The following is a 225770-nucleotide window of genomic DNA, read 5'->3' on the forward strand; positions in this document are numbered from 1 at the left end:
CCCACTGCCATCTCACCTTCGAAGGCCTTGCCGGCCGCATCGGCGAGGTCCGCGCCGCCATGGCGGCGGCCGATGTCGACCGCGCCCTGGTGATCTGCACCACGATCGAGGAGTTCGATCGGGTCCACGCCCTGGCCATGGCCTACGACAACTTCTGGTGCAGCGTCGGCGTGCACCCGGACAACGAGGGCGTGCACGAGCCGGACCTGACGCAGCTGTGCGCGCTGGCAGCCCGGCCCCGGGTGGTGGCCATCGGCGAGACCGGCCTGGACTACTACCGGCTGGCCGGGCGCAGCGTGGCCGACATGCAGTGGCAGCGGGACCGTTTCGCCACCCACATCCGGGCTGCGCGGCAGACCGGCAAACCGCTGGTGGTGCACACCCGCAGCGCCAGCGAGGACACGTTGGCGATCCTGCGCGCAGAAGGCGCGGACCAGGCGGGCGGGGTGTTCCACTGCTTCACCGAAACCGCCGAGGTCGCCCGGGCGGCCCTCGACCTGGGCTTCCACATCTCGTTCTCCGGCATCGTCACGTTCAAGAACGCGGCCGACCTGCGCGATGTGGCCCGCTTCGTGCCGCTGGACCGGATGCTGATCGAGACCGACAGCCCGTACCTGGCGCCGGTGCCGTACCGCGGCAAGCCCAACGAGCCGGCGTACGTGCCCCTCGTCGCACGCCAGATCGCGCAGGTACGGCAGATGGACGTCGAAGCGGTGGCCGAGGCCACCAGCCGCAATTTCGAGTTGCTGTTCGGCCTGGAGAAATGCTGATGAATTACTTCAAATATGCAATATATCTCATTGTCATAGCGTGTATTTCTTCGGCCCACGCCGGCTCGTCTGAGGACTTCTTCAGTGCCGTGCGCAAAGGCGATGCGCGCACCGTGCGGCAGCTCGTGGAGCGGGGCTTCGACCCCAATGCGCGCGATCCGCAAGGTCAGACCGCCCTGCACCTGGCCCTGCGGGACCAGTCGCCCGCCGTGGTGGAGGCCCTGTGGGCGCTGCCGGCGGTCGACGTCGACGCGCTCAATGCCCATGGCGAGACGCCGCTGATGATGGCGGCCCTGAAGGGCGAACTCGACTGGGTGCAGAAGCTGCTCGCGCGCGGCGCCAAGGTCCATCAGCCGGGGTGGTCGCCGCTGCACTATGCCGCCACCGGGCCCGAGCCCCGCATCGTGGCCTTGCTGCTGGAGCGTGGGGCGCCTGTCGATGCGGAAAGCCCGAACCGGTCGACGCCGCTCATGCTGGCCAGCCAGTACGGCACCGAGGCCGCCGTGGACCTCCTGCTGGCGCGGGGCGCCGACGCGCGGCGTCGCAACGACCTCGGAATCGACGCCACCGAATTCGCCCGTCGCAGCGGTCGAGACTTTCTTGTCGAAAAGCTCAAGCGGGCGCAGACGAGGTAGCGCGCAGGCGGAAATCCGACACAGCGTGTCGCGTGCCCGCGACTCGCGCCGAGGCGTCGTGGTGAATACATTGAGTCACACGCCCCATGTGGGCCAATGTAGGAGTTGCTCATGCACGCTTCCAGCCACGCCGCGAACCCGTTTGGCTTGTTGATCGACCCGGCCGCGATCCTTCGCGCGCTCGAAAGCTCGCAACGTCTCGAAAGCCTGGACCGCCGGATCTGCCGTCCGCTGGACCGCACCGTGACCCCGAAGCCCGACGGCGACGCGCAAGCCGCCTTCGACGCCCAGGTGGACGCGCGGGCGGAGACGACCTTCGGGGACTGATCCTCGAAGTGTTCTATGTATATTATGTCTACTAAGTAGCCCGATCTGGCGGGGCACCCAGGACCCGGCCCCTAGCCGCGGCCTGCGCGCTTCAGTTCGCTGAGCTTGCGGATGTAGACCCACTGACGCGAACCGGTCAGCAGCAGCAATGCTGCCGGAGCGCCTTCAGCACAGGTGAAGGCACGCAATTGGCCCTGCATCTCGGCGCCGCGGACGTTCAGGATCACCAGGTCTCCCACGGCGAAGTCGCCCACTTCGCGTCGGATCTGGATCTCGATGCACGACTGTGCTGCCTGGCCCAGTTCTGACGTCTCCGGCACGTAGGGCCCGATGGCGCTCATGTTGAGGATCCCTTGAAGCTTGCGCCGTAGACGGCCGACCGCTGAAGTGTCTCCAGCCCCGTCGCGGGTTCGCTTGCGATGCCGCGAAACGTCGGCGCATGTCGACGAACATCGCTCCTGCCGTCATGGCACCATCGATCGATGTCTACGCATGGTCAGTGGAGCATCCCGGAGGCCGGCCAGAGCAAGGACCCCGACCCGCCCACCGTCCTCGAGTCCCGCATCGACGACCTGTGGCAGCCGCTGAAGGCCCGGTTCGCGGACCGGCTGTATCTGGGCACGTCGTCATGGTCCTTCCCGGGCTGGGCCGGCTTGGTCTGGAGCAAACGCGCTCCACTTTCAGAGAGTCACCTGGCCCGAAAGGGTCTGGCTCGCTACGCCTCGCAGCCGCTGCTGAACTGCGTCAGCCTCGACCGGACGTTCTATCGGGCGATGGACTCGGGGGCCTACGAGCAGTTCGCGCGGCAAGTCCCCGCAGGGTTTCGCTTTGTCGTGAAGGTACCGGCCCAGATCACCGACGCCGTGATCCGAGATCCGCAGACTGGGGCGCCGATGGCTGCGAACCCGAGCTTCCTCGACCCGCAGGCGGCGCTGGACATAGCGGTGCGGCCAGCCGTGCAAGGCCTCGGCCATCGCCTAGGTGTGCTCGTGTTCCAGGTGCCGCCGCTGCCACGACCGTGGCTCAACGACCCCGTGGGCCTGATGCAGCGACTCGATCAACTGTGGCGGGCGGTCTTGCCGTCTCTGCCCGACGGCGCGGTCGCTGCCCTCGAACTGCGGGACGCAAGCTTGCTCGTGCCGGAACTGTTCGATCGGCTGGTGCATTCAGGCGTGCGCTACTGCGTCGGCCTGCACGATCGCATGCCCACTGCCGCGGTCCAGACAGAGGCCATGCAGCGCGCTGGCGGTGGCGACTTCATCTGCCGCTGGAACCTGCACCAGGGTCTGAAGTACCGCCAGGCGAAGGCCCGCTGGGAGCCTTTCGACCGCCTGCAGGCGCCGGATCCTGAAACACGCGAAGCGCTGGCGCGGGCCGTGGTGGCGACGCTGCTCGAAGGCTATCGGGCCTTCGTCACCATCAACAACAAGGCCGAGGGCTCGGCGCCGCTGACGGTGGTGGCGCTGGCCGAGGCGATCCTGCGCGAGGCCGAAGCGCAAGGAGCCTGACAGGTCGAGGCCCCTCGATCAGGGCCCGGAAGCGACGACGCCCCTCGATAGGGGCGTCGGGCGCTGGCGGAGACGGAGGGATTCGAACCCTCGATGCAGGTTTTGCCCACATACTCCCTTAGCAGGGGAGCACCTTCGGCCTCTCGGTCACGTCTCCAGGCCATTCGAAGTGGGCGCGATTCTAGCGCGCCGCGCGAAGGGGCCTTCGCGATCAGGCCACGGCCGGTTCGCCGTCGAGTTCGAACGTGCGGTGCAGGGCGCGCACGGCCAGCTCCATGTACTTCTCGTCGATCACCACGCTGGTCTTGATCTCGCTCGTGGAGATCATCTGAATGTTGATGCCCTCCTCGCTCAGCGTGCGGAACATCGTGGCCGCCACGCCGACGTGGCTCTTCATGCCGATGCCCACGATCGACACCTTGCAGATGCGCGGGTCGCCCGTCACCTGGCTGGCGCCGGTGGCCGGGGCGACCTGGTTCTTCAGCAGGTCCAGCGTGCGCTGGTAGTCGTTGCGGTGCACGGTGAACGAGAAGTCGGTCTTGCCGTCGTGCGACACGTTCTGGATGATCACGTCGACGTCGATGTTGGCCTCGGCCACCGGGCCGAGGATGCGGAAGGCCACGCCTGGCTTGTCGGGCACCCCCAGGATCGTGACCTTGGCTTCGTCGCGGTTGAAGGCGATGCCCGAGACAACGGCTTGTTCCATCTTTGCGTCTTCCTCGAAAGTGATCAGGGTGCCCGAGCGGGCTTCTTCCTCGACCGGAATGTCCCAGTCGGTGAAGCTCGACAGCACGCGCAGCGGCACGCGGTACTTGCCGGCGAATTCCACCGAGCGGATCTGCAGCACCTTGCTGCCCAGGCTGGCCATCTCCAGCATTTCCTCGAAGCTGATGGTGGCCAGGCGCCGGGCCTCGGGCACCACCCGCGGGTCGGTCGTGTAGACGCCGTCCACATCGGTGTAGATCAGGCACTCGTCGGCCTTCATCGCCGCGGCCACCGCCACCGCCGACGTGTCGCTGCCGCCGCGGCCGAGCGTGGTGACGTTGCCCTGGGAGTCCACGCCCTGGAAGCCGGTGATGACCACCACCTTGCCGGCGGCCAGGTCGGCACGCACCCGGGTGTCGTCGATGTGCTGGATGCGCGCCTTGGTGAACGACGAGTCGGTGTCGATCGGCAACTGCCAGCCGGCGTAGCTGACGGCCTGCAGCCCTTCGGCCTGCAGCGCGATGGCCAGCAGGCCCACCGACACCTGCTCGCCGGTGGCGGCGATCGCGTCGAGCTCGCGCATGACGGCCGGCGTCACCTGGGCGGGCTGCAGTTCCTTGGCCAGGGCCAGCAGGCGGTTGGTCTCGCCGCTCATGGCCGAAGGCACGACCACCATCTGGTGCCCCGCCCTCACCCACTTGGCCACGCGCCGGGCGACGTTGCGGATGCGCTCGGTGGACCCCATCGAGGTGCCGCCGTACTTGTGAACGATCAGGGCCATGGCCGGGTGCGGGAAAGCGGAAAACCGCGCATTTTATCGGTGCCCGGGCACCCACCCGAGTTGCACGCGCGCGCCGCCGTCGCTGCGCAGGGCCCGCGCGTCGGTGCCCAGGCCCGGCACGTACAGCAGCGTGCCGTCCGCGGCCAGCAGCACGGGCGCCGTGCGCGACCAGGCCGGCACGCCGGCCGCCTGGAACTGCTTCTTCAAGCTGCGCGCCGGGCGCCCGGGCCCGGCCTGGAAGCGCAGGTCGGCACAGCGCGGCGCCCACTGGGCCGCCGTCAGCAACTCGAGCGGTACGCCTTCGCCCCGCGTGGCGTCGACCCTGAGCTGCGCCGGGCACCCCGGCACCGGGTACAGGCCGGGCCGGACGATGGACACGGCCGCCGGCGCTGAGGCGTCCGGGGTCGGCGTCGCGATGGCCTCGACCGCCTGCATCGCCGTCAGCAGGCCGCGGTAGCGGCGCAGCTCGAGCGAGCCTGCGTGCCAGCGCGCCGGGCCCGGTGCCGGCAGCGCGGCCGACAGCTGTTCGAGGAACGCGTCGGACACCGGGCCCGAACCGCGCGCCATCAGCCAGGCCCGCAGCACCTCGTGCCGCCGCGCTGGCGACAGGGCCGCCCATCGAGCCAGGGCGATGCGTTCCATGTCGGTGACGGCCGCCAGATCGGCCGCCACCACTTCGTCGATCAAAGCGCGCTCGCGGGCGGCACGCCGTGCCGCGGCCGCGAGCCCGGCCTCGGCGTCGGCAAAGGCCGTGCGCAAGGCGGGCATCACCTCGGCGCGCAGCCGGTTGCGCGCGAACCGGCGGTCGGCGTTGCTCGGGTCGTCCACGTGCCGGATGCGATGCCGTCGCACGTAGGCCTCGATCCCGGCCCGGGGCTGGTCGAGCCAGGGGCGGCACCAGGTGAGTCCATCGCGTTCGATGCACGCCGGCATGGCCGCCAGCCCGGCCGCACCGCCACCCCGCAATGCCTGCAGCAGGAAGGTCTCGGCCTGGTCCTCCCGATGATGGGCGAGCAGCACCGACGCGCATCCGGCCGCGCGGGCCATGTCGGCCAGGGCGGCATAGCGCCCTGCCCTGGCCCAGGCTTCGACGCTGTCGCCTCGGGCCGGTGCGCCCTGCAGGCGTCGCAGGTCGAACGCGAGGTCCATTCCGTTTCGCCGCCAGCGCTGGCAGGTGCGGCGCACGAGTTCGGCCCAGTCGTCGGCCGCGGCCTGCAGACCGTGATGCACGTGCAGGGCCCAGACCGTGACGCCGTGCGCGGCGGCGGCCCTGGCCGTGCAATGGAGCAGCGCCATCGAGTCGCGGCCGCCGCTCACGGCCACCGCGACGGCGCGCGGGCTCATCGCTCCTTGGCGTCGGCGAAGCGCCCGTAGGACTGAAGGCGCTCGTAGCGGCGGTCCAGCAGTTCCTTGGGCTTCAGGTCGGCCACCTGGCGCAGCGCGTCGCCGAGCGCGCGCTTGAGCGCCGCGCTCATGGCCTTGGGGTCGCGATGGGCGCCGCCGACGGGTTCGCTGACGATCTTGTCGATCAGGCCCAGGGCCTTGAGCCGGTGCGCGGTGATGCCCAGGGCCTCGGCGGCCTCGGCGGCACGCTCGGAGGTCTTCCACAGGATCGAGGCGCAGCCCTCGGGCGAGATCACCGAGTACACCGAGTACTGGAGCATCAGCACCTGGTCGCCCACCGACAGCGCCAACGCGCCGCCCGAACCGCCCTCGCCGATGATCGTGACGATGATCGGCACCTCGAGCTGGGCCATCTCGAAGATGTTGCGGCCGATGGCTTCGCTCTGGCCGCGCTCCTCGGCGCCGATGCCGGGGTAGGCGCCCGGCGTGTCGACGAAGGTGAACACCGGCAGCTTGAACTTCTCGGCCAGCCGCATCAGGCGCAGCGCCTTGCGATAGCCCTCCGGGCGGCTCATGCCGAAGTTGCGCAGCGCGCGCTCCTTGGTGTCGCGCCCCTTCTGCTGGCCGATCACCATGCAGGCCTGGCCGTTGAAGCGCGCCAGCCCGCCCACGATCGACAGGTCGTCGGCGAACGCGCGGTCGCCGTGCAGCTCCTGGAATTCGGTGAACAGGTCGTTGACGTAGTCCAGGGTGTACGGACGCTGCGGATGGCGCGCGATCTGCGTCATCTGCCAGGGGGTCAGGCGGCCGTAGATCTCCTTCGTGAGCTGCTGGCTCTTCTCGTCGAGCCGGCTGATCTCCTCGGAGATGTCCACCGCGGACTCGTTCTGCACGTAGCGCAGCTCTTCGATCTTGGCGTCGAGCTCGGCGATGGGCTGCTCGAAATCGAGGAAGTGGCGTTTGCTCATCGGTTCAGTACTCCACGGGGAGCGGGTCGAGGCTGCGCCAGATATACCACGTCGCGACCGACCGGTACGGCGCCCAGGCGTCACCGACCTCGCGCGCCTCGACGCGCGTGACCGGCTCGCCACTGAAGTAGTTCACGCTGATGCCCTTGAGCAGCCCCAGGTCGTCCAGCGGCAGCACGTTCGGGCGCATCAGGTGGAAGATGAGGAACATCTCGGCCGTCCAGCGGCCGATGCCGCGGATGGCCACCAGCTCGTCGACGATCGCCTCGTCGTCCATCTGGGTCCAGCGCCGCACGTGCACGGTGCCGTCGGCGAAATGGCGGGCCAGGTCCTGCAGGTACTCAACCTTGCGCGCCGACAGGCCGGCGCCGCGCATGGCCGCGACTTCGAGCTTGAGCACGTCGCCGGGCGGCAGCTTGGTCGAGGGCGACTCCATCAGCGTCACGAACCGGTCCCAGACCGACTGCGCGGCCTTGACCGAGATCTGCTGGCCGACGATGGACCGCGCCAGCGTCGTGAAGGCGTCGCCGCGGCTTTGCAGGCGGGCCTCGCCGTACTGCGGGATGAGCTTCTTCATCACGCGGTCGCGCCGCGCCAGATGCTTGCAGGCCTCGTCCCAGTAGCCCGGAGTCACGGCAGCCGCCGGCGACTTGACCATCGCGCTCAGGCCTTGACCCAGGTCGTGCCTTGCGGCGTGTCCTTGAGCTCGATGCCCTGGGCAGCGAGTTCCTTGCGGATGCGGTCGGCCTCGGCGAAGTTCTTCGCCGCCTTGGCCGCCTGCCGCGCGGCGATGGCGGCGGCGATGGCTGCGGTGTCCACGCCACCCGGCGCGGCGTCGCCCTGCAGGTAGGCCCGCGGCTCCTGCTGCAGGATCCCCAGCGTGGCGCCGAGCCCGCGCAGCAGGGCCGCCGTCGCCGGCAACCGGGTGCGATTGAGCTCGCCGGCCAGGTCGAACAGCACCGCCAGCGCCACCGGCGTGTTGAAGTCCTCGTCCATCGCGGCGCGGAAGGCCGCCGCCTGGGGCTGCGCCCAGTCCACGCCGCCGGCGGCCGGCGTCACGCCGTCCAGCGCGGTGTACAGGCGGCGCAGCGCCGAGCGCGCGTCCTCGAGGTTGGCGTCGCTGAAGTTGAACGGGCTGCGGTAGTGGGTGCGCAGCATGAAGAAGCGCAGCGACTCGCCGTCGTAGCGGGCCAGCACGTCGCGGATGGTGAAGAAGTTGCCCAGCGACTTCGACATCTTGGTGTCGTCGACGTTGAGGAACCCGTTGTGCAGCCAGACGTTGACGAAGGTGCTGCCGGTGGCGCCCTCGCTCTGCGCGATCTCGTTCTCGTGGTGCGGGAAGATCAGGTCCATGCCGCCGCCATGGATGTCGATCGGCTGGCCCAGCAGGGCCTCGCTCATCGCCGAGCACTCGATGTGCCAGCCCGGGCGTCCCGGGCCGTAGGCGCTCGGGTATTTGGCGTCGTCGGGCTCCTCGGCCTTGGCCGACTTCCACATGACGAAGTCCAGCGGGTCCTGCTTGCCGTCGAGCACCGCCACGCGTTCGCCGGCGCGCAACTCGTCCAGGCTCTTGCCGGACAGCTTGCCGTAGCCCGGCAGCTTGCGCACCGCGAAGTTGACGTCACCGTTGGGCGCCTGGTAGGCCAGGCCGCGGTCGCGCAGGCGGTCGATCAGGCCGAGCATCTGCGGCACGTACTCGGTGGCCCGCGGCTCGTGGTCGGGCTTCTGGATGCCCACGGCGTCCAGGTCGCGGTGCATCGCCGAGATCATCTCGTCGGTGAGCGCGCGGATCGTCATGCCGCGCTCCACGGCGCGCCGGATGATCTTGTCGTCGATGTCGGTGATGTTGCGCACGTAGGTGACCGCGTAGCCGTTGTGGCGCAGCCAGCGCTGGACCACGTCGAAGGCCATCATCATGCGCAGGTGGCCCATGTGGCACAGGTCGTAGACCGTGATGCCGCAGACGTACATGCCGACATGCCCGGCCCGGCGCGGGCGGAACTCCTCCAGGCGACGGGTCAGCGTGTTGTGCAGTCGCAGTGCCATGTTGTGAAAAGCGAGAGCGGCCACGTTGCCACAGGGTGCAAGGGGCCGCTCGATAGAATCCTCGATCCAGTATAGCGGCCGCGCATCGCGAGCCCAGGAGACACCGCCCCATGAAAACCCGCCTGGCCGCCACCGTCGTCGTGGCGGCGTCCTGCCTCCTCGCCACCCTTCCGGCCTGGGCTCAGCAGAAGGTCCGGCTGGCCACCAGCCTGGGCGACATCGTGCTCGAGCTCGACCGCGAGAAGGCCCCGAAGACGGTCGACAACTTCGTCGGCTACGTCAAGGCCGGCCACTACGACGGCACGATCTTCCACCGCGTGATCGACAACTTCATGATCCAGGGCGGCGGGATGAAGCCCGACATGTCCGAGAAGGCGACCCGGGCGCCGATCCCGCTGGAAAGCCGCAGCGGCCTGACCAATGTGCGCGGCACCATCGCGATGGCCCGCACGATGGATCCCAATTCCGCCACCGCGCAGTTCTTCATCAACGTGAAGGACAACCCCTTCCTCGACCAGCCCAATGCCCGCGACGGCAACGGGTACGCCGTGTTCGGCAAGGTCGTCTCCGGCATGGACGTGGTCGACAGGATCAAGTCCGTGCCGGTGGCCGACAAGGCCGGCCATCAGAACGTGCCGGTGACGGCCGTGACCATCAAGAAAGCCACCCTGGAGAAATGACATGACCAAGACCGTTGAGATGGTCACCAGCGCCGGTACCGTGCGCATCGAGCTCGACGACGCCAAGGCCCCGGCCACGGTGGCGAACTTCCTGGCCTACGTGGCCAAGGGCCACTACAACGACACGGTGTTCCACCGCGTGATCCCCGGCTTCATGATCCAGGGCGGCGGCTTCGCCCCCGGCATGCGCCAGAAGTCCACCGACGCGCCGATCTCCAACGAGGCCAACAACGGCCTGAAGAACGCCAAGTACACGCTAGCGATGGCCCGCACCAGTGCGCCCCACTCCGCCACGGCGCAGTTCTTCATCAACACCAAGGACAACGGCTTCCTCGACTTCAAGAGCGAGTCGCCTCAGGGCTGGGGCTATGCCGTGTTCGGCAAGGTGGTGTCGGGCACCGACGTGGTGGACGCGATCGAGGGCGTTCGCACCGGCAGCCGGGGTGGCCACGACGACGTGCCGCTCGAGGACGTGGTCATCCGCAGCGTCACGCTGGTCGACTGAGCCGCGGCACGATGTCGGGGCGACCGCCGCCGCCGCTGGACCGGGTGTTCGAGCTGTCCGCGGCGGCGCACTGGCGATCGATCGACTTCATCTCGGACCTTCACCTGGCCGAGTGGCAACCGCGCACCTTCGACGCCTGGGCGGCCTACCTGCGGCACACGCGTGCCGACGCGGTGTTCATCCTCGGCGACCTGTTCGAGGTGTGGATCGGTGACGACGCGCGCCGGCCCGGCGCCTTCGCCGGCCGGGCGGCGGACGTGCTCGCCGACGCCGCCGGACGGCGGACCGTCGGCTTCATGGCCGGCAACCGCGACTTCCTCGTCGGCACCGGCTTGCTGCGCGACTGCGGCGTCGTCGCGCTGGCCGACCCCACGCTGCTCGACGCCTGGGGGCACCGGGTGCTGCTGACGCACGGCGACGCGCTGTGCCTGGACGACGAGCCCTACCAGGCGTTCCGCGCCGAGGTGCGCAGCGCGTCGTGGCGCGAGGCCTTCCTCGCCCGGCCGCTGGCCGAGCGGGAGACCATCGCACGCGGCATGCGCGATGCGAGCGAGTCGGCCAAGCGCACCCGGCCGATGGCCGAGTGGGTGGACGTCGACGCAGTGGCGGCGGTGTCCTGGATGCATGCCGCGGGCAGCCGCGACATGGTGCATGGCCACACCCACCGACCTGCCAGCGAGGTGCTGGCACCCGGCTACACGCGCCATGTGCTCAGCGACTGGGACTGCGAAGGCAGCCCGACGCGCGCCGAGGTGCTGCGCCTGACCCGCGACGGCTTCGCGCGGATCGACCCGGGCAAGGCCTGACCATGGGCCTGTGGTCGGCCTGGCGCCGGCAGCGCGAAGCCCGCGCGCTGCGCCGGCGCGCCATCCCCGACGCGCTGTGGCAGGCGGCGCTGCGGGAGCTGCCTTTCGTGGCTTGCCGGCCGCACGACCAGCTCGAGCGCCTGCGGCGCCTGGCCAGCCTGTTCCTGGACCGCAAGGAATTCAGCGGCGCCGGCGGCCTGGAGGTCACCGACGCCATGGCCCTGAGCGTGGCGCTGCAGGCCTGCCTGCCGGTGCTCGAACTCGGCGTGGACCTTTACGACGACCTCGTGGGCATCGTGCTGCACCCGGACGCCGTGGTGGCACCGCGCGAGGTGGCCGACGAGCACGGCATCGTGCACCAGTACGACGAGGAACTGGCGGGCGAGGCCATGGCCGGCGGCCCCCTGATGCTGTCCTGGGCCGACGTGCTGCCGCAGCAGGGCGAGGCGCCGGCGCCGTCGGCCTACAACGTGGTGATCCACGAGTTCGCGCATGTGCTGGACCTGCGCGACGGCCTGCCTGATGGCGTGCCCGTGCTGGGCAGCAGCGTCGAGCGCAAGGCCTGGGTCGACGTGCTGATGCCCGAGTACGACCACTTCTGCGAGCGCGTGGTCTGCGGCCACGACACCGTGCTGGACCCCTACGCCGCCGAGGCGCCGGACGAGTTCTTCGCCGTGGCGTCGGAGGCGTTCTTCGTCACCCCCGCCGAGTTGGCGGACGAACACTCGGCGCTGTACCGCCTGCTGTCGGGCTACTACCGGCAGGACCCCGCCCGCTACTGAGGCGAGGTGGCCGGCTCGGTCTTGGGCTTGTCCTTCTTCGGCGGCTGGATGTCGAGCACGGCGTTGCCGTCGTCGTCGATGTCCACCGTCAGCCTGCCACCGTCGACCAGGCGACCGAACAGCAGCTCGTCGGCCAGCGCCCGCCGGATCGTGTCCTGGATCAGGCGCTGCATCGGGCGAGCGCCCATCAGCGGGTCGAAGCCCTTCTTGGCCAGGTAGGCTCGAAGCTTGTCGGTGAAGGTGACTTCCACCTTCTTCTCGGCCAGTTGCGTCTCCAGCTCGAGCAGGAACTTGTCCACCACGCGCAGGATGATCTCCTCGTCCAGCGAGCGGAAGTTGATGATCGCGTCGAGCCGGTTGCGGAACTCGGGCGTGAACAGGCGCTTGATGTCGGCCATCTCGTCGCCCTGCTCGCGGCGCGTGGTGAAGCCGATCGTGGCCTTGTTGATCGTCTCGGCCCCGGCATTGGTGGTCATGATGATCACCACGTTTCGGAAGTCGGCCTTGCGCCCGTTGTTGTCGGTCAGCGTGCCGTGATCCATCACCTGTAGCAGCACGTTGAACACGTCCGGATGCGCCTTCTCGATCTCGTCGAGCAGCAGCACCGCATGCGGCTTCTTGCTGATGGCCTCGGTGAGCAGGCCGCCCTGGTCGAAGCCCACGTACCCCGGCGGCGCGCCGATCAGCCGGCTGACCGCATGGCGCTCCATGTATTCGCTCATGTCGAAGCGGATCAGCTCGATGCCCATGATGAAGGCGAGCTGCTTGGCCACCTCGGTCTTGCCCACGCCGGTGGGACCGGAGAACAGGAACGAGCCGATCGGCTTCTCGGGCTTGCCCAGGCCGGACCGCGCCATCTTGATCGCCGCGGCCAGCGCGTCGATGGCGGCGTCCTGGCCGAACACCACGCTCTTCAGGTCGCGGTCCAGGGTCTTGAGCTTGCCGCGGTCGTCGGACGAGACGGACGCCGGCGGGATGCGTGCGATCTTGGAGACGATGTCCTCGACCTCGGCACGCGTGATGGTCTTCTTCTGCTTGGCCTTGGGCAGGATGCGCTGCGCCGCGCCGGCCTCGTCGATCACGTCGATGGCCTTGTCCGGCAGGTGGCGGTCGTTGATGTACTTGGCCGACAGCTCGGCCGCCGCCTGAAGCGCCGTCAGCGCGTACTTGACCTGGTGGTGCTCTTCGAAGCGCGACTTCAGGCCCTTTAGGATTTCCACCGTCTGCTCGATCGTGGGCTCCACCACGTCCACCTTCTGGAACCGGCGCGACAGGGCCGCGTCCTTCTCGAAGATGCCGCGGTACTCGGTGAACGTGGTCGCGCCGATGCACTTGATCTGGCCCGACGACAGCGCCGGCTTGAGCAGGTTGCTGGCGTCCAGCGTGCCGCCCGAGGCCGCGCCGGCACCGATCAGCGTGTGGATCTCGTCGATGAACAGGATCGAGCCCGGCTGGTCCTTCAGCGCCTTGAGCACGCCCTTCAGGCGCTGCTCGAAATCGCCTCGGTACTTGGTGCCGGCCAGCAGCGCGCCCATGTCCAGCGCGTAGACCGTGGCGTCGGCCAGCACCTCGGGCACGTCGGCCTGCGTGATGCGCCAGGCCAGACCCTCGGCGATGGCGGTCTTGCCCACGCCGGCCTCGCCGACCAGCAGCGGGTTGTTCTTGCGCCGGCGGCACAGCACCTGGATCACGCGCTCGACCTCGTGCTCGCGGCCGATCAACGGGTCGATCTTGCCGTCGCGGGCGAGCTGGTTCAGGTTCTGCGTGAACTGGTCCAGCGGCGAGCCCTTGGCGTCGCCCTGCTCTTCCTTCTCGCCTTCCGAGCCGGTGGACTCGTTGCTCTTGGCTGGCTCGGGCGGGTCGCTCTTCTTGATGCCGTGGGCGATGAAGTTCACCACGTCCAGGCGCGTCACGCCCTGCTGGTGCAGGTAGTACACGGCATGCGAATCCTTCTCGCCGAAGATCGCCACCAGCACGTTGGCCCCGGTGACCTCCTTCTTGCCGCTGCCCGTGGACTGCACGTGCATGATCGCGCGCTGGATCACGCGCTGGAAGCCCAGCGTGGGCTGCGTGTCCACCTCCTCGTCGCCACCGACGGTGGGGGTGTTCTCCTTGATGAAGCCCACGAGGCTCTTGCGCAGGTCCTCGATGTTGGCGGCGCAGGCGCGCAGCACCTCGGCCGCGGACGGGTTGTCCAGCAGCGCGAGCAGCAGGTGCTCGACGGTGATGAACTCGTGGCGCTGCTGGCGCGCCTCGACGAACGCCATGTGCAGGCTGACTTCAAGCTCTTGCGCGATCATGCGGCCTCCAGGGTGCATTGCAGCGGGTGACCCGCCCGCTTGGCCGCAGCCTGCACCAGTTCGACTTTCGTAGTGGCGATATCCTTGCTGTAGACCCCGCAGACAGCACGTCCTTCGTGGTGGATCTTCAGCATGATCTGCGTGGCGGTCTCGAAGTCATGCAGGAAGTGTTCCTGCAGCACGAGCACCACGAATTCCATCGGCGTGTAGTCGTCGTTGAGCATCACCACCTGGTACAGGCGGGGCGGCTCGACGCGCTGTTCCTTCTTCTCCGCCACGACCGAGGCATCGCCGTCGGTGCGCCCGGGCTGGCCGGGGTCGACGGGAGGTTTCGGAGGCTGGGACGTCGCCATGCAAATCATTCTATGTCGCAGCGCCGCAGCAGCGCTGTGCAGGGATGTGCAAGCCTGCCGCCGGCGTGGTCCGGGGCGCGCAGCCGGGCGTGCGCCGCCTTGACAACCCAGGCTGTCGCTCCCGAGAATCGTCAATGGCCCTCGCCTTGACGGCGGGACCCCAGCCGCAGCAGCAGGAGACACGACATGGCTTTCGGACGCGTCAAGTGGTTCAACGACGCCAAGGGCTTCGGCTTCATCGAGCCCGAAGCGGGAGGCGGTGACGTGTTTGCGCATTTTTCCGCGATCCAGATGGAAGGGTTTCGCACCCTGAAGCAAGGGGCCCGGGTGTCCTATGAACTGGTCCAGGGCCCGAAGGGTGCCCAGGCGCAGGGCATCCAGAACGCACCCGAGACCGACGCCGCCGTGGCCGGCGCCGGTGCGTCGACCACCAGCGCCTGACGGCCTGCGCACGGCGCTGGCCGCCGGTCCGCCCCGCATCCGGCACCGCCGAAAAACGAAAAAGCCCGCCTTTCGGCGGGCTTCGTGCTTCCAGAGCCCCCCTGGGGGCCCGGCCTCACATGTGGTCGATCATCACCTGGCCGAAGCCCGAGCAGGACACCTGGGTCGCGCCTTCCATCAGGCGGGCGAAGTCGTAGGTGACCTTCTTGCTGGCGATGGACTTCTCCATCGACGAGATGATCCGGTCGGCGGCCTCGGTCCAGCCCATGTGGCGCAGCATCATCTCGGCGGACAGGATCTCGGAACCGGGGTTCACGTAGTCCTTGCCGGCGTACTTGGGCGCGGTGCCGTGCGTGGCCTCGAACATGGCCACCGAATCCGACAGGTTGGCGCCCGGGGCGATGCCAATGCCGCCCACCTGGGCCGCCAGCGCGTCCGAGACGTAGTCGCCGTTGAGGTTGAGCGTGGCGATCACCGAGTACTCGGCCGGGCGCAGCAGGATCTGCTGCAGGAACGCGTCGGCGATCGAGTCCTTGACGACGATGTCCTTACCCGTCTTCGGGTTCTTGAACTTGCACCACGGGCCGCCGTCGATCAGCTGGGCGCCAAACTCCTTCTGCGCCAGGGCGTAGGCCCAGTCGCGGAAGCCGCCTTCCGTGAACTTCATGATGTTGCCCTTGTGGACGATTGTCACGCTGGGCTTGTCGTTGTCGATCGCGTACTGGATCGCCTTGCGCACGAGGCGCTCGGTACCTTCGCGGCTGACCGGCTTGATGCCGATGCCGGAGGTGTTCGGGAAGCGGATCTTCTTGACGCCCATCTCGTTGACGAGGAAGTCGATCAGCTTCTTGGCCTTGTCGGTCTCGGCCTGGTACTCGATGCCGGCGTAGATGTCCTCGGAGTTCTCGCGGAAGATGACCATGTTGGTCTTCTCCGGCTCCTTCAGCGGGCTGGGCACGCCCTTGAAATACTGGATCGGCCGCAGGCAGACGTACAGGTCGAGTTCCTGGCGCAGCGCCACGTTCAGCGAGCGGATGCCGCCGCCCACCGGGGTGGTCAGCGGGCCCTTGATCGAGACCACGTAGTCACGGACCACGGCCAGCGTCTCCTCGGGCAGCCAGACGTCCGGGCCGTAGATCTTGGTCGACTTCTCGCCGGCGTAGACCTCCATCCAGTGGATCTTGCGCTTGCCGCCATAGGCCTTGGCCACGGCCGCGTCCACCACCTTGATCATCACCGGCGTGATGTCCAGCCCCGTGCCGTCGCCTTCGATGAAGGGGATGATGGGATTGTCGGGCACGTTGAGCGAGTAGTCCTTGTTGACGGTGATCTTCTGGCCGCCTTGGGGGACCTTGATGTGCTGATACATGGTGGGCTGGCGCTCCGGGGGTTGGGCAACGGGTCTGAAGCCCGAAATTCTAGTTGACGAACCTGTCAACCAAGCTGACAAGCGCCGCGTTGCCGTCTCGCCCACCGGCCCGACAAGCGGCTGGGGGTTCATTCAATCTTTCGAAAGGTACTGACATGAACAAGCTCCTGGCCGCCCTGATCGCCGCCGCTTTCGCCACCACCGGCTTCGCTGCCGACGCCAAGAAGGACGAGAAGAAGGCCGAAGCCAAGCCGGCCGCTGCCGCCGCCTCGGCCGCGAAGAAGGAAGAGGCCAAGCCGGCCGCCAAGAAGGAAGAAGCCAAGCCCGCCGCCAAGAAGGAAGAAGCGAAGAAGTAATTCGCTTCCCCGACTTCGGACCTCAGGAGCGCCCGCGACCCGGGCGCTCTTGTTTTTTGGGCAGTCCGTCAGCCCCGCGCAAGGTTCGCGCCGCGGGCTGGCCCTTGTAGCGTTGCCGCCGTGCCTCCTTGGGGTCGACCGTCAGCGCGCGCCAGACTTCCACGCGGTCGCCGTCGCGTAACGCCGTGTCCAACGGCTGGCGCCGGCCCCAGACACCCACCGACAGGCCCGGGGGCAGCGGCGCGCCCGCACCGAACAGTCGGCTCGCCGACAGCGCATCGGCCACCGTGGCGCCGGGCGGCAGCCGCAGCGGCACCACGTCCACCTGGCGCGGCGCCGGGCTGTAGGCCACCTCCACCGTCAGGCGGGCGGGGGCGCTATCGGGGCCCATGCACCTGCTCCGCGCGCTGCACGAACGAGTCCACCAGCGAGTCGGCCACCCGGTCGAACACCGGGCTGACGATGGCCTCCAGCGCGGCATTGGCGAAGGCGTAGCGCAGGTCGAGCGCGACACGGCAGGCCCGCGCATCGGCGTCCAGCACCTGCCCGGCGCGGCCGACCGGGGCGAACAGCCAGGTGCCTTCCAGCAGCGAGAAAGGCCCGTCCACCAGCTGCACCTGCACCTCCTCGCCGGGCCGGTGGCGATTGCGGGTGGTGAACGCATGGCGCACCCCGCCCTTGGCCAGCGTCAGGCGCGCGGTCATGCCGTCGGCGCCCTCCTCCAGCACGTCGGCGCGCTCGCACCAGGGCAGGAAGCTCGGATAGTCGCGCACTGCCGTCACCAGCTCGTACATCTCCCGTGGCGAGTACCAGATCAGGACGGAGCGCTTGACGTGCTTCATAGAATGCCCAAATTGTAGGAACCCCATGTCGATCGCCGAAAACCGCCGCGCCCGTCACGAATACCACATCGAGGAGACCTTCGAGGCGGGCATGGTGCTGTCGGGCTGGGAGATCAAGGCCATCCGCGCTGGCCAGGTCCAGCTGACCGACGGCTACGTGGTCATCCGCGACGGCGAGCTGTACCTGATCGGCTGCCGCATCAACGCCCTGCGCTCGGCGTCCACCCACGTGCTGCCCGAGCCCGACCGCACCAAGAAGCTCCTGATGCACAAGGAGGAGATCCGGCGCCTGATCGGCAAGGTGGAGCAGCGCGGCTTCACGCTGGTGCCGCTGGACCTGCACTTCAAGGGCGGCCGGGTCAAGGCCACCATCGCGCTGGCCAAGGGCAAGGCGCAGCACGACAAGCGCGACACCGAGAAGGCGCGCGACTGGGAGCGCGAGAAGGGCCGCCTGATGCGGCACAAGGTGTCAGGCGGCAAGAGCGCCTAGGGCCTGCGCCACGTCGGCGGTCAGGTCGTCGACGTCCTCCAGCCCGATCGAGAAGCGCACCACCGTGCCCTGGCTGCCGGGCGTGCCATGCCGCAGCGTGCCCAGGTCGTAGGGCATCGCCAGGCTCACCGGCCCCCCCCAGCTCCAGCCGATGCGAAACAGCTTCAGCGAGTCGACGAAGGCGTCCACCCGCGCGGCGGCGACGTCGGGCCCGAAGACCACGCTGGCCAGACCGGCCGCGGCCCGGCAATGCGACTTCCAGTGCTCGTGGCCGGGCGACCCCGGCAGGGCCGGATGCAGCACCCGGGCGAACTCGGGGCGCGTGGTGCACCAGGCCGCGAACGCCCGGGCCGCCACGTCGTGCGCCGCATAGCGCAGCGGCAGGCTGGGCAGCGAGCGCAGCACGGCCGCCACGTCGTCCGCGCCCACGCCATGCCCGATGCGGCTGCGCGTCAGCGCCAGACGCCGGTACAGCGCGTCGTCGCGGCAGATCACCGACCCCATCAGCACGTCGCCGCCGCCGGACGGGTACTTGGTCAGGGCGTGGGCCGTTACGTCCGCGCCCAGGTCGAAAGCGTCGAAGGCCAGGCCGGCGCCCCAGGTGTTGTCCAGCGCGATCACGGCCTGCGGCGCACGCTCGCGCACCAGGGCGATCAGCGTGCGCAGATCCGGAAACTCCAGCGTCACCGAGCCCGGCGGTTCGAGCCAGACCAGCCGGGTGGCGGGCCTGAGGGCCGCGGCCAGCGACGCCGGGTCCATGGCGTCGTAGAACGAGTGCGCGATGCCCCAGGCCTGCAGTTCGTGGCGGACGAACACCTTCCCCGGCCCGTAGGCATTGACCGGCAGAAGCAGATGGTCGCCCTGGGTCAGCAGTGCCATGTCCACCAGGGTCAGCGCGGCCAGCCCGGACGACACCAGCATCGCGTGGCGGCCGCCTTCCAGCGTGGCCAGGCGCTCTTCCAGCGTGAAGGTGGTCGGCGTGCCGTGCAGGCCGTAGGTGTAGGCGCTGCGGTCGATCCACTGGCTCGAGCGCACTGCCGCCACGTTGCGGAAGTAGACGGTCGAGCCCTTGGCCACCGGTACCGCCGGCGACTCGAAGGTGTCCGGCGCCCGGTACGGATGGTGGATCAGGCCGGTCGAGCGGCCCCGGCCGTGTCCGTCGCTCACAGCGGCATGCCGACCAGGTCGTGGCCGTCCGCCGCGACGATGCGCGCGCGGGTGAACTCGCCCACCTTCAGCACCTTGCTCGCCTTGTCCGGCGGCAGCAGCCGCACGGTGCCGTCGATTTCCGGTGCGTCGGCGTAGCTGCGGCCAACGCCGCCCTTGCGGCCCAGCGCCGGGGCGCTGTCCACCAGCACCTGCATGGTCGCCCCGACGCGGCGCTGCAGGCGGGCCGACGACGCCGCTTCGGCCGCGGCCATGAAGCGCGCGCGCCGCTCCTCGCGCACGGCTTCGGGCAACTGGCCCGGCAGCTCGTTGGCGGCCGCCCCGTTCACCGGCGAGTAGGCGAAGCAGCCCGCGCGGTCGATGCCGGCCTCGGCTACGAACTGCAGCAGGTGCTCGAACTCGGCCTCGGTCTCGCCGGGGAAGCCGGCGATGAAGGTGCTGCGCACCACCAGCTCGGGGCAGGCCTCGCGCCAGCGCAGCAGCCGCTCCAGGTTCTTCTCGCCGCTGGCGGGCCGCTTCATCCGGCGCAGCACGTCCGGATGCGAGTGCTGGAAAGGCACGTCCAGGTACGGCAGCACCCGACCGGAGGCCATCAGCGGCAACACGTCGTCGACGTGCGGATAGGGGTACACGTAGTGCAGGCGCACCCACGCGCCATGCTCTGCGGCCAGTTCGCCGAGCTTGTCGCACAGGTCGAACAGGCGCGTCTTCACCGGCTGGCCATCCCAGAAGCCGGTGCGGTACTTCAGGTCCACGCCGTAGGCGCTGGTGTCCTGGCTGACCACCAGCAGTTCCTTCACGCCGGCCTCGAACAGGCGCCGTGCCTCGCCCAGCACGTCGCCCACGGGGCGCGACACGAGGTCGCCTCGCATCGACGGGATGATGCAGAACGTGCAACGGTGGTTGCAGCCTTCGCTGATCTTCAGGTAGGCGTAGTGGCGCGGCGTCAGCTTGATGCCCTGCGCGGGCACCAGGTCGACGAAGGGGTCGTGCGGCTTGGGCAGGTGCGCATGCACCGCGTCCATCACTTCGTTGGTGGCATGCGGCCCCGTCACCGCCAGCACCTTCGGGTGCACCTGCCGCACGAGGTTGGCGCCGTCGTCGCCGGTGCGGGCGCCCAGGCAGCCGGTGACGATCACCTTGCCGTTCTCGGCCAGGGCTTCGCCGATGGTGTCCAGGCTCTCGCGGACGGCGTCGTCGATGAAGCCGCAGGTGTTGACGATCACCAGGTCGGCGCCGGCGAAGCTCTTGCTCGTGGCATAGCCTTCGGCCGACAGCTGGGTCAGGATCAGCTCGGAGTCGGTCAGCGCCTTGGGGCAGCCGAGCGAGACGAAGCCCACCTTCGGCGGCGGGGCGGCATCGGGGGCGGAACTCATGGGGCGGGATTGTCCCGCATGGCAGCGCGCGCGGCGCTCAGGGCTTCTTGCCCGGCACGAAGCCGGGGAACAGGCTGCCGGCCTGGTCCTGCATCTGCTTGAACAGCTTCTGCTGCTGCTCGAGGTAGCTGCCCATCACGCCCGGCATCGCGGTGTTGCCGCCGAGCATGCGCCCCTGCATGTCGGCGAAGGCCTTCATGTTCTGCTCGAAGAAGGCGCCCATCGCGCCCTGCATCGTGTGGCCGTAGAAGCGGATGATCTGCGACAGCGTCTCGGTGGAGAACATCGGCACGCCGCCGCTTTCCTCCTCGAGGATGATCTGCAGCAGGATGCTGCGCGTGATGTCGGTGCCGTCCTTGGCCTCGCGCACCTCGAAGCCCTGGCCCTCGAGCACCATCTGCTTCACGTCGGCCAGCGTGATGTAGCTGCTGGTCTGGGTGTCGTACAGGCGCCGGTTCGGGTACTTCTTCAGCACGCGCACGCCGGGGCGGGCGTCGGCCGGCTCGGAATCGGCAGCGGCACGGGCGCGACGGGCGGTAGGCATGGCTGGGGCGGTCGGGGGTCGACAGAAGTTCGGGTCATTCTAGGAGCGGGCCCGCGCCGGCCCGGTCCGGGTTTGTCCTCCGGACAGCCGTTCGACCAGCGGGCCTGCCGGCGCGCCGGGCCGCGACGCCACGGCGATGGCCGCCGCCAGTTGCGCGCAGGCCCGGCGGGCCGACTCGCGGTCGGCCGCATGCACCACGAGCAGCGGGTCGCCCGCCGCGACGCGCGTGCCCAGGGGCAGCACCCCGGACAGTCCGACCGCCGGGTTCACGGCATCGCTGGCCACGCGCCGGCCGCCCCCCAGGTCGACCACCACGAGGCCGATGGCGCGCGTGTCCATCGCGGCCACCACCCCGTCGCGCGGCGCCGCGAGCGCCAGCGTGGCCGGAGCCCGCGCCAGCGGCGCCCCGCGGCGGCCGCACACGTCGGGCGGCCCGCCCAGGGCAGCGACCATGCGGCCGAAATGCTCGGCCGCCGCACCGCTGTCCAGCGCACGCCGCGCCATCGCCTCGCCTGCGGCCGCGTCGGGCGCCAGCTTCACCAGCGCCAGCATCTCCGCGGCCAGGGCCAGCGTCACCGCCTCCAGCCGCGCCTCGCGCGGCGCGCGCCCGGTGAGAAAGGCCACCGCCTCGGCCATCTCGAGCGCATTGCCCACGTTGCGGCCGAGCACCGAGTTCATGTCGGTGAGCAGGGCCCGGGTGGGCAGCCCGGCGCTGCGCGCCACGGCCACCAGGCTGCGCGCCAGCGTGCGCGCGGCGACGGGCGTGGTGCAGAACGCGCCGTTGCCCACCTTCACGTCCATCACCAGGCCCTGCAGGCCGGCCGCCAGCTTCTTCGACAGGATGCTGGCGGTGATCAGCGGCACCGACTCCACGGTGGCGGTGACGTCGCGTACCGCGTAGAGCCGCCGGTCAGCCGGCGCCAGCTGGCCGGTGGCTCCGACGATGGCGCAGCCGGCCTCGCGCAGGGCGCGCAGCAGCCGCTGCGGCGACGGGGCGATGTCGTAGCCGGGCAGGCTCTGCATCTTGTCCAGGGTGCCGCCGGTGTGGCCCAGTCCGCGGCCGCTGATCATCGGCACCACGGCGCCGCAGGCGGCCACGATCGGCGCCAGCATCAGGCTGACCTTGTCGCCCACGCCGCCGGTGGAGTGCTTGTCGACGATGGGGCCGGCCAGCCCGGCGCGCGACCAATCGAGCACGCGGCCGGACAGGGTCATCGCGCGGGTCAGGGCCACGCATTCGTCGCGCCGCATGCCGCGCAGCAGGATCGCCATCGCCAGCGCGCCGACCTGCCCTTCGCTCCAGCTGCCGTCCACCAGGCCGCGCACGAAGGCGTCGATCTGCGCGGCGTCCAGCGCGCGGCCGTCGCGCTTGTTGCGGATCACCTCCGCCGGGGTCATCGCTCAGTAGCCCTGGGCCGCAGCGGTGGGCGCTGCGCCCTGCCCCGACAGCACGCGCTCGATGTCGCCCAGCAGCCCGCTGGCGCCGAAGCGCAACCGCCGCGGGCTCAAGGCGCCGGCGCCGAGCCGCCGCCGCACCAGGGCCGCATACGTGGCGGCATCGGCCACCGTGCGGATGCCGCCCGACGCCTTGAAGCCCACGACCGCCGCACGCGGGTGCGCCGCGATGGCGTCGAGCATCAGGGCCGCCGCCTCGGGCGTGGCGCCGTGCGCCGTCTTGCCGGTGCTGGTCTTGAGGAAGTCGGCGCCCTGGTCGAGCCCGATGCGCGCGGCCTGGCGCACGGTGCCCGGCAGCGGCAGCTCGCCCGACTCGATGATCAGCTTGAGCGTGGCGCGCGGGCAGGCCCGCCGCACGTCGGCCACCAGCGCGGCGGCCTGCGCGGCTTGGCCGCCCAGCATGGCGCGCCATGGCAGCACGAGGTCCACCTCGTCGCCGCCGGCCTGGACGATGGCCTGCGCGTCGACGACGGCCTGTGCGGCGTCGAGCGCGCCCTGCGGGAAGTTGGCCACCGCGGCCACCTTCACCGACGCCGGCAGCGCGCGCCGCGCCCGCGCCACGAAGCGCGGCCAGACGCACACCGCCGCCACCGCGCCCCAGGGCGTGACCGCGCGGCGGCACAGCGCGTCGATCGCCGCGTCGTCGTCGGCGTCGTTCAGGCTGGTCAGGTCCAGGCAGGCCAGCGCGAGGCGGGCGTCCGCGGCGGTGGCCGACGCATCCATCGCGCCGTGCCCGTCAGCGCCGCACCACGTCGGGCGGCGGCGCGAAGTCGGCCGCCTTGAGCGGGCTGCGCGCGGCGATGAAGGCGCGCACCACGTCGGCGTCGACGAAGCCGGTGTCGACATAGCCCGGGTGCGTGTTCAGCCTGGGATAGCCGTCGCCGCCGCCCGCGGTGAAGTTCGGCAGCGCGAGCCGGTAGTCGCGGCGCGGGTCGATCGGCTGGCCGCCGACGCGCGCTTCCTTCAGCACGCCGCCCTCGATGACCATCTGCACGCCGGAGGTCTGCGGGAACGCGCCCGAGCCCGGCGTCATCTTCGCCACCGCTTCCAGGTACTTCAGCAGGTCGGCCCCGGACAGGCGCACCAGCGACACCTGGTTGGCGAAGGGCATCACCTTGAGCACGTCGCGGTAGGTGATGCGGCCCTCGGGCAGCGAGTCGCGCACGCCGCCGGCGTTCATCAGCGCCAGGTCGGCGCCGGTGCGCTCCTGCATGGCGCGGGCGATCATCACCCCCAGGTTGGTCGGCTGCGCACGCACGCGCGAGCGGTCGCCGTCGAACACGCCAACGGTCTCGCCCACCGGCACCAGCAGGCGCGCCTGGCCGGCGTCCTGGAACGGCTTGAGGAAGTCGCGCACCGCTGCGTCGTCGGGGATGCGTTCGCCAATCACCGTGCGCTTGCCATCGGCCGCACGCTGCGTCAGGTTCACCGGCAGCAGCTGGTACTTGACCAGCTCGACCTTGCCGCCGTCGATGACGAAGTCGGCCCGGCCGACGTACTTGCCCCACTCGTGGGCCTGCACGATCCAGGCGCCGTTCTGGCGGTCCGGCGCGCAGGGCTGGCCGGGACGGTAGGCGTCGTCGCGCTGGTTCTCGGCCTTCATGCACACCGGGTTCTGGCTGTGCCCGCCGACGATCAGGTCGATGCCCCTGACCGCGCGCGCCAGCTCCACGTCGCCCGGCGCGTTGACGCCGCTGCGGCCGTCCGGGTAGTGGCCCATGTGCGTGGCGGCGATCACCATGTCGGCCTTGCCGCGCAGTTCGGGCACCAGCTTCGCCGCTTCCTCGGCGGGCTTGCGGAACTCCACGTTGACGATGTTGGACTGCATCACCATCTTGCTGGTGTCGTCCGTGGTGAGGCCCATCACCGCGATGCGGTAGCCGCCGCGCTCGAACACGCGGTAGGGCTCGAACATGCGCTGGCCGCTGGTGCGGTTGTAGATGTTGGCCGACAGCAGCGGGAACTTCGACCACTGGCGCTGCTTGTCGAGCACGATCAGCGGCTTGTCGAACTCGTGGTTGCCGATCGCCGCCGCGTCGTAGCCGAGCAGGTTCATGCCCTTGAAGTCGGGCTCGGCGTCCTGCAGGTCGCTCTCGGGCACGCCGGTGTTGATGTCGCCGCCGTCGAGCAGCAGCACCTGGCCGCCGGCGGCGGCCACCTCGGCGCGCACCCGGTCGATCAGCGTCTTGCGCGCCGCCATGCCGTACTCGCCGTCGCTGTTGGGCCAGAAGCGGCCGTGGTGGTCGTTGGTGTGCAGCACGGTCAGCTTGAGCGGCGCCCGCGGCGTGGTGGCGCAGCCGGCCAGCAGCGCGGCGGCCGCGGCCACGATGAGCAGTCTCGGGTTCATGGGGCTTTCCTCCTTGAAGGGACCATCATGCCAAGGCCGGCACCACGGCGGCCAGCACGCGGGTCGCGCGATGGCCTGCGGTTTGCGCCGCCGCAAGGGTCTGGGCATGGCTGAGCGGCTCGGCATCGAGCCCGGCCGCCAGGTTGGTGATCATCGACAGCGCCAGCACGCGCAGGCCCGCATGGCGCGCCAGGATCGTCTCCGGCACCGTGCTCATGCCCACCGCGTCGGCGCCGAGCACCTGCAGCATGCGGATCTCCGCGGGCGTCTCGAACTGCGGCCCGAGCATCCACGCGTACACGCCCTCGTGCAGCGTCTCGCCCAGGCCGGCCGCGGCCGCCTGCGCCGCGCGCCGCAGCGCCGGGTCGTAGGCGTCGCGCAGGTCGACGAACCGGGCCGAACCGGGCTCGCCGTGCAGCGGCGTGCGCTGCACCATGTTCAGGTGGTCGGACAACAGCATCAGCGAACCGGTGCCCATGGCCGGGCGCAGGCTGCCGGCGGCATTGGTCAGCACCAGCGCCGACGTGCCGAGCGCGGCCAGCGTGCGGATGGCCACCTTCATCGCGTCGGGCCGGCCGCCCTCGTAGGTGTGCTGGCGCCCGGCCAGTACCGCCACCGGCACGCCGCCGAGCCGGCCCAGGCGCAGGCGGCCGGCATGGCCGGCCACGCCCACCTCCGGGAATCCCGGCAGGTCGGCATACGGCAGATCCACCGGGTCGGCCACGCTGTCCAGCACGCCACCCCAGCCCGAACCGAGGATCACCGCGACGCGCGGCACGAAGCCCGGCGCTCGCTGCTGGATGTGCGCCCCGGCCGCCGCCACCTGGGCGTCGACGGCGCTCATGGGTGCACCCTCGCGCTTCGCGCGGTCCCGTCACGCGGGGCAAAGTGTCCCCTTCGGAGCGGCCGGGCCAGGGCGCTCATGCCAGATGCTCCGGCCCGAAGCTCGCGGGCAGCAGTTCGCCGAGCGTAAAGCGCTGCCGCACGCCCTGGGGACCGGCAATGATCACCGGCGTGTCGGCCGAACCGAACTCGCGCAGCCGCTGGCGGCAGCCGCCGCAGGGCGTGACCGGCTCTTGCGCGTCGGCCAGCACCAGCACCGCGCGCAGGCGCCGACCGCCGCCCAGCACCATCTGGCCGATGGCCGACGCCTCGGCGCACTGCCCTTGCGGATACGCCGCGTTCTCGACGTTGCAGCCGGCATGGATGCGGCCTTCGTCGTCGAGCAGCGCGGCGCCGACCGCGAAGCCGGAATACGGCGCGTAGGCCCGCGCTCTTGCGGCCTGCGCGGCGGCGATCAGTTCGTCCAGGCGGTCGTCCGGCGGGGCCATCAGCGTTCCTTCAGGTAGGGCGTGCCCAGGGCCTTGGGCGCGTAGGCGCGCCCGATGAACCCGGCCAGCAGCACCACGGTGAGCACATAGGGCAAGGCCTGCATCGCCTGCACCGGCACCATGCCACCCCCCAGCCAGGCCGGCATGGCCGCGCCCTGCAGGCGGATGCTCATCGCGTCGAGGAAGCCGAACAGCAGGCAGGCGGCCAGCGCCCCGAGCGGATGCCACTTGCCGAAGATCATCGCGGCCAGGGCCATGTAGCCGCGACCGGCGGTCATGTTGGGGATGAACTGCGGGTTCAGTGCCAGCACGAGGTAGCAGCCGGCCAGCGCGGCCAGCAGGCCGTTGCCGGCCAGCGCCAGGTAGCGCAGGCCGCGCACCGACACGCCGGCCGCGTCGACCATGGCCGGGTTCTCGCCGGTGGCGCGCAGGCGCAGGCCAAGCCGCGAGCGGTAAAGCAGCCACCACACGCCGACCACGAGCGCCAGCGCGAGGTACACCAGGGCGGTATGGCCCGTCAGCCCGGCCAGCACCGGCCCCACCAGCGGCACCTGGGACAAGGCCGCGCCCAGGCCGGTGAACCACGGGTCCAGGCGCACGGCGTCCGGAATCGGCGGTGTCTGCCCGCCCTGCCTGAACCACGCGATGCCCAGCACCACGGTCAGGCCGGCCGCCGTCATCGTGATCGCCATGCCCATCACGACCTGGTCGCCGCGGTGGCTGACGCAGGCAAAGCCGTGCAGCATCGACAGCGCCAGGCCCAGCAGCAGCGCCGCACCCACCGCCAGCACCAGCGAGCCGGTGGTCGCCGCCACCGCCGCGGCGCAGAACGCGGTGGCAAGCATCTTGCCTTCGAGGCCGAGGTCGATCACGCCGGACCTCTCGGACAGCGTGCCCGCCAGCGCGCACAGGATCAGCGGCGTGGCCACGCGCAGCGTGGACGCGAGCACCGTGCCGAGCGTCAGCGCGAGGTCATCCATGCGCGGCCACCTCCGCACCGTCGGCCCCGGGACGACCGCGCCCGCGCAGGGCCCACCAGCCGCGGGCCAGCCAGGGCGCCGCCACCTGCGCCATCGCGCCGGCGAACAGCACGATCAGGCCCTGCAGCGTGAAGACCATGTCGCGCGAGAAGCCCTGGATCTCGAAGGCGAGTTCCGCCCCGCCCTGGTACAGCGCGCCGAACAGCAGCGCGGCCAGCGCGATGCCCACCGGATGGTTGCGGCCGATCAGCGCCACCGCGATGCCGGTGAAGCCCGCACCGGCCACGAACTCGGCGATCAGGCGGTTGTGCACGCCGGCGATCTCGTTGATGCCCACCAGCGCGGCCAGCGCGCCCGAGATGGCCATGGCCACCACGGTCTGCACCCTGGGCCGGATGCCGGCGTAGCGCGCCGCGTCCGGCGAATGGCCCACCGTGCGCAGCGCATAGCCGGGTTCGGACCGCCACAGCAGCAGCCACGTGCCGACCAGCGCCGCCAGCGCCAGCAGCACGCTGGCATTGAGCGGCGTGTGCGGCCACGTGATGCCCAGCGCGGCCAGCAGCGTGTGCATGCCCGGCAGCTGGGCCGCGGGGCCGAAGGCACGCGTCTCCGGCGACATGTTCCCCGGCTCCTTGAGCACGTTGACCAGCAGGTAGATCAGCAGCGCCGACGCGATGAAATTGAACATGATCGTCGTGATGACGATGTGGCTGCCACGCCAGGCCTGCAGCGCACCGGGCACCGCGGCCCAGGCCACGCCGAAGGCCATCGCCGCCAGCACCATCGCCGGCAGCAGCACGGCCGCCGGCCAGTGCGCGCCGAAGGCCAGGCCCACCAGCGCGGCGCCCAGCCCGCCCATCATGGCCTGCCCCTCGCCGCCGATGTTGAACAGCCCCGCGTGGTAGGCCACGGCCACCGACAGCCCGGTGAAGACGAAGGTGGTGGCGTAGTAAAGCGTGTAGCTGATGCCGCCCGGGCTGCCGAAGGCGCCCTTGACCAGCAGGGCCAGCACCTGCGCCGGGCTCTGGCCGATGGCCAGCAGCACCCCGGCCGACACGGCGAAGGCCAGGCCGAGGTTGAACAGCGGCAGCAGGACCAGGTCGATCCAGCGCGGAATCTCCACCGGGTGCGCGCTGCTCACCGTCGGGCCCCCGTCACGCCGCCAAGGGCGCGGACTGCGCCTCGCCGCCCATCAGCCGGCCCAGCGCCGCCTCGGTGCATTGCTCGATCGGCAGCTCGCCCACGATGCGGCCGGCGTTCATCACCAGCACGCGGTCGGCCAGGGCCAGGATCTCGTCCAGTTCGGACGACACCAGCAGCACCGTGCTGCCCGCGTCGCGCATGGCACGCAGCCGGCCGTGGATGAACTCGATCGCGCCGATGTCCACGCCGCGCGTGGGCTGGCCCACCAGCAGGATGCGCGGGCCAGGCGCCGCCTCGCGCGCCAGCACGAGCTTCTGCTGGTTGCCGCCGGAGAACTTCGACGAGCGCAGCTCGCGGTTGCGCGGGCGCACGTCGAAGTCGTCCATCATGCGGTCGCAGTCGCCGCGCATCGACGTCGGCTGCAGCCACCCGGCCCGGCTGTAGCGCGACTGCCGCTGGTAGCCGAGCACGGCGGACTCCCAGGCCAGGAACGGCAGCACCAGGCCGCGCTTGTGACGGTCCTCGGGCACATGGGCGATGCCGAGCGTGCGCGCGACGTCCGGCGCGATCCAGTGGCGGGGCTCGAAATGCTGCGACCCCACCGTCAGCGTGCCCTGCTGCGGCGCCAGCAGCCCGGCCAGGGCGTCCAGGAGTTCGCTCTGGCCGTTGCCCGACACGCCCGCGATGCCGACGATCTCGCCGGCGCGCAGCGACAGCGACACCCGGTCCAGGCGCGGCACGCCGAGCGCGTCGCGCCAGCCCAGACCCTCGGCGCGCAGCAGTTCGGCCCCGGGGGCGGCCTTCTCGCCCGCGACGCGGCCCAGGTGCACGTGGCGGCCGACCATCGCCTGTGCCAGCGCGTCGACCGAGGTGTCGGCGATCGGCGTGTCCAGCACCACGGCGCCGCCGCGCATCACGGTCACCGCGTCGCACAGCGCCATGATCTCCTTGAGCTTGTGCGTGATCAGCAGGATCGTCGTGCCGCGCTCGCGCAGCGTGCGCAGCGTGACGAACAGCTGCTCGGTCTCGTGCGGCGTGAGCACCGCCGTGGGTTCGTCCAGGATCAGGATGCGCGCCCCACGGTACAGCGCCTTGAGGATCTCCAGCCGCTGGCGCTCGCCCACCGGCAGGTCCTCGACGCGCGCGTCGAGGTCGACCACCAGGCCGGTGTCGCGCATCAGCGCGTAGAGCCGCTCGCGCACCTTGCGGCGCGCCACGGACAGGCGCCACGCCGGCTCGGCACCGAGCATGACGTTGTCCAGTGCGCTGAGCGTGTCCACCAGCATGAAGTGCTGGTGCACCATGCCGATGCCCAGCGCGATCGCGTCATGCGAACTGGCGATGCGCGCCGGCCGGCCGTCGATCTCGATCGTGCCTGCATCGGCCTGGTAGAAGCCGTACAGGATCGACATCAGCGTGCTCTTGCCGGCACCGTTCTCGCCCACGATGCCGTGCACCGTGCCGGCGGGCACCGTCAGGTCCACCGCGCGGTTGGCCTGCACCGCGCCGAAGCGCTTGTCGATCGATCGCATGGCCACCGCGACGGGCGGCCGCGGCGGCGTCATCGGCTCACGAGCACTTGTTCGCGGCCATGTAGTCGACGACCTTGATCTTGCCGCTGACGATGTCGGCCTTGGCGGCGTCCACCTTGGCCTTCATGTCGGCGCTGACGAGCTTGGCGTTGTGCTGGTCGAGCGCGTAGTCGACGCCGCCTTCCTTCAGGCCGAGCGAGGTGACGCCCGGCTTGTGCTGCTTGAAGCTGTTGTACACCGCCACGTCCACGCGCTTGACCATCGACGTGAGCATGGTGCCCGGGTGCAGGTGGTTCTGGTTGCTGTCCACGCCGATGGCCAGCTTGCCCGCGTCCTTGGCGGCCTGGTAGACGCCGATGCCGGTGCCGCCGGCCGCGGCGAAGACCACGTCCACCCCCTTGGCGAACTGCGCCTTGGCCAGCTCGCCGCCGCGCGCCGGGTCGTTCCAGGCCGTGGGCGTGGTGCCGGTCATGTTGGCCTGCACCTCGACCTTCGGGTTGGCGTACCTGGCACCCTGCTCGTAGCCGCACTGGAACTTGCGGATCAGCGGCACGTCCATGCCACCGACGAAGCCGACCTTGCCGGTCTTGCTGGCCAGCGCGGCCATCATGCCGACGAGGAAACTGCCCTCGTGCTCGCGGAACACCACCGATTCCACGTTGGGCAGGCCGACCACGAAGTCGATGATGGCGAAGTTGAGCTTGGGGAACTCCTTGGCCACCTTCTCCAGGGCCGAACCCTGCGAGAAGCCCACGCCGATGATCGGGCTGGCGTTGCGCTCGGCCATGCGGCGCATCGCCTGTTCGCGCTGCGTGGCGTTGGAGATCTCGAATTCCAGGTAGGCCTTGCCGGTTTCCTTCTTCCACTTCTCGGCGCCGTTGTAGGCCGCCTCGTTGAAGGACTTGTCGAACTTGCCGCCCATGTCGAAGATGACCGCGGGCTGGGACTGGGCCGCCGCCACACCGGCGAACGACGCCACGAGGGCCGCTGCGGCGATCCGGGTCTGGAGGGTCCTGGCGAAGAGAGTCATGGTCGGTGGTCCTTCCTGCGTCGATGAAGTGCCGTGCAGGATAGCAAGCCGCGCGCCAGGATCCACCCGGTGACTGCACTAGGATCGGTGCCGATGGCGCCCGACCTGAACACGCTGCCCAAGGTGCTGCTGCACGAGCACCTGGACGGTGGCCTGCGCGAGCAGACCCTGCTGGACCTGCTGGCGCAGCGCGGCCTGCCGTCCCCGGCACCGGACGCCGCCGCCCTGTCGCGCTGGTTCGACGCCCGGGTGGACGCCGGCAGCCTGGTGGAGTACCTGCGCGGCTTCGACCTCACCGTGGCGGCCATGGCCTCGGAAGCCGGGCTGGAGCGCGTGGCCTACGAGGCTGCCGAGGACGCCCGGCTCGACGGCTGCGTGCTCGCCGAGTTCCGCATCGCGCCGCTGCTGTTCGAGCCCTTCGGCTTGTCGGGCGACGCCACGGTGGCGGCCCTGCTGGCCGGCCTGCGCCGCAGCACTCTGCCCTGCGGCCTGATCGTCTGTGCGATGCGCCACCTGCCGCCGCACGAGACGCTGCGTGCCGCCCGTCTGGCGCTGGCCTGGCGCGACCGCGGCGTGGTGGGCTTCGACCTCGCCGGCGCCGAGTTCGGGCATCCGGCGACGGACCATGCCGACGCCCTGGCCCGGGTGCGCGAGGAGGGCCTGCCGCTGACACTGCATGCCGGAGAGGCCGACGCTGCACCGCGCGTGCTGGAGGCGGCCCGCCTGGGGGCCGTGCGCATCGGCCACGGCGTGCGGCTGGCCGACGCGCTGGGCGACCCGGCGCAGCGGCCGCTGGTGGACGAGGCGCTGCAGCGCGGCATCCACCTGGAGTTGTGCCCCTCGAGCAACGTGCACACCGGCGCGGCGGCGTCCGTCGCCTCGCACCCGATCGCGGCCCTGTGGCAGGCCGGCCTGAGCGTGGGCGTCAACACGGACAACCGGCTGATGTCGCGCACGACCCTGTCGCGAGAGGTCGCGCTGCTGCGCCAGCACACCGCGCTGACGGCCGACGACCTTGCCCGCATGCAGCTCGAGGCGGCGCGGCACTCGTTCCTGCCGGCGTCCGAGCGCGAGCGCGCCGTCGCCGCCGTGCAGGCCTGGCGCGACGCTCAGCCGAGCACGCGCATCGAGTAGTCCACCGCCCGCACGTCCTTCGTCAGCTTGCCGACGGAGATGCGGTCCACGCCGGTGGCGGCGAAGGTGCGGATCGATTCCAGGTCGACGCCGCCCGAGATCTCGAGCAGGGCCCGGCCGGCGTTCAGGGCCACGGCCTCGCGCATGTCCTGCAGCGAGAAATCGTCGATCAGCACGTTGACGGCGCCGGCATCGAGCGCCTGGCGCAGCTCGTCGAGGTTCTCCACCTCGATCTGCACGCCCACGCCGGCGTCGAGGGCGCGCGCGGCGGCCAGCGCCTGCGCGATCCCGCCGGCCGCGGCAATGTGGTTCTCCTTGATCAGGATGCCGTCCCACAGCGCCATGCGCTGGTTGTGCCCGCCACCCGTGCGCACGGCGTACTTCTGTGCCTGGCGCAGGCCCGGCATCGTCTTGCGCGTGTCGAGCACCGCGCAGCCGCGCGGGTTGGGCGACACGCCGGCGATCGCGTCGACGTAGCGGCGGGTGACGCCGGCCACGCCGGAGAGCATCTGCAGGAAGTTGAGCGCCGGCCGCTCCGCGCTCAGCAACGCGCGTGCGTCGGACTCGATGGTGCACACCACGGTGCCCGCCGGCACGGCCTGGCCCTCGGACACCGGCCAGTCGACCGTCGCCGCCGGGTCGAGCGCCAGGACGCAGGCGTCGAACCACGGCCGGCCGCAGACCACGGCCGCCTCCTTGGCCACCACGTGGGCCCGCACCCGGCGGCCGGCCGGCACGAGCTGGGCGGTCCAGTCGCAGCGGCCGATGTCTTCCATGAGCGCGTCGCGCACATTGCGCTGCAGGGCCTGCTCCAGGGTCTCGTCGTGATCGAACTGCATGAGGGCCGCTCCCCAAAGACAAAGGCACCTGGCGCTGACGCCAGGTGCCTGTGCTTCCTACCGGATCTGGTAGGCGCGATTGGACTCGAACCAACGACCCCCACCATGTCAAGGTGGTGCTCTAACCAGCTGAGCTACGCGCCTGAAGGGTCGGCATTGTAGCAGTGCCCGCGTCAGCGCCGCCGGGCACTGCGCACGCCGGACACCTGGGTCACCTGGCGCAGCACCTGCGACAGGCGCTCGCTGCTGGCCACTTCCACGGTGAAGGTCATCCAGGCGGTGGCCCCGGCGCTCCCGCGCACGCTCTGCGTGTGCGCGCCGGTCACGTTGACCTTCTCGCGGGCGAACACCTCGGTGATGTCGCGCAGCAGGCTGGGCCGGTCCACCGCCTCGACCAGGACGTCGATCGGGTACAGCGTCGCGTCGCCCGCGCTGCGCCCCCACTCGACCGCGATCACGCGGTCCGGGGCACGCTCGCGCATGTGGCGCAGGTTGCTGCAGTTGCGGCGGTGGATCGCCACGCCCTTGCCACGGGTGACGAAGCCGTCGATCTCGTCCGGCGGCGCCGGGCGGCAGCAGCGCGCCAGGCTGGTCATCAGCGAGTCCACGCCGACCACGAGCACGCCGCCGCGCGAGGGCGTGGCACTCGCGCGCGAGGGCCGGATCAGCGGCGCCTCGTCCACCGGCGCCGGCGCGGCCGGGCGCAGCAGCTGCTCGATGTGGCGCAGCGAGAACTCGTCCTTGCCGACCACCTCGTACAGCGCGTCGGCACCCTTGAAGCCCAGCTGCGCCGCGAGCTGGTCGCGCTCGATGGCGGTACGGCCCTCGCGCTGGAGCAGCCGCTCCACCAGCTCGCGCCCGCGCGCCACCGTGGCGCGCTGCGCCTGGGCGTTGAACCAGGCCCGCACCTTGGCGCGCGAGCGCTGCCCGGCGAGGTAGCCGAGTTCCGGATTGAGCCAGTCCAGCGACGGGCCGCCCTCCTTCGCCGTGGTCACCTCGACCGTCTGGCCGTTGGACAGCGGCGTGTTCAGCGGCACGAGCACCCCGTCGACGCGCGCACCGCGGCAGCGGTGACCGAGGTCGCTGTGCACGGCGTAGGCGAAGTCCACCGGCGTCGACCCGGCCGCCAGCTCGACCACCGTGGCCTGGGGCGTGAAGACGTAGATGCGCTCGTCGGCGCGGGCCGCGTCGGCGGCGGGCTCGCTGGCGAAGTCGCGCTCCCAGGCCAGCAGCTGGCGCAGCACGGCCTTGCGCGCCTCGGCGATGCGCTGCTCGTCGTCGCCGGCGGCGCTGGTCCCGGCGTAGCCCTTGGCGCCCGCTTCCTTGTAGGCCCAGTGCGCGGCGACGCCGAACTCGGCATGCTCGTGCATGGCCCGGGTGCGGATCTGGATCTCGACCGCCCGCCCCTCGTCGGTGCGCACCACCGTGTGCAGCGACTGGTAGCCGTTGGGCTTGGGCTTGGCGATGTAGTCGTCGAACTCGCCCGCCACCGGGGCCCAGCGCGCATGCACGCGCGCCAGCACTGCGTAGCAGGCGTCGACGTCGGGCACCACCACGCGCAGCGCGGCCAGGTCCATCACCTGGTCGAGCGCCAGATGCTTGCCCTGCATCTTGCGCCAGATGCTGTAGAGGTGCTTCGGGCGGCCCTGCACCTCGGCCTTGAGCCCATGACTGCGCAGCTCGGCGTCGAGCGTGGCGCGGAACGCTTCCACCGCCGCCTCGCGCCGGGCGCGGGTTTCGTCCAGGCCGCGCGCCACGCGACGGTACTCGTCGGGCTGCAGGAAGCGGAAGGCGAGGTCCTCCAGTTCCCACTTGATCTGCCAGATGCCCAGCCGGTTGGCCAGCGGCGCGAAGACCTGGATCGACTCGCGTGCCACGTCGCCGGGGCAGTCGACCCTCGCCGCGGCATGCCAGCGCAGCGTCTGCAGCCGCGAGGCCAGGCGCAGCAGCACCACGCGCAGGTCGCGCGAGAAGGCCAGCAGCATCTTGCGCACGCGCTCGGTCTGCTCGGCCTGCGCCTGCGCGTCGTCCAGCGGCACCGCGCGCCGCGCCGCTCGCTGGATCTGCACCAGCTTGCGGGTGTGTCCCACGAGGCCGGCATACGACTCGCCGAAGGCCTTGCCCACCACCTCCTCCGGGCGCTGCAGCCAGTCGCCGGCATAGACGAGATAGGCCGCGGCCTGCATCGACGGCGCGGCACCGATGGCGGCCAGGACGGCGGCCACGCCGTCGGCGTGCGCCAGCGCGTTCTCGCCGGTGTCCAGCGCATGGGGTGACAGCAGCGGCTCGGCGAACGCCCGGGCGCGGGCCAGTGCGGCCTGGCCGTCGTCGGCCGGCCCGGCCGCGCCGTGCTCCTGCGTCAGCGCCACGATCGGCGCCGGACTGTCGGGGCGCACGGCGCCCAGGGTCTTCATGGCGCCCGCAGGAAATCGCTCACCACGGCCACCTGGTCGGGCTGCACCAGCGTCGGCGCGTGGCCCACGCCGTCGAACTGCACGAGACGGGCGCGGGGGCCGCGCTCGGTCATCGCCCGGGCGGTGGCGGCCGACAGCAGGTCGCTCTGGGCGCCGCGGATCAGCAGGGTGGGCAGCGTCAGGCTGTCCCAGGCCTGCCAAAGCAGCGCCTGAGCGGCCTGGGCGAGTTCGGGCGTCATCGCGCCGAAGGGCACGGCGATCGCCGGGTCGTAGCGCGGGCGGTACTGGCCGTCGTCGTCGCGCACCACCTGGGGTTCGGACAGCGCCAGCCATTGCTCGGGCGTGTGCGGCCCGAAGCCCTGCGACACCGCCCACATCGCGTCGGCGGCGGCCTGCAGCGTGGGCCAGCGCACCGGCATGCCGAGGTAGGTGCCGATGCGCTGCAGCGCCACCGGCTCGATCGTGGGGCCGACATCATTGAGCACGAGCCGCCGCAGCGGCGAGCCCTTCTGCGCCGCCAGCCCCAGGCCGATCAGGCCGCCCATCGACGTGCCGACCCAGTCCACCGTCTGCGCGTCCAGGCGCGCCAGCAGCGTGACCATGTCGGCCACGTACTGCGGCACCTGGTAGCCCATCGGGTCGGCGAGGCGGTCGGAGCGGCCACGCCCGACCACGTCGGGGCACACCACCCGGTAGTGGCCGCACAGGGCACGCGCCAGCGTGTCGAAGTCGCGGCCCTGGCGCGTGAGGCCATGCACGCACAACAGTACGCGGGGGTTGGCGCGGTCTCCCCACTCCCAGTAGGCCATTCGGTGCAGCCCGCGCGGGCTCAGGCATTGCACGGAGGACAGGCGCGGCTCGTCAGTCAATTTCAAGCTCTCCACGGATAATCGATGCTAACAATCCCCCATCGAGATTTGCCATGCTCACAGGAAAGACAGCACTCGTCACCGGCTCGACCAGCGGCATCGGCCTGGGCATCGCCCGGGCACTGGCCCTGCACGGCGCGCGCGTCATGCTCAACGGCTTCGGCGACGTCGACGCGGCACGCGCCCAGTTCGTCGACTTCGACCTGGACGTCGGCTACCACCCCGCCGACATGAGCAAGCCCGAACAGATCGCCGACATGATCGCCCATGCCGAGCGCTCGATGGGCAGCCTGGACATCCTGGTCAACAACGCCGGCATCCAGCACGTGGCGCCGGTGGAATCGTTCCCGGTCGACCGCTGGGACGCCATCATCGCGATCAACCTGACCTCGGCCTTCCACACCACCCGCCTGGCGCTGCCGGCGATGCGCAAGCGCAACTGGGGCCGCATCATCAACGTGGCGTCGACCCACGGCCTCGTGGCGTCGGCCCAGAAGAGTGCCTACGTGGCGTCCAAGCACGGCCTGGTGGGCTTCACCAAGTCGGTGGCCCTGGAAACCGCCACGTCCGGCATCACGGTCAACGCGATCTGCCCGGGCTGGGTGCTGACCCCGCTGGTGCAGAAGCAGGTCGACGCGCGTGCCGCCGCCGACGGCGTGGACATCGCCGAGGCCAAGCGGCGCCTGCTGTCGGAGAAGCAGCCGTCGCTGCAGTTCACCACGCCAGAGCAGCTGGGCGAACTGGCGGTGTTCCTGTGCACGCCGGCCGCGGACAACATCCGCGGCGCCGCGTTCAACGTGGACGGCGGCTGGGCGGCGCAGTAGCCGCGCCGGCCCGCGCCGCCGGCGCGGTCACTTGAGCATCTGGGCCGTGCCGCTGACGCTGGCGGTGACCTGCGCCTTGCCGGGCTCGGTGGGCAGCGACTCCTCCATCGGCGCCGCCGCCACCTTGCCGCGCGCCAGCATCATCATCGGCACGACGCCGGGCTCGCTGGACGACACCGACACCTCGCGCACCCGGTAGCCCGAGTAGCCGAACTGCTGGGCCAGCAGCGCCGCTCGGGCCCGCCACTGCGCCACGGCCTGCGCCTGCACGTCGGCTTCCACCTTCTCGCGCGCCTCGCGCGACAGCGAGTACCCGACGCGGGCGATCGTCATCGTCTGCACCCGGCCGGTGAGCTGGGCCACGGTGGCCACGTCCTTGCCCTGCACCATCAGCTCGGCCGTCCCCTGCCAGCCGGTGATGGCAGGCTGTCCGGCGCTGCGCGGCGTGGGATTGCCGTAGCGCGGATAGAGCGAGAACTGGCCGGTCTGCACCTCCACCTGGCCGGGCCGCGCCACCTTGCGCGCCTCGGCCAGCGCCGCATCGAGCGCCTGCTTCAGCCCCGACTGCACCGCCTGCGCGTCGGCGCCCTCGCGCGTGACGCTGAACACCACGGTGAGCACGTCCTTGGCCACGTCCACGGTGGCGCTGGCGCTCAGGTTGACGAGGCCTTCCACGGCAGCGGGCGCCGGCGCACCCGGCTGGGCGGCGGCCGGCAGGGCCAGGGCCGCCGCCGCCAGCAGGGCCAGGGTGCGTCGGGGATGGGCGGGGAATCGGTGCATGAAGGGGTCCTTGAAGGGTCTGCGGGCATTTGCCACGCCAGCCCAAAGCGCGCCGTGAAGAGTTGGCGTTGACGAGGCCACCCGAGGCGCAATACTTGTAACAGCCGGTCAGACCGTCGATTTCGGCCTGCCCCGACTTGTAACATCGACCGAAGTTACAAATCCGGAGTGGCCCTTTCATGAACGCACCTGCCCAAGCCCGTCCCGACCGCGTGGTCGTCGTCGACGACGACGCGCGCATCCGCGACCTGCTGCGCCGCTACCTCACCCAGGAGGGCTTCGAGGTGCTGCTGGCCGAGGACGCCAAGGCGCTGAACCGGCTGCTCACCCGCGAGACGATCGACCTGATCGTGCTCGACCTGATGCTGCCGGGCGAGGACGGCCTGTCGATCTGCCGCCGGCTGCGCGCGGCCAACGACGTCACGCCGATCATCATGCTGACGGCCAAGGTGGAGGACGTGGACCGCATCGTCGGCCTGGAAGTCGGCGCCGACGACTACCTGCCCAAGCCGTTCAACCCGCGCGAGCTGCTGGCGCGCATCCACGCCGTGCTGCGCCGCCGCCCCGCGATGGAAGCCCCGGGCGCCCCGGCCAAGGAGCCGCAGACGGTGACCTTCGGGCCGTTCGAGTTCGACCTGTCGCTGCGCCGCCTGACCAAGGACGGCGAGCAGATCGCGCTGACCACCGGCGAGTTCTCGATGCTCAAGGCGCTGGTGCGGCACCCGCGCCAGCCGCTGTCGCGCGACAAGCTGGCGCAGCTGGCGCGCGGCCGCGAGTTCGAGCCCTTCGACCGCAGCCTGGACGTGCAGATCTCGCGCCTGCGCAAGATGATCGAGCCCGACCCGTCCCAGCCGCGCTACATCCAGACCGTGTGGGGCGTGGGCTACGTGTTCGTGCCGGACGGCGCCAACTGAGCACGCCATGCCGGGAAGGCGCCGCGGCGCGGCGCCGTGCCGCATCTCACGCCCGGGCGTGTGCGCTCGGCCACGCCCTGCTCGGGCGCTCCTGAGCCCTGGGGCATAGTCGCTCGCCATGGCATCGCGCCCCGTCCTCGGCCTGTCGCTGTTCTCGCGCACCTTCTTCCTGCTCGCGCTGCTGCTGGGCGCGGGCATCTTCGCGTGGGTGCAGACGCTGCGCGCGCTGGAACTGGAGCCGCGCGCGGTGCAGGCCGCGCAGCAGATCGCCAGCCTGGTGAACCTGTCGCGCGCGGCGCTGCAGTACACCGACGGCATCAACCGCGTGTCGGTCGTCAAGACGATGACCGACCAGGAGGCGATCCGCGTGCTGCCGCGCGAGCCCGGCGACCGCTGGGAGCCGTTCGAGGTGGACCGCTTCACCCGCAGCATCGGCGCCGACCTGCGTTCGCGGCTGGAGCCCGGCACCGTGCTGGCGCGCACCGTGAACGGCCAGCCCGGCCTGTGGGTCGGCTTCAACATCGACAAGGACGCGTTCTGGCTGCAGGCCGACGCCGCGCGCGTGGTGCCGCTGACGCCGGGCACCTGGTTCGTGTGGGTCGGCATCGCGCTGGTGGCCACGCTGATCGGCTCGATCGCCATCGCGCGGCTGATCAACCAGCCGCTGCGCCAGCTCAGCTTCGCCGCCAGCCGCATCCGCGAGGGCGAGTTCGATTCCGTGCTCGACGAGAACACGCTGACCAGCGAGATCCGCGAGGTCAACATGGGCTTCAACCGCATGGCGCGCGAGCTGGCCAAGGTGGAGGAGGACCGCGCCGTGATGCTGGCGGGCATCAGCCACGACCTGCGCACGCCGCTGGCGCGGCTGCGGCTCGAGGTGGAGATGAGCGTGGCCGACCCCGAGGCCCAGCGCAACATGGCGCTGGACATCGACCAGCTCGACGCGATCATCGACAAGTTCATGGACTACGCCCGCCCGGGCGAGGCCAAGCTGGTGCCGGTGAACCTGGCGCAGCTCGTCGACAAGGAAGCCGCCACCTTCCGCGACCCGCGCGAGATCCGCATCCTGTCGCGGCTGGCGATCGACATCCGCGTGCTGGCCGACGAGATCGAGCTCGGCCGCGTGTTCGGCAACCTGTTCGAGAACGCGCGCCGCTACGGCCGCAGCATCGACACCGGCATCGCGGTGGTGCACGTGACCTACGCGCGCTCCGGGCCCTGGGTGATCGTCAGCGTGCGCGACCACGGCCCCGGCGTGGCGCCCGAGAAGCTGGCCCAGTTGACGACGCCCTTCTACCGCGGCGACGCGGCCCGCACCGCGGCCACCGGCGCCGGCCTGGGCCTGGCCATCGTGGAAAAGGCCATGCAGCGCATGGGCGGCCAGTTCGACATCGACAACGCGCCCGACGGCGGGCTGCTCGCGCACATCCGGCTCAAGCGGGTGCCCTGAGGCGGCGCCCGGCGGCCGCGCGCCTACGCACGGCCTGCGTCGTCAGCGCCGTACCAGCAGGCAGGTGGCGCGCGCCTCGATCGCCTTCAGCTCGCCCACCGGGCCCATCTTCTCGGCCGTCTTGGCCTTGACGTTGACGCGCTCGGCCGGCAGGCCCAGCACCGCGGCCAGCCGCTCGCGCATGGCCGGGATGTGCGGCGCGAGCTTGGGCGCCTGCGCGACGACGGTGCTGTCCACGTTGCCGATGTCGTGCCCGGCCTCGCGCACGCGGCGCGCCGCCTCGGCCAGCAGCACCATCGAGTCGGCGCCCTTGAAGCGCGGGTCGGTGTCCGGGAAGTGGCGGCCGATGTCGCCCAGGCCCGCGGCGCCGAGCAGCGCGTCGGTGACCGCATGGGCCAGCGCGTCGGCGTCGGAGTGGCCGTCCAGCCCGTGGGTGTGCGGCACGGTCACGCCGCCCAGCACCAGCGGCCGTCCGGCCACCAGCGCGTGCACGTCCCAGCCTTCGCCGATGCGCAGGTTCGTCATGCCGTCTCCCGAGTGGCGGGCCGCGAGCACGCGCTCGGCACGCGCGAAGTCCTCCGGCCAGGTGAGCTTGAAGTTGTCGGCGTCGCCCGGCACCAGGCGGGGCGCCAGGCCCAGGGCCTCGATCGCGCTGGCCTCGTCGGTGACCGCGTCGCCGGCCGCGTCCAGCGCGCGGGCCAGCAGGCCCAGGCGGAACATCTGCGGCGTCTGCGCCGCCCACTTGCCGCCCCGGTCCACGGTGGCGGCCGAGCGCGATTGCGCGTCGGCCTGCTTCAGCGTGTCGGCCAGCGGCAGCGCGAGCAGGCCGCCCACGTCGTCGTCGCGGCAGGCGTCGATCAGCCGCCCGACCCAGCCCGGCTGCACCAGGCAGCGCGCCGCGTCGTGCACCAGCACCCAGTCGGCCTCGTCCGCGCCCCGCTGGCGCAGCGCCTGCAGCCCGGCGCGCACGCTGGCCGCGCGCGTGGCGCCCCCAACGCGCACCGCCACGCCGCCGAAGCCGGGCACCGCGGCCTCGAACTGCGTGTCGGCCGGCGACAGCACCACCAGCACCGTGGCCAGCCCCGGCACCCGCGCCAGCGCGTCGAGCGTGTGGCCCACGACGCTGCGGCCGGCGACGCGCGCGTACTGCTTGGGCCCGCCGGCGCCGGCGCGTTCGCCCACGCCGGCACAGGGCACGAGGGCGTGGCAGGCGGGTCCGGCAGGTGCTGTCATCGCGCGATTCTAGAATTCGCCCCCTCGATGGACTTGCCCCGCATCGCCCCCGGCAGGCGCTACACGCTGCCCCGCCCTGTCGGATCGGCCGACGCCCTGCTGATCGCCACCCACGCGCAGCGCGGCGCCCGCGTGGCCGTCATCACGGCCGAACCGGCCGACGCGCAGCGGCTGGCCGACGAGCTGCCCTTCTTCGCGCCGGGCCTGCGCGTGGCGCAGTTCCCCGACTGGGAGACGCTGCCCTACGACACCTTCAGCCCGCACCAGGACCTGATCTCCGAGCGCCTGGCCACGCTGTGGCGGCTGTGGTCGGTGCGCGACGTGGACGTGGTGCTGCTGCCGGCCACCACCGCCCTCACCCGCCTGGCACCGCCGTCGTTCCTGGCCGGCACCACGTTCCAGTTCCGCCAGAAGGACAAGCTCGACGAGGCCGCGCTCAAGGCCCAGCTCACGCTGGCCGGCTACTCGCACGTGAGCCAGGTGGTGTCGCCGGGCGAGTACGCGGTGCGCGGCGGCCTGATCGACCTGTTCCCGATGGGCTCGGCCGTGCCCTACCGGGTGGACCTTTTCGGAGACGAGATCGACTCGATCCGCACCTTCGACCCCGACTCGCAGCGCAGCCTGTACCCGGTGCCCGAGGTGCGGCTGCTGCCCGGCCGCGAGTTCCCGCTCGACGACGCGTCGCGCGCCACCTTCCGCGCGCGCTGGCGCGAGAAGCTCGAGGGCGACCCGACCAAGAGCCGCATCTACAAGGACCTCGGCGCGGGCATCGCCACCGCCGGCATCGAGTACTACCTGCCGCTGTTCTTCGACCAGACGGCCACGCTGTTCGACTACCTCGGCGCCGACGCCTCGCTGGTGCTGCACGGCGACGTGGACGCCGCGCTCGGCCGCTTCTGGACCGACACGCGCGAGCGCCACCGCTTCCTGCAGCACGACCCGGATCGGCCGATCCTGGCGCCGGAGGAGATCTTCCTGCGCACCGAGGAATTCTTCGCCCTGACCCAGCCGCACGCCACGCTGGCGGTGCGCGGCGCGGAGCCGGTGGACTGGGCGCGCCCGCTGCCCGACCTGTCGGTGGACCGCAATGCCACCGAGCCGATGGCGCTGCTGGAAAGGCACCTCGCCTCCACGCCGGCGCGGGTGCTGATCGCCGCCGAGAGCGAGGGCCGGCGCGAGAGCCTGCTCGACCTGCTGCGCGACCACGGCATCCAGGTGCCCAGCGTGGCGACGCTGGCCGAGTTCGAGGGCGGCGACGAGAAGGTGGCGATCGTGGCGGCGCCGCTGGCGGCGGGCTTCCACTGGCAGCGCGGCGACGCCGGGGCGCCGATCCAGTTCGTCACCGAGACCGAGCTGTTCGCCACCGCGCCGAGTGCGCGGCGCCGCCGCAAGCAGGAGCAGATCAGCGACGTCGACGCGCTGATCAAGGACCTGTCGGAGCTGAAGGTGGGCGACCCGGTGGTGCACGTGAACCACGGCATCGGGCGCTACCGCGGGCTGATCAACATCGACCTGGCGAACGGGCAGGACGGAGGCCCCAGCGAGTTCCTGCACCTGGAGTACGCCGACGCCGCCACGCTGTACGTGCCGGTGTCGCAGCTGCACCTGATCGGCCGCTACACCGGCGTGTCGGCCGACGAGGCACCGCTGCACAGGCTGGGCTCGGGCCAGTGGGAGAAGGCGCGCCGCAAGGCCGCCGAGCAGGTGCGCGACACCGCGGCCGAGCTGCTGGCGCTGTATGCGCGGCGCGAGGCGCGCCAGGGCCATGCCCACCGCTACTCGGCGCACGACTACGAGGCCTTTGCCGCCAGCTTCGGATTCGAGGAGACGGCCGACCAGCGCGCCGCCATCCACGCCGTGATCCAGGACCTGGTGAGCCCCAGGCCGATGGACCGCCTGGTGTGCGGCGACGTGGGCTTCGGCAAGACCGAGGTCGCGCTGCGCGCCGCGTTCGTGGCGGTGATGGGCGGCAAGCAGGTGGCGATCCTGGCGCCCACCACGCTGCTGGCCGAGCAGCACTACCAGACCATCGTCGACCGCTTCGGCCCCTGGCCGGTGAAGGTGGCCGAGCTGTCGCGCTTTCGCACGCCCAAGGAGGTGAAGGCCGCTCTGGAGGGGCTGGCCGCCGGCGCGATCGACATCGTGGTCGGCACCCACAAGCTGCTGTCGCCGGACGTGAAGTTCGAGCGCCTGGGCCTGCTGGTGATCGACGAGGAGCACCGCTTCGGCGTGCGCCACAAGGAAGCCATCAAGGCGCTGCGCGCCGAGGTGGACGTGCTGACGCTGACCGCCACGCCGATCCCGCGCACGCTGGGCATGGCGCTGGAAGGCCTGCGCGACCTGTCGGTCATCGCCACCGCGCCGCAGCGCCGGCTGGCGATCAAGACTTTCGTGCGCAACGAAGGCAGCGGCACCATCCGCGAGGCGGTGCTGCGCGAACTGAAGCGCGGCGGGCAGGTGTACTTCCTGCACAACGAGGTGGAGACCATCGAGCACCGGCGCGACACCCTGGCCGCGCTGCTGCCCGAGGCGCGCATCGCCGTGGCGCACGGCCAGATGCCCGAGCGCGAGCTGGAACGCGTGATGCGCGAGTTCATCGCGCAGCGCCACAACGTGCTGCTGTGTTCCACCATCATCGAGACCGGCATCGACGTGCCCACGGCCAACACCATCGTGATCAGCCGAGCCGACAAGTTCGGCCTGGCGCAGCTGCACCAGCTGCGCGGCCGCGTCGGCCGCTCGCACCACCAGGCCTATGCCTACCTGCTGGTGCCCGACGTGGAAGGCCTGACCAAGCAGGCCGGGCAGCGGCTGGAGGCGATCCAGCAGATGGAGGAGCTTGGCAGCGGCTTCTACCTGGCGATGCACGACCTGGAGATCCGCGGCGCGGGCGAGGTGCTCGGCGAGCACCAGAGCGGCAACATGATGGAGGTGGGCTTCCAGCTCTACAACGACATGCTGGCCGAGGCGGTGCGCGCGCTGAAGGCCGGCCACGAGCCCGACCTGCTGAGCCCGCTGGGCGGCCTGTTCGGCACCACCACCGAGATCAACCTGCATGCGCCGGCGCTGCTGCCCGACGCCTACTGCGGTGACGTGCACACCCGCCTGTCGCTGTACAAGCGCCTGGCCACCGCCGACACGCCCGAGCGCATCGACACCCTGCTGGAAGAGGTGACGGACCGCTTCGGCAAGCTGCCGCCGCAGGGACAGACCCTGTTCGACACGCACCGCCTGCGCGTGCTGGCGCGCCCCTACGGCGTGACCAAGGTGGACGCCGGCCCGCGCCTGACCGTGATCGCCTTCCGCCCCAACCCGCCGGTGGACGCCGCGGCCATCATCGCGCTCGTGCAGAAGAACCGGCATGTCAAGCTGGCCGGCAACGACAAGCTGCGCATCGAGCGCGAGCTGCCCGACGCGCCCGCGCGGGCGCAGCAGGTGCGCGACGTGCTGCGGGCGCTGGGGCCGCCGAAGGCGCCGGCCGGCTAGGCGACCGGCGGCGTGACGCCCTCGCCGTCCACCGCCTCCACCAGCCGCAGCGCGGCCACCACGTCCGACTGGGTCACCATGCCCAGCAGCTTGCCGTCGTCGCCCACCACGGGGATGTGGCGGTGGCCGGTGCTGCCGAACAGCAGCACCAGGTCGGACAGCGTGCGGTGCGGCCGGGTCACGCGCACCTTGCGCGTCATGATCTGGCCCACCACGTCCGGCTTGTCGCTGTGGGTGCCGGGCGACGGTGCGAGCCAGCGCGCCATGCGCCGGCCCAGGGTGCCTGCGTCGGGCGGCTCGTCGACGCCGGCACCGCGCAGGAAGTCGGTCAGCGTGACGATGCCCACCACGTGGCGCGCGCGGTCCACCACGGGCAGCGTCTTCAGGTGCTTGCGGCGCAGCAGCGCCCAGGCGTCCTGTAGGGGCGTGCCGTACTCCACCGTGTCCACGTCGCGTGTCATCACGTCGTCGCAGCGGGTGCGCGACAGACGGCGCTGGTGCGCCAGGCGCTGGGTGCGGTCCACCAGTTCCAGCAGCTCGTCGCGGCTCACGTCGAGCACCTGGTTGTAGCGTGCGAGCACGGCGTCGAGGTCCTCCTCGGTCACCGGGCCCGTGGGCGGCGCGGCCGGCCGGTGCGGGTACGGGTGGCGCGTCGCGCTGTGCCAGGCCCAGGCCGCCAGCGTCAGCAGCACGGCGTTGGCCAGCACCGGCGACAGCGCAGCGGCCGGGTCGGTGACACCGTTCACCGCCATCAGCAGCGCCGCCGCGCCGCCGGGCGGATGCAGGCAGCGCAGCAGCAGCATGGCGCCGATGGCCAGGCCCACGGCCGCGGCGGCGGCCAGGTCCGGCTGCGGCAGCAGCGCTGCGCAGGCCACGCCCACTAGCGCCGACACCGCGTTGCCGCCCACCACGGGCCACGGCTGCGCCAGCGGGCTGGCGGGCAGGCAGAACAGCAGCACCGCGCTGGCGCCCATCGGCGCCACGATCCAGGTCAGGTGCGCCGGCACGGGCAGCAGGTGGCTCAGCAGCGCGGTGGCCAGGATGCCCAGCAGCGCACCCACCACCATGCGGCCGCGCTCGCGGCCGCTCACGACCACCGGCGCGGGCCACAGGCTGCGCAACCAGGCCGGCAGCGTGGAGCGGGTGTGGGGGGCGGTCATCGGTTCGAGGCGGGCGTCGGTGTCGGTGTCTGTGTCGACGCCCCGCCAGTATCGGGGCTGGAACACCGGCCGCGGACCCGGATAATCCGCGTCCCTGCCACCGCCCCTTCCTGCGCCGCCTTGTCCGCCATCGAATTCGCTCCCGGTCTCGTGCTCCGCGGCGTCGTGCCGCCGCTGGCGCTGGACGACTTCCGCCTGATCGCGTTCGACATGGACTCGACGCTGATCAACATCGAGTGCGTGGACGAGATCGCCGACGCCGCCGGCCGCAAGGCCGAGGTGGCGACCATCACCGAAGCCGCGATGCGCGGCGAGATCGCCGACTACAAGGACAGCCTGCGCCGCCGCGTGGCGCTGCTGAAGGGCGTGCCGGTGGCCGCGATGGAACAGGTCTGGCGCGAACGCCTGCGCCTGAACCCCGGCGCCGAGGCGCTGGTGGCCGCCTGCCGCGCGGCCGGGCTGCGCACGCTGCTCGTGTCCGGCGGATTCACCTTCTTCACCGACCGCGTGCGCGACCGCCTGCAGCTGGACTTCACGCGCAGCAACGTGCTCGAGGTGGCCGACGGCGCCCTCACCGGCCGCCTGGTGGACCAGCCCTGGGGCGACATCTGCGACGGCGCGGAGAAGCGCCGCATGCTGCTGCAGACCTGCGAGCGCCTGGGCTGCAGCCCGCGCCAGGCCATCGCGGTGGGCGACGGGGCCAACGACCTGCCGATGATGGGCGAGGCCGGCCTGTCGGTGGCCTACCACGCCAAGCCGCGCGTGCGCGAGCAGGCCATGGTGTCGATCGAGCAAGGCGGGCTCGACCGGCTGCTGGAAGTGGCGAGGCCGCGCTGATGCTTTCCCTGCCGCGTCGCAGCCGGGCCCGCGTGGCCCTGCTCGGCGCCGCGCTCGCCGCGCTGTCCGGTGCGGCCGCAGCGCAGGATGCGCCGCTGGCGGCGTCGGCCCCGGCACTGTCCGAGACCGGCCCGGCGCTGATCGCGCGCAACAGCCCGCAAGCGGTGGCGCAGCTGTGCCACATGGCGCGCCGCGGCGACGCCGAGTCCCAGTACCAGCTGGCCTGGCTGTTCACCCACGGCAAGGGCGACGACCGGCGCGACGACTGGGCGGCCTACCTGTTCTATGCCGCAGGCGCGCAGGGCCACGAGCAGGCGCGCCGCATGCTGCAGTCGATGACCTGGCCAGCGGCCGAGGTGCCCGCCTGCATGATGCGCGCGGAAACGCCGCCCGCGGCTGCCGCGTCGGGCGGGACGAGCGCGCCCACCGTGGCCGTGAAGGCGCCGCCGCACATCGAGCAGTTGGTGCAGCGCCTCGCGCCGCAGTTCCGCGTCGACCCCAAGCTGGCCCTGACGATCATCGCGGTGGAATCCAACTTCGACAGCTATGCCGTGTCGCGCAGCTCGGCGATGGGGCTGATGCAGCTGATCCCGCAGACGGCGCGCCGCTTCGGCGTGCGCAACGCGTTCGACGCCCAGCAGAACCTGCGCGGCGGCCTGGCCTACCTGCGCTGGCTGCTGGCCTACTACGAGGGCGACGTGTCGCTGGTGGCCGCGGCCTACAACGCCGGCGAAGGTGCGGTGGACCGGCACCGCGGCGTGCCGCCGTTCGAGGAGACGCGCGAGTACGTGCGTCGGGTCACGGCGCGCTACGGCAATGCGCCGCACCCGTTCGACGCCCGCATCGCGTCGCCGTCGGCGCAGCTGGCGAACATCCGCGCCCGGCGCTGAGTTGCGCCGGCCCTGCGGGGCGGCTCAGCCGTCGAGCTGGGCCCACACCTTCTCGAGGCGCTTCACGCTCACCGGCTGCGGCGTGCGCAGCTCCTGCGCGAACAGGCTGACGCGCAGCTCCTCCAGCAGCCAGCGGAACTCGTCCAGCCGCGCGTCGGGCGCGCCCTTGCGCTCGGCCACGCGGCGCAGCCAGCGCTGCTCGAGCGGGCGCAACTCGGCCAGGCGCTGCGCGTCGCGCGCGGGGTCGGCGCGCAGCTTGTCCAGCCGCATCACCAGCGCGCGCAGGTAGCGCGGCAGGTGGGCCAACGCCGTCCATGGCGTGTCCTGCACGAAGCGGCGCCCGACCAGGCGCCCCAGCTGGGCCGCGGCATCGTCGGCCACGTCCTTCGGCGGCCGGGCGTCCTTGAGCTTGCGCGTCGCGTTGGCGTACTCCTGCAGCACCGCGCCCACCGCGCGTGCCACCTCCTGCGCGATCAGGTTCAGCCGCGACCGGCCCTGCTCGAGCCGGGCGCGGAAGGCGGCCGCGTCCGTGGGCAGCGGGTCGGCGAGGAAGGCGCGGTCCAGCGCCACGGCCACGATCTGCTCGCGCAGCTCCTCCAGCGTGCCCAGGCCCATGAACTGCGCACCCAGGCGCTGCAGGTCCGGGATGTTCTTTTCCAGGTACTTCAGCGGCTCGCGCAGCTGCAGCGCGAACAGCCGGCGCAGTCCGGCGCGGTGCCGCGCCGCCGCCACCTCGGGCTCGTCGAAGACCTCGATCTCCACATACGTGCCGCGGTCCACCAGGGCCGGGAAGCCCACCAGCACCTGGCCGGCCTTGCGCAGCTCCATCAGCTCGGGCAGCTCGCCGAAGGTCCAGTCGGTGATCGGCGCCGGTGCGGCCGACGGCGGCGGCGCCTTCGTCGCACCGGGCGGGGGGGATGCGGCCTGCGGGGTGGCCTTCGCGGCCCTCGATCCGGACGGGCCGGCCGCGTCGGCTGCCGGCCGGGCCGAGCCGGGCCCGGGCGCCGCCTGCTGCAGCTTCAGCGCCGCCAGCGCCTGGAACGCGCCACGAGCCTGCGCGCCCAGCTCGGCCTTCAGCGCCGCGAGGTTGCGGCCCATGCCGAGCTGGCGCCCATGCTCGTCCACCACGCGCAGGTTCATGAACAGGTGCGGCGACAGCGTCTCGAGCTTGAAGTCGGCGCGCGCCACGGGCAGCTGGGTGCGGTCGCGCACCCGCGCGAGCAGCACGTCCATCAGCCCGCCGTCGCCGAAGGGTACGCTGTCGCAGAAGCCCTGCGCGAACTCCGGCAGCGGCACGAGGCGCGAGCGCGGCCGTTGCGGCAGGCTCTTCACCAGCGCCTGCACCTTGGCCGCCAGCATGCCCGGCACGAGCCATTCGCAGCGGTCGTCGCTGACCTGGTTGAGCGCATACACCGGCACCGTCACCGTCATGCCGTCGCGCGCGTCGCCGGGCTCGTGCAGGTAGTCCACCGCGCAGTCGATGCCGCCCAGGCGGATGGTGCGCGGGTAGGCCGCGGTGGTCACGCCGGCGGCCTCGTGGCGCATCAGCGCGTCGCGCGTCAGGTGCAGCAGCTTGGGGTCGTCCCGGCCCGCCTTGCGGTACCAGCGCTCGAAGCTCGACGCGCCGACCACGTCGGCCGGGATCTGGCTGTCGTAGAAGCCGTGGATCAGTTCGTCGTCCACCAGCACGTCCTGCCGCCGCGACTTGTGCTCCAGCGCCTGCACCTCGCGGATCTGGCGCGCGTTGTGCGCGAGGAACGGCCACTTCGCGTCCCACTCGCCGGCCACCAGCGCCTCGCGGATGAAGATCTCGCGCGCGGCCACCGGGTCGATGGTGCCGTAGGCGGTGCGGCGGCCGCTGTAGACCACGATGCCGTAGAGCGTGGCGCGTTCCAGCGCCACCACCTCGCCGGCCTTCTTCTCCCAGTGCGGCTCGAGCAGCTGGCGCTTGAGCAGGTGGCCGCCCACGCGCTCGATCCACGCCGGCTCGATCGACGCGAGGCCGCGGCCGAACAGGCGCGTGGTCTCCACCAGTTCGGCGGCCACCAGCCAGCGCCCCGGCTTCTTCGACAGGTTCGCGCCCGGATGGCGCCAGAACTTGATGCCGCGCGCGCCCAGGTACCAGTCGTCGTCGTCGGCCTTGCAGCCGACGTTGCCCAGCAGGCCGGCCATCAGCGCCAGGTGCACCTGCTCGTAGGTGGCCGGCGCCGTGTTCAGGCGCCAGCCATGCTCGGCCACCACCGTGAGCAGCTGCGAGTGGATGTCGCGCCACTCGCGCACGCGGCGCGCCGAGATGAAGTGGTCGCGCAGGCGCTGTTCCTGCTGCCGGTTGGACAGCTTGTGCGAGTCCGCGGGGCCGGTCCCCGGGCGGTGGCCGTGCTGGCCGCGGCCTTCCTCGATCCACTGCCACAGGCGCAGCGTGCCCATGAACTCGGACTTCTCGTCGTCAAAGGGCTTGTGCTTCTGGTCGGCGGCCTGCTGCTGGTCGAGCGGCCGGTCGCGCACGTCCTGGCCCGACAGCGCGGCGGCGATCACCAGCACCTCGGCCAGCGCCTGCTGCTCGCGCGCGGCCAGGATCATGCGGCCCACGCGCGGGTCCAGCGGCAGGCGGGCCAGCTCGCGTCCGATCGGTGTCAGCTCGTTGGCGTCGTCCACCGCGCCCAGTTCGCCCAGCAGCGCGTAGCCGTCGGCGATGGCCTTGCGCGGCGGCGGCTCGAGGAAGGGAAAGGCCTCCACGTCGCCCAGGCCGAGCGACTTCATGCGCAGGATCACGCCGGCCAGCGACGAGCGCAGGATCTCGGGGTCGGTGAAGCGCGGCCGGCCGGCGAAGTCCTTCTCGTCGTACAGGCGGATGCACACGCCGTCGGCCACGCGGCCGCAGCGGCCGGCGCGCTGGTTGGCCGCGGCTTGGCTGATCGCCTCCACCTGCAGCTGCTCGACCTTGCTGCGGTAGCTGTAGCGCTTGACGCGCGCCAGCCCGGGGTCGATCACGTAGCGGATGCCGGGCACCGTGAGCGAGGTCTCGGCCACGTTGGTGGCCAGCACGATGCGCGGCGCACCGTGCGGCGCGAACACGCGGTCCTGCTCGGCCGCCGAAAGGCGCGCGAACAGCGGCAGGATCTCGGCGTGGCGCCGCCGCGGGTCGTGCGACAGGTGCTTGCGCAGATGGTCCGCCGCCTCGCGGATCTCGCGCTCGCCGGGCAGGAACACCAGCACGTCGCCGGCCGCGCCGCCGCGCCAGAGTTCGTCCACCGCGTCGGCGATGGCCACGTGCAGATCGCGGTCCTTCGACTCCTCGAACGGGCGCCAGCGCTGCTCCACCGGGTAGGTGCGGCCCGACACCTGGATCACCGGCGCCGGCCCCTGCGGCCCGGCGAAGTGGGTCGCGAAGCGCTCGGCGTCGATCGTGGCCGAGGTGACGACGACCTTCAGGTCGGGCCGGCGCGGCAGGATCTGGCGCAGGTGCCCGAGCAGGAAATCGATGTTGAGCGAGCGCTCGTGCGCCTCGTCGATGATGATCGTGTCGTAGGCGCGCAGCAGCGGGTCGCTCTGCGTCTCGGCCAGCAGGATGCCGTCGGTCATCAGCTTGACCGACGCGCCGGGCTGCAGCCGGTCGTTGAAGCGGACCTTGTAGCCCACCACCTCGCCCAGCGGCGTGTTCAGTTCGGTGGCGATGCGCTGCGCCACGCTGGACGCCGCGATGCGGCGCGGCTGCGTGTGGCCGATCAGCCCGCCGCCGTGCAGCCGCCCGCGGCCGAGCGCGAGCGCGATCTTCGGCAGTTGCGTCGTCTTGCCCGAACCGGTCTCGCCGCACACCACCACCACCGGATGCGCGGCGATGGCGCGCGCGATCTCGTCGCGCCGCGCCGAGACGGGCAGCGATTCGGGGAAGGTGATGACGGGGGCAGGCACGGGGCGCGGATTATCCGCACCCGGGCCGGCGGGTCACATCGCGTACTGGATCACCGACAGCGCCGCACCCTGCGGATCGGCGATCACGGCCATGCGGCCGACGCCCTTGACGTCCATCGGCTCCATCAGCACCGCGCCGCCCAGCTCACGGGCCTGGGCCACCGTGCGGTCCAGGTCCTTGACCGTGACGTAGCAGCCCCAGATCGACGGCATGCCCTCGGGCGCACCCGGCGGCTTGCCCATGATGCCGCCGATGGCCGTGTCGCCCAGCTTGATCACATGGTACGGGCCGGTGCCCATGTCGTTGACCTCGGTGGACCAGCCGAACAGCGGGCCGTAGAAGCGGCCGGCGGCCGCCGGGTCGCTGGTCATCAGCTCGGACCAGCTGAAGGCGCCATGGGTCTCGTAGGGGTTCATGCGATCGCTCCTTGGGGCGGCGGGAAGGCGGTGATCGTGCGTTCGCCACGAGGCCGCGTCAACGGACGGACAAGGGGTGGGGCACAATTTGCCCCGATGAACATGCCGGCCGCCGTCGTCTTCCCGCACACCTTCGTGCCCTGGTTTCGCTCGGTCGCGCCCTACATCCACGCCTACCGCGGCAAGACCTTCGTGGTGGCGATGGCCGGCGAAGGCATCGCCGCGGGCAAGCTGACGGCCTTCGTGCAGGACCTGGCGATCCTGCACGCGATGGGCATCAAGCTGATCCTGGTGCACGGCTTCCGGCCGCAGGTGAGCGAACAGCTGCGCGCCAAGGGCCACCCCGAGCGCTTCAGCCACGGCATGCGCATCACCGACGCCGTGGCGCTGGACTGCGCCCAGGAGGCCGCCGGGCAGCTGCGCTTCGAGATCGAGGCCGCGTTCTCGCAGGGGCTGCCGAACACGCCGATGGCCAATGCCACCGTGCGCGTGGTGTCGGGCAACTTCCTGACCGCGCGCCCGGTGGGCATCGTCGATGGCGTGGACTTCATGCACAGCGGCGTGGTGCGCCGCGTGGACGCCGCGTCGGTCAAGCTGGCCATCAACACCGGCGCGGTGGTGCTGCTGTCGCCCTTCGGCTTCTCGCCCACCGGCGAGGCCTTCAACCTGGCGATGGAGGATGTGGCCACGTCCACCGCGATCGCGCTGCAGGCCGACAAGCTGATCTTCCTGACCGAGGTGCCGGGCGTGCGCGAGCAGCCGGACGACCCCGACAGCGGCATCGACACCGAACTCGCGCTGGCCGACGCCGAGCGCCTGCTGGGCCGGCTGGGCGAGCCGGCCCGGCCGACCGACGTGGCCTTCTACCTGCGCCACTGCGTGCGCGCGTGCCGCGAGGGCGTGGAGCGCTCGCACATCCTGCCCTTCGCGGTGGACGGCGCGCTGCTGCAGGAGGTCTACACCCACGACGGCATCGGCACGATGGTGGTCGACGAAAAGCTGGAGAGCCTGCGCGAGGCCACCAGCGACGACGTCGGCGGCATCCTGCAGCTGATCGAGCCGTTCGAGCGCGACGGCACGCTGGTGCGCCGCGAGCGCACCGAGATCGAGCGCGACATCGCCAACTACACCGTGATCGAGCACGACGGCGTGATCTTCGGCTGCGCCGCGCTCTACCCCTACCCCGAGGCCGGCACCGCCGAGATGGCCGCGCTGACCGTGAGCCCGAACGTGCAGGGCCAGGGCGACGGCGAGCGCATCCTCAAGCGCGTGGAGCAGCGCGCCCGTGCGCAGGGCCTGTCCAGCATCTTCGTGCTGACCACTCGCACGATGCACTGGTTCATCAAGCGCGGCTTCCAGGCGGTGGACCCGGACTGGCTGCCCGAGGCGCGCAAGCGCAAGTACAACTGGGACCGGCGCTCGCAGGTGCTGGTCAAGAACCTCAAGTAAACCCAAGGAAGCGACGCAATGGCCCGCATGGTGCAGTGCATCTATCTCAAGAAGGAGGCCGAAGGCCTCGTCTATCCGCCCTACCCGGGCGAGCTCGGCAAGCGGATCTACGACAACGTGAGCCAGGAAGCCTTCGAGGTCTGGAAGAAGCACCAGACGATGCTGGTCAACGAGAACCGGCTCAACCTGGCCGATGCCCGGGCGCGCCAGTACCTGGCGCGGCAGATGGAGCAGTTCTTCTTCGGCGGCGGCGCCGACAAGCCCGCCGGCTACGTGCCGCCCGCGGCTTGATCCGGTGCAAGGATACAAACGCGAATTATTCGCATTTGTGGTAGGCTGAGGGCCTCCGAATCACTGCCCCGACCCGCCATGTCCCTCGCCCGCCACCTCCTTGCCGCCACGCTGGCCCTGGCCGCCAGCCTGGCCCAGGCCCAGGCCCCGACGCTCAACCTCTACTCGGCACGGCACTACCAGACCGACGAAGCCCTGTACGAGAACTTCACCAAGGCGACAGGCATCCGCATCAACCGGGTCGACGCAGACGACGCCGGCATCCTGGCCCGGCTCAAGACCGAAGGCAGCGCCAGCCCGGCCGACGTGATCCTGCTGGTGGACGCGGCCCGGCTCTGGCGCGCCGAGGTCGATGGCCTGTTCCAGCCGGTGCGCAGCAAGGTGCTGGAGCAGCGCATCCCCGCCACCCTGCGCGGCAAGGACGCCGGCCAGGGAGCGCAGTGGTTCGGTTTTTCCACCCGCGCCCGGGTGGTCGTCTACAACAAGGCCGCCGTGCAGCGCGGTGACGTCGACACCTACCAGAAGCTAGCCGACCCGAAGCTCAAGGGCAAGCTGTGCACCCGCTCGGGCTCGCACCCGTACAACCTGTCCCTGTTCGGCGCCATGATGGAACACCTGGGGCCGCAGAAGGCCGAGGCCTGGATGGCCGGGCTGGTGTCCAACATGGCGCGCAGCCCCAAGGGTGGCGATACCGATCAGATACTCGCCACCGCCAGCGGGGAATGCGGCGTGGCCCTGGCCAATTCTTATTACGTGGCGCGCCTGATGCGCTCGGCCAAACCCGAGGACCGCGCCGCCATGGACAAGGTGGGCGTGGTGTTTCCGAACCAGGCCGATGCCGGAACGCACGTGAATATCGCGGGCGCTGGTATTGCCCGCCACAGCCGCAATCGCGACGCCGCGGTGGCGTTCCTGGAATATCTTTCGAGTGACCAGGCCCAGGCCTATTTCGCCGACGGCAACAACGAATGGCCGGTGGTGCCCCAGGTGAAGATCGCCAATCCTGCGTTGCGGGCCCTGGGGGATTTCAAGGCCGAGACGATTCCCGTGTCGGTGGTCGGCCTGAATCAGGTCAGAGTGCAGCAGATACTCGATCGGGTCGGCTACAAGTAATCGAGCGCGGTTTCGGCGTTAAATTCGCGCCTTGCCAAAACACGAGGCGCGACGATGAACAAACTCGAAACCCTGCTCGCCCAGAAAGCCCAGCTGCGGGAACAGGAAGCCGATCTCGAACGCCAGATCGCCCAGGCCCAACGCGAGGCGCGCGACGCCGCCATCGCCCAGGTCAAGGCGCTGATGTCGCAGTACGGCCTGACCGCCAAGGACCTCGCCGGCGGCAAGCCCAAGGCGGCCCGCGGCAGCCCGTCCAAGGTGGCGCCAAAGTACCGCGACAAGGCCACCGGCGACACCTGGTCGGGCCGCGGGCTGCAGCCGCGCTGGCTCAAGGCGGCCCTGGCCGCCGGGCGCAAGCTGTCCGACTTCGCCGTCTAGGCGGGCGCTACTCGAACTTCAGTTCGGCCACGCCGGGCGTCGTTGCACCGGGCGGCTTGAAGCGCCACGCCGACACCGCTGCGACGGCCGCCGCATGCAGACCGCGGTGGGGGCTGCGCGCGACCACGGCGCGAGACACCGTGCCGTCCGCCGCGACCTCGAACTCGACCACTACCGAGCCGGGGCCGAGCGTGCGCAGCAGCCGCTGCGGAAAGTCCGGCTCGACGCTGCTTACCAGCTCCAGCCGGGCAGCGGCAGGGGGCGCCCGCACGGCGGCCGGTACCGGCACCGCCTGCAGCGACGGCAGGGCTGGCGCTGTGATCACGGCCGGCGGCACGGTAGCCACAGGCAGATCGGTATCCGTTCGGGCGGGCAACGCCACCCGGGCCGCCGCCTCGGCACTGATCGTGGACACGACCGGCGCAGACGACACCGATGTGGCCGCCGGAGTCGGCACTGCACTTGGTGGCGCGAGTGAAGTGGCTGCGGCCTGCGATGCCGGTGAGACGCGATCGTCCCGCGCCGCACGCCGCGGCTTGTCGGCATGCATCAGGATCATCCGGAACACCTTGTCGGCGTCGCGTGCGGCGCGGTCGGCGGCCGACGATGCGGCCGGCGCCGGAGCGACCGGCGGGGCCGTCTGGGCAACGGCCCCGCCGGTCGTCAGCCACAGGGCGACGGCCAGGACGCAGGGCGCGAGGGCAGGCAGGGTCATGTCGGGTCGAAGGCGCCGGCCGTTGGCCGGCAGATCGCGGCGCAGTGTAGGCAGCGGCCTGCCCGCGTGGGTGTGACGCTGTGCACGGCCCGCCCCGGCAGGTCGCTTCGATAGACTCCCGCCGGTGATTCCACCGGGTTTCATCGCCGAACTGCTGACCCGCGTCGACATCGTCGACGTCGTGGGCCGCCACGTGCAGCTGAAGAAGGGCGGCGCCAACCTGATGGGGCTGTGCCCCTTCCACGGCGAGAAGTCGCCCAGCTTCTCGGTCAGCCCGAGCAAGCAGTTCTATTACTGCTTCGGTTGCGGCGCGTCGGGCGACGCCATCCGGTTCCTGACCGAACACACCGGCGCGAGCTTTCGCGACGCCGTCACCGAGCTGGCCCAGCAGGTCGGCCTGGCGGTGCCCGACGACACCCGCACCGAGGACGAGCGGCGGGCCGAGGCGGCCACCAAGGCGCGTCAGTCCAGCCTGACCGAGGTACTGGCGCGGGCCGCGCAGCACTACCGCGTGCAGCTCAAGGGCAGCCCGCGCGCCGTGGCCTACCTCAAGGGCCGCGGCCTGACGGGGGAGATCGCGGCCCGCTTCGGCCTGGGCTACGCACCGGACGGCTGGCATTCGCTGGCCAGCGCCTTCGCGCACTACGACGACCCGATGCTGGCCGAGGCGGGCCTCGTGATCGTGCAGGGCGACGCCGGCGAGGACGCCCGCCGCTACGACCGCTTCCGCGACCGCGTGATGTTCCCGATCCGCTCGGTGCAGGGCGAGGTGATCGGCTTCGGCGGACGCGTGCTGGACAAGGGCGAGCCCAAGTACCTCAACTCGCCCGAGACGCCGGTGTTCGTCAAGGGACGCGAGCTCTACGGCCTGCACGAGGGCCGCGCCGGCATCCGCGCCCGTGGCTATGCGCTCGTGGTCGAGGGCTACATGGACGTGGTGGCGCTGGCCCAGATGGGATTCGACAACGCGGTGGCCACGCTGGGCACGGCCTGCACCGAGGAGCACGTGCGCAAGCTGTTTCGCTTCACCGACTCGGTGGTCTTCAGCTTCGACGGCGACGCCGCCGGCCGCCGCGCCGCCACGCGGGCGCTCGAAGCCGCCCTGCCCCATGCGTCCGACCTGCGTACGGTGCGCTTCCTGTTCCTGCCGCCCGAGCACGACCCCGACTCGTTCGTGCGGGCCGAGGGCGCTGCCGCCTTCGAGCGGGCCGTGGCCCAGGCGGTACCGCTGTCGCGCCAGATGGTCGACGTGGCGCGCGACGGTTGCGACATGGGCACGCCCGAGGGCCGGGCCCGCTTCCTGAGCCAGGCCCGCCCGCTGTGGACCGCCCTGCCGGACGGCGCCTTCCGACGCCAGATGCTCACCGAGCTGGCGCGTGCAGCGACGCTGCCGGAGGCCGAGCTCGCAGCCCAGTGGATGGCCGCGGCGGGGCCGGCGGGGCGCGACCGGCCCGGCCCGGCGGCACCGCCCGGCCCCGCTCCGGCGCGCCGACCCGGCACCTTCGCCGCCAGCCGCCGGGCGCCGCGCCGACCCGAGGACCGCATCGTCCACCTGCTGCTGACCCAGCCGTCGTGGTGGGACAGCCTCACGGTGGAAGACCACGCCCTGCTTCATGCCCTGCCTGCGCCGCACGGCGATCTCGTCGCCTGGCTCGAGCGCGACATCGTCGAGCACGGACCGCGGCCCTGGGCGGCCGTGCGCACCGCGCTGGTCGACGACGCCGAGTTGGGCCCGGCGCTGGCCGCGGTGGGCTTCGACGAGTCCGACGACCTGGGCGCCGGTCTCGCCGACCTGCGCCTGCTGCTCGACGGGAAGCTGCTGCAGGCCCTGGAAGCCCACCAGACGGCGCTGGCGCCCGCGGCAGCGGCCGACCCCCAGGCGCGAGCCGACTACCAGGCCACGTCCGAGCGCGTGCGGGCGCTGCGCGCCCGCATCGACGCCACCCGCAGGGAGCGCTCCGCCCCCTGACCCGGCTTTGACCAGGGTCGCTGCTTCGGCCATAATCGCCCGTTCTTTGCTACGGCAAGAGTGACAGCAGCACCTCCGGGCCCCGGCCACCCGCGAAACGGGTACACACCGACAGGCCACCCTCCCCCGCAAGGGCTGCGTTCCTCGGATCCGGCGCGTGCAGCGTCCGGGTCGTCACCTGCCACCCCAATGGAAGGCCGTTCCTGGCGACATGACGAGGCGCATGTCGCGGGCCGGCCGGCGCTTTGCCCGAGCGCGCCCAGACAGCCCCGAGGATTCCCATGACCGCCAAGAAGCAAGCTCCTGCCACGCCCGCCAAGGCTGCCGGCAAGGCCGCGGCCGACGACAAGACCCCCAAGAAGCCCGCGAAACCGGCTGCCAAGCCCGCCACCAAGGCGGCGGAGCCGGTCAAGCCGGCGGCCAAGGCCACCCCTGCCCCCGCGGCCAAGACGCCGGCCAAGACGGCCGCCAAGCCTGCGGCCAAGACAGCCGCCAAGCCGGCCGACGAGCCCAAGGGCAAGAAGGGCGCGAAGGGCAAGCCCGCCGCCAAGGGCGTGCCGCCCGGCAAGGACCTGCCGGACGAGGACTTCTCCGACATCGAAGCCGACGTCGAAGCCGACGTCGACGCCGAAGCGGCCGACGAGGGCGAGACCAAGGCCAAGGCCAAGCCGCTGCGCATGAAGGTGTCGCGCGCCAAGGAGCGCGCGCTGATGCGCGAGTTCGGCCTCGACGAGACCCAGCTCACCGAAGAGGAAGTCGCCAAGCGCCGCCAGGAGCTCAAGACCCTCATCAAGATGGGCAAGACGCGGGGCTTCCTGACGCACCAGGAGATCAACGACCACCTGCCCGAAAAGCTGGTCAACGAGGAGATCCTCGAGGCCATCGTGTCGATGCTCAACGACATGGGCATCGCCGTGTACGAGCAGGCGCCCGACGCCGCCACGCTGCTGATCGCCGGCGGTTCCACCACCACCGCCACCGAGGAGGAGGCCGAGGAGGCCGCCGAGGCCGCGCTGTCCACGGTGGACTCCGAGTTCGGCCGCACCACCGACCCGGTGCGCATGTACATGCGCGAGATGGGCACGGTGGAGCTGCTCACGCGCGAGGGCGAGATCGAGATCGCCAAGCGCATCGAGGGCGGCCTGCAGGCGATGATGCTGGCCATCAGCGCCAGCCCCACCACCATCGCCGAGATCCTGGCCATGGCCACGCGCATCCGCGCGGGCGAGATGCAGATCTCCGAGGCGGTGGACGGCTTCGTCTCCGACGACGAGGCCGACGACTACGTCGCCGAGGAGGACTTCGACGAGTTCGACGACGAGGAAGAGGACGAAGGCGCCACGAGCAAGGCCCTGACCAAGCGGCTGGAGGAACTCAAGGCCGCCGCGCTGGTGAAGTTCGACGCCCTCTCGGGCCACTTCGACCGCATGCGCAAGGCCTACGAGAAGGAAGGCTACAAGTCGCCGGCCTACAACCGCGCGCAGATGTCGGTCAGCGCCGAGATCATGTCGATCCGCTTCACGGTCAAGACGATCGAGCGCCTGTGCGACATCCTGCGCTCGCAGGTCGACGACGTGCGCCGCTACGAGCGCGAGCTGCGCAAGATCGTGGTCGACAAGTGCGGCATGCCGCAGGACCACTTCATCAAGACCTTCCCGCCCAATGCGCTGAACCTGAAATGGGCCGAGAAGGAGATCGCCTCCGGCAAGCCCTATGCGACCGTGCTCGCGCGCAACCTGCCGCCGGTGCAGGAACTGCAGCAGAAGCTGATCGACCTCCAGGCCAAGGCGGTGGTGCCGCTGGAGGACCTGAAGCAGATCAACAAGAAGATGAACGAGGGCGAGAAGGCCTCGCGCGACGCCAAGAAGGAGATGATCGAGGCGAACCTGCGCCTGGTGATCTCCATCGCCAAGAAGTACACCAACCGCGGCCTGCAGTTCCTCGACCTGATCCAGGAAGGCAACATCGGCCTGATGAAGGCGGTGGACAAGTTCGAGTACCGTCGCGGCTACAAGTTCTCCACCTACGCCACGTGGTGGATCCGCCAGGCGATCACGCGGTCCATCGCGGACCAGGCACGCACGATCCGCATCCCGGTTCACATGATCGAGACGATCAACAAGATGAACCGCATCTCGCGCCAGCACCTGCAGGAGTTCGGCTACGAGCCGGACGCGCCGACGCTGGCCGAGAAGATGGAGATGCCCGAGGACAAGATCCGCAAGATCATGAAGATCGCCAAGGAGCCGATCTCCATGGAGACGCCGATCGGCGACGACGACGACTCGCACCTGGGCGACTTCATCGAGGACACCAACTCGGTGGCCCCGGTGGACGCGGCGATGCAGGCCGGCCTGCGCGACGTGGTGAAGGACATCCTCGACAGCCTGACGCCGCGCGAGGCCAAGGTGCTGCGCATGCGCTTCGGCATCGAGATGAGCACCGACCACACGCTCGAGGAAGTCGGCAAGCAGTTCGACGTGACCCGCGAGCGCATTCGCCAGATCGAAGCCAAGGCGATCCGCAAGCTCAAGCACCCGAGCCGCTCGGACAAGCTGCGCACCTACCTCGACAACCTCTGAGGCCCGCCCCCCAAGGTCGCAACCCCGCGAGCGTGTAGAGTCCTGCCGTGACCCGCATCGCCGAACGCACCGTGCTGTTTGCCGACCTGCGCGGCAGCACGGCGCTGTTCGAGCGGCTCGGCAACGCCGAGGCCACCTCGGTCATCACGCACACCGTCAACACCCTGGGGGCCAGCGTGGTCCAGCGCGGTGGCCAGGTCGTCAAGACGCTGGGCGACGGGCTGATGGCGGTGTTCGAGATGCCGGCCCCGGCGGTGCAGGCAGCGGCGCTGATGCACGACGCCCTGGAAACCCTGGTGCAGCGCGGCAGCGCCCACGGCGCCTCCACCGGCCTGCGCGGCCTGCGCCTGCAGGTGGCGCTGGCGCGCGGCGAGATCGTCGAGATGGGCGGCGACTGTTTCGGCGACGCCGTCAACGTGGCCGCCCGACTGCTGGACCACGCCGGCGACAACGAGACGCTGATCACCGAAGAGGTGTTCGCCGGCCTCGCGCGCGCCGACCAGGCGCGCTTTCGCAGTCTCGACTGGATGCATCTGCGCGGCCGCGCCGAGCCGGTGCACGTGCACCTGCTGGGCGGCCGGCGCGCCGCCGGCGACCTGGCGGCGGCCACCGCCTTCGGCACGGCCCTGCTGCCGATGTCCGAGCCCGAGGGCCTGCGCCTGTCGTGGCAGCGCACCAACCGGCTGGTCTCGAGCGACCGCCTGCCGATCATCCTCGGTCGCAGCCCGCAGAGCGCGTTCTGCGTCGACGACGCGCGCGTGTCGCGCCAGCATGCGCGGCTGGACTGGCAGGGTGGCGTCTTCTCGCTCACCGACCTGAGCATCAACGGCACCTTCGTGCGCTTCGCCAACGCCGACGAGGTGGTCAGCCTCAAGCGCGGCACCTGCACGCTGCACGGTCACGGCGTGATCGGCCTGGGGGCACCCCCGAGCGACCCGCGCTCGGCCGCCGTGAAGTTCGAGGTCGTTCGCTTCGGCGACACCCAGCCGCACTTCGTCGACCCCTAGCGGCACCGTCCTCGCGCCTTCGCGGACAATCCGCGACCATGCCCTATCAAGCCGAGCCCGCCCTGCCCCACGGCACGCCGCCCCGCACGGCCGTGCTGCTGGTCAACCTGGGCACGCCCGACGCTCCGACCGCGCCCGCCCTGCGGCGCTACCTGCGCGAGTTCCTGTCCGACCCGCGCGTGGTCGAGATCCCCCGGCTGCTGTGGTGGCCGCTGCTGCATGGCGTGATCCTCAACACCCGCCCCGCCAAGTCGGCCGCCAAGTACGCCAGCATCTGGACCGACAACGGCTCGCCGCTCGCCCACTGGACGAGTGTTCAGGGCCGCATGCTGCAGGGCTATCTCGGCGAGCGCGGCCTGATGCCGTCGCAGGTGATCGTGCGCACCGCCATGCGCTACGGCAACCCGTCGGTGGCGTCGGTGATGGACGAACTGAAGGCGGCCAACGCCACGCGCGTGCTGGTGCTGCCGCTGTATCCGCAGTACGCCGCCGCCACGACGGCCAGCGTCAACGACGCGGTGATGGCGTGGCAGCAGCGCCAGCGGCGCCAGCCCGAGCTGCGGTTCGTGAACCGCTATCACGACGACCCCGGCTACATCGCGGCGCTGGCCCAGCGGGTGCGTGACCACTGGGGCCGCGAAGGCCGCGGCGACCGCCTCGTGCTCAGCTTCCACGGCGTGCCGGAGCGCTCGCTGACGCTCGGCGACCCCTATCACTGCGAATGCCACAAGACCGCCCGGCTGCTGGCCGAGGCGCTTGGCCTGGCCAAGGGCGAATGGATCGTCACCTTCCAGTCCCGCTTCGGCAAGGCCAAGTGGCTGGAGCCCTACACCGAGCCGACGCTGGTGGCGCTGGCGCGCCAGGGCGTGTCGCGGGTGGACGTGTTCTGCCCCGGCTTCACGTCGGACTGCCTCGAGACGCTCGAGGAGATCGCCCAGGAGGCGCGCGACGCCTACATCGAGGCCGGCGGCCGCCAGTACAGCTACATCCCGGCGCTGAACGACCAGCACGCCTGGATCGCGGCGCTCGCCGGCATCGTCATGCGGCACCTGCAGGGCTGGGACACGGCGGTGCCCGATGCCGCGACGCTGGCCACGCAACGCCAGCGCGCCCTCGAGATGGGCGCGAAGGACTAGCGGACCACCGCCGCGCGGTCGCACGGGCGGCACGCCTGCGCCTCACCGGCGCATCGAACGATGCGTCACCCGCGCGGCAGGGCCGGGTTCGAGCGCAACCGCTGCACCAGTCGCAGCAGGCGCGGCAGCACCAGCACCGCCACCAGCACCACGATCAGGCCCAGCGACATCGGCCGGTCGATGAAGACGCGGAAGCTGCCCTCGCCGATCGACACCGCATTGCGCAGCTGCGCCTCGGCCAGCGGCCCGAGGATCATGCCGACGATCACCGGAGCGGTCGGGAAGTCGAAGCGGCGCATCAGCACGCCCAGCAGGCCCACGCCGTACATGAACACGAGGTCCAGCTCGCTCTGCCGCATCGCGTACACGCCCACGGTGGCGAAGATCAGGATGCCGGCGTAGAGCTGCGCCTTGGGGATCTTCAGCAGCTTCACCCACAGACCCACCAGCGGCAGGTTCAGCACCAGCAGCATCACGTTGCCGATGTACAGCGACGCGATCAGCGCCCACACCAGGGCCGACGAGGTCTGGAACAGCTGCGGGCCCGGCTGCAGGCCGTAGTTCTGGAACGCCGACAGCAGGATCGCCGCAGTGACGGACGTGGGGATGCCCAGCGTCAGCAGCGGCACCAGCGTGGCCGTCACCGACGAGTTGTTGGCCGCCTCGGGCCCGGCCACGCCCTCGATCGCACCGGTGGTGCCGAACTCCTGCGGGTGCTTCGACAGCTTGCGCTCGGTGGCGTAGCTCAGGAAGGTGGGGATCTCCGAGCCGCCGGCCGGGATGGTGCCGAACGGGAAGCCGATCGCCGTGCCTCGCAGCCACGCCGGCCACGACCGCCGCCACTCGGTGCCGGTCATGTGCACCTTGCCCATCGTGTTGAGCGTGGCGTCGGAACGGCCCTCGTACATCGCGTTGTAGAGCGTCTCGCCCACGGCGAACAGGCCCACGGCCACCAGCACCACCTCGACGCCGTCGAGCAGCTCAGGGATGCCCATCGTGTAGCGCACCTGGCCGCTGATCTGATCCAGGCCGATGCAGCCGATGCCCAGGCCGATGAACAGCGCGGTCAGGCCGCGCAGCGTGCTCTTGCCGAGCACCGCGCTGACCGTGACGAAGGCCAGCGCCATCAGCATGAAGTACTCGGGCGGCCCGAGCGTGACGGCGAACTCGGCCACCATCGGGGCGAACAGGGTCACCAGCACGGTGGCCAGCGTGCCGGCGACGAACGAGCCGATCGCTGACGTGGCCAGCGCCGCGCCGGCGCGGCCGTTCTTGGCCATCTTGAAGCCCTCGAGCGCGGTCACCATGGTGCCCGTCTCGCCTGGCGTGTTCAGCAGGATCGAGGTCGTCGAGCCGCCGTACATGGCGCCATAGTAGATGCCGGCGAAGAAGATCATCGACGCGGTGGGCTCCACCTGCGACGTGATCGGCAGCAGCATCGCCACCGTGACGGCCGGCCCGAGCCCGGGCAGCACGCCGATGGCCGTGCCCAGCGCGCAGCCGACGAACGCCCACATCAGATTGACGAGCGTGAGCGCGGTGGCGAAGCCGCCCGCGAGGTTGGTGAGGGTCTCGGTCATGGGCGCGTCAGAGCCAGCCGGTGCCCGTCAGCCCCGGCAGCGAGATGCCGAGCAGGCGGGTGAAGAGCCAGAACACCGGCAGCGAGATGCACAGCCCCACCAGCAGGTCGATCAGGGTCTGGCGGGCATTGCCCGGCGGGCGGCCTTCGGCGCCGCGCAGGCCGCGCACCGCGAGCGTGAAGCACAGGGCACAGGCCAGCACGAAGCCGGTGCGCGTGATCAGGGCCGCGGCCGCCAGCACGCCCGCCGACACCCAGGCCATGGCCACCCAGTCGGCGCGGGCCGCGCCGGACGGCGCGTCCCGGTGCCGGTAGCCGCCGCGCAGGGCCTGCCAGAGCAGCATCGCGCCGCACACCAGCAGCGACGCCGACACCACCCAGGGCAGGAAGTTGGGCCCGACGCCGCCGTAGCCGGCCGTCGAGGGGATCGACAGCGCGCCCACCGCCAGCAGCGCGCCGATGGCCAGCACGCCGGCGGCGAGCGCCACCTCGTGGATCGAGCGCGGCATCGGCGCGGTCAGATCATGCCCGCCTTGACCATCGTGGCGCGCAGGCTGGCGAACTCGCGGTCGACGAATTCGTCGAACTCCTTGCCGGCCATCACGGCGGGCGTCCACGCGTTCTTCTCCAGCGCCTCGGCCCAGGCCTTGGACTTGACGGCCTTGAGGATCATGTCCGTGAGCGCCTTGCGCTGCTCGGCGGTGATGCCGGGGGCGCCGTAGACGCCGCGCCAGTTGCCGATCTCGACATCGATGCCCTGCTCCTTCAGCGTGGGCACGTTGATGCCCTTCAGGCGCTTGTCGGAGGTGACCGCGATGGCGCGCATCTTGCCGCTCTCGATGTACTGCGCGAACTCGCTGTAGCCGCTGCCGCCCACCGTGACGTTGTTGCCCAGGATCGCCGCCACGGCCTCGCCGCCGCCGCGGAAGGCGACGTAGTTGATCTTGGCCGGGTCCACGCCCACCGCGCGCGCGATCATCGCGGCCGCGATGTGCTCGGTGGAACCGCGCGAGCCACCGCCCCACTTGACCGAGGCCGGGTCCTTCTTCATCTGCTCGACCACGTCGGCCATGGTCTTGAGCGGCGACTGCGCCGGCAGCACGAACACGTTGTACTCGCTGGTCAGGCGCGCGATCGGCGTGGCCTGCGACAGGTTCACCGGCGGCTTGCCGGTGATGATGCCGCCCAGCATCACGGCGCCCATCACCATCAGGGCGTTGGCGTCGCCCTTGCTGGCGTTGACGAACTGCGCCAGGCCGATGGCGCCGGCCGCGCCACCCTTGTTCTCGAAGTTGACCGAGGAGGCCACGCCCGCGTCCTGCAGCGCCTTGCCCAGGGCGCGGCCGGTGGTGTCCCAGCCGCCGCCGGGGTTGGCGGGGATCATCATCTTCAGGTTGGCGGCGGCTGCGGCCGGCATCGGCAGCGCGCCGGCAGCCGCCAGGGCGGCCATGGAACGGAGGAAGGTGTCGCGTCGCATTCGTGTGTCTCCTGATGAAGGTGCCGGCCCGGGGGCTCAGGGTAGAGCGCGGGCCGCGCCGCAGGGCAGTGGTGCTTACCCCGCCCCGGCATCCGCGATGCTCGGCCGCGAGGCTGTCAATCCGCTGTCAGACCCCACCGTGAAAACCCGGCCATCGCGGTGCCGATAATCCCCGGCTCGGATGAAGCTGCTCCTCGTCGAAGACCATCCGGCCATGCAGGCCACCTTGCAACGCAGCTTCGAGCGTCGCGGCATGCAGGTGACCGTCTGCGGCGACGGCGGCCGGGCGCTCGACCGCTGGCGCGCGGCGCAGCCCGACGTGGTCGTGCTCGACCTCAGCCTGCCCGGCCGGGACGGTCTGGAGGTGCTGGCGGCGGCCCGCGCCGAGGGCCTGGCCACGCCGGTGCTGATCCTCACCGCCCGCGGCACGGTGGGCGACCGCGTGCTCGGCCTGAACACCGGCGCCGACGACTACCTCGCCAAGCCCTTCGACCTGGACGAGCTCGAGGCCCGCGTCCGCGCCCTGGCGCGGCGCGCCCGCGGCCCGGCCGACAGCGCCCCGCCGGGCTTCGGCGGCCTGCAGGTCGATCCCGGCAGCCCCGCAGTGCTGTGGCAGGGCCGCCCGCTCGAACTCACCTCGCGCGAAGCGGCGCTGCTGCGGGCGTTGCTGGCCCGGCCCGGACACGCGCTGGCCAAGGGACAGCTCAGCGATGTCGTGTTCAGCGGCGAGACAGCCGTGCAGCCCGACGCGATCGAGGTGGTGGCCTACCGCCTGCGCAAGAAGCTCTCGCCGACCGACGTGCGGCTGGTGACGCTACGCGGGCTGGGCTACCTGCTGGAGCATGCGCCGGCCCCGGGCGCCGATGCGCCGCCCGCCCCCGATGCCGACGCCAAAGGACGGGCCGGCCCGTGACGCCGCGCCACGTGTCGCTGCGACGCCGGCTGCTGATCGGCATCCTGGTGCCCCTGGTGGTGCTGGTCACGCTGGGGGCGGCCAGCCTGTACGGCGCCGCGCTGGAGGCCGCCGACTCGGCCTACGACCGCACGCTGCTCGCGTCGGCCAAGGCCATCGGCGAGCAGCTTCGGGTGGACGGCCGCGGCGAGCAGGCCCACGTCAGCGCCGATCTTCCCTATGCCGCGCTGGAGGCGTTCGAAGCCGACAACCGCAGCCGCATGTACTACCGGATCCTGGGCTTCAAGGGCGAGCTGGTGTCGGGCTTCGAGGCCCTGCCCGCGCCCCGGCCGGCCTCGGCCGGCACCAGCCCCTATGCGGCCCTGGTGCACTTCTACAACGACCGCTACGAGGGCGAGCCGGTGCGCATGGCCGTGCTGCTGCAGCCGGTGGCGGGGCCGACCGACCTGGGCATGGCGACGATCCAGGTCGCCGAGACCTTCGAGCTGCGGCGACAGCTCGCGCACGACCTGCTCGTGCGCACGCTGGTGCAGCAGCTGCTGCTGATCGGCGTCATCGCCGCCGTGGTGATCTGGGTCGTGCAGCGCGCCACGCGTCCGGTGCGGGCGCTGGGGGCCGGCCTGCGCGCCCGCGCCGACGGCGACCTGTCCGCCCTGCCCACCGAGGGCGCGCCGCGCGAACTGCTGCCGGTGCTCGACGCCACCAATGGCGTGATGGCCCGGCTGGCCCACCTGCTGGAACACCAGAGCCGCTTCGTGCGCGACGCCTCGCACCAGTTGCGCACGCCGCTGGCGGTGCTCAAGACCCAGATCCAGTCCGCGCGGCGCGGCGACGTGGCCCCCGCCCAGGCGCTGGAGGAAATCAATGCCACCGTCGACCGGGCCACCGAACTGGCCAACCAGATGCTGGCGCTGGCCAAGGTGGAGCAGCTGCGCCAGCAGGGGGCGCCGGGCGTGGTGGACTGGGCCCCCGTGGCCGAGGCCGTCGCGCTGGACCTGGCGCCCCTGGTCGCCCAGGCCCGGCTCGACTTCGACATCGAGCTGCAGCCGGCCCCGGTGCAGGCGCACGAGTGGGCGCTGCGCGAGCTGACGCGCAACCTGTTGCACAACGCGGTGAAGCAAACCCCCACCGGGGGCCGGCTGTCGGTGCGGCTGGTCTGCGACAACCGCGTCGCGGCACTGACCATCGCCGACAGCGGCCCCGGCCTTCCACCGGACCTGCGCGCCCGCCTGTTCCAGCCTTTCGCCACCGGCGACGCCGGTCGCGGGGGCGTCGGCCTGGGCCTGACCATCTGCCGCGAGATCGTCCAGTCCCTCGGAGGCCAGATCGAACTCGCCAACGTCGAGCGCAACGGCCGCGTGGCCGGCCTCGAAGCCGTGGCCCGGCTGCCGCTGGCGGGGGTCCAGCCGTGAGGTACCGGCGCGGCGTCCGGGCCCTGGCACCCCTGCGCCCCGGGCGCGGGAGCACACCGTGAGCGCACCCGCCGAGCCGCGCGACCGGCTGGACAAGTGGCTGTGGGCCGCGCGGTTCTTCAAGACCCGCGCGCTCGCCGCCGAGGCGGCCGAGAGCGGGCGCGTGCTGGTGTCCGGGCAGCCGGCGCGGCCCGGACGCGAGCTGCGGGTGGGCGAGTGGATGGAACTGCGCCTGCCGGGCCAGCCTCCCCGGCAGGTGAAGGTGCTGGCCCTGTCGCGCACACGCGGGCCGGCGGCGGTGGCCCGGACGCTCTACGAGGAGTCCGCCGCCAGCCTCGAGGCGCAGGCCCGGGCGGCCGAGGCCCGGCGGCTGGCGCCGGAGCCCGCGGCCACCCGGCTTCAGGGCCGCCCGACCAAGCGCGAGCGCCGGGCCCTGGACCAGGCCGGCCCGCGCTGGAACCGCTGGAGCGCGTCGCTCGACGACGACTGAGCGCCCGGCCGGGCTCCACGCCCACCGTAAACCCGATCGAAGACCCTCTTGAAGTATGGGCATTGGCCCCCAAGTCCGCGCGAGTCCCCCGCAAACCAACAACTCATGAGCACCCCGGAGCACCCCCCGACCCCGCCGGCCGCCGACACCGACGTGCAGCCGGAAACCACCCTCGAGGCCCAGCTGACCCAGATCCAGGCCGAACTCGTGGCCAGCAACGACGCCTACCTGCGCGCCAAGGCCGAGGCCGAGAACGTGCGCCGCCGCGCCGACGAGGAGATGGCCAAGGCGCGCAAGTTCGCGGTCGAATCCTTCGCCGAGAGCCTGCTGCCCGTGGTGGACAGCCTGCAGGCCGCCATCGCCCTGCCCGACGCCACGGCGGCCCAGGTGCTCGAGGGCGTGCACGCCACGCTGCGCCAGCTGACGGCGGCCCTGGAGCGGCACAAGGTGGTGGAGGTGGCGCCGCCGGCCGGCACCCGCTTCGACCCGCACCAGCACCAGGCCATCAGCGTGGTGCCCGCGGACCAGGACCCGAACACCGTGGTCGCCGTGCTGCAGAAGGGCTACCTGATCGCAGACCGGGTGCTTCGCCCGGCCCTCGTGACGGTGTCCGCACCGAAGGCCTAGCCCACAGGCCGGCGCCCTTGAAAGCGCCCGACTTATCCACAACTCGAAGACAACCGGACTTTCCGCTTCAGGAGCACATCAAATGGCAAAGATCATCGGCATCGACCTCGGCACGACGAACTCGTGCGTGGCGATCATGGAGGGCAACACGACCAAGGTCATCGAGAACAGCGAGGGTGCCCGCACCACGCCGTCGATCATTGCCTACCAGGACGACGGCGAGGTGCTCGTCGGCGCGTCGGCCAAGCGCCAGGCCGTCACCAACCCGCGCAACACGCTGTATGCGGTCAAGCGCCTGATCGGTCGCAAGTTCACCGAGGGCGAGGTGCAGAAGGACATCAATCTGATGCCCTACAGCATCGTGGCCGCCGAGAACGGCGACGCCTGGGTCGAGGTGCGCGGCAAGAAGCTCGCACCGCCGCAGGTCAGCGCCGAAGTGCTGCGCAAGATGAAGAAGACCGCCGAGGACTACCTCGGCGAGGAAGTGACCGAAGCCGTGATCACGGTGCCGGCCTACTTCAACGACAGCCAGCGCCAGGCCACCAAGGACGCCGGCCGCATCGCCGGCCTGGAAGTCAAGCGCATCATCAACGAGCCCACCGCCGCGGCCCTGGCCTTCGGCCTGGACAAGGGCGGCAAGGGTGACCGCAAGATCGCGGTGTACGACCTGGGCGGCGGCACGTTCGACATCTCGATCATCGAGATCGCCGACGTGGACGGCGAGATGCAGTTCGAGGTGCTGTCGACCAACGGCGACACCTTCCTCGGCGGCGAGGACTTCGACCAGCGCATCATCGACTACATCGTCACCGAGTTCCGCAAGGAACAGGGCGTGGACCTGACCAAGGACGTGCTGGCCCTGCAACGCCTGAAGGAGGCCGCCGAGAAGGCCAAGATCGAGCTGTCCTCCAGCACCCAGACCGACGTCAACCTGCCCTACATCACGGCCGACGCGTCAGGCCCGAAGCACCTGAACATCAAGCTCACCCGCGCCAAGCTCGAGGCCCTGGTGGAGGACCTGATCGAGAAGACGGTCGAGCCCTGCCGCACGGCCATCAAGGACGCCGGCGTCAAGACCAGCGAGATCGACGACGTGATCCTGGTGGGCGGCATGACCCGCATGCCCAAGGTGCAGGACACGGTGAAGGCCTTCTTCGGCAAGGAGCCGCGCAAGGACGTCAACCCCGACGAGGCCGTTGCGGTGGGCGCCGCCATCCAGGGCCAGGTGCTCAGCGGCGACCGCAAGGACGTGCTGCTGCTGGACGTGACGCCGCTGTCGCTGGGCATCGAGACCCTGGGCGGCGTGATGACCAAGATGATCAAGAAGAACACCACGATCCCGACCAAGTTCTCGCAGGTGTTCAGCACGGCCGACGACAACCAGCCGGCGGTGACGATCAAGGTCTACCAGGGCGAGCGCGAGATGGCCGCGGGCAACAAGAGCCTGGGCGAGTTCAACCTCGAGGGCATCCCGCCGGCGCCGCGCGGCCTGCCGCAGATCGAGGTCACGTTCGACATCGACGCCAACGGCATCCTGCACGTCAACGCCAAGGACAAGGGCACCGGCAAGGAGAACAAGATCACCATCAAGGCGAACTCCGGCCTGTCCGAGGCCGAGATCGAGAAGATGGTGCAGGACGCCGAGGCCAATGCCGCCGAGGACCACAAGAAGCTCGAGCTGGTGCAGGCGCGCAACCACGCCGACGCCATGGCCCACAGCGTGAAGAAGAGCCTGGCCGAGCATGGCAAGGAACTCGGCGACGACGAGAAGGCCAAGATCGAGGCGGCCATCAAGGACGTCGAGGAAGCGATCAAGGGCGACGACAAGGCCGACATCACGGCCAAGACCGACGCCATGATGGCCGCGAGCCACAAGCTGTCCGAGAAGATGTACGCGGACGTGCAGAAGGCCGCGGCCGCCCAGGGCGCGGCCGAGGCGGCACGCCCGGCCGGCGAGCCTTCCGGCCAGGCCAAGCCCGCCGACGACGACAATGTCGTCGACGCCGACTTCAAGGAAGTCCGCAAGTAAGGCAGGCGCGTGCCCGGTGACGACCGGGCACGCCGGTGGAGGACCTTGAGGGCAGCATGGCCAAACGCGACTTTTACGACATCCTCGGGCTGGCGAAGAACGCCTCCGAGGACGACATCAAGAAGGCCTACCGCAAGCTGGCCATGAAGTTCCACCCCGATCGCAACCAGGGCGACGGGGCCAAGGCCGCCGAGGAGAAGTTCAAGGAGGCCAAGGAGGCCTACGAGATCCTGTCCGACCCGGCCAAGCGCCAGGCCTACGACCAGTTCGGCCATCAGGGCGTCGACCCCAACATGGGCGGCTTCCGCGGTGGCCCGGGGCCCGAGGGCTTCGGCGGCTTCGCGGAAGCCTTCGGTGACATCTTCGGCGACATCTTCGGTGGCGCGGGCGGCGGCCGCCGCGGGGGCCAGCAGGTCTACCGCGGCGCCGACCTGTCTTACGGCCTGGAGATCACGCTCGAGGAAGCGGCGCTCGGCAAGGACACGCAGATCCGCATCCCGAGCTGGGACAACTGCGACACCTGCCACGGCACCGGCGCCAAGCCCGGCACGTCGGCCAAGACCTGCCCGCAGTGCAACGGCACCGGCACGGTCCACCTGCGCCAGGGCTTCTTCTCGATCCAGCAGACCTGCCCTCAGTGCCGCGGGTCCGGGAAGATCATTCCCGAGCCGTGCGCCACCTGCAACGGCGCAGGCAAGGTCAAGCGGCAGAAGACGCTCGAGGTCAAGATCCCGGCCGGCATCAGCGAGGGCATGCGCATCCGCTCGGCAGGCAACGGCGAGCCCGGCAGCAACGGCGGCCCCCCCGGCGACCTGTACATCGAGATCCGCATCAAGCAGCACGATATCTTCGAGCGCGACGGCGACGACCTGCACTGCACGGTGCCGGTGGGCATGACCACCGCGGCGCTGGGCGGCGCGATCGAGGTGCCCACGCTCGAAGGCAAGGTCGAGATCGAGCTGCCCGAGAGCACGCAGCACGGCAAGACCTTCCGCCTCAAGGGCAAGGGCATCAAGGGCCTGCGCTCCAGCTACCCGGGCGACCTGTACTGCCACGTCTCGATCGAGACGCCGATCAAGCTCACGGACGCGCAGAAGAAGCTGCTGCGCGAGCTCGACGAGTCGCTCAAGAAGGGCGGGTCGCGCCACTCGCCCGACGAGAAGAGCTGGACCGATCGCGTGAAGGACTTGTTCAAGTAGTTCCGCGGCGGCGTCAAGTCGGGGCGCCGCAGGCCGATACCGGGAGGTGGCGGCCTGCGATACCCCATGAACCGACTCCAGCGCGACCTGGCCGACAGCCGCGCCCTGGTCGTCGACGCCAACCCGACGTCCCGCAGCATCCTTGCGGCCCAGCTGCGCGACTTCGGCGTCGGCGCAGTCGTGCAGACCAGCCGTGTGGCCGACGCGCGCCGCGCGCTGGAGGTGCGCCGCTTCGACATCGTGCTGTGCGAGCAGTACTTCCCCGGCACGGCCACCACCGGTCAGGACCTGCTCGACGACCTGCGCCGGGCCCAGCTGCTGCCTTACGCGACGGTGTTCGTCATGATCACCGGCGAGGCCAACTACGCCAAGGTGGCCGAAGCCGCCGAGTCGGCGCTCGACAGCTACCTGCTCAAGCCGCACAAGGCCGACGCCCTCGGCCTGCGCCTGCGCCAGGCGCTGGACCGCAAGCGGGCGCTGGCCGGGATCTTCGAGGCGATCGAGGCCGAGCAGTACGAGGCCGCCGCGCGACTGTGCCTCCAGCGCTTTCAGGCCCGGGCGCGCTACTGGCTCTATGCCGCACGCCTGGGAGCCGAGCTGCTGCTCAGGCTGGGCCACCACGACGCGGCACGCAAGCTCTACGAGGCGGTGATCGCCGCGCAGGCCCTGCCCTGGGCCCGGCTGGGCGTGGCCCGCACGGAGTCCGCGGCGGGCGCTCCGGCCGCGGCCCTGCGCACGCTCGACGCGCTCGTGGCGGCCCAGCCCGGCTACGCCGACGCCTATGACGTGATGGGCCGGGTGCAGATGGAACAGGGCCAGCTGCAGCAGGCGCTGGACACGTTCCGGCAGGCCAGCACCCTGACGCCCAACTCGATCACGCGGCTGCAGAAGCAGGGCATGCTGGCCTTCATGATGGGCGACCACGACGAGGCCGCCAAGGCGCTCGGGCGGGCTGCGCTCGTGGGCAGCAACTCGAAGCTGTTCGACCCCCAGTCGCTGGTGCTGCTGGCGTTCGTGCACTTCCGGCAGAAGGACCGCAAGGCGCTGTCGCGCTGTGTCGGCACGCTGGCCCGCGCTCTCGAACGTCAGGCCGGCGACCGGCGGTTGGCCCGCTTCGGCGCGGTGGTGGGCGTGCTGGCCGACCTGCTCGACAAGAAGGTGGCCTCGGCCCTGGACGGCCTGCGCGGACTGGCCGACGCGGTGGGCGACGACGACTTCGACGTCGAGGCCGCCTGCAACCTGCTCTCGTTGCTGGCCGAGATGGCGGCCGCGGAGATCCGCCTCGATGCCGCCGAGCGCTGGCTCGACCGCCTGGCGCTGCGCTTTTCCACCGGCCGGGGCGTGTCCGAACTGCTGGCCCGCGCGGCATCGCCCTACCCGCCCTACGAGCAGCAGGTGCGGGCCGCGCACTTGCGGATCACCCAACTGGCGGAGCAGGCCCTATCGCATTCGTTGGCCGGCAACGCGCGCGCCGCGGTCCAGGCGCTGCTGGCCCATGCTGCAGAAACAGGCAACGCCAAGCTGGCAGACACGGCCCGGCTGACGCTGCAGCGCCACCGCGAGAAGATCGCCGATGCGGACGATCTGGCGCGCCAGGTCGAGGCCATGCACCAGCTCTGCGCCGGCAGCGCCGCCGTGCCGACGCTCGGCGCGCCGAAGGACCGCAGCGAAGGCGGTGTCGCCCTGCGCCAGGGTGGCCCGAAGGCGGCGAGCCCGGCCTGAAGCGCGGGACGCCCTGGAAGGCCCTAGAACAGGCAGCCCTGGGCCGCTGCGCCGGCCGTGCCCAGCGGCTCGGCAGGACGCCGGAACTTCGCCAGGTCGAGCGCAATGCGCTGGGTGGACAGGCCCAGGCGGGCCGTGGCCTTGGCGAAGCGCTGGGCCAGCAGGTCGCCCCAGACGCCCTGCCCTTTCATGCGCTCGTGAAAGCGCGGATCGTTGTCGCGACCGCCCCGCAGGTCATGGATGCGCGCCATCACACGGGCGGCCCGCTGCGGAAAGTGCGTCTGCAGCCATTGCTGGAACAGCGGATTCACCTCCCACGGCAGCCTCAGCACGGTGGCGAAGGCGCAGCGCGCGCCCGCCGACCGGGCCCGCTCGAGCACCTGCTCCAGCTCGCCGTCGTTGACGAAGGGGATCAACGGCGAAACGCTGACGCCCACCGGCACCCCCGCCGCGGCCAGGCGCTCGATCGTCCGCAGGCGCCGCTCGGGGGCGGTGGCGCGCGGCTCCATGATGCGGGCGAGATCGCCGTCGAGCGTGGGGATCGACACATAGACCGACACGAGCCCGTCGCGTGCCAGCGGCGCCAGCAGATCGAGGTCGCGCTCGATGCCGCTGGACTTGGTGATGACGGAGAACGCATGGCGGTACTCCGCCAGCACCTCGATCAGGCTGCGCGTGATGCGCAGGCGTCTCTCGGTGGGCTGGTAGGCGTCGGTGGCGGAACCGATGTTGAGCACAAGGGGCGTGTAGCCGGGCGCCTGGAGTGCCGCGCGCAGGCGTTGCGCGGCATTGACCTTGGCCACGATCCGGGTCTCGAAGTCGAGCCCGGGCGACAGGTCCAGGTAGCTGTGGGTGGGCCGCGCAAAGCAGTACACGCAGCCGTGCTCGCAGCCGCGGTACGGATTGATGGACAGGTCGAACGCGATGTCCGGCGAGTCGTTGCCGGTGAGGATGGTGCGCACCTGCTGCTCCGTCACCTGCGTGGGCACCGGCGCGGGGCCGCTGCCTCTGGTGCCGCCGGCGTCATCCAGCCCTGCAGGGGTCGGTACGCTCCAGCCGTCGTCCTCGGCCTCGTGGTGACGCGTGGCGAACCGGTGCTCGATGGCCCAGGCGGTGCCGCGCCCCCTCAGCGAGCCGGTGCCCGGGCGCGTCGGGACGCGGGCGGCGTCGGTGTCGATCGTCTTGCGCATACTGTAAATATATACAGTCTGCGCAGGGGTGCAAGGGAGCGGGTCAGTAGTCGTTGGAGCCGACGCTGCCGGGGGCGAGGTTGTCGAAGCGCGTGAGCGGCTTCAGGAACGTGAGCTTGACCGTCCCCACCGGGCCATTGCGCTGCTTGCCGATCACGATCTCGGCCACGCCCGGCTCCTTGCTGTCCTTGTTGTAGTAGTCGTCGCGGTAGATGAACATGATCACGTCCGCGTCCTGCTCGATGGCACCGGACTCGCGCAGGTCGCTCATCATCGGCCGCTTGTCGTTGCGCGTTTCCACGCTGCGGTTGAGCTGCGACAGCGCGATCACCGGGCACTGCAGCTCCTTGGCCAGCGCCTTCAGGCCGCGCGAGATCTCGCCCAGTTCGGTGGCGCGGTTCTCGTCGCTGCCCGAAGACCCGCTCATCAGCTGCAGGTAGTCGATGACGATCAGGCCCAGGCGCCCGCAGGTGCGCGCCTGGCGGCGCGCCCGCGCCCGCAGTTCGGCCGCGCTCAGGCCCGGTGTCTCGTCGATGAAGATGCTGGCGTTCTTGAGCTTGTCCACCGCCTCGGACAGGCGACCCCAGTCGTCGTCCTTGATGCGGCCGGTGCGCAGCCCGCTCTGGTCGATGCGGCCCAGCGAACCCACCAGGCGCAGCGCCAGCTGCGACGCACCCATTTCCATCGAGAACACCACGACCGGCAGGCCTTCCTGCACCGCCACGTTCTCGGCAATGTTCAGCGCGAACGCCGTCTTGCCCATCGACGGGCGGGCGGCCAGCACGATCAGGTCACCGGGCTGCAGGCCGGCGGTCATGCGGTCGAGGTCGAAGAAGCCGGTGCGCACGCCGGTCACGTCCTCGGCACCGTTCTCGTGCAGCTCGGTCACCCGGTCGATCAGCTGGACCACCAGCTGGTCCATGCTCTGGAAGCCTTGCTTGCTGCGCTGGCCCTCCTCGCCGATCTGGAACACCCGGCCCTCGGCCTCGTCCAGGATCTGGCTGACCGACCGTCCCTGCGGGTTGAAGGCGTTGGTGGCGATCTCGTCGCTGGCTTCGATCAGCTTGCGCAGCACCGCGCGCTCGCGCACGATCTCCGCATAGCGGCGCAGGTTGGCGGCGCTGGGCACCGACTGCGCGAGGGCGTTCAGGTAGGCGATGCCGCCGCATTCCTCGGCCTTGCCGTGCATCTGCAGCTGCTCGAACACGGTGATCACGTCGGCCGGCTTGCTGGACGAGACCAGGTCGCCGATGGCCTTGTAGATGGCCTTGTGCTCGTAGCGGTAGAAGTCGCTGTCGGTCAGCAGGTCGCCGGCACGGTCCCAGGCGCTGTTGTCGAGCAGCAGCCCGCCGAGCACGCTCTGCTCGGCCTCGATCGAGTGTGGGGGCACCCGCAGGCGCGCCACGTCGTCGTCGCGCGAGGGGGAGTTGTCACGGGCAGTGAAGACGGCAGACATGCGCTGGGATGTTAAGGCGACAGCGGCCCGGCCGCGGTGGACAACCCTGTGGGGAACCGGTGGGCCCGAAAAGAACAAGGGCCGGCAGAGCCGGCCCTCGGGCAGACGGAGCGAGGAACGCTCAGTCGACGTCGCCCACGACGACGACCTGGATCTCCACTGCCACGTCCGTGTGCAGCGCCACCGACAGCGTCTGCTCGCCGGTGTGCTTGATCGGGCCGTGCGGCATGCGCACCGACGCCTTGGGCACGTCGAAGCCCTGGGCCTTGAGCGACTCGGAGATATCGGCATTGGTGACCGAACCGAACAGGCGGCCGTCGACGCCGGCCTTCTGCGTGATGGTCAGGGTCTTGCCGGCCAGCTTCTCGCCGGCGGCCTGGGCTGCCGACAGCTTCTCGGCCGCAGCCTTCTCGAGCTCGGCGCGGCGGGCGTCGAACTCCTTCAGCGCCGCTTCCGTCGCGCGGCGGGCACGACGGGTCGGGATCAGGAAGTTGCGGGCGAACCCGTCCTTGACCTTGACGACGTCGCCCAGGTTGCCCAGGTTGGCGACCTTTTCCAGCAGGATGACTTGCATATGGATACTCCTCAGCCCTTGTGCTGGTCGGTGTAGGGCAGCAGCGCCAGGAAGCGCGCGCGCTTGATCGCCGACGTCAGCTGACGCTGGAAGAAGGCCCGGGTGCCGGTGAGGCGGGCCGGGGTGATCTTGCCGTTCTCGCCGACGAAGTCGCGCAGCGTGTCGACATCCTTGTAGTCGATCTGCTCGACGCCGGCGACCGTGAAGCGGCAGAAGCGCTTGCGACGGAACAGCAGCGACTGCTGGTTGCGACGGGGCTTGCGATCCTTCGAGAACTTGCCTTTACCGCGGGGTGGGGGCATGACGTGACTCCTTGATACCTTGAATGCGTTTGCTCAATCGAGCGCCGTGACGTGAAAGACCTGTCCGCGGCCGTTGCGACCGGCTGCCAGAAACCCCGAGAACATGCCCGGGTTGCCCAGCGCCATCGCACCGACCTGCCGCGTGATCGCCCCGATCGCCAGCGCCCGGATCTCCAGAGAGACCTTGCGCGGCTGCCCGTCCTCGCTGACCGTGGACTCGTGCCGTAGCAGCAGGTCCAGGGCCGGCAGACCGGCAGGGGTGTATCGCACGGCGCCGCGCTCCACGAGCGTCGCAGCCAGAACCAGCCGGTTCATCGCTGCGGCTCCCGGGTCGCGGCCGGCCCGGCTGTCAGGCGGCGGTCTCCTGCTGTGCCTTGCGAGCTTCCTCGCGTTCGACGTGCTTCATCATCACCGACGGGGCCGTCTCGGCCTTGTCCATTGCCACGGTCAGGTGGCGCAGGACCGCGTCGTTGAAGCGGAAGCCCGTCTCCAGTTCACCCAGGATCTCCTTGGTGCACTCGATGTTCAGGCAGAGGTAGTGGGCCTTGCCGAGCTTCTGGATCTGGTAGGCCAGCTGACGCCGTCCCCAGTCCTCGACCCGGTGCAGCTTGCCACCGCCAGCGGTGACAAGGCCCTTGTAGCGTTCCAGCATGGCCGGAACCTGTTCACTCTGATCCGGGTGGATCAGGAGAACGATCTCGTAATGACGCATTCGTGGCTCCTTGTGGATTCGGCCTGCAGGCGCAAAGCCTGCGGGCCCGGAAGCCGCCCTGCAGCGTCAACACGCAGGTGCGGCAAGGGGAAAGCCCGCGATTATAGCGGGCTTTCCTGGTGAGCCTGGCCGGGCCTAGGAGCGGGCCGCGAGGCGCTCCCAGGTGTCGACCACCGTGTCCGGGTTCAGGGAGAGGGAAACGATGCCTTCCTGGGCCAGCCACTGGGCGAAATCCGGGTAGTCGCTCGGGCCCTGGCCGCAGATGCCGACGTACTTGCCGGTGGCGCGGCAGGCCGCGATGGCCCGGGAGATCAGGGCGCGCACGGCCGGGTCGCGCTCGTCGAAGTCGCCGCTGAGCTGCTCGATGCCCGAGTCCCGGTCCAGACCGAGGGTGAGCTGGGTCAGGTCGTTCGAACCGATCGACATGCCGTCGAAGTGCTGCAGGAACTGGTCGGCCAGGATCGCGTTGCTCGGCACCTCGCACATCATGATCACGCGCAGGCCGTCCTGCCCGCGCTTGAGCCCCCGGTCGGCCAGCAGGGCCAGCACGCGCTCGGCCTGCTTCACGGTGCGCACGAAGGGCACCATGATCTCGACGTTGGTCAGGCCCATGTCGATGCGCACGCGCTTGAGGGCCTCGCACTCCATGCCGAAGGCGTCGCTGAAGTCGCCGCTGATGTAGCGGCTGGCCCCGCGGAAGCCCAGCATCGGGTTCTCTTCGTCGGGCTCGTAGCGGGCGCCCCCGATCAGCTTGCGGTACTCGTTGCTCTTGAAGTCCGACAGCCGCACGATCACCGGCTTGGGCCAGAACGCCGCCGCGATGGTGGCCACGCCCTCGGCCAGCTTGTCGACGTAGAAGGCGCGCGGGCTGGCATGGCCACGCGCGACGGACTCGACGGCCTTCTTCAGGTCGGCATCGATGTTGGGATAGTCCAGGATCGCCTTCGGATGCACGCCGATGTCGTTGTTGATGATGAACTCCAGCCGCGCCAGGCCGACGCCGGAGTTGGGCATCTGCGCGAACTCGAAGGCCAGCTGCGGGTTGCCCACGTTCATCGTGATCTTGATCGGGCAGTACGGCATCTGGCCGCGCTTGACCTCGGTCACCTCGGTCTCGAGCACGCCGTCGTACACGTAGCCGGTGTCCCCCTCGGAGCAGGCCACCGTCACCAGCGACCCGTCGGGCAGCGTCGACGTGGCGTCGCCGCAGCCCACCACGGCGGGAATGCCCAGTTCGCGCGCGATGATGGCGGCGTGGCAGGTGCGTCCGCCGCGGTTGGTGACGATCGCGCTGGCGCGCTTCATGATCGGCTCCCAGTTCGGGTCCGTCATGTCGGTGACGAGCACGTCGCCGGGCTGCACGCGGTCCATCTCGGCGGCGGACTTGACCAGCTTGACCGGCCCGGTGCCGATCTTCTGGCCGATCGCACGGCCTTCGGCGAGCACGGTGGTCTTGCTGCGGTCGCCGACGAGCTTGTAGCGATGCTCGACCTGCCCCGCCGCCTGGCTCTTCACGGTCTCCGGGCGGGCCTGCAGGATGTAGAGCTTGCCGTCGGCGCCGTCCTTGCCCCACTCGATGTCCATCGGGCGCCCGTAGTGCTTCTCGATGGCCACGGCATAGCGCGCGAGCTCCTGCACGTCGGCGTCGCTGAGCGAATAGCGGTTGCGCAGCTCCGGCGGGTTGTCCTCGGTCTTGACGAGCTTGCCTGTCGCGGCCTTCTCCTGCGCCGTGCTGAAGGTCATGCGCAGCAGCTTCGAACCGAGTGTGCGGCGGATCAGGGCGTTCTTGCCCTGCGCCAGCATCGGCTTGTGGACGTAGAACTCGTCCGGATTCACGGCGCCCTGCACCACCGTCTCGCCCAGGCCCCAGCTCGAGGTCACGAAGACCACGTCGGGGAACCCGGACTCGGTGTCGATCGTGAACATGACGCCCGCAGCGCCCAGGTCGGAACGCACCATGCGCTGGACCCCGGCCGACAGCGCGACATGCTCGTGGGCGAAGCCCTTGTGGACGCGGTAGCTGATGGCGCGGTCGTTATAGAGCGACGCGAACACCTCGCGCATCTTCTCCAGCACCTCGTCGATGCCGTGGACGTTGAGGAAGGTCTCCTGCTGGCCGGCGAAGGAGGCGTCCGGCAGGTCCTCGGCGGTGGCCGACGAGCGCACGGCGAACGTGGCTTCCGGGCTTCCGGCCACGAGGGCCGCGTAGGCCTCGCGCACCGCAGCCTCCAGCGCCGGCGGGAACGGCGCGTCATGCACCCAGGCACGGATCTCGGCGCCCGCCTCGGCCAGCGCCTTGACGTCGTCGACGTTCAGGCGCTGAAGGCGCGCGTTGATGCGCTCGGTCAGGCGGCTGTGCGCCAGGAACTCGCGGAAGGCATGCGCCGTGGTGGCGAACCCCCCGGGCACGCGCACGCCGGTGGCGGCCAGCTGGCTGATCAGTTCGCCGAGGCTGGCGTTCTTGCCGCCGACCACCTCGACATCCGTCATCCTCAGTTGTTCAAACGGTACGACCAGGGCGGTCGCCAGATTCGCTTGGGACATGGGAAGGCTCCGTAGCAATGAAAAATCGGGGCCGGCGGGTCGGAGCCGAGCGCTGCCACTCCGAAGGGGCGTTCGCTGGAAGAACCTGGGGAGGAGCGCATCGAGGCGTGCCGCGGCGTTTGGTCAGGGATTCTACGGGGCCTATCATCCGTTTCATGCCCAATCGCAGCGTCTTCTTCGTGTCGGATGGGACAGGCATCACGGCCGAGACCTTCGGCAACTCGATCCTGGCCCAGTTCGCCGCCAAGCCCCGCCATGTGCGGCGCCCGTTCGTCGACTCGCCCGACAAGGCCTGGAAGGTGGTCGAGGAGATCAACCGCACGGCCGCCCACGAGGGCCGGCGCCCGATCGTCTTCATCACCCTGGTCAACGACGAGGTGCGCTCGATCGTCACCGGGCCCGAGTGCCGCGGCCTGGTACTGGACATGTTCCGCACCTTCGTCGAGCCGCTGGAGGTGGAGTTCGGCGTCAAGAGCAACCATCGCGTGGGGCGCTTCTCCGACGCCGCCAAGAGCGAGGAGTACAACGACCGCATCGAGGCGATCAACTTCTCGCTCGCGCACGACGACGGCCAGAGCGCCAAGAACCTGGAGAGCGCGGACGTGATCCTGGTGGGCGTCAGCCGCAGCGGCAAGACGCCCACGTCGCTGTACCTGGCCATGCAGCATGGCGTGAAGGCGGCCAACTACCCGCTGATCCCCGAGGACTTCGAGCGCGGCCGGATTCCCGCGTCGCTGGCCCCGTTCAAGCACAAGTGCTTCGGGCTGACGATCGACCCCGACCGGCTGGCGCAGATCCGCAACGAGCGCCGCCCGGCCAGCAAGTACGCATCGCTGGAGAACTGCCGCTACGAGGTGGCCGAGGCCGAGCGCATGATGAAGCGCGAGGGCATCGCCTGGCTGTCGTCGACCCACAAGTCGATCGAGGAGATCGCCACCACGATCCTGCGCGACATCCGGCCCGACCGGCTGATCTACTGACCGGCCGGCGTCGAGGCTTCAGCGCCGGGGCGACGCCGGGCCGGCGACGAAGAAGCCGCGGCTTTCGCGGTTGAACTCGATGCGGGCTCCGTTGGCGCAGTCGACGCACCACCACACCGCGAGCGTGCCGTCGGGTTCGAGGCCCAGGGTGGCCAGTGCGGAGCCCGGGTCGGGCACCTCGACCAGGAAGCGCATCCGGGGCCGGTCGCGATGTGGCTCGACGATCGCCAGGAACAGCCCCTGCTCGCCACCGCATTGGCGATAGGCGCCGACGAACGCCAGCTGAGGCCGGCCACTGCCGTCGAACGAGCCCTCGAGGAAGAAGGTCTGCGATGCGGCCACGCCCGACGCGGCCGGCCCCGGCAAGGCCTGTGCGAGCAACTCGCGGCTGAAGGCCTCGGCCGCGCACCACTGGGGATGCAGGCGCCGGATCGGCACGCCCCGCACGGTCTGCGAGCGCGGCTGCCAGCGGGCCCGCAGCCACCAGGGGTCGATGGCCGGCTCCGCCGCCACCACGAGCAATTCGTCGGCCGCCGCCCGGGCCACTGGCGCCTGCAGGAACGCGACGGCCCACAGCGCTGCCGCGGCGAGGCGAAGCATGTGCGTCAACATGGCGGAGTTCCCGAGCGGGTCGCGTAGAGGCAGATCGCCGCGGCCGCCGCCACGTTGAGCGACTCCTCGCCGCCGGGTTGGGGGATGCGCAGGGCGCGGGCGCACAGGGCCGCCACGTCCGGTGCGACGCCCTGCCCTTCGTGGCCGAAGACCCAGGCGCAGGGAAACGGCGGCGGGTGCACGTCCAGGGCCTGCTCGGCGTGGGAGCTGGCCATCACCAGGGGGACACCCAGCGTGGCCAGGGCCGCTGGCGACGCTCCCTCGATCAGGTCCAGCCCGAAGTGCGCCCCCATGCCGGCGCGCAGCACCTTGGTGGACCACAGCCCGGCCGTGCCTTCGAGCGCGATCACCTGACCGAAGCCGAGTGCGGACGCGGTGCGCAGGATGCTGCCCACGTTGCCGGCATCCTGCACCCGGTCGAGCACGACGCTGGCCCGGCCCGGCCGGACCGACGGCGCCTCGGCCATGTCGACCAGAAAGCCGATGCCGGTGCTCGAACCCAGGGCCGTCAGCCCGCCGAACAGGCGGTCGGAGACCCGGGCCACGCGGGGCGCCCAGTGGGCCAGCTCGCGCAGCGCGGGCCGCTCCCAGGCGCTCTCGCTGATCACGGACTGGCCGACGAGCCGGGCACGCCGGCGCGCGGCGTCGCACAGGTGCTCGCCCTCCACCCAGACCGCGCCGTCGTGGCGGTAATGGGTGCCCTGTCGCGCCAGCCGCCGCACGCGCACGAGCAGCGGGTTGTCGCGCGAAGTGATGTCGGTCACCGGGCTCATGGCATGGCCTTGGCGCGATTCAGGCCTGCGGGCTGGCGGCCATGGCCGCACGCACGGGGGCGAAGCTGCGCCGGTGCGCCGGGCAGGCGCCATGGGCCCTCAACGCGGCCAGATGGGCCGGCGTCGGATAGCCCTTGTGGGTGGCGAAGCCGTAGGCGGGATGGTCCCCATCAAGGGCCGTGAGCAGCGCGTCGCGATGCACCTTGGCCACAATGGACGCGGCAGCGATCACCGGCACCCGGTCGTCGCCGCGCACCACCGCCTCGGCGGGTGCCCTCAACCGGGGCAGCCGATTGCCGTCCACCAGCACCAGGGTCGGGGGCAGGCGCAGGCCTTCCACGGCGCGCTGCATCGCAAGCATCGTCGCTGCCAGGATGTTCAGGCGGTCGATCTCCTCGACCGAGGCCTCGGCCACGCTCACGCACAGCGCCTTGGCCCGGATCTCGGCGTCCAGACGCTCGCGCGTCGCCTCACCGAGCTTCTTCGAATCGCGCAGACCCCGCACCGGGTGCAGGTCGTCCAGGATCACGGCGGCGGCCACCACCGGCCCGGCCAGCGGGCCGCGGCCGACCTCGTCCACCCCGGCGATCAGGCCGGGCCCGGACCAGTGCAGCGCCAGCTGCTCAGGCGCCCTGGAGGATCTTCTCGATGGCATCGGTGGCCGTCCGGGCGGTGTCGCGGCGCAACAGCGCATGCAGGTCGCGAAAGCGCGCCTGCACCGTTGCGGCCCGCTCGGGCGCGTCGAGCCAGGCCAGCACGTCGTCGGCCAGCCGCTGCGGCGTGGCCGCCGACTGGATGCGCTCGGGCACGACGAAGTCCTCGCACAGGATGTTGGGCAGGCCGACCCAGGGCTGCAGCTGCATTCGCTTCATGATCTGCCACGACACGGGGTGCATTTTGTAGGCGATCACCATCGGGCGCTTGAACAGCGCCGCCTCCAGCGTGGCCGTGCCGCTGGCGATCAGGGTCACGTCGCACGCGGCCAGGGCCTCGTGCGAGCGACCGTCCAGCAGTTGCAGCGGCACCTGCGGCGCATGGCGCGCCACCAGGGGGTCGATCAGGCCGCGCAGGCCGGGGACCACCGGCAGGACAAAGCGCAGGTCGGGGCGGGCCCGAGCCAGGCAGGCCGCCGCCGCCAGGAAGGTCGGCGCGATGGCCGCGATCTCCGAACGTCGGCTGCCCGGCAGCAGGGCCACCACCGAAGCGTCCCGGTCCAGGCCGAGCGCCGCCCGGGCGGCGTCGCGCGGAGGGTCGTCGGGGATGGTGTCGGCCAGCGGATGGCCGACGTAGGTGGCTCGGATGCCGTGACGCGCCAGCAGTGCCGGCTCGAACGGAAACAGGCACAGCACGTGGTCCGTGCTGTGCGCAATCGTCTCGACGCGACCGGGCCGCCAGGCCCAGATCGACGGGCACACGAAGTGCGCCGTCGGGATGCCCTTCGACCGCAGGCGGGCCTCGAGCCCGAGGTTGAAGTCGGGCGCATCGACGCCGATGAACAGGTCCGGCGGATCGGCCACCAGCCGGTCGCCCAGCGCGTCGCGGATGCCCTTGATCTCGCGGTAGTGGCGCAGTACCTCCACGTAGCCGCGCACCGCGAGCTTGTCGTGCGGCCACCAGGCGTCGAAGCCCGCCGCCGCCAGCCGCGGGCCACCGATGCCGAAGGCCCGGGCCTGCGGCCAGCGCTGGCGCAGGCCCGCCAGCAGCAGCCCGCCGAGCAGGTCGCCGGACGCCTCGCCGGCCACCAGGCCGAAGGCCGGCGCAACCGGCACGGCGGCCAAGGTGCTCACGTCAACGCGCGATGCCGCGCGTGGCGGCGGCGAGGAAGTCGAGCATCATGCGGATGTCGACGTCGCCACCCTCCACCGTGCCCGCCAGGGCGCCGATGGCCGACTTGGCCTGGTCCAGCGTCAGGCCGTCGCGATAGAGCAGCCGGTGCATCTGCTTGACCTGCGCGATGCGCTCGCGCGAAAAGCCGCGCCGGCGCAGGCCCTCGATGTTGAAGCCGCTGACGCCCAGCGGGTGGCCGGCGGCCATCATGAACGGCGGCACGTCCTGCGACACGTGGCTCTGGAAGCCCGTCATCGCATGGGCGCCGATCTTGCAGAACTGGTGCACGCCGGTGAGGCCGCCGACGATCACCCAGTCGCCGATGTGGACGTGACCTGCCAGCGTGGCGTTGTTGGCCAGGATGGTGCGGTGGCCCACCTGCACGTCGTGCGCGATGTGGACGTAGGCCATGACCCAGTTGTCGTCGCCCAGCCGCGTGGTGCCGGCGTCCTGCGTGGTGCCGCGGTTGAAGGTGCAGAACTCGCGGATCGTGTTGCGGTCGCCGATGACCAGCGACGTGGGCTCGCCGCGGTACTTCATGTCCTGTGGCGCACCGCCCAGCACGGCATGGGCATGGATGCGGTTGTCGCGGCCGATGACGGTCGGCCCCTCGATGACGGCATGGGGCCCGATCGAGGTGCCCGCGCCGATCCGCACACCGTTGCCGATCACGGCGTACGGCCCGACGCTCACGCCGTCGAGCTCGGCGCCGGCATCCACCAGCGCGGTGGGATGGATCGTGTTGCTCACGCCACCTTGCGCATCGTGCACATCAGCTCGGCTTCCACCGCGACCTCCGTGCCCACGCTGCCCGTGCCCTTGAACTTGTAGATGCCGGCCTTGGCACGCTCGAGCACGACCTCGAACACCAGCTGGTCACCGGGTTCGACCGGGCGCTTGAAGCGGGCACCGTCGATACCGGCGAAGTAGAACACCGACTTGTCATCGAGGGTTACGCCGACCGTCTCGATCGACAGCAGCGCGGCCACCTGCGCCATTGCCTCGAGCATCATCACGCCCGGCATCACGGGCCGGTGCGGGAAGTGGCCGGTGAAGTACGGCTCGTTCATCGTGACGTTCTTCAGCGCCTTGATGCGCACGCCCTTCTCGAGCTCCAGCACGCGGTCGACCAGCAGGATCGGGTACCGGTGCGGCAGCCGCTCGAGAATCTTGTGGATGTCCATCGTCATCAGGCGAACCTCTTCTCCAGCGCACGCAGCCTCTCTCGAAGCGCATGCAACTGCCGCAGGGTGGCGGCGTTCTTCTCCCAGGACGCATTGTCGTCGATGGGAAACATGCCGCTGTACTGGCCCGGCTTCAGGATCGACCGGCTGACGACCGATGCCGCAGTGATGTGGACATGGTCCGCCAGCTCGAGGTGCCCGAGCACGATGGCGCCACCGCCGATGGTGCAGTGGCGGCCGATGCGGGCGCTGCCCGCGACGCCGACGCATCCCGCCATCGCGCTGTGCGCCCCGACATGCACGTTGTGGCCGATCTGGATCAGGTTGTCGAGCTTCACGCCGTCCTCGATGACCGTGTCGTCGAGCGCGCCGCGGTCGATGCAGGTGTTGGCACCGATCTCGACGTCGTTGCCGATGCGCACCGCGCCCAGCTGCGCGATCTTGATCCAGCGGCCCTCGTGGGGGGCGAAACCGAAGCCGTCGGCGCCGATCACCACCCCGCTGTGCACGATGCAGCCGCTGCCGATGACGCAGCGCGCGCCCAGCGTCACGCGGTCGGCGATGCGCGTGCCCGGCCCGACGACCGTGTCGCGCCCGATGTAGCACAGGGCACCGATGACAGCGTCGTCGGCCACGCGGGCCCCCACCTCGACCACGGCGCTGGGGTGGATCCGGGGTGCGGCCCGGGTATCGGCTGCGGCATCGGCCTCGGCCCACCACTGGGACAGATCTGCGTAGTACAGGTAGGGGTCGGCCGTGACGATGGCCGAGACTGCCGGGGGCACGGCGTCGCTCAGGGCCGGGGGCACGATCACGCAGCCTGCGCGCAGGCCTTCCAGCCTGGACTTGTACCGGGGATGCGAGACGAAGGTGATGTGCGACGGGCCGGCCGTGTCGATCGGCGCGATCCGGTCGATCGGACGCGAGGCGTCTCCCAGCACGTCGCCGCCGAGCCGCGCGGCGATCTCGGCGACGGTGGTGCGCATCGCCCGCCGCTTCAGGCCGTCACTTGCCGGCGTTGAGCGCGTCGATCACCTTCTTGGTGATGTCGACCCGCGGGCTCCAGTGCACGGCGTCCTGCACGATCAGGTCGTACTTCTCCTGATCGAAGATCTGCTTGATGACCTTGTTGGCGCGGTCGACCACCGACGCGAGCTCCTCGTTCTTGCGCTGGTTCAGGTCTTCCTGGAACTCGCGGCGCTTGCGCTGGAACTCGCGGTCCTGCTCGACGAGGTCGCGCTGGCGGCGGTTGCGCTCGGACTCGGACAGCGTCGGAGCGTCCTTCTCCAGCTTGTCGGCAGCGGCCTTGAGTCGGGCGGCCTGGTCGGCCAGGTCCTTCTCGCGCTTGCCGAACTCCGCCTCCAGCTTGGCCTGGGCGGCCTTGGCGGGGTTGGCCTCGCGAAGCACCCGCTCGCTGTTCACGTACCCGATCTTGAGCTCCTGCGCCTGCACCGCCGGAGCAGCGCCGGCCACCAGGGCCACGGCGCAGAGGTATTTCCACATGTTCATCAGAATGCGGTGCCGATCTGGAATTGGAACTTCTCGATTCTATCGCTGGGCTGCTTCTTCACCGGCGTGCCCCAGCTCAGCTTGAGCGGGCCCACCGGGGAAATCCAGGACAGGCCGATGCCTGCCGAGGCCCGAATGCTGTCGCCGGTGATCTTCTCGCTTTCGCCCCACACGTTGCCGGCATCCATGAAGCCGAACAGACGCAGGCTCTTGTCGGTGCCCGTGCCTGGAACGGGCACGTACAGCTCTGCGTTGACATTGAGCCGGCGATTGCCACCGATGTAGTTGTTGGTGACGTCCACCACGCCGAGCGAACCCTGCTCGAAGACGCGCACCGAGCCGAGGCCGCCACCGTAGAAGTTCTTGAAGATCGGGTACGGCTTGCCGCCCAGGCCCTTGCCCCAGCCGACCTCGGCGTTCACGCCGAGCGTGAAGCGGGAGGTCAGGGGGATGTACTGCTGGAACTGCAGATTGGTGCGCACGTAGCGCACGTCGCCACCGATCGACCATTCGACGTTGGCGCGCTGGTAGCGCCCGGTCGTGGGAGAGATGATGCTGTCGCGCTGGTCGCGGGCCCAACCGATGGTCAGCGGCACCGACATGCTGCTGGCACCGTAGAGCTCGCGGTAGTCGCGATAGCTCTTGTTGGTGACCTCGCCGTTGATGCGCGTCTGCTCGACGCCGATGCCGAAGAACACCGTGTCGAAGTCCGAGAACGGCACGCCGAAGCGGATCGTGGCGCCGGGCGTGGCCAGCTCGTACTCCGCCCCCTGCGAATTGATCGGCTTGGTCGTGCGGTAGTACAGGTCGATCGCGCGGGAAATGCCGTCGATCGTCCAGTAGGGGTCGACCGTGGACAGCACCAGATTGCGGTTCGACGAGCTGGTATTGAACTCGACGCCCAGGTAGTTGCCGGAGCCGAAGACGTTCTCCTGCTTGATCGACGCCGTGAAGCTCAGCTTGTCGCTGCTCGAGTAGCCCGCGCCCACCAGCAGGTTGCCGGTCGGGCGCTCGACGACCTTGACCGTCAGGTCGACCTGGTCGGGGCTGCCGGGCACTTCCTCGGTGTCGACATTGACTTCCTTGAAGTACCCGAGCCGGTCGACCCGATCGCGCGACAGCTTGATGCGGTTGCCGTCGTACCAGGCCGACTCGAACTGGCGGAACTCGCGGCGGATGACTTCGTCGCGGGTCCGATCGTTGCCGGCCACGTTGATGCGGCGCACGTAGACGCGGCGCTGCGGATCGGCATTGAGCACCACCACGACCTGCCCGGCCGCGCGGTCGATCTCGGGCCGGGACTCGGTGCGGGCGAAGGCATAACCGAACTGGCCGAAAAGTTCGCCAAACCGCTTGGACGTGGCGGCCACGTCGGCGCTGCGGTACGGATCGCCCGGCTTGATCTGCACCTGCCGGCGGAAGTCCTCCTCGCGCCCGAGGTAGTCTCCTTCCAGGCGCACCGCGGTCACGGTGTAGGGCTGGCCCTCGCGCACCGAGATCGTGATGCTGATCTCCTGCTTGTCCGGCGAGATCGTCACCTGCGTCGACTCAACCTCGAACTCAAGATAGCCGCGGTTGGTGTAGTGGGCCCGCAGCGCTTCGAGGTCGGCATTGAGCTCGCTGCGCGAATAGCGGTCCGACTTGGTGTACCAGGTGAGCCAGCCGCTCGTGGTGCGCCCCATCAGGCCCAGCAGCGTGCTCTCGGAGAACGCCTTGTTACCGACGATGCGGATGTCGCGGATCTTGGCCGACTCGCCCTCCGTCATCGTGAACACCACGTTGACCCGGTTGCGCTCCAGCGGCGTGATGGTCGTAGAGACCTCGGCACCGTACAGGCTCTTGGACAGGTACTGGCGCTTGATCTCCTGCTCGGCGCGGTCCACCAGGGCACGGTCGAAGGGCAGGCCTTCGCCGATGCCGGAGTCCTTCAGCGCCTTGAGCAGGGTGTCGCTGTCGAACTCCTTCAGGCCGACGAAGCTCACGTTGGCGATGATGGAGCGCTCTTCGACGATGACGATGACCACCTTGCCGTCGATCTCGATGCGCACGTCCTTGAACAGGCCCGTCGCGAACAGCGCTCTCAGTGCGGCGGCGCCCTTCTCGTCCGTGTAGGTGTCCCCGTTGCGGAACGGCAGCGAGGCAAACACGGTGCCGGGATCGGTACGCTGAAGGCCTTCGACACGGATGTCGATGATGGAGAACGGGTCGGCCGCGAGGGCCAGCGGCGTTGCAGCCGCCGAGGCCACGGCGACGATGCAGGCAGCCACAGGGCGCAAGGGAAAGAGGGCGTTGAGTGGCAGCATCGGGATCGGACGCATGGGCGAGGCGCCGCGTCAGTGCAGGCCCAGCAGGCGGGCGACGTCGTTGGAAAGGGCCAGGGTCATCATCAGCAGCAGCACCAGCGCGCCACCACGTTGCAGCCACCGGAGCCACATCTCGGACACCGGGCGGCCGGTGAGCCCCTCGAAAAGATAATACATGAGGTGCCCGCCATCGAGCAGCGGCACCGGCAGCAGGTTCAGCACCCCCAGCCCGACGCTGACCAGGGCCAGGAACCCGAGGTAATAGGAGACGCCCCGCTCGGCCGATTGCCCGGCGTAGTCGGCGATCGTGATCGGGCCGGACAGGTTCTTCAGCGAGGCTTCGCCGACGATCATGCGGCCGAACATCTTGAGGGTCAGCACCGACTGCTCCCAGGTCAGCGAGGCCCCACGGGCCAGACCGTCGAGCAGCCCCTTGCGCACGGTCACCGTCTCGGGCAGGACCTTGCCGACGATGGCGTCGATGCGGCCGATGCGCTGACCGCCGTCGGTGAGCACGCGCGGAGTCACGACGATCTCCAGCGTGCGCCCCTGGCGCTCGACCGACCAGGTCATCGGGCGCGCCTCGCCGTCAGGGCCGAGCTTGCGGATCCGGCTGCGAAGCTGGTGCGCGTCGAGGACGGGCTCGCCGTCCACCCGCAGCACGCGGTCGCCGGTCTGCAGTCCGGCACGGGCCGCCGGACCACCGGCGATGGGCTCGCCCATCACGGCCGGCGCGAACGGCGGTGGCAGGCCGACCACCCGGCTCAGGAAGCTGCTGTCGACGTCGCCCCGGTCGACGCGGTCGAGGTCGAGCGTGACCCGGCGCAGGCCGCGGCCGGTGGCGTCCGACACTTCCACCAGGAGCGGCTCGCGGTCGATCGCAGCCTGCATCACCTGCCAGCGGAAGTCGGTCATCGAGTGGACCTCAGTGACCTCGGCCGACATCGAGCCGGCCGGGGCCGTGGCCCGGACCCAGTCGCCCGACCGCAGGCCCGCCCGCTCGGCCAGGCTGCCGGCGGCCGGCGCCGACAGCACCGCCTTGGGTTCGTCGATGCCGATCCAGTTCTGCGTCGCGTACAGCAGCACCGCCAGCACGAGGTTGGCCGCCGGGCCGGCTGCGACGATGGCGGCACGCTGGCGCAGGGGCTTGGTGTTGAACGCGAGATGCCGGTCGCCCGGGGACACCGGGTCCTCGCGTTCGTCGAGCATCTTCACGTAGCCACCCAGGGGCAGCGCCGCCAAGACGAACTCGGTGTCGTCGGGGGTTCGCTGGTAGCGCCACAGCACGCGGCCGAAGCCGACCGAGAAGCGCAGCACCTTGACGCCACAGGCCCGCGCCATGCGGTAGTGGCCCCATTCGTGCACGACGATCAGCACGCCCAGCGTGACCAGGAAGGCCAGCACGGTGGTCACGGCACTCATCGGCGCCACCCCGCGATCAGACTCTTCGCATGCCGGCGAGCCCGCGCTTCCAGGGCCAGCAGGTCGCCCAGGGACGCCGCGTCGCCGGCGCCCGGCACTACGGCTTCGATCGTGCCGGCGTTGACACGGTGGATGTCGGTGAAGCGGATGGCGCCGTCGAGAAAGGCGGCCACCGCCTCCTCGTTGGCCGCATTGAGCACGGCCGTGCTGCCCTCGGGACCCTGCAGCGCGTCCCAGGCCAGGAACAGGCCGGGGAAGCGCACGCGGTCGGCCGCCTCGAAGCTCAGGTCGCGCAGGCTGGCGAAGTCCAGCGGCTCGGCGCCGGAAGCCACCCGGTCCGGGTAGGCCAGGCCATAGGCGATCGGCACCCGCATGTCGGGCGTGCCGAGTTGCGCCAGCACGGAATGATCACGACACACCACCATCGAGTGGATCACGCTTTGCGGGTGGATCACCACCCTCACCTGCGCGGGCGCCAGGTCGAACAGCCAGCGCGCCTCGATCACCTCGAGCGCCTTGTTCATCATCGTGGCCGAGTCGACCGAGATCTTGCGCCCCATGACCCAGTTGGGATGCGCCACCGCCTGGTCCGGCGTGACGTCGTGGAGCGTGTCGGCCGCGCGTTGCCGGAAGGGCCCTCCCGACGCGGTGAGCACGATGTGGTCGATGCGCTGGGCCCAGGCCGCGCGATCCGCGGGCAGGCACTGGTGGATCGCGGAATGCTCGCTGTCGATGGGCAGCAGGGTCGCGCCGCCCGCCTGCACCGCTTCGATGAAGAGCCGGCCTCCCACGACCAGCGCCTCCTTGTTGGCCAGCAGCAGCCGCTTTCCGGCCCGAGCCGCCGCGAGACAGGACTCCAGGCCCGCGGCGCCGACGATGGCCGCCATGACCGTGGTCACGTCCGGGTGCGCCGCCACCTCGGCCAGGGCCGGCGCTCCGCTGAGCACCCGGGTGCCGACGCCCTGGTCGCGCAGGCGAGTCTGCAGGGCCGACGCGGCCGCGGCTTCGCCCAGCACCGCGAAGGCCGGACGGAACTTCAGGCACTGCTGCTCGAGCAGATCGGCCCGACGCTGGGCCGTCAGCGCGAAGACCTCGAACCGGTCAGGGTGGCGCCCGATCACGTCGAGCGTATTGACACCGATGGAGCCGGTGGCGCCCAGAACGGCGATGCGCTGGCGATCCGCGCTCACAGCGCCCCCAGGGCCATGGCGGCCGGCAGCACGGGCAGCAAGGCGTCGACCCGGTCGAGCACGCCGCCGTGACCGGGCAGCAGCCGGCTCGAGTCCTTGGCTCCGGCGGCGCGCTTGACGAGCGACTCGAACAGGTCGCCCATCACGCTCAGGCCGGTCAGCGCGGCACACGCGAGCGCCAGGCCCGGCCAGCCGGCGCGCTCGTGCACATGCGCGAAGAGGCTGCCGCCACCGGCCGCGACCGACCCGTCGACGAACGTGAGCCAGACCACGGCCAGCACGGCAACACCGACCATGCCACCGGCGACGCCTTCCCAGGTCTTGCCCGGGCTGATCGACGGCGCGAGCTTGCGCCGGCCGAAGGTGCGGCCGGCGAAATAGGCACCGATGTCGGCCACCCACACCACGCACAGCGCCGACAGCACGAAGTTGATCGACAGGGCGCGCGCCTGCGCCAGCGCCAGCCACGCGGCCCACAGCACCACCAGCCCCACCAGCAGGCGCAGCGGTGCCGGCCAGCGCGGCCAGGCCTTGGGCCCCCCGCGCAGCGCGAGGGCACCGAACACCAGCCACAGGGCGGTGACGGCCCACCAGGTGCCCGGTGCCACCCGAGAGACAGCGGCAGTGTGCAGGGCCCAGGCGCCGGCCAGGGCCAGCAGCAGGCCCGGGCCGATGGCGGCCACCGCGGCCACGCCGTTCAGGCGCGCCCATTCCCATCCGGCCGCAGCGATCAGCACCAGGCTCAGGGCCGCGAACGGCCAGACCACGGGAGCGAACAGGGCCGGAAGCAGCAAGGCCAGCAGCACGACGGCGGTGATCACGCGCTGCAGCAGCATGGACCCGGCGTGCCGATCAGGCCGTCGCCGCTTGCACGGCCGCCGGCTCCGGCAGACGGCCGCCGAACCGGCGCTCGCGCTCGCGGTAGCTGGCGATCGCGGCGTCGATCTGCTCGGGGCCGAAATCGGGCCACAGGCAGTCGGTGAAGTAAAGCTCCGAGTAGGCCACCTGCCAGAGCAGGAAGTTGCTGATGCGGACCTCGCCACCGGTGCGGATGAACAGGTCGGGGTCGGGCGCGTAGCTCATCGCCATGCGGCGCGACAGGCAGTCCTCGTCCAGGTCCTCGGCACGGATGCCGTCCTTCATCGCGCGCCGCGCCGCCTGGACCACGTCCCAGCGGCCGCCGTAATTGAACGCCACCGACAGGGTGATCCGCGTGTTGTGGGCCGTCACGCTCTCGGCATGGTCCCAGGCCTCGCGCACCTTGTCGGCCACCGCATCGCGGTCGCCGACGATGCGGATGCGCACGCCCTCGTCCGACAGCTTCATCAGGTACTTGGACACCGCCACCAGCACCAGGCCCATGAGCCCGGACACCTCGTCCGACGAGCGCTTCCAGTTCTCGCTGGAGAACGCGAACACCGTCAGGTACTCGATGCCCCGGTCGGCGCAACTGCGCACCGTGCGCACCAGCGCATCGACGCCCTGCTTGTGACCGAAGAACCGCGGCATGAAGCGGCGCTTGGCCCAGCGGCCGTTGCCGTCCATCACGATCGCCACGTGGCGTGGCATGCTGGGGTCGCGCTGCACCGGGTTCGGGCTCAGACCGCGAGGATCTCGGCTTCCTTGGCCTTGATCAGGCGGTCGATCTCGGCGACGACGCCGTCGGTCAGGCGCTGGACGTCGTCCTGCGCGCGGCGCTCCTCGTCCTCGGCCACCGCCTTGTCCTTGAGCAGCTTCTTCAGGTACTCGTTGGCGTCGCGGCGCACGTTGCGCACCGCGACCTTGCCTTCCTCGCCGGCATGCCGCACCACCTTGGTCAGCTCCTTGCGGCGCTCCTCGGTGAGCGCGGGCATCGGCACGCGCAGCAGGTCGCCCTGGGCGCTCGGATTCAGCCCGAGGTCGCTCTCGCGGATCGCCTTCTCGATCTTGGGGCCCATGCCCTTCTCCCAGGGCTGCACGCTGATCGTGCGCGCGTCCAGCAGGCTCAGGTTGGCCACCTGGCTCAGCGGCACCATGGAGCCGTAGTACTCGACGTGCACCTGATCCAGGATGCCGGGGTGGGCTCGGCCGGTGCGGATCTTGTTCAGCTCGTTCTTGAGCGCCTCGACCGACTTGGCCATGCGGGCCTCGGCGTTCTTGCGGATGTCGGCAATGGTCATGTCAGCAGTCTCCAGCCTGCAGCGCGGGTCACACGTGGACCAGCGTGCCTTCGTCCTCGCCCATGACGACGCGCTTGAGCGCACCGGGCTTGACGATCGAGAACACCTTGATGGGCAGCTTCTGGTCCCGGCACAGCGCGAACGCGGTGGCGTCCATCACCTGCAGGTTCTTGGAAATGGCCTCGTCGAAGCCGATGGTCGCATAGCGGCGGGCCTGCGGATCCTTCTTCGGGTCGGCCGTGTAGACGCCGTCGACCTTGGTCGCCTTGAGCACGATCTCCGCACCGACCTCGGCCCCGCGCAGGGCGGCGGCGGTGTCGGTGGTGAAGAAGGGGTTGCCCGTGCCCGCGGCGAACACGACGACCTTGCCTTCTTCCAGGTACTGCAGCGCCTTCGGCCGCACATAGGGCTCGACCACCTGCTCGATGCCGATGGCGCTCATCACGCGGGCCGTCATCCCCTCCTGGCGCATCGAGTCGGCCAGGGCCAGGGCGTTCATCACGGTGGCAAGCATGCCCATGTAGTCGGCGGTGGCCCGGTCCATGCCTACAGCCCCGCCGGCCACGCCGCGGAAGATGTTGCCTCCGCCGATCACCACGGCCACCTCGACGCCGAGTTCGGTGATCTCCTGCACCTCCCGCACCAGCCGCACGATCGTCGAGCGATTGATGCCATAGGCATCGTCGCCCATGAGCGCTTCACCCGAAAGCTTGAGCAGGATGCGTTTGTAGGCCGGCATGCGTTGGTTCGAAGCTGAGGAGAGGCCCCGAGTTTAAGGGCCGGGCCGCCCTGCCCCCGGCCCGCGTGGTCCGGGGGCCTGGATCACTGCCCCTTGGCAGCCGCCACCTGGGCCGCCACCTCGGCCGCGAAGTCGTCCTGCTTCTTCTCGATGCCTTCGCCCACAACGTAGAGCGTGAAGCCCTTCACCGAGGTGCCGGCGGCCTTGAGCATCTGCTCGACCGTCTGCTTGCCGTCGGCGGCCTTCACGAACACCTGGTTCAGCAGCGAGACTTCCTTCAGGAACTTCTGCACCGAGCCCTCGACCATCTTGGCGACGATGTCGGCCGGCTTGCCGCTCTCGGCCGCCTTCTCGGTAGCGATCTTGCGTTCCTTGTCGACCACCTCGGCCGGCACGTCACCCTGCGACAGGGCGGCGGGCTTCATCGCCGCCACGTGCATGGCCACGTCCTTGGCCGCCGTGGCGTCGCCGTCGAACTCCACCACCACGCCGATGCGGGTGCCGTGCAGGTAGTGGGCCAGCTTGCCGCCACCCGCATAGCGCTTGAAACGCCGGATCGACATGTTCTCGCCGATCTTGCCGATCAGGCCCTTGCGCACGTCTTCGAGCGTGGGGCCGAAGCCGTCCTGGCTGTAGGACAGGGCCGACAGCGCAGCCACGTCGGCGGGCGCATGCTGGGCCACCAGCGACGCGGCGGCCTTGGCGAACGCGAGGAAGGAATCGTTCTTGGAGACGAAGTCGGTCTCGCAGTTGATCTCCACCAGGGCTCCGGTGGTGCCGTCCACGGCGGCGGCGACGACGCCCTCCGCGGTGATGCGCGAAGCGGCCTTGCCGGCCTTGTTGCCGAGCTTGACGCGCAGGATCTCCTCGGCGCGCTCCATGCTGCCGTCGGCTTCGGTCAGTGCCTTCTTGCACTCCATCATCGGCGCGTCGGTCTTGGCGCGCAGTTCTGCCACCATGCTGGCGGTGATTGCAGGCATTGCTGATAACTCCTGGAAAACTGGAAAAAAGGGGCCTCGACGTGCCCCTTGTTCAAGGACGCGGGGGCGCTCAGGCCTCCTCGCGGACCTCGACGAACTCGTCGCCACCCGCAGCGGCCTGGACCACCTCGGACGTCGCGTTGGCCTTGCCCTCGAGCACCGCATCGGCGACCGAGCGGGCATACAGCGCCACGGCCTTGGCCGAGTCGTCGTTGCCGGGGATGATGTAGTCGATGCCCTCGGGCGAGTGGTTCGAGTCCACCACGCCGATCACCGGGATGCCCAGCTTCACGGCCTCGGCCACGGCGATCTTGTGGTAGCCGACGTCGATCACGAAGATGGCGTCCGGCAGGGCGTTCATGTCGGCGATGCCGCCGATGTCCTTCTCGAGCTTGGCGATCTCGCGCTGGAACATCAGCGCTTCCTTCTTGATCGCGGGCTGGGTGCCGGCCTCGACCTGGGCGTTCATGTCCTTGAGCTTCTTCAGCGAGCCCTTGACCGTCTTGAAGTTGGTGAGCATGCCGCCCAGCCAGCGCTGGTCCACGAAGGGCATGCCGGCGCGACGGGCTTCCGTGGCGATCACTTCACGCGCCTGGCGCTTGGTGCCCACCATCAGCACGGTGCCGCGCTTCTGGGCCAGCTGGCGGATGAACTTCATCGCGTTCTCGAAGAGCGGCTGCGTCTTCTCGAGGTTGATGATGTGGATCTTGTTGCGATGGCCGTAGATGTACGGGGCCATCTTGGGGTTCCAGAAGCGGGTCTGGTGTCCGAAATGGACGCCGGCTTCCAGCATTTCACGCATCGACACGGGCATAAGGGCTCCGAAGGTTGGTTCTAGAATCCGGCGCGAATCGTGGGCCCGCCAATCTCGTCGGCAAGCGACCACGACACCTTTCGAGGGCCGGTTCGCGATTGGTTTGTCCCGAAACAGGGTTTGTGCCGGGAAAAACCGCCGAATTGTAGCACCCGGGAATCCGATGCCGACCGATCTCACTGCCGCCGCCCTCGAACGCCAGTCGGGCCGCCTGACCGCCGCGCACGCACTGGAAGCCTGCCTGGCGCAGGCGGACAGCCCCGCCGCCCGTCACGCCTTCGTCCGGCGCTTCGATGCACAGGCCCGGGCTGCGGCCGGCACGGCCTCGGCCCACACGCCGCTGGCCGGGCTGGCGGTATCGGTCAAGGACCTCTTCGACGTCGAGGGGCAGCCGACGACCGCCGGCTCGGCGTCCCTGGCGGATGCCGCGCCGGCCCTTCGCGACGCACCGGCCGTGGCCCGCCTGCGCCGAGCCGGCGCCGTGCTGGTCGGCCACACCAACCTGACCGAGTTCGCCTACTCGGGCGTGGGCATCAACCCGCACCATGGCACGCCGGCCAATGTGGCCACCGCGGCGCTCGATGCGCGCCCGCGCATCCCGGGCGGCTCCACCTCGGGCGGCGCGGTCTCGGTGGCCTGCGGCGCGGCCTGGGCGGCACTGGGCTCGGACACCGGCGGCTCGATCCGCATCCCGGCCGCCCTGCAGGGCCTGGTGGGATTCAAGAACACGGCGCGGCTGACGCCGACCGAGGACTGCATCCCCTTGTCGGTGACGCTCGACACGGCCTGCGCCATCACCCTGTCGGTGCGCGACGCGGTGCGTCTGCACGAGGTGCTGGCCGAGCGGAAGGTGGCCCTGGATCGCCGGCCTCTGGAGCAGTGGCGTCTCGCGCTGCCCCGAACCCTGATGCTCGACGAACTGGAGCCGGCGGTGGCGCAGGCGTTCGGGAGCGCGGTCGACGCCCTGCGAGCGGCTGGTGCCGACATCGTCGAGGTCGACCTGCCGGTGCTGATCGACATGGGCTCGGGCTTGCGCACCGGCGGCATTTCGGCCGCGGAGAGCTGGGCCTGGCACCACGAGCGGCTGCGTCGCTTCGAAGCTCTCTACGACCCGCGCGTGGCCCTGCGCATCCGCCGCGGAGAGGCCATCGGCGAAGCGGGGCTGGCAGCCCTGCTGTCGGAACGGCGGAGCTGGATCGCCCGGGTCGAGGCCGCGCTGGCGGGCTTCGATGCGCTGCTGTCGCCGACGGTGCCGATCGTCGCGCCCCCGATCGCCGATCTGGCCGACGATGCGCGGTTCTTCGACGTCAACGGGCGGCTGCTGCGCAACCCTTCGATGGTCAATCTGCTGGACGGCTGCGCCCTGTCGCTGCCCTGCCACCGGGCCGGGGACTGGCCGGTCGGCATGATGGTGTGGGGTCCGGCCCTGGCCGACGACCGCGTGCTGTCGGTGTCGCTGGCCGTCGAGGCCGCACTGACCCGCCATCGAGGTGCGGCCTGATGCGCGTGGCAGTCATCGGCGCGGGCATCGTCGGCATCACGACGGCACATGCGTTGCTCGAGGACGGCCACGAGGTGACGGTGTTCGAACGCCAGGGCAGCGTCGCGACCGAGGGCAGCTTCGCCAACGCGGGCTTCCTGGCGCCGGGCTACGTGACGCCCTGGGCGGCCCCGGGCATGGCCGCCAAGGTGCTGGGGCAGATGTTCAGTCGCGACGCAGCCGTGCGCCTGGCCGGGCTGCCGGGGCCGTCCCTGACGGCGTGGCTGTGGCGCTGGTGGCGTGCATGCCACCCGCAGCGCTATGCCGCCAGCCGCGGCGCCATGCTGGCCCTGGCCCGGGACAGCCAGCAGCGCACGCGCGCGGTGGCGGCGGCCAACGGCATCGACCACGAGCAGTCCCAGGGAGTGCTGGTGCTGCTGCGCGGCGACCGCGAGGTGGCGCAGACGCGGGCGGGCCTGAAGGTGCTGGCCGAGCTCGGCGTCAACTTCCACCTGGTCGGGCCCGAGGTTTGCCGCCAGATCGAGCCGGCGCTCGAGGCCGGAACGGACCTGAAGGCGGGCATCCATCTGCCAGACTCCGAGTCCGGCAACTGCCGCCAGTTCGCCCTCGAGCTGAAGGCGGCACTGCAGCGTCGCGGGGTGCAGTTCCACTTCCACCACATTGTGCGGTCGATCGACTCGGCGGCGGGCTCGGTCACCCTGCTCGTGCAGGGCACGACGCCGGACGCCACCGAGGACATCGCACCGCCGGCGGCGCCACGCCAGGCCGCCTTCGACGCGGCCGTGGTGTGTGCAGCGACCGGTGCCCCCGCGTTGCTGCCGAGCCTGCGCCTGCCGGTGCAGGCCGTGCACGGCTACTCCGTCACCCTGCCGGTGCGCCGCCACGACGGCTATCCGGACATGGCTCCCCGGGCGGCCCTGATGGACGAGCGCTTCAAGGTGGCCATCACGCGCCTGGGCGAGCGGGTCCGGGTGGCGGGCAGCGCCGAGCTGGGGGGCGATGGCCGCACGCTGCGCCCCGCGGCCCTGGCCACGCTGTACCGCGTGCTCGAGGACTGGTTCCCGGCCGCGGTCCGCCAGACCGGCAGCGCGCAGACCTGGAAGGGTGCGCGACCGATGCTGCCCGACGGCCCCCCGGCCATCGGGGCGGCCAGCCTGCCGGGTGTCTGGGTCAACACCGGGCATGGCTCGAGCGGCTGGGCGCTGGCTTGCGGCAGTGCCCGGTTGCTGGCCGACCTGATGGGCGACCGCGCGCCGGCGGTCGATCCGACGCCGTTCTCGCCCCGCCGCTGGCGCGGCGCATGATCCGGCCGTGATCGTCGACATCCCTCCCGGCACACCGCAGCAGGTGCTGCACGACGCTGCGGCCACGCGCCGCATCGAGGCCGCAGCGGCCGGCGCGCTGCCGGCCGGGACGCTGATGCAGCGAGCCGGCGAGGCGGTGGCACGACTCACGCTGGCACTGGCGCCTACCGCGCGCCATGTGTGGGTGCTGTGCGGTCCCGGCAACAACGGCGGCGACGGCTTCGAGGCGGCGCTGTGGCTGCACCGGGCCGGCTGGCAGGTCCATGTGACCGACCGTGGCGACCCCGCGCGCCGACCGGCCGATGCCGCCGCCGCATTCGCACGCGCGGCGGCCGCCGGAGTGCCCATCCATGCCGAACCACTGGCCGGGCCGGTGCCGGTGGCGATCGACGCCCTCTTCGGCCTGGGCGGCTCGCGACCGCCGGGTCCCGAGTTCACGGACCTGATCAACCGCTTCAATGCCGTCGAGGGGCCCCGCCTGGCCGTGGACCTGCCGAGCGGGCTCGATGCCGATACGGGGCTCGCCGCCGGCGTGGCGGTGCGGGCGACGGACACGCTGTCGCTGTTGACCCTGAAGCCCGGCCTGTTCACCGCGGCCGGTCGCGACCACGCCGGACGGATCTGGCTCGACGACCTGGACTCGGCGTCCGCGCGGCTGACCGAGCCGGCGACGGCCCGCACGGTCGGGCCCGAAAATCTGTCCGCCACGCGCCGTGCGCGCGGGCATCAGGCGCACAAGGGCAGCTTCGGCGACGTGCTGGCGGTGGGCGGCGCGCCGGGCATGGTGGGTGCGCTTCGCCTCGCGGCCCGTGCAGCCCTGGCCGGCGGCGCTGGCAGGGTCTATGCCTGCGCGCTGGACCCGGCAGCCTACCTGGAGGACGCAATATCGCCCGAGGTGATGTGGCGACCGCTGGCCTGGGCCACGGCACCCGAGCGCACGGGGCTGACGGTCGTGGCCGGCTGCGGCGGCAGCGACCGGATCGCCGGCGTGCTGCCCGCGATGCTGTCGCGCGCGCCCAGGCTCGTGCTCGACGCCGACGCCCTGAACGCGATCGCCGGCGACACGGCCCTGCAGCACCTGCTGGCAGGCCGGGCCGGCCGCGGCCTTCAGACCGTGCTGACGCCGCATCCGCTCGAAGCGGCGCGCCTGCTGGGGCAGGCCTCGGCCGGCGCCGTCCAGGCCGACCGGCTGGCGGCGGCGCGGTCGATCGCCGACCGCTTCGAATGCACCGTGCTGCTCAAGGGCTCGGGCACGGTCATAGCGGGGCCGGGCGAGACGACCGCCATCAACACCACCGGCAACGCGCGGCTCGCGACGGCCGGGTCCGGCGACGTGCTGGCCGGCTGGCTGGCGGGGCTGTGGTCGAGCGCGCAGGCCGCAGCGCCGGCCGTTTCGGGCTTCGGCGCGGCCGCGGCGGCGGCCTACGAGCACGGACTGGCCGCCGGCCCCGGCCCGGCCACGGCCCTGCCCCTGACGGCGTCGGCCCTGCTGCGGCGCCTGGCCGCGGACTGACGTCCGCCTCCAGCGCGGCGCCCCCGTCCGGCGGACCCTGCCGGCGCGGGCTCAGCGCCTCGCGCGCCGCCGGTCGCTCGACTTGCGTGCCGTGCCGGACTTGCCCTTGCGCTCGCCCGCCTTGGACGCGGTACCGCGGGCGCGGGAGGCCGTGGCCTTCTGGCGCTGGCGCGTCGCCTTGAGCAGTTCCCGGTCCTGGCTCTTGACCTCTTCCAGCTCGGCGCTGGGATCGCCGGGCGCGGCAGCAGCCAGCGGCATCGCGCTACCCGGCTTGTCGCGGCGGCCGCGGGCGAGCAGGCGCTCTCCGGCGCCTTCCTGCACCAGCCGGAAGTCGATCTTGCGCGCGTCGAGGTCGACCCGGCTGACCTGCACCCTCAGGCGCGAACCGGCGCCGTAGCGGACCCCGGTGCGCTCGCCACGCAGTTCCTGGCGCGCCTCGTCGAAGCGGTAGTACTCGCCGCCGAGCTCGGTGATGTGCAGCAGCCCTTCGACGAAGAGCTCGTCGAGCTGCACGAACAGGCCGAACGTGGTGGCGGCCGTGACCGTGCCATTGAACTCCTCGCCCAGGCGGTCGCGCATGTAGCGGCACTTCAGCCAGGCCTCGACGTCCCGCGAGGCCTCGTCGGCGCGGCGCTCGTTGGCGCTGCAGTGCGCCCCGGCGCCCTCCCACTGCTCGACCTCCGCCGTGGCAGGCCGGGCGCTGCGCGAGCCGCGCCGCACCGCGGGCGCCGGTTCGGTGCTCTCGGTCTCCAGCCGGTACTTCTTGCCGGCCAGCAAGGCCTTGATCACCCGGTGCACCAGCAGATCGGGATAGCGGCGGATCGGGCTCGTGAAGTGCGTGTAGGCCTCGTAGGCCAGGCCGAAATGCCCGCTGTTGGTGGCGGTGTAGATGGCCTGCTGCATCGAGCGCAGCAGCATGGCGTGGATCTGCTGAGCGTCGGGCCGGTCCTTGGTCGCGTCGGCGATCACCTGCAGCTCGGCGGGCGCGGGCTCGTCGCTCAGGGTGAAGTTCAGCCCGAGCGCGCGAAGGTAGTTCTGCAGCGTCACCCGCTTCTCGGGCGTCGGCCCCTCGTGCACGCGGTACAGCGCCGGGTGCTTGTGCGTGGCGATGAAGTCGGCCGCGCACACGTTGGCCGCCAGCATCGCCTCCTCGATCAGCCGGTGGGCGTCGTTGCGCGTACGGGGAACGATCTTCTCGATGCGGCCGTTGTCGTCGCAGACGATCTGCGTCTCGGACGTCTCGAACTCCACGGCACCACGCCGCGCCCGCTGCTTGAGCAGCGCACGGAACACCTCGTGCAGGCTCACCAGGTGCGGCACGAGATCGGCGCGTCGCGCCGCCTCCGGGCCACGCGTGTTGGCCAGGATCGCCGCCACCTCGGTGTAGGTGAAGCGCGCATGCGAGTGCATCACCGCCGGGTAGAACTGGTAGGCCTCGATCTCGCCGTCGGGCGTGACGACCATGTCGCACACCATGCACAGGCGGTCCACGTCCGGGTTCAGCGAACACAGGCCGTTGCTGAGCTTCTCGGGCAGCATCGGGATCACGCGCCGCGGGAAGTAGACCGACGTGGCGCGTTCGTAGGCGTCCTGGTCGAGCGGCTCGCCCGGCCGCACGTAGTGGGACACGTCCGCGATGGCCACCAGCAGGCGCCAACCCGAGGCCTTGCGCGAACGGCCCGAGCCCGAGGTCATCGGCTCGCAGTAGACGGCGTCGTCGAAGTCGCGTGCGTCCTCGCCGTCGATGGTGACGAGGGGCACGTCGGTCAGGTCGATGCGGTGCCGCCGGTCGGCGGGCCGCAGCCGGTCCGGCAGGGCCGCGGCCTGGGCGACGGTCTCCGGCATGAACCGGTGCGGCACCTCGTACTTGCGCACCGCGATCTCGATCTCCATGCCCGGATCGTCGATCTCGCCGAGCACTTCGGTCACGCGGCCCAGGGGCTGCGAGAACATGGACGGCGGCTCGGTCAGCTCGACGGCCACCACCTGCCCCGCCTGGGCATTGGCGGTGCCGCTCTTGGGGATGATGATGTCCTGCTGGTAGCGCTTGTCCTCGGGGGCCAGCAGCCAGATGCCGGCCTCGTGCAGCAGGCGGCCGATGATCGGCGCCTTGCGGCGCTCCAGGATCTCGACCACCTGTCCTTCGGGGCGCCCGCGGCGGTCGTAGCGCACCACGCGCACGCGGACGCGGTCGCGATGCAGCACGGCCCGCATCTCCTGCGGGGAAAGGTAGATGTCGGGCGCCCCCGGCGCCTCGGTGCGGTCGCGCAGCACGAAGCCGTGTCCGTCGCGATGGCCCTGCACCGTGCCCTCGACTTCGCTCATCAGTGCAGCGCCGGCAAGGGGGGGTGAATTGGTGGGTGATTTCTTGATGCTAAACTCCTGGTTTCCTGAGATGCCCAGGTGGCGGAATTGGTAGACGCACTAGTTTCAGGTACTAGCGCTTAACGGCGTGGAGGTTCGAGTCCTCTCCTGGGCACCATCGAAGGAACACGGAATGTGGAATGCGGGGCCGGTTGATCCGGCCCCGCGTCATTTCGGGCCTCAGACGGCGAACTTCTTGGCCAGGCCTTCCGGCCGCAGCCCGTCGTACTCTTCGAACGGCTGGTGGATCCAGGGGCTGGTAGGCAGCGACTCGACGAAGTAGTCGGGGGTGTAGCTCGACACCCCCTTGACCCACAGCACCGCGGAGCGCAGCTCGCTGATCGACGGCATGCCGCGCAGCCGGTCGACCACCGCCCGCAGCGTGACGCCCGAGTCCGCCAGGTCGTCGACCAGCAGCACCCGGCCTGCCAGCTCGCCCTTGGGCAGCGTGATGTACTTGGCCATGTCGAGGCGGCCCTGGATGGTGCCCGCCTCGGCGCGGTAGCTGCTGGTGCTCATGATCGCCAGCGGCTTGTCGAACACCCGGGACAGCACGTCGCCGGGCCGCATGCCCCCGCGGGCCAGGCAGAGGATCTGGTCGAACTCCCAGCCGGACGCATGCACCTTGAGCGCCAGCCGCTCGGTCAGCATGTGGTACTCGTCCCAGGAGACATAGAGGTGTTTGCCGTCGTCGGTCAGCATGTCGTTGGTTCTCCTCGTGGTCGCAGGCGGGCCATCAGCGGCGGAACGGATGGCGCAGCAGGATCGTGTGGACGCGGTCTGGGCCGGTGGACACCATGTCGATCGGCGTGCCCGTCAGCGCCTCGATGCGTTCCAGGTAGCGCCGGGCGTTGGCCGGCAGCTGTTCCCAGTTGGTGAGGCCGGCGGTGGTGTCGGACCATCCCGGCAGGGTCTCGTACACGGGCTCGCAGGCCGCCACGTCGTCGGCATCGAGCGGCAGGATGTCGATCGGCCGGCCACCGAGGCGGTAGCCCACGCAGATGCGGATCTCCGGCAGGCCGTCCAGCACGTCGAGCTTGGTGATGCACATGCCCGACACGCCGTTGATGATCATCGAGCGCTTCAGTGCGGCGGCGTCGAGCCAGCCGCAGCGGCGCGCGCGGCCGGTGACGGTGCCTCGCTCCTGCCCGACGGTCGAGAAGTGGTGTCCGACGCCACCCGGCTGATCGATGTCGAGCTCGGTCGGGAACGGCCCGCTGCCGACGCGCGTGGTGTAGGCCTTCGTGATGCCGAGGATGTAGTGGAGCATCTGCGGCCCGATGCCCGCACCCGCGGCGGCGTTGCCGGCCACGCAGTTGCTCGACGTCACGTACGGATAGGTGCCGTGGTCGATGTCGAGCAGCGTGCCCTGCGCGCCCTCGAACAGCAGATTGGCGCCGGCCAGGTGCTGCTGGTGCAGGCGATAGCCCACGTCGGCGAACATCGGCTGGAGCTTGTCGCCCAGTTCGAGTGCGCGGTCGAGCACCGCCGACACCTGGATGGCGCTGGAGCGCAGGTGCCCCGCGAGAGCCTCGTTGTGCAGCTCCAGCAGGGTCGTGAGCTTCTGCTTGAAGCGGTCGGGGTGCTTCAGGTCCTGCACCCGCAGGGCGCGACGCGCCACCTTGTCCTCGTACGCCGGCCCGATGCCCTTGCCCGTGGTGCCGATCTTGCCTGCGCCGCTGGTCTCGCGCAGGGCCTCGCGGGCCCGGTCCACCTCGACATGGAAAGGCAGGATCAGCGGACACGACTCGCTGACGAACAGGCGCGAACGCACCTCGACGCCGATCTTCTCCAGGCGTTCGATCTCGGACAGCAGGTGCGCCGGGTCGACCACGACACCGTTGCCCACGTAGCAGGCCACGCCTTCGCGCATGACCCCGCTGGGGATGAGCTGCAGGGCGGTCTTCACGCCCTTGATCACGAGGGTGTGGCCGGCGTTGTGGCCGCCCTGGAAGCGGACCACGCCCTGGGCATGATCGGTCAGCCAGTCGACGACCTTGCCCTTGCCTTCGTCGCCCCATTGCGTGCCGACGACCACGACATTGCGGCCGCGCACGGTGGATGATTCCATTTGATGAAGGTCTCCGTTGCTGTCTGTCAGAGGGCGCGCAGCACCCATTGCCCGGCGACGTCGACCAGTTCCCGGTCGCAGTCGTATTCCTGGGCTTCATGTTCGTGTCCGGGCAGCGTGCACACCACCGTGTGGCCCTGCTCGCGCAACTGGCGCACCGCGTCCCGCAGCGCCGGAGACTCGCCCCAGGGGGCGCGCACCGCGGCACGCAGCGGGCCGGCCGCCGTGGCCATGGCCAGCTCCTTGACGTCCAGGCTGAAGCCGACCGCCGGCCGGTTGCGGCCGAAAACCGCGCCCACCTCGTCGTAGCGCCCGCCGCGCGCCAGCGCCGCATTGACGCCATCGGCGTAGAGCGCGAAGCGCGGCCCGCTGTAGTAGGCGTAGCCGGACATGTCGGCCAGGTCGATGCCGATGCGCACCGTGGGATGCGCCCGCTGCACGTGGTCGGCCAGCCAGGCCAGGTCCTCCAGGGCCCGTCCCAGCGCCGCTCGCGCCGGCAGCGCGGTGCGCGCTGCCGCCAGCACGTCCAGGCCACCGTTGAGGCGCAGCAGCGACGCGAGGCCGCCCTGCACCTCGGGGGCCAGCGTCGATGCCAGCGACGCCAGCAGCGACGCGTCCTTGTGAGCCAGGGCCTCGGCCATGTCGGTCAGGCGCGCCGAGTCCAGTGGCACGCCGCCCAGCAGCGAGCGCAGGATGCGTGCGTCGCCCAGGTCCAGCAGCACGTCGCGCACGCCCGCACAGCCCAGCGCATCCAGGGCCAGGTCGATGACTTCGAGATCGGCCTCCAGGCCCCCGTGGCCGTAGACCTCGGCACCGAACTGGAGCAGCTCGCGCGACGCCAGCGCGCTGTCGGCGCGGGCATGCAGCACCGGGCCGCAGTACACCAGGCGGGCCACCCCTTCCCGGTTCAGTAGGTGCGCGTCGATCCGGGCCACCTGAGGGGTCGTGTCCGCCCGCAGGCCGATCGTGCGCCCCGACAGCTGGTCGACCAGCTTGAAGGTCTTGAGGTCGAGTTCCTGCCCGGTGCCCGACAGCAGCGACTCGAGGTGTTCCACCAGCGGCGGCATCACCAGCTCGTAGCCGTAGGCCTGCGCCCGGTCGATCAGGGAGCGCCGCAATTCCTCGACGCGCCGCGCCTGGCTCGGCAGCACATCGGCAATCTGCTCGGGCAGCAGCCAGGCACGCGACATGGGCTACGAAAACGCACCGGTGTTGAAAAGGGCATTGTACCGGCGGCATCCCGCCGTCCCGGTCAGACCCAGAGCAGGATCACGCCGAGCAGCACGCTCGCCATCCCGAAGAAGCGCAACTGGCCGTCGCGGAACTGCGCGACGCGCAGGAACATCTCGCGCCACGCACGCGGCGCCAGCAGCGGCATCAGGCCTTCGGCGATGAGGAACACCGCCAGCCCCACCACCAGCGCCTCGCCGGTCACTTGCGTGCTGGCGCCGGGGCGGCCCCGGGTCCCCCGCGCATCGCCCGGAAGAAGTCGCTGCTCGGGTCGAGCACCATCACGTCGCTCTTGTTGCGGAAGCTGGCGCGATACGCCTCGAGGCTGCGATAGAACTGGGCGAACTGGGGATCGCGGCCGAACGCGTCGGCATACAGCGCCGACGCCTTGGCATCGCCCTCGCCCTTGATCTTCTGCGCGTCACGATAGGCCTCGGCGATGATCACCTGGCGCTGGCGATCGGCGTCGGCGCGGATCTTCTCGGCCTCGGCGCTGCCGGTGGAGCGAAGCTCGTTGGCGACCTGCTGCCGCTCAGACTGCATGCGGCGGTAGACGGCGTCGGTGATGTCGGCGACGAAGTCGACGCGCTTGATGCGCACGTCGACGATCTCGATGCCGAAGGACTTGGCGTCGTCGGCCAGACGCTCGCGCACGTCCTGCATGACGCGCTCGCGGTCGGTGGCCAGCACGCCGCTGACCGTGCGCTTGGTGACGGCCTCGTTGAAGGCAGCCTGCACCACGGGCGACAGGCGCAGCTCGAGGTTGCGGAAGTCGACACCGTTGTTGCGGATGAACTGGCGCGACTCCGCTATCCGCCACTTCACCAGCCAGTCGATCACCAGGCTCTTCTTCTCGGCGGTGAAGATCGGCCGGGTCTCCGGGCTGTCGAGCGTCTGGATGCGCTTGTCGAGGAACACCACGTTCTGCAGCGGCGGCGGAAGCTTGAACTTCAGCCCCGGCTCGGTGATCACTTCCTTGATCTCGCCCAGCGAATAGACCACCGCCACCTGGCGCTGGTCGACAATGAACAGGGTGGATGCCGCGATCATCAGTGCGAGCAGCGCACTGACGGCGATGAGTCCGATGCGATTCATGGCGGCGCCTCAGCGGTTGTCGCGGTCACGGGAGCGCACGCCTTCGCGCGCGCGGGGGTCGGCCGCAGCCGGCTCCGCCGGGGCCGGTGTCGACGGCGGGGTGGCCACCGAAGTGGCCGGGGCAGGCGCAGCCATCGGGCCGCTCTGCTGAAGCAGGCGATCCAGCGGCAGATACAGCAGGTTCGAACCGGCGCGGCTGTCGACCAGCACCTTGGTGACGTTGCTGTACACGGACTGCATCGTCTCCAGATAGAGCCGGTCGCGCGTCACGGTGGGGGCCTTCTGGTACTCGGTCAGCACGGAGCGGAAGCGCTGCGCATCACCCTCGGCCTGCGACACCACGGTGGCACGGTGGGCCTCGGCCTCCTGCTTCAGGCGTGCGGCCGTGCCCTGGGCCTTGGGGATCACGTCCGCGGCGTAGGCCTGACCTTCGTTCTTGAAGCGATCGCGGTCCGCACCCGCCTTCACGGCGTCGTTGAAGGCTGCCTGCACCTGCTCGGGCACCTGCACGTTCTGCACGTTGACGTTGTCGATCAGGATGCCGGCATTGATGCGGTCGAGCTGGCCCTGGATCGACTTGACCAGGTCCGCGGCCAGCGCGGCGCGCTGCTCGTACAGCACCGCGTCGACCTTGCTGCGGCCCACCACCTCGCGCACCGCGGTCTCGGCCGCCTGCTGCACGGCCTCGTCGGGGCGGAAGTTCTCGAACAGGAACGCCCGCGCATTGGCGCGGCGGTACTGCACCGTGAAACGGATGTCGACGATGTTCTCGTCCTGGGTGAGCATCGACGAGTCGCGCAGGCCGGTGGCCTGCAGCACCGTGTTGCGGCCGACTTCCACCGACTGCAACTGGCTCACCGACACCGTCTCGTGGGCCTGGAACGGGTACGGCAGGCGCATCTGGATGCCGGCGTCCACGGTCTTGGAGTAGCGGCCGAAGGTGGTCACCACCGCCTGCTGCCCTTCCTGCACGATGAAGATGCCGCTGGCCGCCCACACCAGGAGCGCGATGCCGCCGATAAGCAGCGCCCCCAGGCCCGCACTCTTCATGTCGGGCTGGAAGTTGCCACCGCCCGGGCCGCCACCGTCGCGCGGCGGCCGGGGACCGGAACCCCCGGGCTTGCCACCGAACAGGCCGCCCAGCTTGCGGTTGAAGTCACGCCACAGTTCGTCGAGGTCCGGCGGACCGTCCCCCCGATTGCTGAACATGGGCAACGCCCGCCCGGTCAGGGCGCGCGCGGCGCGGGCCACGTCGGCCAGGCGATGGCCGAAAGACGCGGGAGCGTCGGAGTCGATGCGCAGGCTCATGCAGTTCCGAGCAAGGGTTCGGTAAGGGGCTGGGTCGCAAGTGTAGGCAATGCGGCGGCATTCAAGGTGCCGGCCACCTGGCCGGCGATCAGGCGCCTGAGTGCGTCGAGGCCGAAGCCATCGCGGGCGCTGACGAAAACGCGTGGCGTGACCACGCCGGGCGCACGTTCGACGGCGTCGACTTCCGTGCGGGGACGTGCCGAGGGCTCCAGCAGGTCGAGCTTGTTGAAGACCAGGATCTGCGGAATGCGGTCGGCATCGATCTCCTGCAGCACCCGCTCCACCTCGGCCATCTGCTCGGCGGCCTGCGGGCTGGCGGCGTCGACCACGTGCAGCAACAGGTCGGCGTCAGCGGCTTCCTGCAGCGTGGCGCGGAACGCTTCCACCAGCTTGTGCGGCAGGTCGCGGATGAAGCCGACGGTGTCCGACAGCACGACCGAGCGGCCCGCCTCGGCCAGCCACAGCTGGCGCGTGGTGGTGTCCAGCGTGGCGAAGAGCTGGTCGGCGGCAAAGGCCTTCGACTTGGTCAGGGCATTGAACAGCGTGGACTTGCCCGCGTTGGTGTAGCCCACCAGCGACACGGTGAACGCGCCGCGCTTGTCGCGCGACCGGCGCTGGGTCTGGTGCTGCTTCTTCACCTTCTCCAGCCGCGACTTCACCGACTTGATGCGCTCGCCGATCATGCGCCGGTCGAGCTCGATCTGGGTCTCGCCCGGGCCGCCGCGCAGGCCGATGCCGCCGGTCTGGCGCTCCAGGTGGGTCCAGCGGCGCACCAGCCGCGTGGCCTGGTACTGCAGCCGCGCCAGTTCCACCTGCAGCTTGCCCTCGTGGCTCTGGGCCCGGGCGGCGAAGATGTCGAGGATCAGCGAGGTGCGATCGGCCACCGGCACGCCCAGGTGGCGCTCCAGGTTGCGCTGCTGCACCGGCGACAGCGACTGGTCGAAGATCACCCCATGGGCCTGGTGCGTCTCGACCGCCGCCTTGATCTCGTCGGCCTTGCCGCTGCCCACGAACAGCGCCGCGTCGGGCGCCTTGCGGCGCGCCGTGATGCGCACCACCGGGTCGTCGCCAGCCGACTGCGCCAGCAGCGCCAGTTCGTCGAGCGTCGGATCGAAGGACGAGCCGGGGCCGAAATCGACGCCCACGAGCACGGCCCGGGTCGGGCCGGCGCTCGTCGCGTCGAACGCGTGATGGGAGGAAGGAGAACCCAAGGAAGGAGCGCGGCGCCCTGCTTCAGCCGTTGCCGGCCGCGGGCTCGCTCGGCTCGCCGGCGTGGAAGTTCACCGCACGGCCCGGCACGACCGTGGAGATCGCATGCTTGTAGACCATCTGGGTGACCGTGTTGCGCAGCAGGACGACGTACTGGTCGAACGACTCGATCTGACCCTGCAGCTTGATGCCGTTGACGAGGTAGATGGAGACGGGGACGTGTTCCTTGCGCAGCAGGTTGAGGAACGGGTCTTGTAGAAGCTGCCCTTTGTTGCTCACGATATTCACTCCGTGTTGGTTTTTGCGTGGACGGATGTCACGTTATCACAGCGCGCCCACCGCGCTGTCCAACACTAGGAGCCCTTGTCGTCGAAAGGGTTCCGCGACGTCTTCATCTCCACCCGCAGCGGCGTTCCCACCAGCTTGAAGTGGTCCCGGATGCGGCCTTCCAGGTAGCGCTTGTAGCTGTCGGTCACGTGTTCCAGCGAGTTGCCGTGCACCACCACCACCGGCGGGTTCTGCCCGCCCTGGTGGGCATAGCGCAGCTTGGGGCGGAAGGTGCCGGCCCGCTTGGGCTGCTGGTGCTGGACCGCGTCGTGCACCAGACGGGTGAGCAGCGGCGTGGGCAGCTTGGCGCTGGCCGACTGGTGGGCCGCGCCGATGGCCTTCCACAGCGGGCCGAGGCCCTGGCGCTTGAGCGCCGAAATCGGCACCACCTCGGCGAAGCGCAGGAACGCCAGGCGCTGGGCGATCTGGCGCTCCAGCATCTGGCGCTGGTAGCTGTCCACGGCGTCCCACTTGTTCACCGCCACGACCACGGCGCGCCCGGCCTCCAGGATGTAGCCGGCGATGTGGGCGTCCTGGTCCGCGACACCCTGGGTGGCGTCGAGCAGCAGAACCACGACGTTGGCGTCCGAGATCGCCTGCAGCGTCTTGACGACAGAGAACTTCTCGATCGCCTCGAACACCTTGCCCTTGCGACGCAGGCCTGCGGTGTCGATCAGGTCGAAGCGCTGACCCTGGCGCTCGAACGGCACGTGGATCGCGTCGCGCGTGGTGCCCGGCAGGTCGAACGCCACCAGGCGCTCCTCGCCGAGCCAAGTGTTGATCAGGGTGCTCTTGCCGACGTTGGGGCGCCCGGCCACCGCCAGGCGGATCGGCCGCGAACCGTCGGCGGCGCGGTCGTCGTCCTCGTCCGCGCCGGGCTCGGGGATGTCCAGCCCGTCGAGCACCGCGTCCATCAGGCTGCGGATGCCCTGCCCGTGCGCGGCCGACACCGGATGCGGCTCGCCGATGCCCAGCTCGTGGAACTCGGCCAGCGCGGGGGCCTCGCTCATGCCTTCGGCCTTGTTGACCGCCAGGAACACGCGCTTGTTGGCCGAGCGCAGATAGCGCGCGATGTCGTGGTCCTGGCCCGAGACGCCGGCGCGGATGTCCGTCACGAACACCACCGCGTCGGCCTCGGCCACGGCCTGACGAGTCTGCTTGGCCATCTCGGCGACCACGCCGGTCGGCTTGTCGGGCTCGAAGCCGCCGGTGTCGATCACGATGAAGTCGCGCCCGCTCAGGTGGCCCTCGCCGTAGTGGCGGTCGCGGGTGAGGCCGGCGAAGTCGGCCACGATCGCGTCACGGCTCTTCGTGAGCCGGTTGAACAGGGTCGACTTGCCGACGTTCGGACGCCCCACCAGGGCGATGACCGGCTTCATGAACCGCCGCCGGCGCAGGCCATCTACTGCGGCCGGAAGGCGAACAGGCCGCCCTTGGCCGTGGCCACCAGGATGGTGGTGCCGGAGGCCACGGGCGTGCCGATCACCTGCGAACCATCGGTGGGCAGGCGCAGCAGGGTCTTGCCCGAGGCGCGATCCAGGAAGTGCACCTGGCCCTCGAAGTCGCCCACCACGACCGTGCGCCCGATAACGAGCAGGCCCGACGGGCTGCGGTGGGTGAGCTGCTCGGCGGTCCAGGCCAGGTCGCCACTGGTGGTGCGCCACGCGGTGATGCGGCCGACGCCGTCGGCGGCCGCCACCAGATCGGCGTCGCCCCCCACCGCCTGCGAGCCACCGGCGACCTTGGTCCAGAGCAACGCGCCGCGCTGGGCGTCGGCACAGCCCACGGCGGCCTGGAAGGCCCGGCCGCACACCACGTCGCCGGCGCGCACCAGCGGGCCGACCAGATCGGCCACGCGCTCCACTTCATTGGTGCCGCGGGGATTGGCCAGCGCCACCTCCCAGCGCACCGTGCCCTTGAGGGGGTCGACACCGGTCAGGCGCTGGCCCTGCCCCACCAGCAAGGTGTCCTTGAAGGCCGCCACGACCCCCGGCTGCGACAGGGTCAGCGGCTCGCCGCCGCGCTTGAGGGCCCACAGGTAGCGCCCGTCGACGGCGTCGTAGGCCTGGACGGCCCGGTCGACGCCCATCACGAAGACCCGCTCTCCCGCCACCAGCGGCGCCGTGGCGACCAGCGACCCGAGACGGGTGCGCCACTTCACCGCGCCGTTGTCCAGCACGACGAGTTCGTTGTCGCGATTCACCACGGCCGCGAACCGGCCGTCGGAACCCACGCCGGCCGTCAGCCGGGCCCCGGCACCGCCGCGCCAGAGCTCCCGGCCGTCCTGCACCGACAGGGCGGCGACGGTACCGTCGCCCCCGGCCACGACGAAGGCATCGGCCCGTGCCGTGGGCATCAGCACGAATGGCAGACCGCCGTCGAGGCTGGCACGCCAGACCTGCTGCCCGGCGATCTGCGGGGTGATCGCCTCCAGCGGCGTGGGCTTGGGCTTGTCGCTCGAGCAGCCGGCGGCCAGTGCCGCAGCCGACAGCAGGACGACGGCGCGCAGCGCGCGGATCATTTGCCCGCTCCCGAGGCTGCGGCCACCGGCGCCGGGGCCGCGCCCAGGGCGGTGAGCTTGGCGTCGATCAGGCGGCGATAGTCCACCTTGTCGTCCAGCGCCTTGTAGGCCGTCTGGTACGCCGCCAGCGCCTCGGTCTTCTTGCCCTGGGCGGCCAGCACGTCGCCGCGCCGGTCGGCGATGAGGCCGTCGAACTCGCGCGCCTTGCCCTGCTGGGCGGCGTCGAGTTGCTTGAGGGCGTCGTCGTACTGCTTGCGGTCGAGCAGCACACCGGCCGCGCGCAGCCGCGCCACGACACGGTATTCGTCCTCGGACGCGGTGTCCGCCACCCACGACAAGGTCGCCAGCGCCGCGTCGGCCTGGCCCTTGTCGTGCTGGACCTTGGCCGCCAGCAGGCCGGCCTGCTGCGCCTGCAGGGTGCGCGGGAAACGCTCCTTCAGATCGCTGAAGGCGCGCGACGTCCGGTCGGCGTCGCCGGCCCGTGCGGCCCGGTCGAGTTCGTCATACAGCGCACCGGCCTTGGTGCCCTGCTCGCGCTGCCACCAGTTCCAGCCCTGCCAGGCGGCGAAACCGGACAGCGCCAGCGTCAGGGTCCAGGTGATCAGGTTGCCGTACCGGCTCCAGAAGGCCTTGAGCTGGTCGAGTTGTTCCTGCTCCTGCAGGTCGAGATGGGTCGCCATGTGCGGTCCGCGAAAACGAAGCGGGGATTATGGGGTGCGAAGCTCGCCCGCCCAGGCGGCGGGCTGGTCCAGCGGTCGCGTGAACTGGGCGCCGTCGCCGCCACGCAGGGGCTTGACGGCCACCTGGCCCGCCGCCAATTCGTCCGCGCCGAAGATCAGGGCGAAGGCGGCACCGCTGGCGTCGGCGCGGCGGAACTGTGACTTCATGCTGCCCGGGCCGTCCCGGGTGGCGGCGTGCATCTGCACCTTCACGCCCGCGGCGCGCAGGGCCACGAGCACCGGCATCACCTGCGGCAGCAGGGCCGCATCGGGCACCAGGGCGTAGGCATCGGGCGCGCCGGAAGGCGCCCGGATGCCGGCGCCTTCCAGCATCAGCATCAGGCGCTCCATGCCGAGGCCGAAACCGATGCCCGGCGCGGGCTTGCCGCCCAGGGTTTCGATCAGCTGGTCGTAGCGGCCGCCGCCGCACACCGTGCTCTGGGCCCCGAGCAGGGGGCTCTTCCACTCGAAGACGGTGAGGTTGTAGTAGTCCATGCCGCGCACCAGGCGCGGGTTCACGGTGTAGGCCAGGCCCGCGGCGTCCAGCACGGCGCGCAAGGCGCCGAAGTGCGCCAGCGAGTCGGCACCGAGGAAGTCCATCAGCGTCGGCGCGGACTCCACCACCGACGCCATCGCTGGGTTCTTGGTGTCCAGGATGCGCAGCGGGTTGCTGTGCAGGCGACGCTTCGCGTCGGCATCCAGCGCGTCGGCATGGCGCTCGAAGTGGGCGATCAGCGCATCGCGATGGGCCCTGCGCTCCCCGGGCTGACCCAGGCTGTTGAGCTCCAGCACGATGTCGCGGCCCTCGACCAGGCCCAGCTCCTGCCACAGCGCGCGCAGCATCAGGATGATCTCGGCGTCCACGTCGGGGCCGGCATGGCCCAGTGCCTCGACATCGAGCTGGTGGAACTGGCGCGCCCGGCCCTTCTGCGGCCGCTCGTGGCGGAACATCGGGCCCAGCTGCCAGATGCGCAACGGCCCGTTGTACAGCGCGTTGTGCTCGTTGATCGCGCGCACGATGCCGGCCGTGGCCTCGGGGCGCAGCGTGAGCGCGTCGCCGTTCATCGCGTCGGTCCAGGAGAACATCTCCTTCTCGACGATGTCGGTCACCTCGCCGAGGCCGCGCACGAACAGCGGCGTGGGCTCGACGATCGGCGTGCGCAGGTTGCGGTAGCCCCAGCGCGACAGCAGGTCGCGCAGGCGGGACTCGACCCACTCCCACTGTGCCGCCTCGTCGGGCAGCAAATCGTTCATGCCCTTGACCGCGGTCAGGGGGGTGCTTGCCTTTGCGGCGCGGTTGCCTTCAGCCATGGGAATCGCGCCGCGGCCAGCGCGGCGCTCCGTTCAATGCGCGCCGAAGCGCTTCTCGATGTAGGACTCGACGATGCGGTGGAACTCGGTGGCGATGCCCTCGCCACGCAGCGTGAGCGCCTTCTCGCCGTCGATGAACACCGGTGCCGCGGGGGCCTCGCCGGTGCCGGGCAGGCTGATGCCGATGTCGGCATGCTTGCTCTCGCCCGGCCCGTTGACGATGCAGCCCATCACGGCCACCTTGAGGTTCTCGACGCCGGGGTAGCGTGCCTTCCACACGGGCATCTGCGCGCGCAGGAAGTCGTCGATCTGCTTGGCCAGCTCCTGGAAGGTGGTGCTGGTGGTGCGACCGCAGCCGGGGCAGGCGGTCACGCTCGGGTTGAACGAGCGCAGGCCGAGGGCCTGCAGCAGCTCGAGCGCCACGACGACCTCCTGGGTACGGGCTTCGCCCGGCTGGGGCGTCAGGCTGACGCGGATCGTGTCGCCGATGCCTTCCTGTAGCAGCACGGCCAGCGCGGCAGCGGAAGCCACCGTGCCCTTGGTGCCCATGCCGGCCTCGGTGAGGCCGAGGTGCAGCGCATAGTCGCAGCGCGCGGCCAGCGCGCGGTAGACCGTGATCAGGTCCTGCACGCCGCTGACCTTGCAGCTGATGATGATCTGGTTCGGGTCGAGGCCGACCTCGCGGGCGTAGGTGGCCGAGTCGAGCGCCGACGTCACGAGGGCCTGCACCATCACCTGCTTGGCGTCCCAGGGCGGCATGCGGCGGGCGTTGTCGTCCATCAGCGCGGCGAGCAGGTCCTGGTCCAGGCTGCCCCAGTTGACGCCGATGCGCACCACCTTGTCGTAACGCGCTGCGGCTTCGACCATCATCGCGAACTGGCGGTCGCGCTTGTCGCCCTTGCCGACGTTGCCCGGATTGATCCGGTACTTGCTCAGGGCACGCGCCATGTCCGGATAGTCGGTCAGCAGCCGGTGCCCGTTGTAGTGGAAGTCGCCGACCAGGGGCACGTCGATGCCCATGCGGTCGAGCTGGTCGCGGATGTAGGGCACCGCCTGCGCCGCCTCGGGCGTGTTGACGGTGATGCGGACCAGCTCGCTGCCGGCCTGCGCCAGCTCCTTGACCTGGATTGCGGTGCCTATGGCGTCGACCGTGTCTGTGTTGGTCATCGACTGCACGCGCACCGGCGCATCGCCCCCGATCGTCACCACGTTCGAACCCCAGGCGACCCGCGCCTGCCGCGACCGGCGCGGTGCCGGCGAGGCCATGACGATCGAGCCGAAGTCCTGCAGCGAATCGCTCATCGACACCTCAGTTGAGCTGCATGCGCGCCACGTTGTCGCGCGTGTGGGCGGCCAGTTCGACCGGCTTGCCCCGGAACTGGAGCCGGGTCGACGCGGCATTGCCGACCGTCACCCGCAGCGGCGCGGCGCCATCGACCGCCACCGACTCGCCGGGCGCGAGGCTGCGCGACAGCAGCGTCTCGCCCCGTGCGTCCTGGACCTCGATCCAGCTTTCGGCCGTGGTCGCAGCCACGCTCAGGGTCGGGACCGTCGACGAGGACAGGGCCGCCGAGGCCGGTGCCCCCGGTGCGGATGCGGCCGTCGAGCCCGACACGGGGGCCAGCGCCGACGTGGAGGCCGCAGCCGACGCCGGCGCCGGAGCCACCGGCGCGGGGGCCGACGACGGCACGGCCGGCAGTTCGGTCACGCTGGTGGCCGTCGACGCCGGGGTCGACGGCACCTTGGTGCGCAACACCTGCCCGAGCCAGGAGTCCGGCATGAACCACAGGGCCGCGGCCGCCACCAGGACCGACAGCGTGCCCCAAACGACCGGCCGGCGCACCCAGGACCAGTCCGCCGGCTCCTCGCGGCCGGGACGCTCGCGGAACGGCGCATTCAGGCCGACGCCGACCTGCTCGAGGCGCGGGCTCGCCGCGCCGGACTGGGGCAGGCGATCGAGCACCGGCTGGACGTCGATCTTGAGGTGCCGGCATACCGACTGCGCCAGCGCGCGGGTGAAGGTCAGGTCGGGCAGTTCGTCGTAGCGGTCCGCCTCGAGCGCCTCCAGCTTGCGCTGCGGCACCTTGATGGCGGCGGCCATCGCAGCGATGTGGATGCCGCGCTGTTCGCGCGCCGCACGCAGCAGCGCCCCGGCCGTGGGGCCGGTCGCGCGACTGTCCTGGCCCCCCTCGGGCCGGTCCGCGTCAGTCATCGAATCGCCCTCGCTCATAGGCCATCGCCTCGGGCGACTGCGGGAAGCGGCTGCGCAGCTGGCGCCCGTATTCCTCGACGCCGTTGCGATTGCCGATGCGGTGCTCGATGCGCAGCGCCAGCCACAGCGTCTGCGCATTGCTCAGGTCCTCGCGCGAATTGACGCGGCGCACGTAGAACCGCGCCCGCTCGTACTCGCCGCGCCGGTACAGGACTTCCGACAGGTTCAATGCCGCCGTCGGGTTGCCGGCATCGATCTCGTAGGCCCGCAGCAGCTTGCGCTCGGCGTCCGGCAGCTTGCCGGCGCGTGCCAGGCAGATGCCCTGGGCCATCAGCGTGCGCGGCGCGTCGCGGTACTGCGGCTGCGCCAGCGCCTGCTCGAACAGTCGGTCGGCCTCGTCGAAACGGTTGCGCTGGCAGAGGAACCAGCCGCGGTTGTGCATCGCGTCGACATCGCGCGGGTTCAGGGTCAGCGCGCGCGCGAAATTCTCGTCGGCCTGCTTGTCGTCGCCCATGGCGGCATAGATCAGGCCGCGCAGGTTGAAGACACCGCCGAGATCGGGCCGGGCCGCAAGCGCCAGGCGGGTCTCCTCCAGCGCGGTCTCGAACTGCCCGTTGCTGAAGTACAGCGCGGCCAGCTCCAGGCGAAGAGCGGCACGGCGCTCGGGCTCCGCCGACTCGGGCGCCGAGCGCGAGTCCTGTGGATTGACCGTCTGCGTCGTCGTGTTCTGGGCGCAGGCCCCGAGCAGTGCCGCGGCCGTGGCAACAATCGCCAGCGTCGAGCTCGCGCGGACCGGCATGGACTTGAAGTCAGGCATCGGGTCGGGGCACCAGGGCCGGTTGGACAGGCATCAGCGGAATGCGCCGCCGGCGCTCCTGAACGCGGGTGCGGTCCTGCACCTCGCCCGCGAGCTGCCCGCAGGCCGCGTCGATGTCGTCACCCCGGGTGCGCCGCACCGTGGTCACGTAACCGGCGTCCTGCAGCCGCGTGGCGAACTGCAGCACCCGCTCGCGCGGGGAGCGCGTCAGGCCCGACTCGGGGAACGGGTTGAACGGGATCAGGTTGAACTTGCAAGGCACCCCGGCCTCGCGCACCAGCGACGCCAGCGCATCGGCCTGTGCCGGCAAATCGTTGACGCCATCGAGCATGCAGTACTCGAAGGTGATGAAGTCGCGCGGCGCGGCATCCAGGTAGCGCCGGCACGCCGCCAGCAACTCGGCCAGCGGGTACTTTCGGTTCAGCGGCACCAGTTCGTCGCGCAGAGTGTCGTCCGGCGCATGCAACGACACCGCGAGCGCCACGGGGCAGTCCTCGCGCAGGCGGTCGATCATCGGCACCACGCCGGACGTGCTCACCGTCACGCGGCGCCGGGACAGCCCGTAGCCGTGATCGTCGAGCATGACCCGCAGCGCGGGCACCAGTGCCGAGTAGTTCTGCAGCGGCTCGCCCATGCCCATCATCACCACGTTGGTGACGGCGCGCTCGCCTGCCGCAAGGCCCAGGCGGCGGCGCAGATGATGCTCCGCATGCCACAGCTGGGCCACGATCTCGCCCGTGGTCAGGTTGCGCGAGAAGCCCTGGTGACCGGTGGAACAGAAACGGCAACCGACTGCACAGCCAGCCTGCGACGAGATGCACAGCGTGCCACGGTCGGCCTCGGGGATGAACACCGTCTCGACGGCATTGCCGCCACCGACGTCGAACAGCCACTTGACGGTGCCGTCGGCCGACGCGTGCTCCGAGATGACCGGCAGCGGTGCGATCACGGCCGACGTGGCCAGCTTGTCGCGCAGCCCTCGGGCCAGGTCGCTCATCACCGAGAAGTCGCTGGCACCTTTCTGGTGGATCCAGCGGAACAGCTGGGCCGCACGAAAGCGCTTCTCGCCCAGGCCCTCGCACCAGGCCACCAGCCCTTCGAGATCAAGATCGAGAAGGTTGGTGGCCATGAGTGGATCAGCGGCTGTAGACCGCCATGCCCGGAAAGAAGAACGCCACTTCGGCAGCGGCGGTCTCCGGGGCGTCGGAGCCGTGCACCGCATTGGCGTCGATGCTGTCGGCGAAGTCGGCGCGGATGGTGCCCTTCTCGGCCTTCTTGGGGTCGGTCGCGCCCATCAGCTCGCGGTTGCGGCCGATCGCGTTCTCGCCTTCGAGCACCTGGATCATCACCGGGCCCGAGATCATGAACTGGACCAGGTCGTTGAAGAACGGACGGGCCTTGTGCACCGCGTAGAAGGCCTCGGCCTCGCCGCGCGACAGGTGCGCCATGCGCGCGGCCACGATCTTCAGGCCAGCGCCTTCGAAGCGGGCATAGATCTGCCCGATCACGTTCTTCGCCACCGCGTCAGGCTTGATGATGGACAGCGTGCGTTCGATCGCCATGATGAAAAAGTCTCCAGTAAATCAATGACTTGGCAAAGCCTTGAATTGTATCTCGTGAACCTGCCGCCCGACCGCGCTCAGCGCGGCTTGCGCGGCCCGCCACGCCGGCCGCGGCCACCACCACCGCCGCCGCCCTTCTTGCCCAGGAAAGCGTCGGCGCCGATGTAGCCGACCGCCGTGCGCATCGGATCCGGCTGGGCACCACCCGCACCGCCGGCCGGGCGGGCGCCGCGCTTCTTGCTGCCGCCGGCCCGGCCCCGGCCGCCACCGCCGCCGCCCGGACCCACCGGCGCGCCGCCCTTGTTGAAGCGCTTGTCGTAGGTCTGCTGCAGCGGATTGGGAATCGGACCGTCGTCGTCCTCGACCACCCGCTGCGGGGTGCGCGCCGCCTTGAGGGCACGCTGGTCGTAGGTCTGCTGCAACGGATTCGGGATCGGGCCGTCGTCGGCGATCTCGCGCTGCGGGCGCTGCGCCTCGCGCAGGGCGCGACGGTCGAACGTCTGCTGCAGCGGATTCGGGATGTTGGTGAAGTCCAGGTTGTCCGCCGGCTGCGCGGCCTCGTCGTGCTCGGCGAAGTCGTCCTCGCGCGCCCGCAGCGCCGCGTCGCCGAAGCCCTCGTGCAACGAATGCTTGGAGCCACGCCGCTTCTTGCCCGGCACCGGCGCCGACGTCGTCAGCGGCGACGGCATCTCGCGCTCGCGCTCTCGTCGCGGCGGCTTCGGGGCGGCCCCGTCGTCGCGACGCGCAGCGCCGCGACCTTCCTTGCGGGCCGGTGTGCCCTCGCCCCGCACCCCCAACCCCGTCAGGCGGCGCAGCAGCTTCACGTCGTCCTCGGCCAGATCGACGAACCGGCCGCGCTTGAGGCCCCGCGGCAGCACGATGGCGCCGTAGCGGATGCGGATCAGGCGGCTGACCGCCAGGCCGACGGCGTCGAACAGCCGTCGCACCTCGCGGTGTCGGCCCTCGGCGATCACCACGCGGTACCAGTGATTGACCCCCTCGCCACCGCCGTCCTCGATGCGCAGGAACGATGCCGGCTGGCCGTCGATCGGGACTCCGGCCAGCAGCCGCGACCGGCTGTCGTCGGTGAGCTGTCCGAGCACGCGCACCGCGTACTCGCGCTCGATGCCGAAGCGAGGATGCATCAGCCGGTTGGCCAGCTCCCCGGACGTGGTGAACAGCAGCAGGCCTTCGGTATTGATGTCCAGGCGTCCGACCGACTGCCACTTGCCCTGCGGCAGCCTCGGCAGGTTGCGGAACACGGTCGGACGGCCTTCCGGATCGTCCAGCGTGACGACCTCGCCGACCGGCTTGTGGTAGGCCAGCACGCGGGTCGGCAGCGGCGCGATGCGCACGCGCACCACCTTGCCGTCGATGGCGACGCGGTCGCCCCACGACACGCGCTGCCCGACATGGGCCTTCTCGTCGTTCACGGTCACGCGGCCGTCCGCGATCATCTGCTCGAGGTCGCGGCGCGAGCCGAGGCCCGACTGCGCCAGCACCTTCTGGAGCTTCGGGGCGTCCGCATCCGGCGCGAGGATCCGGCGCTCGGGCGCCGTCGCGGCACCCTCGGCAGCCGCGCCATCGGCCACCGGCACCGACCCTTCGCCCGCCTCCGCGGGGGCCGGGTCATCGGCACTCTCGGAGTCGAACTCGCCTGCCGTCACCGTGGCGAAGACGGCGCCCGCGTCGGGCATGGGCAAGGCAGGGTCGACCGTCGACGGGGGGGCGCTGTCCGCCGGTGCATCGCCACCTTCGCGCGAACCCCGCCCCTTGCGGCCACGGCGCCGCTTGCGACGCGGCCGGCCGGCGTCGTCCGGACCGGACCCGGCGCCGCCGTCGGCCGCCGCAGGCCCCTCGCCTTCGGTGGTGTGGTCGCCGTCAGCAGCGTCCGCATCGGACACCGGGGCCGCCGACTCGACGCCACCGCCTTCACCCTTGGACGCCCGCGGACCGCGGCGCCGCCGGGGGCGGTCGGCGCGGGGCGCGTCGTCGCCCGCCGCAGGAGTCGGAGGCGCGTCGTCGTCGCGAGTGGGGTCGTTCATGGTGCGGAGGGGGCGATCGGCTCGCCGGTGGCATCGGTTTCAGGGAGGTCGAGCGCCAGCGAGGCCTGGCCGTCCGGGGCCACCTCGCTGTCGATGAGGCCGGGCTGATCGGCCAGGGCCTGGGCCATGCGGTCGACACCGCCGTCGGGCCCGTCGAGCGCAGGGAGCTGGTCCAGGCTGGCCAGCCCGAGGTCGTCGAGGAAGTGGCGCGTGGTGGCATACAGCGCCGGGCGCCCCGGCGCCTCGCGGTGGCCGATGGCCTCGATCCAGCCGCGGTCCTCGAGCTGCTTGACGATCTGCGAACCCACGGCCACGCCGCGGATGTCCTCGATGTCGCCCCGGGTCACCGGCTGCCGGTAGGCGACGATGGCCAGGGTTTCGAGCACCGCGCGCGAGTACTTCGGCGGCTTCTCCGGGTGCAGTCGGTCGAGGTACTCGCGCAGCTCGGGCCGGCTCTGGAAACGCCAGCCCGTCGCCAGCGGCACCAGTTCGACGCCCCGCCCTTCCCAGTCGCGCACCAGCTCGTCGAGCAGGCTCTTGATCGTGTCGGTGCCGACCTGGTCGGCGAACAGCTGCCGCATCGCCGACAAGGGCAGCGGCTGCTGGGCACAGATGAGCGCGGTTTCGAGGACGCGCTTGGCCTCCGGCGTATTCATGGGGGCGGCGTGCGTGGGTACCGAACGGTCGGCACCGGGGCTGGGGTTGCAGAGCGGGCCCGTGGAGCGGGTGTGCCCATCGGGCGCGAGCGGCCCTGGGCGGGCCGGCCCCGGCGCGCTTGGCGGCTCGGGACGTTTGCGGGCGATTGTAGCGGCAGCCCCGTGCCCCGCACTAGCGAGTCACCCGCCCCCAGGCCTCGGACAGGTCCGGCGGCAACGGCGCCTCGAAGCCCAATACCCCTCCCGACACGGGATGGACGAAGCCCAGGCGCTGGGCATGCAGCGCCTGGCGCGTCAGACCCAGCGCCGGCTTGCCGCCGTAGAGGGTGTCCGCCACCAGCGGATGGCCCCGCCAGGCCAGATGCACCCGAATCTGGTGCGTGCGTCCGGTGTGCAGGCGGCATCGCAGCGCGCTGACGGCACCGTCGAAACCGAGGCGCTCGACGTCGGTGCGCGAGGCCCGGCCGCCGGTCCGGACCGCCATGCGCACCCTCGACACCGGGTCGCGATCGATCGGGGCGTCGATGGAGAACGGCTCGGCCGGCACCTCGCCATGCGCCAGGGCCAGGTACTCGCGCCGGACCTCGCGGGCGGCGATCGCCCGGGTCAGCGCCGTCATCGCCTCCAGCGTGCGCGCCACCACCATCAGGCCCGACGTGTCCTTGTCGAGGCGATGCACGATGCCCGCCCGCGCCAGCCTCGACGCCGCGGGATAGCGCGCCAACAGGCCGTTGAGCAACGTGCCCTGCCAATGGCCCGGTGCCGGATGCACCACCAACCCCGCCGGCTTGTCGATCACGAGCAGGTGCTCGTCCTCGAACACCACGTTCAAGGCCATCGGCTGCGGCACGAAGGCCTGGCTCTCGTCGGTCGGGCACAGCTCGACGCTCACCTGCTGGCCGGCGCGCAGCCGTCGGGACGCCGTGCGCGCCGCGTCGCCATCGACAAGGACCAGCCCGCGCGCGATGAGCGTCTGCAGGTGGCTGCGCGAGAACTCCGGCGCGTGCCGGACCAGCGCCTTGTCCAGTCGCTGGCCATGCAGCGCGTCGTCCACGCCGAAGCGGCGTGTCTCGATGACCGACTCCGCCGGGTCGTCCGTGATCGCGTCCCTATAATCGGCGCCGTTTTCCTCAGAGGACATGGGGTTGGTCTCCGGCCCCTCGCGCACCATGATCCGACGCATCTCGCCGCTCCTGTTCCTGGCGGCGCTCCTGGCCGTGGGTGGCTGCAGCTCGCCGCCGAAGGAAGACCCGAACTCGACGCAGGCCGTCGAAAAATTGTACGCAGACGGCAAGGACGAGATGGCCAGCGGCGCGTACGACCGCGCCGCCAAGATCTTCGAGCGCATCGAGGGCCGCGCCGCGGGCACGCTGCTGTCGCAGCAGGCGTCGCTCGACCTCGCCTATGCCGAGTACCGATCGGGCGAGCGGGCGAAGGCACTGGCCACGCTGGATCGCTTCATCCGCCTCCACCCGTCGAGCCCGGCGCTGGACTATGCGTACTACCTGCGCGGCGTGGTCAACTTCAACGACAACCTGGGCGTGATGTCGGCGATCTCCCGGCAGGACCTGTCGGAGCGCGACCAGCAGGCCTCGCGCGAGGCGTTCCAGGCCTTCCGCCAGGTGGTCGAGCAGTTCCCGCAGTCGCGCTACGCCAGCGATGCCAAGGCGCGGATGGACTACATCGTCAACGCGCTGGCGGAGTACGAGCTGCACGTGGCACGCTACTACTTCCGGCGCGGCGCCTACGTGGCGGCGGTGAACCGGGCCCAGACGGTGATCCAGGAGTACCCGCGCACGCCGTCCAACGAGGAAGCGCTGTACGTGCTGGTGGCGAGCTACGAGCAGCTCGGCCTGAAATCGCTCCAGGCCGACACCCTGCGCGTGCTGGAACGCAACTTCCCGAACAGCCGTCATCTGCGCGAGGGCCTGCGCCAGCGCGACAAGGCCTGGTGGCAGTTCTGGTGAGCCCCGGCGGCCCTCAATGGGCCGCCGCCAGCTCGCCCAGCCACGCCAGGGCCCCGGCCTCGTCCTCCACCCTCGTCATCGGCGGCAGCGCCGCGATCAGGCGGCGGCCGTAGGGCATCCGGGCCATCCGCGGGTCGCACACCACGAGCAAGCCTCGGTCGGTCTCGCTTCGCACCAGGCGCCCTGCGCCCTGCTTGAGCGACACCGCTGCGTCGGCGACGAAGCACTCGTCGAAGGGCCGGCCGCCGGCGGCTTCGACCCGCTTCACGCGCGCCTCCACCAGCGGGTCGTTGGGCGGCGGGAACGGCAGCTTGTCGATGATGACGCACTGCAGCGCATCGCCCGGCACGTCGATGCCCTCCCAGAACGTCTGCGACCCCACCAGCACCGCGGCCCGCGCCGCCAGGAAGCGCTGCAGCAGCGCCCGCTTGGGGCCACTGCCCTGCACGAGCACTTCCACATCGGACGCACCGGCGGCGTCGAGGCCCTGCCGGAGCGTCTCGGCCACGACGGGCAGCGCCCGTAAAGTCGTGGTCAGCACGAAGGTTCGACCCCGCAGCGCGGCCGCGCAACGCGCAGCCAGGCCCGCCACCGCCTCGGCATGGCCGGCCTCGTTGGGCTTGGGAAACCGATCGGGCACGTACAGCCGCGCGTGGGCGGCATAGTCGAACGGGCTGCCCAGGCGCAGGGTGCTTGCCTCGCCCTCCAGCCCGGCCGCGCGCGTAAACCACGTCAGCGCCTCGTCGTCGCCCAGCGTCGCGGACGTGAACACCCAGGCCTTCGGCGCGCGCGCCCGCTGCTCGGTCAGCATGTCGCGGATGTCGAGCGGCGACTCCACGAGCCGCACCGAATGGGCCGACAGGTCGATCCAGCGCACCCGGTCGGGCTCGGCCTGCGTCTCGAACAAACGCGCCGACTGCGCCAGCTCCAGCGCCCGCTCCTGCAGGCGGGCCATGTCCGGGCCGACGTCGATCAGCGCCTGCGTCGCCTCGGCTGCCAGATCGGCGGCGGCCGCCACCGCGGCCACCGCGTCGCCGAACGCCGCCTGGCCGGCGCGATCGGCCCAGCGCAACTTCAGCAGGGCCCGCACCTCCCGCAGCGGCCCGGCCGCGGCCAGCCGCAGATCGCGCGCCGCGCGGTCGAGCGCGCTGGCGATGCCCGGCCAGTCGGTCAGCCCGCGCGCCTGCGTCTGACCCACGGCGAGCAGATCGCGCGCCAGGTCCAGCGCCTGAGCCGTGCCCAGCACGCGACCGAGGAATTGCACGCCGGTGTCCACCAGCTGATGCGCCTCGTCGAACACCGCGACTTCCACGCTCGGCAGCAGTTCGGCCACCCCCGTGTCGCGCAGCGCGATGTCGGCGAAGAACAGGTGGTGGTTGACGACCACGAGGTCCGCCGCCATCGCCTCGCGCCGCGCCCGCACCACGTGGCAGGCGGCGAACTGCGGACAGTCCGACCCGAGACAGTTGTCGCGCGTGGACGTCACGAGCGGGATCACGGGCGACCGGTCGTCGAGACCCTCGATCTCGGCGAGGTCCCCGGTGCGGGTACCAGGGGCCCAGGCCTCGATGCGGGCCAGGGCCCGCACGGCGAAGCGGTCCGGCAGCGCGGCAGGCCCCCCAGGCGCACCCGCCAGGCGCGCCTGGCCCAGGCGATGCGTGCACAGGTAGCTGGACCGTCCCTTGAGCAGGGCCACGCGCGCGGGCACGCCCAGGGCCTGCACCAGACGCGGCAGATCGCGCAGGAACAGCTGGTCCTGCAGGCTCTTGGTGGCGGTCGATACCAGCGCCCTGCGCCCCGACAGCAGCACCGGCACGAGGTAGGCGTAGGTCTTGCCGACACCGGTGCCGGCCTCGGCCACCAGCGCCTCGCGCCCGTCGATCGCTCGGGCCACCGCCACGGCGAACTGCTGCTGCACGTCGCGCTGGGCATAGGCGGGCTCGGCCTGGGCCAGGGCGCCGTCGGCGGCGAAGGCCTGGACCACCAGCGCCTCGAGGGAGGGCTGGGCCGCAACGGACGCGTCGAACATCACGTCAGGCGGGCTCGGGCGGATCGACCTGCGCCTCGAGGCAGGCGATCTGGTCGCGCAGCAGCAGCCGACGCTTCTTCAGTCGACGCAGGGCCAGGTCGTCCATCGGCGGCTGGTCGGCCGTGCGGTCGATCAGGCTGTCGAGGTCCGCGTGTTCCATCCGCAGTTCGATGAGGCGCCGCTGCGGCGAGTGAAGGTTGTCGTCCATGGCCCGGTGGCGACGAGTTTAGACGCGCGGCAGTACTTCACGTCCCGGCGTGCACGAAACGGCCTGCGGGCAGCCCTTCCCGTATATTGGCTGAATGTCCACCTCCTCCGCCATCGCCTACCGCCTGAACGCGGCCACTGCGATGCATCGCGGCGACCGGCAGTATCAGCAGGACCAGGTCGAGCTCATCGCCCATGGCCGGGTGCCGGGCTGTGCGCTGGCCGTGCTGGCCGACGGCATGGGAGGCAAGAGCGGCGGCCGCAAGGCGGCCGACCAGGTGATCATGGTGGCGCGACAGCTGTACGAACGCTACGTGCCCGAGAAGGACGAGCCCGCCGACCTGCTGCGCCAGATGGTCGAGGAGGCGCACCTGATGATCAAGCTGACGGCCATCACCGCCGAGGAGGAGCCGCACAGCACGCTGGCCGCCTTCGTGGTCGGGCCCAACCGGCAGTGCGACGTGGTCCATGCCGGCGACTCGCGCGTCTATCACTTCCGCGGTCCCGATCTGGTCAGCCGCACGGTGGACCATTCCTTCGTCCAACGCCTGATCGACGAAGGCCAGATCACCGAGGAAGAAGCCAACTCGCATCCGCAGTCGAACCTGCTGACGGGCTGCCTCGGCACGCACCAGGATCCGCCGGTGGCCGCGCGCAATCTCGGCCAGCTCGAGATCGGCGACAGCGTGCTGGCCTGCAGCGACGGCCTGTGGCACTACTTCACGCCCAAGGAGCTGGGGGCGATCGTCCATACCCTGCCCGCACGCGAAGCCAGCGAAATGCTGGTGTCCAAGGCGCGCCAGCGCGCCCGTGGCGGTGGCGACAACCTGTCGCTGGCGCTCGTGCGCGTCGAGCCGCTGGACCGCTGAGGCCCCGCACGCGCTAGCGGGGTGCTGAAGCCGGCACCGGCAGGGGCGCTGCAACCCGACCGCTGGCGGCCCGCTCGCGTTGACGCTGCTCGACCGCGTCCCGATGAGCCTGCGCTTCGCTGGCCCGCCGCGCGGCCGCCTCGACCCGTCGGGCCGCCTGGGCCTGCGCCGCCGACGCGGCGGCGGCCGCCTTCGTGGCCCGCTCGGTGTCTGACTCAGGGCGCTCCGTCGCCGCCGGCACCGGCGCCCCGCCGGGCTTCGGGTCGGCGCCGCGCGTGCGCACCTCCACCCGGGGACGGGCATCGTCCTTCGCAGACTGCTCCTGCCGCTGGCGAACGCGGTCGACGCGCTGGGCGGCCTTCTCGCGGCGTTGCGCGTCGTCGAGCACGGCCCGCTGACGCTCGAGCTGGCGCAGGGCCAGGCGCCGCTCGGAGCGCACTTGGGCCAGGCAGGACGACACCGCGAACTGCTGGGCACAGGCGGCCTCGGCGCTGCGGGCCCGGGCATTGACGTCGGCCATCTCGCGCGCGATGCGTGCACGCTCCTGCGACGCCGAGGCGGCCGGGGTGGACGAGGCAGCAGAAGGGGCGGACGCGGCCACGCGGGCCGGTTCGGCTGCAGACACCGGCGTCGAACTCGCGCCGGCGCCCAGCGCCAATGCGATCAGCAGCTCAGGTAAGCGACGTGTCGACATGACGACGGTCCAGTGCCAGGAACTCGGCCGACTGCATCTCCACCAGGCGCGACACCGTGCGCGGGAACTCGTGCGCCAGCGGGCCTTCGGTGTAGAGCTGCTCGGGCGGCACCTCGGCCGACATGATGAGCTTGACGCGCCGGTCGTACAGCACGTCCACGAGCCAGGTGAAGCGCCGCGCCTCGCTGGCCATGCGTGGCGGCATGTGCGGCACGTTGGACAGGATGAGCGTGTGGAACCGCGTCGCGATCTCGAGATAGTCGTTCTGCGAGCGCGGGCCGCCGCACAGCCACTTGAAGTCGAACCAGACCACGCCCCCCGCCTTGCGGCGCGCGGTGATCTCGCGGTGCTCGATGTAGAGCACCGGCTCCTCGTCCCGCGCCTCGGCCAGTTCCTCGAACATGCGCGTCAGTTCCGCTTCGGCCTCGGGGCCCAGCGGGCAGTGGTACAGCCGGGCCTGCTCCAGCGTGCGCCGGCGGTAGTCGGTGCCGGCATCGACATTGACGATCTCGAGCTTCTCCTTCAGCAGCTCGATGGCCGGCAGGATCCGGTCGCGGTGCAGGCCGTTCGGATACAGCCCGTCGGGATGGAAGTTCGACGTGGTCACGATCGACACCCGGTTGGCGAACAGTGCCGCCAGCAGCCGGTGCAGGATCATCGCGTCGGTGACGTCGGCAACGTGGAACTCGTCGAAGCAGATCAGCCGGAAGCGCCGCGCGATGCGCCGACCCAGCTCGTCCAGCGGGTCGGCCATGCCCTTGAGCTCCTGCAGCTCGCGGTGCACCTCGCGCATGAACTCATGGAAGTGCAGGCGCGTCTTGCGCGTCAGCGGCACGGACTGGTAGAAGCAGTCCATCAGAAAGCTCTTGCCGCGCCCGACGCCGCCCCACATGTAGACGCCGCGCGGGATCGGCGGCCGCACCAGCATCTTGGTCACCGCGTTGGCACGGCGCGCCTTGTAGGCGATCCACTCGTTCTCGCAGCGCTCCAGCGCCGCGATGGCGGCCAGTTGGGCGGAGTCGGCGCTGAAGCCGCGCTCCTCCAAGGTGCGCCGATACAGTTCGGCGACACCCGTCACCGATGTTCCCCTGCACCCGCATCGGCATGCAGGCGGTCCCGCCCGTCGCGCTTGGCGCGGTAGAGCAAGGCATCGGCGCGGGCCACGGCCGATGCGAAGTCCTCGCCCGACCCTGCCATGACCAGACCGCCACTGAGAGTCACGTCGATGCCTGGCGCAACTTCGCTCCAGCGGCAGGTACCGACGCGGCGCCGCAGCCGATCGGCCACGGCCACCGCAGTCTCCGCGTCGACGCGCGTGACCAGGACCGCGAACTCCTCGCCGCCATAGCGCCCCACGATGTCCGGGTCTCGCAGCTCCTCGCGAAGCAAGGCCCCGATGCGTCGAAGCACCTCGTCGCCCACCACATGGGAGTGCTGGTCGTTGATGGCCTTGAATCGGTCGACATCGACCAGCAGTAGCGCAAAAGGCATCCTCTGGCCCTGCAGCGACGCGTACGCGGCCTCGAGCGCACCGCGTGTCAGCACCCCGGTGAGGGCGTCGATGCGGGCCACCTCGCTCCATCGGCGCGCATCGTCGGCCAGGTCCCGATTGCGTTCCCTGAGGTCGATGTTCTCCAGCCTCAGCGTCTGCGTCTCCAGCCGGGCCGCCATCTCGGCCACCTGATGCTCAAACGCCGCAATGACGTGATGGACCAGGCGGGCATGGAAACGACGATGCAGCTCGAGTGCCGCAGCATGGTTTCCCGCGGCCTCCGCCAGCATGACCTGAACCTCGATATCCTGAGCCGCCGTGCTCGGATCGATGCGCGACGACAGCGCAAGCGCGCAGGCCGTGCTGCGCTGTGCCGCGTCGAGGTCCCCGGCCTCCCGCTGCACTCTCGCCAGATCCAGCCATCGCGTCGACAGAACCTCCGCGGGCTCCTCGACGTTGATGCGACTGGCTTCCTCCATCAGTGCAAGGCCATCGACGCGCCGCCCGGCCCTGGCCAGCACCTGGCCTGCGTCATGCAGTGCGCCTGCAAGCAGCACCGCGTTGGCCGCGGACCGGGCTTCGGCAATCAGTGGCTCGACCTCCTGCAACAGTTCGTCGAGCGTGGACTTCGAGCGGGACGGGTCGACCAGGTCGAAATGGCGGCAGGCCTTGAGGCCGGTGACGAGCAGGTTCCAGCGTGCCCTGATGCGGTCGAGTTCGTCCCCTTCGGTCAGCTCGGCCGCCAGCACGCGGCGCGCCGCAGGCAGTGCCCGGGGCGACAGCCCCAGGGCGTTGTAGGTGATCATCAGCCCCGTGAACACGCCGCGGCGCACACTCGACGGTGCGTGGTCGTCAACCAGCGACAGCGCCTGGTCTGCCGCCGCCAATGCCTCCTGGGGCCGATCCGCTTCGGCGGCCGCGCCGGCCAGAACCACCCACGCCACCGCCTGCACGGACCGCTCGCCGCTGGCGCGTGCGGCGGCCACCGCCCGCTGCGACCACTCGATCGCCAGAGCCGATTGCGTAGCGTTGGCCTTGACCTTGGCCACGAGCAAGGCCGCCTGTGCTGCCAGAGCCGGCTGCATTTGCGCCACCGCCTCGTCGTAGACGGCCACCGCGGCGGCCTCGCCTTCGACATGGCGCCCCGCGATCAACATCTCCCGACTTGCCTCGATCCGCCCGGCAAGGGCCGATGTCCGGGCATCGGCCAGTGTCCCCAGCGGCTCGGCGGCACTCATGCCGGACTCGCGAATCAGAAGTTCAGCGTGCGCTTGTCGACCGCCAGCGCCGCTTCCTTGGTCGACTCCGACAGCGACGGATGGGCGTGGCAGATGCGGGCGATGTCCTCGCTGCTGGCCTTGAACTCCATCGCCACGACGGCCTCGGCGATCAGCTCGGACGCGCTGGGGCCGACGATATGCACGCCGAGGATCTCGTCGGTGTGCGCGTCGGCCAGCATCTTGACCATGCCGGTGGTGTCGCCCAGCGCGCGGGCGCGGCCGTTGGCCAGGAACGGGAACGTGCCTGCCTTGTAGGCCGCGCCACGCGCCTTGAGCTGCTGCTCGGTCTCGCCGACCCACGCGATCTCCGGGCTGGTGTAGATGACCCAGGGGATGGTGTTGAAGTTGACGTGGCCATGCTGGCCCGCGATGCGCTCGGCCACCGCCACGCCCTCCTCCTCGGCCTTGTGCGCGAGCATCGGGCCGCGCACCACGTCGCCCACCGCCCACACGTTGGCGAGGTTGGTGCGGCAGTCGTCGTCCACCACGATGGCGCCGCGCTGGTCGAGCATCAGGCCCACGCCCTCGGCATTGAGGCCCGCGGTGTTGGGCACGCGGCCGATCGAGACGATCAGGCGCTCGACGTCCAGCGTCGCGGCCTCGCCCTTGGCATTGGTGTAGGCCACGCTCACGCCGGTCTTGCCGGCCTTGATGTCACCCACCTTCACGCCGAGCTCGATCTTCAGGCCCTGCTTCGTGAACGCCTTGTGCGCTTCCTTGGCGATCTGCTCGTCCACGGCCCCCAGGAAGGTGGGCAGCGCCTCCAGCACCGTGACCTCGGAGCCCAGACGGCGCCACACCGAGCCCATCTCCAGGCCGATGACGCCCGAGCCGATCAGGCCCAGCGTCTTGGGCACCGCGCCGATGCGCAGCGCGCCGTCGTTGGAGAGCACGCGTTCCTCGTCGAAGGGCACGCCCGGCAGCGCGCGCGCGCTGGACCCGGTGGCCACGATGACGTGGCGCCCGACCAGGATCTCGTCGCCGACCTGGATCTCCCAGCCGTCGGCTGCCGCCTTCACGAACGAGCCGCGGCCGTGGAAGAAGCTCACCTTGTTCTTCTTGAACAGGTAGAGGATGCCGTCGTTGTTCTGCTTCACGACGGCGTCCTTGCGGGCGATCATCTTCTTGACGTCGATCGCCAGGTCCTTCAGGCCGATGCCGTGGTCGGCAAATGCGTGGCCAGCGTGGTCGAAGTACTCGCTGGACTGCAGCAGCGCCTTGCTCGGGATGCAGCCCACGTTGGTGCAGGTGCCGCCCGGGGCCGGGCCGCCCTTGGCGTTCTTCCAGTCGTCGATGCAGGCGGTGTTGAAGCCCAGCTGCGCGGCACGGATGGCGGCGATGTAGCCGCCGGGGCCGCCACCGATGACGACCACGTCGAATTGCTTGCTCATGGCGTGGCCCCGGTCAGATGTCGAACAGCAGGCGCGCCGGGTCTTCCAGCGCTTCCTTCATCGCCACCAGGCCGAGCACGGCCTCGCGGCCGTCGATGATGCGGTGGTCGTAGCTCATCGCGAGGTAGTTGATCGGGCGCACCACGACCTGCCCGTTCTCCACCACCGCGCGGTCCTTGGTGGCGTGCACCCCCAGGATGGCCGACTGCGGCGGGTTGATGATCGGCGTGGACAGCATCGAGCCGAACACGCCGCCGTTGGAGATGGAGAACGTGCCGCCGGACAGCTCCTCGATCGACAGCTTGCCCTCGCCGGCCTTCTTGCCGTACTCGGCGATCTTCTTCTCGACGTCGGCGAAGCTCATCTGGTCGGCATTGCGCAGGATCGGCACCACCAGGCCGCGCGGCGAACCCACCGCGATGCCGATGTCGAAGTAGCCGTGGTAGACGATGTCGTTGCCGTCGACGCTGGCGTTGAGCACCGGGTACTTCTTCAGCGCGGCGACCGCCGCCTTGACGAAGAAGCTCATGAAGCCGAGCTTGACGCCGTGCTCCTTCTCGAAGCGCTCCTGGAACTTCTTGCGCATCTCCATCACCGGCGCCATGTTCACCTCGTTGAACGTGGTGAGGATGGCGTTGGTGGCCTGCGACTGCAGAAGGCGCTCGGCCACGCGGGCGCGCAGGCGGCTCATCGGAACGCGCTGCTCGGGCCGGTCGCCCAGGTTCATCGCCGCCGGAGGCGCCACCGGGGGCAGCGGCCGCGCGACGGCGGGCGCTGCAGCCACGGCCGGCGCCGCTGCCGGGGCCGCGGCAGGCGCCGCCAGCGCGCCGAGCACGTCGCCCTTGGTGACGCGGCCGTCGCGGCCGGTGCCGGCCACCGAGCCGGCGGCCAGCTTGTTGTCGGCCATCAGCTTGGCCGCCGCGGGCATCGCCACGCCGGACTTGTCGGCCGCGGCGGGCGCCGGGGCCGCGGCGGCGGGAGCCGCGGGAGCGGCCGCCGGCGCGGCGGCGCCGGCCTTGGCCTCGGTATCGATCTTCGCGATCACCTGGTCGCTCGCCACCGTGCCGCCGCCGGCCACGACGTGCTGCGACAGCACGCCGGCCGCGGGCGCGGGCACCTCGAGCACGACCTTGTCGGTCTCGATCTCGATCAGGATCTCGTCCAGCGCCACGGCTTCGCCGGGCTGCTTCTTCCACTGCAGGAGCGTGGCTTCCGCGACCGATTCGGACAGTTGCGGGACCTTGACATCAACGATTGCCATTTTTGTTTTCCGTTCCGGATTACTTGCTGAGCACGAAGCCCTTCAACTTGCCGAAGGCCTGGTCGAGCAGCGCCTTCTGCTGCTCGACGTGCAGGTGCGCATAGCCCACGGCGGGCGAGGCCGAGGCCGGGCGCCCGGCGTAGCCGAGCTTCTGGCCGTCGGTCATGTTCTCGTGGATGTAGTGCTGCACGAAGAACCAGGCACCCTGGTTCTGCGGCTCGTCCTGGCACCACACCACCTCGGTGGCGTTGGGGAAGCGCTTCATCTCCGTGGAGAACGCCTTGTGCGGGAACGGGTACAGCTGCTCCACGCGCACGATGGCCACGTCCCAGACTTTCTTCTCGTCGCGGCGCTTGATCAGGTCGTAGGCGACCTTGCCCGAACAGGCGATCACGCGCTTGACCTTGTCGGGCTCCACCTCGCTGCGCGACGGGCCGATCACGGTGCGGAACTCGCCCTTGGTGAACTCCGACAGCGGCGAGGTGGCGTCCTTGGCGCGCAGCAGCGACTTGGGCGTCATGATGATCAGCGGCTTGCGGAACATGCGCACCATCTGGCGGCGCAGCAGATGGAAGATCTGGCTGGCCGTGGTGGGCTGCACCACCTGCATGTTGTTGTCCGCGGCGAGCTGCATGAAGCGCTCCAGGCGCGCCGAGCTGTGCTCCGGGCCCTGGCCTTCGTAGCCGTGCGGCAGCATCAGGGTCAGGCCGTTGACCCGGCCCCACTTCACCTCGCCCGAGGCGATGAACTGGTCGATCACCACCTGCGCGCCGTTGACGAAGTCGCCGAACTGGGCTTCCCAGATCGTCAGCGTGTTGGGCTCTGCCGACGCGTAGCCGTACTCGAAGCCGAGCACGGCTTCCTCCGACAGGATCGAATCGATCACGACGAAGGGCGCCTGGCCGTCGGCCACGTTCTGCAGCGGCACGTAGGTACCGATGTCCCACTTCTCGCGGTTCTGGTCGTGCAGCACGGCGTGGCGGTGCGTGAACGTGCCGCGCCCGCAGTCCTCTCCCGACAGGCGCACCGGGTAGCCGCTGGCCACCAGAGACGCGAAGGCGAGGTGCTCGCCCATGCCCCAGTCCACGTTGATCTCGCCGCGACCCATCGCGGCGCGGTCGGCCAGCACCTTCTCGACCAGCGAGTGGGCCTTGAAGTCCTTGGGCAGCGTGGTGATGCGCTCGGCCAGGCGCTTGATCTCGGCCAGCGGCAGCGCGGTGTCGGCTGCGTCGGTCCACTTCTTGCCGAGGAAGGGCGCCCAGTCGACGGCGTACTTGCTCTTGAAGTTGGTCAGCACCGGGTCCACCGTGTGGCGGCCAGCGTCCATCGCGGCGCGGTAGGCCTTGACCATGTCGTCCGGGCCGGTCTCGCCGAGCACACCCTGCGCCACCAGCTTGTCGCCGTAGAGCTTGCGCGTGCCCGGGTGCTGCGCGATCTTCTTGTACATCAGCGGCTGCGTCAGGCTGGGCGTGTCCTGCTCGTTGTGGCCCAGCTTGCGGAAGCAGATGATGTCGACGACCACGTCCTTCTTGAACTGCTGGCGGTAGTCCATCGCCAGCTGGGTGCACCACACCACGGCCTCGGGGTCGTCGCCGTTCACGTGCAGCACCGGCGCCTCGATCATCTTGACCACGTCGGAGCAGTACAGCGTGGAGCGGCTGTCGCGCGGGTCGCTGGTGGTGAAGCCGATCTGGTTGTTGATGACGATGTGGACCGTGCCGCCGGTGTAGTAGCCGCGGGTCTGGGCCAGGGCCAGCGTCTCCATCACGACGCCCTGGCCGGCGAAGGCGGCGTCGCCGTGCACCAGCACCGGCAGCACCTGGTCGCCGGCCTTGTCGCCGCGACGGTCCTGGCGCGCCTTGACGCTGCCCTCGACCACCGGGTTGACGATCTCCAGGTGCGACGGGTTGAACGCCAGCGACAGGTGCACCGGGCCGCCGGGCGTGGTCAGGTCGCTCGAGAAGCCCTGGTGGTACTTCACGTCGCCCGAAGGCAGGGCCTCGGGCGCGGTGTGGTCGAACTCGGCGAACAGGTCCTTGGGCATCTTGCCCAGGGTGTTGACCAGCACGTTCAGGCGTCCGCGGTGGGCCATGCCGATGACGATCTCCTGCACGCCCTTCCCGCCGGCGCGCTGCACCAGCTCGTCCATCGACGCGATGAAGCTCTCGCCGCCCTCGAGCGAGAAGCGCTTCTGGCCGACGTACTTGGTGTGCAGGTAGCGCTCCAGGCCCTCGGCCGCGGTCAGGCGGTCCAGGATGTGACGCTTCTCGTCGGCGGTGAAGGTGGGCGTGCTGCGGGCGCTTTCCAGGCGCTCCTGCCACCAGCGCTTCTCCACCGGCTCGGTGCAGTGCATGAACTCGGCGCCGATGCTGCGGCAGTAGGTGTCGCGCAGCGCCTGCACGATCTCGCGCAGGGTCATGTTCTCGGCCTTCGAAAAGTACGTGTTGGCGGCCGAAAAGCTGATGTCGAGGTCGGACTCGGACAGGTCGTAGAACGCCGGTTCGAGTTCGGGGATCTTGGGGCGCTCGGTGCGCTTGAGCGGGTCCAGGTCGGCCCAGCGGCTGCCGAGGAACCGGTAGGCCGCGATCAGCGACTGGACATGGACCTGCTTGCGCGCGACCGCGAGGTCGGCCTCGCTGGCCTTGAGAGCGAAGGCATTGGCCTTGGCACGCTGGGCGAAGGATTCGATGACGGGCGCGTGGGCCACGTCGCGGCTTTCAGAGCCGTCGACAGCCGGCACGTTCTGCAGCCGGTCGAAGTAGGCGCGCCAGTTGTCGGGCACGCTGCCCGGGTTGTCGAGGTAGGCCTCGTAGAGTTCCTCGACGTAGGGCGCATTGCCCCCGAACAGGTACGAATTGGACCTGTACTGTTGCATCATCTTCGCTCACCTTTCACCGCGGTCTGCGCGGATGAGATGGGTTGCACAACCTTCCGCGACCCGGCTTCACCGGTGGGCGGACTAGCGTTTCCGCCTTGCATCAACGGGCCTGCGGCCAGTGGCAAGGGTGTGGAAGGACCGATCAGTTCAAGCCCGGCACTCTATCACCTCAGTCTGGCGCCAAATTGACAAAAGCGGCAGGTTCTTGCACTTCGTCGGTGCTTCGACGGCCGCAGGCGAGGCGCAAGCTGGCGGGATGAACGCCCGTGTCATCGCCATCCACGCCCATGCACCGGCCAAGCCCGCCGCGGGCGCGGCATGCAACGGGTGCGGCGTGTGCTGCATGGCCGAGCCCTGCCCGCTGGGCATGCTGCTGAGCCTGAAGCGGCGCGGCCCCTGCCGCCAGCTGCGCTGGTCGGCCACGTCGAGTCGCTATGTGTGCGGCGCGGTCACGGACCGCCCGGGTCCCTGGGCAGCGCTGGCGCGGCGCTGGATCGCCGCGGGCCGGGGCTGCGACTCGGACGCCGAGGTCGAAGCGGCCTGACCCGCGCCGGTCAGGGCGCCGAGGCGGCCGACGCCGGGGGTTCGGCCGGCCGGGCCGGCAGCGGCACCGTGCCGCCGACCGTGACGCCCACGCCGCCACGGCCGCCGATGGGGATGCCGATCCCGATCCCAACGCCCACGGAGCCACAGGCCGCCAGCAGGGCACAGGCCAGAGCGGCGGTCAGCAGGCGCGGCCTCATGCCCAGGCCCCTGCGGGTTCGGCCATGAGCCGTTCGCGCGCCTGCGCGTACTCGCGCGCCAGCCGGTCCACCAGCTGCGCGGCCGGCAGCACCGACTTCACGGCGCCGATGCCCTGCCCGCAGCCCCAAATGTCCTTCCAGGCCTTCTTGGCGCTGTCGCCACCGCCGAAGTTCATCTTGCTCGGGTCGCTCTCGGGCAGGTTGTCCGGGTCCAGCCCCGCGGCGCGGATCGACGGCTTGAGGTAGTTGCCGTGAATGCCGGTGAACAGGCTGGAATAGACGATGTCGTCGCTGCTGCCGTCCACGATGGCCTGCTTGTAGGCGTCGGCAGCGCGCGCCTCCTCGGTGGCGATGAAGGCCGAGCCGATGTAGGCGAGATCGGCACCCATGGCCTGGGCGGCCAGGATGCCGGCGCCGGTGGAGATCGACCCCGACAACGCCAGCGGGCCGTCGAACCACTCGCGGATCTCCTGGACCAGGGCCAGCGGGTTCTTGGTGCCGGCATGGCCGCCGGCCCCCGCCGCCACGGCGATCAGGCCGTCGGCGCCCTTTTCTACCGCCTTGTGGGCGAAGGTGTTGTTGATGATGTCGTGCAGCACGATGCCGCCCCAGGCATGCACCGCGTCGTTGACGTCGACGCGCGCGCCCAGCGAGGTGATGACCACCGGCACGCGATAGCGCGCGCAGACCTGCATGTCGTGGTCGAGCCGGTCGTTGCTCTTGTGCACGATCTGGTTGATGGCGAACGGGGCGGAGGGTCGGTCCGGGTGAGCCCGGTCCCAGGCGGCCAGCGCCTCGGTGATCTCGGCCAGCCACTCGTCGAGCTGGGACGCGGGACGCGCATTGAGCGCCGGCATCGACCCGACGATGCCCGACGTGCACTGGGCGATCACCAGCTTGGGGTTGCTGATGATGAACAGCGGCGAGCCGATGACCGGCAGCCGCAGGCGCTGGAGCACGGGCGGCAGCGACATCAGAACGCCTCCACCGGCATGTCGTTCACGGCGGCGTGGCCTTCCAGGATCGAGTCGCGCACGCCGGGCACGCGCGACAGGATGTGCTCGGCATAGAAGCGCGCGGTCATCGCCTTGGCCGCCATGAAGGCGGCGTCGTCGCCGGAGGCCTGGTCCTCGGCCACCATCAGCGCGCGGGCCATCTGCCAACCCGCCATCAGGTTGCCGGCCAGCATCAGGTAGGGCACCGAGCCGGCGAAGACGGCGTTCGGGCTGGCCTTGGTCTGACCCGCCACGAAGCCCACCACCTCGACGAAGGCCCGGCGCGCGGCGCCCAGGTGCTTGTGCATCGAGCGGCAGGCCGGGCTGTCGCGGCGGGCGAGTTCGGCCTCGGTGGCCTCGATCTGGCGCGCGATGGCCAACGCCACCTGCCCGCCGTCGCGCGCGGTCTTGCGCCCGACCAGGTCGTTGGCCTGGATCGCGGTGGTGCCCTCGTAGATGGTGAGGATCTTGGCGTCGCGCAGGTGCTGTGCCGCGCCGGTCTCCTCGATGAAGCCCATGCCGCCGTGCACCTGCACGCCCAGCGACGCGACCTCCAGGCTCATCTCGGTGCTGTAGCCCTTGACCAGCGGCACAAGGAACTCGTAGAAGGCCTGGTTCTGGCGCCGCAGCTCCGGATCGGTGCCGTGGTGAGCGGCGTCGTAGGCCGCGGCCGCCACCAGCGCCATCGCGCGGCAGCCCTCGGTGTAGGCGCGCATCGTCAGCAGCATGCGCCTGACGTCGGGGTGATGAATGATCGGCGCTGCCTTGGGCAGCGAGCCGTCCACCGGGCGGCCCTGCACGCGGTCGCGCGCATAGGCCACCGCCTGCTGGTAGGCGCGCTCGGCCAGCGCCACGCCCTGCATGCCCACCTGGTAGCGGGCGGCGTTCATCATGATGAACATGTACTCCAGGCCGCGGTTCTCCTGGCCCACGAGCCAGGCCGTCGCGCCGCCATGGTCGCCGTACTGCAGCACCGCCGTCGGGCTGGCCTTGATGCCCAGCTTGTGCTCGATCGACACGCAGTGCACGTCGTTGCGCGAACCGTCGGGCAGCACCTTCGGGCAGATGAACAGCGAGATGCCCTTGACGCCTTCGGGCGCCCCCGTCACGCGGGCCAGCACCAGGTGGACGATGTTGTCCGCCATGTCGTGCTCGCCGTAGGTGATGAAGATCTTGGTGCCGAAGAGCCGGTAGCTGCCGTCGGGCTGCGGCTCGGCGCGCGTGCGCACCTGGGCCAGGTCGCTGCCGGCCTGCGGCTCGGTCAGGTTCATCGTGCCGGTCCAGCTGCCGTCGATGAAGTGCGGCAGATAGGTCTGCTTCTGCTCGTCGGTGCCGGCCGTCAGCAGCGCCTCGATCGCGCCGTCGGTCAGCAGCGGGCACAGCGCGAAGCTCAGGTTGGCGCTGTTGAGCATCTCGGTGCAGGCCGCGCCGATGGTCTTGGGCAGGCCCTGGCCGCCGAACTCGGCCGGATGCTGAAGGCCCTGCCAGCCGCCTTCGGCGAATTGGCGGAACGCCGCCTTGAACCCGGCCGACGTGGCCACCGCGCCGTCCTTCCAGGCCGACGGCCGCAGGTCGCCTTCGCGGTTGAGCGGCGCCACCACGGCCTCGTTGAACTTGGCGCATTCCTCCAGCACGGCCGCAGCGGTGTCGAGGCCCGCGTCCTCGAAGCCGGGCAGCCGCGACACGGCCTCCAGGCCGGCCAGCTCCTTCATGCAGAAGAGCATGTCCTTGACGGGGGCGCGATAGGTCATGGTGTCTCCAGGAACAATGGGCCGGCTCGGTGCGCCGGCCCCAACAGGCTCGGGCAGGTCGGCGTCAGAGCTTCGACACCAGCTCCGGCACGGCGGTGAACAGGTCGGCCTCGAGGCCGTAGTCGGCCACGCTGAAGATCGGCGCCTCGGGGTCCTTGTTGATGGCCACGATCACCTTGCTGTCCTTCATGCCGGCCAGGTGCTGGATGGCCCCGCTGATGCCAGCCGCGATGTAGAGCTGCGGCGCGACGATCTTGCCCGTCTGCCCCACCTGCCAGTCGTTAGGCGCGTAACCCGCGTCCACCGCCGCGCGGCTGGCACCCAGCGCCGCGCAGAGCTTGTCGGCCAGCGGCGTCAGCACCTCGGTGAACTTGTCGCTGCTGCCCAGCGCCCGCCCGCCGCTGACGATGATCTTGGCCGCCGTCAGCTCCGGACGGTCCAGCTTGGCGATCTCCGAGCCCAGGTACTCGCTCGTGCCCGCGTCGCCCACTGCCGCCACCGACTCCACCGCCGCACTGCCACCCGTGGCCGCCGCCGGGTCGAAGCCCGTCGTGCGCACGGTGATCACCTTGACCGCGTCCGTGCTCTGCACGGTGGCGATCGCGTTGCCGGCGTAGATCGGGCGCTCGAACGTGTCGGGCGCGACGACCTTGCTGGCGTCGCTGATCTGCGCGACGTCCAGCAGCGCGGCCACGCGCGGCGCCACATTCTTGCCCTGCGCCGTGGCGGCGAACAGCACGTGGCTGTAGCCCCCGGCCAGCGCCACCACCTGCGCGGCCACGTTCTCGGCCAGCTGGTCCTTCAGGCTGGCCCCGTCGGCGCGCAGCACCTTGGCCACGCCGGCCACCTGCGCCGCGGCCTGCGCCGCCCCGTCCGTGCCCTGCCCGGCCACCAGCACGTGCACGTCGTCGCCGCACTGCAGCGCCGCGCTCACCACGTTGAGCGTCGCCGCCTTCAGGGCCGAACCGTCGTGTTCGGCAATCACCAGTGCTGCCATCTCAGATCACCTTCGCTTCGTTCTTGAGCTTGTCCACCAGCGCCGCCACGTCGGGCACCTTGACCCCGGCGCCGCGCTTGGCCGGCTCGGCCACCTTCAGCGTGCGGATGCGCGGCGTGACGTCCACGCCGAGATCGCCCGGCTTGACGACGTCCAGCGTCTTCTTCTTGGCCTTCATGATGTTGGGCAGCGTCACGTAGCGCGGCTCATTCAGCCGCAGGTCGGTCGTGACGATCGCCGGCAGCGCCAGGCGAACCGTCTCCAGGCCGCCGTCGACCTCGCGCGTGACCGACACCTTGCCGTCGGCCACCTCCACCTTGCTCGCGAACGTGCCCTGCGGCCGGCCGGTCAGCGCGGCCAGCATCTGGCCGGTCTGGTTGCAGTCGTCGTCGATGGCCTGCTTGCCCAGGATCACCAGCCCGGGCTGCTCCTTGTCCACCAGCGCCTTGAGCAGCTTGGCCACCGCCAGCGGCTGCAGCTCGGCATCGGTCTCCACCAGGATCGCCCGGTCCGCGCCGATGGCCATCGCCGTGCGCAGCGTCTCCTGGCACTGGGTGACCCCGCACGACACCGCCACCACCTCGGTGGCCGCGCCCTTCTCCTTGAGCCGCACCGCCTCCTCGATGGCGATCTCGTCGAACGGGTTCATGCTCATCTTGACGTTGGCCAGATCCACACCCGTGCCGTCCGCCTTGACGCGAACCTTCACGTTGTAGTCCACCACCCGCTTCACGGGCACCAGTACCTTCATCGGCTTCTGCTCCTTGGATGCGTGTCCGAAGACGTGCAATTGACGTGCACGTCAATTGCGGGATTCTAGGCGGCCGCTCCTGCGAGGACGGCGCACCGGACGATAAATCGAACGACCGTTCGATTTTAGGGCGCTGCCTCCAGGGGCGGCCGCAGCGCCTCGCGCGCACCCCGTTCCACGTCCACCCGCCGCAGCAGCCACAGGCCGGCCACGAAGAACAGCCCCGTCGACGCGATCGCGAGACGGTGATTGCCGTCGGTGGCCCAGGTGACCAGGCCGTAGGTGACGGGCCCGACGATGGCCGACAGCCGCGTCGCGAACGCCCACAGCCCGAAGAACTCGGCCAGTCGGCCGGGCGGCGCCAGCAGCCCCGCCACCGCGCGCCCGGCCGACTGGCTGGAGCCCATGCAAAGACCGGCGATCACCGCGGCGACCCAGAACAGACCGGGACCGGTGGCCGCCACCGCCAGCGCGCACATCACGATCCAGCCCAGCAGCGTGAACGCCAGCGAACGCCGGTGCCCGATGCGGTCCTGCCAGTAGCCGAAGGCGAAGGCACCCACCGCCGAGGCGATGTTGACCAGGAACACCAGCATCATGGTGTCCACCTGCTTGAACCCGAGCACCTGCTCGGCATACACCGCAGCCAGGGCGATCACCACCGCGATGCCAGCCTGGTAGGCCAACCCGGTGGCGAGCAGCCAGCTGAAGTCGCGGAAGCGCCGCGCCTCGCGCCAGGTGGCCGCCAGACGCGCGAGCGACGCGCCCAGGCCGTCCGTCCGGCCGGGCTGCGGCGTCGCGCGCTCCCGGAGCAGCGCGAAGGTGGCCAGCGACGCGATGCCGTACACCGCCGCCGTGATGCCCATCGTGACCGGCACGAACTGCTCGGCCTTCTGCCCCTGGCCCTGGGCCCAGATGACGTAGCCCAGCGACAGGCCGAGCGACAGCATGCCGCCGCAGTAGCCGAAGCTCCAGCCCCAGCCCGACACCCGCCCCAGGGCCTCGCGCCGCGCCAGCTCGGGCAGGAACGCCGCCGTCAGCGCCTCGCCGTAGGCATAGAACAGGTTCGACAGCACGATCGCCGACACGGCAAGCACCACGTCGTGGCGGCCCACGCCCATCAGCGCCAGCGTGGCCAGCACGCAGGCCGCGGTGGTCAGCGCCAGCAGGCGCTTCTTGGCGGCGCGCAGGTCGGCAAACGCGCCGATCGCCGGCATCGTGAGCATCACCACCAGGTTCGACACGCCCAGCGCCAGCGTCCAGGCCAGCGTGCCCCACGACGCGCCGTCGGCAACGACACCGACGAAGTAGGCATTGAACACCGCCGTCAGGACCACGGTGGTGTAGCCCGAGTTGGCGAAGTCGTACATCGCCCATCCGAACACCTCGCGCTTGCGAACGCCGTCGTTCAGTGCTTCCTGGGCGAAGAGGGCCAAAGGCGATGCTCCGTGTGGTGCCCGGGGCCGGCATCGAACCGGCACGCCCTCTTTCGAGAGGCCGCGGATTTTAAGTCCGCTGTGTCTACCGATTTCACCACCCGGGCTCGGCTGGCGCGATTGTCCGCCACGCGGACGAAGGACCCGTCAGAGTTGGATCACCGCGCCCGACGCGAGCGACTGCGCCGCGGCGTCGGCCAGCGTCTGCGCCGCGACGCCGTCGTCGATGGTGGTGCGGAAGGGCTGGCCGTCCTGCAGGCGCTCGAAGAAGTGCACCAGTTCCAGCCGGTAGGCGTCGCGGTAGCGCTGCAGGAAGAAGTGCTCGGGCTTGTCGGCGTGCACGCCGGTGGCGTCGGACTGCACCACCTCGGTGGGGCGGTGGTTGCCGCACTGGAGCATGCCCGCCGAGCCCAGCACCTCGAAGCGCTGGTCGTAACCGTAGGCCGCGCGCCGGCTGGTGTTGATCTGGCACAGCCGACCCTTGCGGGTGCGGATCGTGACGACGCTGGAATCGATGTCGGGCACCTTGGCGATCTCGGGGTCCACCAGCACCGAGCCGGTGGCATACAGCGACTCGGCCTCGTCGCCCTCGTCGGTGCACAGGATCCAGCGGAAGATGTCGAAGTCGTGGATCAGCATGTCGCGGAAGATGCCGCCCGAGCCCTTGAGGTAGTGCGCTGGCGGCGCACCCGGGTCGCGGCTGGTGACGACCAGCATCTCGGGCTGGCCGATGTCGCCGCGCTGCAGGCGCTCCTTGGCGGCGCTGAAGGTCGGGTCGAAGCGGCGCTGGAAGCCGATCATGCAGGCCACGCCAGCTGCCTTCACGGCCTCGGCGCAGGCCTGGGCCCGCGGCACCGACAGGTCCACCGGCTTCTCGCAGAAGATGTGCTTTCGCGCCGCCGCGGCGCGGTTGATCAGGTCGCTGTGGGTGTCGGTGGGCGAGCCGATCACCACCACGTCGATCGACGGGTCGGCGAACACGGCGTCGGGCGTGGACACCTGCGCGCCGAGCTGGCCGGCCACCTCGCGGGCGGCGTCGGCCACCGGGTCGCACACGTACTTGAGCGACACGCCCGGCAGCGCGGCCACGTTGGCGCCATGGATGCGGCCGATGCGGCCGGCGCCGAACAGCGCGACGTTCTTCATGAGGACTCCTCGGATCAGTGGGTCGGGATGGAGGTGGACTCGTGCTGCAGTTCGAGCCTGCAGGCGAGCGCGATGAACAGGCTCTGGGCCAGCGCCATCGGGCTGGTCAGGGTGCGGAAGCCGAAGGTGACGTGCTCGTGCACCAGCAGCACGGCGCTGGCCTGGCGCGCCAGCGGGCTCATGCGGCTGTCGGTCAGCGCCACCAGCCGCGCGCCGCGCGCCAGGGCCGCCTCGGCCACCGCGAGCGTCTCCTCGGCATAGGGCGCGAACGACACGGCAACCATCACGTCGCCGCGCCGCACCGAGCGCACCTGGCCCTCGTGCATGCTGCCCAGCGCCGACACCAGCTGCACGCGCTTGTCGGTGTGCTGCAGCGCGTAGTCGAGATAGGCCGCCACCGGGAATGCGCGCCGCGCCCCGACGACCCAGATCGCGTCGGTGGCCGCCAGCAGCTCGACGGCCCGGCCGAAGGCCTTGCCGTCCAGGCCGCGCTGCAGTTCCTGCAGCCCCGCCACCGCGCCGGACAGGAAGGCCTGCGCGATCTCGACGCTGGGCAACGTGCCGGCGCCGGAATCGATGATCTCGCGGATGCGGCTGCGGTACGGACGGCCCGGCGCGATCTGGCGCGACAGCGACTCGCGGAACACCTTCTGCAGGTCGCTGAAGCCCGTGTAGCCGAAGTGCTTGGCAAAGCGCACCACCGCCGAAGGCTGCACGCCGCACTGGCGCGCCACGTCCTGGATGCCATCCAGCCCGACATGGTCGCGGTGCGACTCGAAGTAGCGTGCGATGGTCTTGAGCTGCGGGGACAGCTGTTCGTACTCCGACGTCATCCGCCGCAGCAGCTGGTCCACCGAGGGGCGCGCCGCCGCGGCGCCGGCGGCGCTCATTCCGGCTGCGCCCCCGGCACCCATTGGTCGTAGTCGACAAGCGCCCCGGTCATCACGCCCGAGGACGGGCTCAGCATGTAGGCGATCAGGCCGGCGAGTTCGTCGGGCTTGGCCAGCTGCCCCATCGGGCGTCCGGCTTCGGCCCTGGCCAGCCAGTCGTCCGGCGCATCGTGCGCCTTGCGCTGGATCGCATGCTCGCCCGGCGTGTCCATCCAGCCGGCCATGACGCCGTTGCAGCGGATGCGATGCCGGCGGTAGGACTGCGCCACGTTCTTCGTCAGGTTGGCCAGCGTCGCCTTGGACGCCGAGTACGGCACCAGGAACGACTGCCCGCAGTGGGCCGACTGCGACAGCACGTTGACGATCGAGCCCGGCGCCTGGCGCGCCAGCAGGTGGCGCACCAGCGCCTGCATCAGCAGGAACGGGCCGCGCGCATTGATGTCCATCTGCGCCTGCCACATCTCGAGCGTGGTATCCGTCAGCGAGCCGCGGTCGGTGGTGGCCGCCGAGTTGACCAGGGCGTTGACCGAGCCCAGGCGCTCGATCGCGCCGGCCATCAGCGCCTGGCAGCCCTCGGCGCGGCCGACGTCGGCGGCGATGAAGTGGGCGTCGCATCCGAGCGCCCGCACCTGCGCCGCGGCCGCCTCGCCGAGCTCGCGCCGGCGCCCGGCCAGCACCATCGCCGGCGCGCCTTCGCGCGCCAGCCGCAGGGCGACCGCCAGCCCGAGCCCCTGGGTGCCGCCGGTGATGACGGCCCGGGTGTCGCGGTGATACGGGAAGTGCTCAGCGTCCATCGTCGGTCCCTCGTCGGTTCGGAGCCGGACTGTAGCGGCGTCGCACCCCGGATTGGAAGCGGATTTCTAGTCGCTTTCCATGACGGAACATTTGTTCCAACCGCGCTAGACTCCCCGGGCGATGAACACCCCTGCCCTGCGCCTGGCGCCGCCGCAAGACCGCCGCTTCGACCTGGCCTGCCTCGGCCGCCTCGCGGTCGACCTGTACGCCCAGCAGTTCGGCGCCCGGCTGGAGGACGTCTCCAGCTTCGCCAAGTACCTGGGCGGCAGCTCGGCCAACATCGCCTTCGGCGCCGCCCGCCTGGGGCTGCGCTCCGCGATGATCTCGCGCGTGGGCGACGAGCAGATGGGCCGCTTCCTCGTCGAGACGCTGCAGCGCGAGGGCTGCGACACGTCGATGGTGCAGGTCGACCCGTCGCGCCTGACCGCGCTGGCGATCCTGGCACTGAAGGACCGCGACACCTTCCCGCTGCTGTTCTACCGCGAGAACTGCGCCGACATGGCCATCGACGCGGCCGGCATCCGCGAGGACTTCATCGCCGACTGCCGCTGCCTGCTGATCACCGGCACCCACCTGTCCCAGCCCACGGTGCGGGCTGCGTCCTCCGCAGCGCTGGCCCTGGCGGGCCGGCACGGCGTGATGCGCGTGCTCGACATCGACTATCGCCCGGTGCTATGGGGCCTGACCAAGCGCGGCGAAGGCGCCAACCGCTTCGTGGCCGACGCGCGCGTCACCGCCAGCCTGCAGGAGATGCTGCCCTGCTTCGAACTGCTGATCGGCACCGAGGAGGAGTTCCTCATCGCCGGCGGCGTGCCCAGCGACCTGCTGGCCAGCCTGCGCCGCGTGCGCGAGGTGACCCCCGCCGCCATGGTGGTCAAGCTCGGCGCCCGCGGCTGCTGCTTCATCGACGGGCCGGTGCCGGCCCGCCTGGAGGACGCGCCCACCGTGGTCGGCGAGCGCATCGAGGTGTTCAACGTGCTGGGCGCCGGCGATGCCTTCGCCGCCGGCCTGCTCAGCGGCCTGCTGCGCGGCGAGGGCTTCGAGGCGTCGGCCCGCATCGCCAACGCCTGCGGCGCGCTGGTGGTGTCCCGCCACGCCTGCGCGCCGGCGATGGCCACGCCGGCCGAACTGGCGCACTGGTTCAGCGGCCACCGTGCGCCGCGCGTGGACAGCGACCCGCTGCTGGCCCACCTGCACCGCACCACCGCCGCCCGGCCGGCCTGGCCCGAGCTGTGCGTGATGGCCTTCGACCACCGCTCGCAGTTCGTGGACATGGCCCAGGCCGCGGGCGCGCCGCTCGCGCGGCTGCCGCGCCTGAAACGGCTGCTGCTCGACGCCGCCCGCCGCACCATGGCGGCGCAGGGCCTGCAGGGGCGCGGCGGCGTGCTGATCGACGGCCGCTTCGGTCTCGACGCCCTGGCCGACGCCACCGGCAGCGGGCTGTGGATCGGCCGGCCGGTGGAGCAGCCGGGCTCGCGCCCGCTGGCGTTCGACGGCACCCGCTCGGTGGGCAGCACACTGGTGGAATGGCCGCGCGAGCAGGTCGTGAAGTGCCTCGTGCACTACCACCCGGACGACGCGGCCGGGCTGCGCGTGGCGCAGGAGGAGCGCCTGCTGGAGCTGTGGGAGGCCACGCGCGCCAGCGGCCATGAGCTGCTGCTCGAGGTGATCGCGCCGCAGCATGCCGACGAGGCCGTGCTGCGCGCCGTCAAGCGCTTCTACAACCTCGGCCTGAAGCCGGAATGGTGGAAGCTGGCGCCGATGTCGGCCGCGGCGTGGGATGCGCTCGCCGCCCTGGTGGCCGAGCGCGACCCGCAGTGCCGCGGCGCGGTGATCCTCGGCCTGAGCCAGCCGCTCGACGCCCTGGCGGCGGCCTTCGCTGAGGCGCGCCACCCGATCGTCAAGGGCTTCATGGTCGGCCGCACGATCTGGGGCGACGCCTGCAAGGCGTGGCTGCGCGGCGAGATCGACGACGACACCCTGGTGCAGCGCTGCGCCGACCGCTATGCCGCGCTGGTGACCGCCTGGCGCGACAGCCGACAATCCCTGCCCACGCCATGAACGTTGCCGCTCCCACCGTCCGCCTCACGATGGCCCAGGCCCTGGTGGCCCACCTGGCCGCGCTGCGCGTCGAACTCGACGACGGCAGCGTGGTGCCCTACTGCGCCGGCGTCTGGGCGATCTACGGCCACGGCAACGTGGCCGGGCTGGGCGAGGCCCTGGCGCGGCACCGCCGGCAACTTCCCGTGCTGCGCGCCCACAACGAGCAGGCGATGGCCCATGCGGCGATCGCTTTCGGCAAGGCCACGTTCCGGCGCCGCATCATGGCCGCCACCACATCCATCGGCCCCGGCGCGACCAACCTGCTCACGGCGGCGGCGCTGGCCCATGTGAACCGCCTGCCGGTGCTGCTGCTGCCCGGCGACGTGTTCGCGTCGCGCGAGCCCGACCCGGTGCTGCAGCAGGTAGAGGACTTCGCCGCCGGCGACATCAGCGCCAACGACGCCTTCCGTCCGCTGGTGCGCTACTTCGACCGCCTGACGCGGCCCGAGCAGATCCTCGAGGCACTGCCGCGTGCGGTGCAGGTGATGACCGACCCGGCCCGGTGCGGCCCGGTCTGCCTGGCGCTGCCGCAGGACGTGCAGACGATGGCCTTCGACTGCCCGGCGTCGTTCCTGTCGCCGCCGGTGCTGCGCCTGCGCCGCCCGGCGCCGGACGCGCTCGAGCTGGCGGCGGCCGTCGACGCGCTGCGGCGCGCGAAGCGCCCGCTGCTGGTGGCCGGCGGCGGCGTGCTGTACAGCGGGGCTGCCGCCACGCTGGCGGACTTCGCGCAGCGCCACGGCCTGCCGGTGGGCGAGACCCAGGCCGGCAAGGGCAGCCTGGCCTGGAACCATCCGCTGAACCTGGGCGCCGTCGGCGTCACCGGCTCCCCGGCCGCCAATGCGCTGGCGCAGGACGCCGACCTGGTCGTCGGCGTGGGCACCCGGCTGCAGGACTTCACCACCGGCTCGCACGCGCTGTTCGCGCAGGCGGGCCTGCTGTCGGTCAACGTGCAGCCCTTCGACGCCGGCAAGCGCGGCGCGCAGCCGCTGGTGGCCGACGCCCGGGTGGCGCTCGACGCACTGGATGCGGCGCTGGGCGCCTGGCAGCCCGACGCGGCCTGGACCGCGCGCGCCGCGCAGCAGGCCGCACAGTGGGCGGCGCGGGTGGCCGAGCTGACCACCGCCGCACCGCCGGCCGGCGCCCTGCCCTACGACGCCGAGGTCATCGGCGCGGTGCGCGAGTCCGCGCCCGACAGCGACCTCCGCGACATCGTGGTCTGCGCCGCCGGCACGCTGCCGGCCGAACTGCACAAGCTGTGGCGCACCGCGCACCCGGGCGGCTATCACATGGAGTACGGCTACTCGTGCATGGGCTACGAGATCGCCGGCGGCCTGGGCGTCAAGCTCGCGCGGCCCGACTGCGAGGTGATCGTCATGGTGGGCGACGGCTCCTACCTGATGCTCAACTCGGAGATCGCCACGTCGGTGATGCTGGGCCTGAAGCTGATCGTCGTGGTGCTGGACAACCGCGGCTTCGGCTGCATCCAGCGCCTGCAGCTGGCCAGCGGCAGCGAGCGCCACAACAACCTGCTCGAGGACGCCGTGGGCGACGGCGGCAGCGACGTCCGGGTGGACTTCGCCGCCCATGCCGCCAGCCTGGGCGCGCAGGCCACCAAGGTGGCCGACCTGTCCGCGCTGCAGGCGGCGATGCAGCGCGCGCGCGCCGCCCGCAGCACGCAGGTGATCGTCATCGACACCACCCCCTGGCGCACCACCGACGACGGCGGGGCCTGGTGGGAGGTGGCGATTCCCGAAGTCTCGCCGCGGCCCGAAGTGGCCGCCGCGCGCGAACGCCATGTCGCCGGCAAGCGCCGCCAGCGACGCTGATCCCCAACCCCCGCACCGTCATGACCTGGAACGTACGCATCGGAGTGAACCCCCTGTCGTGGATGAACGACGACTTGCCGTCGCTGGGCGGCGAGACGCCGCTGGAGACCGCGCTCGCCGAGGGCAAGGAGATCGGCTACGAGGGCTTCGAGCTGGGCAACAAGTTCCCCAAGGACGGCCCGTCGCTCAAGGCCAAGCTCGACGAGTTCGGCCTGGCCTGCGTGTCGGGCTGGTACTCGGGCTTCCTGGCCCACGACACGGTCGACGCCGAGATCGCGCGCTGCGTGGCCCACATGAGCAAGCTCCAGTACAACGGCGTCAAGGTCGTGGTGTACGGCGAGGTGGCTGGTTCGATCCAGGGCGACATGGAACGTCCGCTGCGCGAGCGCCCGCGCTTTCCGGACGAGGCCGCTTGGAGCGCCTACGCGTCGAGGCTGGACGCCTTCGGCGCGCACCTGAAGCGCACCTACGGCATCACGCTGGCCTACCACCACCACATGGGCGCCTACGTCGAGTCGCCCGAGGACATCGACACGCTGATGCGGCTGACCGACCCGGCCTGCACCAGCCTGCTGTTCGACACCGGCCACGCCTACTACGGCGGCGCCGCCGACCCGGTGGCGCTGCTGCGCCGACATGCGTCGCGCGTGGCGCATGTGCACTGCAAGGACGTGCGACCCGACCTCATCGCCAAGGCCCGAAACGACGGATGGAGCTTCCTGCGCGGCGTGCTCGCTGGCACCTTCACCGTCCCGGGCGACGGCGTGATCGACTACGACGCCGTGCTGGGCACGCTGCGTGCCGCCGGCTACCAGGGCTGGCTCGTCGTCGAGGCCGAGCAGGACCCGGCGGTGGCGCCCAGCTATGCCTACGCGAAGAAAGGCCACGACACGCTGCGGCGCATCGTGGCGGGGGGCTGACATGCCGAGCCACCTGCTGGCCAAGGCCCGTGCCGACGGGCGCGAGATCGTCGACGTCACGCCGCAGCGCGCCGGCTGGACGCATGTGGGCTTTCGCGCGCTGCGCCTGGCCGACGGCGAGGTCGAGACGCTCGACACCGGCGCGCGCGAACTGTGCGTGGTGGTGCTCGCGGGCCGGGTCGACATCCAGGCCGGCACCGAGCACTTCGACGCCGTGGGCAACCGCGACAGCGTGTTCGACGAGCGCGCGCCCGGCGCGGTGTACGTGCCGCCCGGCGTGGCGGTGTCGCTGCGCGCCCGCGGCACGGCGGAGGTGGCGCTGTGCACCGCGCCCGGCGATGACAAGCCGCGTACGGCGCGCCAGATCGACCCGGCCTCGATGAAGCGCAGCGTGCGCGGCCAGGGCAGCAACACGCGTTACGTGTGCGACATCCTGCCGCACGACGACCCCACCGCCGCGCACCTGCTGGTGGTGGAGGTGCGCACGCCGGCCGGCCACTCGTCGAGCTATCCGCCGCACAAGCACGACGACGACGCCCCGCCGCTGGAGACGCGGCTGGAGGAGACCTACTACCACCGCCTGAACCCGCCGCAGGGCTTCGCCTTCCAGCGCGTCTACACCGACGACCGCAGCCTGGACGAAGCCATGGCGGTGGAGGACCACGACGTGGTCATGGTGCCCCGCGGCTACCATCCCGTGGTGGCCCCGCACGGCTACGATCTCTATTACCTCAACGTGATGGCCGGCCCCACCCGCCACTGGGTGTTCCGCAACGACCCGGCCCACGAGTGGATGCTCAAGAACCGATAGGAGTCCGACCATGGGCGCGCCCGAAGCCTTCACCGCCACCACCGACGTCGGCCACTGGATCGGCGGCCACCGCGTCGCCGGCACCAGCGGCCGCTCGCAGGCGGTCTACAACCCCGCCACGGGCGCCGTGGCGCGCCAGGTGGCGCTGGCCTCGGCCGCCGAGGTCGACGCGGCCGTGGCCTCGGCGCAGGCGGCCTTCCCCGCCTGGGCCGAGACGCCGCCGATCCGCCGCGCGCGGGTGATGCTCAAGTTCCTGGAGCTGATGAACCAGCACCGCGACACGCTGGCCGCGATGATCACCGCCGAGCATGGCAAGGTGTTCACCGACGCGCAGGGCGAAGTCACGCGCGGCATCGACATCGTGGAGTTCGCCTGCGGCATCCCGCAGCTGCTCAAGGGCGACTACACCGACCAGGTCTCCACCGGCATCGACAACTGGACGATGCGCCAGCCGCTGGGCGTGGTGGCGGGCGTGACGCCGTTCAACTTCCCGTGCATGGTGCCGTGCTGGATGTTCCCGGTGGCCATCGCCTGCGGCAACACCTTCGTGCTCAAGCCGAGCGAACGCGATCCGTCGCCGTCGCTGTTCATCGCCGAGCTGTTCAAGCAGGCCGGCCTGCCGGACGGGGTGTTCAACGTGGTCCAGGGCGACAAGGTCGCGGTGGACACGCTGCTCGGGCACCCGAACGTCAAGGCGCTGTCCTTCGTCGGCTCGACGCCGATCGCGCAGTACATCTACGAGACGGGCGCCCACCACGGCAAGCGTGTGCAGGCCCTGGGCGGCGCCAAGAACCATATGGTGGTGATGCCCGACGCCGACATCGACCAGGCCGTGGACGCGCTGATCGGCGCGGCCTACGGCTCGGCCGGCGAGCGCTGCATGGCCATCAGCGTGGCCGTGCTGGTGGGCGACGTCGGCGATCGCATCGTGCCGCTGCTGGCCGAGCGCGCCCGCGCGCTGAAGGTGCGCAACGGCATGGACCTCGACGCCGAGATGGGCCCGATCGTCACACGCCAGGCGCTGGAGCGCATCGAAGGCTACATCGCGCTGGGCGTCGAGGAAGGCGCGAAGCTGGTCGTCGACGGGCGCGGCTTCAAGGTGCCCGGCCACGACAAGGGCTTCTTCACCGGCGGCACGCTGTTCGACCACGTCAAGCCGACGATGCGCATCTACAAGGAGGAGATCTTCGGCCCCGTGCTGGCCTGCGTGCGCGCGAAGGACTTCGCCGAGGCGGTGCAGTTGGTCAACGACCACGAGTTCGGCAACGGCGTGGCCTGCTTCACCAGCGACGGCAATGTGGCGCGCGAGTTCTCGCGCCGCATCCAGGTGGGCATGGTGGGCATCAACGTGCCCATCCCCGTGCCGATGGCCTGGCACGGCTTCGGCGGCTGGAAGCGCAGCCTGTTCGGCGACATGCACGCCTACGGCGAAGAGGGGGTGCGCTTCTACACGCGCCAGAAGAGCATCATGCAGCGCTGGCCGGCGTCGATCGGCAAGGGTGCCGAGTTCGCGATGCCCGTGTCCAAGTAGGTCGCAGCCACCCCAACGAAAAAGCCCCGCAGTGCGGGGCTTTCTTCTTGGGCGATCAAACTCTGGAGGCGCGGGGCGGAGTCGAACCGCCCTGGACGGATTTGCAATCCGCTGCATAACCGCTTTGCTACCGCGCCGTTCAAGGACAAAGCCCGGCGGGGCCGGGCTTTGATCCATGGGACTCTGGAGCGGGAAACGAGTCTCGAACTCGCGACCTCAACCTTGGCAAGGTTGCGCTCTACCAACTGAGCTATTCCCGCGGAAGACCATCATTATAGGGGCAAATCGAGACCTTGCCAGCCGGTGCTCAATGCGCCCTCGCCTCGCCGCCCGCGGGCGGCACGGCCGGATCGGCCTTGGCCGCCGCCGGCGTCTCGGGCACCGGCTCCTCGTCGGGCAGCGGCTGGGGCATCGTCTCGAGCGCCAGCTCCAGCACGCGATCGATCCACTTGACGGGAATGATCTCGAGGTGGTTCTTGACGTTCTCGGGGATGTCCTGCAGGTCCTTGACGTTCTCCTCGGGGATGAGCACCGTCTTGATGCCACCGCGGTGCGCCGCCAGGAGCTTCTCCTTCAGGCCGCCGATGGCCGTGACCTCGCCTCGCAGCGTGATCTCGCCGGTCATCGCGACATCGGCCTTGACGGGGATGCCGGTCAGCGCCGAGACGAAGGCGGTCGTCATCGCGATGCCCGCGCTCGGCCCGTCCTTCGGAGTGGCGCCGTCGGGCACGTGGATGTGGATGTCGCGCTTCTCGAACAGCTCGTCCTTGATGCCCAGCCGGCGTGCGCGCGAACGCACCACCGAACGCGCCGCCTCGACGGACTCCTTCATCACGTCGCCGAGCGAGCCGGTGCGGATCGTGCCGCCCTTGCCGGGCATCGTGGCTGCCTCGATCGTCAGCAGGTCGCCACCGACCTCGGTCCAGGCCAGGCCCACGACCTGGCCGACCTGGTTCTGCTTCTCGGCGCGGCCGTAATCGAACTTGCGCACGCCGAGGAAGTCGTTGAGGTTGTCCTCGGTGACCGTGACCGGCGCGTCCATCTTCTTGAGCTGCAGACTCTTGACCGTCTTGCGGCAGATCTTGCTGATCTCGCGCTCGAGCGAGCGCACGCCGGCCTCGCGGGTGTAGTAGCGGATGATGCCGCGGATGGCGTCGTCGCCGACCACCAGTTCCTCGTCCTTCACGCCATTGTTCTTGCGCTGCTTGGGCAGCAGGTAGCGCTTGGCGATGTCGACCTTCTCGTCCTCGGTGTAGCCCGACAGGCGGATGACTTCCATCCGGTCCAGCAGGGCCGGCGGGATGTTCATGCTGTTGGACGTGGCGACGAACATCACGTCGGACAGGTCGAAGTCGACCTCGACGTAGTGGTCGCTGAAGGTGTGGTTCTGCTCCGGGTCCAGCACCTCCAGCAGCGCCGACGACGGGTCGCCGCGGAAGTCCATGCCTAGCTTGTCGATCTCGTCGAGCAGGAACAGCGGATTGCGCGTGCCGGCCTTGGTGAGCGACTGCAGCACCTTGCCCGGCATCGACCCGATGTAGGTGCGGCGGTGGCCGCGGATCTCGGCCTCGTCGCGCACGCCGCCCAGCGCCATGCGGACGAACTTGCGCCCGGTGGCGCGCGCCACGCTCTGGCCGAGCGAGGTCTTGCCCACGCCCGGGGGGCCCACCAGGCACAGGATCGGCGCCTTGACCTTGTCCACGCGCTGCTGCACCGCGAGGTACTCGAGGATGCGCTCCTTGACCTTGTCCAGGCCGGCGTGGTCCTCGTTGAGCACATCCTCGGCATGCGTCAGGTCGTGCTTGATCTTGGTCTTCTTGCTCCAGGGCAGGTTGACCAGGGTGTCGATGTAGTTGCGCACCACCGTGGCCTCGGCGGACATGGGCGACATCAGCTTGAGCTTCTTCAGCTCGTTGTCGACCTTCTTGCGCGCCTCCTTGGGCATGCGCGCGGCCTTGATCTTCTTCTCGAGATCCTCGAGGTCGGCACCTTCCTCGCCGTCGCCGAGTTCCTTCTGGATCGCCTTGACCTGCTCGTTCAGGTAGTACTCGCGCTGGCTCTTCTCCATCTGGCGCTTGACGCGGCCGCGGATGCGCTTTTCCACCTGAAGGATGTCGACCTCGTGCTCGAGCAGCTCGAGCAGCTTTTCCATGCGCTTGCCGACGTGGTCGAGGTCCAGCACGGACTGCTTGGCCTCGAGCTTGAGCGGCAGGTGGGCGGCGATCGTGTCGGCCAGGCGGCCGGCGTCGTCGATGCCGGCGATGGACGTCAGGATCTCCGGCGGGATCTTCTTGTTGAGCTTGACGTACTGGTCGAACTGCTGGGTGACCGCGCGACGCAGCGCCTCGATCTCGGGCGTGGGATCGGCCACCGGCGGGATCGGCCGGACCTCGCCGACGAAGTACTCGCCGGTGTCGGAGATCGACACGGTGGTGGCGCGCTGCGTGCCTTCGACCAGCACCTTCACGGTGCCGTCGGGCAGCTTGAGCATCTGCAGGATCGACGAGACGCAGCCGACGTCGAACATGTCGTCGGCCTTGGGCTCGTCCTTGCCGGCGGCCTTCTGGGCCACCAGCACGATCTGGCGCCCGGCCTCCATCGCGGCTTCCAGGGCCTTGATGGACTTGGGACGGCCGACGAACAGCGGGATGACCATGTGCGGGAACACCACCACGTCGCGCAGCGGCAGCAGCGGCAGCGTGATCGGGTCCGCGGGGAGGATGGGATGTCCGGACATGAGGGGACCTCTCTTTCTCAGGCCCACATGGCGCCTGAGCGACGAAACACAAGGATCAGGCGCTGGCCTTGGCCTGTTCGCGGTAGACCAGGAGCGGCTTGGTGCCCTCCTCGATGTTGTGCTCGTCCACGACGACCTTGGCCACACCATCCAGGTTGGGCAGATCGAACATGGTGTCGATCAGCGCCTGTTCAACGATCGACCGCAGGCCGCGGGCCCCGGTCTTGCGGGCCAGCGCCTTGCGGGCGATGGCGGCCAGCGCGGAGGGGCGCAGTTCAAGGTCCACGCCGTCCATGGCGAACAGCTTCTGGTACTGCTTGGCCAGGGCGTTCTTCGGCTCGGTGAGGATCTGGACCAGGGCGTCCTCGGTCAACTCGCCCAGGGTGGCGACCACCGGCAGGCGGCCGACCAGTTCGGGGATCAGGCCGAACTTGATCAGGTCTTCCGGCTCGGCGTCGCGGAACAGGTCGGCGGCGCGCTTTTCGGTCTTGCTGTGGACCGACGCGCCGAAGCCGATGCCCGACTTCTCGGTGCGGTTCTGGATCACCTTCTCCAGGCCGTCGAAGGCGCCGCCGCAGATGAACAGGATGTTGGTCGTGTCGATCTGCAGGAAGTCCTGGTTCGGGTGCTTGCGGCCGCCCTGGGGCGGCACGCTGGCCATCGTGCCTTCCACCAGCTTGAGCAGCGCCTGCTGCACGCCCTCGCCCGACACGTCGCGCGTGATGCTGGGGTTGTCGGCCTTGCGGCTGATCTTGTCGATCTCGTCGATGTAGACGATGCCACGCTGGGCGCGCTCGACGTCGTAGTTGCAGTTCTGCAGCAGCTTCTGGATGATGTTCTCGACGTCCTCGCCCACGTAGCCAGCTTCGGTCAGCGTGGTGGCGTCGGCGATCACGAAGGGCACGTTCAGCAGCCGGGCCAGCGTCTGGGCCAGCAGGGTCTTGCCGCTGCCCGTGGGGCCGATGAGCAGGATGTTGCTCTTGGACAGCTCGACCTCGTCCTTGCCCCCCATGTGCTTGAGGCGCTTGTAGTGGTTGTAGACCGCCACCGACAGCGTGCGCTTGGCAGTGTCCTGGCCGATCACGTACTGGTCGAGGATCGTCTTGATCTCGGACGGCGTGGGCAGGTCCGACTTGGCCGACTTGGTGCTGGCGGACTCGGCCGGCACCTCGTCACGGATGATGTCGTTGCACAGCTCGATGCACTCGTCGCAGATGAACACCGACGGGCCCGCGATCAGCTTCTTCACCTCGTGCTGCGACTTGCCGCAGAACGAGCAGTAGAGGACCTTTTCGCTGGAGCTGCCTTTTTTCTCGGCCATGGGGGTGCCTGGAAACGGGTTCAGACCATCATAGTGCAAGCCGCCGGTCGGGCCAGACGCGGAAAAGGGGCCGGATCCGGGGTACTGTGGCCCCGATCACGACCGCTTCTCGATCACCTGGTCCACCAGCCCGTAGTCGCGGGCTTCGGTGGCGGACATGAAATAGTCACGCTCGCTGTCGGAGCGGATCTTGTCGATCGGCTGGCCGGTGCGCTCGGACAGGATCTGGTTCAGCGTCTCGCGCAGCTTCAGAATCTCGCGCGCCTGGATCTCGATGTCGGTGGCCTGGCCCTGCGCCCCGCCCGAGGGCTGGTGGATCATGACCCGCGAGTTCGGCAGGGCGATGCGCTTGCCCTTGGCACCCGACGCCAGCAGGAACGCGCCCATGCTGGCCGCGATGCCCATGCACAGCGTGGACACGTCCGGCTTGATGAACTGCATCGTGTCGTAGATCGACATGCCGGCGCTGACCGAGCCGCCCGGGGAGTTGATGTAGAAGAAGATGTCCTTGTCCGGGTTCTCGCTCTCCAGGAAGAGCATCTGCGCCACCACCAGGTTGGCGGTGGCGTCGTTGACCGGGCCCACCAGGAAGACGATGCGCTCGCGCAGCAGGCGCGAATAGATGTCGTAGGCGCGCTCGCCGCGCCCCGACTGCTCGATGACCATGGGCACCAGGCCCAGCCCTTGTGTTTCCAGTGCGCTCACCAGCGGTTCCTCGTTGACGGTCGGATTCGATCCAGGCCGATTATGGGGTGCAAAAAACAAAGGCGCCGGGCCTCGCGGCGCGGCGCCTTGCTCCTGTGTCGGCGATGCCTCAGGCCGTCATCAGCTCGTCGAACGGCAGCGCCTTGTCGCTGACCTTGGCCAGGCCAAGCACGTGGTTGGTGACGTTGTTCTCGATCACGATGGCTTCCACCTCGGCCATGCGCTGGCGGTCCGACAGGTACCAGCGCATCACCTCGGCCGGCTTCTCGTAGCTCTGGGCCATCTCCTCGATGTGGGCCTGGAGTTGCTCCGGCTTGGCCTGCAGGCCGGCAGAGCGCACCAGTTCGGCCACCACCAGGCCCAGACGCACGCGGCGCTCGGCCTGCGAGGTGAACAGCTCGGCCGGAATCGGGGCCTTGTCGGCGTCCTTGATGCCGCGCTGCTTCAGGTCGGCGCGCGCCGATTCCACCAGGCGCTCGGTCTCGCCTTCCACCAGGGCCTGGGGCACGTCCAGCTCGGCGGCGCCGACCAGCGCGTCCATCACGGCCGCCTTGTTGCGCGACAGCACGCGGAACTTGACCTCGCGCTCGAGGTTCTTCTTGACGTCGGCGCGCAGCGCGTCGACCGTGGCGTCCTTGATGCCCAGCGTCTTGACGAAGGCGTCGTCGACCACCGGCAGGTGCTGGACCTCGATCTTCTTCATCGTGACGAGGAAGTCGGCTTCCTTGCCCGCCACGTCCTGGCCCTGGTAGTCGGCCGGGAAGGCCACCGGGAAGGTCTTGGACTCGCCGGCCTTCATGCCGCGCACGCCCTGGTCGAACTGGGGCAGCATCTGGCCCTCGCCGACGATGAACTGGAACGCCTCGGCCTTGCCGCCGGCGAACGGTTCGCCGTCGATCTTGCCTTCGAAGTCGATCGTGACCCGGTCGCCTTCAGCGGCGCCTTCGGCGGCCGGGCGCTGGGCGAAGGTGCGGCGCTGCTTGCGCAGGATCTCGACGGTCTTGTCGATGGCGGCGTCGGTCACCTCGGTGGTGACGCGCTCGACCGACACCTGGGACAGGTCGCCGATGCGCACTTCCGGGTAGACCTCGAAGGTGGCGTCGAAGGCCATGTGGCCGTCGGCAGCCTCTTCCTTCTGAGTGATCTTGGGCGCGCCGGCCACGCGCAGGCGGGCCTCGTTGGCGGCCTGGTTGAAGGCCTCGCCGACCTTGTCGTTCATCACCTCGTACTGCACCGAGTAGCCGTAGCGCTGGGCCACGACGCTCATCGGCACCTTGCCGGGGCGGAAGCCGTCGGCACGGACGGTGCGGGCCAGCTTCTTCAGGCGGGTCTCGACCTCGCCGGTGATGCTTTCCAGCGGCAGCGACAGGGTGATGCGGCGTTGCAGCTTTTCGAGGGTTTCGACAGTGACCGTCATGGCAGGGTTCTCGAGGAGGTTTTTCGTGGTGCGCGGGGGGGGACTCGAACCCCCACGCCGGTGAAGGCGTCAGGACCTAAACCTGGTGCGTCTACCAATTTCGCCACCCGCGCGGGCAGCAGCCGGTGTGCGGCTGGCGGCAAACGCGGGATTTTAGCCTGTAGTCGCCGACGCCCTCGTCACGCTCGCTTCACCCTGAACCACGCCGCGTACATGGCCGGCAGGGCCAGCAGCGTCAGCGCCGTGGCCACGATCAGCCCGCCCATGATCGCCACGGCCATCGGACCCCAGAACACGCTGCGCGACAGCGGGATCATGGCCAGCACCGCGGCCGCGGCCGTCAGCACGATCGGGCGGAAGCGGCGCACCGCCGACTCGACGATGGCGTCCCAGGCCGGCACCCCGCGGGCGCGGTCCTGCTCGATCTGGTCGATCAGGATCACCGAGTTGCGCATGATCATGCCCGCCAGCGCGATGAAGCCCAGCAGCGCCACGAAGCCGAACGGCCGGTCCAGCAGCAGCAGCGCGCCCGCCACGCCGGCGATGCCCAGCGGCGCCGTCAGCACCACCAGGAACGCGCGCGAGACGCTCTGCAACTGGAGCACCAGCAGCGTGAACATGATGAACAGCATCACTGGCACGCCGACGGCAATGGAACCCTGGCCCTTGCTGCTCTCGGCCACCGCGCCGGCCACCTCGATGTCGTAGCCCACCGGCATGCGCTCGCGCAGCTTCTGCAGTTCGGGCCAGACCTGCGCCGTCACCGTCGGGCCCTGCACGCCGTCGACCACGTCGCCCTGCACGGTGGCGGCGTACTTGCGACCCTCGCGCCAGATGACGCCCGGCTCCCAGACCAGGTCCACCCGGGCGATCTGCGACAGCGGGATCGACCGGCCCGAGGCCGTCGGCAGGTAGGCCGTGGCCAGGTCGGTGATGGCGTTGCGCTCGTCCGCCGGCTGCCGCAGCACGATGTCGATCAGTTTGTCGCCCTCGCGGAACTGGCCCACGGTGGTGCCGGACAGCACGGTGCGGGCCGCCTGGGCGATGCCCTGGCTGGTGACGCCGAGCACGCGCGCCTTGTCCTGGTCGATCGTCAGGCGCAGCACCTTGACGCTCTCGTTCCAGTTGTCGTTGACGCCGCGCATGCTGGCATTGGCCCTCAGCACGGCCTTGGCCTCGTCGGCCCAGGCGCGAACACCCGCCACCTCGGGCCCGACCACCCGGAACTGCACCGGGTACGGCACCGGCGGCCCGTTGGGCAGCAGCTTGACCCGCCCTCGGGCTTCCGGGAACTCGGTGGCCAGCAGTGCCGGCAACTTGCGCCGCAGGGTCTCCCGGGCCGACAGGTCGGCCGGCAGCACGATGGTCTGGCTGACGTTGCTGTTCTGGAAGATCTGGTCTAGCGGCAGGTAGAACCGCGGCACGCCCGAGCCGACCCAGGTCGTGACGCTGGCCACGCCGGGCTCGCGGGCGATGCGCTCCTCGAACCGTCGCGCCAGCGCCTCGCTCTCCGCGACGGTCGACCCCTCGGGCAACCACAGGTCCACCAGCAGTTCGGGGCGGCTGGAATCGGGGAAGAACTGCTGCTGCACCTTGCCCATGCCGACCACGCCCAGCGCAAAGGTCAGCAGGGTCACGCCGATGGTGATCCAGCGGTGCGCCACGCACCAGTTCACGGCCTTGCGGAAGCGTGCGTAGAACGGCGTGTCGAACAGTTCATGGGCGCCCTCGCCGGGGCCGACGTGCGCCTTGGTGCGCAGCAGGCGCGCGCCGAGATAGGGCACGAAGTAGACCGACACCACCCACGAGATCACCAGCGCGGCGGTGGTGACGGCGAAGATGGCGAAGGTGTACTCGCCCACGGAGGAGCGGGCCAGGCCGATCGGCAGGAAGCCCGCGGCGGTGATCAGCGTGCCGGTGAGCATCGGCATCGACGTGATCTCGTAGGCGAAGGTGGCGGCGCGGACCTTGTCGTAGCCCTCCTCCAGCTTGCGGACCATCATCTCGACGGCAATGATCGCGTCGTCCACCAGCAGGCCCAGCGCGATGATCAGGCTGCCCAGCGAGATCTTGTGCAGGCCCACGCCCCAGTAGTACATGACCACGAAGGTGATGGCCATGACCAGCGGGATCGTGATCGCCACCACCAGGCCGGGCCAGACGTCGATGCGCAGCGGACGCGTGTGCAGGCCCAGGGCGATGAAGCTCACGGCCAGCACCACCACCACCGCCTCCACCAGCACGCGCACGAACTCGCCCACCGAGCGCGACACCGCCGCGGGCTGGTCCTGCACCTGGGCCATCTCGATGCCCGCGGGCAGTTCGGCCTGGATGGCGCGGGCCTGCGTGCGCAGCGCGGCGCCCAGCGCGACGATGTCGCCGCCCTTGGTCATCGACACCCCGAGCGCGATCACCGGCTTGCCCTGGTGGCGCACCTTCACCTGAGGCGGGTCGATCGTGCCCCGGGTCACGGTGCCGATGTCGCGCAGGCGCAGCTGGCTGGCCTGCCCCGTGGCCGGGTTGACGGCCCGGATCGGGAACTGCTCCAGGTCGGCGAGCGACCGGAACTGGCCGCCGATGCGCACCTGCAGGTTCTGGGTGCCGGCATTGAGCAGACCGGCGCCCTCAACGGCGTTCTGGGCGCCCAGCTGCGCGATCACCTGGTTGACGTCCAGGCCCAGCGTGGCCAGCCGCTTGTGGGAGATCTCGACGAACACCTTCTCCGGCTGGGCGCCGAAGATCTCCACCTTGGCCACGTCCTTCACGCGCAGCAGGCGGTCGCGCACGCGGTCAGCATATTCGCGCAGTTCCTCGTCGCTGAAGCCGTCGGCCGACAGCGCATAGATGGTGCCGTAGACGTCGCCGAAGTCGTCGTTGAACACCGGGCCGATCACGCCCGCCGGCAGGCTGGCGCGCATGTCGCCGACCTTCTTGCGCGCCTGGTACCACACGCCCGTCACCTCCTTCGGCGGCGAGCTGTCCTTGAGCTGCAGGATCGTCAGCGACTCGCCCGGCTTGGTGTAGCTGCGCAGCACGTCGCTGTAGGGCACGTCCTGCAGGGCCCGTTCGATCTTGCTGGTGACCTGCTCGGCCATCTGTTCGGCGGTGGCGCCGGGCCAGAAGGCCTGTACCACCATCGCGCGGAAGGTGAACGGCGGATCCTCGTCCTGGCCGAGCTGGAAGTAGGCGGCGAAGCCGAGCACCAGCAGCACCACCATCAGGTAGCGCGTCAGCGCAGGGTGGTCGAGCGCCCAGCGCGAGATGTTGAACCGGGAGCCGTCGCGGGGGCTGCCGGCGGGAACCTGGGAAGCGGTGTCCTGCATGGTGCGTCCCGCCTCAGCGCACGGCCGACGCCGCAGACGCGACAGCCGCCGCACCGTACAGCGACACCTTCTGCCCCGGCGTGAGCACATGGACGCCGGCACTGACGACCGTATCGCCCGCCTTGAGGCCCGACGACACCAGCACCATGCTGCCCTCCGCCCCGCTCACCTCGACCGTGCGGGCCTGCACGGTCATCGAGTTGCGGTCCAGCACCCAGACGCTGGACTTGCCCTGGTGCTCGAACACGGCCGGCAGCGGCAGCCGGAACGCGCCGGGCGCCGCCGGCACGGCCAGCGTCACGGTGGCCGTCTGGCCCAGGCGCACGTCGGCGCGGCCGATGTCGGCCTTGATGGTGAAAGTGCGCGTGGCCGGGTCGGCGGCGGCCGCCACCTCGCGCACCGTGGCCGGCAAGGTGGCCGTGCCGCCCCACAGGCGCACCCGCAGGACCCCGGGCTTGCCGACCAGGGACCGCAGGGCGCCGACGTCCTGTTCGGGCACGGCGAACACCACGTCGCGCGGGCCATCGTGGGCCAGTCTCAGCACCGGCGCGCCGGCACTTAGCACGGCGCCCGGCTCGGCGTCGACGGCCGTGACGACGCCCGCGGCGTCGGCCACCAGCTCGCCGTAGCGCGCCTGATTGCCCTGGACGGCGGCCTGGGCCTGGGCCTGCTCCCACTGCGCCTGGGCGGCCTTGGCGGCGTTGTCGCGGCGGTCCAGTTCGGCGTCGCTGATGAAGCCCTGGGCACGCAGTTCACGCGCGCGCTTCAGGTCGCTGGCCGCCTGTTCCGCGTTGACGCGGGCGGCCTGCAGCGCCGAGCGTGCCGCGTCCTGGGCCAGCTTCAGGTCCTGCGTGTCCAGGGTGGCCAGCACCTGCCCCTTGCGGACGGTGTCGCCCACATCGACGCTGCGCCGGACCATCTTTCCGCCGACGCGAAAGCCCAGCCTCGACTCGGTTCGGGCGCGGACCTCGGCGGCGAAGTCCACCGTGCTGCCGGCGGCCAGCTGGCCCACCGTGAGCGTGCGCACCGCTCGAACCGGTTCCGCCTGCGGTGCGGGCCGGGAACAGGCCGCCACGAGAAGCAAGGGGAGGATCCAGGCAAGACGGGGCAGCTTCATGGTCGGGTTTCCGCTGGGAGCCCGGCACTTCGGGCTTTCTTGTTACTGACTGACTGGTCAGTAATATAGGAGCCCCGGCGGGGAGATGTCAACGACAGACGTGAGGCGCATGCAACGCCGTGGACAATCCGCCCCGTGGGTGTCGATCACTACGAGAACTTCCCCGTGGCGTCCTGGTTGTGTCCGGCGCCGCTGCGCCCGGCCGTCACCGCCATCTACCACTTCGCGCGCACCGCCGACGACATCGCCGACGAGGGCGACGCATCGCCCGAACATCGGCGCGCGCTGCTCGACCGCTACGCCGGGTCGCTGCAGGCGTGCGCGACGGGCCAGCCGGACGAGCACTGGCCCGAGGTCTTCGTGCCCCTGGACCGCCAGATCCGCGCCCACGCCCTGCCCGTGCCGTTGCTGGCCGACCTGCTCAGCGCGTTCCGCCAGGACACCGCCAACCCCCTGTATCCGGACCGGGCCGCGCTGCTCGACTACTGCAGCCGGTCGGCCAACCCGATCGGAAGGCTGCTGCTGCACCTCGCGGGCGTGAACGACCGGGCCGCGTTGGCCGAGTCGGACGCGATCTGCAGCGCCCTGCAGTTGGCCAACTTCTGGCAGGACCTGTCCGTCGACCTGCCACGGGGGCGCTGCTACGTGACCGAAGCCGACGCCCGCCGCTTCGGCCTGACGCATCCGGTCCGCCGCGAGGACACGGCCGCCAGCCGCGAGCTGGTGCGCGACCTGGTGGGCTGGACACGCCAACTGATGCGCGCTGGCGCGCCGCTCGTGCACCGGATGCCCGGCCGCTTCGGCTGGGAGCTGCGCTTCGTGGTCCAGGGGGGCCTGCGGGTGCTGGAAAAGATCGAAGCGCGCCGATTCGACGCGATGGCGCACCGCGTGACCCTCGGGCGCGGCGACGCGCCGCTGCTGGCCTGGCGCGCACTTCGCATGCGATCCGGCATCACCGCCCCGCCCACCGCCGAAGAGTCCCCCAGGCCCCAGCCATGACCCCCGAGCAGTACGTCCAGGACAAGGCGGCGCGCAGCGGATCGTCCTTCTACTACGCCTTCCGCTTCCTCGGGCCCGAGCCGCGCGCGGCGATCACCGCGTTCTACGCCTTCTGCCGCGAGGTCGACGACGTGGTCGACGAGGTCGAGGACCCGGGCGTGGCCGCGACCAAGCTCGCGTGGTGGCGCACCGAGGTCGGGCGCGCCTACGATGGCGCACCGACGCATCCGGTGATGAAGGCGCTGATGCCCCTGGCCGGTCGCTATGGCATCGAGGCGCGCCATCTGCTGGCGGTGATCGAAGGCTGCGAGATGGACCTGCAGCAGAACCGCTACCTCGACTTCGCCGCCCTGTCCCGCTACTGCCACCTCGTGGCCGGCGTGGTGGGCGAGGTGGCAGCCGGCATCTTCGGACGCACCGACGAGCGCACCATCGCCTACGCGCATCGACTGGGCCTGGCGATGCAGCTCACCAACATCATCCGGGACGTCGGCGACGACGCGCGCCGCGGCCGCATCTACCTGCCGATGGACGAGCTCAAGCGCTTCGACGTCAAGGCGGCCGAGATCCTGCAGCGCCAGTCACCCTGGGGCTACAGCGAGCGCTTCACCGCCTTGATGAAGTTCCAGGCCGAGCGGGCGCACCGCTGCTTCGACGAAGCCTTCGCGCTGCTGCCCGCGGCCGACCGGCGCAGCCAGCGTCCGGGCCTCGCGATGGCGCAGATCTACCGCACGCTGCTGCGCGAGATCGAGGCCGACGACTTTCGCGTGCTGCACCAGCGCGTCGCGCTGACCCCCCTGCGCAAGGTGTGGATCGCGATGTGCACGCACTGGCGCGAGCGCTGATGGCGTCGCCCGGCCGATCGGTGGCCGTGATCGGCGCCGGCTGGGCCGGCCTGGCGGCGGCGGTCGGCGCCGTGCAGTCAGGCCACCGCGTCACGCTGCACGACATGGCACCCCGCCCTGGCGGGCGCGCACGCACGGTGGAACTGCCGGGGCACCGCCTCGACAACGGCCAGCACATCCTGATCGGCGCCTACCGGGAGACGCTCGCGCTGATGCGCACGGTGGGCGTTGATCCGCAGCAGGGCCTGTTGCGGCGCCCGCTGACGCTGGTCGATCCGGCCGGGCTCGGCCTTCGCCTGGGCCCGGGTCCCGCGGCGCCGGCGTTCGCCGCCGCGGTGCTGCGCGCCGGTCACTGGCCCTGGCACGCCCGCGTCGCCTTGCTGTGGGCCGCGGCGCGGTGGCGGATGTCGGGCTTCCGGGCCCGCAGCAACGAGTCCGTGGCTGATCTGACGCGCCACCTGCCGGCGCCGGTGCGCGACGCGCTGATCGACCCGTTGTGCGTGGCCGCGCTCAACACGCCCGCCGCCGAGGCCAGCGCGCAGGTGTTCCTGCGCGTGCTGCGCGACGCGCTGTTCGGAGGCCCCGGCGCGGCGGACCTGCTGCTGCCCAAGGCCCTGCTCGGGGACCTGCTGCCCGACCCGGCCACCCGGTGGCTGCAGGCGCGGGGCGCACGCTGCCTCTGGACGTATCGGGTGGACGAACTGCGCCCGGCGTCCCACGGCGCGGGCTGGGTCGTCGACGGCGCCGCCTACGACGCCGTCGTGCTGGCCTGCAGTGCCACCGAGGCCGCGCGGCTCGTGCGCCCGGTCGATGCCGCCTGGGCCGACGCTGCGTCGGGCCTGGACTACCAGCCGATCGTCACGGTGTACCTGTCGAGCCCGGGCTCGTCGCTGTCGCAGCCGATGACCGCGCTGAGCAGTTCGGCCGAGCACCCGGCCCAGTTCGTCTTCGATCTCGGTGCCATCGATGGAGGCGGACCGCGCGCCGGGCTGTTCGCCTTCGTGGTGAGCGGTGCGCGCGACTGGCTGGAGCGCGGCGTGGACGCCATCGCGCAGGCCACGCTGCAGCAGGCGGCGCGAGCCTTCCCACCGGGCACTTGGCGAGTGACCCCCAGCCTGGTGCAGACGATCGCCGAGCGCCGGGCCACCTTCGCCTGCCGCCCCGGGCTGGTCCGGCCGGCCAGCGGCATTGCGCCGGGCCTGGCCGCGGCCGGCGACTTCGTCCAGGGCCCCTACCCCGCCACGCTCGAAGGCGCCGTGATGTCGGCCCGCCCGGCCCTGCGGTGGCTGCAATTGGACGCCGCCCCCCAGGTTTCGTGATCCGGTCACCAGTTTCGCCATGCAAGAATGGCGGCACGGTAGCTTTCGATCGCGCGCATGGCCACCAGAGACCACCACACGCCCACCATCCAGGTCCTCGAGCGCAGCTTCGCCCTGCTGGACGTGCTGGCGCAGCACGCGGACCCGATGGCCCTGAAGGACATCGCCGAACGCACCGGCCTGCACCCGTCCACGGCCCATCGCATCCTCAACGACCTGGCGGCCGGCCGCTTCGTCGACCGCCCGCAGGCCGGGGTCTACCGACTCGGCATGCGGCTGCTGGAGCTGGGCAACCTCGTCAAGGCGCGCATCTCCGTGCGCGAGGCGGCCCTGTCGCCGATGCGTGACCTGCATCGCCTGACGAACCAGGCGGTGAACCTGTCGGTGCGCCAGGGCGACGAGATCGTCTACATCGAGCGCGCCTACAGCGAGCGCTCGGGCATGCAGGTGGTGCGCGCCGTCGGTGGACGCGCGCCGCTGCACCTGACCTCGGTGGGCAAGCTGTTCCTGGCGGCCGAGCCCGCCGACCGCGTGCGCGCCTATGCCGCACGCACCGGCCTGGCCGGCCACACCCGCAACAGCATCACGCAGCTGGCCGCGCTCGAGCGCGAGCTGGACACCGTCCGTGCCCGCGGACACGCCCTCGACAACGAGGAACTGGAGATCGGCGTGCGCTGCGTGGCCGCGGGCGTCTACGACGACTCGGGCAAGCTGGTGGCCGGGCTGTCGATCTCGGCCCCCGCGGACCGCCTGGAGGCGGGCTGGACCGACCGGGTCACCGCCACTGCGGCCGAGATCTCGCGCGCACTGGGGCACGACCCGGGCGAACCGGCGTCCCTCGTGGCGCCTTTGCGCCGGCGCTGAGCCCGCGCCGAGCCGTCAGACCTGGGGCACCGCCGCAGCGACCGCGCTGCTGTGCTCGTTGAGCCACTTGCGGATGCGCTCGGCGTCACCGATGCGGGAGTACTTCCCGGCCGAGTCGAGCAGCACCATGATCAGCTTGCGCCCGGCCAGTTGCGCCTGCATCACCAGGCAGCGGCCGGCCTCGGCGATGTAGCCGGTCTTCTGCAGGCCGATGTCCCATTCGCCGTTGCGCACGAGCAGGTTGGTGTTGCGGAACTGCACCGAGCGCCGGCCCACGGCCACGGCTGCCTCGGGCGACGTCGACAGGCGACGGATCAGCTCGTGCTTGTCCACTTCGCGCACCAGCAGCGCCAGATCGGCGGCATTGGACTGGTTGCGGCTGGACAGCCCGGTGGGTTCGACGTAGCGCGTGTCCTTCATGCCCAGCGCCTGGGCCTTGCGGTTCATCGCCTCGACGAAGGCCGTCAGCCCACCAGGGTAGTGACGACCCAGCGCGTGGGCGGCGCGGTTTTCGCTCGCCATCAGCGCCAGGTGGAGCATCTCCTCGCGCGTCAGCGACGTGCCCACGCGCAGGCGCGATCCGCTGCCCTTCTCGGTGTCCACGTCCTGCGCGTCCACGGTCAGCATCTCGTCGAGGGGCAGCCCGGCTTCGGCCACCACCAGGGCCGTCATCAGCTTGGTGATCGACGCGATGGGCAGCACGGCCTGCGAGTTCTTGGAAAACAGCACCTCGTTGGTGTCCTGGTCGAGCACCAGGGCCACGCCGGACTTCAGGTCCAGCGGATCGTCGGCCGCATGCAGACCGGCGAGCTGGCCCTGCGACGGACGGGCCGGTGCCACCACCTTGCGCGCTCGCACGGGGCGGGCCTTGGCCTTGGCCTTGGACGCCGCCTTGGCGCTTTTCTCGACGGTGGCGGCGCCACGAGACTTCGTGGCTGCCTGGGCCGGGGCGGTCAGCAGCGCCAGGAAACCCAGGAGGCTCAGCACGAGCGCGAGAAGACCGATTCGGTAGGACGGATGGTTCTGCACCGGGGAAACCCCAACGACGTTTGCGGCCCAGTGTACGGGCCAGGAGAAAACCACGCAATATCAGGAACTTGCGTGGTTTTCCTCAAGTCGTTCCTGGAATACCCCAAGTCTTGACTTATTGCACAGGTCAGCCCTGTGCCGCCACGCGCTCCGTCTTGCTGTGGAGCTTGTTCAAGGCCGCGAGGTAGGCCTTGGCCGACGCCACCACGATGTCCGGGTCGGCCCCGACGCCGTTGACGACCCGGCCCCCGTGCTGCAGACGGATGGTCACTTCGCCCTGCGATTCTGTGCTGCCGCTGGTGATGGCATTGACCGAATAGAGCACCAGTTCGGCCCCACTCTTCACCCGAGACTCGATGGCCTTGAGGCAGGCGTCCACCGGGCCGTTGCCATCGCTTTCGACATGGCACTCCTCGGCGCCCAGCGCAAAGGCCACGCGCGCGTGCGGGCGCTCGCCGGTGGCCGAGCGCTGGTCGAGCGTGACCAGGCGGTAGTGCTCCTGCTCGTGCGTCACGCTCTCGTCGGACACCAGGGCGATGATGTCCTCGTCGAAGATGTCGCTCTTGCGGTCCGCCAGATCCTTGAAGCGGGCGAAGGCCGCGTTGATGTCGGCCTCGCTCTCGAGCTCGATGCCCAGGTCCTGCAGGCGCTGCTTGAACGCGTTGCGGCCCGAGAGCTTGCCCAGCACGATCTTGTTGGCGGTCCAGCCCACGTCCTCGGCGCGCATGATCTCGTAGGTGTCGCGGGCCTTGAGCACGCCGTCCTGGTGGATGCCGCTGGCATGCGCGAAGGCATTGGCTCCGACCACGGCCTTGTTGGGCTGCACCACGAAGCCGGTGGTCTGGCTGACCATGCGCGACGCCGCCACGATCTGCGACGTGTCGATGCCCAGCGTGAGGCCGAAGTAGTCGCGCCGCGTCTTCACCGCCATGACCACCTCCTCGAGCGAGCAGTTGCCCGCCCGCTCGCCGAGGCCGTTGATCGTGCATTCCACCTGTCGGGCCCCGCCGATCGTGACGCCGGCCAGCGAATTGGCCACGGCCATGCCGAGATCGTTGTGACAGTGCACGCTCCAGATCGCCTTGTCGGCGTTGGGCACGCGCTCGCGCAGCTTTCGGATGAACTCGCCGTAGAGCTCGGGCACGGCATAGCCCACGGTGTCGGGCACGTTGATCGTGGTGGCGCCTTCGGCGATGACGGCCTCGAACACGCGGCACAGGAAGTCGGGTTCCGAGCGATAGCCGTCCTCGGCGGAGAACTCGATGTCGTCACCCAGGTTGCGGGCGAAGCGCACGGCCAGCTTCGCCTGCTCGAACACCTGCTCGGGCGACATGCGCAGCTTTTTCTCCATGTGCAGCGGCGACGTCGCGATGAAGGTGTGGATGCGGGCCCGCGCTGCACCCTTGAGCGCCTCGGCGGCGCGCGAGATGTCGCGGTCGTTGGCGCGCGCCAGCGAGCAGACGATCGACTCGCGCACCGCGCCGGCGATGGCCTTGACCGCCTCGAAGTCGCCATTGGACGACGCGGCGAAGCCGGCTTCGATCACGTCCACGCGCAGCCGCTCGAGTTGCCTCGCGATGCGCAGCTTCTCGTCCTTGGTCATCGAAGCGCCGGGGGACTGCTCCCCGTCGCGCAGCGTGGTGTCGAAGATGACGAGGCGGTCGGTACTCATGGAACAGCCTTTCGGAATGCAGGGGAACGACGGCGCGGGACGAGGGGCCTCCTGCCGCGGGCCGGCCAGGGCCGGCGGCCGCTCAGCGGTGCAGGCCGGCCTCGTCGGGCTCGTCGGTGGACGTGGCGATCACGCTCACCGGCTTGCCCTTGGCCTTCTTGTAGGCGTAGACGACATAGCCGGACACGCCATAGATGCAGAACAGCGCGAACAGCACCGTCGGCGGATGGATGTTGATCACCGCGATGCCCAGCGCGATGGCGACGATCACGATGAACGGCACGCTGCGCTTGAAGCTCACGTCCTTGAAGCTGTAGAACGGCGCGTTGGTCACCATCGTCAGGCCGGCATAGAGCGTGACGCCGAAGGCCGTCCAGGCCAGCCAGTCGATCTTGGCCGCGCCCCGCACGCCCGCGTCGTCGGCCACCCAGATCAGCCCCATCACCAGTGCGGCCGCAGCCGGGCTGGGCAGGCCCTGGAAGTAACGCCGGTCGACGACGCCGATGTTGGTGTTGAAGCGCGCCAGCCGCAGGGCCGCACCGGCGATGTAGACGAACGCAGGGAGCCAGCCCCAGCGGCCCAGGTCGCGCAGGGCCCACTCGTAGACGATCAGCGCCGGCGCCGCGCCGAAGCTGACCATGTCGCACAGGCTGTCCATCTGCTCGCCGAACGCGCTCTGGGAGTTGGTCATGCGCGCCACGCGACCGTCCAGGCTGTCCAGCACGGCGGAGCAGAAGATGCCGATGACGGCCGCCTCGAAGCGGCCGTTCATCGCCATCACGATCGCGTAGAACGACGCGAACAGCGCCGCCAGCGAGATCGCGTTGGGCAGCACATAAAGGCCCTTGCGACGCGGCCGAAGGGCCGCGTCGTCGCGCACCGGTGCATCGTGGTCGTTCATCGGTCGCGAGGATAGCGCACGGGCGGCGCCCGCCGCACGCTCAGTTGCGCGAGCGGTCGACCAGCTTGTTGGCCTTGATCCACGGCATCATCGCGCGCAGCTTCTCGCCCACCACCTCGATCTGGTGGTCGGACGTGAGGCGGCGACGCGACAGCAGCGTCGGCGCGCCGGCGCGGTTCTCGAGGATGAAGCTCTTGGCGTACTCGCCGGTCTGGATGTCCTTGAGCACCTGGCGCATCGCGTTCTTGGTGTCCTCGGTCACGATCTTCGGCCCGGTGACGTACTCGCCGTACTCCGCGTTGTTGGAGATCGAGTAGTTCATGTTGGCGATGCCGCCCTCGTAGATGAGGTCGACGATCAGCTTGAGCTCGTGCAGGCACTCGAAGTAGGCCATCTCGGGCGCGTAGCCGGCCTCGACCAGGGTCTCGAAGCCGGCCTTGATCAGCTCGACGGTGCCGCCGCACAGCACGGTCTGCTCGCCGAACAGGTCGGTCTCGGTCTCCTCGCGGAAGTTGGTCTCGATGATGCCGGCCTTGCCGCCGCCGTTGGCCACGGCATACGACAGCGCCAGGTCGCGCGCCTTGCCGCTGCGGTCGGCATGCACGGCGATCAGGTGCGGCACGCCGCCACCCTGCGTGTAGGTGTTGCGCACGGTGTGGCCCGGAGCCTTGGGCGCGACCATCCACACGTCGAGGTCGTCGCGCGGCACCACCTGACCGTAGTGGACGTTGAAGCCGTGCGCGAAGGCCAGCGATGCGCCCTGCTTGATGTGCGGCGCCACGTCGTTGGCGTACACGCTGGCGATCTGCTCGTCGGGCAGCAGGATCATCACGACGTCGGCGCTCTTGACCGCCTCGGCCACCTCGGCCACCTTGAGGCCGGCCTTCTCGACCTTGCTCCAGGACGCGCCGCCGCGGCGCAGGCCCACGGTGACCTTGACGCCGCTGTCGTTGAGGTTCTGCGCATGCGCATGGCCCTGGGACCCGTAGCCGATGATCGCCACGTTCTTGCCCTTGATCAGGCTCAGGTCGGCGTCCTTGTCGTAATAAACCTTCATGGTTCTTCTCCGTCAGTGATTCTTCAAACGCGCAGGATGCGCTCGCCGCGGCCGATGCCCGAGGCACCGGTGCGAACGGTTTCCAGGATGGCGGCGCGATCGATCGCCACCAGGAAGGCGTCGAGCTTGGACGAGTCGCCCGTCAGCTCGATGGTGTAGCTCTTGTCGGTGACGTCGATGACGCGGCCGCGGAAGATGTCGGCCATGCGCTTCATCTCCTCGCGCTCCTTGCCGACGGCGCGCACCTTGATGAGCATCAGTTCGCGCTCGGTGAAGCTGGCCTCGGTCAGGTCGACCACCTTCACCACCTCGATCAGCCGGTTCAGGTGCTTGGTGATCTGCTCGATCACGTCGTCGCTGCCGGTGGTCACGATGGTCATGCGCGACAGCGAGGCGTCCTCGGTGGGCGCCACGGTCAGGCTCTCGATGTTGTAGCCGCGGGCGGAAAACAGCGCCACCACGCGCGACAGGGCGCCGGGCTCGTTCTCGAGCAGCACGGCAATGATGTGTTTCATTTTCTTCGTCGTCCTTGCGCGCTCTTCAGGCGCCGGGGCGGTAACCCCGGGCCCTTGGCCACGCGGTTCGAGTGGGGAAGACGCCGGAAGACCTAGAGGTCCTCGGCGCCGAGCAGCATCTCCGTGATGCCCTTGCCGGCCTGCACCATGGGCCAGACGTTCTCCGTCGGGTCGGTGCGGATGTCGAGGAACACGGTACGGTCCTTGAGGCGGATGGCCTCGCGCAGTGCCGGTTCCACGTCGGCGGGCCGCTCCACCAGCAGGCCCACGTGTCCGTAGGCCTCGGCGAGCTTCACGAAGTCGGGCAGCGCGTCCATGTAGCTGTGCGAGTAGCGGCCGCCGTAGTCGAGCTCCTGCCACTGCCGCACCATGCCCAGGTAGCGGTTGTTCAGCGACACGATCTTCACCGGCGTGTCGTACTGCTTGCAGGTCGACAGCTCCTGGATGCACATCTGGATCGAGCCTTCGCCCGTGATGCAGAACACGTCCGACTCGGGCTTGGCCAGCTTGATGCCCATGGCGTAGGGCAGACCGACGCCCATCGTGCCCAGGCCGCCGGAGTTGATCCAGCGCCGCGGCTCGGCGAAGCGGTAGAACTGCGCCGCCCACATCTGGTGCTGGCCCACGTCGCTGGTGATGTAGGTGTCGCGGTCCCGGGTGAGCTGCCAGAGCAGGTCCACCACGTACTGCGGCTTGATCACCTCGTCGCTCTTCTTGTAGGCCAGGCAGTCGCGCTTGCGCCACTCGTTGACCTGGCTCCACCAGGCGTTGAGCGCACCCTTGTCGGGGCGGCTCTGCGCCTCCTTGACCTGGGCGATCAGCTCCTGCAGCACGTCCTTCACGTCGCCGACGATGGGGATGTCCACCTTCACGCGCTTGGAGATCGACGACGGGTCGATGTCCACATGGATGATCTTGCGTTCCACCGAGGCGAAGTGCTTCGGGTTGCCGATCACGCGGTCGTCGAAGCGCGCCCCCACGGCCAGCAGCACGTCGCAGTGCTGCATGGTCATGTTGGCCTCGTAGGTGCCGTGCATGCCGAGCATGCCCAGGAACTGCGGGTCCGCGGAGTCGATCGCGCCCAGGCCCATCAGCGTGTTGGTGCACGGATAGCCCAGCAGGTGCACCAGCTCGCGCAGCTCGGCCGAGGCCTCGCCCAGGATCACGCCGCCGCCGGTGTAGATGTAGGGCCGCTTGGCCGCCAGCAGCAGCTGCACCGCCTTGCGGATCTGGCCCGCATGGCCCTTGCGCACCGGGTTGTACGAGCGCATCTCGATGTGCTCGGGGTAGTGGAAGGGCGCCGTCTTCAGGGACACGTCCTTGGGGATGTCCACCACCACCGGGCCGGGACGGCCGGTGCGCGCGATGTGGAACGCCTTCTTCATCGTCAGCGCCAGGTCGCGAACGTCCTTGACGAGGAAGTTGTGCTTGACGATCGGACGGGTGATGCCGACGGTGTCGCACTCCTGGAAGGCGTCCAGGCCGATCGCCGGCGTCGGCACCTGGCCGGTGACGATCACCATCGGGATCGAGTCCATGTAGGCGGTGGCGATGCCGGTGACGGCATTCGTCACGCCCGGACCGGAGGTCACCAGGGCCACGCCGACGTCGCCGGTGGCCCGGGCGTAGCCGTCGGCCGCATGGATCGCGGCCTGCTCGTGGCGAACGAGCACGTGCTCGATCGTGTCCTGCTTGTACAGGGCGTCGTAGATGTAGAGCACGGCCCCGCCCGGGTAGCCCCAGAGGTACTTGACCCCTTCGGCCTGAAGGCAGCGAACCATGATCTCCGAGCCGTTGAGCTCGGCGGGATGAGAGGGGGAGGAAGGTTGCGCCGATGCGGCGCGCTTGACTTCCGCGGCAGACATGTCCATTTCGAACCTCTGAGAATTTCTCTGACGAAAATCCATCGGTGTTCCTCTTCGCACCCTTGTGGGGCGGATGTGGAACCTGCGCGGTCAACGAGAAGAGCCCCTGTGGGCGGCCCAGTCGAGAACCGAAAAGAGCGTTGTGCGGAGCAGCATTATGTCATCGCGGGCTGCGACCCCTTGCTGCGACATAATCCGCCGCGCCCGATCGACGGGCCGCCCCTGCAGCGAGCCGCCCCTTGGCGACCGAAAAAGAACTCTCCGACTTCCTCAAGAGCGTCGAAAAGCGCGCCTTCAAGCGCACGGCCTATACCGTGCGCAACGACGACGCCGCGCTGGACATCGTGCAGGACTCGATGATCCGCCTGGCGGAGAAGTACGCCGACCGCCCGGCCGAGGAACTGCCCCTGGTGTTCCAGCGCATCCTGTCCAACGCCACGATGGACTGGTTCCGGCGCCAGAAGGTGCGCAATGCGGTCCTGGTCAATCTGTCCGAGTTCGAGGGTGCGGACGACGACGGGGGCGACTTCGACCTGCTCGAGCTGCTGGACCTGTCCGACGACAGCGCGGCCACCGAAAGTGCAGCCGATTCGGTCGGTCGGTTACAAATGCTGGCCCTCATCGATGGCGAGGTCTCACGCCTGCCGGCGCGTCAACGCGAGGCCTTCCTCCTTCGTTACTGGGAGGAACTGGATGTTGCAGAGACCGCCGCGGTCATGGGGTGCTCGGAAGGCAGCGTGAAAACGCACTGCTCCCGGGCCGTTCATGCTTTGGCAAAGGCCCTGCGCGCCAAGGGAGTTGCACCATGACCCGTCGAACGCCTGCCGCCGCCACCGCGATGACCGCCGCCGAACGCGCCGAAGCCCGCTTCGGGCGCCGGATCACCGCCCTGCTGACCGAGGCCCACGTCCGCCAGGCGCCTGCCGACGTGGACGAGCGCCTGCGCTTCGCGCGCGAGCAGGCGCTGGAGCGCGCCCGCGCGGCGCGCCGCCAATCGGCGCCGGCCTCCGTGCGGGTCGGCGCGGGCGGCGCTGCCGCGCTCGCGGTGGGTCCGTCGGACGACGGCAATCCCTGGTGGCTGCGCCTGTCGTCCCTGCTGCCGCTGGCGGTGCTGCTGGCAGGCTTGTTGCTCATCGACGACCATTACACCCGCGCCCAGATCGCGGCGGCGGCCGAGGTCGACGCGGCGCTGCTGGCCGATGACCTGCCGCCCGAAGCCTACAGCGACCCCGGATTCGTCGAGTACCTGAGAACCGCCCGCCCGTGAACCGCCCTGCCCGACACTTCCTCCTGGCCCTGACGCTGGCGACCCTGGCCGGCGCCGCGGCTGCACAGGGGCTGGTCGGGCCGTCGCCTGCGGCATGGTCGGCGCTGAACCCGGCGCAGCAGTCGGTCCTGGCCCCGCTGCAGCGCGACTGGGCGTCGATCACGCCGGCCCAGCAGCAGAAGTGGCTGGAGGTCGCCAACCGCTACGGCAGCCTGCCGCCCGACGAGCGCGCGCGCATGCAGCAGCGCATGAGCGAATGGTCGCGCATGTCCACCGCCGACCGGGCCCGGGCGCGGCTGAACTTCACCGAGGCCCGCCAGATCTCGCCCGAGGACCGTCAGCGCCAGTGGGAGGCCTACCGTGCCCTGCCCGCCGACCAGCGCCGGGCCCTGGCGGAGAAGGCGCAGGCCAAGCCGGCGCCCAAACCCGCCACGCGGCGCGACCCGGCCGCGCCGCCGGAAAAGTCCAATGTGGTGCGCGCGCCCGCCTCTCCCCAGCCCCGGACGGTCGGACCGACCGTGGTGCAGCGCGGCCCGGGCGCCAGCACCAAGCTGGTCTCGACGCCCAGCAAGCCGCCGCTGCACCAGCAGGCCGGCCTGCCTAAGGTCGCCGCCACGCCCGAGTTCGTCGACGCCGCCACGCTGCTGCCGCAGCGCGGCGCACAGGGCGCCGGCGCGGCACGCCCGGCCACGGCCGGCGGCGGCGCCAAGGGCAACCCGTCCAGCAAGAACCAATGAGTCCGGCGACCGGGTCGCCGCCGTCGCCGTCGCTGCCCACGCCGGGGCTCTGGCGTCGCATGGCGGCCTTCATCTACGAGGGCGTGCTGCTGTTCGGCGTGCTGTTCGTGGCCGGCTACCTCTATTCGTCGCTGACCCAGCAGCGCCATGCACTGCAGGGTCAGACGGGGCTCCAGGCCTTCGCCTTCATCGTGCTGGCGGTGTACTTCGTGCTGTTCTGGTCGCGCGGCGGGCAGACGGTGGCCATGCGCGCGTGGAACGTGCGTCTCGTCACCGTGGAGGGCCAGCCCGTCAGCCAGGCCCGCGCGCTGGCCCGCTATCTCGCCAGCTGGCTCTGGTTCGTGCCGGCGCTGCTGACGGCCCGGCTCGCCGGCCTGCACAGCGCGTCGGAGATCTTCGCGCTGATGATCACCGGCGTGATCGCCTATGCGCTGCTGGCCCTGGCCCATCCGCAGCGACAGTTCCTGCATGACGCCCTGTGCGGCACGCGCCTGGTGTCCTGGGACGCCAAGGCGGACCGGCGGGCACAATCCGCGGCATGACCAACGAGTTCAAGGGCCACACGGGCGTCGACCGCATCGTGAGAGCGTTCTTCAACTCGTGGAGCGGGTTGCGCCTGGCCTACAGGGGCGAAAGCGCCTTCCGCCAGGAGGTCTGGCTCGCCGTTCCCCTGCTGCCGCTGGCGTTCTGGCTCGGCCGCGACTGGACCGAGGTCGCGCTGCTCGCGGGGTCGGTGCTGCTGGTGATGATCGTGGAGCTGCTCAACTCCGGCATCGAAGCCGTGGTCGACCGCGTGTCCTACGAATGGCACGAGCTGTCCAAGCGCGCCAAGGACTTCGGCAGCGCCGCCGTGATGCTGTCCCTGCTGCTGTGCGCCGCCATCTGGGGGGCAGCCCTGGTGCAACACTTCACTGCCTGAACATGACTGCATCGATCGCCGTCTACTGCGGGTCGCGCATGGGGGACTCCCCAGCGTTCCTCGACGCCGCCCGCGACCTGGGCCGCCGCATCGCCGAGAGCGGATCCGCCGTCGTCTATGGCGGCGGCCGGGTCGGGCTGATGGGGGCCGTGGCCGACGCCGCTCTGGCGCACGGCGGCCACGTCATCGGCGTCATCCCGCAGGCCCTGATGGACCGCGAGGTGGGCCACACCGGGCTGACCGAGCAGCATGTCGTGCAGACGATGCACGAGCGCAAGATGCTGATGGCCGAGCGCTCGGACGCCTTCATCGCCCTGCCCGGCGGGATCGGCACGCTCGAGGAGCTCTACGAGATGTGGTCCTGGCAGCAGCTCGGCTACCACGACAAGCCGGTGGCGCTGCTCAATGTCGACGGCTACTACGACGCGCTGCTGGAGTTCACGCGCGTGAGCCACGCGCGGGGCTTCGTGTCGGACGCGCAGTTCCAGGCCCTGCTGGTGGACGACCGTGCCGACCGCCTGCTGGACCGGGTGCTGGACGCCGCCCGGCGCGCCACGGCACCCGACGACTACTCGCGCACCTGACCCCCCCGGGGCGGCATGGTCGCCCCGGCGGGCGGCCGCGGCTTCAGACGGCCGCTTCGTCGGTCTCGCCAGTGCGGATGCGCACCACCTGTTCGACCGCCGTGACGAAGATCTTGCCGTCGCCGATCTTGCCCGTCTTGGCGGCCTTGACGATGGCGTCGATGCAGCGGTCCACGTCGTCGTTCTTGACCACCACCTCGACCTTCACCTTGGGCAGGAAGTCGACCACGTACTCGGCGCCGCGGTAGAGCTCCGTGTGCCCCTTCTGGCGGCCGAAACCCTTGACCTCGGTCACCGTCAGGCCCGAGACGCCGACATCGGCCAGCGCCTCACGCACTTCCTCGAGCTTGAACGGCTTGATGATGGCGGTGATCTGCTTCATGGCTTGGGCTCCGTGGAAAACACTGACTTGGATTTAAGCACGGAACTTCGACGTGATGGGGTAGCGCCAGTCGCGCCCGAAGGCCCGGTGCGTGATCCGGATGCCCACCGGCGCCTGGCGCCGCTTGTACTCGTTCACCTTGATGAGGCGCGTCACGCGCTCCACGGTGGTGCGCTCGAAGCCGGCCGCGACGATGTCGTCGATGCTCTGGTCGTCCTCCATGTAGCGCGCCAGGATCGCGTCGAGCACGTCGTAGGGCGGCAGGCTGTCCTGGTCGGTCTGGTCGGGCCGCAGTTCGGCCGACGGCGCGCGCGTGATGATGCGTTCCGGGATCCAGGGCCCGAGGGTGCCGTCCGCGCGGCGGGTCGGCTGCGCGTTCTTCCAGCGCGCCAGCCGGTACACCAGCGTCTTGGCCACGTCCTTGATGACGGCGAAGCCGCCGGCCATGTCGCCGTAGAGCGTGCAGTAGCCGGTGGCCATCTCGCTCTTGTTGCCGGTGGTCAGCACGATGCGGCCGGTCTTGTTCGACAGCGCCATCAGCAGCGTGCCGCGGATGCGGGCCTGGATGTTCTCCTCGGTGGTGTCCTCAGCCAGGCCGGCGAACTGCGGCGCGAGGCTGGCGCGGAAGGCGTCGAACATCGGCGCGATGGGGATCTCGTCGTACTGCACGCCGAGCCGGCGCACCATGTCGCGCGAGTCGATCCACGAGATGTCGGCCGTGTAGGGCGACGGCATCATCACCGCGCGCACCTTGTCGGCGCCCAGCGCGTCCACCGCCACCGCCAGCACCAGGGCCGAGTCGATGCCGCCCGACAGGCCGATGATCGCGCCCGGGAAGCCGTTCTTGCCAAGGTAGTCGCGCACGCCCACCACGAGCGCCTGCCAGGCCTGCGACTCCAGCGTGGGCAGCGGGCACAGTTCGCCAGCGACCATCGGCCCGGCCACCTCCACCAGGGCCACCGCCTCGTCGAAGCTGGGCGCGCGCATGCGCACCACGCCGTCGGCCGACACCGCGAACGAGGCGCCGTCGAACACCACTTCGTCCTGCCCACCCACGAGATGCGAGAACACTACCGGCAGGCCGGTCGCGCGCGCGCGCTCGGCCATGCGGTCCTCGCGCTCGCCGGCCTTGTCGAGGTGGAACGGCGACGCGTTCATGACCGCCAGCACCTGGGCGCCCGCGGCCCGCGCCGCCTCGCCCGGCTCGTCGAACCACGCGTCCTCGCAGATCAGCACGCCGACGCGGGTGCCGGCCACGTCGAACACCAGCGGCCCATGCCCCGCGTCGCGTCCGGACGCGAAGTAGCGCCGCTCGTCGAACACCTGGTAGTTGGGCAGCTCGCGCTTGCAGTAGGTGCCAAGCACCGATCCCCCCGCCAGCACCGAGGCGGCGTTGAAGCGCAGCGGGCGCGCGGTGGACTTGGTCCTAACATCGCCGCGGTCACCGAACTGATGCGGATGCCCCACCAGCACATGCAGTCCCTCGCAGCCCGCCAGATCGCGCGCCATGCCGGCCAGCGCGTCGGCGCAGGCGCGCATGAAGGCCGGACGCAGCAGCAGGTCCTCGGGCGGGTAACCGGTGAGGGACAGTTCGGGCGCGACCACCAGCGACGCACCCTGCGCATGGGCCTTGCGTGCGGCGTCCACGATCCTGCGGGCATTGCCCTCCAGGTCGCCCACCGTGGCATTGATCTGGGCCAGCGCGACTTTCAACATCGCTGCGGAGCGCATTGAGTTGCAGTCGAACGATTATGTCATCCGCTTCCACGACGACCCGTGCGCGATCGATGCGTCGGCGTGGAACCGGCTGCTGTCGCGGCAGGACGCGCCCACGCCCTTCCTGCGCCATGAATACCTCGCGGCGCTGCACGCGTCGGCCAGCGCCGTGCCCGCCACCGGCTGGGGCCCCCGCGTGGCCACGGTGCATCGCGGCGACGAACTCGTCGCGGCGGCGCCGCTGTACCTGAAGGCGCATTCCTACGGCGAGTACGTGTTCGACTGGGCCTGGGCCGACGCCTACCGCCGCCATGGCCTGAGTTACTACCCCAAGCTGCTGTGCGCCGTGCCGTTCACGCCGGTGCCGGGGTCGCGCCTGCTGGCCGTCGACGACGCGGCACGCGACGCGCTGCTGGCGGGCCTGCTCGAACTGGCCCGCCGCAGCGGGCTGTCGTCGGTGCACCTGCTGTTCCTGTCGGACGCCGACCGTGCCGCCTGCGAACGCGCGGGCTGGATGATCCGCCACAACGTGCAGTTCCACTGGGCGCAGCGCGAAGACGCTCCCTGGCCGGACTTCGAGGCGTTCCGCACCTGCCTGCAGCGCGACAAGCGCAAGAAGATCGCCCAGGAGCGACGCCGCGTGGCCGAGGCGGGGGTCACCTTCGACGTGCTCGACGGCGCGGCGATCGATGCGGCGTCGTGGGACTTCTTCCACCGCTGCTACACGCTCACCTACGAGGCGCACGGGTCCAGCCCCTATCTGACACGCGAGTTCTTCGACGCCATGTCACGCACCATGGCGCCGAACTGGGTGATGTTCGTCGCGCGCCGCGACGGGCGCCCGATCGCGGCGTCGCTGATCGCCGTGGACCGCCCGGCACGTGTTGCCTATGGCCGCTACTGGGGCGCCACCGAGCACGTGCCCTGCCTGCACTTCGAGGCGTGCTACTACCAGCCCCTGCAGTGGTGCATCGCCCAGGGCATCGTGCGCTTCGAGGGCGGCGCGCAGGGCGAGCACAAGATGGCACGCGGCCTGCTGCCGGTGCGGACCTCGTCGGCGCACTGGCTGGCCGACGAGCGCTTTGCGTCGGCAGTGGCCGACTTTCTGGACCGCGAGGGCGCCGGCGTGGACGCCTACGTCGACGAACTGAACGAGCGCAACCCGTTCAAGCCGGCCGACCGGCCCGGCGCCGGCGACGCCTAGGCCGCGTCAGCGGTGCTTGGCCGCCCAGGCGGCCATGCCGTCGACGACCTCCTTGCGGGCGGACTCCGGGCCTTCCCAGCCCAGCACCTTGACCCACTTGCCGGGCTCGAGGTCCTTGTAGTGCTCGAAGAAGTGCTGGATGGTCTTCAGCCGCGCGGGGTTCAGGTCGTCGGCCGACTTCCACTGGGAGTAGATCGACAGGATCTTGTCGGTGGGCACCGCCAGCAGCTTGTTGTCGCCGCCCGCCTCGTCCTGCATCTTCAGGATGCCCAGCGGCCGGCAGGCGCAGACCACGCCCGGGATCAGCGGCACGGGGGTGATCACCAGCACGTCCACCGGGTCGCCGTCGTCGGCCAGGGTCTGCGGGATGTAGCCGTAGTTGCACGGGTAGTGCATCGCGGTGCCCATGAAGCGGTCCACGAAGAGCGCCCCCGACTCCTCGTCCACCTCGTACTTGATGGGGTCGGCATTCATCGGGATCTCGATGATCACGTTGAACTCGTCCGGGGCCTTGGGGCCGGGGGTCACGTTGTGCAGGCTCATGGGGGTTGCAGTCGATGGAGTTTCAGGGATTACCCGGATTCTATGGGCCTTGCCTTGCATCAACCCGACGCCACGCCACCGGGGAAAGCCACGCCCAGCCGACCGCCGCTCGTCGCTTAGCATCGGGAGTGGTGCCGGGACTGCCGGGCAACCCAAGAACGAAGCGAAGTTCAAGCAAGGAGCAACCTTCATGACAACGACGATGGCGCTGTATGTGGCGCTGGCCTGCGGCCTGGCTGCAGTGGTGTACGGCTTCGTCCAGCGCAGCTGGATCCTGAAGCAGGACGCGGGCAATGCCCGCATGCAGGAGATCGCGAGCGCCGTGCAGCAGGGCGCAGCGGCCTACCTGGCCCGGCAGTACAAGACGATCGCCGTCGTGGGCGTCGTGCTGGCGATCCTGATCGCCGTGTTCCTGGACAGCACCACCGCCGCGGGCTTCGTGCTCGGCGCCGTGCTGTCGGGGGCCTGCGGCTTCATCGGCATGAACGTGTCGGTGCGCGCCAACGTGCGTACCGCGCAGGCCGCCACCAAAGGCATCGGCCCGGCGCTGGACGTCGCCTTCAAGGGCGGCGCCATCACCGGCATGCTGGTGGTGGGCCTGGGCCTGCTGGGCGTGGGCATCTTCTTCTGGTTCATCACGATGAACGGCCAGATGACGCCCGACAAGAGCCTGTCGTCGGTGCTCAAGCCGATGCTCGGCCTGGCCTTCGGCTCGTCGCTGATCTCGATCTTCGCGCGCCTGGGCGGCGGCATCTTCACCAAGGGCGCCGACGTCGGTGCCGACCTCGTGGGCAAGGTGGAAGCCGGCATCCCCGAGGACGATCCGCGCAACCCGGCGGTGATCGCCGACAACGTCGGCGACAACGTCGGCGACTGCGCCGGCATGGCGGCCGACCTGTTCGAGACCTACGCCGTGACGCTGATCGCCACCATGGCGCTGGGCGCGCTGGTGGTCACGATGGCGCCGATGGCCGCCGTGATGTACCCGCTGGTGCTGGGCGGCGTGTCGATCATCGCCTCGATCATCGGCTGCAGCTTCGTCAAGGCCAGCCCCGGCATGAAGAACGTGATGCCGGCGCTGTACAAGGGCCTCGCGGTGTCGGGCGTGCTGTCGCTCATCGCCTTCTACTTCGTCACGGTGGCCGTGATGCCCGCCGACGCCCTGGGCGCCGGCACGCACATGCGCCTGTTCGGCGCCTGCGCGGTGGGCCTGGTGCTCACGGCAGCCATGGTCTGGATCACCGAGTTCTACACCGGCACGCAGTACTCGCCGGTGCAGCACATCGCCCAGGCCTCCACCACTGGCCACGGCACCAACATCATCGCGGGCCTGGGCGTGTCGATGCGCTCGACCGCCTGGCCGGTGCTGTTCGTGTGCGTCGCGATCATGGTGTCCTACAACCTGGCGGGCCTGTACGGCATCGCCGTGGCGGCCACCTCGATGCTCAGCATGGCCGGCATCGTGGTCGCCCTCGACGCCTACGGCCCGATCACCGACAACGCCGGCGGCATCGCCGAGATGTCGGAACTGCCCAAGAGCGTGCGCGACGTGACCGACCCGCTGGACGCCGTGGGCAACACCACCAAGGCGGTGACCAAGGGCTACGCCATCGGTTCGGCGGGCCTGGCCGCGCTGGTGCTGTTCGCGGACTACACCCACTCGCTGGAAGGCCGCGGCCTGAACGTGAGCTTCGACCTGAGCGACCCCAAGGTGATCATCGGCCTGTTCATCGGCGGCCTGATCCCCTACCTGTTCGGTGCCATGGCCATGGAAGCCGTCGGCCGCGCCGCCGGTTCGGTGGTGGTGGAAGTGCGCCGCCAGTTCAAGGAGATCAAGGGCATCATGGAAGGCACCGCCAAGCCGGAATACGGCAAGGCGGTGGACATGCTCACCACGGCCGCGATCAAGGAAATGATCGTCCCGTCGCTGCTGCCCGTGGTGGTGCCGATCCTGGTCGGCCTGCTGCTCGGCCCGGCCGCGCTCGGCGGCCTGCTGATGGGCACCATCGTCACCGGCCTGTTCGTGGCGATCTCCATGTGCACCGGCGGCGGTGCCTGGGACAACGCCAAGAAGTACATCGAGGACGGCCACCACGGCGGCAAGGGCAGCGAAGCCCACAAGGCGGCCGTCACCGGGGACACGGTCGGCGACCCCTACAAGGACACCGCCGGCCCGGCCGTCAACCCGCTGATCAAGATCATCAACATCGTGGCGCTGCTGATCGTGCCGCTGCTGCCGGCCGGCGCTTCGGCCGTCAAGCCGCAGGCTGCGCCGGTGGCCGCCCCGGCCGTGGTGGCGCCCGCGCCCGCCGCGGCGGCGTCGCCGGCCGCCGCAGCGCCGGTGGCGGCGCCGGCCCCTGCATCGGCCGCATCGAAGTAGCCTTCGGGCCGCGTCCCCTGATGCAAGCCCGGGCCTCGCGCCCGGGCTTTTTCTTTACGCTCGGCCCATCCGCTCCGGAGGCTCCATGTCCGCACCGATCCGACTCAATCCGCTCGACGCGTCCTGGCTCTACACCGAGTCGCGCGAGACGCCGATGCACGTGGGCGCGCTGATGCCCTTCCGGCTGCCCGACGGCGCGCCGCCGGACCTGCTGCGCCGATGGATGGCCGACTTCCGCAAGCACCGCCGCTTCGCGGCGCCGTGGAACCGGCGCCTGAAGTCACCGCTGCTGCTGAAGAGCCCCGTGCATCACTGGGTGGAGGACGACGACATCGACATCGAGGCGCACCTGCGCCACACCGCCCTGCCCTTCCCGGGCGGTGAACGAGAACTGGGCGAGCTGATCGCCCGGCTGCACAGCCAGCCGCTGGACCTGTCGCGCCCGCCCTGGGAGTGCACGCTGATCGAGGGCCTGGAAGGCCAGCGCTTCGCGATGTACATCAAGATGCACCACTCGCTGATCGACGGCATGTCGGGCGTGAAGCTGCTGCAGCGCGTGCTGCACGCCGACCGCGAGAAGAGCCTGGACGGTGCGCCGTTCTGGGCCGTCGGCGCCGACGCGCGGCGCCCCGAACGCGACACCGACGCGCCCACCTTCAGCAATGCGCTGGCCGGCGCGATCCAGGCGCTGCGCGGCCAGGTGGGCACCGTGCCGCAGCTGCTGCTGGCCTTCGGCAGGATGCTGCGCCTGACGCGCGACACCGACCTCGACCTGCGCATGCCGTTCGGCGCCCCGGGCGCCACGATCAACGGCCGTGTGCGGGCCAAGCGGCGCTTCGCCACGCAGCAGTTCCCGCTCGAGCGCATGAAGACGCTGGCCAAGGCGGCCGACTGCACGATCAACGACCTGGTGCTGGCCACCTGCGGCGGCGCGCTGCGTCGCTTCCTCGACGACAGCGGCGACCTGCCCGAGGCCGCGCTCACCGCCGGCATCCCGGTGTCGGTGCGCCCGGCCGACGACGAGGGCACCGGCAACGCCATCACCTTCATCATCGCCACCCTCGGCACCGACATCGCCGACCCGCTGGAGCGGCTGGCGGCGATCCGGGCGTCGGTAAAGAGCGCCAAGGCGCACGTGCAGAGCCTGCCGCGGGCGGCGATGACGCAGTACACCGTGGCGCTGATGGCGCCGACCATCCTCACCCTGCTCACGGGCCTGGGCGGGCGCACGCGGCCGGTGTTCAACATCACCGTGTCCAACGTGCCGGGGCCGGACAAGCCGCTGTACTTCCGTGGCGCGGAACTGCTGGGCACCTTCCCGGTGTCGATCGTCACGCACGGCCAGGCGCTCAACATCACCTGCCACAGCTACGCCGGGCAGATGGCCTTCGGCTTCACCGGCTGCCACAGCACGCTGCCGCACATGCAGCGCATCGCCGTCTATACCGGCGAGGCGTTCGAGGAGCTGGAGCGTCTGATCCTGGCCCCGGCCCCGCGCCCGCGGGCCGCGAAGAAGCGCGCGCCCCGCGCGGCACCGAAGAAGGCGGCTCCGAAAGCGACGGCGAAGACCCCCGCCAAGCCGGCGAAAAAGGCGCGCCGCCCGCGGCCCGCCTAGTCGGCCGCGACGTCCGGCGCCGACTCGCTGCGCCAGACCGGGTTGGTCCAGGCCGACCGGCCCTGCTCGTCGACCACCACCACGCGCATGAAGCCCCCCTTGCCCATGCGACCGGCGGGCAGTCGGGCCGTGGTCTGGCCGCGCTGTTCGCATTGCACCGAGCGCGAGCCCTTGCCCAGAAGATAGACGCCGAACGCGGGCGAGCATTCCACCACCACGTCGTCCCCCTCCAGGCGCAGGTCGTGGATCACCGGGCCCTGGGTGGAGTAGTAGTGGCCGGCCTTGAGCGCCTGCACCAGCAGCTCGGGCTCGTTGCGCTCGGCCTTCACCATGACCCAGCCGCCGAAGGCGTCGTCCACCAGGAAGTGGGCGTCGTCGGTGGCCAGGGCGTTGAGCCTGCGGCCCTGAGCCAGCAACTGGTCGAGCAGGCTGCAGCCCCCGCCGCGCGACGAGCGCACGGCCGAGGTGTGGTTGTAGACCTCCACCGCATGCGCCGCGTCGATCGACAGCGCGTCGTCCACGCCCAGCGAGTACCACTCCGGGTGGACGATGGTGACGAAGGCACCCGCGTCGGCACAGCGCCGCGCCAGCGCGGCGGCACTCTCACCGGCGCGCGGCGGGGCGAAGTCCAGCGGCAGGCCGTTGGCCAGCAGGTGCCACTTCTCGCCCAGGCTCGTGTCGGGCACGTGCACTTCCGCGCCCAGGATCGTGGTAAAGCCGTCGGTGCGGAACGCGCGCGTGTCGGCCACCGGAAAGTCGTAGGCGGGCAGGAAATGGTCCGACAGGCAGATGAAGTCGTAGCCGGCCTCGCGGTAGCGGCGGCACACCTCGGCCGGTGCCAGTTCGCCGTCGGACACCGTGCTGTGGGTGTGCAGGTTGCCGCGGTGGAAGCGGCCGGGCAGGCTGAACGCGTCGAGGCTCATGGGAATGCCTTTCGCTGAGGTGGGTGGAAGCCGGTCGTCATGGTTTCGGCGGCGGCGGCTTGGACGCCGGGTCGAGCTTCAGCGCGGCCTTCACCAGCAGGTGGGCCGACACCGGCGCCGTGAGGAACAGGAACAGCGTGATCAGCAGCTCGTGCCAGCTCGGTGCGCCGTGCACCGCGAACCACAGGCCCGACGCCACGAGCACGCAGCCCACGCCCAGCGTCGTGGCCTTGCTCGGGCCGTGCAGGCGCTTGTAGAAGTCGCCCAGCTTGGCCAGGCCCCACGAGCCGACGAGGGCGAAGCCGGCGCCGACGACCAGCAGCGCCGCGACCAGGATCTCGACGGCGAGGCTCATTCGACGATGTCTCCGCGCACGATGAACTTGCCCAGCACCACGGTGCCGACGAACCCGAGCAGGCCGATCAGCAGCGCCACCTCGAAGTAGCTCTTGTCGGCCAGCCACAGCCCGGCCACGACCAGCAGCGCGAGCGCATTGATGTACAGCGTGTCCAGCGCCAGCACGCGGTCGGCCAGGCCCGGCCCGCGCAGCAGGCGCCAGGCGTTGAGCGCCAGCGCCAGCGCGAAGGCCCCCATCACCCAGGGCACCACGACGGCCAGGATTGGCGGCAGGCTGGTCATTCGAAGATCTCCCGCAGCGGCGCCTCGTAGCGCGCCTTGATGTCGGCCACCAGCGCCGCCTCGGCGGCCTCGTCCGGGCAGTGCAGCGCATGCACGAGCAGGAAGCGCCGGTCCTCGGTCAGCTCGGCGGACAGCGTGCCGGGCGTCATCGTGATGATGCCGGCCAGCGCCACGATGCCATGCGGGTCGCGGATCGCGAGCGGCACCCACACGAAGCGCGAGCGGATCGCATCGTCGGGACCGAGCACGCGCCGGGCCACGTCGATGTTGCTCAGCACGATGTCGCGCAGCACGACCAGGCCCAGCCGCACGGTCGTGCCCCAGGCCTTCAGGCGCGGCCGCTCGGGGCGGAAACGCTCGCTGAACCAGGGGATGACGAGCGCGAAGAACGCGGCCAGCACGAGGTTGCCCGCCGAGGCCGATTGCGACAGCATCAGCCAGGCCACGAACAGCAGCGCCGAGATCAGCGGCGCAGGCAGCAGCGCACGCAGCACAAGGGCCATCACTTCAGCTCCCCGCGCTGGCGCATCTGTTCGCGCACGTCGTAGGCGGGCGGCACCGGGCGCGCGCCGAGCACGGCCTGGATGTAGGGCGTGCGGGCGACCAGTTGCTCCGCGGCCCCTTGCGCATAGCGGCTAAGCGGGCCGGCGGCCACGGCGGTGCCGAGCACCGCGGCCAGCAGGCCGACGATCGCCACGCCGTGCGCGGGATGATTCGGCGCCGTGGCCACGCCGGACACCCGCGATCCCGCACCGCCGGGCTTCCAGAACAGCGTCGAGCCCGCGCGGGCCAGCGCCACCATCATCGCCAGGCTCGATCCGAGCACCAGCGCCACGGTCGCCACGGCCAGGGCGGTCTGCCCCGCGGCCTGCAGAAGCAGGGCCTTGCCGAAGAAGCCCGCCAGCGGCGGCACCCCGGCCACCGCCACCGCCGCCAGGAAGAACGCCACGCCGAGCGGCGCCCAGCCCGTGTCGAGAGCCGCGGGTTCGAGCCGGTCGCTGCCGCCGCGCGCGGCACCGATGCGGTCGGCCAGCAGGAACCACGCCGCCGCCACCAGCGTGCTGTTGACCAGGTAGAACAGGCCCGCCGCCAGCGTGCCCGGCGTGCCCAGGCCGATGGCCAGCAGCAGCGTGCCGGCGCTGGCCACCACGAGGTAGGCCACCAGCCCGCGCAGCCGCACCGCCGCCAATGCCCCCACGGCCGCCAGCACCAGCGTGCCCAGTGCCAGCACCGGCAGCGCCGGGCTCGCGATGCCGGCCAGTGCGCCGGCGCCGAAGGTGAGCGTGGTCGTGCGGGCGATCGCGTAGACGCCCACCTTGGTCATGATCGCGAACAGCGCCGCCACCGGCGGCGACGCCGAGGCATAGGTGTCGGGCAGCCAGAAGTACAGCGGCAGCAGCGCCGCCTTCACGGCGAACACCACCAGCAGCATCAGCGCGGCCGCCTGCGCCAGGCGCTGGTTCTCCGGCGGCAGCGCCGCGAGCTTGACGGCGAGGTCGGCCATGTTCAGCGTGCCGGCGAGGCCGTAGAGCAGGCTCACGGCAACGAGGAACAGCGCCGAGCCGACCAGGTTGAAGGTCACGTAATGCACGCTGGCCGAAAGGCGCGCCCGCGTGGCACCGTGCAGCAGCAGGCCGTAGCTGGCCGCCAGCAGCACCTCGAAGAAGACGAACAGGTTGAACAGGTCGGCCGTGAGGAAGGCCCCGTTCAGGCCCATCAGCTGGAACTGGAACAGCGAGTGGAAATGCGGCCCCTTCGACTGCTCGCCGGCCAGCGCGTACACCAGCGCGCCGGTGGCCACCGCGGCGGTGAGCAGCAGCATCAGTGCCGACAGGCGGTCCAGGGCGAGCGCGATGCCCCAGGGCGCCTGCCAGTTCCCCAGCAGGTAGGCCTGCACGTCGCCGCCATCGGCCTGCCGCACCAGTGCAGCGGCCAGCACCAGCCACGCCACCGTGGCCGCGAGACCGAAGGCCGCGGCCCAGCGCGAACGCAGGCGCTCCAGCAGCAGCACCAGCGCACCGGCCACGAGCGGGCCGACGATCGGCAGCACGATCTCGTGACCGCCGAACAGCATCGCAGCGGGCTGCACGGCACTCATCGAGGCCCCTCCCCGCCCGGCGCACCGGCATCGGGCCGGCCGTCGACATGGTCGCTCGACGCCTCCGCGCGGGCGCGCAGCGCGATGGCCAGCAGTACCGCCGTCATCGCGAAGCTGATGACGATGGCCGTCAGCACCAGCGCCTGCGGCAGCGGGTCGGTCGTGTTGGCGAGCGTCGCCGCCCGGCCGTCGGCCACCAGTGGCAGTGCCCCCACCCTCACCCGGCCCATCGCGAAGATGAACAGGTTGACGGCGTAGGACACCAGCGTCAGGCCGAGGATGACGTCGAAGGTGCGCGCACGCAGCAGCAGCCAGGTGCCGCAGCCAGCCAGCACGCCGATGCCCAGCGACAGCAGCAGCAGCATCAGCGCAGCCCTCCACCCAGGCCGCGCGCCAGACGCGCGATCGACAGCAGCATGACCATCGTCGCGCCCACGACCACGAGGTACACGCCGAGATCGAACATCGAGGCGCTGGCCAGCGGCACGCCACCGATGCCGGGCAGCCAGGGGTAGTCGTAGGTGCTGGTCAGGAACGGCGCGCCGAACAGCCAGCTCGCCAGGCCGGTGCCCGCGGCGATGACAAGGCCGAGGCCGGCCCAGGTGCGGAAGTCGATCTTCGCGCGTGCCGACACCCACGCGTGGCCATGCGCCACCTGCTGCAGCACGAGGCCGATGGCGAGCACCAGGCCCGCGATGAAGCCGCCGCCGGGCAGGTTGTGGCCACGCAGGAACAGGTGCAGCGAGACCAGGATCGCGAACGGCAGCACGAGGCGGCTCACCAGCTGCAGCATCAGCGGGTGGCGGTCGGCTTCGCCCCCAGGCGGCACGACGCGGCCGTCGGGCGGCGGCGTGAAGCCCGCCAGCAGCGCATGCACGATCAGCGCCGCGATCGCCATCACGGTGATCTCGCCCAGCGTGTCGAAGCCGCGATAGTCGACGATGATCACGTTGACCGCGTTGGCGCCGCCGCCCAGCACCTTGGTGGTCTCGAGGAAGTAGCCCGAGATCGAGTCGAAGGGCCGAGTCAGCACCATCCACGCGAGCGCCGCGATGCCCAGGCCCACCGCCGTGGCGATGAGTGCGTCGCGCCAGGCGATCCAGCGCGCCGGCTCGGGCGGGCTCTGCTCGGGCAGCCAGTGCAGCGCCAGCATCATCAGCACGATGGTGACCATCTCCACGAGCAGCTGGGTCAGCGCCAGGTCGGGCGCGGAGAACCAGACGAAGGTGAGGCACACCACGAGGCCCACCGCCCCCATCAGCAGCAGCGCCAGCAGCCGGTGGCGGTAGGCGAAGGTGGTGGCCAGCGTCGCGGCAATGCCGATCAGACCCACCAGGGCAACGCCGGGGCCGAGGTCGGCCAGGTGCAGCGCCGCGGCCCGTGCCGGCGGCCCGTCGATCCACCCGGGCACGAACGGCGCCATCCCGGCCGCCAGCGCCATCAGCACCAGCAGCAGCAGGTAGCGCTGCAGGCGGCCGTTCTGCAGCGCATGCGTCAGTGCGCCCGCGGCGGCCAAGCCGGCGTTGACCAGCAGCAGGAAGAACTCGCGGCCGCCGTGGGTGATCCAGCCCGGCAGGCGCACCACGCGATGCAGGTTCACGAAGCGCTGCAGCCCGAAATACAGCAGCACGCCGCCGACCACCGCCACGAGGCTCATCGCGAGCGGCAGGTTGAAGCCGTGCCAGATGGCCAGCGTGTACACCGGCAGCGGCGCACCCGGGGCGCCGTGCAGCGCCGCCTGCGCGGCCACCGCCAGCGTGGGCCCGACGACGGCCGACGGAAACAGCCCCACCAGCACGCACAGCGCCACCAGCACCAGCACCGGCAGGCGCATGAAGAACGGCGCCTCGTGCGGCGCCTTCGGCAGCCCCACCGGCTCGCCGTTGAAGAAGGTGTCGTGGATGAAGCGCAGCGAATAGGCCACGCTCAGCACGCCGGCCAGCGTGGCGCCGGCCGGCAGCAGCCACTCCATGACACCGTGCGACTCCTTGGCCACCGTCTCGGCGAAGAACATCTCCTTGGACAGGAAGCCGTTGAGCAGCGGCACGCCGGCCATCGAGGCCGCGGCCACGATGCCCAGCGTGGCCGTGAAGGGCATGTACTTCATCAACCCGTTGAGCTGCCGCATGTCGCGGCTGCCGGTCTCGTGGTCGATGATGCCGGCGCTCATGAACAGGCCGGCCTTGAACGTAGCGTGGTTGATGATGTGGAACACGCCGGCCACCACGGCCAGCGGCTCCGACAGGCCGAACAGCAGCGTGATCAGGCCGAGGTGGCTGATCGTCGAGTACGCCAGCAGACCCTTCAGGTCGTGCTTGAAGATCGCGATGTAGGCGCCGACCACGAGCGTGGCCAGCCCCGTGAGGGAGACGATCCAGAACCAGGGCTCGCTGCCGCCCAGCGCCGGGTACAGGCGCGCCAGCAGGAACACGCCCGCCTTCACCATCGTGGCCGAGTGCAGGTAGGCCGACACCGGCGTGGGCGCCGCCATGGCATGCGGCAGCCAGAAGTGGAACGGGAACTGCGCGCTCTTCGTGAAGGCGCCCAGCAGCACGAGCACGAGCGCGGTTTCGTACAAGGCATGGGCGCGGATCGCGTCACCAGCCGCCAGCACCACGTCGAGCTTGGTGCTGCCGGCGATGTGGCCGAGCAGCAGCGCGCCGGCGAGAAGGCACAGGCCCCCGGCACCGGTGATCGTGAGCGCCATGCGCGCGCCCTCGCGCGCGTCCGAGCGGCGGTGCCAGAACCCGATGAGCAGGAAGGACGACAGACTCGTCAGCTCCCAGAACAACACCAGCAGGATCAGGTTGTCGGCCAGCACGACGCCCAGCATCGCGCCCATGAAGAGCAGCAGGAAGACGAAGAAGCGGCGCGGCGGGCTCTCGCCGTCGGCCGGGTCGAGATACCAGGCGGCATACAGCACGATCAGCGCGCCGATGCCACCGATCAGCAGCGCGAACAGCCACGCCAGGCCGTCCATGCGAAAGCCGAAGTCCAGGCCGAGCGCGGGCAGCCAGGGCACGCTCCAGCGCAGCACCTCGCCGGCGAAGACGGCGGGCGCCGCCGACAGCACCAGGGCGCACACCGCGAGCGCGACCGCGCCGGCCAGCAGCGCGATGCGGCGCCGGGCGGTCCCCGGCAGGCCGCCGACCAGTAGCGCCCCCAGCCAGGGCAGCAATGCGAGCACCGCGAGCGTCATGTCGGCGCGTCGGACTTCGTCTTGCGCAACAGCACGACGACGAGCGTGATCACGGTGATCGGGATCACGAAGCTCATCATCGCGGCCGAGAAGGCCGGCAGCGCGTCGTGCTGCTGCGCGGCCAGGATCAGGTAGGCCACGTAGGCGGCGTAGTAGACGACGAAGACGCCGCCCTCCCAGCGCGCGATCTCACGACTGGTCATGAACACCGGCAGGCAGGCCAGCGCCACGGCCAGCATCACCCAGATGTCGAACGACAGCAGCGACGGCGCCATCGTCAACCCGGCGTCGCCGGCCACCAGGCCCGACACGCCCAGGCAGCCGAGGATGTTGAAGGTGTTGCTGCCCACGACATTGCCCACCGCGATGTCGCGCTCGCCCTTGATGGCCGCGGTGATCGAGGCCGCGACCTCGGGCATGCTGGTGCCGGCGGCGACGATCGTCAGGCCGATGACGAGGTCGCTCACGCCCATCGCCTTGGCGAAGGCGATGGCGGCGGTGACCAGCCAGTCGGAGCCGAACACCAGGCACACCAGGCCCGCGGCGATGAGGCCCACCTGCACCGGCCAGGTCGAGTCCCATGCGCCGAGCTCGGCCGGGCGGTTCTCCTGGACGTACTCGGCCTGTGCAGCAGCCGTCTCGCGGCGCGACTGCACGACGAGGAACACGGTGTAGGCCACCAGCAGGCCGAGCAGCAGCCCGCCGTCGACCAGGCCGAGCCGGCCGTCGAGCCCGAGCGCCAGCAGCAGCAGCGACGCGCCGATCATGATCGGCACTTCCTGGCGGATCAGCTGCACGTTCACGACCAGCGGCACGATCAGCGCACTCATGCCCAGGATGAACAGCACGTTGAAGATGTTGCTGCCCACCACGTTGCCGATGGCGATGTCGGTCTGGCCGTCCAGCACGGCGCCGACGCTGACCGCCACCTCGGGGGCGCTAGTGCCGAAGGCCACCACGGTGAGCCCGACGACCAGCGGCGAGATGCCGAAGGACAGCGCCAGCTTGGAGGCCCCCCGCACGAGCAGGTTGGCGCCGATCACGAGGGCGGCGAGTCCGGCGATGAAGAGCAGGATGTTCATGGGCGTGCGGCGTTCGGACACCGCACTGTACCGGCGGCGGCGTCCGGGGCGGACCTCCGGCCCTTGAGGGCCTGGATCGCCCGGGGTGATGCACGCCCCTGGGGCCGCCACCCGCAGGGGGATGGTGCGGTGCAGCGTGCCGGATCGAAGCCCAGGCGATTCCCGATGTCCGCTGGCGTGCCGGCAGCCTAAACTCGGTGCACAAGACACTCGAAAGGAGACACCATGACCGGTCCTTCGAAGGCGGCGGCACTGCTGTTCGCTGCACTCGGCCTTGCATCGGGCTCTGCGTCGGCACAGGACACCTGCCCGAACCGCGGCGACCTCGACCCGATCTACTGCGACGCCAACCGCGACCTGCTGGCCGACACGCCCAGCGACGCAGCGCGGCAGAAGAACCCGTCCACGCTCGTGTTCACGTACACCCCCGTGGAAGACCCGGCCAAGTACGAGAACACCTTCAAGCCCTTCACCGACTACCTGGCGCAGTGCACCGGCAAGCGCGTGGTGTTCTTCCAGGTGCAGAACAACGCGGCCCAGATCGAGGCGCTGCGTTCCGGCCGGCTGCACGTGGGCGGCTTCTCCACCGGGCCGACCGTGTTTGCGGTGAACAAGGCCGGCGCGATCCCGTTTGCCGTCAAGGGCGACGCCAAGGGCTATCAGGGCTACAACCTGATCACGATCGTCAAGGCCTCGAGCCCGTTCCAGAAGCCGGCGGACCTGAAGGGCAAGAAGGTCGCGCACACCTCGCCGTCGAGCAACTCGGGTCACCTGGCGCCGCTGGCGCTGTTGCCGGCGCAGGGGCTGGCGCCGGGCAAGGACTACGAGGTGCGCTTCTCGGGCAAGCACGACCAGAGCGTGCTCGGCGTGGGCAGCGGCGACTACGACGCCGCGCATGTGGCCAGCGACGTCTTCGAGCGCATGGCCGACCGCGGCCAGATCAAGGAGGCGGACTTCCGCGTCATCTACCGCAGCCAGCGCTTCCCGACCAGTTCCTTCGCCTACGCCCACGATCTGGCGCCCGCACTGGCGCAGCAGATCGTCAAGTGCTTCAGCGACTTCCGCTATCCCGACTCGATGAAGAAGGACTTCGACGGCGCCGACCGCTTCGTGCCGATCTCCTACCAGAAGGAGTGGGCGGTCGTGCGCGAGGTCGACAAGGTCGCGGCCGAACAGCAGAAGAAGTAGGCGAGCGGCCGTCGTGACCGCCCGCCTGGAGCTTGCCGGGCTCGCCAAGGCGTACCAGCCCGGCAAGCTGGTGCTGCGAGGCATCGACCTCGCATTCGAAGGTGCCGCGCTGACCGCCATCATCGGCGCGAGCGGCACCGGCAAGAGCACGCTGATCCGCTGCATCAACCGGCTCGTCGAACCGAGCGCCGGCGCGGTGCGGCTCGATGGCGTCGACCTGACGCGCCTGTCGGGCGCCGCCCTGCGCAACGCGCGCTCGCGCATCGGCATGGTGTTCCAGGAGTACAACCTGGTCGAGCGCCTGACGGTGATGGAGAACCTGCTCACCGGCGTCCTCGGGCGCACCAGCGCCTGGAACGCATGGCGGCGCAAGTTCGAGGCCGCCGATCTGGCCCACGCCTGGGCCCTGCTCGAGCGCGTGGGCCTGCAGGAGCATGCGAACAAGCGCGCCGACGCGCTCTCCGGCGGCCAGCGCCAGCGCGTGGGCATCGCGCGGGCGGTGATGCAGAACCCGGCGGTGCTGCTGGCCGACGAGCCCACGAGCTCGCTCGACCCGAAGACCTCGGTCGAGATCATGGAGCTGCTCAAGGGCGTCGCGCAGCGCGAACGCATCCCGGTGATCGTCAACATGCACGACGTGGAACTGGCGCGGCGCTTCGCCGACCGCATCGTCGGCATGGCCGAAGGCGTGGTCGTCTACGACGGGGACGCCGCTGGTCTCAGCGACGACGTGCTGCGCCGCATCTACGGCGGCGCGAGCTGGCTCACGTGAACTCGCCCGATCCGATACCGCCTCCCGAGGTGCGGCCCTTCACGATGGGCCGCGCCGAGCGCTTCGGCTGGATCGTCGTGGCGCTGCTGGCCGTCTGGGCGGCAAGCCGCATCGACCCGTCCTGGGCGCGCTTCGTCACCGGCCTGGACAACGCGGCGCGATTCTTCGACCGCATGCTGCCGCCCATCTTCACGCCGGAGCGGGAGCTGATCAAGGGCCTGCTCGAGAGCCTGCAGATCGCGGTGCTGTCGACGGCGCTCGGCCTCGCCCTGGCGCTGCCGCTGGGCCTGCTGGCCGCGCGCAACCTGATGCCGGGCTGGGTCAGCTGGACGGCTCGCTTCGTCATCACCGTGTGCCGCACCTTCCACCCGGTGATCGTGGCGATCGTGTTCGTCAAGGCGGTGGGCTTCGGCGCGCTGGCCGGCATCTTCGCGCTGACGGTGGCCAGCATTGGCTTCGTCGGCAAGCTCTTCGCCGAGGCCATCGAGGAGATCTCGATGAAGCCCATCGAGGCGCTGCGGGCCACCGGGGCGGGTTTCGCCAACGTGCTGATCTTCGCCGTCGTGCCGCAGGTGCTGTACCGCTTCATCGGCTTCATGGCCTACCTGGCCGACTCGAACCTGCGCAACTCGGCCATCGTCGGCCTGGTCGGCGCCGGAGGCATCGGCGGCACGCTGTTCGCGGCCTTCCAGCGGTTCGACTACGACTACGTGCTCGGCATCCTGCTTTGCATCATCGCGCTGATCATGGCGGGCGAAGGCCTGCAGCTGGCGGTGAAGAAGGTCTTCCGGCAGTGAACACCGCGACGCCCCCCGGTCAGACGCCAGGGACCTGGCTGCGCTTCACGCCGGCCGAACGGCTGGCGCGCTTTGCCGTCTATTTCGCCTGCGTGGCGGCCATCGTCGCGTCGCTGCGCACGGTGGACGTGATCCCCGAGTTCCTCTACGACTCGCCCGCGCAGGTACAGGACCTGTTCGTGCGGATGTGGCCGGTGGACTGGGCCTTCTACGTCACGCCGCGCAACACCGGCGCGCAGACCGTGCACGGCGCGCTCGTCGACACGCTGGCGATCGCGCTGCTGGGCACACTGCTCGGCCTGCTGCTGGCGCTGCCCTTCGGCTTCGCGGCGGCCCGCAACATCGTGCGCGTGGCCTGGATCAACTGGCTGGCGCGGCTGGTGCTCGTGGCCACGCGCTCGACCTCGACGCTGCTGTGGGCCCTGTTCTTCGTCGCCGTGTTCGGACCCGGCTCGCTGGCCGGCACCTGTGCCATCGCCTTCCGCTCGATCGGCTTCGTTGGCAAGCTGCTGTCCGAAGCCATCGAGGAGAGCCATCCGGGCACGATCGAGGCGCTCACCGCCACCGGGGCCTCGTGGGTCAGCCGGGTGCTGTACGGCTACTGGCCGCAGATCAAGCCGGCCTTCGTGGCGATCGCGATGTTCCGCTGGGACATCAACGTGCGCGAGTCGTCGGTGCTCGGCCTCGTCGGCGCCGGCGGCATCGGCATGGCCATGAACGCCGCCATCGACACCTTCGAGTGGCAGCGCGTGGCGCTGATCCTGCTCGTGATCTTCGCCGTCGTCGTGGTGTCCGAGATCGCAGTGACGCAGCTGCGCAAGCGCGTCATCTGACCGTCACCGGCGCTCCGGCACCTCGACGGGCGCGATCGTCGGGCGCGAGCCGGGCCCCGATGACAACGGCCCCTCACCTTGCGATGAGGGGCCGCTGGAAGGGCTGGGCCCGGTGTTACCTGGGGTGGCTGATGGGACTCGAACCCACGACGACCAGAATCACAATCTGGGACTCTACCAACTGAGCTACAGCCACCGTAGAGAGGCCGCGATTATAGCGGCCGGCCCACGGAGCGCACCGCTCAGTTGGCCGCAGCGGCTGACGCGGCGGCGGCCGGCGCGTCGATCGACACCTTGAAGCGGCGCTCCAGCGCCTTGTAGTAGGCCTGGGCCTCGGCCGCGGCCCAGGCTTCGGCCACGCGTGGCAGCAGCTGCGCCACTTCCGGCGCGTCGGGCGCGGGCGCCTTCACGGCCGTGACCCGGGCCAGCGCGTAGCCGGCGTCGCCCAGGTCCACGCCCACCCACTGCGGCAGCTTGGTCGAGTCGACGCGCAGCACGGCGTCCAGCACCTCGCGCGGCTGGCCCTGCGGATTGCCGCGCGACATCGACACCGCCGCCGGCAGACCGGCCGTCGAGTCGCTCTTCTGCAGCTCGGCCAGCTTGGCCTGGCCCGCCTTGCGTGCCTTGTCGGCCGCCTGGCGCGCCAGCACGCGCTCGCGCACCTGCGCCTGCACCTCGGCCAGCGTCTGCAGCCGCGACGGCTGGTGCTCCACCACGCGCGCCGCGGCGAGCTGGTTCGGACCGATCTCCACGGTTTCGGTGTTGAGCTTGCTCTTGAGCGACTCGCTGGTGAACAGGGCTTCCAGCAGCTTCGGCGACGCCAGCGCGCCCGTGGCCCCCGGCACCGGCGTGCGCTGCACGGTGGCTGTCTGCACCTTGAGCTTGAGCTTGTCGGCCGCCGGCGCCAGGCTGTCGCTCTGGGCGTTGACGGTGTTGGAGAACAGATCCGCCGCAGCGGCGAACTCGCGCGCGGCCAGCTGCTTGCGCACCTCGGCCTCGATCTCGGCGCGCACCTGCTCGAACGGCTTCTTCTGGCCGCCGCGAACCGCGTCGAGCTTGATGACGTGGTAGCCGAACTCGCTTTCGACCACGTTGCTGATCTCGCCGACCTTCATCGCGAAGATGGCGTCTTCCTGGGCCTTGGCCGCGAAGGCGCCGCGGCCGTTGAACTCCAGGTCGCCCCCCTGCGGCGCCGACAGCGTGTCGTCGGAGTTCTTGCGCGCCAGTTCGGCAAAGCCGGCCGGGTTCTTGCGCGCCTGCTCCAGCAACTGCTCGGCCTTGGCCTTGGCCTTGGCGCGCTGGTCGGCCGGCGCGTCCTTGGCCGCGGCCACCAGGATGTGCGCCGCGCGACGCTCCTCGGCGGTGGTGTAGCGCGACACGTTCTCGTCGTAGAACTTGCGCAGTTCCGGCTCCGGCACCGCCACGCCCTGTTCGAGCGCCTTCGCATCCAGCACGACGTACTCGATGCGGGCCTGCTCCACGGTGCGGAACTCGTTGGCATGTTCCTTGTGGTACGCCGCCAGCTCCTCGTCGGTCGGGGCGAGGCCGGCACGCTGGTCCTTGGCGTCGAAGCGAAGCACCTGCACCTCGCGCTGCTGCAGCAGGGCGTCCAGCGCCGAGCGCCCGGCGGCGGCCACGTTCAGGCCGGTGTCCGACACGCCGGCCGTCACCTGACGCAGCGAGATCTCCTGGCGCAGGCTGGCCTCGAAGCTTTCGGCCGAGCGCCCCTGCGACTCGACCATCACCTTGTAGGCCGCCACGTCGAACGTGCCGTCCGGGCGCTTCAGCGCGGCCAGTTGCGGAATGCTCTGCAGCTCGCGCATCAGGCGCTCGTCGCTCACCGACAGATGCCCGCGCATCGCGGCGGCGAACAGCACGCGCTCGCGCACCAGTTGCTCCAGCGTGGTGCGGCGCAGTTCGGGCGAGTCGAGCAGCTTCGGGTCCAGCCCGGGCATGCGGGCGCGCGCCTGCTCCACCTGACGCCGATGCTCGGCGTCCCACTCGGCCTGCGTGATCTTGTGGCCGTCGACGCGCGCCACCGGTGCGGTGCCGGCGTCGCGGAACTGGCTGTAGCCCTCCACACCGAAGAACACGAACGACGGAAAGATCAGCAGCACGAGCACGAAGAACAGCAATCGGTTGTGCGTGCGGACGAACTCGAACATGTACGGACCTCGGCTGTCAGGCAGGCGATCGCGCGGGCGATCTCAGAAAGGAGCGCGGCCGCTCGAAGCGGCCGCGGTCATTCGGGCCCGGCATTCTAGCCGAGCGTCCGCACGGGAAATTGGTGGGTGCTGACGGTCTCGAACCGCCGACCTACGCCTTGTAAGGGCGCCGCTCTACCAACTGAGCTAAGCACCCGGTGCGGCCCGGGCAGAGCCGTCAGAGGGCGTCCTTGAGCGCCTTGCCCGGACGGAACTTGGGCACCTTGGCCGCCTTGATCTTGATGGCCGCGCCGGTGCGGGGGTTGCGACCGCTGCGCGCTGCGCGCTTGCTCACCGCGAAGGTGCCGAAGCCGACCAGGGACACACTGCCACCCTTCTTCAGGCTGCCCTTCACGCCGCCGATGAACGCCTCCAGGGCCCGCGTCGCCGCGGCCTTGGAGATGTCGGCCTGCTTGGCGATGTGATCGATCATTTCCGTCTTGTTCACGTGGGGTCCCCTCAAACGGATTGCTGTGGCGCCGTGGCGCGGAGTTGTGTTCGGGTTCGGCGGTCGCGGTGGCGGCTCACACCATGCACCGGATCATTACAGCCGCGCCGCCCCCGCGATGTCAAGGCGGCGCACCCGGTGTGCGAGGGGCGGATTCTAGGCGTTGCCGACGCGGCCGCGCCGGCAGGTGTCAACGGCCGCTGACGTCGAAGAAGGCCCGCGCCTCGGCCAGCAGCGCCTCGGGCAGTTCCTCGGCGATGTAGTGGCCACAGGGCAGCGCACGGCCGCTCACGTCGTCGGCCACGGCGCGCCACAGCGCCATGGTGTCGAAGCATTGCTCCACCACGCCCAGGGCACCCCACAGCACCCGCAGCGGCTGCCGCACGCGACGGCCCGCCGCACGGTCGGCCCGGTCATGCTCGAGATCGATCGTGGCCGACGCCCGATAGTCCTCGCACACGGCCGCCGCGCTGCCCGGCAGCGCGAGACAACGCTCGTACTCGGCCAGCGCCTGCGGCGTGAACGGCACCAGCCCGGCGGGGCGCGTGCCCATGCCTTCGCGCACCCAGGCTGCCGGGTCGGCCTCGATGGCACGTTCGGGCGTCGGAGCCGGCTGGATCAGGAAGAACCAGTGCCAGTACGCCCGCGCGAAGGCCTCGGTGGTGCCCTCGTACATCGCCAGCGTGGGCGCGATGTCCAGCAGCATCGCGCGCGTCACCACCTTCGGATGGTCGAGCGCCAGGCGGTGCGCGACGCGCGCGCCGCGGTCGTGCGCGCACACCGCAAATCGCTCGTGACCGAAGTGCCGCATCACGGCCAGGGCGTCGGTGGCCATCGCGCGCTTGCTGTAGGCCGCGTGGTCGGCACTGGCCGGCAGGCGTGACGAGTCGCCGCGGCCGCGCAGGTCCATCAGCACGACTTCATGCGTCTCGGCCAGCGCGGGCGCCACGCGGTGCCACATCACCATCGTCTGCGGGTGCCCGTGCAGCAGCAGCAGCGGCGCGCCGCTGCCGCGGCGGCGCACGCGCAGGCGCACGCCATCGTGCATGACGTCTTCGGTGGAGAAGCCTTCCAGCATGGCCAGGATTATCCGCTGCGCACCACGAGCGCCACGCCCACGGCGGTGAGCGCCACGCCGGCCAGCACCTGAGCCGACAGCGGCTCGCCGAACAGCAGCCACGCCAGCACCGCCGTGCAGGGCGGCACCATGTACAGCAGGCTGGTCACCTTGGCCGCCGCGCCGCGCTGGATCAGCAGGTACAGCATCGAGCTGCCGCCCAGCGTCAGCACCAGCACCGACCACGCCATGGCCCCGACCAGCTCGGGATGCATCCGCCACGCGCCAGCCTCCAGCCACGCCAGCGGCGCGGTCACCGCCAGCGCCGCGGCCAGTTGCACCGCGTTGGCCGTGCGCACATCGCAGGGTTCGACGAAGCGCTTCTGGTACAGCGTACCGGCCGTGATCGACAGCAGCGCGAACACGCCCAGCGCGAAGTTGTGGCCGGTGACCTCGCCGATGCCGAGCTTGTGGCCGACCACCAGCACCAGGCCACCCAGGCCCAGCAGCAGGCCCAGCCACTGCCGCGGCGCGATCGCCCGCGCACCGCCCACGGCCGACAGCCACAGGGCCGTCAGCACCGGTTGCAATCCCACGATCAGGGCCACCGTGCCGGCACCAAGGCCCGACTTCACCGCGGCCCAGACGCCGCCGAGGTAGCCCGCATGCATCAGCACGCCGCTCACGGCGAGATGGCCCCACTGCGTGCGCCCGGCCGGCCACGCCGCCCTGGACAGCGCGATCCACAGGCCGAAGGCCAGCACCGACAGCGCATATCGAACGGCCAGGAAGCCCATCGGCGGCGCATGCGGCATGCCGTAGCGCGCCACCACGAAGCCGGTGCTCCAGACCAGCACGAACACCGCCGGCATCGCGGCCAGCATCGTGTCGCGCCGGTCCCGCTGTGCCGTGTTCATCGCGCCTTGGCGCGGATCTCCGGCAGCGCTTTCTGCAGGTAGTACACCATCGACCACACGGTCAGCACGGCCGCCACCCAGATCAGCACCGTGCCCCACAGCCGCGTGTCGATCACGCCGAACAGCGCGCCGTCGAAGAGAAGGAACGGGATCGCGACCATCTGCGTGGCCGTCTTCACCTTGCCCAGCATGTGCACCGCCACGCTGCGGCTGGCGCCGATCTGCGCCATCCATTCGCGCAGCGCGGAGATGGCGATCTCGCGGCCGATGATCACGAAGGCCACCAGCGCGCCCACGCGACCCAGGTGCAGCAGGATCAGCAGCGCGGCGCAGATCAGGAACTTGTCGGCCACCGGGTCGAGGAAGGCGCCGAAGGACGAGGTCTGGTTCAGGCGCCGGGCCAGCCAGCCGTCGGCCCAGTCGGTCAGCGCCACCGCCACGAACAGCACGGTGGCCGTGAGGTTGCGGGTGGCCGGTTCCGCGGGCAGGTAGAAGATGCCGATGATGAGCGGGATGGCGACGATTCGCGCCCAGGTCAGCAGCGTCGGCAGGTTGAAGAACATGGCCCGATCGTAGCCGCAGACGACGGGCCCACGCCGGCCTGCGGCCTTGCCGCTACAGGTCGAGCACGCGCGGCTTGAAGCGCCGGTCGTCGCGGAACAGGAACACCTCGCTGAACTTCCACGGCCGCGGCAGGTGCGACACGTCGCCGAAGGGCGCCGCGCGGTACACCGCGTCCACCGCCAGCTTGACGGTGTCGGTGGCCTGGCTGGGCGTGCGCTGCACGGTCACGCGGCGCACGCTGCCGTCGCCGTTGAGCTCGACCTCCAGCACCGGGATCGCCAGCAGCGGCTCGGGCACGGCGCCGGTGTAGGTGCCGCCCGGGTTGGCCGCCACCAGCCGCCGTCCCGCGTGGAGGCGGAAGTCGTCCCAGTTACGAAAGCGCGCCGAGGTGTCGGGCGGCAGGGCCGGCTTGGCGGTCGACGTGACCACCGGGCCGGGGGACGTGTTGAAGATGGTGGAAGGGCCGGGCATCGAGCCGCATCCTGCCACGAATGCGCCCGCCCCCAGCAACAGGCCGACGCGCCGGCGGGGGGCATCGATCGGCGGCACGCCGGGCAGCGGGTGGTCAGTGAAGCGCACGGTAGATCTCCTCGGCCAGCGGTCTGGAGATGCCGTCGACGCTGGCCAGGTCGTCGACGCTCGCATGGGTGACGCCGCGCACGCCGCCGAACCGCTGCAGCAGGCGCGCGCGCTTCTTCGGGCCGACGCCCGGGATGTCCTCGAGGCGGCTGCCTCCGGTGCGCACGCTGGCGCGGCGCGCGCGCATGCCGGTGATGGCGAAGCGGTGCGCCTCGTCGCGGATCTGCGCCACCAGCATCAGCGCGGCGGAGTCCGGCGGCAGGGTCACCTTGGCACGGCCGTCGGCGAACACCAGTTCCTCCAGGCCCACCTTGCGCCCTTCGCCCTTCTCGACGCCAACGATCAGCGACAGGTCCAGGCCGAGCTCGGCGAACACCTCGCGCGCCATCGCCACCTGGCCGCGGCCGCCGTCCACCAGCACCAGGTCGGGCAGGCGCACGTTGTCGCCGCCGGCCGCCAGCGCCTCGGCCAGCTTGGCATAGCGGCGCGTGAGCACCTGGCGCATGGCGGCGTAGTCGTCGCCGCCGGTGATGCCGTCGATGTTGTAGCGGCGGTACTGGGCCGATGCCATCTGGTGGTTCTCGAACACCACGCAGCTTGCCTGCGTCGCCTCGCCCGCGGTGTGGCTGATGTCGAAACATTCGATGCGCAGCGTATCCAGGTCGGGCACCTCCAGGCCCAGCACCTCGGCCAGCGCGCGCGTGCGCTCGCGCTGCGACCCCTCTTCCGCCAGCAGCCGCGCCAGCGCCAGCTCGGCGCCGTTGGCCGCCATCTCGAGCCAGATCCGGCGCTGCTCGCGCGGCTGGTGCTGGGCCGCCACCTTGACGCCGCTGTGCTGCGCCAGCGCCTGCAGCAGGGCCGGGTCGACGGGATGGCTGGTCACGAGCTGGGGCGGCACGAAGCCGTCGAGGTAGTGCTGCGCGATGAAGGCTTCCAGCACCGCCACCTCGGGCGCCTTGCCGTCGTCGGCGCCCTGCCAGGCCGAGCCGTCGTCGACATGGGCCGGGAAGTAGGCGCGGTCGCCCAGGTGGCGCCCGCCGCGCACCATGGCCAGGTTGACGCAGGCCCGGCCGCCGCCCACGCGCACGGCCAGCACGTCCACGTCCTTGGTCTGGGCGCCCAGGCTGCTCTCGTCCACCGACTGCTGGTGCAGCACGCGCGACAGCGACCCGATCTGGTCGCGCACGGCGGCGGCCTGCTCGTACTGCAGCGCCTCGGCGTGACCCATCATGCGCTGCTGCAGGTCGTCGAGCACGGCCTGCGTGTCGCCGCGCAGGAAGCGTTCGGTGTCGGCCACGTCGCGCGCATAGGCGGCCTCGTCCACCAGGCCGACGCAGGGGCCCGAGCAGCGGCGGATCTGGTACAGCAGGCAGGGGCGCGAGCGGTTCGCGAACACCGTGTCCTCGCAGGTGCGCAGCCGGAACACCTTCTGGATCAGCTGGATCGATTCCTTCACCGCCCAGGCGCTCGGGTAGGGCCCGAAGTAGCGATGCTTCTTGTCGACCGACCCCCGGTAGTAGGCGACGCGCGGCCACGGGCCGGACACCAGCTTCAGGTACGGATAGGTCTTGTCGTCGCGGAACAGGATGTTGAACTTGGGGTTCAACGCCTTGATGAGGTTGTTCTCCAGCAGCAGCGCCTCGGCCTCGCTGCGCACCACCGTGGTCTCCAGGCGGGCGATGCGGCCCACCATCAGCCCGATGCGCGTGCCGCCGTGGTCCTTCTGGAAGTAGCTCGCCACGCGCTTGCGCAGGCTGCGCGCCTTGCCCACGTAGAGCACCGCCCCGGCCTCGTCGAGGAAGCGGTAGACGCCCGGGCGCAGCGGCAGTGCGGCCACTTCGGCCAGCAGGCGGTCGCGGGTGGGCTCGGGCGCGGTCATCGACGCCGATTATCGATGTCGATAATCGGCCGATGCAGTGGGACGTGTTCTGCCGGGTCATCGACAACCACGGCGACCTGGGGGTGTGCTGGCGCCTGGCCGCCGACCTCGCGTCGCGCGGCGAACGGGTGCGGCTGTGGGTCGACGATCCGCTGGCGCTGGCGTGGATGGCGCCGTCCGGGGCCCCGGGGGTCACGGTGATCCGCTGGCAGGAGCCGTTGCCCGACCTGGAACCCGGCGACGTGGTGGTGGAAGCCTTCGGCTGCGACCCGCCACCGCGGTTCCTCGCCCGCATCGCGCAGCGCCGGCCGGTGTGGATCAACCTGGAGTACCTGAGCGCGGAGCCGTACGTGGAGCGCAGCCATGGCCTGCCTTCGCCCCGGCCCGAGGGCACGAAGTGGTTCTTCTACCCCGGCTTCAGCGCGGCCACCGGCGGCCTGCTGCGCGAGCCGTCCTGGGCCGGCGCGGCGGCCGACCCGCCGTGGCATCAACTCGACGTGGAGCCCCGACCCGGCGAACGCTGCGTGAGCCTGTTCGCCTATGCCGACGCGCCGCTGGCCGAACTGTTCGACCGCCTCGACGACCGGCCGACGCTGCTGCTGCTGGCCGCCGGCGCCAGCCAGGCGCCGGCGCTGGCGGCACTGCGCGGCCGGCCGCAGCGCCACCTGCGCGCCGCCGCCCTGCCCTGGCTCACGCAGCCCGACTACGACCGGCTGCTGCACGCCTGCGACCTGAACTTCGCCCGCGGCGAGGACTCGATCGTGCGCGCCATGTGGGCCGGCGCGCCCTTCGTCTGGCACATCTACCGGCAGGACGACGGCGCGCACGCGGCCAAGCTCGACGCCCTGCTCGACCGGATGCACGCCGCGGCGGACGTGAGGGCGCTGTGGCACGCCTGGAACCGGCTCGGCCCGTGGCCGGCGGCGCTGCCGGCCGAGGGCCCCTGGCGCGACGCCTGCCGCGCCTGGCGCACCGGGCTGCTGGCCCACGGGGACCTCACCACCCGGCTGCTTCAATTTGTCGCAGCGAAACGGTAGAATCGCGGGCTTCGCGCCGGCCGGCCTGGCCCGCGCCACCGATCACCCCCAACCAGATTCCAGCCATGAAACTCGCCCAGGAAATCCGCGCCGGCAACGTCATCATGCAGGGCAAGGACCCGATGGTCGTCCTGAAGACCGAATACAGCCGCGGCGGCCGCAATGCCGCCACCGTGCGCATGAAGATGAAGAACCTGCTCAACGGCGGCGGCGCCGAAGTGGTGTTCAAGGCCGACGACAAGATGGACCCCATCGTGCTCGACAAGAAGGAGTGCACCTACACCTACTTCGCCGACCCGATGTACGTCTTCATGGACGGCGAGTACAACCAGTTCGAGGTCGAGGCCGAGAACATGGGCGACGCGATCCAGTACCTCGAGGACAACATGCCCGTCGAAGTGGTGTTCTACGACGGCAAGGCGATTTCGGTCGAGATGCCCACCACCGTGGTGCGCGAGATCTCCACCGAGCCGGCCGTCAAGGGCGACACCTCGGGCAAGGTCATGAAGCCGGCCAAGCTGGTGGGCACCGGGTTCGAGATCTCCGTGCCGCTGTTCGTCGAGAACGGCGACAAGATCGAGATCGACACCCGCACGCACGAGTACCGCAAGCGCGTCTGACCCGCGCCGCCTGCCGTTGACAGGGCGCCTGCGGGCGCCCTTGTCGTTTCCGGCGTCGGGCGCCCCGAAGTCGATGCGGGCCCGGCCCGCCCCTCAGACGATGTAGGCCGCCACGAAGGCGCCCACCATCACGAAGGTCAGTGCCAGCTTGACGGCGGTGCCGATCATCATGCCCAGCCACGTGGCCAGGCCCACCGTCAGCGCGCGCTGGCCGTCGCCGGTGAGCGAGGCCTCGGGGCGCGGCTGGCGACTCAGTGCCCACCACTCGCCGGCCATCGCGCCCAGCAGCGGCATGAAGAGCAGGCCGACGAAGCCGGTGAACACGCCGGCCACCGTGCCCAGCGCCGCGCCGGCCAGCGCGAAGCCGCTGGCGCGGACACGGCGCGCCCCGAGCATCGCCGCCACGTAGTCGGTGGCCCAGGCCATGGCGGCCAGCACGGCACACACCGCCACCAGCCAGACCGGCACGCGGGTGAAGTCGTCGAGCCAGGCGCCCCAGACGATGCCGCCCAGCACCATCACGGTGCCCGGCAGCGCCGGCAGCACCGTGCCGGCGATGCCCACGACGATCAACGTGACGACGCCGGCCCAGGCCAGCCATTGGGGATCGAACGACAAGGCAAACTCCAGGAAGGCGCAGTGACGGCAGCGGCGGACCGCGCCCCGCAGGCCGCCAGCCCCATGATGCCGGCGGATCGCCCGCCTTCAAGTTCTCCGATGCGATGAGTTTCGATTTCGACGCCGCCGTACAGGCGCCCTTCCGCATGCAGCCCGGCCTGCGCCGCCTGGCCGCGGGCGCGCGCCAGCTCACGCCGCTGGCCGCAGGCTCGCGCCATCAGCGCGAGAAGCTCGCCGTGCTGTCGGCCTGGCCGACCCGTGCGATGGCGCAGCGCGAGGGCTTCGACCCCTCCGCGCCCCTGCATGCCCTGCTGGCCCACGCCGCCGTCGAACACCCCGACCATTTCCGCTGGGACGGCGAACGCGCGTCCGCGCCCGCCCTTGGCGTGGCCGTGGCCGGCGACCGCGTCGAGGTGCTGTCCGGCGGAAGCTTCGGCCTCGGCGACGAACTCTCGCGCTGCCTCGAAGCGCTGCCGGCGCCGTGGCGGCTGGCCGGCCTGGCCTGCCTCGCGTTCGCCGAGGACTTCGCCGCCATCGACGGCCACGACGCCACCATTCCCTGGATCGCCGCCTGCCTGCCGTCGCACTGGGCGCCGCAGGACAAGGTCGGGCGCCATTTCACCGAGGTGCACCAGCCGGTGGCCGACAACACGCTGCTCCTGCGCGCCAGCGAGGGCCTGATGCGCATGGTGTGCGGCGCCGACCGCTGGGAGCGTTTCGTCTGGACCGTGACGCGCCACCCACGGCTGCACGCGCACCCGGACAGCGTCGACCCCGCGCCCTGGCCGAGCGACGCGTTCGACGACGCGCGGGCCCCGCGCGCGTGGTGGCGCACCGAGCGCCAGACCTTCGTGCCGGTGGGCGACGGCCGGTTCGCGATGTTCACCATCGCGGTGGACACCGTGCCGCTGGCGCAGGCCATCGACACGCCGCGGCGGGCCTGCCAGCTGCACGACGCCGTGGCCTCGATGAGCGAGGCCGTGCTCGGCTACCGCAGCCTGCGCGACGTGCGCGAGCCGCTGCTGGCCTGGCTGCGCGCCCGCGCCGACGCATCCGACCCTGCGGCCCGGGCCGCAGGCGCATGAGAACCGCCCCCGTCGAGCCGGCCCGGGTCGACTTCGACACCGGCGACGGCGCGCCGTCCTCGCCGCTGTACGGCGACGTCTACCACCCACGCGAAGGCGCGGCGGCCCAGGCCGAGGGCGTGTTCCTCGCAGGCAACGGGCTGCCCGGGCGCTGGCGCGGCAACCCCCGCTTCACCGTCGTCGAGACCGGCTTCGGACTCGGCCACAACTTCCTGGCCACCTGGGCCGCGTGGCGCGCCGACCCGGACCGCTGCGCCCGCCTGCACTTCGTGTCGCTGGAAAAGCACCCGCTGCGCCGCGACGACCTGCAGCGGGCGCTGGCCCGGTCGCCCTGGCCCGAGCTGGCCCGGGCCCTGGTGCAAGCCTGGCCGGCCCTCACCCCCAACCTGCACGAGATCGACTTCGACGACGGCCGGGTGCGGCTGCTGCTGGGCTTCGGCGACGCCACCGCCCTGGCGCGCGAGCTGGTGGTGCATGCCGACGCCTTCTACCTCGACGGCTTCGCACCGGCGCGCAATGCGGCGATGTGGACCCCCGACCTGTTCAAGTCGCTGGCGCGGCTGGCCGCCCCGGGCGCCACCGCGGCCACCTGGAGCGCGGCGCGCGTCGTGCGCGACGGCCTGACCGGGGCCGGGTTCGAGGTGCAGGCCGCTGCCGGCCCGGGCCGCAAGCGCGACATCACGCTGGCGCGCTACGCGCCGCGCTTCATGCCGCCACGGCCGCCGGGCCGGGCGTTGCCGGCGGTGGTGCCGGATCACGCCGTGATCGTCGGTGCCGGTCTGGCCGGGGCCGCCGCGGCCCGGGCCCTGACACGGGAGGGCCTCGCCTGCACCGTGCTCGACCGCGCCGACGCGCCGGCCACGGGGGCGTCGGGCAACCCGGCAGGGCTGTTCCATGGCGTGGTGGGCTTGGACGACGGCCCGCATGCGCGCTGGCATCGCGCCGCGTCGTTCGTGGCGGCGCACTGGGTGCGCGACGCGGCGGGCCGCGGCGTGCCCGGAGCCGCCGACGGCCTGCTGCGGCTGGACGCGCCCGACGCCCTGGCGGCGATGCACGCCCTGCAGCAGGCCCAGGCGCTGCCGGCGGACTATGTCGAGGCGCTCGATGCGGCTGCCGCCAGCGCGCGGGCCGGCGTGCCCCTGGGCCGCCCGGCGTGGCACTTCGCGCAGGGCGGCTGGGCCGACCCGGCGGCGCTGGTGGCCGACGCACTGGCCGCACCGGCCGTGCACTGGGAGGGCCGGGCCGACGCGCGAGCGCTGCGGCGCGGCGACCACGGCTGGCAGGTGCTGGACGCGCAGGGCCGGATGCTGGCCGAGGCGCCGCTGGTGGTGCTGGCCGGCGCCCAGGACAGCCTCGCCCTCGCCGGCCTGCCCCCGGGCTGGTCACAGCGCGTGCGGGGCCAGGTGAGCTGGGCCGACGCGGCGGGCGTGGCCTCGCCGTTGCCGCGCCTGCCCGTCGCCAGTGGCCGCTACCTGATCGGCCGGCCCGACGGTGGCCTGCTGTTCGGGGCCACGCAGCAGCCGGGCGACGACGACCCGCACCTGCGCGACGACGACCACGAGGCGAACCGGGCCGGCGCGGCCGCGCTGCTGGCCGGCGGCCCCTTGCTGCAGGCCGGCGCACCGCTGCACGGTCGGGTCGGCTGGCGCCAGGTCACGCGCGACCGGCTGCCGATGGCCGGCGCCGTGCCCGACCTGTCGGCGCCGCTGCCGGCCCGGCGCGACGCGCCACGGCGGGTGCCGCGCACGCCGGGACTGTTCCTGCTGTGCGCGCTCGGCTCGCGCGGGCTGACGTCGTCCGGGCTGGCGGCCCGGCTGGTCGCAGCGCAGGCCACCGGCGCGCCCTGGCCGGTGGAAGCCGATCTCGCCGACGCGCTCGACCCGGCGCGCTTCGCCCTGCGCTGAGGGCGCTCAGTCGTAGTCGATGCGCTGCACGCCCTGGGCGGTGCCGAGCAGGCACACCCGCGCCCGGTGGCGGGCGAAGATGCCCACGGCCACCACGCCCGGCCACTGGTTGATCTCGGCTTCCAGCGCGAACGGGTCGGTGATCGACAGGCCGTGCACGTCCAGCAGCGGATGGCCGTTGTCGGTGACGACGCCGGCCCGCACCACCGCGCGGCCGCCGATCGCGGCGAAGCGCCGCACGACGCGCTCGCGCGCCATGTCGATCACCTCCACCGGCAGCGGGAAGCGGCCCAGCGTCGCCACCCGCTTGCTCTCGTCGGCGATGCAGACGAAGCGCTCGGCCAGGTCGGCCACGATCTTCTCGCGCGTGAGCGCCGCGCCGCCGCCCTTGATCATGCAGCCGCGCGGGTCGATCTCGTCGGCGCCGTCCACGTACACGGGCAGTTGCTGTACCTCGTTGGCGTCGAAGACGCGGATGCCCAGGGCCTGCATGCGCGCCGTGCTCTGCGCCGAGCTGGAGACGGCGCCGGCGATGCGGTCCTTCATGCCGGCCAGCGCGTCGATGAACTTGTTGACGGTGGAGCCGGTTCCCACCCCCACCACGCTGCCGGGCACGACGAAGTCGATCGCGGCACGGCCCACCTGGGCCTTGAGTTCGTCCTGGGTCAGCATGTGTCCTTGCGTCAGCGGGAGTGAAAGATCGTTTGCGACAATCGGTCACGAATTATGGCCCTCGTCCCCTACGCGCTGACCCGCCCCTTCCTGTTCGGCCTCGACGCCGAGCAGGCCCATGACCTGACGCTGGGCGCCATCGCCCACCTGCAGAACACCCCGGCGCAGGCGCTGTGGGCGCAGGCGCGCGTGGCCGACCCGGTGCAGGTGGCGGGGCTGAACTTCCCGAATCGCGTGGGCCTGGCCGCCGGGCTGGACAAGAACGGCCGCTGCATTGACGGCCTGGGTGCGATGGGCTTCGGCTTCATCGAGGTCGGCACCGTGACGCCCCTGCCGCAGCCGGGCAATCCCAAGCCGCGCATGTTCCGGGTCGTTCAGGCGCGGGCGCTGATCAACCGCCTGGGCTTCAACAACGACGGCCTCGACGCCTTCCTCGCCAACGTGCAGAAGGCCTCCACCTTCCGCGCCGGCGGCGGCGTGCTGGGCCTGAACATCGGCAAGAACGCGGCCACGCCGATCGACCGCGCCGCGGACGACTACCTCGCCGGCCTGCGCGCGGTGTACCCGCATGCCGACTACGTCACCATCAACATCTCCAGCCCCAACACGCAGAACCTGCGCTCACTGCAGAGCGACGAGCAGCTGCAGTGGCTGCTGCAGCTGCTGATGGAGCGGCGCGCCGAGATGGCGCGCGACTTCGGCCCGAAGCCGATCTTCGTCAAGATCGCGCCCGACCTCGACGAGGACCAGGTCAAGGTGATCGCCGCCACGCTCAAGCGGCACGGCATCGACGGCGTGATCGCCACCAACACCACGGTGGCGCGGCATCACGTGCACCAATTGCCCAACGGCCAGGAGACCGGCGGCCTGTCCGGCTCGCCGCTGCTGTCGGCCAGCAACCGGGTGATCCGCCTGCTGCGCGCCGAACTCGGCGGCGCCTACCCGATCATCGGCGTGGGCGGCGTGCTCGGTGCGGCCGACGCCCGCTCCAAGATCAAGGCGGGGGCGGACCTGGTGCAGGTCTACACCGGCCTGATCTACCGCGGCCCGGCCCTGGTGCCGGAGGTCGCGCGAGCCCTGCGCGAGACCTGAGCCTCGCCAAGCGGCCCGGGCGCGTGCATTGGTTCACGTGCCATGTGGATACCCGCAATGCACCCGCCCGTCGCGCGGGCAGCATCCGCCCCGACGACGCCCGCCCTTGCCTGAAACCCGTCGCGGGCGGCACTTCCGGAGCCCCACGATGATCGCCCGTCGCACCGCGACCCTTGCCCTGTGCACCCTCGCCCCGGCCCTGGCCGCCATATTGGCCGGCTGCGGATCGTCCGTGCCCGACACGCTGAAGATCGGCGTCGTCGTGGCCCAGAGCGGACCGTTCGCGCTGCGCGGCCAGGACCTGCTGCGCGGCGCGCAGATGGCCGCCGACGAACTCAACGGCGGCCCCTTCCGCATCGACGGCAAGGAGGTCAAGGTCGAGATCGTGCCCTTCGACGACAAGGGCGACGCGGACCTCGCGGTCACCGGCGCGCGCCAGCTGATCGACGGCGGCGCGGCGGCCCTGATCGGCCCGCTGAACACGCCGCAGGCGGTGAAGATGATCCCGGTCGTGTCCGAGACGGGCAAGCCGCACCTGTTCACCGCCACCGCGGCCAACCTGCACGGCCTGGGCAAGGGCAACACCTTCCGCCTGCTGGCCAACGACGACCTTCAGGCGCGGGCCGCCGCGTCGCTGGTGGCCGAGACGCTGCGGGCGCAGCGCGCGGCCGTCATCTACGAGAGCGGCGACTACGGCAAGGGCCTGAACGCGGTGTTCACGCAGGCCTATGCGAAGGACGGCCGCAGCATCGCGTTCGCGCAGGCGGTCGACGCCAAGGCCGAGGTCACGCCCGACATCGCGCAGCGCCTGAAGACCGAGAAGGCCGACGTGATCGTGCTGTTCTCGCGCGAGCCGCATCTCAAGGGCCTGTTCAAGGGCCTGCAGGAGGTGGGGCACACCAAGGTGACGGTGGTGGGCTCCAACGTCGTGCGCAACAAGAACGTGGCCGCGGCGCCGGTCCCCGTGGCGGCGCTGTACGCCACCGCCACCGCGATCGACCCGGAGGAGTTCCCCCCGGGCGCCAAGCTGGTGGGCGACTTCGAGCGCCGCTTCAAGGAGCGCCCGGTGTGGGGCGCCCACTACGCCTACGACGCCGTGTTCGCGGTGGCCGACGCGGCCGCGCGCAGCGGCTCGGTGGACCCCGCCAGGCTGGTGAAACACCTGAAGACGCAGGAGCCGCGCACGCGCGTGAACACGCAGATGAAGTTCGACGACAGCGGCGAGCAGCGCTACGCGTCGATCGCGGTCTACCGCGCCGACGCCGGCGTGTGGCGTCTGCAGATGCGCTCGTCGGTCTGGTAGCGGGCGCGACGCGCGGCCCGGGCCGCGCGCCGCTCAGTGCAGCGGCACGCCCGTCTTGGACTGCACTTCCTCGCGCGTGACGCCGGGCGCCAGCTCGACGAGCTGCAGGCCCTGCGGCGTCACGTCCATCACCGCCAGGTCGGTGATGATGCGGTGGATCACGCCCACGCCGGTCAGCGGCAGCGTGCACTGGGGCAGGATCTTCAGGTCGGTGGTGCCGTCCTTCTTCTTCGCCACGTGCTCCATCACGACGATGCAGCGCGGCACCCCGGCCACGAGGTCCATCGCGCCGCCCATGCCCTTGACCATCTTGCCCGGGATCATCCAGTTGGCCAGGTCACCCTTCTCGCTGACCTGCATCGCGCCCAGGATCGACAGGTTGATCTTGCCGCCGCGGATCATCGCGAAGCTCTCGTGGCTGCCGAAGATGCTCGAGCCCGGGATCGTGGTCACGGTCTGCTTGCCGGCGTTGATCAGGTCGGGGTCCACCTCGGCGTCAGTCGGGAACGGGCCGATGCCCATCATGCCGTTCTCGCTCTGCAGCCAGACCTCGATGTCCTTGGGCACGTAGTTGGCCACCAGCGTCGGGATGCCGATGCCGAGGTTCACGTAGTAGCCGTCCTTCAGTTCCTCGGCCGCCTTGGCGGCCATCTGCTCTTGGGTCCAGGGCATGGCGTGCTCCTTAAGCGGTGCGGATCGTGCGCTTCTCGATGCGCTTCTCGGGCGTCGGGTTATGCACGATGCGGTGCACGTAGATCCCGGGCAGGTGAATGTCGTCCGGGGCCAGTTCGCCGACCTCGACGATCTTCTCCACTTCCACGACGCAGACCTTGCCGGCCATCGCCGCGGCCGGGTTGAAGTTGCGCGCGGTCAGGCGGAAGCGCAGGTTGCCGGCCTTGTCGGCCACGTCGGCCTTGACCAGCGACACCGCGGGCGCCAGCGACCGCTCCATCACGTAGGTGCGGCCGTCGAACTCGCGCAGTTCCTTGCCCTCGGCCACGATGGTGCCCACGCCGGTGGCGGTGAAGAAGGCCGGGATGCCGGCGCCACCGGCGCGCAGCTTCTCGGCCAGCGTGCCCTGGGGCGTGAACTCCAGCCCCAGTTCGCCGGCGAGGTACTGGCGCTCGAACTCCTTGTTCTCGCCCACGTAGCTGGAGATCATCTTGCGGATCTGCCGGGTCTGCAGCAGCTTGCCCAGGCCGAAGTCGTCGACGCCGGCGTTGTTGGAGATGACGGTCAGGTCCTTCACGCCCGAGGCCACCAGGGCGTCGATCAGCGCCTCCGGGATGCCGCACAGGCCGAAGCCGCCGACGGCCATCAGCTGGCCGTCCTTCACGATGCCGTCGAGCGCGGCCTTCGCGCTCGGGAAGATCTTGTTCATGCGTCGGGTCTCCGTGGCCTGCCGATGCGGGGCGCGCAAGCGTACTACGTACCGAATTACGTAGGGCGTACGTAGAATTGATTAATGACCGAGCTGGACTTCCGCACCGCCTTCGACCAGGCCCCGATCGGGCTGGTGCTGTCGCGGGACCGGCTGATGGTGGCCTGCAACCAGGAGCTGCTGGCGATGTTCGGCGCGCAGCACGCGGCCCAGCTCACCGGCCGCAGCTTCGAGCTGCTCTACCCCACCCACGACGAGTTCGAGCGCACCGGCGAGCGCATCGCCGCCAGCCTCGACAAGCGCGGCCACTATGCCGACGAGCGCATCATGAAGCGGCTGTCGGGCGAGCTGTTCTGGTGCCACGTGTCGGGCCGCGCGCTGGACCGCAAGCGCCCCCATGCCGCCGGCATCTGGAGCTTCGAGGACCTGTCGGCGCGGCGTAAGGTGGCCACCGAGCTGACCGCGCGCGAGCGCGAGATCGCGGCGCTGCTGATCGAGGGCCTGACCAGCAAGCGCATCGGCCAGCGCCTTTCGATCAGCCCACGCACGGTGGACGTGTACCGCGCGCGGCTGATGCGCAAGTACGGCGCCCGCACCACGCCCGAGCTGGTGCACAAGCTGCTGGCAGGCTGACCCCCACCGCTGCCCCTTTGCCACGATCGGACCCCATGATCACCGTCCACCATCTCGAAAACTCGCGCTCGCAGCGCGTGCTGTGGCTGCTGGAGGAACTCGGCCTGCCCTACGAGGTGCAGCGCTACGAGCGCGACCCGAAGAGCTCGCTGGCCCCGGCGGCGCTGCGCCAGGTGCATCCGCTGGGCAAGTCGCCGGTGATCACCGACGGCCCGGTCACGGTGGCCGAGACCGGGGCCATCGTCGAGTACCTCGTCGACCAGGCCGGCGGCCGGCTGCGCCCGCGGCCCGGCACCGAGGCGCACCGCCGCTACACCTACTGGCTGCACTTCGCCGAGGGCTCGGCGATGCCGCCACTGGTGATGGCCCTGGTGTTCCGCCGCATCAAGTCGACCCCGATGCCGTTCTTCGCGAAGCCGATCGCCCGCGCCATCGCGGACAAGGTGCTGGGCAGCTTCGTGATGCCCAACATCGACAGCCAGCTCGCCTATATGGAGTCGGAACTGGCCACGCGGCCCTGGTTCGCCGGCAACGAGTTCAGCGCGGCCGACGTGATGATGAGCTTCCCGCTCGAGGCCGCCAGCGCCGGCACGGCCCTGGCCGCCCGCTGCCCGCGCGCCGCGGCCTGGCTGACACGCATCCATGACCGCCCGGCCTACCGGCGCGCCCTGGAACGCGGCGGGCCGTACAGCCTGAACGTCTGAGGTCAGGCCAGCGGCAACGCCTCGATCGTCGGCCGGCGCACCAGCTCGGCGAACTCCTCGGCCAGGCGCGCGCTCTCGGCCACCGCCCTGGCCCAGTCGCGGCGCCGGTCCGCCACCCGCTCGCCGTAGGCCTTGAAGTCGGCCCGGTCGGGCAGCTTGCCGTTGGGCAGGGTGTCGCGCACCCATTGCGGGTCGGGGGTCAGCAGCACCACGTTGGCCAGGCGCGCCGTGGCGCCATGCCGGTGGCGCAGCGCCTTGTCGAGCCAGCCCGGCACCACGGTGGCCTGGAAGTGCGGGTACAGCACCAGCCCCTCGGTCATCTGCGCGTAGTCCAGGTGCAGGTGGTAGTCGGTGATGCCGCCGTCCCAGTAGGCGCCGCGCGGCGCACCGGGGATGTCGTGCACGGCGTCGAGCCAGAACGGGATCGAGCAGCTCGCCAGCACCGCCGGGCCCAGGTTGCCCGGCGTCAGCGGCACCTGACGCGTGCGGTAGTCGTGCAGCGCGAAGGGCAGCGGCTCGCGCGGGTCGGAGAACATCACGCGCTCGAGCCAGCCGGCCATCGCGCGCCGGCTGACGAGGTTGGTCGCGAAGGCGCCCAGGTAGCCCAGCGGCGTGCGCAGCCGGCCTTCGCGCCGCATCAGGTGGCGGCCGCGGCTGGTCACCACGTGCAGTCGCCGCGTCGGATGCGCCAGCAGTTCCGCCGCGCGCCGGCCGAGCCGGTCGTCGAGCGTGGCGCCGAAGATGCGCGACACGTCGCTGGCGCGCGGGGCCTTGCCCGGCTCGTGCGGATACTCCTGCGCGATGTAGTCGTCGGCCAGCCGGGCCAGCGCCGCGTCGGGGTCGGGCAGGCAGGCGCAGGCCATGCGCCAGGCGCCGATGGACGCGCCGAGCAGGTGCACCGTCTGCGGCGCGGCGGCCAGCCAGGCGCCGAAGAGGAACCGGTCCAGCGCATTGAGCACGAGGCCCTTCGGGCCGCCGGCGGCCGCGGGCACGACGCGCACGTCGGTCGGGGCGAGGCCGCGCTCGCGCAGTTGCACCCGAGCCCGCGGGCCGGCATGGATCCTCAAGGCCTGCATGGCCCGCATTCTCGCCGCCGCGGCGCGCCGGCGCGGCGGCGGCTCAGGCCTCGGTCAGCCGTGCCTCGTGCTGCGCCTCGAGCAGTTCGGCCACGACGCGGCTGGCCGCCTCGAAGTCGAACTCCATCACCCGGTCCACGAGCCGAGCCCCGGGGCGCCCGAAAGCCTGCGTCAGGGCCGCACGATGCTCCAGCGCCAGGGCGTGGGCCGCCGAGTCGCCCCGCTCCAGCATCGCGCGCAACTGCAGCAGCAGGTCGGCCAGGTCGGGCCGGCTCACAGCAGGGCGCGCCGCCAACGGCTCGGGCCCAGTGTTCGGCGCGACACCCGCGATGTCCGCGCCGGGCAGCACCTCCAGCAGCCACTGGTACAGGTCGTCGGGCTGGAAGGGTTTGGCCACGAACCCGTCCATGCCGGCCTCGCGACAACGCAGCCGGTCGTCGTCGAACGCACTGGCAGTGATGGCGGCGATCGGCACCCGGCTGCCCGCGTCGCGCAGCACCCTCGCCGCCCCCAGGCCGTCCAGCACCGGCATGTTCAGGTCCATCAGCACCGCGTCGTAGCAGCCGCCCAGCACGGCCTCGACGGCGGCCTGGCCGGTGCTCACCACGCCGGCCTGAAGCCCGGCCCGCTGCAGCAGCGCGCAGGCCACTTCCTGGTTCACCGGGTCGTCGTCAGCCACCAGCACGCGGCGCCCTGCGGGCCCGGCGCGCAGGGCGGCCAGGGCATCGGTGCGCCGCGGCAGCGCCGGCTGCACCGCGGGGGCCGGGCGGAAGCTGGCGCTGAACCAGAAGCAGCTGCCGAGGCCGGGCTGGCTGCGCACGCCAACCTCGCCGCCCATCATCGCGGCCAGGCGGCGCGTGATGGCCAGGCCGAGGCCGGTACCGCCGAAGCGGCGCGCGGTCGAGTCGTCGCCCTGCGCGAACGGCTGGAACAGGCGCTCGATCTGGTCGGGCCGCAGGCCGATGCCGGTGTCTTCCACCTCGAACTGCAGCAGCACCGCCGACGCCTCGCTGGGCAGGGGGCGCACCCGCAGCACGACGCTGCCGCTGGGGGTGAACTTGACGGCGTTGGCAGCGAGGTTGAGCAGCGCCTGCCGCACGCGGGTCGGGTCGCCCACGAGGTGGTCGGGCACGCCGTCGGCCTGCACCGACAGGGACAGACCCCTCGACGCGGCCTGCGGCGCCACCAGGGTGCGCACCTGTTCGAGCAACTCGCCGAGCCGGAACGGCACCTGCTCCAGCGACAGGCGGCCAGCCTCGATCTTGGACAGGTCGAGGATGTCGTTGATGATGACCATCAGGTGGTTGGCGGCGCGCTCGACCTTGGCGATGCGCTCGGCCTGCTGGGCGTCGCCGGCATGCTCGGCCATCAGGTGCGACAGGCCGATGATCGCGTTCATCGGCGTGCGGATCTCGTGGCTCATGTTGGCCAGGAAGGCGCTCTTGGCCAGGCTGGCCGCCTCGGCGCGGCGGGTCGCCTCGGCCAGAGCCTCGGTGCGCTCGGCCACGCGCCGCTCCAGGTCCTGCCGCGACTGCTCGAGGGCGGCCTCGGCGACACGCCGGTCGCTGATGTCGAGGTGGATGCCGACTGCGCGCACCGGTTGGCCATGATCATCGCGCTCCACCACGCGGCCCGCGGCCAGGACCCAGACCCAATGGCCGTCGCGGTGGCGCAGGCGGTGCTGGCAGCGGTAGTCCGGGCTGCGGCCTTCCAGGTGCGGCCGCAGCACCTCGTCCACCGGCGCCAGGTCGTCGGGGTGCACCAGGGCATGCCACGTGTCGAAGTGCGGCTCGATGTCCTCGAGGCGGTAGCCGAGCATCTCGGCCCAGCGCTGGTTGATCTCCAGCCGGCCGCTGGGCACATGCCAGTCCCACAGGCCCAGGCCCGCGCCGTGCAGGGCCAGCGCCAGCTGCTGCTCGCTGCGCTGCAGCGCCGCAGCGCTCTCGCGCACCGGAGTCACGTCGCGGGCGATGACGTAGGTGCCGAAGGCTTCGCCCTGTTCGTCGCGCAGCGTGCCCCGCGCCACCCAGTAGATGCGCGGCCCGACGCGGGTGGTCCAGCGTTCGTCGGTGCCCGAGTTCACCGGCTCGGCGGCGCTGCCCGGGAGCAGCAGCATCTCGCGCGGCAGCAGGCCGGCCAGCGCCGTGCCGTGCAACGGCGGCTCGCGCAGACCGGCCAGCCGGGCCGCCTCGTCGCTGCACAGCAGGCAACCGCCCTTCAGGTCCTGGGCCACCATCACGACGCCCGAGCTGTCCATCACGGTGTGCAGCAGGGCCAGGGTGCGCTTGAGGTCCTCATGGTGACGCTGGGCTGCCTCGGCATGCGCCAGGGCCTCGTCACGACGGCGCAGGCGCAGCGCCACCCCGGTGGCCGTCAGGGCCAGCAGGCCGCTCAGACCGATCCACATGGCGCCCGCCAGCTCGGACCGAAGGTAGGCCGCGTCGTCGGACAGCATCATCACGCGCCAGCCCGCCGCCGGCACGTCGTGCAGGGCAGCGTTGTAGCCCGCGCCCCATTCGTCGACGGCCTCGACCAGGTGCGCCGTGCCGATGCCGGCGGGCAGCCGCCGGGCCAGCGCGGGGCGTGACACCAACACCACGCCGGTCTCGGCCGCATGCGCCTGGGTGTCCTGAGGGACCGCCGCCAGGGCGTCCCAGCCGCCCCCGCTGCGCGGCAGCAGCAGCACGAAGTCCCCGGCGACATGCGCCGCCTTCAGGCGAGACACCACGCGCCCGACGGCCCGGTTGCCGTCCCACCGCACGCGCAGCACCCAGTGCGGCCCGCCCGTGTCGCGGCCCAGCGGCGTGGACAGGGCCAGCGTGAGCCCGCGATCGTCGCTCACCGGCGCTTCGAACACGATGTCGTTGCGCTCGATGCGGGCCTGCACGGCGCCGTCGAGCCGCGGCGGCACCGCGTTGGGTGCCGAACTCCAGTACAGGGCACCGCGTTCGTTGTACACGCTCACGTCCTGCCATTGCTTGATCTCGCCCAGCTCGGTCAGCCGCTGCGGCACGGTCGGATCGGACGGGTTCCCGCGCCAACGGCCCACGAGGTCGGCCCACATCTGGCTGGCGCGGTAGGCCCGCGCGTCCATCAGCTGCTCGCCCACCCAGTCGTCGAGCGCGTGCGCCGCGCTGTCGGCGACGCCATGCAGGTCCTCGAGGCGGTGCCGCTGGTGGTTCTGCCACGTGGCCCAGAAGGCGGCCACGGTCAGCAGAACGATCGCCCCCCCCGCGATCAGCGCGCGGCGGGTCGACCCGTGCGGCAGCGTCGGGCTCACGCGGCGGCGGCGTCCGCGTAGCGGTGGGCGATGGCCACCAGCCGGTCGAGGGCAAGTCGGAAGGCCGCGATCACCGCCGGGTCGTAGCGCCGCCCTGCCTCCGCTTCGACGATGCGCACCGCCTCGTCCACCGGCATCGCGCGCTTGTAGCAACGGGCCGAGGTCAGCGCATCGAACACGTCGGCCACGGCCATGATGCGCGCCGCCAGCGGAATGGCCTCGCCCGCCAGACCCTGCGGGTATCCCTTGCCGTCCCAGCGCTCGTGGTGCGACAGCGCGATCTGCTTGGCCACCGCGAAGAAGTCGACCACCTCGCCGAGGCTGCGCTCGGCCGCCTCGATCGCCTGGGCGCCGATCGTGGTGTGGGTGCGCATCACCACCCACTCTTCGGCCGTCAGCGGCCCGGGCTTGAGCAGGATGGCGTCCGGGATGCCGACCTTGCCGATGTCGTGCAAGGGCGCCGACTCGGCCATCCAGTCCACCATGCGGTCGTCGAGCACCGCGGCATGGGCCGGGTCGGCCCGCAGCGCCAGCGCCAGCTCGCGCACATAGCACTGGGTGCGCAGGATGTGGTTGCCGGTCTCGGGATCGCGCAGCTCGGCCAGGTGGGCCAGGGCCCGCATGCCCACGCGCCGCGCCGCCTGCAGCTCGGCCTTGCTCTCGCCCAGCTCGCCGGTCAGCCGCCGGTTGGCCTCGGCCATCGAGCGCCGCGTGTGGCGGGCCAGGATCTGGGTGCGCACCCGCGCCAGCATCACCAGCGGCCGGATCGGCTTGCGCAGGTAGTCCGCCGCGCCGATCGCCAGGCCATGCTCCTCGTCGATCTCCTCGCCACGGGCGGTGAGAAAGATCACCGGGATGTCGGCGGTGACCGGGTCGGCCTGCAGCTCGCGCAGCACCTCATAGCCGTCCATGCCCGGCATCATGATGTCGAGCAGGATCAGGTCGGGTGGGGGCCGCTGGCGCGCATACCGCAGCGCGGCGGCACCGGAATTCGCGGCGCGCACCACGTAGCCGTCCTCGCGCAGCAGGTCGCAGGCCACCAGCAGGTTGTCGGGTACGTCGTCGACCACCAGCACGGTGGCGCGTTCGACAGGAAAGGGTGAAAGCATGGGCTGGCACCTCGGATGGATGCGCCATCTTCGGCCCGGCCGGGCCCCGATGCAGACCGCCTGGAACGGTCGACAGGGCTCCCCACGCGCCGTGTCGAGAACTCCCTACAGGTCCCGTGCTCAGGCGGGGCCGACCTGGGCCGATAGTGCGGACATCGACCCACTGCGAAGCAGACCCATGCGCAACAACGGCCCCGTCACCCAACGCGAGTACCTGATCCCGGACGACCTTCCCCTGGTGTCCACGACGGATCTGAAGAGCCGCATCACCTACTGCAACCCTGCCTTCGTCGCCGCCAGCGGATTCACCCGCGACGAGCTGATCGGGCAGCCCCACAACCTGATCCGCCATCCGGACATGCCGGCCGAGGCGTTCCGCGACATGTGGGCCACGCTGGAGTCCGGCCGCCCCTGGACCGCCCTGGTCAAGAACCGGCGCAAGGACGGCGACCACTACTGGGTTCGGGCCAACGTGACCCCCGTGCTCGACGGGGGGGCGATCAGCGGCTACATGTCGGTGCGCACCAAGCCCTCGCGCGACGAGGTGGCCATGGCGGAATCGCTGTACGCGTCGATGCGCGACGAGGCCGCCGCCGGCGCGCTGCGCACCACGCTGCGCGCCGGCCGACTGATGCCCACCGGCTGGCGCGGCGTGCTGCGGCGGACGGCCGACCGCGCGCCGGCACTGACGCGAGACGCGGTCATCGTCGCCGCCGTGGGGCTGGCCGTCGGCGTGGGCGCCGCCTGGCCGGCGGGTGGCCTTGCCGCCCTGGTCGGCGTCGGCCTGCTGATCGGCCTGCCGCTGGCCTGGTGGACCGCACATCGGGCCAACGCGCCGCTGCGCCGCGTGGCTGCGATGGCCGAGCGCATGGCCGCGGGCGACCTGACGGGCCAGCTCGACGCGGCCCACGACGACGAGTTCGGCCGCGCGGCGCGCGCCCTGAACCAACTCAACGTCAACCTGCGCGCCGTCGTCGGCGACGTGCGGCGCGAGGTCGAGGGCGTGCACCTGGCCTGCGAAGAGATCTCGGCCGCCGGCCGCGACCTCGGCCAGCGCACCGAGGCGCAGTCCAGCAACCTGCAGCAGGCGGCCGCGGCGCTGGAGCAGATCGCCGCCAACGTGCGCCACACCGCCGACGGCGCCCGTGACGCCAGCCGGCTGGGCGAGTCCACCACGGCCGCGGCGCGCCGCACCGGGCAGACCAGCCAGGCCGCCGGCGAGCACATGGACGGCGTGCGCAAGGCGTCCGACCGCATCTCGGAGATCGTCACCGTCATGGAAGGCATCTCGTTCCGCACCAACCTGCTGGCGCTGAACGCCGCGGTGGAGGCGGCCCGCGCGGGCGAGTCCGGCCGCGGTTTCGCGGTCGTGGCCGGCGAGGTGCGCGCACTGGCGCAGCAGGCCAGCACGTCCGCGCGCGAGATCAAGACGCTGGTGGAGGACACCCGCGAGCGCGTCGACCAGGGCGTGCGCATCGTCGACGACACCGGCCGCTCGGCCAACGAGGCCGAACATGCCGTGGCCGAGATGAACGCGCTGATCGCCCGCATCGGCACGGCGGTGGTGCAGCAGAGCGCCGGCGTGAGCGACATCAACTCCAGCGTCGCCGGGATCGATTCGCTGACGCAGCACAACGCCGCGCTGGTCGAGGAGCTGTCGGCGTCCGCCGCGTCGCTGGCGGCGCAGGCCGAGACCGTGGTGCAGGCGGTGCGCATCTTCCGCGTCGGAAGCGAGGCTACAGTGCGCTCATGAGTCTGGGTTCTCGCTGGCCGGTGACCGCGCGCTATGCGCTGCTGCCGGCCGCGTCGGTGCTGCTGGTCACGCTGATCCTGCTCGGCCTGGCCCGCTGGCTGGCGGTGGACGAGGACGCCCGGCGCACCCTGTTGCGCCTGGAGTACCGTGCCACGGTGCTGGCCCACGCGATCGACGACCAGCTGCGCGCCAGCGTGCGCGACATCCGCATGCTGGCGCGGTCGCCGCTGATGAGCGGCGCGGTCTCTGCGCCGAAGGTCCGCGCCGAGCTGGAGCGCCTGCAGGCCCAGGCCCCGCAGTACATCTGGATCGGCCTGATCGGCATGGACGGCACCGTGCTGGCCGCCACCCGCGGCTGGCTCGAGGGCCAGTCCCTGGCGGCCCGGCCGGTGTACCTGCAGTCGCGCTCGGGCACCTGGCTCGGCGACGTGCACCCGGCCGTCGCCCTGGCGCGCCTGATGCAGGCCAGCGGCCGGGGCATGGAGGAGCTGATCGACATCGGCGAGCCGGTCCGCGACGCCGAGGGCAAGGTGGTGGGCGTGCTGGCGGCCCACCTTGGCGTGGGCTGGATCGACCAGCTTCGCGCCCGCTCGGGCGGCGACGCGGCGGGCCGCGCGGTGCCTTCGATCGGCGTGTACCTCGTCTCCGGCGCGGGTTCGCGCAACGTGCTGCCGGGCGAGCAGGTGCCGGACGGGTTGCCGGCCGCGCTCGACCGGCCGCGCGACGTGAAGTCGCTCGACGGGCGCCGCTACTTTGCCGCGGCCCACCCGCTCGCGATCGGCAACGAGGTCTCTCCCCTGCCCTGGCGTGTCATCGTGCTGCAGGAGCGTTCCTCGGCGCTGGCCTCGTCCACCACCCTGCTGGCGTCGATGGCGCTGATCGGCGGGCTGGCCGCCGTGGCCGTGGCGCTGGTCGGCGCGCTGTGGGCGCGGCGGGTGCTCAAGCCCTGGAGCCCGGTGTTCGACGCGGTGATCCAGCGCGCCCAGGGCGAAAACGGCGATCTGACCAGCCGCGAAGGCATCGAGCTGCTGCTGCGCGAACTCGGCACAGACCCGTCGAGCCACAGCGACACCGAGAAACTGGTGGCCCGCCTTGCGCAGGACGCCCGCGCGCTGCGGCGCGTGGTGGACCACCTGCCGCAGGGCGTGGCCATGATCGACCGCCACTGGCGCGTCGACTACCTGAACCCGGCCTACACCCGCCTGCTCGGCTGGACCACGGAACAGGTGCAGGGCCGCGTCACGGGCGAGTTCCTGCTCGACGCCGTCGAACGCGCGGAACACGTGCGGATGATCGAGCACCTGAGCCTGGCCCCCGGCGAGGTCTCGGCCCG

206 protein-coding genes and 9 tRNA genes (2 of these 215 only partly in view) are annotated in these 225770 nt (G+C 70.8%); 73 read left to right on the plus strand and 142 right to left on the minus strand.

What is annotated here, in order from left to right; genetic code table 11:
• The 3 genes from AC2EAQ_RS01540 to AC2EAQ_RS01550 form a co-directional block, all read left to right on the plus strand.
• Positions 1-770, plus strand: the 3' portion of a protein-coding gene (locus AC2EAQ_RS01540) for a TatD family hydrolase (protein WP_484639930.1). It extends 13 nt beyond the left edge of the window; the window shows 770 of its 783 coding nt (coding positions 14-783); its start codon lies off the left edge, out of view; its stop codon occupies positions 768-770.
• On the plus strand, positions 770-1405 hold the full coding sequence (locus AC2EAQ_RS01545; protein ID WP_484639931.1) for an ankyrin repeat domain-containing protein: 636 nt from the start codon (positions 770-772) through the stop codon (positions 1403-1405). The genes AC2EAQ_RS01540 and AC2EAQ_RS01545 overlap by 1 nt, the downstream gene beginning before the upstream one ends.
• A 111-nt stretch (positions 1406-1516) precedes the next feature.
• Complete coding sequence (locus tag AC2EAQ_RS01550) at positions 1517-1732, plus strand: hypothetical protein (RefSeq protein ID WP_484639932.1); 216 nt, start codon at positions 1517-1519, stop codon at positions 1730-1732.
• A 71-nt stretch (positions 1733-1803) separates the two neighbouring features.
• Here AC2EAQ_RS01550 and AC2EAQ_RS01555 read toward each other — a convergent pair whose 3' ends face one another.
• On the minus strand, positions 1804-2073 hold the full coding sequence (locus tag AC2EAQ_RS01555; RefSeq protein ID WP_484639933.1) for a hypothetical protein: 270 nt from the start codon (positions 2071-2073) through the stop codon (positions 1804-1806).
• A gap of 141 nt (positions 2074-2214) precedes the next feature.
• On the opposite strand from AC2EAQ_RS01555, the gene AC2EAQ_RS01560 reads away from it, so the two are divergent.
• Positions 2215-3240, plus strand: coding sequence for a DUF72 domain-containing protein (locus AC2EAQ_RS01560; protein WP_484639934.1), 1026 nt, complete (start codon positions 2215-2217; stop codon positions 3238-3240).
• 64 nt (positions 3241-3304) lie between these two features.
• Here AC2EAQ_RS01560 and AC2EAQ_RS01565 read toward each other — a convergent pair.
• The 6 genes from AC2EAQ_RS01565 to cysS form a co-directional block, all read right to left on the minus strand.
• A tRNA-Ser gene (locus AC2EAQ_RS01565) sits at positions 3305-3397 on the minus strand.
• A 54-nt stretch (positions 3398-3451) separates the two neighbouring features.
• Entirely contained in the window at positions 3452-4726 is a 1275-nt protein-coding gene (locus AC2EAQ_RS01570) for an aspartate kinase (protein WP_484639935.1), read from the minus strand.
• Positions 4727-4759: 33 nt separating this feature from the next.
• The gene (gene tilS, locus AC2EAQ_RS01575) at positions 4760-6070 is read right to left on the minus strand and encodes a tRNA lysidine(34) synthetase TilS (protein ID WP_484639936.1); all 1311 of its coding nucleotides are present in this window, start codon (positions 6068-6070) and stop codon (positions 4760-4762) included.
• Positions 6067-7038 carry an acetyl-CoA carboxylase carboxyltransferase subunit alpha gene (locus tag AC2EAQ_RS01580; protein ID WP_484639937.1) on the minus strand — a complete coding sequence of 324 codons (972 nt, stop codon included), beginning with the start codon at positions 7036-7038 and terminating at the stop codon, positions 6067-6069. The genes tilS and AC2EAQ_RS01580 overlap by 4 nt, the downstream gene beginning before the upstream one ends.
• Before the next feature lie 4 nt (positions 7039-7042).
• Positions 7043-7696: a DNA-3-methyladenine glycosylase family protein gene (locus tag AC2EAQ_RS01585; RefSeq protein WP_484639938.1), complete on the minus strand. Its 654-nt coding sequence runs from the start codon at positions 7694-7696 to the stop codon at positions 7043-7045.
• Positions 7697-7701: 5 nt separating this feature from the next.
• On the minus strand, positions 7702-9084 hold the full coding sequence (cysS, locus tag AC2EAQ_RS01590) for a cysteine--tRNA ligase (RefSeq protein WP_484639939.1): 1383 nt from the start codon (positions 9082-9084) through the stop codon (positions 7702-7704).
• 110 nt (positions 9085-9194) lie between these two features.
• Here cysS and AC2EAQ_RS01595 point away from each other — a divergent pair, with 110 nt between their 5' ends.
• Genes AC2EAQ_RS01595 through AC2EAQ_RS01610 form a run of 4 tightly spaced genes read left to right on the plus strand, consistent with a single transcriptional unit; the run spans position 9195 to position 11857 of the window.
• Entirely contained in the window at positions 9195-9764 is a 570-nt protein-coding gene (locus AC2EAQ_RS01595) for a peptidylprolyl isomerase (RefSeq protein WP_484639940.1), read from the plus strand.
• Position 9765: 1 nt separating this feature from the next.
• On the plus strand, positions 9766-10269 hold the full coding sequence (locus tag AC2EAQ_RS01600) for a peptidylprolyl isomerase (protein ID WP_484639941.1): 504 nt from the start codon (positions 9766-9768) through the stop codon (positions 10267-10269).
• Between the two features lie 11 nt (positions 10270-10280).
• Positions 10281-11075 carry a UDP-2,3-diacylglucosamine diphosphatase gene (locus AC2EAQ_RS01605; protein ID WP_484639942.1) on the plus strand — a complete coding sequence of 265 codons (795 nt, stop codon included), beginning with the start codon at positions 10281-10283 and terminating at the stop codon, positions 11073-11075.
• 2 nt (positions 11076-11077) lie between these two features.
• A complete protein-coding gene (locus AC2EAQ_RS01610) occupies positions 11078-11857 on the plus strand; it encodes a M90 family metallopeptidase (RefSeq protein ID WP_484639943.1) in 780 nt (259 codons plus the stop codon).
• On the opposite strand, the gene clpA is transcribed toward AC2EAQ_RS01610, so the two are convergent.
• Positions 11851-14157, minus strand: coding sequence for an ATP-dependent Clp protease ATP-binding subunit ClpA (clpA, locus tag AC2EAQ_RS01615; protein ID WP_484639944.1), 2307 nt, complete (start codon positions 14155-14157; stop codon positions 11851-11853). The two genes, AC2EAQ_RS01610 and clpA, sit on opposite strands and share 7 nt — an antisense overlap.
• The gene (clpS, locus tag AC2EAQ_RS01620; protein WP_484639945.1) at positions 14154-14510 is read right to left on the minus strand and encodes an ATP-dependent Clp protease adapter ClpS; all 357 of its coding nucleotides are present in this window, start codon (positions 14508-14510) and stop codon (positions 14154-14156) included. The genes clpA and clpS overlap by 4 nt, the downstream gene beginning before the upstream one ends.
• Before the next feature lie 186 nt (positions 14511-14696).
• On the opposite strand from clpS, the gene AC2EAQ_RS01625 reads away from it, so the two are divergent.
• A complete protein-coding gene (locus tag AC2EAQ_RS01625) occupies positions 14697-14951 on the plus strand; it encodes a cold-shock protein (protein WP_484639946.1) in 255 nt (84 codons plus the stop codon).
• 115 nt (positions 14952-15066) lie between these two features.
• Here AC2EAQ_RS01625 and icd read toward each other — a convergent pair whose 3' ends face one another.
• Positions 15067-16320, minus strand: a complete 1254-nt coding sequence (gene icd / locus AC2EAQ_RS01630) for an NADP-dependent isocitrate dehydrogenase (RefSeq protein WP_484639947.1) — start codon at positions 16318-16320, stop codon at positions 15067-15069.
• Between the two features lie 155 nt (positions 16321-16475).
• On the opposite strand from icd, the gene AC2EAQ_RS01635 reads away from it, so the two are divergent.
• Entirely contained in the window at positions 16476-16676 is a 201-nt protein-coding gene (locus AC2EAQ_RS01635; RefSeq protein WP_484639948.1) for a hypothetical protein, read from the plus strand.
• Positions 16677-16698: 22 nt separating this feature from the next.
• Here AC2EAQ_RS01635 and AC2EAQ_RS01640 read toward each other — a convergent pair whose 3' ends face one another.
• Positions 16699-17067: an RnfH family protein gene (locus AC2EAQ_RS01640; RefSeq protein WP_484639949.1), complete on the minus strand. Its 369-nt coding sequence runs from the start codon at positions 17065-17067 to the stop codon at positions 16699-16701.
• Positions 17054-17518: a type II toxin-antitoxin system RatA family toxin gene (locus AC2EAQ_RS01645; RefSeq protein WP_484639950.1), complete on the minus strand. Its 465-nt coding sequence runs from the start codon at positions 17516-17518 to the stop codon at positions 17054-17056. Before AC2EAQ_RS01645 ends, AC2EAQ_RS01640 begins: the two co-directional genes overlap by 14 nt.
• Positions 17519-17543: 25 nt before the next feature.
• On the opposite strand from AC2EAQ_RS01645, the gene smpB reads away from it, so the two are divergent.
• The gene (gene smpB, locus AC2EAQ_RS01650; RefSeq protein ID WP_484639951.1) at positions 17544-18008 is read left to right on the plus strand and encodes an SsrA-binding protein SmpB; all 465 of its coding nucleotides are present in this window, start codon (positions 17544-17546) and stop codon (positions 18006-18008) included.
• Here smpB and AC2EAQ_RS01655 read toward each other — a convergent pair.
• The 12 genes from AC2EAQ_RS01655 to AC2EAQ_RS01710 form a co-directional block, all read right to left on the minus strand.
• Positions 17988-19175: a PLP-dependent transferase gene (locus AC2EAQ_RS01655; protein WP_484639952.1), complete on the minus strand. Its 1188-nt coding sequence runs from the start codon at positions 19173-19175 to the stop codon at positions 17988-17990. The two genes, smpB and AC2EAQ_RS01655, sit on opposite strands and share 21 nt — an antisense overlap.
• The gene (rimO, locus tag AC2EAQ_RS01660) at positions 19172-20551 is read right to left on the minus strand and encodes a 30S ribosomal protein S12 methylthiotransferase RimO (RefSeq protein WP_484639953.1); all 1380 of its coding nucleotides are present in this window, start codon (positions 20549-20551) and stop codon (positions 19172-19174) included. Before rimO ends, AC2EAQ_RS01655 begins: the two co-directional genes overlap by 4 nt.
• A gap of 37 nt (positions 20552-20588) precedes the next feature.
• Positions 20589-21095, minus strand: coding sequence for a polyhydroxyalkanoate synthesis repressor PhaR (phaR, locus tag AC2EAQ_RS01665; protein ID WP_484639954.1), 507 nt, complete (start codon positions 21093-21095; stop codon positions 20589-20591).
• A gap of 39 nt (positions 21096-21134) precedes the next feature.
• Complete coding sequence (deoA, locus tag AC2EAQ_RS01670) at positions 21135-22493, minus strand: thymidine phosphorylase (protein WP_484639955.1); 1359 nt, start codon at positions 22491-22493, stop codon at positions 21135-21137.
• Between the two features lie 3 nt (positions 22494-22496).
• Positions 22497-23273 carry a deoxyribose-phosphate aldolase gene (gene deoC, locus AC2EAQ_RS01675; protein WP_484639956.1) on the minus strand — a complete coding sequence of 259 codons (777 nt, stop codon included), beginning with the start codon at positions 23271-23273 and terminating at the stop codon, positions 22497-22499.
• Positions 23274-23286: 13 nt separating this feature from the next.
• The gene (gene ushA / locus AC2EAQ_RS01680; protein WP_484639958.1) at positions 23287-24897 is read right to left on the minus strand and encodes a bifunctional UDP-sugar hydrolase/5'-nucleotidase UshA; all 1611 of its coding nucleotides are present in this window, start codon (positions 24895-24897) and stop codon (positions 23287-23289) included.
• A gap of 25 nt (positions 24898-24922) precedes the next feature.
• A complete protein-coding gene (locus AC2EAQ_RS01685) occupies positions 24923-25741 on the minus strand; it encodes a purine-nucleoside phosphorylase (RefSeq protein WP_484639959.1) in 819 nt (272 codons plus the stop codon).
• 76 nt (positions 25742-25817) lie between these two features.
• On the minus strand, positions 25818-26228 hold the full coding sequence (gene cdd / locus AC2EAQ_RS01690; protein WP_484639960.1) for a cytidine deaminase: 411 nt from the start codon (positions 26226-26228) through the stop codon (positions 25818-25820).
• Positions 26228-27208 (minus strand): ABC transporter permease, encoded by a 981-nt coding sequence (locus tag AC2EAQ_RS01695; RefSeq protein WP_484639962.1) that lies wholly within the window; start codon positions 27206-27208, stop codon positions 26228-26230. The genes cdd and AC2EAQ_RS01695 overlap by 1 nt, the downstream gene beginning before the upstream one ends.
• Positions 27201-28349 (minus strand): ABC transporter permease, encoded by a 1149-nt coding sequence (locus tag AC2EAQ_RS01700; RefSeq protein ID WP_484639963.1) that lies wholly within the window; start codon positions 28347-28349, stop codon positions 27201-27203. Before AC2EAQ_RS01700 ends, AC2EAQ_RS01695 begins: the two co-directional genes overlap by 8 nt.
• A 13-nt stretch (positions 28350-28362) precedes the next feature.
• A complete protein-coding gene (locus AC2EAQ_RS01705; RefSeq protein WP_484639964.1) occupies positions 28363-29883 on the minus strand; it encodes an ABC transporter ATP-binding protein in 1521 nt (506 codons plus the stop codon).
• A 37-nt stretch (positions 29884-29920) separates the two neighbouring features.
• The gene (locus AC2EAQ_RS01710; protein WP_484639965.1) at positions 29921-30913 is read right to left on the minus strand and encodes a BMP family lipoprotein; all 993 of its coding nucleotides are present in this window, start codon (positions 30911-30913) and stop codon (positions 29921-29923) included.
• Positions 30914-30982: 69 nt separating this feature from the next.
• Here AC2EAQ_RS01710 and add point away from each other — a divergent pair, with 69 nt between their 5' ends.
• Positions 30983-32047: an adenosine deaminase gene (gene add, locus AC2EAQ_RS01715; protein ID WP_484639966.1), complete on the plus strand. Its 1065-nt coding sequence runs from the start codon at positions 30983-30985 to the stop codon at positions 32045-32047.
• Here the strand turns inward: add and nadC are convergent.
• The 4 genes from nadC to AC2EAQ_RS01735 all read right to left on the minus strand — a co-directional run bounded on the left by nadC (position 32023) and on the right by AC2EAQ_RS01735 (position 36109).
• Positions 32023-32886 carry a carboxylating nicotinate-nucleotide diphosphorylase gene (gene nadC, locus AC2EAQ_RS01720; RefSeq protein ID WP_484639967.1) on the minus strand — a complete coding sequence of 288 codons (864 nt, stop codon included), beginning with the start codon at positions 32884-32886 and terminating at the stop codon, positions 32023-32025. The genes add and nadC overlap by 25 nt on opposite strands.
• A 67-nt stretch (positions 32887-32953) precedes the next feature.
• Positions 32954-33030, minus strand: a tRNA-Val gene (locus tag AC2EAQ_RS01725).
• A 29-nt stretch (positions 33031-33059) separates the two neighbouring features.
• A complete protein-coding gene (locus tag AC2EAQ_RS01730; RefSeq protein WP_484639968.1) occupies positions 33060-35300 on the minus strand; it encodes a RelA/SpoT family protein in 2241 nt (746 codons plus the stop codon).
• Complete coding sequence (locus AC2EAQ_RS01735; RefSeq protein WP_484641132.1) at positions 35297-36109, minus strand: alpha/beta fold hydrolase; 813 nt, start codon at positions 36107-36109, stop codon at positions 35297-35299. Before AC2EAQ_RS01735 ends, AC2EAQ_RS01730 begins: the two co-directional genes overlap by 4 nt.
• A gap of 113 nt (positions 36110-36222) precedes the next feature.
• Here AC2EAQ_RS01735 and AC2EAQ_RS01740 point away from each other — a divergent pair, with 113 nt between their 5' ends.
• Complete coding sequence (locus AC2EAQ_RS01740) at positions 36223-36993, plus strand: 3-hydroxybutyrate dehydrogenase (protein ID WP_484639969.1); 771 nt, start codon at positions 36223-36225, stop codon at positions 36991-36993.
• Positions 36994-37020: 27 nt separating this feature from the next.
• Here AC2EAQ_RS01740 and AC2EAQ_RS01745 read toward each other — a convergent pair whose 3' ends face one another.
• Positions 37021-37773 carry an SIMPL domain-containing protein gene (locus AC2EAQ_RS01745; RefSeq protein WP_484639970.1) on the minus strand — a complete coding sequence of 251 codons (753 nt, stop codon included), beginning with the start codon at positions 37771-37773 and terminating at the stop codon, positions 37021-37023.
• A gap of 179 nt (positions 37774-37952) precedes the next feature.
• Between AC2EAQ_RS01745 and ompR the strand changes: the two genes are divergently transcribed.
• The gene (gene ompR, locus AC2EAQ_RS01750) at positions 37953-38687 is read left to right on the plus strand and encodes an osmolarity response regulator transcription factor OmpR (RefSeq protein ID WP_484639971.1); all 735 of its coding nucleotides are present in this window, start codon (positions 37953-37955) and stop codon (positions 38685-38687) included.
• 118 nt (positions 38688-38805) lie between these two features.
• Entirely contained in the window at positions 38806-40137 is a 1332-nt protein-coding gene (locus tag AC2EAQ_RS01755; protein WP_484639972.1) for a sensor histidine kinase family protein, read from the plus strand.
• A gap of 42 nt (positions 40138-40179) precedes the next feature.
• Here AC2EAQ_RS01755 and ispD read toward each other — a convergent pair whose 3' ends face one another.
• Positions 40180-41370 (minus strand): 2-C-methyl-D-erythritol 4-phosphate cytidylyltransferase, encoded by a 1191-nt coding sequence (gene ispD / locus AC2EAQ_RS01760; RefSeq protein WP_484639974.1) that lies wholly within the window; start codon positions 41368-41370, stop codon positions 40180-40182.
• Positions 41371-41397: 27 nt separating this feature from the next.
• On the opposite strand from ispD, the gene mfd reads away from it, so the two are divergent.
• Complete coding sequence (gene mfd, locus AC2EAQ_RS01765) at positions 41398-44856, plus strand: transcription-repair coupling factor (RefSeq protein ID WP_484639977.1); 3459 nt, start codon at positions 41398-41400, stop codon at positions 44854-44856.
• Here the strand turns inward: mfd and AC2EAQ_RS01770 are convergent.
• A complete protein-coding gene (locus AC2EAQ_RS01770; protein WP_484639978.1) occupies positions 44853-46016 on the minus strand; it encodes an HPP family protein in 1164 nt (387 codons plus the stop codon). The genes mfd and AC2EAQ_RS01770 overlap by 4 nt on opposite strands.
• A gap of 120 nt (positions 46017-46136) precedes the next feature.
• Between AC2EAQ_RS01770 and serB the strand changes: the two genes are divergently transcribed.
• The gene (gene serB, locus AC2EAQ_RS01775; RefSeq protein ID WP_484639979.1) at positions 46137-46853 is read left to right on the plus strand and encodes a phosphoserine phosphatase SerB; all 717 of its coding nucleotides are present in this window, start codon (positions 46137-46139) and stop codon (positions 46851-46853) included.
• Positions 46853-47743, plus strand: a complete 891-nt coding sequence (locus AC2EAQ_RS01780; protein ID WP_484639980.1) for a lytic transglycosylase domain-containing protein — start codon at positions 46853-46855, stop codon at positions 47741-47743. Before serB ends, AC2EAQ_RS01780 begins: the two co-directional genes overlap by 1 nt.
• 24 nt (positions 47744-47767) lie before the next feature.
• On the opposite strand, the gene hrpA is transcribed toward AC2EAQ_RS01780, so the two are convergent.
• Together hrpA and AC2EAQ_RS01790 are read right to left on the minus strand one after the other, a co-directional pair.
• On the minus strand, positions 47768-51655 hold the full coding sequence (gene hrpA, locus AC2EAQ_RS01785) for an ATP-dependent RNA helicase HrpA (protein WP_484639981.1): 3888 nt from the start codon (positions 51653-51655) through the stop codon (positions 47768-47770).
• A 33-nt stretch (positions 51656-51688) separates the two neighbouring features.
• The gene (locus AC2EAQ_RS01790) at positions 51689-52072 is read right to left on the minus strand and encodes a VOC family protein (protein ID WP_484639982.1); all 384 of its coding nucleotides are present in this window, start codon (positions 52070-52072) and stop codon (positions 51689-51691) included.
• A gap of 96 nt (positions 52073-52168) precedes the next feature.
• Between AC2EAQ_RS01790 and argA the strand changes: the two genes are divergently transcribed.
• The 4 genes from argA (at position 52169) to AC2EAQ_RS01810 (ending at position 55303) form a co-directional block, all read left to right on the plus strand.
• Positions 52169-53521, plus strand: a complete 1353-nt coding sequence (argA, locus tag AC2EAQ_RS01795; protein ID WP_484639983.1) for an amino-acid N-acetyltransferase — start codon at positions 52169-52171, stop codon at positions 53519-53521.
• Positions 53522-53539: 18 nt separating this feature from the next.
• The gene (locus tag AC2EAQ_RS01800; protein WP_484639984.1) at positions 53540-53812 is read left to right on the plus strand and encodes an oxidative damage protection protein; all 273 of its coding nucleotides are present in this window, start codon (positions 53540-53542) and stop codon (positions 53810-53812) included.
• Positions 53813-53890: 78 nt separating this feature from the next.
• Entirely contained in the window at positions 53891-54925 is a 1035-nt protein-coding gene (locus AC2EAQ_RS01805) for an extracellular solute-binding protein (RefSeq protein WP_484639985.1), read from the plus strand.
• A gap of 54 nt (positions 54926-54979) precedes the next feature.
• Positions 54980-55303, plus strand: a complete 324-nt coding sequence (locus AC2EAQ_RS01810; protein ID WP_484639986.1) for an H-NS histone family protein — start codon at positions 54980-54982, stop codon at positions 55301-55303.
• A 7-nt stretch (positions 55304-55310) separates the two neighbouring features.
• On the opposite strand, the gene AC2EAQ_RS01815 is transcribed toward AC2EAQ_RS01810, so the two are convergent.
• Entirely contained in the window at positions 55311-56018 is a 708-nt protein-coding gene (locus AC2EAQ_RS01815; protein ID WP_484639987.1) for a TonB family protein, read from the minus strand.
• A gap of 124 nt (positions 56019-56142) precedes the next feature.
• Here AC2EAQ_RS01815 and dnaG point away from each other — a divergent pair, with 124 nt between their 5' ends.
• From dnaG to hemH, 4 genes are all read left to right on the plus strand, one after another.
• Positions 56143-57987 carry a DNA primase gene (gene dnaG / locus AC2EAQ_RS01820; RefSeq protein WP_484639988.1) on the plus strand — a complete coding sequence of 615 codons (1845 nt, stop codon included), beginning with the start codon at positions 56143-56145 and terminating at the stop codon, positions 57985-57987.
• A 281-nt stretch (positions 57988-58268) separates the two neighbouring features.
• Positions 58269-60569, plus strand: coding sequence for an RNA polymerase sigma factor RpoD (rpoD, locus tag AC2EAQ_RS01825; RefSeq protein ID WP_484639990.1), 2301 nt, complete (start codon positions 58269-58271; stop codon positions 60567-60569).
• Positions 60570-60616: 47 nt separating this feature from the next.
• Entirely contained in the window at positions 60617-61576 is a 960-nt protein-coding gene (locus AC2EAQ_RS01830) for an adenylate/guanylate cyclase domain-containing protein (protein ID WP_484639991.1), read from the plus strand.
• A gap of 38 nt (positions 61577-61614) precedes the next feature.
• The gene (hemH, locus tag AC2EAQ_RS01835) at positions 61615-62712 is read left to right on the plus strand and encodes a ferrochelatase (RefSeq protein WP_484639992.1); all 1098 of its coding nucleotides are present in this window, start codon (positions 61615-61617) and stop codon (positions 62710-62712) included.
• Positions 62713-62777: 65 nt separating this feature from the next.
• On the opposite strand, the gene AC2EAQ_RS01840 is transcribed toward hemH, so the two are convergent.
• From AC2EAQ_RS01840 to AC2EAQ_RS01850, 3 genes are read right to left on the minus strand one after another with little or no spacing between them, the layout of a single operon-like run.
• Positions 62778-64292: a tripartite tricarboxylate transporter permease gene (locus AC2EAQ_RS01840; RefSeq protein WP_484639993.1), complete on the minus strand. Its 1515-nt coding sequence runs from the start codon at positions 64290-64292 to the stop codon at positions 62778-62780.
• Positions 64293-64299: 7 nt separating this feature from the next.
• On the minus strand, positions 64300-64800 hold the full coding sequence (locus tag AC2EAQ_RS01845; protein ID WP_484639995.1) for a tripartite tricarboxylate transporter TctB family protein: 501 nt from the start codon (positions 64798-64800) through the stop codon (positions 64300-64302).
• A gap of 8 nt (positions 64801-64808) precedes the next feature.
• Entirely contained in the window at positions 64809-65768 is a 960-nt protein-coding gene (locus tag AC2EAQ_RS01850) for a Bug family tripartite tricarboxylate transporter substrate binding protein (protein ID WP_484639996.1), read from the minus strand.
• 181 nt (positions 65769-65949) lie between these two features.
• Between AC2EAQ_RS01850 and AC2EAQ_RS01855 the strand changes: the two genes are divergently transcribed.
• From AC2EAQ_RS01855 to AC2EAQ_RS01885, 7 genes are all read left to right on the plus strand, one after another.
• Entirely contained in the window at positions 65950-66681 is a 732-nt protein-coding gene (locus tag AC2EAQ_RS01855; protein ID WP_484639997.1) for a response regulator transcription factor, read from the plus strand.
• Positions 66678-68093, plus strand: coding sequence for a sensor histidine kinase (locus AC2EAQ_RS01860; protein WP_484639999.1), 1416 nt, complete (start codon positions 66678-66680; stop codon positions 68091-68093). The genes AC2EAQ_RS01855 and AC2EAQ_RS01860 overlap by 4 nt, the downstream gene beginning before the upstream one ends.
• A 58-nt stretch (positions 68094-68151) precedes the next feature.
• Positions 68152-68583 (plus strand): Hsp15 family ribosome-associated heat shock protein, encoded by a 432-nt coding sequence (locus AC2EAQ_RS01865; protein ID WP_484640000.1) that lies wholly within the window; start codon positions 68152-68154, stop codon positions 68581-68583.
• Positions 68584-68688: 105 nt separating this feature from the next.
• Positions 68689-69210 (plus strand): nucleotide exchange factor GrpE, encoded by a 522-nt coding sequence (gene grpE / locus AC2EAQ_RS01870; protein ID WP_484640001.1) that lies wholly within the window; start codon positions 68689-68691, stop codon positions 69208-69210.
• A 34-nt stretch (positions 69211-69244) separates the two neighbouring features.
• Positions 69245-71239: a molecular chaperone DnaK gene (gene dnaK / locus AC2EAQ_RS01875; RefSeq protein ID WP_484641133.1), complete on the plus strand. Its 1995-nt coding sequence runs from the start codon at positions 69245-69247 to the stop codon at positions 71237-71239.
• A 56-nt stretch (positions 71240-71295) separates the two neighbouring features.
• Complete coding sequence (gene dnaJ, locus AC2EAQ_RS01880; protein ID WP_484640002.1) at positions 71296-72438, plus strand: molecular chaperone DnaJ; 1143 nt, start codon at positions 71296-71298, stop codon at positions 72436-72438.
• Positions 72439-72504: 66 nt separating this feature from the next.
• Positions 72505-74160, plus strand: coding sequence for a response regulator (locus AC2EAQ_RS01885; RefSeq protein ID WP_484640003.1), 1656 nt, complete (start codon positions 72505-72507; stop codon positions 74158-74160).
• A gap of 23 nt (positions 74161-74183) precedes the next feature.
• On the opposite strand, the gene AC2EAQ_RS01890 is transcribed toward AC2EAQ_RS01885, so the two are convergent.
• The 7 genes from AC2EAQ_RS01890 to ppsA all read right to left on the minus strand — a co-directional run bounded on the left by AC2EAQ_RS01890 (position 74184) and on the right by ppsA (position 80938).
• Positions 74184-75350, minus strand: coding sequence for a PA0069 family radical SAM protein (locus tag AC2EAQ_RS01890; RefSeq protein ID WP_484640004.1), 1167 nt, complete (start codon positions 75348-75350; stop codon positions 74184-74186).
• A gap of 43 nt (positions 75351-75393) precedes the next feature.
• Entirely contained in the window at positions 75394-76806 is a 1413-nt protein-coding gene (dnaB, locus tag AC2EAQ_RS01895) for a replicative DNA helicase (protein WP_484640005.1), read from the minus strand.
• Positions 76807-76927: 121 nt separating this feature from the next.
• Positions 76928-77380, minus strand: coding sequence for a 50S ribosomal protein L9 (rplI, locus tag AC2EAQ_RS01900; RefSeq protein ID WP_484640006.1), 453 nt, complete (start codon positions 77378-77380; stop codon positions 76928-76930).
• An 11-nt stretch (positions 77381-77391) separates the two neighbouring features.
• On the minus strand, positions 77392-77682 hold the full coding sequence (gene rpsR / locus AC2EAQ_RS01905; RefSeq protein ID WP_484640007.1) for a 30S ribosomal protein S18: 291 nt from the start codon (positions 77680-77682) through the stop codon (positions 77392-77394).
• Positions 77683-77715: 33 nt separating this feature from the next.
• On the minus strand, positions 77716-77997 hold the full coding sequence (gene priB / locus AC2EAQ_RS01910) for a primosomal replication protein N (protein ID WP_484640008.1): 282 nt from the start codon (positions 77995-77997) through the stop codon (positions 77716-77718).
• A 34-nt stretch (positions 77998-78031) separates the two neighbouring features.
• Positions 78032-78394, minus strand: coding sequence for a 30S ribosomal protein S6 (gene rpsF, locus AC2EAQ_RS01915; protein ID WP_484640010.1), 363 nt, complete (start codon positions 78392-78394; stop codon positions 78032-78034).
• A gap of 135 nt (positions 78395-78529) precedes the next feature.
• The gene (ppsA, locus tag AC2EAQ_RS01920; protein ID WP_484640011.1) at positions 78530-80938 is read right to left on the minus strand and encodes a phosphoenolpyruvate synthase; all 2409 of its coding nucleotides are present in this window, start codon (positions 80936-80938) and stop codon (positions 78530-78532) included.
• 155 nt (positions 80939-81093) lie between these two features.
• Between ppsA and ppsR the strand changes: the two genes are divergently transcribed.
• Positions 81094-81918 (plus strand): posphoenolpyruvate synthetase regulatory kinase/phosphorylase PpsR, encoded by an 825-nt coding sequence (gene ppsR, locus AC2EAQ_RS01925; RefSeq protein ID WP_484640012.1) that lies wholly within the window; start codon positions 81094-81096, stop codon positions 81916-81918.
• An 18-nt stretch (positions 81919-81936) separates the two neighbouring features.
• Here ppsR and AC2EAQ_RS01930 read toward each other — a convergent pair whose 3' ends face one another.
• From AC2EAQ_RS01930 to rpsB, 17 genes are all read right to left on the minus strand, one after another.
• On the minus strand, positions 81937-82518 hold the full coding sequence (locus AC2EAQ_RS01930; protein ID WP_484640013.1) for a hypothetical protein: 582 nt from the start codon (positions 82516-82518) through the stop codon (positions 81937-81939).
• A 5-nt stretch (positions 82519-82523) separates the two neighbouring features.
• On the minus strand, positions 82524-83303 hold the full coding sequence (locus AC2EAQ_RS01935) for a TrmH family RNA methyltransferase (protein ID WP_484640014.1): 780 nt from the start codon (positions 83301-83303) through the stop codon (positions 82524-82526).
• 19 nt (positions 83304-83322) lie between these two features.
• On the minus strand, positions 83323-83958 hold the full coding sequence (gene rnhB / locus AC2EAQ_RS01940; RefSeq protein WP_484640015.1) for a ribonuclease HII: 636 nt from the start codon (positions 83956-83958) through the stop codon (positions 83323-83325).
• A complete protein-coding gene (gene lpxB / locus AC2EAQ_RS01945; RefSeq protein WP_484640016.1) occupies positions 83927-85090 on the minus strand; it encodes a lipid-A-disaccharide synthase in 1164 nt (387 codons plus the stop codon). The genes rnhB and lpxB overlap by 32 nt, the downstream gene beginning before the upstream one ends.
• 1 nt (position 85091) lies before the next feature.
• On the minus strand, positions 85092-85880 hold the full coding sequence (gene lpxA / locus AC2EAQ_RS01950; protein ID WP_484640017.1) for an acyl-ACP--UDP-N-acetylglucosamine O-acyltransferase: 789 nt from the start codon (positions 85878-85880) through the stop codon (positions 85092-85094).
• On the minus strand, positions 85877-86314 hold the full coding sequence (fabZ, locus tag AC2EAQ_RS01955) for a 3-hydroxyacyl-ACP dehydratase FabZ (protein ID WP_484641134.1): 438 nt from the start codon (positions 86312-86314) through the stop codon (positions 85877-85879). The genes lpxA and fabZ overlap by 4 nt, the downstream gene beginning before the upstream one ends.
• A 5-nt stretch (positions 86315-86319) precedes the next feature.
• Positions 86320-87300 (minus strand): UDP-3-O-(3-hydroxymyristoyl)glucosamine N-acyltransferase, encoded by a 981-nt coding sequence (lpxD, locus tag AC2EAQ_RS01960; RefSeq protein WP_484640018.1) that lies wholly within the window; start codon positions 87298-87300, stop codon positions 86320-86322.
• A gap of 19 nt (positions 87301-87319) precedes the next feature.
• Positions 87320-87823: an OmpH/Skp family outer membrane protein gene (locus tag AC2EAQ_RS01965; protein ID WP_484640019.1), complete on the minus strand. Its 504-nt coding sequence runs from the start codon at positions 87821-87823 to the stop codon at positions 87320-87322.
• Positions 87823-90126, minus strand: a complete 2304-nt coding sequence (gene bamA, locus AC2EAQ_RS01970) for an outer membrane protein assembly factor BamA (RefSeq protein WP_484640021.1) — start codon at positions 90124-90126, stop codon at positions 87823-87825. The genes AC2EAQ_RS01965 and bamA overlap by 1 nt, the downstream gene beginning before the upstream one ends.
• Before the next feature lie 30 nt (positions 90127-90156).
• Positions 90157-91548, minus strand: coding sequence for an RIP metalloprotease RseP (gene rseP / locus AC2EAQ_RS01975; protein ID WP_484640023.1), 1392 nt, complete (start codon positions 91546-91548; stop codon positions 90157-90159).
• On the minus strand, positions 91545-92738 hold the full coding sequence (locus AC2EAQ_RS01980; RefSeq protein WP_484640024.1) for a 1-deoxy-D-xylulose-5-phosphate reductoisomerase: 1194 nt from the start codon (positions 92736-92738) through the stop codon (positions 91545-91547). Before AC2EAQ_RS01980 ends, rseP begins: the two co-directional genes overlap by 4 nt.
• Positions 92735-93574, minus strand: coding sequence for a phosphatidate cytidylyltransferase (locus AC2EAQ_RS01985; protein WP_484640026.1), 840 nt, complete (start codon positions 93572-93574; stop codon positions 92735-92737). Before AC2EAQ_RS01985 ends, AC2EAQ_RS01980 begins: the two co-directional genes overlap by 4 nt.
• A 16-nt stretch (positions 93575-93590) precedes the next feature.
• Positions 93591-94307, minus strand: coding sequence for a polyprenyl diphosphate synthase (uppS, locus tag AC2EAQ_RS01990; protein WP_484640028.1), 717 nt, complete (start codon positions 94305-94307; stop codon positions 93591-93593).
• Positions 94308-94336: 29 nt separating this feature from the next.
• The gene (gene frr, locus AC2EAQ_RS01995; RefSeq protein ID WP_484640029.1) at positions 94337-94897 is read right to left on the minus strand and encodes a ribosome recycling factor; all 561 of its coding nucleotides are present in this window, start codon (positions 94895-94897) and stop codon (positions 94337-94339) included.
• A 28-nt stretch (positions 94898-94925) separates the two neighbouring features.
• Positions 94926-95636 carry a UMP kinase gene (pyrH, locus tag AC2EAQ_RS02000; protein WP_484640030.1) on the minus strand — a complete coding sequence of 237 codons (711 nt, stop codon included), beginning with the start codon at positions 95634-95636 and terminating at the stop codon, positions 94926-94928.
• Between the two features lie 83 nt (positions 95637-95719).
• A complete protein-coding gene (tsf, locus tag AC2EAQ_RS02005) occupies positions 95720-96616 on the minus strand; it encodes a translation elongation factor Ts (protein ID WP_484640031.1) in 897 nt (298 codons plus the stop codon).
• A gap of 70 nt (positions 96617-96686) precedes the next feature.
• The gene (rpsB, locus tag AC2EAQ_RS02010; RefSeq protein WP_484640032.1) at positions 96687-97430 is read right to left on the minus strand and encodes a 30S ribosomal protein S2; all 744 of its coding nucleotides are present in this window, start codon (positions 97428-97430) and stop codon (positions 96687-96689) included.
• A gap of 163 nt (positions 97431-97593) precedes the next feature.
• Here rpsB and AC2EAQ_RS02015 point away from each other — a divergent pair, with 163 nt between their 5' ends.
• Genes AC2EAQ_RS02015 through AC2EAQ_RS02025 form a run of 3 tightly spaced genes read left to right on the plus strand, consistent with a single transcriptional unit; the run spans position 97594 to position 101748 of the window.
• Entirely contained in the window at positions 97594-98931 is a 1338-nt protein-coding gene (locus AC2EAQ_RS02015) for an amidase (RefSeq protein WP_484640033.1), read from the plus strand.
• Positions 98931-100235 (plus strand): FAD-dependent oxidoreductase, encoded by a 1305-nt coding sequence (locus AC2EAQ_RS02020; RefSeq protein WP_484640034.1) that lies wholly within the window; start codon positions 98931-98933, stop codon positions 100233-100235. Before AC2EAQ_RS02015 ends, AC2EAQ_RS02020 begins: the two co-directional genes overlap by 1 nt.
• A gap of 7 nt (positions 100236-100242) precedes the next feature.
• Positions 100243-101748, plus strand: coding sequence for an NAD(P)H-hydrate dehydratase (locus AC2EAQ_RS02025; protein WP_484640035.1), 1506 nt, complete (start codon positions 100243-100245; stop codon positions 101746-101748).
• Positions 101749-101799: 51 nt separating this feature from the next.
• Here the strand turns inward: AC2EAQ_RS02025 and rnr are convergent, their stop codons facing one another.
• Positions 101800-104073: a ribonuclease R gene (gene rnr / locus AC2EAQ_RS02030; protein ID WP_484640036.1), complete on the minus strand. Its 2274-nt coding sequence runs from the start codon at positions 104071-104073 to the stop codon at positions 101800-101802.
• Positions 104074-104145: 72 nt separating this feature from the next.
• Here rnr and AC2EAQ_RS02035 point away from each other — a divergent pair.
• Positions 104146-104230, plus strand: a tRNA-Leu gene (locus tag AC2EAQ_RS02035).
• A gap of 62 nt (positions 104231-104292) precedes the next feature.
• On the opposite strand, the gene AC2EAQ_RS02040 is transcribed toward AC2EAQ_RS02035, so the two are convergent.
• The 20 genes from AC2EAQ_RS02040 to AC2EAQ_RS02135 all read right to left on the minus strand — a co-directional run bounded on the left by AC2EAQ_RS02040 (position 104293) and on the right by AC2EAQ_RS02135 (position 124336).
• Positions 104293-104814, minus strand: a complete 522-nt coding sequence (locus tag AC2EAQ_RS02040) for a phosphoribosyltransferase (RefSeq protein ID WP_484640037.1) — start codon at positions 104812-104814, stop codon at positions 104293-104295.
• Between the two features lie 34 nt (positions 104815-104848).
• Positions 104849-106183, minus strand: a complete 1335-nt coding sequence (locus AC2EAQ_RS02045) for an adenylosuccinate synthase (protein WP_484640038.1) — start codon at positions 106181-106183, stop codon at positions 104849-104851.
• Between the two features lie 26 nt (positions 106184-106209).
• Positions 106210-107373: an ATP phosphoribosyltransferase regulatory subunit gene (locus AC2EAQ_RS02050; protein WP_484640039.1), complete on the minus strand. Its 1164-nt coding sequence runs from the start codon at positions 107371-107373 to the stop codon at positions 106210-106212.
• Positions 107374-107435: 62 nt separating this feature from the next.
• Complete coding sequence (locus AC2EAQ_RS02055; protein WP_484640040.1) at positions 107436-107618, minus strand: DUF2065 domain-containing protein; 183 nt, start codon at positions 107616-107618, stop codon at positions 107436-107438.
• Positions 107615-108508 (minus strand): protease modulator HflC, encoded by an 894-nt coding sequence (hflC, locus tag AC2EAQ_RS02060; protein ID WP_484640041.1) that lies wholly within the window; start codon positions 108506-108508, stop codon positions 107615-107617. Before hflC ends, AC2EAQ_RS02055 begins: the two co-directional genes overlap by 4 nt.
• Before the next feature lie 9 nt (positions 108509-108517).
• Positions 108518-109717: an FtsH protease activity modulator HflK gene (gene hflK, locus AC2EAQ_RS02065; protein ID WP_484641135.1), complete on the minus strand. Its 1200-nt coding sequence runs from the start codon at positions 109715-109717 to the stop codon at positions 108518-108520.
• 95 nt (positions 109718-109812) lie between these two features.
• Positions 109813-111027: a GTPase HflX gene (gene hflX / locus AC2EAQ_RS02070; protein ID WP_484640042.1), complete on the minus strand. Its 1215-nt coding sequence runs from the start codon at positions 111025-111027 to the stop codon at positions 109813-109815.
• A 22-nt stretch (positions 111028-111049) separates the two neighbouring features.
• The gene (gene hfq, locus AC2EAQ_RS02075; protein WP_484640043.1) at positions 111050-111304 is read right to left on the minus strand and encodes an RNA chaperone Hfq; all 255 of its coding nucleotides are present in this window, start codon (positions 111302-111304) and stop codon (positions 111050-111052) included.
• A 74-nt stretch (positions 111305-111378) separates the two neighbouring features.
• Positions 111379-112731 (minus strand): ribosome biogenesis GTPase Der, encoded by a 1353-nt coding sequence (gene der / locus AC2EAQ_RS02080; protein ID WP_484640044.1) that lies wholly within the window; start codon positions 112729-112731, stop codon positions 111379-111381.
• Between the two features lie 23 nt (positions 112732-112754).
• A complete protein-coding gene (locus AC2EAQ_RS02085) occupies positions 112755-113873 on the minus strand; it encodes an outer membrane protein assembly factor BamB (protein ID WP_484640045.1) in 1119 nt (372 codons plus the stop codon).
• On the minus strand, positions 113870-114553 hold the full coding sequence (locus AC2EAQ_RS02090; protein ID WP_484640046.1) for a YfgM family protein: 684 nt from the start codon (positions 114551-114553) through the stop codon (positions 113870-113872). Before AC2EAQ_RS02090 ends, AC2EAQ_RS02085 begins: the two co-directional genes overlap by 4 nt.
• A 27-nt stretch (positions 114554-114580) precedes the next feature.
• Entirely contained in the window at positions 114581-115846 is a 1266-nt protein-coding gene (gene hisS, locus AC2EAQ_RS02095; protein ID WP_484640047.1) for a histidine--tRNA ligase, read from the minus strand.
• Between the two features lie 90 nt (positions 115847-115936).
• The gene (gene ispG / locus AC2EAQ_RS02100) at positions 115937-117205 is read right to left on the minus strand and encodes a flavodoxin-dependent (E)-4-hydroxy-3-methylbut-2-enyl-diphosphate synthase (RefSeq protein WP_484640048.1); all 1269 of its coding nucleotides are present in this window, start codon (positions 117203-117205) and stop codon (positions 115937-115939) included.
• A gap of 7 nt (positions 117206-117212) precedes the next feature.
• The gene (locus AC2EAQ_RS02105; RefSeq protein WP_484640049.1) at positions 117213-118115 is read right to left on the minus strand and encodes a helix-turn-helix domain-containing protein; all 903 of its coding nucleotides are present in this window, start codon (positions 118113-118115) and stop codon (positions 117213-117215) included.
• The gene (gene pilW, locus AC2EAQ_RS02110; protein ID WP_484640050.1) at positions 118108-118914 is read right to left on the minus strand and encodes a type IV pilus biogenesis/stability protein PilW; all 807 of its coding nucleotides are present in this window, start codon (positions 118912-118914) and stop codon (positions 118108-118110) included. The genes AC2EAQ_RS02105 and pilW overlap by 8 nt, the downstream gene beginning before the upstream one ends.
• A gap of 10 nt (positions 118915-118924) precedes the next feature.
• Positions 118925-120061 carry a dual-specificity RNA methyltransferase RlmN gene (gene rlmN / locus AC2EAQ_RS02115; protein WP_484640051.1) on the minus strand — a complete coding sequence of 379 codons (1137 nt, stop codon included), beginning with the start codon at positions 120059-120061 and terminating at the stop codon, positions 118925-118927.
• A gap of 7 nt (positions 120062-120068) precedes the next feature.
• Positions 120069-120494 (minus strand): nucleoside-diphosphate kinase, encoded by a 426-nt coding sequence (gene ndk / locus AC2EAQ_RS02120; RefSeq protein WP_484640052.1) that lies wholly within the window; start codon positions 120492-120494, stop codon positions 120069-120071.
• A gap of 77 nt (positions 120495-120571) precedes the next feature.
• On the minus strand, positions 120572-122191 hold the full coding sequence (locus AC2EAQ_RS02125; protein WP_484640053.1) for a pseudouridine synthase: 1620 nt from the start codon (positions 122189-122191) through the stop codon (positions 120572-120574).
• A 344-nt stretch (positions 122192-122535) separates the two neighbouring features.
• Positions 122536-123195 carry an SMC-Scp complex subunit ScpB gene (gene scpB / locus AC2EAQ_RS02130; RefSeq protein ID WP_484640055.1) on the minus strand — a complete coding sequence of 220 codons (660 nt, stop codon included), beginning with the start codon at positions 123193-123195 and terminating at the stop codon, positions 122536-122538.
• Positions 123196-123367: 172 nt separating this feature from the next.
• Positions 123368-124336 (minus strand): RluA family pseudouridine synthase, encoded by a 969-nt coding sequence (locus tag AC2EAQ_RS02135; RefSeq protein ID WP_484640056.1) that lies wholly within the window; start codon positions 124334-124336, stop codon positions 123368-123370.
• A gap of 28 nt (positions 124337-124364) precedes the next feature.
• Between AC2EAQ_RS02135 and AC2EAQ_RS02140 the strand changes: the two genes are divergently transcribed.
• Entirely contained in the window at positions 124365-125162 is a 798-nt protein-coding gene (locus tag AC2EAQ_RS02140) for an outer membrane protein assembly factor BamD (RefSeq protein ID WP_484640057.1), read from the plus strand.
• A gap of 13 nt (positions 125163-125175) precedes the next feature.
• Here the strand turns inward: AC2EAQ_RS02140 and yoaA are convergent, their stop codons facing one another.
• Both yoaA and AC2EAQ_RS02150 read right to left on the minus strand, forming a co-directional pair.
• Positions 125176-127191, minus strand: a complete 2016-nt coding sequence (gene yoaA / locus AC2EAQ_RS02145; RefSeq protein WP_484640058.1) for a DNA repair helicase YoaA — start codon at positions 127189-127191, stop codon at positions 125176-125178.
• A gap of 4 nt (positions 127192-127195) precedes the next feature.
• Positions 127196-127399 carry a YdcH family protein gene (locus AC2EAQ_RS02150; protein WP_484640060.1) on the minus strand — a complete coding sequence of 68 codons (204 nt, stop codon included), beginning with the start codon at positions 127397-127399 and terminating at the stop codon, positions 127196-127198.
• Between the two features lie 94 nt (positions 127400-127493).
• On the opposite strand from AC2EAQ_RS02150, the gene AC2EAQ_RS02155 reads away from it, so the two are divergent.
• Positions 127494-128267 carry a PP2C family protein-serine/threonine phosphatase gene (locus AC2EAQ_RS02155; protein ID WP_484640062.1) on the plus strand — a complete coding sequence of 258 codons (774 nt, stop codon included), beginning with the start codon at positions 127494-127496 and terminating at the stop codon, positions 128265-128267.
• Positions 128268-128280: 13 nt separating this feature from the next.
• On the opposite strand, the gene AC2EAQ_RS02160 is transcribed toward AC2EAQ_RS02155, so the two are convergent.
• Genes AC2EAQ_RS02160 through AC2EAQ_RS02185 form a run of 6 tightly spaced genes read right to left on the minus strand, consistent with a single transcriptional unit; the run spans position 128281 to position 137263 of the window.
• Positions 128281-128961: a hypothetical protein gene (locus AC2EAQ_RS02160; RefSeq protein WP_484640063.1), complete on the minus strand. Its 681-nt coding sequence runs from the start codon at positions 128959-128961 to the stop codon at positions 128281-128283.
• Positions 128939-130039: a cell division protein ZapE gene (gene zapE, locus AC2EAQ_RS02165; RefSeq protein WP_484640064.1), complete on the minus strand. Its 1101-nt coding sequence runs from the start codon at positions 130037-130039 to the stop codon at positions 128939-128941. The genes AC2EAQ_RS02160 and zapE overlap by 23 nt, the downstream gene beginning before the upstream one ends.
• Positions 130036-131691, minus strand: a complete 1656-nt coding sequence (locus AC2EAQ_RS02170) for a GGDEF domain-containing protein (RefSeq protein WP_484640065.1) — start codon at positions 131689-131691, stop codon at positions 130036-130038. Before AC2EAQ_RS02170 ends, zapE begins: the two co-directional genes overlap by 4 nt.
• A gap of 14 nt (positions 131692-131705) precedes the next feature.
• Positions 131706-133124 carry a dihydrolipoyl dehydrogenase gene (gene lpdA / locus AC2EAQ_RS02175; protein ID WP_484640066.1) on the minus strand — a complete coding sequence of 473 codons (1419 nt, stop codon included), beginning with the start codon at positions 133122-133124 and terminating at the stop codon, positions 131706-131708.
• A 13-nt stretch (positions 133125-133137) separates the two neighbouring features.
• Positions 133138-134385: a 2-oxoglutarate dehydrogenase complex dihydrolipoyllysine-residue succinyltransferase gene (gene odhB, locus AC2EAQ_RS02180; RefSeq protein WP_484640067.1), complete on the minus strand. Its 1248-nt coding sequence runs from the start codon at positions 134383-134385 to the stop codon at positions 133138-133140.
• A gap of 19 nt (positions 134386-134404) precedes the next feature.
• The gene (locus AC2EAQ_RS02185; protein WP_484640069.1) at positions 134405-137263 is read right to left on the minus strand and encodes a 2-oxoglutarate dehydrogenase E1 component; all 2859 of its coding nucleotides are present in this window, start codon (positions 137261-137263) and stop codon (positions 134405-134407) included.
• A 256-nt stretch (positions 137264-137519) separates the two neighbouring features.
• Between AC2EAQ_RS02185 and AC2EAQ_RS02190 the strand changes: the two genes are divergently transcribed.
• Complete coding sequence (locus AC2EAQ_RS02190; RefSeq protein WP_484640070.1) at positions 137520-137807, plus strand: hypothetical protein; 288 nt, start codon at positions 137520-137522, stop codon at positions 137805-137807.
• A gap of 10 nt (positions 137808-137817) precedes the next feature.
• On the opposite strand, the gene AC2EAQ_RS02195 is transcribed toward AC2EAQ_RS02190, so the two are convergent.
• The 10 genes from AC2EAQ_RS02195 to AC2EAQ_RS02240 form a co-directional block, all read right to left on the minus strand.
• Positions 137818-138006: a hypothetical protein gene (locus tag AC2EAQ_RS02195; RefSeq protein WP_484640071.1), complete on the minus strand. Its 189-nt coding sequence runs from the start codon at positions 138004-138006 to the stop codon at positions 137818-137820.
• Positions 138003-138983, minus strand: a complete 981-nt coding sequence (locus AC2EAQ_RS02200) for an NAD(P)H-dependent flavin oxidoreductase (protein WP_484641136.1) — start codon at positions 138981-138983, stop codon at positions 138003-138005. The genes AC2EAQ_RS02195 and AC2EAQ_RS02200 overlap by 4 nt, the downstream gene beginning before the upstream one ends.
• Entirely contained in the window at positions 138980-140752 is a 1773-nt protein-coding gene (locus AC2EAQ_RS02205) for an acyl-CoA dehydrogenase (protein ID WP_484640073.1), read from the minus strand. The genes AC2EAQ_RS02200 and AC2EAQ_RS02205 overlap by 4 nt, the downstream gene beginning before the upstream one ends.
• A 64-nt stretch (positions 140753-140816) precedes the next feature.
• Entirely contained in the window at positions 140817-141749 is a 933-nt protein-coding gene (locus AC2EAQ_RS02210; protein WP_484640074.1) for an electron transfer flavoprotein subunit alpha/FixB family protein, read from the minus strand.
• 1 nt (position 141750) lies between these two features.
• Positions 141751-142500, minus strand: coding sequence for an electron transfer flavoprotein subunit beta/FixA family protein (locus AC2EAQ_RS02215; RefSeq protein WP_484640075.1), 750 nt, complete (start codon positions 142498-142500; stop codon positions 141751-141753).
• A gap of 125 nt (positions 142501-142625) precedes the next feature.
• Entirely contained in the window at positions 142626-143936 is a 1311-nt protein-coding gene (locus tag AC2EAQ_RS02220; protein WP_484640076.1) for an MFS transporter, read from the minus strand.
• Between the two features lie 15 nt (positions 143937-143951).
• Positions 143952-144043, minus strand: a tRNA-Leu gene (locus AC2EAQ_RS02225).
• A 40-nt stretch (positions 144044-144083) separates the two neighbouring features.
• On the minus strand, positions 144084-145082 hold the full coding sequence (iolG, locus tag AC2EAQ_RS02230) for an inositol 2-dehydrogenase (RefSeq protein WP_484640077.1): 999 nt from the start codon (positions 145080-145082) through the stop codon (positions 144084-144086).
• Positions 145083-145096: 14 nt separating this feature from the next.
• Complete coding sequence (locus AC2EAQ_RS02235; protein ID WP_484640078.1) at positions 145097-145972, minus strand: MurR/RpiR family transcriptional regulator; 876 nt, start codon at positions 145970-145972, stop codon at positions 145097-145099.
• The gene (locus AC2EAQ_RS02240; protein ID WP_484640079.1) at positions 145969-146766 is read right to left on the minus strand and encodes an SDR family oxidoreductase; all 798 of its coding nucleotides are present in this window, start codon (positions 146764-146766) and stop codon (positions 145969-145971) included. The genes AC2EAQ_RS02235 and AC2EAQ_RS02240 overlap by 4 nt, the downstream gene beginning before the upstream one ends.
• A gap of 121 nt (positions 146767-146887) precedes the next feature.
• Here AC2EAQ_RS02240 and AC2EAQ_RS02245 point away from each other — a divergent pair, with 121 nt between their 5' ends.
• From AC2EAQ_RS02245 to AC2EAQ_RS02265, 5 genes are read left to right on the plus strand one after another with little or no spacing between them, the layout of a single operon-like run.
• Entirely contained in the window at positions 146888-148828 is a 1941-nt protein-coding gene (locus AC2EAQ_RS02245) for a bifunctional 5-dehydro-2-deoxygluconokinase/5-dehydro-2-deoxyphosphogluconate aldolase (protein ID WP_484640080.1), read from the plus strand.
• Complete coding sequence (iolD, locus tag AC2EAQ_RS02250; RefSeq protein WP_484640081.1) at positions 148825-150696, plus strand: 3D-(3,5/4)-trihydroxycyclohexane-1,2-dione acylhydrolase (decyclizing); 1872 nt, start codon at positions 148825-148827, stop codon at positions 150694-150696. The genes AC2EAQ_RS02245 and iolD overlap by 4 nt, the downstream gene beginning before the upstream one ends.
• Before the next feature lie 20 nt (positions 150697-150716).
• Positions 150717-151616, plus strand: coding sequence for a myo-inosose-2 dehydratase (gene iolE, locus AC2EAQ_RS02255; protein WP_484640082.1), 900 nt, complete (start codon positions 150717-150719; stop codon positions 151614-151616).
• Position 151617: 1 nt separating this feature from the next.
• The gene (gene iolB, locus AC2EAQ_RS02260) at positions 151618-152427 is read left to right on the plus strand and encodes a 5-deoxy-glucuronate isomerase (protein ID WP_484640083.1); all 810 of its coding nucleotides are present in this window, start codon (positions 151618-151620) and stop codon (positions 152425-152427) included.
• 10 nt (positions 152428-152437) lie between these two features.
• Positions 152438-153958 (plus strand): CoA-acylating methylmalonate-semialdehyde dehydrogenase, encoded by a 1521-nt coding sequence (locus AC2EAQ_RS02265; protein ID WP_484640084.1) that lies wholly within the window; start codon positions 152438-152440, stop codon positions 153956-153958.
• Between the two features lie 63 nt (positions 153959-154021).
• Here AC2EAQ_RS02265 and AC2EAQ_RS02270 read toward each other — a convergent pair.
• The 9 genes from AC2EAQ_RS02270 to AC2EAQ_RS02310 form a co-directional block, all read right to left on the minus strand.
• Positions 154022-154095, minus strand: a tRNA-Cys gene (locus AC2EAQ_RS02270).
• Positions 154096-154142: 47 nt separating this feature from the next.
• Positions 154143-154218: transfer RNA gene (locus AC2EAQ_RS02275), tRNA-Gly, on the minus strand.
• Between the two features lie 47 nt (positions 154219-154265).
• Positions 154266-156695 carry an endopeptidase La gene (lon, locus tag AC2EAQ_RS02280; RefSeq protein ID WP_484640085.1) on the minus strand — a complete coding sequence of 810 codons (2430 nt, stop codon included), beginning with the start codon at positions 156693-156695 and terminating at the stop codon, positions 154266-154268.
• A gap of 55 nt (positions 156696-156750) precedes the next feature.
• A complete protein-coding gene (gene clpX / locus AC2EAQ_RS02285) occupies positions 156751-158016 on the minus strand; it encodes an ATP-dependent Clp protease ATP-binding subunit ClpX (protein ID WP_484640087.1) in 1266 nt (421 codons plus the stop codon).
• Positions 158017-158112: 96 nt separating this feature from the next.
• The gene (gene clpP, locus AC2EAQ_RS02290; protein WP_484640088.1) at positions 158113-158721 is read right to left on the minus strand and encodes an ATP-dependent Clp endopeptidase proteolytic subunit ClpP; all 609 of its coding nucleotides are present in this window, start codon (positions 158719-158721) and stop codon (positions 158113-158115) included.
• Positions 158722-158830: 109 nt separating this feature from the next.
• Entirely contained in the window at positions 158831-160138 is a 1308-nt protein-coding gene (tig, locus tag AC2EAQ_RS02295) for a trigger factor (protein WP_484640089.1), read from the minus strand.
• 26 nt (positions 160139-160164) lie between these two features.
• Positions 160165-160251, minus strand: a tRNA-Leu gene (locus AC2EAQ_RS02300).
• Between the two features lie 66 nt (positions 160252-160317).
• Positions 160318-163461 (minus strand): efflux RND transporter permease subunit, encoded by a 3144-nt coding sequence (locus tag AC2EAQ_RS02305; RefSeq protein WP_484640090.1) that lies wholly within the window; start codon positions 163459-163461, stop codon positions 160318-160320.
• Between the two features lie 13 nt (positions 163462-163474).
• Positions 163475-164488 (minus strand): efflux RND transporter periplasmic adaptor subunit, encoded by a 1014-nt coding sequence (locus tag AC2EAQ_RS02310; protein ID WP_484640091.1) that lies wholly within the window; start codon positions 164486-164488, stop codon positions 163475-163477.
• A 225-nt stretch (positions 164489-164713) separates the two neighbouring features.
• Here AC2EAQ_RS02310 and hpnC point away from each other — a divergent pair, with 225 nt between their 5' ends.
• From hpnC to AC2EAQ_RS02330, 4 genes are read left to right on the plus strand one after another with little or no spacing between them, the layout of a single operon-like run.
• A complete protein-coding gene (gene hpnC / locus AC2EAQ_RS02315) occupies positions 164714-165577 on the plus strand; it encodes a squalene synthase HpnC (RefSeq protein WP_484640092.1) in 864 nt (287 codons plus the stop codon).
• Positions 165574-166422 (plus strand): presqualene diphosphate synthase HpnD, encoded by an 849-nt coding sequence (gene hpnD, locus AC2EAQ_RS02320; protein WP_484640093.1) that lies wholly within the window; start codon positions 165574-165576, stop codon positions 166420-166422. The genes hpnC and hpnD overlap by 4 nt, the downstream gene beginning before the upstream one ends.
• Positions 166422-167741 carry a hydroxysqualene dehydroxylase HpnE gene (gene hpnE, locus AC2EAQ_RS02325; protein ID WP_484640094.1) on the plus strand — a complete coding sequence of 440 codons (1320 nt, stop codon included), beginning with the start codon at positions 166422-166424 and terminating at the stop codon, positions 167739-167741. The genes hpnD and hpnE overlap by 1 nt, the downstream gene beginning before the upstream one ends.
• Positions 167742-167798: 57 nt before the next feature.
• The gene (locus AC2EAQ_RS02330) at positions 167799-168605 is read left to right on the plus strand and encodes an IclR family transcriptional regulator (RefSeq protein WP_484640095.1); all 807 of its coding nucleotides are present in this window, start codon (positions 167799-167801) and stop codon (positions 168603-168605) included.
• Between the two features lie 15 nt (positions 168606-168620).
• Here AC2EAQ_RS02330 and pbpG read toward each other — a convergent pair whose 3' ends face one another.
• The 6 genes from pbpG to AC2EAQ_RS02360 form a co-directional block, all read right to left on the minus strand.
• Positions 168621-169592, minus strand: coding sequence for a D-alanyl-D-alanine endopeptidase (pbpG, locus tag AC2EAQ_RS02335; RefSeq protein ID WP_484640096.1), 972 nt, complete (start codon positions 169590-169592; stop codon positions 168621-168623).
• A 169-nt stretch (positions 169593-169761) separates the two neighbouring features.
• A complete protein-coding gene (locus tag AC2EAQ_RS02340) occupies positions 169762-171306 on the minus strand; it encodes a 2-isopropylmalate synthase (protein ID WP_484640097.1) in 1545 nt (514 codons plus the stop codon).
• A gap of 82 nt (positions 171307-171388) precedes the next feature.
• Positions 171389-172207 (minus strand): CDP-alcohol phosphatidyltransferase family protein, encoded by an 819-nt coding sequence (locus tag AC2EAQ_RS02345; RefSeq protein ID WP_484640099.1) that lies wholly within the window; start codon positions 172205-172207, stop codon positions 171389-171391.
• Between the two features lie 40 nt (positions 172208-172247).
• Positions 172248-173264, minus strand: coding sequence for a ketol-acid reductoisomerase (ilvC, locus tag AC2EAQ_RS02350; protein WP_484640100.1), 1017 nt, complete (start codon positions 173262-173264; stop codon positions 172248-172250).
• 23 nt (positions 173265-173287) lie between these two features.
• Positions 173288-173779, minus strand: coding sequence for an acetolactate synthase small subunit (gene ilvN / locus AC2EAQ_RS02355; protein ID WP_484640101.1), 492 nt, complete (start codon positions 173777-173779; stop codon positions 173288-173290).
• 92 nt (positions 173780-173871) lie between these two features.
• On the minus strand, positions 173872-175650 hold the full coding sequence (locus AC2EAQ_RS02360) for an acetolactate synthase 3 catalytic subunit (RefSeq protein WP_484640102.1): 1779 nt from the start codon (positions 175648-175650) through the stop codon (positions 173872-173874).
• A 233-nt stretch (positions 175651-175883) separates the two neighbouring features.
• On the opposite strand from AC2EAQ_RS02360, the gene AC2EAQ_RS02365 reads away from it, so the two are divergent.
• From AC2EAQ_RS02365 to AC2EAQ_RS02390, 6 genes are read left to right on the plus strand one after another with little or no spacing between them, the layout of a single operon-like run.
• On the plus strand, positions 175884-176453 hold the full coding sequence (locus tag AC2EAQ_RS02365) for an RNA polymerase sigma factor (RefSeq protein WP_484640103.1): 570 nt from the start codon (positions 175884-175886) through the stop codon (positions 176451-176453).
• Positions 176450-176911 (plus strand): DUF3619 family protein, encoded by a 462-nt coding sequence (locus AC2EAQ_RS02370; protein ID WP_484640104.1) that lies wholly within the window; start codon positions 176450-176452, stop codon positions 176909-176911. Before AC2EAQ_RS02365 ends, AC2EAQ_RS02370 begins: the two co-directional genes overlap by 4 nt.
• A complete protein-coding gene (locus AC2EAQ_RS02375) occupies positions 176908-177648 on the plus strand; it encodes a DUF3106 domain-containing protein (protein ID WP_484640105.1) in 741 nt (246 codons plus the stop codon). The genes AC2EAQ_RS02370 and AC2EAQ_RS02375 overlap by 4 nt, the downstream gene beginning before the upstream one ends.
• Positions 177645-178190 carry an RDD family protein gene (locus tag AC2EAQ_RS02380; protein WP_484640106.1) on the plus strand — a complete coding sequence of 182 codons (546 nt, stop codon included), beginning with the start codon at positions 177645-177647 and terminating at the stop codon, positions 178188-178190. Before AC2EAQ_RS02375 ends, AC2EAQ_RS02380 begins: the two co-directional genes overlap by 4 nt.
• The gene (locus AC2EAQ_RS02385; RefSeq protein WP_484640108.1) at positions 178187-178567 is read left to right on the plus strand and encodes a diacylglycerol kinase; all 381 of its coding nucleotides are present in this window, start codon (positions 178187-178189) and stop codon (positions 178565-178567) included. Before AC2EAQ_RS02380 ends, AC2EAQ_RS02385 begins: the two co-directional genes overlap by 4 nt.
• A 2-nt stretch (positions 178568-178569) precedes the next feature.
• Positions 178570-179151, plus strand: coding sequence for an LOG family protein (locus tag AC2EAQ_RS02390; protein ID WP_484640110.1), 582 nt, complete (start codon positions 178570-178572; stop codon positions 179149-179151).
• Between the two features lie 43 nt (positions 179152-179194).
• Here AC2EAQ_RS02390 and AC2EAQ_RS02395 read toward each other — a convergent pair whose 3' ends face one another.
• Positions 179195-179533: a P-II family nitrogen regulator gene (locus AC2EAQ_RS02395; protein ID WP_484640111.1), complete on the minus strand. Its 339-nt coding sequence runs from the start codon at positions 179531-179533 to the stop codon at positions 179195-179197.
• Positions 179534-179566: 33 nt separating this feature from the next.
• Positions 179567-181249: an NAD+ synthase gene (locus AC2EAQ_RS02400; protein WP_484640112.1), complete on the minus strand. Its 1683-nt coding sequence runs from the start codon at positions 181247-181249 to the stop codon at positions 179567-179569.
• Between the two features lie 19 nt (positions 181250-181268).
• Between AC2EAQ_RS02400 and AC2EAQ_RS02405 the strand changes: the two genes are divergently transcribed.
• Positions 181269-182453 (plus strand): GNAT family N-acetyltransferase, encoded by a 1185-nt coding sequence (locus AC2EAQ_RS02405; protein ID WP_484640113.1) that lies wholly within the window; start codon positions 181269-181271, stop codon positions 182451-182453.
• A 6-nt stretch (positions 182454-182459) separates the two neighbouring features.
• Here the strand turns inward: AC2EAQ_RS02405 and ppa are convergent, their stop codons facing one another.
• Positions 182460-182996, minus strand: coding sequence for an inorganic diphosphatase (gene ppa / locus AC2EAQ_RS02410; RefSeq protein ID WP_484640114.1), 537 nt, complete (start codon positions 182994-182996; stop codon positions 182460-182462).
• 190 nt (positions 182997-183186) lie between these two features.
• Here ppa and AC2EAQ_RS02415 point away from each other — a divergent pair, with 190 nt between their 5' ends.
• Positions 183187-185376: a sodium-translocating pyrophosphatase gene (locus AC2EAQ_RS02415; RefSeq protein ID WP_484640115.1), complete on the plus strand. Its 2190-nt coding sequence runs from the start codon at positions 183187-183189 to the stop codon at positions 185374-185376.
• 85 nt (positions 185377-185461) lie between these two features.
• On the plus strand, positions 185462-186991 hold the full coding sequence (locus AC2EAQ_RS02420; RefSeq protein ID WP_484640116.1) for a WS/DGAT/MGAT family O-acyltransferase: 1530 nt from the start codon (positions 185462-185464) through the stop codon (positions 186989-186991).
• Here the strand turns inward: AC2EAQ_RS02420 and AC2EAQ_RS02425 are convergent.
• The 8 genes from AC2EAQ_RS02425 to AC2EAQ_RS02460 are packed head-to-tail and all read right to left on the minus strand — an operon-like array spanning position 186988 to position 194932.
• Positions 186988-187914, minus strand: coding sequence for a PHP domain-containing protein (locus AC2EAQ_RS02425; RefSeq protein ID WP_484640117.1), 927 nt, complete (start codon positions 187912-187914; stop codon positions 186988-186990). The two genes, AC2EAQ_RS02420 and AC2EAQ_RS02425, sit on opposite strands and share 4 nt — an antisense overlap.
• A 37-nt stretch (positions 187915-187951) precedes the next feature.
• Positions 187952-188269, minus strand: a complete 318-nt coding sequence (locus AC2EAQ_RS02430; protein WP_484640118.1) for a Na+/H+ antiporter subunit G — start codon at positions 188267-188269, stop codon at positions 187952-187954.
• Positions 188266-188553, minus strand: a complete 288-nt coding sequence (locus tag AC2EAQ_RS02435) for a K+/H+ antiporter subunit F (RefSeq protein ID WP_484640119.1) — start codon at positions 188551-188553, stop codon at positions 188266-188268. Before AC2EAQ_RS02435 ends, AC2EAQ_RS02430 begins: the two co-directional genes overlap by 4 nt.
• Positions 188550-189056, minus strand: a complete 507-nt coding sequence (locus AC2EAQ_RS02440; RefSeq protein ID WP_484640120.1) for a Na+/H+ antiporter subunit E — start codon at positions 189054-189056, stop codon at positions 188550-188552. Before AC2EAQ_RS02440 ends, AC2EAQ_RS02435 begins: the two co-directional genes overlap by 4 nt.
• Positions 189056-190651: a monovalent cation/H+ antiporter subunit D gene (locus AC2EAQ_RS02445; RefSeq protein WP_484640121.1), complete on the minus strand. Its 1596-nt coding sequence runs from the start codon at positions 190649-190651 to the stop codon at positions 189056-189058. The genes AC2EAQ_RS02440 and AC2EAQ_RS02445 overlap by 1 nt, the downstream gene beginning before the upstream one ends.
• Positions 190648-191016 (minus strand): Na+/H+ antiporter subunit C, encoded by a 369-nt coding sequence (locus AC2EAQ_RS02450; protein ID WP_484640122.1) that lies wholly within the window; start codon positions 191014-191016, stop codon positions 190648-190650. Before AC2EAQ_RS02450 ends, AC2EAQ_RS02445 begins: the two co-directional genes overlap by 4 nt.
• Positions 191016-193850, minus strand: a complete 2835-nt coding sequence (locus AC2EAQ_RS02455; RefSeq protein ID WP_484640123.1) for a monovalent cation/H+ antiporter subunit A — start codon at positions 193848-193850, stop codon at positions 191016-191018. Before AC2EAQ_RS02455 ends, AC2EAQ_RS02450 begins: the two co-directional genes overlap by 1 nt.
• Positions 193847-194932 (minus strand): calcium/sodium antiporter, encoded by a 1086-nt coding sequence (locus tag AC2EAQ_RS02460; protein WP_484640124.1) that lies wholly within the window; start codon positions 194930-194932, stop codon positions 193847-193849. Before AC2EAQ_RS02460 ends, AC2EAQ_RS02455 begins: the two co-directional genes overlap by 4 nt.
• Positions 194933-195157: 225 nt before the next feature.
• Between AC2EAQ_RS02460 and phnD the strand changes: the two genes are divergently transcribed.
• From phnD to phnE (AC2EAQ_RS02480), 4 genes are read left to right on the plus strand one after another with little or no spacing between them, the layout of a single operon-like run.
• Positions 195158-196120, plus strand: a complete 963-nt coding sequence (phnD, locus tag AC2EAQ_RS02465) for a phosphate/phosphite/phosphonate ABC transporter substrate-binding protein (RefSeq protein WP_484640126.1) — start codon at positions 195158-195160, stop codon at positions 196118-196120.
• 13 nt (positions 196121-196133) lie between these two features.
• Positions 196134-196892: a phosphonate ABC transporter ATP-binding protein gene (gene phnC / locus AC2EAQ_RS02470; RefSeq protein ID WP_484640127.1), complete on the plus strand. Its 759-nt coding sequence runs from the start codon at positions 196134-196136 to the stop codon at positions 196890-196892.
• 44 nt (positions 196893-196936) lie between these two features.
• Positions 196937-197689 carry a phosphonate ABC transporter, permease protein PhnE gene (phnE, locus tag AC2EAQ_RS02475; RefSeq protein WP_484641137.1) on the plus strand — a complete coding sequence of 251 codons (753 nt, stop codon included), beginning with the start codon at positions 196937-196939 and terminating at the stop codon, positions 197687-197689.
• Positions 197686-198522, plus strand: a complete 837-nt coding sequence (gene phnE, locus AC2EAQ_RS02480; protein WP_484640128.1) for a phosphonate ABC transporter, permease protein PhnE — start codon at positions 197686-197688, stop codon at positions 198520-198522. Before phnE (AC2EAQ_RS02475) ends, phnE (AC2EAQ_RS02480) begins: the two co-directional genes overlap by 4 nt.
• A 120-nt stretch (positions 198523-198642) precedes the next feature.
• Here the strand turns inward: phnE (AC2EAQ_RS02480) and AC2EAQ_RS02485 are convergent.
• The 9 genes from AC2EAQ_RS02485 to uvrC form a co-directional block, all read right to left on the minus strand.
• Positions 198643-198718, minus strand: a tRNA-His gene (locus AC2EAQ_RS02485).
• 46 nt (positions 198719-198764) lie between these two features.
• Positions 198765-200687 carry a SurA N-terminal domain-containing protein gene (locus AC2EAQ_RS02490; protein ID WP_484640129.1) on the minus strand — a complete coding sequence of 641 codons (1923 nt, stop codon included), beginning with the start codon at positions 200685-200687 and terminating at the stop codon, positions 198765-198767.
• Between the two features lie 120 nt (positions 200688-200807).
• Positions 200808-200883, minus strand: a tRNA-Val gene (locus tag AC2EAQ_RS02495).
• Positions 200884-200904: 21 nt separating this feature from the next.
• A complete protein-coding gene (locus AC2EAQ_RS02500) occupies positions 200905-201174 on the minus strand; it encodes an HU family DNA-binding protein (protein ID WP_484640131.1) in 270 nt (89 codons plus the stop codon).
• A 190-nt stretch (positions 201175-201364) separates the two neighbouring features.
• On the minus strand, positions 201365-202252 hold the full coding sequence (locus tag AC2EAQ_RS02505; protein ID WP_484640132.1) for an alpha/beta fold hydrolase: 888 nt from the start codon (positions 202250-202252) through the stop codon (positions 201365-201367).
• Positions 202253-202260: 8 nt separating this feature from the next.
• Positions 202261-203148, minus strand: coding sequence for a DMT family transporter (locus AC2EAQ_RS02510; RefSeq protein ID WP_484640133.1), 888 nt, complete (start codon positions 203146-203148; stop codon positions 202261-202263).
• Positions 203145-203711, minus strand: a complete 567-nt coding sequence (pgsA, locus tag AC2EAQ_RS02515) for a CDP-diacylglycerol--glycerol-3-phosphate 3-phosphatidyltransferase (RefSeq protein WP_484640134.1) — start codon at positions 203709-203711, stop codon at positions 203145-203147. Before pgsA ends, AC2EAQ_RS02510 begins: the two co-directional genes overlap by 4 nt.
• Before the next feature lie 52 nt (positions 203712-203763).
• Positions 203764-204183 carry a hypothetical protein gene (locus tag AC2EAQ_RS02520; RefSeq protein ID WP_484640135.1) on the minus strand — a complete coding sequence of 140 codons (420 nt, stop codon included), beginning with the start codon at positions 204181-204183 and terminating at the stop codon, positions 203764-203766.
• Positions 204184-204277: 94 nt separating this feature from the next.
• A complete protein-coding gene (uvrC, locus tag AC2EAQ_RS02525; protein ID WP_484640136.1) occupies positions 204278-206170 on the minus strand; it encodes an excinuclease ABC subunit UvrC in 1893 nt (630 codons plus the stop codon).
• Positions 206171-206202: 32 nt separating this feature from the next.
• Here uvrC and earP point away from each other — a divergent pair, with 32 nt between their 5' ends.
• Together earP and efp are read left to right on the plus strand one after the other, a co-directional pair.
• Entirely contained in the window at positions 206203-207207 is a 1005-nt protein-coding gene (earP, locus tag AC2EAQ_RS02530) for an elongation factor P maturation arginine rhamnosyltransferase EarP (protein ID WP_484640137.1), read from the plus strand.
• A 65-nt stretch (positions 207208-207272) separates the two neighbouring features.
• Positions 207273-207827 carry an elongation factor P gene (efp, locus tag AC2EAQ_RS02535; protein WP_484640138.1) on the plus strand — a complete coding sequence of 185 codons (555 nt, stop codon included), beginning with the start codon at positions 207273-207275 and terminating at the stop codon, positions 207825-207827.
• A gap of 93 nt (positions 207828-207920) precedes the next feature.
• Here efp and AC2EAQ_RS02540 read toward each other — a convergent pair whose 3' ends face one another.
• On the minus strand, positions 207921-208445 hold the full coding sequence (locus AC2EAQ_RS02540) for a DUF456 domain-containing protein (protein WP_484640140.1): 525 nt from the start codon (positions 208443-208445) through the stop codon (positions 207921-207923).
• Between the two features lie 104 nt (positions 208446-208549).
• Here AC2EAQ_RS02540 and AC2EAQ_RS02545 point away from each other — a divergent pair, with 104 nt between their 5' ends.
• Positions 208550-209530 carry a heme-dependent oxidative N-demethylase subunit alpha family protein gene (locus tag AC2EAQ_RS02545; protein WP_484640141.1) on the plus strand — a complete coding sequence of 327 codons (981 nt, stop codon included), beginning with the start codon at positions 208550-208552 and terminating at the stop codon, positions 209528-209530.
• The gene (gene mnmC, locus AC2EAQ_RS02550) at positions 209527-211434 is read left to right on the plus strand and encodes a bifunctional tRNA (5-methylaminomethyl-2-thiouridine)(34)-methyltransferase MnmC2/FAD-dependent 5-carboxymethylaminomethyl-2-thiouridine(34) oxidoreductase MnmC1 (RefSeq protein WP_484640142.1); all 1908 of its coding nucleotides are present in this window, start codon (positions 209527-209529) and stop codon (positions 211432-211434) included. The genes AC2EAQ_RS02545 and mnmC overlap by 4 nt, the downstream gene beginning before the upstream one ends.
• A 6-nt stretch (positions 211435-211440) precedes the next feature.
• Here the strand turns inward: mnmC and rpiA are convergent, their stop codons facing one another.
• On the minus strand, positions 211441-212103 hold the full coding sequence (rpiA, locus tag AC2EAQ_RS02555; RefSeq protein WP_484641138.1) for a ribose-5-phosphate isomerase RpiA: 663 nt from the start codon (positions 212101-212103) through the stop codon (positions 211441-211443).
• Positions 212104-212160: 57 nt separating this feature from the next.
• Here rpiA and AC2EAQ_RS02560 point away from each other — a divergent pair, with 57 nt between their 5' ends.
• Positions 212161-213198: a quinone-dependent dihydroorotate dehydrogenase gene (locus AC2EAQ_RS02560; protein WP_484640143.1), complete on the plus strand. Its 1038-nt coding sequence runs from the start codon at positions 212161-212163 to the stop codon at positions 213196-213198.
• Positions 213199-213346: 148 nt separating this feature from the next.
• Positions 213347-214501, plus strand: coding sequence for a branched-chain amino acid ABC transporter substrate-binding protein (locus tag AC2EAQ_RS02565; protein ID WP_484640144.1), 1155 nt, complete (start codon positions 213347-213349; stop codon positions 214499-214501).
• Positions 214502-214534: 33 nt separating this feature from the next.
• Here the strand turns inward: AC2EAQ_RS02565 and AC2EAQ_RS02570 are convergent, their stop codons facing one another.
• Both AC2EAQ_RS02570 and AC2EAQ_RS02575 read right to left on the minus strand, forming a co-directional pair.
• On the minus strand, positions 214535-215173 hold the full coding sequence (locus tag AC2EAQ_RS02570; RefSeq protein ID WP_484640145.1) for a 3-oxoacid CoA-transferase subunit B: 639 nt from the start codon (positions 215171-215173) through the stop codon (positions 214535-214537).
• A gap of 10 nt (positions 215174-215183) precedes the next feature.
• Positions 215184-215882 carry a CoA transferase subunit A gene (locus AC2EAQ_RS02575; RefSeq protein WP_484640147.1) on the minus strand — a complete coding sequence of 233 codons (699 nt, stop codon included), beginning with the start codon at positions 215880-215882 and terminating at the stop codon, positions 215184-215186.
• 84 nt (positions 215883-215966) lie between these two features.
• Here AC2EAQ_RS02575 and AC2EAQ_RS02580 point away from each other — a divergent pair, with 84 nt between their 5' ends.
• A complete protein-coding gene (locus tag AC2EAQ_RS02580) occupies positions 215967-216515 on the plus strand; it encodes a helix-turn-helix transcriptional regulator (RefSeq protein ID WP_484640148.1) in 549 nt (182 codons plus the stop codon).
• Between the two features lie 35 nt (positions 216516-216550).
• Positions 216551-217219, plus strand: coding sequence for a glutathione S-transferase (locus AC2EAQ_RS02585; RefSeq protein ID WP_484640149.1), 669 nt, complete (start codon positions 216551-216553; stop codon positions 217217-217219).
• A gap of 2 nt (positions 217220-217221) precedes the next feature.
• Here AC2EAQ_RS02585 and AC2EAQ_RS02590 read toward each other — a convergent pair whose 3' ends face one another.
• From AC2EAQ_RS02590 to AC2EAQ_RS02600, 3 genes are read right to left on the minus strand one after another with little or no spacing between them, the layout of a single operon-like run.
• A complete protein-coding gene (locus tag AC2EAQ_RS02590; RefSeq protein WP_484640150.1) occupies positions 217222-218295 on the minus strand; it encodes a patatin-like phospholipase family protein in 1074 nt (357 codons plus the stop codon).
• Positions 218296-218338: 43 nt separating this feature from the next.
• Positions 218339-221575: a PAS domain-containing hybrid sensor histidine kinase/response regulator gene (locus AC2EAQ_RS02595; RefSeq protein WP_484640151.1), complete on the minus strand. Its 3237-nt coding sequence runs from the start codon at positions 221573-221575 to the stop codon at positions 218339-218341.
• A complete protein-coding gene (locus tag AC2EAQ_RS02600) occupies positions 221572-222684 on the minus strand; it encodes an HD-GYP domain-containing protein (RefSeq protein WP_484640154.1) in 1113 nt (370 codons plus the stop codon). Before AC2EAQ_RS02600 ends, AC2EAQ_RS02595 begins: the two co-directional genes overlap by 4 nt.
• A gap of 178 nt (positions 222685-222862) precedes the next feature.
• Between AC2EAQ_RS02600 and AC2EAQ_RS02605 the strand changes: the two genes are divergently transcribed.
• Both AC2EAQ_RS02605 and AC2EAQ_RS02610 read left to right on the plus strand, forming a co-directional pair.
• On the plus strand, positions 222863-224437 hold the full coding sequence (locus tag AC2EAQ_RS02605; protein ID WP_484640155.1) for a methyl-accepting chemotaxis protein: 1575 nt from the start codon (positions 222863-222865) through the stop codon (positions 224435-224437).
• A protein-coding gene (locus AC2EAQ_RS02610) for a sensor histidine kinase (RefSeq protein WP_484640156.1) crosses the window boundary here: on the plus strand, positions 224434-225770 show its beginning. The gene runs 1975 nt beyond the window's last position; 1337 of the gene's 3312 nt are visible here — the first part of the coding sequence; it begins with the start codon at positions 224434-224436; its stop codon lies beyond the right edge, outside the window. The genes AC2EAQ_RS02605 and AC2EAQ_RS02610 overlap by 4 nt, the downstream gene beginning before the upstream one ends.

It is taken from the genome of Aquabacterium sp. T101 (assembly GCF_057219775.1).

Coding starts and splice junctions, on each gene's coding strand:
- AC2EAQ_RS01850 (WP_484639996.1), bottom strand. CDS start 65,768: ATGCGACGCGACACCTTCCTCCGTTCCATGGCCGCCCTGGCGGCTGCC.
- ushA (WP_484639958.1), bottom strand. CDS start 24,897: ATGAACCCGAGACTGCTCATCGTGGCCGCGGCCGCCGCGCTGCTGGCC.
- fabZ (WP_484641134.1), bottom strand. CDS start 86,314: ATGGACATCCACAAGATTCTCGAGCGGCTGCCGCACCGGTACCCGATC.
- AC2EAQ_RS02505 (WP_484640132.1), bottom strand. CDS start 202,252: ATGCTGGAAGGCTTCTCCACCGAAGACGTCATGCACGATGGCGTGCGC.
- mnmC (WP_484640142.1), top strand. CDS start 209,527: ATGAGAACCGCCCCCGTCGAGCCGGCCCGGGTCGACTTCGACACCGGC.
- uvrC (WP_484640136.1), bottom strand. CDS start 206,170: ATGACCGCGCCCGAGCCCACCCGCGACCGCCTGCTGGCCGAAGTGGCC.
- rnhB (WP_484640015.1), bottom strand. CDS start 83,958: ATGCCATCGAGAAGATCCTCCAGGGCGCCTGAGCAGCTGGCGCTGCAC.
- hpnD (WP_484640093.1), top strand. CDS start 165,574: ATGACCCCCGAGCAGTACGTCCAGGACAAGGCGGCGCGCAGCGGATCG.
- hisS (WP_484640047.1), bottom strand. CDS start 115,846: ATGAACGATTTGCTGCCCGACGAGGCGGCACAGTGGGAGTGGGTCGAG.
- AC2EAQ_RS02460 (WP_484640124.1), bottom strand. CDS start 194,932: ATGAACATCCTGCTCTTCATCGCCGGACTCGCCGCCCTCGTGATCGGC.
- hemH (WP_484639992.1), top strand. CDS start 61,615: ATGCCCTATCAAGCCGAGCCCGCCCTGCCCCACGGCACGCCGCCCCGC.
- AC2EAQ_RS02450 (WP_484640122.1), bottom strand. CDS start 191,016: ATGCTGCTGCTGCTGTCGCTGGGCATCGGCGTGCTGGCTGGCTGCGGC.
- AC2EAQ_RS02455 (WP_484640123.1), bottom strand. CDS start 193,850: ATGACGCTCGCGGTGCTCGCATTGCTGCCCTGGCTGGGGGCGCTACTG.
- AC2EAQ_RS02510 (WP_484640133.1), bottom strand. CDS start 203,148: ATGAACACGGCACAGCGGGACCGGCGCGACACGATGCTGGCCGCGATG.
- yoaA (WP_484640058.1), bottom strand. CDS start 127,191: ATGTTCGACGCGTCCGTTGCGGCCCAGCCCTCCCTCGAGGCGCTGGTG.
- ppsR (WP_484640012.1), top strand. CDS start 81,094: ATGCCCAATCGCAGCGTCTTCTTCGTGTCGGATGGGACAGGCATCACG.
- AC2EAQ_RS01585 (WP_484639938.1), bottom strand. CDS start 7,696: ATGGTCAAGTCGCCGGCGGCTGCCGTGACTCCGGGCTACTGGGACGAG.
- AC2EAQ_RS02360 (WP_484640102.1), bottom strand. CDS start 175,650: ATGGACATGTCTGCCGCGGAAGTCAAGCGCGCCGCATCGGCGCAACCT.
- rpsF (WP_484640010.1), bottom strand. CDS start 78,394: ATGCGTCATTACGAGATCGTTCTCCTGATCCACCCGGATCAGAGTGAA.
- AC2EAQ_RS01645 (WP_484639950.1), bottom strand. CDS start 17,518: ATGAAGCACGTCAAGCGCTCCGTCCTGATCTGGTACTCGCCACGGGAG.
- AC2EAQ_RS02235 (WP_484640078.1), bottom strand. CDS start 145,972: ATGAGCGCCGCCGGCGCCGCGGCGGCGCGCCCCTCGGTGGACCAGCTG.
- AC2EAQ_RS02430 (WP_484640118.1), bottom strand. CDS start 188,269: ATGAGCCTCGCCGTCGAGATCCTGGTCGCGGCGCTGCTGGTCGTCGGC.
- AC2EAQ_RS02590 (WP_484640150.1), bottom strand. CDS start 218,295: ATGCAGGCCTTGAGGATCCATGCCGGCCCGCGGGCTCGGGTGCAACTG.
- lpdA (WP_484640066.1), bottom strand. CDS start 133,124: ATGAGCAAGCAATTCGACGTGGTCGTCATCGGTGGCGGCCCCGGCGGC.
- AC2EAQ_RS02605 (WP_484640155.1), top strand. CDS start 222,863: ATGCGCAACAACGGCCCCGTCACCCAACGCGAGTACCTGATCCCGGAC.
- AC2EAQ_RS02090 (WP_484640046.1), bottom strand. CDS start 114,553: ATGGCGACCCATCTCGACCTGCAGGAGCAGGAACAACTCGACCAGCTC.
- AC2EAQ_RS02160 (WP_484640063.1), bottom strand. CDS start 128,961: ATGTCGACACGTCGCTTACCTGAGCTGCTGATCGCATTGGCGCTGGGC.
- AC2EAQ_RS01600 (WP_484639941.1), top strand. CDS start 9,766: ATGACCAAGACCGTTGAGATGGTCACCAGCGCCGGTACCGTGCGCATC.
- AC2EAQ_RS02050 (WP_484640039.1), bottom strand. CDS start 107,373: ATGTCGCGTGCCTGGCTGCTGCCCGAGCAGATTGCCGATGTGCTGCCG.
- AC2EAQ_RS02380 (WP_484640106.1), top strand. CDS start 177,645: ATGAGTCCGGCGACCGGGTCGCCGCCGTCGCCGTCGCTGCCCACGCCG.
- AC2EAQ_RS01890 (WP_484640004.1), bottom strand. CDS start 75,350: ATGCGCAAGACGATCGACACCGACGCCGCCCGCGTCCCGACGCGCCCG.
- AC2EAQ_RS02560 (WP_484640143.1), top strand. CDS start 212,161: ATGGCCCTCGTCCCCTACGCGCTGACCCGCCCCTTCCTGTTCGGCCTC.
- icd (WP_484639947.1), bottom strand. CDS start 16,320: ATGTATCAGCACATCAAGGTCCCCCAAGGCGGCCAGAAGATCACCGTC.
- AC2EAQ_RS02185 (WP_484640069.1), bottom strand. CDS start 137,263: ATGATGCAACAGTACAGGTCCAATTCGTACCTGTTCGGGGGCAATGCG.
- pyrH (WP_484640030.1), bottom strand. CDS start 95,636: ATGCCGGCCTACAAACGCATCCTGCTCAAGCTTTCGGGTGAAGCGCTC.
- AC2EAQ_RS01790 (WP_484639982.1), bottom strand. CDS start 52,072: ATGAACCCCTACGAGACCCATGGCGCCTTCAGCTGGTCCGAGCTGATG.
- AC2EAQ_RS02240 (WP_484640079.1), bottom strand. CDS start 146,766: ATGGACGCTGAGCACTTCCCGTATCACCGCGACACCCGGGCCGTCATC.
- cdd (WP_484639960.1), bottom strand. CDS start 26,228: ATGGCCCCGCCGGACGACCGCCTGGACGAACTGATCGCCGCCGCGCAG.
- lon (WP_484640085.1), bottom strand. CDS start 156,695: ATGTCCGGACATCCCATCCTCCCCGCGGACCCGATCACGCTGCCGCTG.
- rpsR (WP_484640007.1), bottom strand. CDS start 77,682: ATGCCCCCACCCCGCGGTAAAGGCAAGTTCTCGAAGGATCGCAAGCCC.
- AC2EAQ_RS01840 (WP_484639993.1), bottom strand. CDS start 64,292: ATGACCGAGACCCTCACCAACCTCGCGGGCGGCTTCGCCACCGCGCTC.
- dnaB (WP_484640005.1), bottom strand. CDS start 76,806: ATGTCTGCCGTCTTCACTGCCCGTGACAACTCCCCCTCGCGCGACGAC.
- cysS (WP_484639939.1), bottom strand. CDS start 9,084: ATGGCACTGCGACTGCACAACACGCTGACCCGTCGCCTGGAGGAGTTC.
- AC2EAQ_RS01770 (WP_484639978.1), bottom strand. CDS start 46,016: ATGACCGCCCCCCACACCCGCTCCACGCTGCCGGCCTGGTTGCGCAGC.
- AC2EAQ_RS02140 (WP_484640057.1), top strand. CDS start 124,365: ATGATCCGACGCATCTCGCCGCTCCTGTTCCTGGCGGCGCTCCTGGCC.
- tilS (WP_484639936.1), bottom strand. CDS start 6,070: ATGAGCCCGCGCGCCGTCGCGGTGGCCGTGAGCGGCGGCCGCGACTCG.
- iolD (WP_484640081.1), top strand. CDS start 148,825: ATGAACGTTGCCGCTCCCACCGTCCGCCTCACGATGGCCCAGGCCCTG.
- ispG (WP_484640048.1), bottom strand. CDS start 117,205: ATGAGCGATTCGCTGCAGGACTTCGGCTCGATCGTCATGGCCTCGCCG.
- AC2EAQ_RS02390 (WP_484640110.1), top strand. CDS start 178,570: ATGACTGCATCGATCGCCGTCTACTGCGGGTCGCGCATGGGGGACTCC.
- AC2EAQ_RS01800 (WP_484639984.1), top strand. CDS start 53,540: ATGGCCCGCATGGTGCAGTGCATCTATCTCAAGAAGGAGGCCGAAGGC.
- AC2EAQ_RS01610 (WP_484639943.1), top strand. CDS start 11,078: ATGGGCCTGTGGTCGGCCTGGCGCCGGCAGCGCGAAGCCCGCGCGCTG.
- dnaJ (WP_484640002.1), top strand. CDS start 71,296: ATGGCCAAACGCGACTTTTACGACATCCTCGGGCTGGCGAAGAACGCC.
- rnr (WP_484640036.1), bottom strand. CDS start 104,073: ATGAGCGAAGTCGAGGGCACGGTGCAGGGCCATCGCGACGGACACGGC.
- AC2EAQ_RS02190 (WP_484640070.1), top strand. CDS start 137,520: ATGAACGCCCGTGTCATCGCCATCCACGCCCATGCACCGGCCAAGCCC.
- hflK (WP_484641135.1), bottom strand. CDS start 109,717: ATGTTCAGCAATCGGGGGGACGGTCCGCCGGACCTCGACGAACTGTGG.
- AC2EAQ_RS02400 (WP_484640112.1), bottom strand. CDS start 181,249: ATGTTGAAAGTCGCGCTGGCCCAGATCAATGCCACGGTGGGCGACCTG.
- deoC (WP_484639956.1), bottom strand. CDS start 23,273: ATGGATGCGTCGGCCACCGCCGCGGACGCCCGCCTCGCGCTGGCCTGC.
- nadC (WP_484639967.1), bottom strand. CDS start 32,886: ATGCAGTTCGATCACGACGAGACCCTGGAGCAGGCCCTGCAGCGCAAT.
- efp (WP_484640138.1), top strand. CDS start 207,273: ATGAAACTCGCCCAGGAAATCCGCGCCGGCAACGTCATCATGCAGGGC.
- AC2EAQ_RS01595 (WP_484639940.1), top strand. CDS start 9,195: ATGAAAACCCGCCTGGCCGCCACCGTCGTCGTGGCGGCGTCCTGCCTC.
- AC2EAQ_RS02305 (WP_484640090.1), bottom strand. CDS start 163,461: ATGCAGGACACCGCTTCCCAGGTTCCCGCCGGCAGCCCCCGCGACGGC.
- AC2EAQ_RS01570 (WP_484639935.1), bottom strand. CDS start 4,726: ATGGCCCTGATCGTTCACAAGTACGGCGGCACCTCGATGGGGTCCACC.
- earP (WP_484640137.1), top strand. CDS start 206,203: ATGCAGTGGGACGTGTTCTGCCGGGTCATCGACAACCACGGCGACCTG.
- AC2EAQ_RS02245 (WP_484640080.1), top strand. CDS start 146,888: ATGAACACCCCTGCCCTGCGCCTGGCGCCGCCGCAAGACCGCCGCTTC.
- AC2EAQ_RS02040 (WP_484640037.1), bottom strand. CDS start 104,814: ATGCTGACCGACGACGGCAAACACCTCTATGTCTCCTGGGACGAGTAC.
- AC2EAQ_RS02585 (WP_484640149.1), top strand. CDS start 216,551: ATGATCACCGTCCACCATCTCGAAAACTCGCGCTCGCAGCGCGTGCTG.
- AC2EAQ_RS01695 (WP_484639962.1), bottom strand. CDS start 27,208: ATGGATGACCTCGCGCTGACGCTCGGCACGGTGCTCGCGTCCACGCTG.
- AC2EAQ_RS01685 (WP_484639959.1), bottom strand. CDS start 25,741: ATGAGCGCCGTCGACGCCCAGGTGGCGGCGGCCGGGGCGCACATCCAG.
- uppS (WP_484640028.1), bottom strand. CDS start 94,307: ATGCCACGCCACGTGGCGATCGTGATGGACGGCAACGGCCGCTGGGCC.
- AC2EAQ_RS01755 (WP_484639972.1), top strand. CDS start 38,806: ATGGCATCGCGCCCCGTCCTCGGCCTGTCGCTGTTCTCGCGCACCTTC.
- AC2EAQ_RS02105 (WP_484640049.1), bottom strand. CDS start 118,115: ATGACTGACGCGGACCGGCCCGAGGGGGGCCAGGACAGTCGCGCGACC.
- AC2EAQ_RS02445 (WP_484640121.1), bottom strand. CDS start 190,651: ATGAGTGCCGTGCAGCCCGCTGCGATGCTGTTCGGCGGTCACGAGATC.
- hpnE (WP_484640094.1), top strand. CDS start 166,422: ATGGCGTCGCCCGGCCGATCGGTGGCCGTGATCGGCGCCGGCTGGGCC.
- smpB (WP_484639951.1), top strand. CDS start 17,544: ATGTCGATCGCCGAAAACCGCCGCGCCCGTCACGAATACCACATCGAG.
- AC2EAQ_RS01745 (WP_484639970.1), bottom strand. CDS start 37,773: ATGCACCGATTCCCCGCCCATCCCCGACGCACCCTGGCCCTGCTGGCG.
- pilW (WP_484640050.1), bottom strand. CDS start 118,914: ATGCCGGTCCGCGCGAGCTCGACGCTGGCGATTGTTGCCACGGCCGCG.
- AC2EAQ_RS02265 (WP_484640084.1), top strand. CDS start 152,438: ATGGGCGCGCCCGAAGCCTTCACCGCCACCACCGACGTCGGCCACTGG.
- AC2EAQ_RS02415 (WP_484640115.1), top strand. CDS start 183,187: ATGACAACGACGATGGCGCTGTATGTGGCGCTGGCCTGCGGCCTGGCT.
- rplI (WP_484640006.1), bottom strand. CDS start 77,380: ATGCAAGTCATCCTGCTGGAAAAGGTCGCCAACCTGGGCAACCTGGGC.
- AC2EAQ_RS02210 (WP_484640074.1), bottom strand. CDS start 141,749: ATGGCAGCACTGGTGATTGCCGAACACGACGGTTCGGCCCTGAAGGCG.
- rpsB (WP_484640032.1), bottom strand. CDS start 97,430: ATGCCCGTGTCGATGCGTGAAATGCTGGAAGCCGGCGTCCATTTCGGA.
- AC2EAQ_RS02045 (WP_484640038.1), bottom strand. CDS start 106,183: ATGGAATCATCCACCGTGCGCGGCCGCAATGTCGTGGTCGTCGGCACG.
- AC2EAQ_RS02020 (WP_484640034.1), top strand. CDS start 98,931: ATGCGCGTGGCAGTCATCGGCGCGGGCATCGTCGGCATCACGACGGCA.
- AC2EAQ_RS02150 (WP_484640060.1), bottom strand. CDS start 127,399: ATGGACGACAACCTTCACTCGCCGCAGCGGCGCCTCATCGAACTGCGG.
- AC2EAQ_RS02195 (WP_484640071.1), bottom strand. CDS start 138,006: ATGAGGCCGCGCCTGCTGACCGCCGCTCTGGCCTGTGCCCTGCTGGCG.
- ompR (WP_484639971.1), top strand. CDS start 37,953: ATGAACGCACCTGCCCAAGCCCGTCCCGACCGCGTGGTCGTCGTCGAC.
- AC2EAQ_RS02565 (WP_484640144.1), top strand. CDS start 213,347: ATGATCGCCCGTCGCACCGCGACCCTTGCCCTGTGCACCCTCGCCCCG.
- AC2EAQ_RS02520 (WP_484640135.1), bottom strand. CDS start 204,183: ATGCCCGGCCCTTCCACCATCTTCAACACGTCCCCCGGCCCGGTGGTC.
- AC2EAQ_RS01735 (WP_484641132.1), bottom strand. CDS start 36,109: ATGGCCTACTGGGAGTGGGGAGACCGCGCCAACCCCCGCGTACTGTTG.
- tig (WP_484640089.1), bottom strand. CDS start 160,138: ATGACGGTCACTGTCGAAACCCTCGAAAAGCTGCAACGCCGCATCACC.
- hflC (WP_484640041.1), bottom strand. CDS start 108,508: ATGAATCGCATCGGACTCATCGCCGTCAGTGCGCTGCTCGCACTGATG.
- clpX (WP_484640087.1), bottom strand. CDS start 158,016: ATGGCCGAGAAAAAAGGCAGCTCCAGCGAAAAGGTCCTCTACTGCTCG.
- grpE (WP_484640001.1), top strand. CDS start 68,689: ATGAGCACCCCGGAGCACCCCCCGACCCCGCCGGCCGCCGACACCGAC.
- tsf (WP_484640031.1), bottom strand. CDS start 96,616: ATGCCTGCAATCACCGCCAGCATGGTGGCAGAACTGCGCGCCAAGACC.
- AC2EAQ_RS02125 (WP_484640053.1), bottom strand. CDS start 122,191: ATGCCCGACGCGGGCGCCGTCTTCGCCACGGTGACGGCAGGCGAGTTC.
- clpA (WP_484639944.1), bottom strand. CDS start 14,157: ATGATCGCGCAAGAGCTTGAAGTCAGCCTGCACATGGCGTTCGTCGAG.
- rimO (WP_484639953.1), bottom strand. CDS start 20,551: ATGAGTTCCGCCCCCGATGCCGCCCCGCCGCCGAAGGTGGGCTTCGTC.
- AC2EAQ_RS01605 (WP_484639942.1), top strand. CDS start 10,281: ATGTCGGGGCGACCGCCGCCGCCGCTGGACCGGGTGTTCGAGCTGTCC.
- iolG (WP_484640077.1), bottom strand. CDS start 145,082: ATGAAGAACGTCGCGCTGTTCGGCGCCGGCCGCATCGGCCGCATCCAT.
- AC2EAQ_RS02580 (WP_484640148.1), top strand. CDS start 215,967: ATGACCGAGCTGGACTTCCGCACCGCCTTCGACCAGGCCCCGATCGGG.
- AC2EAQ_RS02085 (WP_484640045.1), bottom strand. CDS start 113,873: ATGATCCGCGCGCTGCGCGCCGTCGTCCTGCTGTCGGCTGCGGCACTG.
- phnE (WP_484641137.1), top strand. CDS start 196,937: ATGGGCCGCGCCGAGCGCTTCGGCTGGATCGTCGTGGCGCTGCTGGCC.
- AC2EAQ_RS01815 (WP_484639987.1), bottom strand. CDS start 56,018: ATGACCCTGCCTGCCCTCGCGCCCTGCGTCCTGGCCGTCGCCCTGTGG.
- AC2EAQ_RS01810 (WP_484639986.1), top strand. CDS start 54,980: ATGAACAAACTCGAAACCCTGCTCGCCCAGAAAGCCCAGCTGCGGGAA.
- AC2EAQ_RS02205 (WP_484640073.1), bottom strand. CDS start 140,752: ATGACCTATCGCGCCCCCGTCAAGGACATGCTCTTCTGCATGAAGGAG.
- AC2EAQ_RS02425 (WP_484640117.1), bottom strand. CDS start 187,914: ATGAGCCTCGACGCGTTCAGCCTGCCCGGCCGCTTCCACCGCGGCAAC.
- AC2EAQ_RS02490 (WP_484640129.1), bottom strand. CDS start 200,687: ATGTTCGAGTTCGTCCGCACGCACAACCGATTGCTGTTCTTCGTGCTC.
- AC2EAQ_RS01965 (WP_484640019.1), bottom strand. CDS start 87,823: ATGAACATGTGGAAATACCTCTGCGCCGTGGCCCTGGTGGCCGGCGCT.
- phaR (WP_484639954.1), bottom strand. CDS start 21,095: ATGCCTACCGCCCGTCGCGCCCGTGCCGCTGCCGATTCCGAGCCGGCC.
- AC2EAQ_RS01705 (WP_484639964.1), bottom strand. CDS start 29,883: ATGCGATCGATCGACAAGCGCTTCGGCGCGGTGCAGGCCAACCGCGCG.
- phnD (WP_484640126.1), top strand. CDS start 195,158: ATGACCGGTCCTTCGAAGGCGGCGGCACTGCTGTTCGCTGCACTCGGC.
- iolE (WP_484640082.1), top strand. CDS start 150,717: ATGACCTGGAACGTACGCATCGGAGTGAACCCCCTGTCGTGGATGAAC.
- odhB (WP_484640067.1), bottom strand. CDS start 134,385: ATGGCAATCGTTGATGTCAAGGTCCCGCAACTGTCCGAATCGGTCGCG.
- AC2EAQ_RS02135 (WP_484640056.1), bottom strand. CDS start 124,336: ATGTCCTCTGAGGAAAACGGCGCCGATTATAGGGACGCGATCACGGAC.
- AC2EAQ_RS01740 (WP_484639969.1), top strand. CDS start 36,223: ATGCTCACAGGAAAGACAGCACTCGTCACCGGCTCGACCAGCGGCATC.
- AC2EAQ_RS01930 (WP_484640013.1), bottom strand. CDS start 82,518: ATGCTTCGCCTCGCCGCGGCAGCGCTGTGGGCCGTCGCGTTCCTGCAG.
- AC2EAQ_RS02330 (WP_484640095.1), top strand. CDS start 167,799: ATGGCCACCAGAGACCACCACACGCCCACCATCCAGGTCCTCGAGCGC.
- AC2EAQ_RS01555 (WP_484639933.1), bottom strand. CDS start 2,073: ATGAGCGCCATCGGGCCCTACGTGCCGGAGACGTCAGAACTGGGCCAG.
- AC2EAQ_RS01635 (WP_484639948.1), top strand. CDS start 16,476: ATGAACAAGCTCCTGGCCGCCCTGATCGCCGCCGCTTTCGCCACCACC.
- AC2EAQ_RS02440 (WP_484640120.1), bottom strand. CDS start 189,056: ATGGCCCTTGTGCTGCGTGCGCTGCTGCCTGCGCCGCTGATCTCGGCG.
- ppa (WP_484640114.1), bottom strand. CDS start 182,996: ATGAGCCTGCACAACGTGACCCCCGGCCCCAAGGCCCCGGACGAGTTC.
- AC2EAQ_RS01580 (WP_484639937.1), bottom strand. CDS start 7,038: ATGAGCAAACGCCACTTCCTCGATTTCGAGCAGCCCATCGCCGAGCTC.
- der (WP_484640044.1), bottom strand. CDS start 112,731: ATGAAGCCGGTCATCGCCCTGGTGGGGCGTCCGAACGTCGGCAAGTCG.
- AC2EAQ_RS02570 (WP_484640145.1), bottom strand. CDS start 215,173: ATGCCCTGGACCCAAGAGCAGATGGCCGCCAAGGCGGCCGAGGAACTG.
- AC2EAQ_RS01780 (WP_484639980.1), top strand. CDS start 46,853: ATGCTTTCCCTGCCGCGTCGCAGCCGGGCCCGCGTGGCCCTGCTCGGC.
- AC2EAQ_RS01730 (WP_484639968.1), bottom strand. CDS start 35,300: ATGAAGACCCTGGGCGCCGTGCGCCCCGACAGTCCGGCGCCGATCGTG.
- AC2EAQ_RS01545 (WP_484639931.1), top strand. CDS start 770: ATGAATTACTTCAAATATGCAATATATCTCATTGTCATAGCGTGTATT.
- AC2EAQ_RS02340 (WP_484640097.1), bottom strand. CDS start 171,306: ATGAGTACCGACCGCCTCGTCATCTTCGACACCACGCTGCGCGACGGG.
- AC2EAQ_RS02395 (WP_484640111.1), bottom strand. CDS start 179,533: ATGAAGCAGATCACCGCCATCATCAAGCCGTTCAAGCTCGAGGAAGTG.
- scpB (WP_484640055.1), bottom strand. CDS start 123,195: ATGAATACGCCGGAGGCCAAGCGCGTCCTCGAAACCGCGCTCATCTGT.
- AC2EAQ_RS01985 (WP_484640026.1), bottom strand. CDS start 93,574: ATGCTGCTGCAGCGCGTGATCACCGCCGTCGTGCTGCTGGCCTTGCTG.
- AC2EAQ_RS02370 (WP_484640104.1), top strand. CDS start 176,450: ATGACCCGTCGAACGCCTGCCGCCGCCACCGCGATGACCGCCGCCGAA.
- AC2EAQ_RS02385 (WP_484640108.1), top strand. CDS start 178,187: ATGACCAACGAGTTCAAGGGCCACACGGGCGTCGACCGCATCGTGAGA.
- AC2EAQ_RS01640 (WP_484639949.1), bottom strand. CDS start 17,067: ATGGGCCCCGATAGCGCCCCCGCCCGCCTGACGGTGGAGGTGGCCTAC.
- lpxD (WP_484640018.1), bottom strand. CDS start 87,300: ATGCGCACCACCGTCGCCGAGATCGCCGCGCGGCTCGGCGGCGACGTG.
- AC2EAQ_RS01710 (WP_484639965.1), bottom strand. CDS start 30,913: ATGACTCTCTTCGCCAGGACCCTCCAGACCCGGATCGCCGCAGCGGCC.
- ppsA (WP_484640011.1), bottom strand. CDS start 80,938: ATGTCCCAAGCGAATCTGGCGACCGCCCTGGTCGTACCGTTTGAACAA.
- AC2EAQ_RS02015 (WP_484640033.1), top strand. CDS start 97,594: ATGCCGACCGATCTCACTGCCGCCGCCCTCGAACGCCAGTCGGGCCGC.
- ilvN (WP_484640101.1), bottom strand. CDS start 173,779: ATGAAACACATCATTGCCGTGCTGCTCGAGAACGAGCCCGGCGCCCTG.
- AC2EAQ_RS02545 (WP_484640141.1), top strand. CDS start 208,550: ATGAGTTTCGATTTCGACGCCGCCGTACAGGCGCCCTTCCGCATGCAG.
- AC2EAQ_RS02575 (WP_484640147.1), bottom strand. CDS start 215,882: ATGAACAAGATCTTCCCGAGCGCGAAGGCCGCGCTCGACGGCATCGTG.
- AC2EAQ_RS01805 (WP_484639985.1), top strand. CDS start 53,891: ATGTCCCTCGCCCGCCACCTCCTTGCCGCCACGCTGGCCCTGGCCGCC.
- AC2EAQ_RS01855 (WP_484639997.1), top strand. CDS start 65,950: ATGAAGCTGCTCCTCGTCGAAGACCATCCGGCCATGCAGGCCACCTTG.
- priB (WP_484640008.1), bottom strand. CDS start 77,997: ATGAACCGGCTGGTTCTGGCTGCGACGCTCGTGGAGCGCGGCGCCGTG.
- AC2EAQ_RS02215 (WP_484640075.1), bottom strand. CDS start 142,500: ATGAAGGTACTGGTGCCCGTGAAGCGGGTGGTGGACTACAACGTGAAG.
- AC2EAQ_RS01625 (WP_484639946.1), top strand. CDS start 14,697: ATGGCTTTCGGACGCGTCAAGTGGTTCAACGACGCCAAGGGCTTCGGC.
- rseP (WP_484640023.1), bottom strand. CDS start 91,548: ATGAGTGCCGTGACCACCGTGCTGGCCTTCCTGGTCACGCTGGGCGTG.
- AC2EAQ_RS02600 (WP_484640154.1), bottom strand. CDS start 222,684: ATGCTTTCACCCTTTCCTGTCGAACGCGCCACCGTGCTGGTGGTCGAC.
- pgsA (WP_484640134.1), bottom strand. CDS start 203,711: ATGTTCTTCAACCTGCCGACGCTGCTGACCTGGGCGCGAATCGTCGCC.
- ndk (WP_484640052.1), bottom strand. CDS start 120,494: ATGGCGATCGAACGCACGCTGTCCATCATCAAGCCTGACGCGGTGGCG.
- bamA (WP_484640021.1), bottom strand. CDS start 90,126: ATGCTGCCACTCAACGCCCTCTTTCCCTTGCGCCCTGTGGCTGCCTGC.
- clpS (WP_484639945.1), bottom strand. CDS start 14,510: ATGGCGACGTCCCAGCCTCCGAAACCTCCCGTCGACCCCGGCCAGCCC.
- rpoD (WP_484639990.1), top strand. CDS start 58,269: ATGACCGCCAAGAAGCAAGCTCCTGCCACGCCCGCCAAGGCTGCCGGC.
- mfd (WP_484639977.1), top strand. CDS start 41,398: ATGGACTTGCCCCGCATCGCCCCCGGCAGGCGCTACACGCTGCCCCGC.
- AC2EAQ_RS01845 (WP_484639995.1), bottom strand. CDS start 64,800: ATGCCGCGCTCGATCCACGAGGTGGCGCTCGCCGCCGGCGTGCTGGCC.
- AC2EAQ_RS02435 (WP_484640119.1), bottom strand. CDS start 188,553: ATGACCAGCCTGCCGCCAATCCTGGCCGTCGTGGTGCCCTGGGTGATG.
- rlmN (WP_484640051.1), bottom strand. CDS start 120,061: ATGGCCACCAACCTTCTCGATCTTGATCTCGAAGGGCTGGTGGCCTGG.
- AC2EAQ_RS02170 (WP_484640065.1), bottom strand. CDS start 131,691: ATGAGTGCCGCCGAGCCGCTGGGGACACTGGCCGATGCCCGGACATCG.
- iolB (WP_484640083.1), top strand. CDS start 151,618: ATGCCGAGCCACCTGCTGGCCAAGGCCCGTGCCGACGGGCGCGAGATC.
- AC2EAQ_RS02420 (WP_484640116.1), top strand. CDS start 185,462: ATGTCCGCACCGATCCGACTCAATCCGCTCGACGCGTCCTGGCTCTAC.
- argA (WP_484639983.1), top strand. CDS start 52,169: ATGAACATGCCGGCCGCCGTCGTCTTCCCGCACACCTTCGTGCCCTGG.
- ispD (WP_484639974.1), bottom strand. CDS start 41,370: ATGACAGCACCTGCCGGACCCGCCTGCCACGCCCTCGTGCCCTGTGCC.
- AC2EAQ_RS01885 (WP_484640003.1), top strand. CDS start 72,505: ATGAACCGACTCCAGCGCGACCTGGCCGACAGCCGCGCCCTGGTCGTC.
- deoA (WP_484639955.1), bottom strand. CDS start 22,493: ATGACCCCGGCGGAGGTGATCCGCAACAAGCGCGACGGCCGCGCGCTG.
- AC2EAQ_RS01550 (WP_484639932.1), top strand. CDS start 1,517: ATGCACGCTTCCAGCCACGCCGCGAACCCGTTTGGCTTGTTGATCGAC.
- AC2EAQ_RS01560 (WP_484639934.1), top strand. CDS start 2,215: ATGTCTACGCATGGTCAGTGGAGCATCCCGGAGGCCGGCCAGAGCAAG.
- ilvC (WP_484640100.1), bottom strand. CDS start 173,264: ATGAAGGTTTATTACGACAAGGACGCCGACCTGAGCCTGATCAAGGGC.
- frr (WP_484640029.1), bottom strand. CDS start 94,897: ATGACCATTGCCGACATCCGCAAGAACGCCGAGGCCCGCATGGCCAAG.
- AC2EAQ_RS02345 (WP_484640099.1), bottom strand. CDS start 172,207: ATGAACGACCACGATGCACCGGTGCGCGACGACGCGGCCCTTCGGCCG.
- AC2EAQ_RS01935 (WP_484640014.1), bottom strand. CDS start 83,303: ATGAGCCCGGTGACCGACATCACTTCGCGCGACAACCCGCTGCTCGTG.
- AC2EAQ_RS02155 (WP_484640062.1), top strand. CDS start 127,494: ATGTCCACCTCCTCCGCCATCGCCTACCGCCTGAACGCGGCCACTGCG.